The sequence below is a fragment of the Thalassospiraceae bacterium LMO-SO8 genome (genome assembly GCA_031655335.1).
Classification (GTDB): domain Bacteria; phylum Pseudomonadota; class Alphaproteobacteria; order Rhodospirillales; family Casp-alpha2; genus UBA1479.
The window spans coordinates 628,426-855,458 of record CP134226.1; the positions used below are offsets into that span (position 1 = coordinate 628,426).

Genomic DNA, 227,033 nt, shown 5'->3' on the forward strand with positions numbered 1-227,033 from the left:
ATCGGCGGCGTCGGTGGGTTTTGCAGGCTTATTGCCCGTTGAAAAATCCTTGAAGGACATTGTTTAATTCCTTTGATAAGCGGAAATATATCCGTTTTAATCATATGGTATTTGATAATCTAATTTTCAATACACATATGACTTTTATTTTATAATTTTCAGACAATAACTTTATGAACATTTTATATTTTCTGCCGACGGGCCACAGACAGCCACCATATCCCCCTGCTCTTGAGGTTGCGGCGGCGGCGTGAATCCGCGACAGTCGCGTCATGCAATCCGTCCTCTCCCTTCTCGATCTGCTCGGCGTCTGCGTGTTCGCGGCGTCCGGCGCGCTGGTCGCCAGCCGCAAGGAAATGGACCTTGTCGGCTTCGGCCTGATGGCCTGCCTGACCGGCGTCGGCGGCGGCACCCTGCGTGACCTGCTGCTGGGCCGCGCCGTGTTCTGGATCGCCGATCCCAAGCCCATCGTCATCTGTCTGACCGTCGCAACGCTGCTGTTCTTCACCGCCCATGTGATCCAGCGCCGCCATGCCCTGCTGCTCTGGGCCGACGGCCTGGGCATCGCGCTCTACGGCGTCATGGGGGCCGAACTGGCGCTTCAGACCGGAGCCAGCCCACTTATCGCCATCATCATGGGCATGATGACGGCGACCTTCGGCGGGCTGATCCGCGACGTGGTCTGCCACGAAACGCCGCTGATCCTGCGCAAGGAGGTCTACGCCACCTGCGCGGCGCTGGCGGCCACGGTCTATGTCGTGCTCGTTGGCCTCGACGTGCCCAAGGAAGCCGCCGTCGCCATGGGCTTCACGGCCGGCTTCGCGCTGCGCGCCCTGGGCATCGCCCGGGGCCTGTCTCTGCCCGTCTATCGGCCACGGCCGGGGCGGGAGTATTAACAGCGGACCGGCGCCCCTACAGCACGGATTTCAACTGTTGTTCGAAGGCGCGGGTGCTTTCCCGGCGGATGATGTCCAGGGACCGGCGCTTTATGTCCACGTAGCGCGGGTCGACGGCGATCTCGGGCGTGCGCGGACGGTCGATGTCGACGGCGATTTCCTGAACGAACCGCCCCGGCCCGGCGCTCATGACCAGGATGCGGTCGGCCAGGAAGATCGCCTCGTCGATGTCATGGGTGACGAACACCACCGTGGTCCCGACCTGATGCCAGATCTGCAGCAGGCTTTCCTGCATCATCGCCCGGGTCTGCGCGTCCAGCGCGCCGAAGGGTTCGTCCATCAACAGGATGCTCGGCGTGTTGGCCAGGGCGCGGGCGATGGCCACGCGCTGCTGCATGCCGCCGGACAGGGTCTGCGGGCGCTTGTCGCCGAACGCGGCAAGCCCGACCATCTCCAACAGCCCGTCGGCGATCCGCCGCGCCTCGTCGTTGTCCCGCCCGGCCATGCGCGGGCCGTAGGCGACGTTTTCGCGCACCGACTTCCAGGGAAACAGGGCCGGCTGCTGAAACACCATGCCGCGCTGGGCGCCCGGGCCGGTGACCACGGCGCCGTCGACCCGGACCGCGCCGCTGGTCGCGTGCTCCAGCCCCGCGATGGCGTTCAACAACGTCGATTTCCCGCATCCCGACGGCCCCACGATGCAGACGAACTCGCCCGCCGCGATTTCCGTGCTGACCCGGTCGACGGCCAGGAACGCATTGTCGCCCTCGCCGAACAGGATCGAGACATTGTCGACCGAGATGGCCGCGCCGCTCGCCGGAGTCTCAGCGGCCGGGGCCGGCGTGTTCCGCGTTGCGTCTTTCATCATGACCACCAGACGGCCTTTTCCGCGAACACGGCGAACAGCTTGTCGGCAGCGGCCGAGATCACGCCGAGCATGACCAGGCCGCCCATCATCTGACCCATCTGCAGGTTCTGCTGGGCGATGTCGATGCGGTAGGCCAGGCCCGCGAAGGTCCCGGCCAGTTCGGCCGCGACCAGGGTGTAGAAGGAAATGCTGACCGAGGTGCGCAGCCCGACGAAGATATACGGCAGCGCCCCCGGCAGCAGAATTTCGCGCAGCATGCGTTTCTCCGGCGTGCCCAGCACACGGGCCGCGCGGATCAGTTTTTCGTCAACCCGCTGCACGCCCAGGTGGGCGGCGATCCACACGGTGAAGAACACGCCCCAGACGACCAGGAAGTACTTGCCGGTTTCGCCCAGCCCGAACCACAGGATCACGATGGGCACGAAGGCGATCGGCGGGATCGGGCGAAGCAGTTGGAACACGGGGCTGAGCAGACTGGAAAGCAGCCGGTAGCGGCCGGTCAGGATGCCGACCAGGGCGCCCAGAACGGCGCCGACGAAGAAGCCGACGACGACGCGCGACGCGCTCATCCCGAAATCGATCAGAAGCTGGCCGCTTTCGAGCCAGTCCAGCAGGGCGCCGAGCACCGTCGACGGCGGTGGAAACAGGATCACGTTGACGACGCCGGAGCGCGACACGATCTCCCACAAACCGAAGAACAGCGGCAGCGAGGCGGCGAGGACGAGGCGGTTGACCGCCTCGCCCTGCCAGAACCTTGCGGCCCGCTTGCTTGCCGGGCCGTCTGCCGCGGCGATATTTTCGACGGGTCCCGGCATCTTAGGGGATCGTCACCCGGTCGGGGGCGACGGCCTTCAGCGGGCCGGGCACGATGACCGTGGAGAAATCGGGCATGGTGGCACCCGGCGGGTGGTTGCCGGATTCGAGCCGCCAGGCGGCATGAGCGGTCAGCACGTCCAACTGCTTCTGGTCGAGGACGACGTTATAGACGTAGTCCTTCCAGATGGCGGCCAGGGCGTCGGCCTTCATGCCCGCGACCTTGGCGACCGTCGCGATGGCTTCTTCCGGGTTCGCCTTCATCCAGGCCTCGGCCTCGAGCAGCGCCTTGAGGAAGGCGGAAATCAGCTCGGGGTTGTCCTTCAGGTAGGATTTCATCACGACGATGTTGAAGGTTTCCGCGTAGATGCCCTTGGTATCCAGTTCGGCGACCTTCGCCCCCATGGCCTTGACGCCGTTGCTGACGTGCGGCTCCCAGGTGTTGTAGGCGTCGATGTCCCCGGCCGACAACGCCGGCAGCATGTCCTGCGGGCGCAGGTTGGTCAGCTTCACATCCGATTTGCTGAGCCCCGCCTTCTTGAGCAGCGCGACCGTATAGACCTCGCTGCCGGTGCCGGCGGTGAAGGCGATCTTCTTGCCCTTGAGGTCGGCCAGGCTTTTGATGCCCGAAGCGGCCGCGGTCAGGGTCTTGAGGTCGGAATATTCCATGCGGGCGAGAAACGCGATGGGCTGCTTCGACATGGCGGCGGCGGTGGTCGGCGCCTCGGCCGTGGTCGCGATGTCGGCGGCGCCGCCGAGCACGGCGTTCAGGCACTGCTTGCCCGAGGTGAAGCCGCTGACGGAAATATCCAGGCCGTGCTTTTCGAAGAACCCCTTGTCCTTGGCGACGATCGTGACGCCGGAAATCGGCGACATGTTCTGCGCCAGGGTCGCCTTGAACTTCGCGGCCTCCGCGGGCCCGGCGAAAAGCACCGCCGCAAGCGCCGCCGCCAGTCCGCCGGCCTTCAATCTGGAAATCATGGGCATCTGCTGTCTCCTTCCTGCCTTCGCGTCGGCGAAGGTGCGTGAACCAGGGCGGTGTTTCCCCCGAACGGACCTTGAGCGGGATCGTTGCCCCGCCGGCCCGGTTGTTATGCCGCCCATGAGACGGGAAAGCCCGGCGGCGGATAAGCAAATATTTGCCTTTTCCGGAAAACAATCGGCGGATCGGTCACGGCGCCCCTGGGACAGTGACGCCGATCAGGTCATCGCGCGAAACCAGGGCGGCAAGTTCATCGGTTGTCAGGTGAGAGGTGCCCGGCGGCCGCAGCGGCAGCACCATGTAGCGCATGTCGGCCGTGCTATCCATGACACGGATTTCGGTATTCTCGGGAAGTTCCGTACCGAACTTGCGCAGGATCGCCCTGGGCTCGATGACCATGCGCGACCGATAGGCGAAGCTTTTATACCACTCCGGCGGCAACCCGAGGACCGCCTTGGGATAGCACGAGCAGAGCGTGCAAACGATGACGTGATGCCGGTCCGGCGTGTTCTCGACGACGACGAATTCAGGCCCCTGGGAAATGCGGATGCCCAGTTCGTCGAACACGGCCTGCTTGGCGTCGGTCAGCAGCAGGTCGCGGAACCGATCATCCGTCCAGGCCCGCGCCGCCAGGCGCGCGCCGAGCATCGGTTGGCGCGTATCGATCTCCCGGCGGACGGCGTCGAGGCGCCCGGCATCGATCAGATCCTTGCGGATCAGCAGATTGACGACCGCCTGCATAAGCAGGGCGGACCGGCCCTCCTGCATGATCCGCGCGGTCAATCCGTCCTGCACCGCGTTCATGTCATTTCCTCCAGCCATTGATCGAATAGATCGGCGACGATCATCGTGTTGCCCGACGGCTCCGAAAGGGCAGGCCCCCAGACCTCGTCATACTCAAACTGGACTTGGTACAAGCGACAGGCCTCGGGACGTTCCGCGCCGACGGCCAGGGCCGTCGGATCGAGGAAGACGCCGAAATACCGGACCACCCGTCCCCGCTTGCCGCGCAGGTAATACGGCGTGCGCACATGCCCTTTGTCCGGAAAGCGCGCGGCAACGCGCACGGCCGCGCCAATATCCAACGGCTTTCCAGGCGGTGCGGCGGTCCCGTCAGCGCGCGCCATCGCCGATCCCGTCCGCTTCCAGCCGCGCAATCTCGCGCGAAATCTCGTCCTCGTCCAACATCCCCTTTTCGATAAGGATGTTGGTTACGCCGAACAGCCAGCGTTCATAATAGGTTGCGTCGAAGTAAATCTCCGGCGGCAGTTCCTCGATGCCCCGCCGCCGCTCGTCGGGACGGACAAGGCCGGTTTCCTTGAGGGCGAGCAGATTGACCAGGGCGTCGACATCCTTGTCGAAATCCGACGGCGCATGTTCGGAGACGAAGAACTCGCCATGATCCTGGCCACCCAGGTCGTGCATGGCCCGGTGGTGGGAATGATCATGCTCCACGGCGCGTCTCCTTCATCTATACGGCTTCTTTCATGGTCGCCGTCTTGAGGACCGGAAGAATTTCATCGACGTGACCGAATGCGGTGACGACGCCGTTCTTCATCACGACCACGTTGTTGGCCAGGCGCTCCACCTCCTGGGTCGAGTGCGTGACGTAGACGATCGGCGTGTAGAATTCGTCCCGGATGCGCTTGATGAAGGGGATGATCTCCTCCTTGCGCAATTCGTCGAGGGCCGAGAGCGGCTCATCCATCAACAGAAGGTCCGGATTGGTCAACAGCGCCCGGCCGATCGCCACGCGCTGTTTTTCGCCGCCGGACAGGTGGTGGGGCCGGCGCTTGAGGAGATGCCCCACGCCGAGAAGCTCGACCACCTCGTCAAAGACGATCTGGCCGCCCTCGCGGTACCCGTAGCGCAGGTTGCCCGTCACGGTCAGGTGGGGAAACAGGCGGCTTTCCTGGAAGATGTAGCCCATCCGCCGCTCATAGGGCGGCACGGAGATTCTTTTTTCGGAATCGAACAGGACGCGGTCATGGATCTTGATGAAGCCCTTGTCGGGCCGCATCATTCCGGACAACAGATTGATGACGCTTGTTTTTCCGGAGCCGGAGGGACCGAAGAACACGGTCACCCCGCTGTTGGGAAGCTCGACGTCGACCTTGAGATGAATGCCGCCGAGAACCTTGTCGAGGATGATGGAAATCATGTCGTGTCCGCTACCCGTTGAGGATTTTGGCAAGCCGCTTGTTGAGGAATTCCGCGCCGACCAGCGCCACCATGGCCAGGACCAGGGAAATCGCGACCAGCCGCCCGGCCATGGCGTCGCCGTCCGGTTGCTGGACCAGGTTGTAGATGGCGATGGGGATGGTCCGGGTTTCACCTGGGATGTTGGAGACGAAGGTGACGGTCGCCCCGAATTCACCCAGACAGCGGGCGTAGGCCAGGATGCAGCCGGCGAGGACACCGGGCAGAATCAACGGCAGGGTGATCGTGAAGAACACGCGAAACGGCCGGGCCCCCAGGGTATAGGCGGCGGCCTCCAGCTTGCGGTCCATGGCTTCGTAGCTGAGCCGGATGGTCCGCACCATCAACGGAAAGGACACCACCGCCGCCGCCAACGCCGCGCCGCGCCAGGAGAACACGAAGGTGATCCCGAACCATTCCTTGAGCGGGGCGCCCAGGAAACCGTTGGAGCCGAAGGACACAAGCAGAAGATAGCCCATGACCACCGGCGGCAGGACCAACGGCAGGTGGATGATGCCGTTCAGAACGTTCTTGCCGATGAATTCCTTGCGCGCCAGTAGCCAGGACACGGGAAGGGCCAGCGGCAGGCAGACGAGAACCGCCCATAACGAGACCTTCAAGCTCAGATAGATGGCTTCGCTTTCAACGTCTGTCAGTTCCATACCGCAGGCCCTTTCCCGTTTCTTTGGTCATCGTTCATGGCCGCCATTGGACGGGGCCCGTGCCTATTCCATGATCGGCTTGAAGCCGTACTTCGAAAAGGCGGCCTTGGCCGGCGCGGTCTTGAGGAACGCATAGAACTTCGCAACGTCCGGGTTGCTTGAGGTTTTGACCTGAGCAATCGGATAGGTGATCGGACCATGGGATTCCTGGGGGAAATCGCCGACGATCTCGACCTTGTCGCTGACCAGGCCCGAGGTCTTGAAAACGATCCCCGCGCCGACTTCGCCGCGTTCGACCATGGTCAGGCCCGCGCGCACGCTGGGCGCCATGGCCAGGGTCGGCTCGACCTCTTCCCAGATGCCCAGGTACTTGGCGGCGTCCTTGAAGTAGAGCCCGACCGCCGTGTGGTCCGTGTCGCCCACGGCCATGCGCTTGCCCTTCAGCGCGTCCTTCAGCTTCATGCCTTTCTCGATCTTGATCATCGGGAAATCCGAGCCCTTGGGTTTGACCAGGGACAGCGAATTGGCGACCACGGGGACGCGGGTCTCGCTTTTGATGAATCCGGCCTTCTCGAGCCTGTCCATCCACTTGTTGTCGGCCGAAAGAAAGATATCCGCCGGCGCGCCGTTCTCGATCTGCTTGGCCAGGGTCGAGGTGGCGCCGAACGATACCCGGATCTCGCCGCCGCTTTTCTTGTAGGCGGCGATGATTTCCTTCATGGCGTTGGTCGTGCTGACGGCGGAAAAAATCGTGAGAACGTCGGCCCGGGCCGCGCCGACCGTGCCCGCGACGATGGCCAGAGCCAGGATTCCCTTGTTCAGGGTGGTGATAAAGCTGCGCATTGGTGCCTCCACATCTTCGAAAAAGGTTGCCTTTGATGCTTCCTTGAAGATGCCGGCGGACTTTTTTGCCGCGATTGTGCATCGGGCGGTCCGCTCTGCGCGCTGACATCGTCGCATGGGATAGAAGCGGCTGAATGGCATGCCGTAACGCAAATATTTGCGTCTTCCCGGGCGAACACCGTCATATCTGCCCAAAAATTCACCACAGCCAATATGTTGCGCATAATTCAGTCAGTATGATAGCGTTTTTGCAGTGCAGCAAGAATTACCCCGTAGTCAGGCCCGCCCCTTTTCATGACCCCCGACGAAACGCCGCCGACATACGATCTTGCCGACCGCGCCCCGGAAGCGTCGTTGAGCGCCGTCCTGCGCCTGACCGAGGACGGCCTGCCCGTCGACAGCGGCCCGAACATTCTCGAACTGCTGACGCCGGCGGAACTGGACCGCCTGGTCGGCGCCGGCCGCGAGACCGCATACAAGGCGGGCGACTATTTTTTTCAGCAGGGCGACGCCCACGACGGCATCCATTTCATCCGCGCCGGGCGGGTGCGCTCCTATTACACCTCGCCCAGCGGCCGCGAGATCACCCTGGCCTACTGGCCCAAGGGCCATTTCGTCGGCGCCCCCCAGATACTGGGCGGCGGCGAACACATGTGGTCGTCGGTCGCGGTCGAGGCATCGGTCGGCCTGTGGCTGCCGGGCATGGTGCTGCGCGGCCTGATCCGCGACACCCCCAACCTGGCGATCGCCCTGATCGAAGGCCTGACCTACAAAAGCATGTGCTACACGGCCCTGTTGCAGATCATGGGCACGCAGTCGAAGACCAGCCGCCTCGGTCACCTGCTGTTGACCCTGGCCGCCCCCGCGGTGGACGGCGGCAACGGCGCCCACCTGCATCAGCATTTCACGCAGGAGGAACTGGCCAACCTGATCGGCTCGACCCGGCAGTCGATTTCGACCTCCCTCGACAAGTTCGAGAAGAAACGCCTGATCGACCGCCGCGGCGACGCCATCCGCATCATCGACGTCCAGGGCCTGCGCGCCCTCTGCGACTGACGCCAAGCTCCCTCTCTTCCCTCCACCGCAAATATTTGCTCGCCGACCTGCGCGGCGATCGGCCATGAGTCGGATCAGACGCCGGTGCCTGATCTTCGCCGCCGGCATGACGGATCGCCCATGTTCGAGACAGCCCGTTCGAGACAGCCATGACCCCACTGACCATCACCCTAGAGTTCACGGCCCTCCGGGCGGCCTACGCCGCGGGCGACGTCACGCCCGTCGACGTCGCGGCCCATGTCCTCGGCACGATTGAGGCACGCGGCGATGACGGCGTGTGGATTTACAAGGTGCCCGGCGAAACCGTCCTGGCCCGCGCCAGCGCGCTGGCCGCCCTGCCGCCGGCCGACCGGGCGGCCCTGCCGCTTTACGGCATCCCGTTCAGCGTCAAGGACTGCATCGACATCGCCGGCCTGCCGACGACCTCGGCCTGCCCGGCCTATGCCTATACGGCAGAGCGCACCAATCTGGCCGTGCAGCGCGCGCTGGACGCCGGCGCCGTCCTGATCGGCAAGACCAACATGGACCAGTTCGCGACCGGCGTGGTCGGCGTGCGCACGCCCTACGGCGTCGCCCGCAATCCGTTCGACGCCGACTACATCCCGGGCGGCTCCAGCTCCGGCGCCGCCGTCTCCGTGTCGTCCGGGCTGTGCGGCTTCGCCTTCGGCTCCGACACCGGCGGCTCGGGCCGCGTGCCCGCCAGCTACAACAACGTGGTCGGGCTCAAGCCGACATTGGGCCTGTTTCCGCGCACCGCCATGGTCAACGCCAGCCCGTCGTTCGACACGGTCTCGGTCTATGCCCTGACGGCGGCCGACGCGCTCCGCGTGCTGGAAACCTGCCAGGCCGTCGACCCGGACGACGTCTACGGCCGCGCGGCCCCTGCCCAGCCCCCCGTGCAGGACGCGGGCGTGCCGCTCCGCATCGCGGTGCCGGGCAAGGCCAGCCGCACCTTCTTCGGCAATGCCGAGGCCGAAGCCCTGTTCGACCGGGGCCTGGCCGAACTCACCGCCATGGGCCACGCCCTGACCGAGATCGATTTCGACGTGTTCTTCGAGACCAGCCGCATGATGTTCGAAGGCCCCTGGATCGCCGAACGGGACGCCATGGTCGGCGACTTCATCCGCGCCAATCCGGACGCCGCCGACCCCGTCGTCCGCCAGGTCATCACCGCGGCCGGGCGCTATACGGCGGCCGAGGCGTTCCAGGCCATGTACCGCCTGCACCGCAACGCCCGCGAAATCCGCCGCACCTTCGACGACGCCGACCTGATCGCCGTGCCCACGGTCGGCACCGTCTACACGGTGGCCCAGGTCATGGCCGACCCGATCCCGACCAACGCCAGCAACGGCTATTACCTGAACTTTGCCTCCATGGCCGACCTCGCCGCCATCGCCGTGCCCAACGGCTTCCTGCCGTCGGGCCTGCCCATGGGCATGACCTTCGTCGGCCCCGCGTTCAGCGACCCGTTCCTCGCGGCCTTCGCCGACGGCTTCCACCGGCGGCGAGTCGACACCCTGGGCGCCACGGGGCAGGCCTTTCCCGGAGCGTGACGGAGGGTTAATCCCTGATCGGGCTTGAGGCACTGACGACACCCGTCAGAAGTGGTTTGTTTACGCCGCCGGCGACGGCTGATTACTTCAGCGGCCAGCCACCATGATCGTCAATAACGGCGTCAATATCCGCCATCAACTTAATTGTGCGAGCCAATGCAGAAACGATACTTTGGTAATGCTGCTGATCATCAAATGACAATTCACGCCCCATGCGATCCTTCAGCCATTTATGACAGACTTGGTATCCGCCAACATGGAAATCCCAAACAGCCTGTGGAATACCTTCAAAATACTGGGCCTTGTTGATCCAAACCCGTGCCGGTTGCCTGCCCTTAGCCGTAGTAAACTGAACCTGATCTACCACATGATCGCCTTCAGCAGGATATGATGTAACCGACTTAATTTTGTTCCCCATCAAATGGAGATCGATCAGTTCTTCTCCGAAATTACAAAGCGCGCGGAATAACTTGACGTCACGGGTCAACGGCAAGCGAGGAAAATCAATCTCCAGAAAATCAGCATATCGCCGTCTGTATTCAGGACTGTGAAGAACCGCGTACACGTATGCGGCGACATTTTCAGGTCCAAAAGTTTTTTTCAGATCAGTACGACCATCGACGATCCAATCAAGACCTGTTTTGCTAATAATTTTCGAAATAAACCGCACAGTGAAATTAGGTTTTCTTCCGCCAGGACTATCTGAATCACCATCCGGAAGATCAAAAAGATCCTCCTTTTCGTCCTTCGGATAGAGATACGTAGGGAAATATTGGATGCCACCACGCCGAAAAAGATTGGTATTCGCAACATGCTGGCCAACGGTGACAAGATTCCATGTGTCATCCCCAACGGCCAGCCCTTGCCGGCCCACCGCAATACAATAATTTTCATGCAAAGCATGACGGCCGGTTTCAAATCGAGGCCAATCCATCATTACTGAATCGTAATATGTGTAGCGTTGATCAAGTGGCTGGTATAGGCAAGGAACTATACGATCTTGGATACTTTTCTTATTTCTTAATTTTTGCAATGCATCAGAAAAATTCCAATCCCTAGTATCTGGGAGTTTGTATATTTCCCTCAAATCTCTCAAAGAAACGTTGGCAGTCCGAAGAGAATTTATACGGTCATGAATTTCCTGCTCCGTGAAAGCGACAGCAAAATGATCTCGGTGCGTCTTGAAGCCGTTCGTGCTGACCTCGTAAATGTCTAAAACACTATCAAGCCCCATGTATTCTGGATAAAGCGTACCATCCATTGGTTTAAAAAGGTACCATTCACTCTCAGGATTTACTTTATTCCATTTTGTATTTGATACATTGTGTTTGTATAGCCAATCGTACTTACCTCCCATGGGGATTTGCTTTTCACCGATCCAAGAGACACCATCGCGTGACCCCCAAAGCTCGGCATGCTTTACAGAAGTAGTTTTGTCAGATTTTCCGTTCTTCTTTTTTACAAATATTCCAATGCTGACACCTTGCTGGATATCAAACACATTTTTATCTGCCGAGCCGTCGGGCGCTTTCTCTTTTTTCTTTGTATTTCCGTGCAGGTCGAGGACGTAAATGTCGTCAAACGTGGACATCAAGCTCTGACGCATACCTCGGAATGTTGGATTGTCGAGGTAACCGTGATTCGTGATGAACGCCAGTATACCGTGGCCGGTTTGTTCGATGCGCCATTGAGAAAATCGAATGAATTTCACATAGTCGTCGTTTAGGTATTTCGGGTTCCGCTCCCTAAGTTTTTGCCCGTCAACCTCAAAGTAATTTTCGGTCTTTGATCCCGTGATGATGTCCTCGCCACGCACCAATTTGTGAATCCACGGCCCATTATTGGCCGAATGACCGGAATAAGGTGGATTACCCAATACCACCATCACGGGGTGGTCCTGCTTGGCTTCGCCAGCTTCAAACGCCTCCCGAGCAATTTCCCCAGCAAACAACGGCAAACCTGTCATTTCGTGCGCTTCCTGCAACGAATTGGTCAGATAAACCCGCAAACGCTCATTAGCTTTGAAGTCATACCCCATGTCTGCCAACTGTAGGCCGAGCTTCATGTGGCATACGGCATAGGGCGCCATCAGCAGTTCAAACCCAAAAATGCGCGGGAGTAGATGTTGAGAGACGTAACTGCTCCAACTTCCGGTTTGCCCGGTCGACTCAATATGCGCACGTATCATTCGGATGACTTCATGCAGGAAGGTGCCGGTACCAGTGGCCGGGTCCAAGATCGTGACCTTGTGCGCCTCTTTCTTTCCGCCGGTCAGCGTTTTTGGGACTTTGACCTTGCTGTAGTCAGCTAAACCATCGGCGATTTTGAAGTCGCGCTTCAAAATCTCATCAACGCTTTTCACGATATAGCTGACGACAGGCTCCGGCGTGTAATAGACGCCGCGCCTTTCTCGCATTGCCGGATCGTATTCCGCCAGGAAGGTTTCGTAAAAATGGACCACGGGATCTTCGCGCCGTGTCCGGCGCCCGAAATCCTTCAAAATACTTTTGATATCGGTTCGTTCCAGGAGCTCGACCAAATCATCGACAATCCAGGTGACACGCTCGTCGAGGCCCGGTCCGGCGATATGATCAAAAATCTTGCGCAGAAAAGGATTGGTCTTGGGCAGTTCATGCGCCGCCTTGTAGCGGGAAAAAGGCTCTTTTCCTTTATGGTTACACCGCGCGGCAAAAAGCCCATAACAGATCGTCTGCGCATACATATCGGCGAAGTCGTCTTCGCTCAAATCGTCAATTAGTACTGCGCGAAAACCTTTCAACTGGTTGTGTAATTCACCGCCTTTATCCTCAGCCTTGAACGCCAAGCGAATGCTGTCGCGCATCAGGCGGGCCAGTCCTCCCATTCGTTCGGCAAGGTTCGAAGCCGATGAAATCGTTTTGATTTTTGTCTTGAGGAATTCAGAGATAAGGTTGTGAACTTCATCGCCCCCGTCGCCGCTATTTCTGTCAAGGGTTGCCGTCATTCGGTGTTCGCCGAAAACGTACCAGCGGAATTCCAGGTAGTCCGTGAGGATTAGGTTGGGCAGACCTTCTAAGTAACGCTTTAACTGATCCGTTTTTTCGACAACGTCCAAATCCTTGCCCACATCCTTAGCCTCGATATGGCCAAGTGGGATGGAATTCGCCGTGACTACATAATCCGGGGCGCCACAAGCCTCCTGCTTGGGCTCATTGGTGGCAACCACCGTCATCTTGTTCGAAGATGCAACTGCTTCAATCAGAGTTTTTAAGGCGGGGCGGTGTGTGTGTTCCGTTGCCGTGCCAGCCTTCAAGGCACTGTTGATTGCGGAAAGGTAAGCCGAGATTGCCTTGTCGCCCGCCATGTGCGCTCCCCACATCAACATGCATTATCACGATTTCTTTGTAGACGAATCAAATCAGTCCCGGAACTTCTATAATTCCAAAACGTGTGAAACTAAAAGCCCAACACGCGCGATGGCCAACCCGGCCATCCCCATCGCGCTTGAGAATTCCGCTGCCATGCCGCCCCGTTATGTCCACTTGTAAATAACGGACCTTTCCGCAAAACTGCGGCCCCATGACCGAATACATGACCACCAAGGAACTGGCGGACTTTCTGCGCATCAAGCAGCGTAAGGTCTATGACCTGGCCGCCACGGGGCGGATTCCGTGTTCCCGCGCCATGGGCAAGCTGTTGTTTCCCCGCGCCGAGATCGAGGCCTGGGTCGCCCGCGGCATGGCCGGCGACGGGGCGGCGGCCGCCATGGAGACCGCATCCACGAAACCGGCCAGGGTGCTTCCGGGCGTGTTCCTGGGCTCCCACGATCCGCTGCTGGATTGGGCGCTGCGCCAGTCGCGCTGCGGGCTCGCGACCTTTTTCGACGGCTCCGCCGACGGGCTGGCGCGGTTCGCCGATTGCGAAGGCATCGCCGCCGGCCTGCACATGTTCGATCCCGAGGCCGGAAACAGCGGCGACGACGCGGCCTGGAACATCGGCTGGGTCCGCCGTTACGCGGCGGCGGCGCCCTGCGTGCTGGTCGAATTCGCCTGGCGCGAGCGGGGATTGATCGTCGATCCCATATCCGCCGATCAGTTCAAAACCATCGCCGACCTGCGCGGCCGCCTGATCGTGCCGCGCCAGGCCGAGGCCGGCACCCAGGCGCTTTTGGAACATCTTCTGGCCGAGGCCGGGATCGGCCCCGAGGACTGCGTGATGACCGAGCCCGCGCGCACGGAAACGGACGCGGCCCAGGTCGTCGCCGACCACATGGGCGAGGTCACGCTGGGCCTGCGCGCCACGGCCGCGCCGCTGAAGCTGGAATTCGTGCCGCTGCTGCGCGAACGCTTCGACCTGCTGGTCGACCGCAAGGCCTGGTTCGAGCCGCCGATGCAGGCGTTCCTGGATTTCTGCCGCTCCGAAGCCTTCCGCTTCAAGGCCTTGACCATGGGCGGCTACGACATCACCGGCCTGGGCAAGGTGCATTTCGTGGGGGCGTGAGCGGCCCACCGAATAAGAAAAAGGGCGGACCCGAAGGCCCGCCCTTTCCCGATCGCATGAACGTCCCTGCCGTTACGACGACTTGCCGTTCGGGAAGAACAGCTGCAAGCCGTTCAGCTTGTAGGACGCGATGGTGTCCTGGCCGTCCTTGGACAAAATCCAGTCGATGAAGACCTGGCCTTCGGCCTGCTTCACCTTGGGGCACTTCTTCGGGTTGACCAGGATGATGCCGTACTGGTTGAACAGCTGCTTGTCGCCCTCGACCTGGATCTTGTAGTCGCCCTTGTTCTTGAAGCTGATCCAGGTGGCGCGGTCGGTCAGGGCATAGGCGCCCATGCCGACGGCGGCGTTGAGGGTGGCGCCCATGCCGCTGCCGGTTTCCCGGTACCAGCCGCCCGACGCCTTCTTGATGTCGACGGCGGCGGCCTTCCACAGGCGGACTTCCTTCTTATGCGTGCCGGAATTGTCGCCGCGCGAGGCAAAGGTCGCCTTGGCGTCGGCGATCATCTTGAACGCCTTGGGCGCGTCCTTCATGCCGCCGACCTTGGCCGGGTCCTTGGGCGGGCCGACGACGATGAAGTCGTTGTACATGACGTCGGAACGCGTCACGCCGTAGCCTTCCTTGACGAACTTTTCCTCCGCCGGCTTGGCGTGGACCAGCAGCACGTCGCCGTCGCAGTTCTGGGCGTTCTTGATCGCCTGGCCGGTGCCGACGGCGACCACGTTGACCTTGATGCCCGTCTTCTTTTCGAAGATCGGCAGCATGTAGCCGTACAGGCCCGAATTCTGGGTCGAGGTCGTCGACTGCACGATGATCGACTTGCCGTCGGCCTGGGCCGGGGCGGCGGCGACCGCCGCCACGGCAAGGGCGAGGGCCGCCGCGCCGAAAGTGATCCGTTTAACTGTTTTCATGGATATCTCCCTGATTGCTGGTTCCGTTTGATGGTTGCTGGGTTGATCGGTCTCGTTGGGCGGCCGGATCACAGGATGATCTTGCCCGCCATGTAGTCGCCGGCCTCGGCCGAGGACGGTTGATTGAAAAACGCCGCCGCCGGGCTGTGCTCCAGCACCTTGCCCCGGTGCATGAACACCACGTCGTCGGCCAGGCGGCGGGCCTGGCCCATGTCGTGGGTGATGAAGACGATCTTGGTGCCGCGGTCGCGGGCCGCCTTGGTGATGTCCTCGATCACCAGGGTCGAGGCCGGGTCCAGGTTCGACGTCGGCTCGTCCATGAACAGCACGTCCGGCTCCGTGGCCAGGGCCCGGGCGAGGGCCAGGCGCTGCTGTTCGCCGCCGGACAACAGCCGCGCCGGCTGGTCGGCCTGGGCCGCGAGGCCCGCGTGTTCCAGGATTTCCCGCCGCCGGGCCGGGTCGGCACGGCCGCGCAGGCGCAGCACGAAATCGATGTTGGCGGCGACGGAGCGGCGCAGCATCACCGCGCGCTGGAACACCATGGCCTGACGGCGGCGGACGGCCTCGTCGAGCGGATGGCCGCCCCAGGTGACGCCGCCGCCCGAGGGCTCCAGCAGCCCGTGCATGAGCCGCAGCAGCAGGCTTTTCCCGGCCCCGTTGGGGCCCATGATGACGGTCACGCCATGGGCGTCCAGGGTCAGGTCGATACCCTTGATCAGCACCGCGCCGCCGGCCTGATAGGTCAGGTCCTCGATGGCGACGGGAAACAGGTCGGCCCCGGTGCCGCCGTCCCGTGGATTGCGGAGATCGATAACGTTCGCGGGGCGCAACTCACGCATAGGCCTGCCTTTTCGCCGTGGCGTTCAAGCCCATGACGCCCGCGTTGATGGCGAGTGCGATGGTCAGCAGCACGACGCCGAGGCCGAGCGCCAGGGGCAGGTCGCCCTTTGACGTCTCCAGCGCGATGGTCGTCGTCATGACGCGGGTCAGATGGTTGATGTTGCCGCCGACGATGATGACCGCGCCGACCTCGGCCATGGCGCGGCCGAGCCCGGCCAGCATGACCGTGAGCAGGGAATAGCGCGCGTCCCACAGCAACTCCGTCATCATGCGGCCCGTGGGCACGCAGAACGAGCGGAACTGGTCGGCGTATTCATTGTGCAGGTCCTCGATCACCTGGCGCGACAGGGCGGCGATGATCGGCAGGATCAGGACCGCCTGGGCGATGATCATCGCCGTGGGGGTATAGAGCAGCCCCATGAAACCGAGCGGCCCGGCGTTGGACAGCAGCATGTAGATGATCAGGCCGACCACCACCGGCGGCAGGCCCATCATGGAATTGACGACGACCAGCGCCACGCCGCGGCCGGGGAACCGCGTCACGGCCAGCAAGGCCCCGATGCTGAGGCCGATCACCCCCGCCGCCAGCAGGGCCGTCAGGCTGACCCGCAGCGACAGCCCGATGACTTCCATCAGGTCCGCGTCGAAGCTGAACAGCAATGAGAAGGCCGTGAGGAAGGCCTGGCCGAAATCCTGCATCGTCTGGCTGTCCGCCCGCTCCCATTCCCAGGACGCGGAGGACGTGTTCCTCCGCGATTCCGTAAATTATGCATAATTATTCGTATTTGTCGTAATTTTGCACAAATTCCGGGGAGGTGCAAGCATCCCCGGCGGCCCGGAAAGGCCGTGGGCGGGGCCGGTTCAGCCGTTGTCTCAAGAAGGGGTTGGCGGCGCTTAGCCGCCCTCGGCCCAGCGCCGCATCAGGCTGTTGAACACCCGTTGCGCGGTCAGGGCGGCCGGGCTGTTGGCCGCTGTCTGGTGCAGGTGATGGGCGACGCCGTTGGCTTCGGCCAGAATCTCGCGCCGCTCGGCGGAGGCGACCCGGCTTTGGATCCAGGTCACGGCGACCCGCCGCTCGCCCCTTGTCACGACCTCGACCCGGTGATGCCAGCCGGTCGGATAGACCACGGCGGCGCCCCGAGGCAGCTTGACCTTGACCTCGCCGCCGGGGGCCAGGATGACCAGCTCGCCGCCGTCGTAATCCTCGGGCGCATTCAGGAACAGCGTGCAGGATACGTCGGCGCGGATCGATTCCGGGTTGCCGATGAAGGGGTTGTCCGTGTGCAGGCCATACCCCGCGCCCACGCCGTAACGGGCGTAAAGCGGGCGCATGACCCGGTGCGGGAAGGTCCCGTTGCGGATCGGCGCAGACTGCCCGACCGCGCCCATGACCAGGCGGTCGGCCGGCGCCAGGGCATCGCCGGCGGCGGCGCGGTCGGCCTGGCGGTTTCGCTTCACGGCCTTGATGTCGCCGCGCATTCCGTCCGCCCCGTCGATCCAGGGGACATCGTCGAGAATGGCGTCGATTTCGCCGAGCCCGCCGTCATCGAGCAGTTTTTCCACGTGGATGATCATCGTCTCGCCAACTCCCCTGCCCCCGCGCACCCCACGCCCACGGCAACGGACCGATGATAGCACGCGGGACAGCCGCAGTCGGCGGAAACCGCCCGCAGAGCAGCCCCCAGCCTTCCTTAATTTTACATGATTCACTTAAACACATAATTTTATACACACTCATTAACGCTATTTTTATAATGAAATCAGCATTTAAGTTGCCGCGTAAAAAGAAAAGTGTAATATTAACAATACGCAATCCGGCACCCGCCGGTCGCCTGTCGAAGATCGGCCCGCCGGCCTTCACGCAAGGCGTTGATTTACGGATTTCATAATGGGAGAGCAGTCATGGGCAAAATCAATAAAGCGTTCCTGATCCTGCCGGTTGTCTTCGCGATTCTGATCGCGGTCGGCATTCTGACCAGCTAGGTCTTAATCGTCCCAAAGACTGGTGATCGAGCGCGGGTCTTACGGACCCGCGCTTTTTTTGTCCGCGTCCCTGCCCCTTGGGACGTCCGTCAGTCGGAAAGCGACGCGGCCTGCTTGCGGGCCGCCTTAAGGGCCGATTTATCCGGCGCCGGCGCCCCGCGCTCGACGGCATGGATGAGGGTCGGGTGGGCCCGCTGAGCGCAATCTGTCCGTTCGCACAGCCGGCAAGTCACGCCGACGGGCAGGAAGGTCTCCGACCGCGTCAGGTCCAGGCCGCCCGAATAGACCAGCTCGCCCGCGTCCTCCAGCCGGCAGCCCAGCGCCAGCGCATAGCTGCCGTCGGGCGCATTGTACCCGGACCCGGGCCGGCGCTGACCGAAGGCGACGGAAAGATAGGCGCTGCCGTCGGCCAATTGCAGAACCTGAGCATCGACGGTGCCCGGCCGCCCACTGGCCGCATGCACGTTCCAGCGCGGGCAGATTCCCGCGAACCGGGGAATCGGCAGGCCCGAACCGGGCACCCGCCGGAACACGTTGCCCGCACTGTCGATGCGCAGGAAGTGGAAGCGCACGCCTTCCTCGCCCGGGCGACGCAGGGTCGCGAGACGCCGGCAGGCCTGTTCCAGGCTGACGCCGAAGGCCTGACTCAGGCGCTCCACGTCGTAGCGATAGGCGCGCGCGCGGTCGAGAAAGGCGCCATAGGGCATCAGCACCGCGGCGGCGAAATACCCCGCCAGATAGTCGCGGCATAAATCCTCGGACGCGGGGGACAATCCCGCTTCCTCGACCCAGGCGTCGATCAGGTCGGCGGCCGCGCGGCGGCCCGTCTCGCGGGCCAGATGGAAGCGCAGACTGGGCAGGGCCAAATCGTCGCGCACGACCAACCGCCCGCCGCCGCCCCCCGCCCCGGACTCCAGGCGCACCGCCGGGACCACGGCGCCCCCCCGGCCCGCATCCCCGATGCCCGTGGTTTCGACCTCGATCCCGAAACGGTCCCGCAACACCTCGGACAGGCGCGAAAACAACCCCACGGTCTCCATCCCGATTTCGGCGCGCAGCGCCTCCGCCCGGCGGTCCAGATCGTCGAAGAAATTGTCGTTACGTTCGGTGAAGTCGCCGACCTCTTCCGTCGGCGTGCGGCTTTCAAGAAGGTTGTCGAGGTTCTCGCCGGTAATGAAGCGGAGCAATTCGTCGACCTGCAAAGTGAGTTTTTCCGTGCCGTCGACGACGATGCCGAGGAACTGTTGACGCTCGGCCGCGGCCAGATCGATGTTGTCGAGCAGGATTTCCGAGAAGCTGCGGACCGAGGTCAGCAGGGTCCGCACGGAATGGCTGGAGGCCACCAGATAGGGGCTGGAGGCCAGCTTGTCCGTCAGCGCCTCCACATCCTCGCGGCTGTTGCGGTAGGATCGATAGAGCCGCAGGAACGAACGGCAGATGTCGGGTACGGAGGTCACGAACTCGTCCAGCTCCGCCGCCGAGGGACGGGTGCCGCCGAACATGGGATCGGACAGGGCCTCTTCCAGGTCGCTTTTGATGCGCACCTCGTCGCCCGCGGAAAAGTCCCGCAGATCGACGCCGAGGGCTTCCGAAAGCTTGAGCAGCAGCGACACGGTCAAGGGCCGGTCGTTGTGCTCGATCATGTTCAGGTAACTGGGCGAGATGCCGAGAATTTCGGCGAGCTTAACCTGCGTCAGTCCACGGTCCTTGCGGAGCCGCCGAAGGCGCGCGCCCAACATTGGCGATCGCGGCATAATATTCCCCCTCGTGGAAATCCACGAAATAGTTGCCCTGTCCCGGGTCTAACGTTCCGCCCGGGTGTAGGTTTGGGGCATATTAACCGATGTTCACCTGTCTGTCTTCGGGATTTCAGCCGCCAAAATCAAGTAATAATAAGAAGAACTGCGATATTTTGGTGAATTGTTCACGCACCCTGAACGGCGCGTTCCACAAGGGGGAAGAGACCCGCCGGTCCCGTTAGGCCGGCGGATTCGGCGGATGTCCGAGCGCGTCGCTCAGTCCGGCCATGACCTTGTCCAACGCGCCGGCGAGATCGGTCAGCAGCGGCCCGATGTCCGGGCCTTCGGGGGCGGCCTTCAAGGCCGCTTCGAGGGCTTTCGCCGCCTCGAACACCTCCGTCGCACGGATGTTGCCGCTGACGCCCTTCAACGCATGGGCGTCGCCGATGGCGCGTTGAAAATTGCCCGCCGCCACGTCGGCCCCGATCTCCGCCGCCTTGCCCCCATAGGCGTCGAGAAACTTGCCCAGCAGCTTGTGGATCATGTCGTCGTTGCCGCGAACCATCTCACGGAACGCGCCCATATCGATCCCCGGCAGGGTATCGGGCAGGCGACGGGACGGCGCAGGCGCGGCAAGCCGACTGTCTTCGTTATCCGGTGGTGGCGTTTCTGTCATCGATGCCCTCGATAAATCATGGCGGCATGGACGCCGCTCAGCATGCCGCGTCCACGGCCGATGCCGGCAGCGTGAAACGGAATACGGAGCCCCGCCCCGGCGCCGGCTCGACCCATATCTTGCCGCCGAAACGCTCGACAATCTCGCGGCAAATGGCGAGTCCCAATCCCGTGCCCTTGGGCTTGTTGGTCAGGGTTTCGCCCGATCCGCCCTGCTGGAAACGTTCGAAAATGCGGTCCCGTTCGCCGGGCGCCACGCCGGGACCGTTGTCGATCACGTCGACGGTGGCGTGGCCGGCGTCCGCCGTGGCGGTAATGCGGATATGCCCCTCGTTCGGATCGCAGAATTTCACGGCATTGGAAATCAGGTTGACCAGAACCTGGATCAGCCGGTCACGGTCGGCATGAACCCGGGGCAGACCACCGGGAAGGTCCAGGTCCAGGCGCACGCCCTCGGCCTGGACCAGAGGCGACGCCGCGGCCGCGGCCGCCTCGATGGTCGCCGCCAGGTCGAGCGGCGCCATCCGCCATTCCAAATTCCCCGCCTCCATCTTCGAAAGATCGAGAAGCTGGTCGATCAGGCGCGTCAGGCGCTGGGTTTCGGCGACGACGACGCTGTAGAAACGGTCGCGCTCCGCCCCGCGCAGAGCCGGGTTGTCGGACAGGATTTCTCCCGCCGCGCGAATCGATGTCAACGGCGTGCGGAACTCATGGCCCACGGTGGTGATGAAGTTGTCCTTCATGCGGTCCAGTTCCTTAAGCCGCTCGTTGGCCGCCCGCAGCTCGGCCGTGGTTTCCTCAAGCGCCTTGGATTTTTCCTCGAGCTCGTGGGAGTACTCGATGACCTGCGACGTTTCGTCGAGAATGCGCATCAGGTCCTCGGTGCTGACGACCTCACCCTTGGTCACGCTGGCCACCACGGCCTGGGCCGAGGCCGCGCCGATGACCCCCGCCAACTGCCGTTCGGCGAAAGACACCAGCGCCGGCGCCGCCTCCGCCCGGGGATCGAGGTTAAGGCCCTGGCGTTCGGCGAAGCCGGCGAGCGCCGCCCCCGCCCGATCGTTACCCAGAAAGCGCCGCAGCACGGCCTTCAGTTCGCCGACCGGGGCGGAACCACGCCACACGGTGACCGGCTTCGCCCCCGGGCTGTCCAACTTCTGCACGAACTCGCCGGCCTGCAACTGCTCCAAATCGCTGGCCCGGCTGAGCAGCGACACCCAGACGAAGCCGCCGATATTGACCAGCATCGACCAGAACAGGGAATGGGACAGATGGTCGATCCCGTCGAGCCCGAACAGGGCATAGGGCTTCAGGAACTCGATGCCGTAGGGGCCCAATTCGATCAGGCTCATGTCGACCCAGCCCGACCGCGCGAAGGACGGCAACACCAGGGTGTAGAACCACATGGCGGTGCCCAACAATAGGCCGGTCATGGCGCCGGCCCGCGTGCCGCCCTTCCAGAATATCCCGCCCAGCAGCGACGGCGCGAACTGCGCCGCCGCGGCGAAGGACACCAGGCCGATGGTGACCAGGGCGTAGGATTCCCCGATCAGCCGCATGTAGGTATAGGCGAGCAGCAGCACGAACAGGATCGCGCTGCGCCGGACGAACAAAAGGAAGGCCGACAGGTCGCCCGTGAACCGGGCCTGGAACCACCGCATGCGCAGCAGCACCGGCACCACAAGATCGTTGCACACCATGGTCGACAGCGCGATGGTCGCGACGATCAGCATGCCCGTGGCCGCCGACAGACCGCCGATATAGGCGAACAGAGCCATGCCCTCGTTCTGATTGGCCATGGCCACGGTCAAGACGAAGGTATCCGCGTCGACGCCGCCGTCGGGAAACTGCAACAGGCCGCCGATGGCGATGGGCAGCACGAACACGTTGATCAGGATCAGATAGAGCGGGAACAGCCAGGCCGCCTTGCGCACATGGTCCGGGTTGACGTTCTCGACCACGCCGACTTGGAATTGGCGCGGCAGGCAGACGATGGCGAACATGGACAGCACCAGCAGGGTCGACCATTGCGCATAGCCCCCGGCCCCGACCTGGTGGAACAGTTGGGAGATCTCGGGCACCGCGTTGCCTTTGGCGAACAGGTCGCCGAACCCGTCGAACACGCCGTAGGTGACGTAAAACCCGACGGCAAGGAACGCCAGCAGCTTGATGATCGATTCGAAGGCGACGGCGATCACCATGCCTTCGTGATGTTCCGAGGCGTCGATGTGGCGGGTGCCGAACAGGATCGCGAACAGGGCCATGATCAGGGCCACGAAAAAGGCCGTGTCCTGGAACAGCGGCACGCGGCCCAGATGGCGCGGCATGACGATTTCCGGATACTGAATCAGCACGGTGAAACTGGTCGACACGGCCTTAAGCTGTAGCGCGATGTAGGGCAGGATGCCGAACACCACGATCACCGTGACGAGGCCGCCGAGATAGATGCTTTTGCCGTATCGCGAGGCGATGAAATCGGCGATCGAGGTGATGCGGTTTTCCGCCGAGATGCGGACCATCTTTTCCAGCACGAAGGGCCACAGCACCAGCACCAGGGTCGGCCCCAGATAGATCGGCAGGAAATCCAGGCCCGAGGTCGCGGCCCGGCCGACACTGCCGTAGAAGGTCCAGCTCGTGCAATAGACCGCCATGGACAGCGCGTAGATATAGGGATTGTTGAGGATCGAGCGCCCGGCATCCGCCCGCTTGTCGCCCCAGAAGGCGATGGCGAACAGCAGGCCGAGATAGGCCACCGACGCGATGAAGATGACCCAGCCTTCGAGCACCTCAGTCGTCCCGTGGGGCCGAGCGGTCGACGCGTTCGGCAATCAGGTAGATCGCGGCGACGACGCCGATCCAAACGGCGAACAGAACCACAAAAATCCGCGGCAGCCCGAACAGGTCGGCCGCCCCTTCGCCGAGGGTCACCAGCGGCGGCAGAAACAGCAGCGTGGCGACCAAAAACAGCGACACGGAAAAAGCGCCGACCCGGCTTGTTCCCCGCTCCGGGGCACCCGCCCGGCGTGGCTCGGGATCGCGTGCCGGGCCGCCCGCCATCAGTCCACGGCCAACCCAACGGCGGCCTTGACCCTGGTGACCAGGTCGCGGGTGGAAAACGGTTTGGTGATGAAGTCGTCTGCCCCGGCGGACAGGCCCTTTTCGCGGTCCGCCTCGCGCCCCTTGGCCGTCAGCATGATGATGTGAACGTCGGACCAGGCGCTGTTGCCGCGTATTTCCTCGCACACGGAAAAGCCGTCCCGCTCCGGCAGCATGACGTCCAACAGCACGACGTCCGGTTTGGCCGCGCGCATTTCGCCGAGCGCCGCATTCCCGTCGCCGACGACGCGCGTCGCGAACCCCGACTTTTCGAGCAGGAATTTCAGCGACAGGACAATGTTGTCGTCGTCTTCGACCACCAGAACGGAGTGATCCATGAACGTCTCCCATTATTTTCGGCGCGTGATCCGCGCACGCGTGCCGTCACCGGCTTTTGCCCGATTATACTCCGTAGATCCGCCGCCGCCGCAAGATTTCTGACACCATCCCGGCCAAGCCTGGTTTGACGCCCCGGTTTGACAGACGGAACCCCGTCTGCAAAGCCTGGACGGCATGAAACAGGAAAGTCCCGTCGAGTTCACCCGCCGCGCGGTTCTGACCGGCATGCTTCTGGGCGCGGCCCTGACCCCCTGCAACGTCTATTCAGGGCTCAAGATCGGCTGGTCCTTCAACATGTCGATCGCCGCCGGGCTGCTGGCCGTGGGGGCCTGGCGCCTGGCCGAACGCGGCCTCGGCACGGCGCCTTTGGGCCTCAGGGAAAACAACATCAACCAGACGGCGGCCTCGGCCTCGGCCTCCATCGTGTCGGGCGGGCTGGTCGCGCCGATTCCGGCCCTGACGCTGCTGACCGGGCAGACCCTGCAATGGCCCGTGCTGGCGTTCTGGGTGTTCTGTGTGTCGATCCTGGGCGTGGTTGTCGCCGCCGGCCTGCGCCGCCAGATGATCGAGCACGAGAACCTCGCCTTTCCCGCCGGTCTGGCGACGGCGGAAACCCTGAAACGTATTCACGGCAAGGGCCGCGAACAGACGGCCCGCCTGCACGCCCTGCTGGCGGCGGCCGGGGTCTCGGCGGCGGTCAAACTGGCCGTCGATCTGGCGGCGGCGGTGCCACGTCTGGCCCTGCCGGGATCACTTGCCGGGGGCGTGACCTTCAAGAACCTGGGCATGTCCTTCGACCCGTCGCTGCTGATGATCGGCTTCGGGGCGCTGATCGGCCCGCGCGCGGGGCTGTCGTTGCTGCTCGGCGCGGGCGCATCCTGGGGCGTGCTCGCCCCCTGGGTGCTGGACCGGGGGTGGGCCCAGGCGGGCGCACCCGGCACGGTCTGGTTTTCCGAACTGGTCGCCTGGTTGTTGTGGCCGGGGGTGACCCTGACGGTCACGGCGGCCCTGACGTCCTTCGCGATTTCGGTCCTGCGCATCCGCCGGCGGCTGATCGGCGCGGATCGGCGGATGGGACGCGGCTACGCCCTGGCGCTGGCCGGGGTGACGGCGTTGATCTGCATCGCCGGATGGGCCCTGTTCGGCCTGCCGGTCTGGGTGTCGGTGCTGGCCGTGGCGCTCAGCTATGTCCTCGCCGTGATCGCCGCCCGGGTGTCGGGGGAAACGGGGGTCACGCCTGTGGGTGCCTTGGGCAAGGTGACGCAATTGACCTACGGCGCCGTCACGCCCGGCGACATGGCGGCCAACCTGATGACCGCCAACATCACCGGCGGCGCCGCCGGGCAATGCGCCGACATGATGCACGATCTGAAGACCGGATCCCTGGTCGGCGCGACGCCGCGGTTGCAGATCTATGCGCAGGCGCTGGGCGTGCTGACCGGATCGCTGGCCGGGGCGGCGGTCTATCTCGCCCTGATCCCCGACCCCGCCGCCATGCTGATGACGCCCGACTGGCCGGCCCCCGCCGTGGCGACCTGGAAGGCCGTGGCCGAGGTGATGTCGGCGGGCCTGAGTGCTATTCCCGAGGGGGCGGCGCCCGCCATGGCCGTGGCGGCGGTGCTGGGCGTGATCCTGGGCGCGGCCGACCGCTTGGCACCCGAGCGCGTCTCCCGCTTTCTGCCCAGCGCCCCCGCCGCCGGAGTCGCCTTCGTCATTCCCGCGTGGAATTCGATCTCGCTGTGCCTGGGCGCGGTCATCGCGGCCGGGGCCGCGCGCCTCAATCCCGAATGGACGGAACGCAACGGCACGGCCGTCGCCGCCGGTCTGGTCGCCGGAGAAAGCCTGATCGGCGTCGCCCTGGCGCTCGCCCGCATGGCGGGCTGATTAACGCCTCAGTGCAGGCGCATCATCCCGCCGACCAGACGGAATTCCGCCGGCTTGACCAGCGCCGCCGAGGCGACGCGCACGGAATGCAGGGGGCCCTCCAGATTGTTTTCCCAGAAGTCCAGGAACCGGCGCAGCACGGGAAAGTCCGGGGCGATGTCCATATCCTGCCAAATGTAATCCTGAAGGAGGTGAAGGTGGTCCGGGCGCCGGTAGGTGATTTCGGCGGTGGTCAGGCGATAGCCTGAAAGCTGTACTTCCAATGACATGTGAGACCCTCCGTCTTGAGCGCGCGTCTTGCATGTCCTCCCTGGACGCCTGAATTGTCGCCCGAAATTTTCCAATGCGTCAATAATTATTGCGTAAAAACAATGGATTAGCAGCCTCCGGCGGAGAGTGCTGCCAATCGCGCGCCGGCCGGTGAATTTTTCTGCCCGAAGGGGCTTGAAGGCGCGGGATCGGCGACTAAATTTTTTCGCGGAAACGGGGGGAAATGCCGGATTCCCAAGGGTTTTCTCCCGTCATTTGCTTGCTCAACCAAGGAATGTTCAAGAGGAGCCATCGCATGTTCAAACCTCTTCACGACCGGGTTCTCGTCCGCCGCATCGAACAGGACGAAAAGACCAAGGGCGGGATCATCATCCCCGACACGGCCAAGGAAAAGCCCATGGAGGGCGAGGTCATCGCCGTCGGTTCGGGCCATAAGGCCGAGGACGGCACGGTCACGCCGCTGGACGTCAAGGCCGGCGACCGGGTCCTGTTCGGCAAATGGTCGGGCACGGAAGTGACCATCGACGGCGAGGAACTTCTGATCATGAAGGAGTCCGACATCCTCGGCGTCATCGAGGCCACCCAGGCCGCGAAAACCAAGAAGGCCGCCTAAGGCGTCCGATCCCACATCAACCCATCAGCAATTTGAAAGCTGCCTCTCTTAAAAGGAGTGATCGAACATGGCTGCGAAAGAAGTGAAGTTTCATGGCGACGCACGGGCGCGCCTTCTCAAGGGCGTGGACACCCTGGCCAACGCCGTCAAGGTGACCCTCGGCCCCAAGGGCCGCAACGTCGTGATCGACAAGGCGTTCGGCGCGCCGCGCATCACCAAGGACGGCGTCACCGTCGCCAAGGAGATCGAGCTGACCGACAAGTTCGAGAACATGGGCGCCCAGATGATCAAGGAAGTGGCGTCCAAGACCAATGACCTGGCCGGTGACGGCACCACCACCGCCACCGTGCTGGCCCAGGCCATCGTCCGCGAGGGCGCCAAGGCCGTGGCCGCCGGCATGAACCCGATGGACCTGAAACGCGGCGTCGACATGGCCGTCGAAGCCGTCGTGGCCGACGTCAAGAAGCGTTCCCACCCGGTCAAGACCAACGAGGAAGTGGCCCAGGTCGGCACCATTTCCGCCAACGGCGACCGCTCCATCGGCGACATCATCGCCGAGGCCATGCAGCGGGTCGGCAATGAAGGCGTCATCACCGTGGAAGAGGCCAAGAGCCTGGAAACGGAACTGGACGTGGTCGAAGGCATGCAGTTCGACCGCGGCTATTCGTCGCCCTATTTCGTGACCAATGCCGACAAGATGGCCTGCGAACTGGATAACCCCTACATCCTGATCCACGAGAAGAAGCTGTCGAACCTGCAGGCCATGCTGCCGGTGCTGGAAGCCGTCGTGCAGTCGGGCAAGCCGCTTCTGATCATCGCCGAGGACATCGAGGGCGAAGCGCTGGCGACCCTGGTCGTCAACAAGCTGCGCGGTGGTCTGAAGGTCGCCGCCGTGAAGGCGCCGGGCTTCGGCGACCGCCGCAAGGCCATGCTGGAAGACATCGCGATCCTGACCAAGGGCCAGGTGATCTCCGAAGACCTGGGCATCAAGTTGGAGAACGTGACCCTCGACATGCTGGGCACGGCCAAGAAGGTGTCGATCACCAAGGACGACACCACCGTCGTCGACGGCGCCGGGTCGAAGAAGGACATCGAGGCGCGCTGCAACCAGATCCGGGCGCAGATCGAGGAAACCACCTCGGACTACGACCGCGAGAAGTTGCAGGAGCGCCTGGCCAAGCTGGCCGGCGGCGTCGCGGTGATCAAGGTCGGCGGCGCCACCGAGGTCGAGGTCAAGGAGAAGAAGGACCGCGTCGACGACGCCCTGCACGCGACCCGCGCGGCCGTCGAGGAAGGCATCATCGCCGGCGGCGGCACGGCCCTGCTTTACGCCGTGCGCGCCCTGAACGGCCTGAAGCCGGAAAACCACGACCAGCAGGTCGGCATCGACATCGTGCGCCGCGCCTTGCAGGCCCCGGTGCGGCAGATCGCCGAGAACGCCGGCTTCGACGGTGCCGTGGTCGCCGGCAAGCTGAGCGATCAGAAGGACACCAACTGGGGCTTCAATGCCCAGACCGGGGAATACCAGAACCTGGTCAAGAACGGCATCGTCGACCCGACCAAGGTGGTGCGCACGGCGTTGCAGGACGCGTCCTCCGTCGCCGGCCTGCTGATCACCACGGAAGCCATGATCGCCGAAAAGCCCGAACCCAAGAAGGACGCCGGCGCGGGTGCCGGCATGCCGGACATGGGCGGCATGGACTTCTAACTCTCCGCCAATACCCAAGTGAGCCCTGGCCGCCGGTCATATGGACCGGCGGCCTTTCTTTTGTGGCATCCGGACGCGGCGCTGGTTATGTAGGGATTGAGGATCAACCGACCCGGGACACCCGCCACCATGGACAGCACCGCCGCGCCGAAAATCTGGCTCGACTACGACCAGGCCGAACTGGACCGCCAATACGACCAACGCTCCCTGGTGCCCGACGGCGACGCCTATGTCGCCGAGAACGCCACCGCCAGCGTCCGCGCGCGGGCCGATCTGGATTGCCGCCTCGACATCGCCTACGGCGACGGCCCGGACGAAACCCTGGATATCTTCCCCGCCGCTACCCCCGGCGCGCCGGTCGCGGTGTTCTATCACGGCGGCGCCTGGACGCGCGGCGACAAGGCCAACGAAAGCCACCTCGCCCCGGCCCTGGTCGCGGCGGGGGCGGCGGTGGCCTTCATCAACTTCACCCTGGCGCCCAAGGCCTCGCTCGACCAAATCGTCGACCAGAGCCGCCGAGCCCTGGCCTGGGTCCACGCCCATGCGGCGGACATGAATGCCGACGCAAACCGCCTGATCGCCGCCGGGCATTCCTCGGGCGCCCATCAGGCGGCAATGATGGCGGTGACGAATTGGACCTCCCCGGGCGAAGCCTGGGGCGGCCTGCCCGCCGACACGGTCAAGGGCACGGTCATCACCAGCGGCATTTACGAACTGACGCCGCCGCGCCTGAGCTATCGCAACGGCTATCTTAACCTGGACGACGACGCGGTCGCGCGGAACAGCCCGATCCGCCACCTGCGCCCGGGCCTGCCGCCCGTCGATCTGTTCTACGGCGACGGCGAGCTGGCCGAATTCCGTCGCCAGGGCCGGGATTTCGCCCAGGCGATGCGGGACGCCGGGCTGACGGTCCGCGAAACGGACTTGCCCGGCATCCACCATTTCACCATGAGCCGTGAACTGGGCCGGCCGGAAAGCCCGGTCCACCAGGCGGCGCTGCGCCTGCTGGGATTAGCCATGTAATCCATACCAGGGACGCCCAATGCCCCGATGGCCGGAAGGCAGCATTTTCAAGCCATTGTAGCTCGCCTGGCGCCATCCAGAAGGCTAGGATACGGCATGGCAAGAAGGCCCAAAAACAGCACCTCCGGCGCCCGCTACGCCGCCGTCGATCCGGCGCTCGTCGCACGCATCTGCTGGTACCACTTCCGCGAGGGACAGACACAGCAGGAAGTGGCCGACCGCGTGAGGCTCAATCGCGCCACTGTGAACCGAATCATCAACGAAGCGCGGCGGGAGGGCCATGTCCGCGTGACCCTAAACCTGCCTTTGGCGCCCTGCCTCGAGGCGGAGAATGCGCTGCGCAACCGTTTTGGCCTAAAGGATGCCGTGGTCGTCCCCGCCCCCATCGACGAGGATGACGTGCGCCGCGTCGTCGGCTTGGCGGCAGGACAATACGTATCCGGTGTCTTGGCGCCCGATGCGCTTCTGGGTCTCGGCTGGGGGGCGACCATCCACGCCGCCGGCCAAACCCTGATCCCGCGCGAGGGCGCGACAAACACCGTCGTTTCCCTATCAGGCGGCCTGTCGCAAAGCGGCGCCATCAATCCCTATGACAACGCGGCCGCCTTCGCCCGGGTGCTGGATGCCCGGTGCTACTACATGACGGCGCCGATGATCGCCGAGACCGCGGCCGCCCGCGCCGCCTTTGCGGACAGCGCGCCTGTGCGTCAGGTCTATGCCATCGCCGAACGTTGCGGGGTCGCGCTGATTTCGGCGGTCGATCTGTCCGCCAAGACGAAGATGGTGGAATACGGCGTCCTGACACACGATCAGGTAGCGGACCTGAAAGATGCAGGGTCGGTCGGCAATATCTGCGACTATTTCATCGACGCGGACGGACGGATGATCGATCACGAGATCAATGCCCGCACCCTGTCGGTGCCTTTCGACACGTTGCGCCGCATTCCCAATGTCATCCTTGCGGCCGGCGGCACGTTCAAGGCCGAGATCGTGCGCGCCGCCCTGGCCGCCGGTCTGGCCAATACGTTGATCACGGACGAGAAGTGCGCGGCGGTGCTGCTGCGCGATTAGGGGCTGCTTCTTTACGCCGTGTGCAACGCGCGCTTGTCGCTGAGGAGCGACGTAAAGACCGTGGCGGCGGCAAGGAACGCGAACGCGGCCATCAGGCATCCGTCGATCCCCGCCCATTGATAGGAAATGCCGGACAACAGGGTTCCCAGCAGGCGCCCGGTGGCGTTGGCGCCGTAGTAGAACCCCACGTTCATGGTCACGCCCTCGTTCTCCGAGAGCGCCAGAATCAGATAGGAATGCACGGCGGAATTCACGGCGAACACGATTCCGAACACGGCCAGACCGGCGATCAAGGCGATCGCCGGATCGACGCCGATGCGCAACGCCGCAATGATCACCACGACGGTCAGGGCGAGCATGACCAGCCAGACCCTTGCGGCGCGGACTTCGGTGCTCAACCCGTCGGGCGACCGCGACGTCAGTTTCGGCGCGATTGCCTGCACGAAACCATAGCCGATCACCCAGGCGGCCATGAAGGCGCCGACCTGATTGAAGGTCCAACCCAATTGGTCGTACAGGAACACGGGTACGCCGACGACGAACCACACGTCGCGGGCGCCGAACAGGAACACCCGCGCCGCCGACAGCAGGTTGATCTCCCGCGACTTGGAGAAAATCTCGGTGAACTTGGCCTTCTTCTTGGCCTTGCCCATGCCCTTTTCGACCGACAGGACGGCGCCCATCAGGATGACCGTAAGAAAACCGGCCATCAGCCACAGGCCGCCCTTGAACCCGGCGACGGACAGCAGCAGCGCGCCGATGAAGAAACCCAGCCCCTTGATGGCGTTCTTGGAGCCCGTCAACAAGGCGACCCAGCGGTAAAGTCCGCCGGTTTCGTTCTCCGGCACGACGAATTTGAGCGCGCTTTTCGAGCTCATCTTCGTCAGGTCCTTGGCGACGCCGGACAGGCCCTGAACCACGAGAACGAACAGCACGGACGCCTCCTTGGGCCAGGCGGGGTCGAGCGCGGAGAGGGAGAGCAGGGCAACAACCTGAAGCAACAGGCCGCCGGTTAACGTCAGTTTCAACCCGAACCGCGACGCCACCCAGCCGCCACCGGCGTTGGTGACGATGCCCATGAGTTCATAGGCAAGGAACAGCACCGCCAGTTCGAACGGGGTGTAGCCCAGCCGGTGGAAGTGCAGCAGCACGAGCATGCGCAAGGCGCCGTCCGTGAGCATGAAGCCCCAATAGGCGGCGGTGACGACGGCGTATTTTCGAACATCCAACATCGCTTGATGCTCCAAGGCGGGCCGGATCAGTTGATCGACCGCGCCACCTTCTCCGTCAGTTCGTACAGGCGGTGGGCATAGCCCATCTCGTTGTCGTACCAGGCGATGATCTTCACCTGGGTGCCGTCCGTGACCATGGTCGACGGCGCGTCGATGATGGACGAATGGGTGTCGCTCTTGAAGTCGCTGGACACCAGGGGCCGGTCCTCGACATCGAGAATGCCCGCAAGCGGCCCGTCGGCCGCCCGGCGCAACAGGCCATTGATCTCTTCCACCGTCGTCTTGCGCGACACTTCGAACACACAATCCGTGATGGAGGCGTTGAGCAGAGGAACGCGCACGGCGATGCCGTCCAGTTTCCCTTTCAGTTCCGGGAAGATCATGGTGATCGCCGTGGCCGACCCGGTCGAGGTGGGGATCAGGTTGGCGAGCGCCGAGCGCGCCCGGCGCATGTCCTTCATGGGCTTGTCGATCACCGTCTGCGTGTTGGTGACGTCGTGGATGGTGGTGATCATGCCGTGGTCGATGCCGATGCCTTCATGGATCACCTTGACCACAGGCGCCAGACAGTTGGTGGTGCAGGACGCCGCGGTCACCAGATCGTGGACCTTGGGATCGTAGAGATCGTCGTTGACGCCCATGACGATGTTGAGCGCGTCGCCCTTCACCGGCGCGGAGACGACGACCTTCCTGACCCCGGCGGCGTAATAGGGCTTCACGGCGTCGCGGGTCTTGAACTTGCCGGAACATTCCAGCACCAGATCCACGCCCAGGGCGGCCCAGTCGATTTCAGCCGGTTTCGAGGCGCTGGAATATCCGATCCGCCGGTTGCCGAGGACGACGGCATCCGCGCCGTCCGCCCGCGCCGCGACCGGCCAGCGGCCATGCACGCTGTCGAACGCCATCAGGTGTGCCGCCATCTCCGCCGTGCCGCCGGGCTCGTTGATGTGGACGATGTCGATGTCGCCCTTGCCCCAGGCCCCGCCGGGGCCTTGCAGGCTGGCCGGCCGGGCCGGATCGAACCCCCAGGCCGCGCGCAGGGCCAGACGGCCCATGCGGCCGAAGCCGTTGATTGCAACGCGTACGGTCATGTCTTCTGTCTTCTCCTAAAGGTTCACGACCAGCCCGTCATAAGCCGTTTCCTCGGGCACCTCGTCCTTGTGCGGCATCATCTCGCGGCTGAAATGGGTCAGGATCATGCGTTTGGGCGTCAGATCGTCCCGATGCTCGACAATATCGGGGTAGTTCATGTGGAACTTGATGGGCTTGCCGTAAAAATAGCATTCGCAGATGAACAGGTCGGCATCCCGGGCCAGCGCCGGCATGTGCTTGGTCCAGGCGCTGTCGCCCGTATAAGACACGACTTTCCCGGCGATCTCCGTGCGCAGGCTGGTGGGATTGGTCTCCCCCGTATGCGCCGCCGGATAGGGGGTGACCGTCAACGGGCCGATCTGTGATTCCTGCATGACCGGCATTTCTACATAACTAAGTTGAAACTTTGGTGACATGGCGTGCATGCCCGGCATCAAAGCCTCGCAGATTCCCGCGATGCGGACCTGGGTGTCGCGCGGCCCGGCGATCACCAGGGGTTTCGTCCGCTTGGCGCCCAACATGGAATCCATCAGGAAAAAGGGCAGGCCGCCGCAATGGTCGCCGTGGATATGGGTCAGCACCACGGCATCGATGGTGGTGTGGTCGATGCCCAGTTGGTTCAAGGCGGTCATGCTGGTGGCGCCGAAATCGATGACGTAGCGAAAGCCCGGCGCATCGACCATGTAACAGGTCTGGAACCTGCCGCCGGCGCCGAAGGCATCGCCCGACCCGACAAAAGTGACTGTCACGCTCATGGAATGTTCCTCCTAGATGATTTCGTCGGCGCGCAGACGGGAAATCTCGTCATGCGACAGGCCGAACACGTCGTTCAGGACTTCGTCGGTGTGCTCGCCCAGGGCCGGCGGCGGGCGGCGGTAGGATACGGGCGTTCCCGACATCTTGATGGGATTGCCGATCATGTCCACCGGCCGGCCGCCGGCGGCGCCATGGGGCATGGATATCTTCATGCCACGGGCCTGCACGTGGGGATCGGCGAACACCTGATTCAGATCGTTGATCGGACAGACGGGCAGACTCGCCTCGCTCAGGTCCTCGATCCATTCAGCGCTGGTCCGCCGATGCATGATTTCCTGCACCTTGGCGATAAGGACGTCGCGGTTCTTGAGCCGGTCCGGGTTGGTTGCGAAGCGCGGGTCAGTGGCCAGTTCCGGTTCGCCGGCCATGTCGCAAAAGCGCCGGAACTGATCGTCGTTGTTGGCGCCCATGATGACGAAACCGTCCTGCGTCTCGAACGCCTGATAAGGCACCGTGTTGGGATGGGCGGTGCCCAGGCGTTCCGGGATCGTGCCGCCGATCAAATAGTTCATGCCCTGGTTGTAGAGCCAGCCGACCTGAACATCGAGCAGGCCCAGGTCGATGTGCTGGCCCTCGCCGGTGGCGTCCCGATGACGCAGCGCCGCCAGGATGGCGACCGCCGCGTACATACCGGTCATCACGTCGTTGACGGCGATCGGCACCTTGACCGGAAGCCTGCCGGGTTCGCCGGTCATGCTGATCAGCCCCCCCAATCCCTGCGCCATCATGTCGTATCCGGGGCGCGGTGCGTAGGGGCCGGTCTGGCCATAGCCGGTGATCGAGCAATAGACGAGACCGGGGAAATCGGCCTTCAGATCATCGTACCCCAGGCCGTATTTCGCCATGCCGCCGACCTTCAGGTTTTCGATCAGCACGTCCGACTTGGCCAGCATGCGGCGGACCAGGGCGACGCCCTCCGGCTTGGCGATGTCGACCGTGACGGACCGCTTGTTGCGGTTGGCCGACAGGTAGTAGGCGCTTTCGCTGCTGTCGTTGCCGTGGGCATCCTTCATATAGGGCGGCCCCCAGGTGCGGGTTTCATCACCGACGCCGCGGCGTTCCACCTTGATGACCTCGGCGCCGAGATCGCCGAGCAGTTGGGTCGATGAAGGGCCGGCAAGGACGCGGCTCATGTCGAGCACGGTGATTCCCTGCAAGGCGCTGCGTGTTGTCATGCCTGCCTCCCGAGTTGGTTTATCGGGATAATAACATATGTTATTTAAATAAACATATGTAACTTCACGTAAGGCCGTCGGCCCTTGCGCGCCTAACGCGGGCGGCGCGACTGCGGGCTGTCCCAGACCTCAGGGTTTAAGGGAAACGGCGGCATCTCACCTTGTAAGGCCGTGGTGATCTGCTGGGCCGCCGAGATGGCGAGCGCCTTCGACGCCTCCTGAGTCACCCCCGCCGTATGCGGCGTGAAGATGACCTTGGGGTTCTTGAGCAGTGCATGGTCGGCCGGCAGCGGTTCCGGGAACACGACGTCGAGCCCGGCCGCCCGGATGTGGCCGGCGGCGAGCGCCGCGTCGAGCGCGTTCAGATCGATCAATTGTCCCCGCGCCGCGTTGACGACCACGGCGCCTTCGGGAAGCGCCGCCAATTCGGCCGCGCCGATCATGTTGCGGGTTTCGTCGGTCAGTTCCGCCGCCATGGCCAGCGCGTCGCACTGGGCCAGCATGGCGTGGAGGTCTGTACACATTTCCACCCCCGTCACCAGGGCCAGGCGCGCGTTGACGTAGGGGTCATAGGCCAGGACCCGGCAATTGAAGGCGAGGCGCAGCTTCTTCGCCAGTTCCGAGCCGATATAGCCGAGCCCGACGATGCCGACCGTGCGGCCCTCGAGTTCATACACCTGGAGGCCCTGGCGCTGCGACCAGGCGGTGCCGTCGCGGGCCGCGCGGTCGCCCCAGGTCAGTTGTTTCAGGCAGGCCAGCAGCAGCATCACCGTATGTTCGGCCACGGGCGTGCGCCCGAAGCCCAGGTGGTTGACCACCAGGATGCCGCGCGCCGTGGCGGCGGGAATGTCGATGTTGTCGGTGCCGAAGCCGGAGGTCGAGATCACGGTCAGGCCCGGGGCGGCGTCCATGATCTCGGCGGTCACCCGTTCGGGCGTGCGCACCCAAAGGGCGTTGGCGTTGCCGAGGGCTGCCTTGACCTGCTCGGCGTCGGGGCTGTCGACGACGACGGGCTCGATCCCGGCGGCGCGCAGAAGGTCGTGGCCGCCCGGGTCGTACATCGGGCGCCAAAGAACGGCTTTCATGGACATGGCGGGTGCTTCCTCCCAAAGGATTGTCGTTTCTTGTGATGCCCCCATCTGCCGCCATTTAGGAGTCAGCGGCGGGCGAGAATCAAGCGGGTCTTTCACCGCAGGCGGCGAAAACCGGCGGGCGGCGGCCTTCCTACATTTATTGTGCAGTGCACAAAAATATCCTTGACGGTGGCGGATCAGTTGGGCATATTAGCAATGTTGCATCGCAGCAATTGTGGCGGTGCCGATGATCGGGCCGCCCGACAAACCCCTTTTCGCCACATTGGGAAACAGGAGAATTGATATGGCTACCAAGAAAACGACTTCCACCGACCCCTTCGCCCCCGTTCGGGAAACCATCCTGGAAGCGGTGAACACCGCCAAGACGCAGCAGGAAAAGATCGCTTCCGCCGCCCAGGCCGAAACCGACAAGGCCCGCGCCGCGGCCACCGAAGGGTTCGAGCAGGCCGTCACGGCCTATCGCGAGAATTTCGAAGCCGCCGTCGCCGCCACCAAGGCCGCGGCCGGCAACCTGAGCAAGATCGAAGAGCTGACCCGTTCCCAGGCGACCGAGCTCGCCGAAGACCGCGTCGCCGTGATCTTCAAGGCGATGTCGATCACCGACCCGTCCGAGCTGATGAAGCTGCAGGCCGACCTGATCGCCGCCGAGCAGAAGAAGGCCCAGGCCATGGCCAAGGAAACGGTCGCGCTTTACCAGGGCGTCGCCAAGGACCTGTTCGCGCCGATCCAGGCGCAGATGACCAAGGCCTTCGAAGCGGCTTCCAAGTTCAAGCCCGTCTAAGCTGAGTTCGCCCAAATCCACTTGCTGAAAATTGGCCCCGCGGAAACGCGGGGCCCTTTTTTTGTCCGCGCCCCCGCGATTGCCGACATTTGTTAGTTACGGTTTTCCTGATACGTTGCCCGTGGGGAGTGCCGCGCGGCGGTTTGTTCAATTTATATGCACCGCAACAAATTTTGCCCCGCCAAAGGGCCCGGGTTGACCTAGATCAAGAAGCCCGTCGGGTGAATTTTGTAGGTAGGAGGACGATTTCAGTGCCGCCAGTCAGGCCGGCGCGCAGGTTGTGTGCAATCGATAGAGGCAGAGCCATGACATTCCTCGTATTCCTGCCATTGGGCCTGATCGGCCTGCTCGGGCTGTCCCTCGCGGCCGGTGCCGACGACGCCGTCATGTACGGTCACGGCCTGCTGATGGCCGCGTTCGGGTTTCTCGGCATCTTCTGGGTCATCGCCCGCGACGGCGACATGGGCGGCCCGGCCAAGGCCGTCCCCGGCGGGATCAACTACAACGACGGCGTCATCCGCGCCGGCGTCGTCGCCTCGACCTTCTGGGGCGTCGTCGGGTTCTCGGTCGGCCTCGTGATCGCGTTGCAACTCGCCTTTCCGGTGCTCAACTTCGACCTGCCCTGGACCAATTTCGGCCGTCTGCGCCCGCTGCATACCTCGGCGGTGATCTTCGCCTTCGGCGGCAACGTCCTGATGATGACCTCGTTCCATGTGGTGCAACGCACCTGCCAGGCCCGCCTGGCCGGCGGCTGGGCGCCGTGGTTCGTGTTCTGGGGATATCAGCTGTTCCTGCTGATGGCCGCCTCGGGCTATGTCCTGGGCGTCACCCAGTCCAAGGAATACGCCGAACCGGAATGGTACGTCGATCTGTGGCTGACCATCGTCTGGGTGGCCTACCTGCTGGTCTTCATGGGCACCCTGTGGCGCCGCAAGGAGCCGCATATCTACGTCGCCAACTGGTTCTATCTGGCGTTCATCGTGACCATCGCCATGCTGCACATCATCAACAACCTGGCGGTGCCGATCAGCCTGACGTCGACCAAAAGCTACGCGCTGTTCTCCGGCGTGCAGGACGCCCTGACCCAGTGGTGGTACGGCCACAACGCGGTCGGCTTCTTCCTGACCGCCGGCTTCCTCGGCATCATGTACTACTATGTGCCGAAGCAGGCCGAACGGCCGGTCTATTCCTACCGCCTGTCGATCGTCCACTTCTGGTCGCTGATCTTCCTCTATATCTGGGCCGGTCCGCACCACCTGCATTACACGGCCCTGCCCGACTGGGCGCAGACCCTGGGCATGACGTTCTCGATCATGCTGTGGATGCCGTCCTGGGGCGGCATGATCAACGGCCTGATGACCCTGTCCGGCGCCTGGGACAAGCTGCGCACGGACCCGGTCCTGCGTCTGCTGGCGATCTCCATCGCGTTCTACGGCATGTCGACCTTCGAAGGGCCGCTGATGTCGATCAAGGCGGTGAACGGCCTCAGCCACTACACGGACTGGACCATCGGCCACGTTCATTCGGGGGCCTTGGGCTGGGTCGGCATGGTCAGCTTCGGCGCCATCTACTATCTGGCGCCGCGCATGTTCGCGGCGGAAAAGCTCTATTCCCTGCGTCTGGTGTCCGTCCACTTCTGGCTGGCGACCGTGGGCATCGTGCTCTACGCCTCCGCCATGTGGGTTTCCGGGATCATGCAGGGGCTGATGTGGCGGGCCTACGACTCGCTCGGCTTCCTCGAATACTCCTTCGCGGAAACGGTCGAGGCCATGCATCCCTTCTACTTCATCCGGGCCCTGGGCGGGTTGCTCTACGTGGTCGGCGGACTGGTCATGGCGTGGAACGTCTACCAGACCGCGCAGGGACGCATCCGCGACGAACGCCCCTATGAAACGACACCGTCCGCCCCCCTGACGGCACCCGCCGAATAACGCCGCCCGGCAAGGAGACCCTCATGTTCGATCATTCGAAGCTCGAAAAGAACTCGATCCTGATGCTGATCGGGATCCTGATCGTCGTGTCCATCGGCGGCCTGGTGGAAATCGCCCCCCTGTTCTACCTGGAAAGCACCATCGAGAAGGTCAAGGGCATGCGCCCCTACACCCCGCTTGAGCTGGCCGGCCGCAACATCTACATCCGCGAAGGCTGCTACAACTGCCACAGCCAGATGGTCCGTCCGTTCCGCGACGAGGTGGAACGCTACGGCCATTATTCCCTGGCCGCGGAAAGCATGTACGACCATCCGTTCCAGTGGGGCTCCAAGCGCACGGGCCCGGACCTGGCGCGGGTCGGCGGCAAGTATTCCGACGAATGGCACAAGACGCATCTGATCGACCCGCGCTCCCTGGTCCCGGAATCGGTCATGCCGGGCTATCCGTTCCTGGCCACGACGCAGCTCAAGTACAAGGACATCCAGGACCACCTGACCGCCAACAAGATGGTCGGCGTGCCCTATGACGCGGCCATGATCGAAGCCGCCAAGGCGGACCTGGAAGCCCAGGTCAATCCCGACAGTGACGGCGTCGAGGCGATGCAGAAGCGCTATCCCGGCGCCCAGGCCCGCAACTTCGACGCCCAGCCGGGCGTGCCGACGGAAATGGACGCCCTGATCGCCTATCTCCAGGTGCTCGGCACCATGGTCGACTTCAAGGCCTACAAGGCCGAAGACAACTACCGCTAGGAGGACGCGCCATGCAAACCACCGGCACGACCTTCGAACAGGTCGCCATGTTCGCCCAGACCTGGGGCCTCGTGTACCTCGCGGTCCTGTTCGCCGGGGTCCTGATCTATGCCCTGCGGCCCAGCGCCAAGAAGAAATTCCAGGACGCCGCCCAGATTCCGTTCAAGGAGGACTGATCATGTCTGATCACCGTCATGTTGATGAATTCACCGGCATCGAGACGACCGGCCACGAATGGAACGGCATCCGCGAACTGGACAACCCCCTGCCGCGCTGGTGGCAATGGGTGTTCTGGGCCTGCGTGGTATGGTCGATCGGTTACTGGGTCGTCTATCCCGCCTGGCCGCTGGTCTCCTCGCACACCAAGGGCATGATCGGCTATTCCTCGCGGGCCGAAGTCGCCCAGGAGATCAAGACGGCGACGGCGGGCATGGCGGGGCAGCTGGAGCGCATCCGCAAGGCGCCGCTCGAACAGATCCGCACCGACGCGGGCCTGCGTGAATTCGCGCTGGCCGGCGGTCGGTCGGCCTTCGCCGTCAACTGTTCGCAGTGCCATGGTTCGGGCGCCCAGGGCTTCAAGGGCTTCCCCAACCTGAACGACGACGAATGGATCTGGGGCGGCACCATCGACGCCATCTTCCGGACCATCACCCACGGCATCCGCAACACCGAGGACGAACAGGCCCATCAGTCGGAGATGCCCGCCTTCGGACGCGACGGCATCCTGACCAAGGCGCAGGTCTCCGACGTGGCCGAGTTCGTGCTGTCCCTGTCCGGGCAGGCGGCGGACAGCGCCGCGGCCGCCCGCGGCAAGCCCCTGTTCACGGACAACTGCGCCGCCTGTCACGGTGACAACGGCCAGGGCAGCGCCGAGTTCGGCGCCCCCGCGTTGAACAACGACATCTGGCTCTATGGCGGCGACAAGGCGACCATTGTCGAGACGATCACCAACAGCCGCCGCGGCGTCATGCCGGCCTGGGGGCGTCACCTGGACGAAGCCACGGTCAAGCAACTGGCCATCTATGTCCACTCGCTAGGGGGCGGCAAGTAGCCCACGTTTCAGGAAACACCACCGGCTCGGGGAGGGAGCCGATCGTTCCGGGAACAGGAACACCTTGGGGTAAAACGAATGCGCAGCATGGGAAGTCTGTTGGACGCGGCCATCGACGCCCCGGAAATCCGGGAATACGACGTCGAAGCCGTCAACCGCAAGGAAACGCGGCCGCCGCTTTACGTGCCGCGCAAGAAGATTCACCCGCGCCGCACCCACGGCTTTTTCCGCACCTTCAAATGGTGGGTCATGGCCGTCACCCTGGGCATCTATTACGTGACGCCCTGGCTGCGCTGGGACCGCGGGCCGGGGGCGCCCGATCAGGCCGTGCTGGTCGATATTCCGGGCCGGCGCTTCTATTTCTTCTTCATCGAGATCTGGCCCCAGGAATTCTATTACATCGCGGGCCTACTGATCATGGCGGGCCTCGGCCTGTTCCTGATCACCTCCGTGGTCGGCCGGGCGTGGTGCGGCTATACCTGCCCGCAAACCGTATGGACGGACCTGTTCATCTGGGTTGAACGCATGGTCGAAGGCGACCGGTCGGCGCGCATCCGCCTGGACAAGGAGCCGATGTCGGCGTCCAAACTGTCCAAGCGGATCACCAAATACGTGATCTGGCTGATCATCGCCATGGGCACCGGAGGTGCGTGGGTGTTCTATTTCGCCGACGCGCCGACGCTGCTGACCGATCTGGTCACCGGCCAGGCCGCCACGGTCGCCTATGCCACCGTCGGCGTACTGACCTTCACCACCTTCACCCTGGGCGGCTTCATGCGCGAACAGGTCTGCACCTACATGTGCCCCTGGCCGCGCATCCAGGCGGCGATGATGGACGAGGAAAGCCTGACCGTCACCTACCGCACGGACCGGGGCGAACCGCGCCGCCCGTTCGAAAAGAACGCCGACTGGGACACCCGCGGCGACTGCATCGACTGCAAGGCCTGCGTCGTGGTCTGCCCCATGGGCATCGACATCCGTGACGGCCAGCAGCTGGAATGCATCACCTGCGCGCTGTGCATCGACGCCTGCGACGACGTCATGGGCAAGATCGGCCGCCCGCGCGGGCTGATCGACTATGATTCCATCGCCAATGACGAACGCCGCCGCGAGGGCAAGGAAACCAAGCTGCGCCTGTTCCGCCCGCGCACCTTGTTCTATTTCGCGCTCTGGGCATTGATCGGGCTCGGCATGGTCTATGTGCTGCTGACCCGCTCCGACCTCGACATCAACGTGATCCATGACCGCAACCCGCTGTACACGACGCTCAGCGACGGCAGCATCCGCAACGGCTACACCTTCAAGATTCTCAACAAGGCGCGCGAGCAGCGCACGTTGACCCTGCATGCCTCGGGCCTGCACGGGGCGAAGCTGAAGGTCGTGGGCTCCGAGGACATGGGCGACAGCCCCGATCCCTACTTCACCGTGAAGCCCGACCGCCTGCAATCGTTCCGCCTGCTGGTCACCGTGCCGCCGGGCACCCTGAAGAGCGACGCCGCCGACCTGCGGTTCGTGCTGAAGGAAATCAACACGGGCCAGACCGCGTCCTACAACAGCCTGTTCCGGGGGCCGCAGTGATGAGCCGCGCCCTGCCGTCCGCCCCCCGGCCGATCACCGGCAAGATGGTGCTGATCTGGATCGTCGCCTTCTTCGCCGTAATCATCGCGGTCAACCTGACCTTCGTCTATTTCGCGCTCGACAGCTGGCCGGGCCTGACCACCCAGAAGGCCTATGAAGAAGGCATCGCCTACAACAAGACCCTGGAAAGCGCCGCCCGCCAGGATGCCATGGGCTGGCGATCCCACGTTGTCCTGGGCCCGTCGACGCCCAAGGGAACCCGCATGCTGACCCTGACCATGACCGGCCCCGACGGCGTCCTTGCCGGTCTGGCCGCCCAAGCCCGCCTCACCCGTCCGCTGGGCGAGGGTCTGACCGTGGAGGTCAGGCTGGCCGAGGACCGCCCGGGCCTCTACGCCGCCCTGTTGCGGCTTCCGGCCCTGGGCCGTTGGCAGGTCGAGGTCACCGCCCGGGCCCCCGACGGCCGCAGTTTCCGCATGGTCCACGAGATCCAGGCCGGGGACGCGAAATGAACCAGGTCACCGCCGCCACCCCGGCCCCCGCCGCCGAGGCCACGACCGCGTCGCCCGAGACCCTCCACCTGATGGTCGAGAACGTTCATTGCGCGGGCTGCATCAAGCGGATCGAGGGCACGCTGGCGAAGATGCCGGGCGTCGCCGCGTCGCGCGTCAATCTGTCGACCAAGCGCCTGCGGGTCGACTGGCTGCCCGGCCAGACCACCCCCGACGCCATCGCCGAGACGGTCACGGACCTGGGCTTTCCCGCCCGCGCCTTCGACCCCGCGGCCTTGGAAGACGGCGGCGAGGCCGAGGACAAACGCCTTTTGAAGGCCATGGCCGTGGCCGGGTTCGCCGCCGCCAACGTGATGCTGCTGTCCGTGTCCGTGTGGTCCGGACATTTCTCGGGCATGGGCGGGGCGACCCGTGATCTGTTCCATTGGGTGTCGGCGCTGATCGCCCTGCCCGCCGTGGTCTATGCGGGGATGCCGTTCTTCGCCTCCGCCGCGCGGGCACTCGTCAACCGTGCCCTCAACATGGATGTGCCGATCTCGCTGGCCGTGATCCTGGCCGCGGGCATGAGCCTGCAACAGACCATGAAGGGCGCGGAGCACGCCTATTTCGACGCCTCGGTGACACTGCTGTTCTTCCTGTTGATCGGCCGCTACCTGGACCGCCGGGCGCGGACCAAGGCGCGGTCCGCCGCGACCCGTCTGCTCGGCCTGCGCGCCGCGACCGCCATGGTCGTGGGCGCGGACGGCAAACAGCGCGCCGTCGCGACCACGAGCCTCGTCCCCGGCATGGTGTTGGCCGTGGCGGCCGGGGAGCGTCTGGCCGCCGACGGTGAGATCGTCACCGGCCGCACGGACATGGACACTTCCCTGGTCACCGGCGAAAGTCTGCCGCATGACGCCGCCCCCGGCGACGCCGTCTACGCGGGGACGCTCAACCTGACCGCCCCGGTCGAGGTGCGCATCACGGCCGCCGGCGAGGACACCCTGCTGGCCGAGATCGTGCGCCTGATGGAGGCCGCCGAACAGGGCCGCGCCAAGTACGTGCGGCTCGCCGACAGGGCCGCCCGCATCTACGCCCCGGCCGTACATATCCTGGCCGCCGGGACGCTGGCCGGATGGTGGTGGGCGACCGGCGATTGGGAACGGTCGCTGCTGACCGCCGTGGCCGTGCTCATCATCACCTGCCCCTGCGCGCTCGGCCTCGCCGTACCGGCGGTGCAGGTCGTCGCCTCGGGCCGGCTGTTGCAGCGCGGCGTGCTGCTCAAGGCCGCCGACGGGCTGGAACGCCTGGCCCAGGCGGACCATGTGGTGTTCGACAAGACCGGCACCCTGACCCTGGGTGAGGCGTCCCTGGTCAACGCCGGCGAGATTCCGCCCGATACCCTGCGTCTGGCCGCCGCCCTGGCCGCCCACAGCCGCCATCCGCTCGCCCGCGCCCTGGTCAAGGCCGCCGCCCAAGACGATGCCGTCCGGATCGACCTTGCCGACGTCACGGAAACGCCCGGCTGCGGCCTGTCCGCCCGTCACGGCGGCCGCCCGCTGCGCCTCGGCAGCGCGGCTTGGTGCCATGCCGAGGCAACGGCAACCGACACAGGTGCTCCCGCCGGTCCCGAATTCTGGCTGGCCGACGGCGACGACGCCCCCGTGCGCTTCGTCTTCGCCGACCGGCTGCGCGACGATGCCCGCGACACCATCGCGCGGCTGCGGGCCATGGGGCTCGGCATTGAATTGCTTTCCGGCGACCGGGAAGACGTCGTGCGCGCCGTCGCGGACGAACTCGGCATCGGCGACTGGCGGGCCCAATGCCCGCCCGCCGCCAAGGTCCAGCGCCTGAAGGACCTAGCCGCCCAGGGCCGCACGGTAGTGATGGTCGGCGACGGGCTGAACGACGCCCCCGCCCTGGCGGCGGGCCATGCCTCGCTGTCGCCCGCGACCGCCGCCGACATCAGCCAGACCGCCGCCGACATGGTGTTCCAGGGCCGCTCCCTCGCCCCCGTGGCCGAAGCCGTCGCCGTTGCCCGCGCCGCGACCCGGCATGTGAAACAGAATTTCGCCTTGGCCCTGCTCTACAACGTCATCGCCGTGCCCGTCGCCGTGGCCGGGCTGGCGACGCCGCTGGTCGCCGCTGTCGCCATGTCGTCGTCGTCGATCCTGGTGACGCTCAATGCGCTCCGCCTGAAACTCGTGAAGTAGGAACCACGCCATGGATGTCCTGATCTACCTGATTCCCGCCGCCCTGTTCCTTGGCCTGATCGGCCTGGGGGCGTTCTTCTGGGCGCTCAAATCGGGTCAGTTCGAGGACCTGGACGGCGCGGCGGAGCGCATCCTGATGGATGACGAGGACAAACCCGGGACCTGGTTCGGCATCCATCCACCCTGCCACTGACGAGACGTCCCGCCGGGCCCGGCCCGTTCCCGCCATTTCTGCGTTGAACCCGTTTGCTTTTGCACCGTATCCTAGGTCAGGCGGCACCGTCACCGCGTGCAGCCCACCAAAGGGGAATGGACGCATGGGGCGCAGTGATCCAACCAAATCGGGCAATCTTGCCAAGACGGCGCAAAACCTGAACACCGTGTCGCTGCTGGACTGTCTAAGCGTGGCTGAACTGGCCGGGCTGGAACGCCAATGCCGTTGGATGGACTTCGGCCCCGGTGAAAAAATCATCGAGCGGGGCGAGGAATATTCCAGCGTCTATTTCCTGATCACCGGCACCGCCCATGTCCTGAACTATTCGGAATCCGGGCGCGCCGTATCCTATGCCGCGCTGAAGGACGGCGACGTGTTCGGCGAACTAGCCGCCATCGACGGCCTGCCGCGCTCGGCCTGGGTCTGCACCATCACGCGCTGCATCGTCGGCGCCGTGCCCGGCCCGGCGTTCCTCGATCTCGTCACCAGCAACCGGGACATGGCGATGGCGCTGCTCAAGCGGTTGGCCGCCGTGATCCGCCTGGGCGACGAACGGCTGGCCGACGTCAGCCTGCTGGGCGCCGAACAGCGGGTGTGCATGGAGTTGATCCGCATGGCCGAACCGGACCCCGAGGACCCCGGCCGTTATGTGGTGTTCCCGGTGCCGACCCAGACCAACTTCGCCAACATGATCGGCGCATCGCGCGAAACCGTGTCGCGCATCCTGGGCCGCCTGCGCGACGACGACATCGTTCAGCGCACGGACAAGGGTCTGGCGATCCCCGACCGGGGCCGCCTGGAACAGCGGGCGCTGATGTAACGAGTTACCGGACCGCCACCCAGGCCCGCGCCTGCCTGAGCGTCCTGAAGATCATCAGGTCGTGATTGGGGCGCGAGCCACTTTCCACGAACGACTGCAAAAGAGATTTCAGCAATTCGTTGTCACACACGAAAGCCAGCTTGAACGGTCGGGCGAGATAATCCTGCGGCGGTCTGGCCGCCTCGTCGTCGGCGACGGCGCGCAGGATCGCATTGGTCCAGGACGCCACCGTATCGGAATCGACTTCCGACAGATCGACGATCATGTAGGTGTGATGGTCACGGATATTCGCCGCCTCCCAGGCGGTAATCTCCATGACCTCGAAGGGGGCCGCAAAGCCGAAATGGCGAACATATACACCAATCGGCTCTTCGGTGATTTCATAGGGCATAAATCGCGCGCCTTCCGGAATCTGGAACGGCCATGACTCAAAATGAGACCATTACTCCCAAGCCGGCGCAATGACATTATCCGCAAGTGCGAAAAAGAGACTTCGGAAACAGGCGGATCAGCCCCAGGGCATCGTCGTGACGATCATCCGCCACAAATCAGGCAGACGCGCGCGCACCGACTCGCGGTGCGTTTCGAAGGTGACATGTGCCTCCGGCGCGGCACCGGGCCTGAGACCGATCGACCACAGGGGCGCGATCTCGTTCGGCACGAAGGAATAGCGCACGTCGATCACGCGGTCGGGGCGGACCGGATCACGGGCCACGTAACCGTCGCTGTATCGGGCGAACCGCGCGATATCGCGCGCCTGCCGTGACTCCGCCCGCAGCCACGGGAAATCCCGCGCCGGGTCGAGCCGCGGAACCGACATCCCCGGCATGACCATGGCGCCGATGCCCGCGCGCACGGCATCCACGTGGAAGCGGTCGGCGGTCTCGTAGATCACCTTCCACACCAGGATGTTGGCGAAGCTGGGTTTGACCTCGAGCCGCAGCGGCGCGTGTCCCCGGTCGGCCGCAAGGGCATGGCCCATGGCCAGGGCATTGCGGTGCTGCACCGCGCCCAACCCCAGATAAACCAGCGCCCAGACGAGGGCCGCCCGGCCCCAGGCGCCGCTGCGCCGGACCATGCCGACGGCGGCGAACGTCAGGACCGGCAGCGTGAACAAGGGGTCGACGATGGAGATGATGCTCCAGGAAAACCGTTCATCGCTGAACGGCCACAGCAGCACGGTCCCGTAGGACGTCGCCGTGTCGAGCAGCCCATGGGTGCCGTATCCCAGGGCGCAGAACATCCATGTCCGAAGGAACGTCAGGCCGTGCCATCGCCGAAACGGCCGATGCAGAAGCAGAGCGGCGATCAGCCCGCCCACGGGAATGAAGATCAGGGAGTGGGTGAACTGGCGGTGATATTCCAGGAACAGCAGGGTATCGGTCTGTGACCGGATCAGGACATCCAGGTCCGCCATCATCCCGGCGATGAAGCCGAGGCCACCGGCCACGGCGGCCTGGGTGCGCCGGCGCGTGGCAAGCGGAAGAACCGCGCCGAGGGCGCCCTGGCTGAGCGGGTCCATGGGGGATCAGCCGTCCCGAGGTTCGGTCTGGTCAAGACAGGCGGCGAGCGCCTGGAACGGCAGCAGCACGCAGTCGTGGCGGTGCCTGGCATCATGGACCGGCGTGAAGGCGTTGAGCCCTTCCCAAGCACCCGTGGCCGGCGTGCCGTCGGCCATCAGGGCCTTGGCCTGTTCGATGCCGTTCATGAGGCCCGCCACATCCAAACCCGGCGCCGCCTGGGCGGCCAGGGCGGCGGCGGCCTGGGTCAAAAGACAGCCACGCACCTTGCCGCCCAGCGCCTTGATGCGGTCGCCGTCCCGCTCAACCTCGACCGTGACCCGGTCACCGCAGAGGAAATTGTCGGCCTCGTGCCGGCAATCGGCGTGTTCGACCGGCCCCAGGTCGCGGGCCTTGGCCGCCAGTTCCTTGATGCGCGCGTCGTAAATGTCGTCGGCACCGTTCATGCCAGCACCTTCAATGTTTCATCCAGGGCGTCCGTGAAGGCGTCAATGTCGCCCTGCACGTTGTAGAGCGCCAGACTGGCCCGGGTCGTCGCCTCGATCCCGAAACGGTCCATCAACGGCTGGGCGCAATGATGGCCGCCGCGCAGGGCGATCCCCCGGGCCCCCATCAGTTCGCAAATATCGTGGGGATGGGCGTCGGTCACGGTGAAGGACAGGATCGGCAACCGCCTGGCATTGCCCCCCGGGCCGATGACCGTGACCCGCCCCAGGGCCGCGAGCCGTTCCATCAGGATGCCGAAAAGGACCTGTTCCTGAGCGCGGATTTCCGGCCAGTCCAGGCCCAACAACATATCCGCCGCCGCGCCCAGGCCGACGGCCTGGGTCACCGGCGGGGTGCCGGCCTCAAAGCGGTGGGGCGGCGGGGCATAAGTGGTTTCCGCGAAGGTGACGCGGCGGATCATTTCGCCGCCGCCCATGAACGGCGTCATGCCGTCCAGAACCTCCGCCCGCGCCCACAGCACGCCGACGCCCGTCGGCCCGAACATCTTGTGCCCGGTGACGACATAGAAATCGCAGCCCAGGGCCACCACATCGACAGGCCCATGGGCGGCCATCTGCGCGCCGTCGACCAGCACGCGCACGCCCTTGCCCCGCGCCTTGTCGCAGATCGCCGCGACGTCGGTCACCGCCCCCGTGACGTTCGACGCATGGGTCACCGTGATCAGTCGGGTGCGCGCCGTCATCAGATCGTCCAGGGCATCCAACCGGGGATGGCCCGCGTCGTCGACCGGCAGCACCTTGAGAACCACGCCCGCGCGGTCGCGCAGCATCTGCCAGGGCACGATGTTGGCGTGATGTTCGGCCTCACCGATGATGATTTCGTCACCCGCCGCCAAGCCGGCGCCGAAGCCCTGGGCGACAAGATTGATCGCCGCCGTGGCCCCGGATGTGAACACCACCTCGTTCGGGTTCCCTGCCCCCAGATAGCGCGCCAGGGCCGCCCGCGCGCCCTCGAAGGCCGCCGTCGCCTGCGTCGCCAGGGGATAGATGCCCCGCTTCACGTTGGCCCGGCCGCCGGTTTCGAAGGCCGCCATGCGCGCCAGCACGGGGCCCGCGATCTGGGTCATCGCCGCGTTGTCCAGATAGGTGCCGGCCAGACCCGAGGCCAGAGAGGGAAACTGATCGCGCAGGGACAACACGGGCACGGTCCGCCCTAGTCCGCGGCGCCGCGCATCCGGGCGATGATCTCGGCCAGGATGCTGACGGCGATTTCCGCAGGCGACTGCGCCCCGATGCGCAGCCCGATGGGCCCGTGGATGCGCCGGATGGCGGCCTCATCGAACCCGACTTCGGCCAGACGCTCGACCCGTTTGGCCTGGGTCCGCGAACTGCCGAGAGAGCCGATATAGAACGCCGGTGAGCGCAGCGCCCGATCCAGGGCCGGGTCGTCCAGCTTGGGGTCATGGGTCAGGGTGACGATGGCCGTGCGGCTGTCGGGCTTCAGGTCGTCCAAGGCCTCGTCCGGCCAGTCCGTGCGCACGTCGACGCCGGGAAACCGCGTGTCGGAGGCATAGGCCCGGCGCGGATCGACGACCGTGACCCGGAACCCGGCCATGGCCGCCATGGGCACCAGGGCCTGGGCGATATGCACCGCGCCGACCACGATCAACCGGCGCGGCGGGGCCACGATCTCGATGAACCAGTCGCCGTCGTCGCCGGAATAGGCGCGGGATTTGTCGTCCTTGAGCGCCTTGCGCGCGGCCTCGGCGACCGTGTCGGGAAGATCGCCCGCGCCCAGCGCCACCGTTTCACCGCTGTCCAGACGGGTGACCAAGGCCGACGGTTCGCCCGAGGCCAGAGCCGCGCGGGCCTGAGTGTACAACGGGATCAGGGGCACGAAATCGCGGACCAGCACCTTGACCGCCCCGCCGCACGCCAGACCCACGTCCCAGGCCTGCTGATCGGTGACGCCGAAATCAAGGACCTGGGCCGGAGCACCCTTGAGAATGTCGAGGGCTTCCTTGACCACCGCGCCTTCAATGCAGCCGCCGGAGACGGACCCCGTCATCTCGCCGTCGGCGGAAACCCCCAGGTGGCTTCCCGGCGGACGCGGCGACGACCCCCAGGTCGAGACCACGGTCGCCAACGCCACGGGCTTGCCGGCGTCCCGCCAGGCAAAGGCGGTATCGAACACGTCGTCGGCGGGCAGCATCTGATCCGTGGGCAGGGACATGGCCGGGCCCCGTCCTAGCCGAACAGCTTCATGGTCGACAGCACATAGGCCACGGCGACTGCGGCGGCGATGGCCACGGGAATCCAAAGCTTGCCGCCCAGACCGGACTCGGACGGGGGCGCCATGGGTTCGCCCGCGGGGGGGGCCGGCTGCGCCGGCGCCGCGTCGTCGGCGACACCCCCGGCGCGCTCGACGACCAGTTGCTCGAAGGTCGAAAAGAATTCGCCCGCCAGTTTCTTGGACGTCCCCTCGATCAGGCGGCCGCCGAGTTGCGCCAATTTACCGCCGACGTCGGCCTTGACCTCGTAATTCAACAGGGTGCCGTCGCCGTCCTCGACCAGGGTGATGACGGCCCCGCCCTTGGCGAAACCGGCGGCGCCGCCCTTGCCCTCGCCGGTGATGGTATAGCTTTCCGGCGGGTTGAGGTCCGACAGGGTGACCTGACCGTTGAACTTGGCGCGCACGGGCCCGACCTTGGCGGTCACGACGGCGGCGAATTCCGTGTCCGAAACCTTGTCCAGGCTTTCACAGCCGGGAATGGCCTTGGCCAGGATGTCCGGGTCGTTGAGGGCGGCGAACACGGCCTCCCTCGGGGCGGCGATGCGGCGTTGGTCCTTCAGATCCATGGGTCTTTCACGTCCTTCTTGGGTTGTCTGCGGAATATCGTGGGCTCTTTATGCCTCGATATGTTTGAAAAGTCATGTCGGGAATAATCAGGCACCGAGATCGGTGGGGGTGTCGATATCCATATGGATAGCGTCGGTGCCCACGTCCACCCCCAACACATCCGCCTTATGGCGGGCCAACAGCGGCTTGGCCCCGACGTCGCCGGAAAGCTCATCGAACTCGCCGAACAGGGTAGCGGGCCAAAGCACGGGATTGCCCGGCTTGCCATCGTAGCTGGGCTGACAGATTTTTGCCCCGCCCGCGCCTTCAAAAGCCCGGATCAAGGCATCGATCACCGCCGACGTGACCCCCGGCATGTCGCCGAGCAGAATGACCGCACCCGTGGCGTGCGGCCCCACGGCGGCGACCCCGGCCTTGACCGAGGACGCCAGGCCCGTCGCATAGTCCGGGTTGGCGACGAACCGCACCTCCAATCCGACAAGCGCCGCGCGCACGGCATCGGCGTCGTGGCCGGTGACGACCACGACCTCCGCCGCGCGGGACGCCAGGGCCGCCTCGGCCGCGTGCCGCACCAGGGCGGCCCCCTGGTAGTCGGCAGTCAGCTTGTTCACGGGCGCCATGCGGGTCGAGCGCCCCGCCGCCAGGATGACGGCGGCCACCCCCGAAGGGGCCGGATCGGCACCGTTATTTTGATCTGTAACTTGCATCTCGGCCTGTTAGCGGGTTTTCCTGCTGGTGGAGTCCTGTTATATGATTTGTATACAATTATTCCAGGCGCGCAGACGCCATTCATCCAAAAAACATCCAGGACAAGCCCTGAACAAGGGTTTGAAGGGGCCATGCCAGAAATATCCCTAACCGTAAACGGCGAGCAGATCACCAAGTCCGTCGAGGGCCGTACGTTGCTTGTCGAGTTCATCCGCGAGACCCTGAAACTGACGGGCACGCACATCGGCTGCGACACCAGCCAATGCGGCGCCTGCACCGTGCACCTGAACGGCCAGGCCGTGAAAAGCTGCACCATGCTGGCGGCCCAGGCCGACGGCGCCGAGATCACGACCATCGAAGGCCTGGCCCCGGAAGGTCAGTTGAACCCCATGCAGAAGGCCTTCAACGACCATCACGGCCTGCAATGCGGGTTCTGTACCCCCGGCATGGTGATGCGCGCCATGACCCTGGTGAAGGACAACCCGAACCCGACCGAGGCCGACGTCCGCCACGGGCTGGAAGGCAACATCTGCCGCTGCACGGGGTATCAGAACATCGTCGCCGCCGTCCTCGACGGCGCCAAGGCGCTTCGGGGCTGAGGAGAACGACATGGAAGATTTCAATTACATGCGGCCCGCGTCTTTGACCGATGCCACCGCCGCCCATTCCAACGCCGACGACGCCATGTACATGGCCGGCGGTCAGACGCTGATCCCGGTCCTCAAGCAGGGCCTGGCCATGCCCACGGACGTGGTCGACCTCAACGCCGTCGACGGCCTTGCGGGGATCGAGGTCGCGGGCGGCTTCGTGACCATCGGCGCCATGACCCGCCACGCGGTCGTCGCCGCCTCGGCCGAGGTCAAGGCCGCGATCCCGGCGCTGACGATCCTGGCCGGCGGCATCGGCGACGCCCAGGTGCGCAACCGGGGCACCATCGGCGGTTCGCTCGCCAACAACGACCCCTCCGCCGACTATCCCTCGGCGGTCATGGGCCTGGGCGCGGCCATCGTCACCGACCGGCGCGAGATCGCCGCCGAGGACTATTTCGACGGCATGTTCGCGACCAACCTGGAGCCCGGCGAGATCATCAAGGCGGTCAAGTTCCCGGTCCCCGAAAAGGCCGGCTACGCCAAGTTCCCCAACCCGGCGTCGCGCTATGCCCTGGTCGGCGTGTTCGTCGCCAAGACCGCATCGGGTGTCCGCGTCGCGGTTACCGGGGCGGGCCAGGACGGCGTGTTCCGTGCAACGGAAATCGAAGACGCCTTGAACAACAGTTTTTCAGCCGACGCCCTGACCGGCGTCACCGTGCCCGCCGACGACCTGATGACCGACATGCATGCCGACGCGGCCTACCGCGCCAATCTGATCGGCGTCATGGCCAAACGGGCCGTCAATCAGGCCAACGGGCAAGGCTGAAGGGGGAGTACGGAACAATGAGCAACGTAAAAATCGGCGAATCCCTCAAGCGGTTCGAGGACCATCGTTTTCTGACCGGCCACGGCCGCTACATCGACGACATCAATCTGGACGGCCAGACCCGCGCCGTCGTGGTGCGCGCGGCCTATGCCCACGCCACCATCAACGCCATCGACACCTCGGCGGCCCTGGCCATGGACGGCGTGCTTCTGGTCGTCACCCGCGACGACTGGCTGCGCGAGGGCTTCAAGCCCATGCCGACCAAGTCCGGCGTGAAGAACAACGCCGACGGCACGCCGCTGAAGGAACCGCCGCGTCATGCCCTGGCCATCGACCGGGTGCGCTACGTGGGTGAGCCGGTGGCCCTGGTCGTCGCCGAAACCCTTCAACAGGCCCAGGCGGCGGCGGAAGCGGTCGATGTCGATTACGACGAACTGCCCGCCGTGACCGATCCGGTCGAGGCGCTGAAGCCCGGCGCCCCCCAATTGTGGGACGACATCCCGAACAACCTGTGCCTGAATTTCGAGCTGGGCGACAAGGCCGGCACGGACAAGGCCTTCGCCGAGGCCGACCACGTGGTCTCCCTCGACGTGCTGAACAACCGGGTCACCGCCGTGCCGATCGAAACACGCGGCTGCGTCGCCGCCTATGACGCAGCGGCAGACAAGTACACCCTGTGGAACGCCTCACAGAACGTGCACGCCAACCGCGACACCTTCGCCGAGGTCCTGAACATCGACAAAAGCCAGCTCGACCACATCGCCCCCGACGTGGGCGGCGGCTTCGGGGCCAAGAACTCGGGCTATCCGGAACCGTCCCTCTGCCTCTATGCGGCGAAGCGCCTGGGCCGCCCGGTGAAGTGGATCAATTCGCGCTCGGAAAGTTTCCTCTCGGACACCCACGGCCGCGGCCAGTCGTCCCGCGTGGAACTGGCGCTGACCAAGGACGGCAAGTTCCTCGCCCTGCGCACGACGACCGTCGGCGGCATCGGCGCCTATGCCTGGACCGTCGGGCCGTTCACGCCCACGGGGGGCTCCGCCCGCACCCAGGGCGGCCCGTACCATTTTCCGGCCATGCACTATTGGGGCCGCGCGGTGCTGACCAACACGGCCCCCATGGACCCCTACCGGGGGGCCGGCCGGCCGGAGGCGACGTTCCAGACCGAACGCATCGTCGAATACGCCGCGCGCAAGCTGGGGTTCGATCCCATCGAGCTGCGGCGCAAGAACCTGATGCCCAAGGAAATGCTGCCGCACAAGACGCCCATGGGCCTCGACGTGGACTCCGGCGACTTCCCGCTGTTGTTCGAAGAAACCCTCAAAATGGCGGAAAAGGCCGACCTGAACGCGCTGAAGGCCAAGGCCGAGGCCGCCGGCAAGAAATACGGCTTCGCCATAGCCCCCTATCTGGAATGCACGGGCGGCGGGCCGAAGGAGCACGCGGGCGTGACCTTCAACAAGGACGGCTCGATCGACCTTGCCGTCGGCACGTCCTCCACGGGCATGGGGCACGAAACCTCCCTGGCCCAGATTCTCGCCGCCAACCTGGGCGTCGATATGGAGCGCATCAAATTCCGCCAGTCCGATACGACGGCCACGCCCTTGGGCGGCGGCCATGGCGGCTCGCGCGGGATGGAGGTCGGCGGCAACGCCGTCCAGCAGGCCGCGCAGGAAATCATCGAACTGGCCAAGCCCGTCGCCGCCCGCCTGTTGCAGTCGGAAACGGACCAGGTCGAGTTCGAGGACGGCACCTTCAGGGCCGGGGCCTCGACGGTGTCCATGAACGACGTGATCGACGCCTCCATGGACAAGGACAAGCTGCCCGAGGGCATGGACGAGGGCTGCCTGGACCATTCGTCGGTGTTCGAACGGGGCGTCATCTCGATCCCCAACGGCGTTCATGCGGCGGCCGTCGCGGTCGACCCGGAAACGGGCACGGTCGAATTCCTGGGTTACTGGGTGATGGACGACTTCGGCACCATCATCAACCCCATGCTGGCCGACGGCCAGGTCATGGGCGGCGTCGCCCAGGGCATCGGCCAGGCCTTCCTGGAAAACATCGTCTATGACCCGGATAATGGCCAGTTGGTGACCGGCTCGCTCATGGATTACGGCCTGCCCCATGCCGACGAGATCCCCAACATGGAGATCGGCTATTACGAGGGTGCTCCGACTAAGAAGAACCCGCTCGGCGTCAAGGGCGCGGGCGAAGCCGGCTGCGTCGGCGCCTGCCCGGCGGCGGTCAACGCGGTGCTCGACGCACTGAAGGATTACGGCGTCACCCATATCGACATGCCGCTGACGCCGCAGAAGGTGTGGAAGGCGATCCAGGCCAAGGGCGCCTTCGATCCCAAGGGACTGCTCGGCGACGCCGCCTGATCCCGCTTTCCGATCCGATACCCGGGCCGCCCTACGGGGCGGCCCGCTTCATCTGTGGCCATCTCAGTTGTTGAAAGACCGACCATGAAGATCACGAAAATCACACCCAAGCTGATCAGCAAGTACCTGTTCGTCGAGATCGAAACCGACGCCGGGATCACCGGCCTGGGCGAATGCGGCAGCTGGGGCCAGTTGGAAGCGGCCCAGACGGCGGTCGAGAAGTTCGCCGACTACCTGATCGGCAAGGACCCGGGACCGATCGAGCACCATTGGAACGTCATGCATCGGTTCAGCCATTTCCGGGGCGCGGCCATCTGCGGCGCGATTTCGGCCATCGACATCGCCCTTTGGGACATCAAGGGCCAGGCCCTGGGCCAGCCCATCCACGCGTTGCTGGGCGGGCCGACCCGCACCAAGGCCCGCGTCTACGGCCATGTAAAGGCGGAAACCAAGGACGAGATGGTCGCCAACTGCAAGAAGATGCAGGATCTGGGTTTCACCGCGGTCGGCCATTTCAATCCGTTCCTGGATGAAGACCGCGACAAGCCCTATTACAAAAGCCACGCGCGCAAGATCGACGACGCCGTCGCCGTGGTCGCCGCCGTGCGCGACGCCTGCGGCCCGGACCTCGACCTGTGCATCGAGATCCACCGCCGCCTGACCCCGGCCGAGGCCGTGGTGTTCGCCCAGGAACTGGAGCCCCTGCGCCCCATGTTCTACGAAGACCCCATCCGCCCCGACAGCCACGACGCCATGGCGCGGGTCAAGGACCGCATCAGCATTCCGCTGGCGACCGGCGAACGGTTCAATTCAATCTACGATTTCCAGGCGCTGTTGACCCGCGAAGGCGTCGATTACGTGCGCATTTCCGCCTGCCTGTGCGGCGGCATCACCGGGGCGCGCAAGATCGCCGCCCTGGCCGAGGCCCATGACGTGCAGGTCATCCCGCACAACCCTCTGTCGCCCGTGTGCCTGTTCGCCGAACTGCAGCTGGACGCCGCGATCCCCAACTTCGCCATTCAGGAATATCCCACGGTCGGCGTCGGGTTCGAGGACAAGGGCACGTCCAACGAGCCGGGCACCGAATTGGCCGACAAGGCCGTGGTGACCAACGTGCCGACGTTCAAGGACGGCTTCGTCGACATCCCGACCGCGCCGGGCCTGGGCGTGAAGCTCGCCCCCGGGGCGGCGGAGAACTTCCCGCCGTTCCCGCGCAAGGTCCGCATGCGCCCCCATGCGGACGGCTTCATCGTCGATCAGTAGGCGGGCGGCGCGGGCCCTCAGGCCCGTTTGCGGCGCTCTCCGACAAACCAGGTATTCCGGCGGCGGTGATCGGCCTCGAACGCACGGATGTCATCCGTGAATTCGAGCGTATGGGCCACATGATCGCGGCCGGACAGCAGGTTTTCCCGCCGTTCGGGTTCGATGGCGAAGGCGATCCGTTCCCCGTCGGCAAGCGCGATCGTCTGCTCCGTCAGGTCGATCGTCATGCGGTTGGTCGCGGGATCTTCGACCAGCGCCGCAATGCGGCCGAACACCGGGCCCGGCAGAACGATGGCCAACAGGCCGTTCTTTTCACAGTTGCCGAAAAAGATGCTGGCGAAGCTGGGGGCCAGGACCGCGCGGACACCGGCCTGCATCAATCCCCAAACGGCGTGCTCCCGGCTGGACCCGCATCCGAAATTCTCTCCCGCGACCAGGAAACAGGCGTCGCGGTAGGCGGGTTTGTTCAGGATGAAATCGGGATTCAGGCCCCCGTCCCGGCCCCGCAGATCATGAAACACGCCCTCGGCCAGTCCTTCGCGGTCGATCCGTTTCAGGAACTGTTTGGGCATGATCACGTCGGTATCGATGTTCGGCAGCGTCAGGGGCGCCGCGATGCCGGTCACCCGGGTGAAGGGCTCCATCAGATGTCTCCGTCAAGCAGATCGCGGTAGTCGATCAGGTGTCCCGCGACCGCCGCGGCCGCGACCATGGCGGGCGACATCAGATGCGTCCGCGCGCCGCGTCCCTGGCGTCCTTCGAAGTTGCGGTTGGTCGACGAGGCGCAGCGGTCGCCGGCGTCCAGCACGTCGTCGTTCATGGCAAGGCACATGGAACAGCCCGAATCCCGCCATTCGAAGCCCGCGTCGCGGAACACCTTGGCCAAGCCCTCGGCCTCCGCCTGGCGACGCACCTCGCGGGAGCCGGGCACCACGATCGCCCGCACGGACGGAGACACCCGCCGCCCCCGCAGCACAGCCGCCGCCGCCCGCAGATCCTCGATCCGGCTGTTGGTGCAGGAACCGATGAAGGCGGCGTTGATGGCGATGTCGGCCGCCCGCATTCCCGGTGAAAGCCCCATGTACCGGAGCGCCTGTTCGGCCGCCGCGCGCGCCATGGCGTCGCCGCCCGCACGCGGATCGGGCACCCGGTCCGCGATGGCCATGCATTGGTCGGGGCTGGTGCCCCATGTCACCAGGGGGCTGATCGCGGCGGCGTCGACCTCGACCTCGCGATCGAACCGCGCGTCCGGGTCGCTGGCGAAGTTCCGCCATGATGCGACCCCCGCCCGCCATGCCGCGTCGTCGCCCGGCCGGCAGCGCCGCCGAAGATAATCAAAAACCTTTTCGTCGGATGCGATCAATGCGGCGCGGGCCCCGCATTCGACGGTCATGTTGCACAGGGTCATGCGTCCTTCCAGGGTCAGATCCCGGACCGCCGCCCCTGCATATTCGATGGCGTAACCGACGCCGCCCGACGCCCCCAGATCCCGGATCACGGCCATGACGAGGTCCTTTGCCGTGATCCCCTGGGCCGCATCGCCCCGGAAGGTCACGCGCATGTTCTTCATGCGGCGGTAAACCAGGGTCTGCGTCGCCAGAACGTGTTCGATCTCCGACGTCCCGATGCCGAAACCGAGCGCGCCGAAAGCGCCGTATGTCGTGGTGTGGCTGTCGCCGCAGGCGACGACCATGCCCGGCTGCACGCGGCCCGTTTCGGGCACGACGACGTGTTCGATCCCCTGACGGTCGTCGAACAGGTCGAATATCTCGATCCCGTGGCGGGCACAGTTGCGGACCAGGTTTTCGACCTGCAAGCGCGCGTCCGCGTCGGCGATTTCGTCGAGGCTGCCCAGACGGCGGGTCGGATTGACGTGGTCGACGACGGCAAGATGGGTATCCGGCCGCCACACGGGCCGCCCCCGGTCGTGCAGCCCGGAAAACGCCTGGGGGCTGGTGTATTCGTTCATCACATGCAGATCGACGTACAACAGGACCAGCCCGTCGCCGAAGTCCCGCACCATATGGCTGTCGCAAAGCTTGTCGTAGAGGGTCCTTGCCCCTCCGTCGGTGTTACCCATTTCTTCCTCTGCCTAAAGAACGGAAATGCCGAGCCCGTCGATCGCGGCCAGCAGTTTGCGCGCCCCGGTTTCACGCTGTTCGAAATGTTCCTGACGGGCCCGTTCCGGATCGCCCGACGCCAGCGTTTTGACCAATTTTCGATGGGCCTTGAGCGACGCCGCCTGCGTGCCTTCCGGCCGCGCCCGGTCGGCCACGAAATGGGCGCGCTGTGACAGATCCCGATAGGCGTAACCAACCTTGATCAGCGCCGGGTTGCCGGACAGGTCCAGCAAACGGCGGTGAAAGGCCTCGTCCACTTCGGTCCAGCGATGCATGTCCCCGGCCTTGATGGCGTCCGCCATGTCGTCGCAGATCGCGTTCAGGCCGTCGGTCTCGGCGCGGGACGGCCCCCGCTCGGCGATCAGGCCGACTGCCATCACCTCGACCGAGGTGACGACCTGATAGAGGTCGCGCAGATTGTCCCGCGACAGAAGCTTCACGAAGATCCCCTTGCGCGGAAGGATGTCGACAAATCCTTCGGACTTAAGCCGCTGCAACGCCTCGCGCACGGGCGTGCGGCTGATGTCGAGTTCCTGCGCGATCGATCGTTCGTCCAGCGGCGTGCCGGGGTGGAAGCCGTTGGTGATGATCCGGCGCTTGATCCATTCATAGGCCGCATCGCTGCTGAGCAGGGCCGGCGCTTCGGCATCTGGTTTTTCAAGAACGGCCAGCATCGATCGATCCAATCGGTGGTGTTTGGCGGCCGCGCCGAATGAACGTCATCAGCGGGCGACTCAATGGTTGAACTCGGATTCAATATCTATAATATATTTACTGGCATGCCAATTGAAAATCCAAAATGACGGGCCCCGGGATCACCACCTCCCAGGTTGATCAAAGCCTTGCTATCGGAAGGCGCGAAATCGCCCGCGGAACATCCAACCCACTGACCGCCGCATTTGTCCCTGGATGCGGCGGTATTCTTTTGTCCGGCGGACAGCTAGAGAACTTTCCCCTCGAACGGATGCCAGGCGTCCTTGTGTTCGATCTCGACCACCCACAAATCCGGGTCGCGCTTGATCGCGCGCTGGATGTAGTCGTCGGCCTCGGCCTCCGGCACCGTTTCGCCCTTGAAGGCTTCGAGCCAGCCGAGCTTGCCGTCCATGTCCGTGGCCTGGGTCAGCAGGCGGCAGGTCCCGTCGAGACGGTTCAATTTCAGGATCAGCGTCCCCGCCCGGTCGTCGCCCCGGCGCACCACCATGGCCGGCACGCCGTCGGCGTTGCAGCGGCGCACATGAGCCATGATCCATACGTCGGATGAGATGCGGTCGCTGACCATTTCGGTTTCCAGTCCAGGTTCGGGATTGATAGTATCGCGCATCCATAGGGAAGAGGAACATGCCATGGCCGGTCCGGCCATCAACCTGGAAAACGTCAGCAAAAGCTTCGGCACCAATAAGGTGCTGCGGGGCATCGATCTGGACGTGCCGGCGGGCGGGTCTCTGGTCGTCATCGGGCCGTCGGGCACGGGCAAGACGGTGTTGCTGAAAACCCTGATCGGCGTCCATGCCCCGGACGGCGGGCGCATCACCATCGACGGCACGGACGTGACCGCCCTCGACACCGGCGAAAAGCGCGCGCTGTACGGCCGGTTCGGCATGCTGTTCCAGAAATCGGGCCTGTTCGACAGCCTGCCGGTCTGGGAAAACGTCGCCTTCCGCCTGTTGCAGCAGGACGGCATGACCCGCCCCGAGGCCCGCGACCGCGCCATCGACAAGCTGGGCCTGGTCGGTCTGGCCCCGGGCGAAGCGGATTTATTTCCATCCGAATTGTCCGGCGGCATGCAGAAGCGCGTGGGCATCGCGCGGGCCATGGCGGCGAACCCTGACGTGTTGTTGCTGGACGAGCCCACGGCGGGCCTCGACCCCATCATGTCCAACATCATCAACGACCTGATCCTGGAGGTCATGGACAAGACCGGGGCGACGGTAATCTCCGTCAATTCGGACATGCGGGGTGCTGGCCGCACGGCCCAGCGCGCCGCCATGATCTATGACGGGCGCATCATCTGGCATGGCCCGACGTCCGACATGCGCGACAGCGGCAACCCCTACGTCGATCAGTTCGTCAACAGCCGCGCCGAAGGCCCGATCCCGACCATCGTCGACCCGGCGGCTGTCGCCTAGCCGGTCTCTCCGTCCCTTGGCACGCGCGACGGTTTGGTCAGGATGAACCAGGCGCCATAGGCCATGACGGCGGCGGTGAGGGCCACCATGTATCCCGGCAGATCGCGGAAAAAGATGATGTAGACGAGGCTTGCCGACATCGCCGTGCAGGCGAAAATCTTGGCCGATACCGGAATGACCCCATAGCGGTCCCACTTGCGCAGCGGCGGGCCGAACAGGCGGTGATGGTAGAGCCAGTCGTGAAACCGTTTGCTGGACCGCGCGAAACACCATAGCGCGATCAGCATGAACGGCGTCGTCGGCAACACCGGAAGAATGACGCCGACCACCCCCAGAGCGACGAAGCCCCAGCCGAGAACGATCAGCACGGCGTTCCTGGCAGCCCTGGTCACGCGGATTTCCTTTGCGCCCGTTAAGCGGCGGCGGTTCATCTTCGCGGTGACGCGAAGTCACCGTTATATTACCGATGGCTTAGGTGATTTCCCACTGTTGGCGTAGTACTGTTACATAATTCCGGACGGAGAAGAATTCGGATGACGGGAAGGGATAAAAAACCGGCGCATCCCGCGGATGCACCCGACACGGCCCTGCTCTCCGGTCTGGACCATCTGGACCAGGGAGTGATCGTCATTGGCGCCGATCTGATGGTCCGCGCCGGAAACCGCATCCTTTACGATATCTACGAATTCCCAGAGGGCTTCATCCAGATCGGCATGCCCATGGCCGATGTGTTCCGCTTCCTTGCCCAACGCGGCGACTACGGCCCCGGGGATCCGGACGCGATCACCGAAAACATGCTGGACCTGATCCGCAAGGGCAGGCGGTTCAACACCGAAATCCACCTCAGCACCGGACGGTTCGTCGAAATCCGCCGCTCGCCCCTGCCTGACGGCGGCATGATCGCCGTCACCACCGACGTGACCGACCGTCACGACGCGGCGGAAGCGCTCCGCCAAAGCGAACAGCGGTTCCGCGACATCGCCGAAATCGCCTCGGACTGGTTCTGGGAAATGGATGCGGACCTGCGGTTTTCCTACTTCTCGGACCGCAACCGCGACATGCTGGGGTTCGACATGGCCTCCATCATCGGCAAGCGGCGCACCGACATCACGCCCGAGAACATCGATGCCCAGAAGTGGCGCGACCACTTGGGCGACCTGGAGGCGCACCGCCCGTTTCAGGACTTCCGCTATGACATCCGCCCCCCTGGCGCCGACATTCGCCACATCTCGATCAGCGGCAAGCCGGTGTTCGGGCCGGATGGGGATTTCCTCGGCTACCGCGGGGTCGGGCGCGACGTGACCCGCGAAAACGCCGCCGAGACGGCGTTGAGGGCGAACGTTTCACTGCTGCAAGCGACCCTGGAGGCGACCGCCGACGGAATCCTTGTGTCGGATCTGGAGCGCCGAATTCAGGCATTCAATCAGCGTTTCATCGAAATGTTCGCCGTGCCCGAAGACCTGATCGCGACAGGCGACGGCTGGAAGGTGCGCGACTGGATCGCCGACCACGCGTTGGACCCGGAAACGTTTTTCGCCGATGTGGAGCGAATCTTCGCTGAACCGGACAAGGAGTTTCGCACCTCCCTGAGGATGAAGGACGGCCGGGTCATCGAACGCTATACGCGCCCGCAATACCTGAGCGACGCCATCGTCGGCCGCGTCATCAGTTTCCGCGACGCAACCGACCAGATCCGCACGGCCGAGGAACTGCATTCACAAAAGACCATGCTGGAAACCGTGTTCCGCGACGTCCCCGACGCCATGGTTCTGGTCGACACAGACCGCCGCATCCGCATGTGCAATCCGGCGTTCACCCGGGTATTCGGTTTCGAGGCCGATGACGTCATCGGCCGCACGGCGGAATTCCTGTACGAAAATGACGAGGTGTACCAACGGGACGGCTGCGCCCGCATTGTCGCGGCGGGGGACACCATCCTGGACCCCTGCATCATCCCCTACAGGCACAAAAGCGGCGAGGTCTTTCCCGGCGAGACCGTGGCCTCGTCACTGCGCGCCAAGAACGGCGACATCATCGGATTCATCGCCGTCATCCGCGACGTCGGCGCCCGCATCAAGGCGGAAGCCGAACGCCTGGAAGCCCTGGAACTGGCCGAGGACGCCAATCGGGCCAAATCCGCCTTTCTCGCCAACGTCAGCCACGACCTGCGCACGCCCCTGAACGCGGTCCTGGGTTTCGCCGAAATCATCAAACAGCAGCTTCTGGGTCCCGTCGGCCACCCAAAATACGTCGAATATGCCAAGGACATCCGCGATAGCGGCGCCTATCTCCTGGACCTGGTCAACGACCTTCTGGACATTTCCACCATCGAGGCCGGCCAACGCGCGATCCGCCGCGAATCGATCCGCCTGGCCCCCTTCTTCTCCGAATGCACCAAGGCGGCGACCGCGCGGGTCGCCAACGGCGCGATCGTCGGCGTGGCCATGGACCCGGATATGCCGGCCCTCAAGGCCGACCGCCGGGCCCTGAAGCAGGTAATCTTGAACCTGCTGTCGAATTCCCTGAAGTTCACGCCATCGGAAGGGCAGATCGTCCTGACCGCCCGCCGGGCCAAGGACCGGACCACCTTCAGCGTCGCCGACACGGGCAAGGGTATCCCCAAGGAAAACCTGAAGGACATCACCCAGGCCTTCGAACGGGGACAGTCAAGCGCCTATGCCACGGCCGACGGCACCGGCCTGGGCCTGGCCATCGCGCGATCCCTGGTCGAACTGCACGGGGGCGAGTTGACCATCGAGAGCGAGGTCGGCAAAGGCACCGAGGTTTCCTTTTTCATCCCGGACCGGGCTTAGGCCACGGACTCATACTCCTTGGCGCGGCGGCGTTTTTTTGGCAGAACACGGGGCTGCCCATTTTTCTGAACCGGAGCATTTCCACCCATGACCGACCCCACGCCCCCCGCGGCCGTTGACGGCGCACCTTCCGCCGAACCGGACGCGGACGGCCCCCGCGACTTCATCCGTGACATCATCCGGGACGACCTAGCGGCGGGGCGGGCCAAGGGCGTGGTGACGCGGTTTCCGCCGGAACCCAACGGTTATCTGCACATCGGCCATGCCAAGTCGATCTGCCTGAATTTCGGCGTCGCCCAGGAATTCGGCGGCGTGTGCAATCTGCGCTTCGACGACACCAACCCGGCCAAGGAAGAACAGGAATTCATCGACGCCATCATGGCCGACGTGCGCTGGCTGGGCTTCGATTGGGGCGACAACCTGTTCCATGCCTCGGACTATTTTGAACAGCTCTATCAATGGGCAGAGCATCTGATCGAAAACGGCCTGGCTTACGTGGACGAACTGTCCGCCGACGACATCCGCGAATACCGCGGCACCCTGACCCAGCCGGGCAAGCCGAGCCCCTGGCGCGACCGGCCCACGGATGAAAGCCTGGACCAGTTCCGCCGCATGCGGGCGGGTGAATTCGCCGACGGCGCCAAGGTGCTGCGCGCCAAGATCGACATGGGCCACGGCAACATGAACATGCGCGATCCGGTGATCTACCGCATCGTCAAAAAACCGCATCCGCGCACGGGCGACACCTGGTGCATCTACCCGACCTACGACTACGCCCACGGCCAGTCGGACGCCCTGGAACAGGTGACCCATTCGCTCTGCACGCTGGAGTTCGAGGACCATCGCCCGCTCTATGACTGGCTGATCGAACACCTGCCGGTGCCGTCGCGCCCGCGTCAGTATGAATTCGCGCGCCTGAACCTGGGTTACACCGTGCTGTCCAAGCGGCGCCTGACGCAACTGGTCGCGGACGGCCACGTATCGGGGTGGGACGATCCGCGCATGCCGACCCTCACCGGCCTGCGCCGGCGCGGCATTCCGCCGGAAACCATCCGCGATTTCGTGTCCCGCCTGGGCATCACCAAGCAGGACAGCCAGGTCGAATTCTCGCTGCTGGAACATTGCGTGCGCGAGCATCTGAACAAGACGGCCGAACGTCGCATGGCCGTCCTGCGGCCTCTCAAGGTGGTGATCGAGAACTTCCCCGAGGGCGAGGTCGACAACCTGGACGCAATCAACAACCCGGAAGACCCGGACGGCGGCGGCCACACCGTACCGTTCAGCCGCGAGATCTATATCGAGCAGGAAGACTTCATGGAGGACCCGCCCAAGAAGTTCTTCCGCCTGGGTCCCGGCCGCGAGGTGCGCCTGCGCTACGCCTATTTCATCACCTGCACGGACGTCGTCAAGGACGCCCAGGGCAACGTGATCGAAATCCGCGCGACCTACGACCCCGAAACCCGGGGCGGCGACGCGCCGGACGGGCGCAAGGTCAAGGGCACGCTGCATTGGGTGTCGGCCACCCATGCGGTGAAGGCCCAGGTCCGGCTCTACGACCATCTGTTCCGGGAAGAAGCCCCCGGTTCCGGCGGCCGCGACTATCTGGACGACCTCAATCCCGCCTCCCTGGAAGTGATCCGGGACGCCATGCTGGAGCCGTCATTGGCCGGCTGGCCGGTCGGCAAGACGTTGCAGTTCGAACGCCTGGGCTATTTCTGCGCCGACCGGGACGGCACGACGGAGGCGCCCGTGTTCAACCGCACCATGACGCTGCGCGACACCTGGGCCAAGGTCCAGAAACAGGGATAGACCGCCGATGAACACGCCCGCGAAGCCGAAGGCCCATTGGTATTTCGACTACATCTCACCCTATGCCTATTTGCAGTTCCATCAGATGGACCGCTTCCGCGACCGCCTGGACATCCGGTTGGAGCCGGTGCTGTTCGCGGGACTTCTCAACGCCTGGGGCCAATTGGGGCCGGCGGAAATTCCCCAGAAACGCATCGCGACCTACAAATTCTGCACCTGGCAGGCGCACCGCATGGGCCTGCCGTTCCGCACGCCGCCGACCCATCCCTACAATCCCCTGGCGACCTTGCGCCTGACCCTGGCGCGGGGGGCCGCCGCGCCCGACGTGGACAAGATCTTCGACGCCATCTGGGGCCGCGGCCTGGACGTCGCCGACCCCGACGTGTTCGCGGACCTGAAGGCGTCTCTCGGTCCCGCCCCCGGCGGGGAACTGGACGATCAGGCCGCCAAGCAGGCGCTCAAGCAGAACACCGACGCCGCCGTGGCCAAGGGCGTGTACGGGGTGCCGACCTTCGCCGTCGAGGACGCCACCGCCGAGGGCGGCTGGCGCCTGTTCTGGGGCTTCGACGCCGGCGACTGGATGCTCGACTGGCTCGACCACCCGGACATGTTCGCCCAGCCCGCCATGCAGGCCGCCGACGATTGCCGGGTCGGCGCCCGCCGCCGCCGGCCCGAGGAAAAAACCGAACAAGCCTAGACAACCAACCACAAGGAACATCCGTCATGCGCCGCCTGCCCGCCGTCACCAAGGACTCCATGAAACCGGAACAGCTAGACCTGTTCGGCAAGATCACCTCCGGCCCCCGGTCCAAGGGCCGCAACGCCATGGATTTCATGGACCGGGACGGCGGCCTGATCGGCCCGTTCAACGCCTATCTCTACTCACCCAAGATCGGCGACGCGGCGCAGACCCTGGCCGGGCTGCTGCGCTTTGACTCCATCCTCCCCGGCGACTTGCGCGAAATCGCCATTTGCGCCGTGGGCCAGCACTGGCAGGCCGATTACGAGTTCTACGCCCATGCCAAGGTGGCGCGGAACGAAGGCGTCGACGAGGCGACCATCGAGGCCCTGCGCCAGGGCAAGCCGCCCGCCGACCCCAAGCACGCCGCCATCGCCGGCTTCGTCTGGGAGATGCTGGCCGAGCGCAAGGTGTCCGACGCCACCTACGCCGCCGCCCACGCCATCCTGGGCGACCAGGGCATGGTCGAACTGGTGCTGCTGGCCGGCTGCTACTGCATGGTCTCGGCCAACCTGAACGTGTTCCGCCCGCCCTTCCCCGAAGGGGTGGATCGCCCGTTTGGCGCCGTCTGACCCTATCTGACCCGACGGGCCCGGTGGTATAACCGGGTCCATCGCAATTCGAGCCCGGAGGCCAATCATGTCCCGCACCGTCTACGTCAACGGCGACTACGTTCCCGAGGAAGAGGCCAAGGTCTCGATCTTCGACCGCGGCTTTCTGTTCGCCGACGGCATCTACGAGGTATCGTCGGTTCTGGACGGCAAGCTGATCGACAATGCCGGGCACATGGCGCGGCTCGCCCGCTCCTTGGCGGAACTGAAGATGGCGCGGCCCTGTTCGGATGACGAGCTGCAGACCATTCAGAAGGAACTGATTGCGCGCAACAATCTGGCCGAAGGCGTGGTCTACATGCAGATCACGCGCGGTGCCGCCGACCGGGACTTCAACTTCCCCAAGGAGGCCACGCCGTCGCTGGTCATGTTCACCCAGGAAAAGAACATCCTGAACAGCCCGACGGCGGCCAAGGGCCTGTCCGTCGTCACCCTGCCCGATATCCGCTGGCACCGGCGCGACATCAAGACCGTGCAATTGCTGGCCTCGTCCCTAGCCAAGCAGACGGCCAAGGACATGGGCGCCGACGACGCCTGGCTGGTCGAGGACGGCTTCGTCACCGAGGGCACGTCCAACAACGCCTTCATCGTCACCGACGACGGCCAGATCATCACCCGCCAGCTGTCGAACGACATCCTGCACGGCATCACCCGCAAGGCGGTGCTGAAATGCGCCGCGGCGGCGGGCCTGACCCTGATCGAGCGCCCGTTCACCCCGGAAGAAGCCTATGAGGCGCGGGAAGCCTTTTCGACCAGCGCCTCGGCCTTCGTCATGCCGGTGATCAAGATCGACGACCACATCCTGGGCAACGGCGTGCCCGGCCCGGTGACCCAGAAACTGCGCGAGCTGTACATCGCGGAAGCCAAGGCGGCGGCGGTCTAGGCGTTCCCGGTGCCTCCCGTTCGCGACGGGTTGGCAGGATGCGGAAGCTCAATTATACTGTGGTTCACTGTAAAATTGAGGTAGCGATGCGGAAGCCCTCCCGATTACCTGCCATGCCGTTCGTTTCGCGCGGCGCGGCGCCACGTGCGATGGCGATGGCCGGGATGATGATCGTCTGCGGCGCAACGGCCCATGCGGCGGAGGACCGGGCGGTTCTCAAGCTGCGCGGGGTGATCCACAAATCCGTGACCGTCGCCCTGGCGCCGGACGGCGTCGACGGGCAATTCGCCGGCCCGATGCGGACCCTGCGCATCAGTGAGGAAACCAATTTCGCAAGCCCCTACCGCATGTATCTGGAAGGCGGCGGCGTGCGTGCGGTTTTCGATGGCCGGCCTGTCGCCTTTGACCGCGGCCGCGGCCTGCTGGAGGCTCAGGGTCTCGGCCAGGATGGCCGGACGACGCGACGGACCCGCGCCCTGGCGTTGCGCGGCGCGCCGTCGGCGGCCGATACCCGGCCTTACGTCCTGGTCGTCAGCATCCCCTGAGAATCAAATCGGCTGTCTCCACAACCGTCGGACACGGCTGTCGCGCCCCCGGCGCAGTCCCCCGCCCGCTGCCCCTGAATTGACCGGGATCAATGCAAACATCCGCGCCGCGCTGTTTACTGTTTCCAAGTTGTTGATTCCGGCAGTTACATGTGGTGGTAAGGGTGTGACCTTTCCGCAAACAAGACAGCCGATGGAGCCATGGATAAGGAACGAAAAATGTTCAAATCACGCAGGAAAGCCTTTTCGGCCCGTGCCGCCCTTGCCGCGTTGGTCGTTGCCACCGGGGTGGGTTACGTCGGCGACAACGTCGATGCGGCGACGACCGGTAATATCACCCTGATGGGGACGGTCGGCACGGCGTTGGATATCGAAGTGACGCCTGCGGGCAGCTACAACAGCCTGGGCCTTGGGTCTTCGCAAACCGACGTTCTCGTGGCGACTGTCCGGGAACGGGCCAACGTGTCCTACGACGTCAGCATCCAGTCGACCAACTATGCCAGTTGTGGCGCGGCCACGTCCTGTCTGCTGTCCGGCGCCACCATCGTTCCTCTGACGCTGAAGATTGACGGCACCACCGTCACCTTCACCGGCGCGACGATAACGTACAAGACCGCCGCCGCGGCCTCGCTCAACTGGACGACGGCGGAGAACGTAACCGTCAGCTATACGATCGGCTCTCAGCTGCCGGCGGGCACCTACACGGAAACCTATACCTTCACCATCAGCGCGACTTAGAAAGCTCTGCCGGCAAGGTAGGCGGGCGCAGGCCCATTCCCACGGCCCGCGAGGCCTGAGTTCGGCCCCGCGTGCGGTTCATCATCCCGTTCTGAGAATCGACGGGGTCTTGTCCGCAGCCACCGGATTCGCGCCTTGCCTGATGAACCCGTTCCCCGCGCCCGAATTGACCGGGATCAATGTGAAAAACCGCCGAACGCAGTTTACTATTTCCAAAGTGGCGTTTCCGGCTGTTATGTTTGGGGTGAAGGGTTGAGCTTCCTCCGCGGACAAAGCAACCGGCGGAACCTTTAAGAAGGAGTGAGGAATGCTGAAATTAAGCAAAAGGGGCCTCCCGGCCCGTGCCGCCCTTGGCGCGCTGGTCGTTGCCGCAGGGGTGAGTTATGTCGGCTTGAACGTTTATGCCGCCACTGACAGCGGCACCCTTACCTTAACCGGCACGATCGCCGAAAATGTGTCGATCACCGTCACGCCCACGGGCAACTACAACAACCTGGACATTACGACGCTGCAAAGCGTGACCGATGAGTCCGTGGCGACCGTGTCGGAAACCGCCAACGTCGCCTATACGGTCAGCGTGCAGTCGGCCAACCTGGCGTCCTGCACGACGCCGAACACGTCCTGCCTGCTGTCGGGCACCAATGCCATCGACCTGACGCTGAAGATCGCCGGCAGCACCATCACCTTTGACACCAACCCGAAGCAGTACAAGACCGGCGCCATCGCCCTGACCGGCACCACGCCGGAAAGCGTGGCCGTCAGTTACACCATCGGTCAGGCCTATCCGGCGGGCACCTATACCGAAACCTACACGTTCACCATCACCTCGGTATAAGGACGGAATGATGCGGTTTCAGCCAATTTTCGAAACAGTGGCGCACGACGGTGCACTGTCACGCCGGCGGGGGGCGCATCGCGGTTTCGCGGCGTTCGTACTGCTGCTGGCCCTGGTCGCGGCGACCCCTGCAAGCGCCTTCCGCCTGACCCCGATCGTCGAGGACTTCCAGCCCACCGGGCGCGAGGCGGTCAAGAACTTCACGGTCACCAACACCACGCCGGAACGTATCGCCGTCGAAATCAGGATGATGAAACGGGCAATCCGGCCGGACGGCCAGGAAATCCTGACTCCGGAAGACAAGGATTTCGTCGTGTTCCCCACCCAGGTGGCGCTGGAGCCCGGCAAGTCCCAGGCCGTGCAGGTGCGCTGGGTCGGCGACCCGGAGCCCAAGACCGAACTGGCCTACCGTATCATCGCCGAACAACTGCCCGTCGAGTTGGACAAGGCGCGCCAGGACATCGCTTCCATCCGGCTGCTGATCAAGTACGAAGGCTCCGTTTATATTCTGCCCAAGGGCGCCAAGGCCGACGTTTCCATGACCGGCCTGCGCCCGGCCAAGGGCACCGACGGCAAGCCGGGCCTGCAAGTGACGCTGGTCAACAAGGGCCTCGCCCACGGCATCGTCCGCGAAGCGAAGCTGGCACTGACCGATTCCGCGGGGGGCAAGGTCACCCTTTCCGGCGCGGCGGCCAAGGCGCTGGAAAACATCAACGTCCTGGCCGGCGGCACGCGCAACGTGGTGCTGCCGTGGCCGGCCGGGCTGAAAGCGGGCGAAGTCAAAGGCACTCTGGAAGCCAAGGTCGAACGATAACCCCCGGTCCGCCCCGTCTCCGCCAGAAGCCATTGCTGATTGATTGATGGGTCCTGTTGCGCGCGCTGCCGCGATCATTCTAGCCCTCGCCGGGGGAGGAGCGTTCGCGGTTCCGGCTGTGCGGGCCCAGCCCTCCTCGGAATCTCCCACCGTACCGGCGGCGCAAAGCCTGATTATCCCGCTGTTCGTCAACGGCCGATTCCAACGGGAATTGCGCGCGCTGATCCCGGGGAAAGGGGAGGCCCTGCGGTTCGAGGCCAAGGTTTTCATCGCCGTCGCCGAACGCGGCCTGCGCGAAGACCTGATCGCCGATCTGACCTATCGCACCAACGCCCAGGGTTTCCTGTCGATCGACGACCTGCGGGCGATCGGCCTGGAAGCCACCTTCGATGTGGCGCAGTTGCGCCTGGCGGTACAGGTGCCGTTCGACCTGTTACGCCCGCAGCTCATCGAATTGCAGCGGCGCGCGCCGTCGCCGAACGCCGACCCCCTGATTCAGCCGGACGGCTTCAGCGCCTTCGTCAACGCCCGCGGCACGTTGGAATACATCCACGAAATCCAATCCACCGACACGGGGCCGGGCGGCCAGCCGCTGTTCGTCAATTTCGACGGCGCCTTCAACCCCGGCCCCTTCGTCGTGGAATGGGCCGCGACCTATGATCAGGATCGCGACTATCGCTGGCAGCGCAACGACATCAGCGCCGTGTTCGACCAACCGGAAAACGCCTGGCGCACGCGGATCGGCGATCTGTCCTACCCAACCACCGGATTTCAAAGCTTCGTCGCCGCAGGCGGCATCACCTTCGCCAAGAACTTCGACCTGCAGCCCTATCGCGTAACCCAGCCGACCGTGCGCGGCAGCTTCCTACTGAAGCAGGAATCGAAGGTCGAGGTCCTGGTCAACAACGTCGTGATCCGTACGCTCCGCCTGCAGCCGGGCCCTTACGATATCCGCGATTTCCCCATGCGGTCCGGCATCAACGACGCCAAGCTGCGCATCACCGACGCCGCGGGGCAGGTGCAGGTCATCGACTATCCCACCGTGGTCGACAGCACCTTGTTGGCCCCGGGCGAGCACGAGTTTTCCTATTCCCTCGGTTTCCCATCGGCGACACGAAACGGCTTCCGGCGCTATGACGGCGCCCTGGGCGCCCTGTCCCTGTTCCACCGCCTCGGTCTCAGCGACAACCTGACCTTGGGCGCCAATTTTCAGGGCAATCACCTGCAGCAGATGGCGGGGGCGGAGGCGGTGTGGGCGATGTTCCTGGGCGTCGTCGACGTCGACGTGGGCTGGTCGCGGGCCGACGGCTACGCCGGCGCCCCGGCTGCGCGTCTCGGCTTTCGCCGCGAGGACCATACCCGGACGCACGCCTGGCAGCGCGTATGGAGCCTGTCGATGGAATTCAAGGGCGAGGACTTCGCCCCCCTGGGCACCACGGCGCCGGCCAACAATATCGCCTGGGATTTCACCGCGCGGGTCAGCCAGCAGTTTCCCCACGGCATCAGCGTCGGCATCGGCGGAACCTACCAGATCGGGCGCGAAAGCCGGCGCAACACGGATAACCAGAACATCGTCATCTCCAAGTCCTGGGACAGCGGCGTCACCGCCAACCTGCACCTGGACCGCGAACGCAAGACCGACGGCGATGCCGAGGCGACGGTATTCGTATCGCTCAACATTCCGCTTTTCGACAACCGCCAGAAACTGACCCTGAGCCACGACAGCGACGGACGCACCAGCCGCCTGCAATGGGAGCGCAATTCATCCCAGGCGGTCGGCGGCGTCGATGCCGACGTGGCGGTGGAACGCAACATCGACACTTACGACCTTTCGGGCGAACTGGCCTATACGGGCGAGCGCGGACGGGCAACGCTGAGCCACGATATCACCACGCCGCGCACCGAGGGCAACGGCCCCCTGCGCGACCGGCGTTCCAATCTGCGCCTGGAAACCGGCCTGGTATACGCCGGCGGGCGGTTCGGACTGGGCCGGCCGGTATCGGAGGCCTTCGCCCTGTTGGCGCCGCACCCGACGCTGCGGGGCCAAAAAATCGGCGTCAACCCGTCAGGCGGCACGCACGCCGCCAGCATCGATCCCTGGGGCAATGCGGTGCTGCCGGAACTGGGTGCCTACCGCCAGGCGGTGGCGGAAATCGATGCCCCCGACGTGCCGCAAGGCCTGGAGATCGGACCGCATCGATACCGGCTGCTGCCTGCCTACAAGAGCGGTATACTGATTTCGGTCGGCACCGGCGCCACCGTCTTCGTGCTGGGCAACGTGACCGACATCGACGGCAAGCCGGTCACCCTTGCCGCGGCGGAGATCGTTTCGCGCGACCGGCCCGAGGCCGAACCCATCCTGACCTTCACCAATCGGTCCGGACGTTTCGCGGCCGAGGGCCTTCGCCCCGGCAAGTACCTGCTGCGCCTTTACGCAACGCCGGACCTGCCGATCGCGTTCGAGGTGCCGGAAGACACCATCGGCCGGTTCGATCTGGGCAACCTGCAACGGCCCGCCGCCCCCGGCGGCGCGGGCCGCTAACGACATCGAGGTCCACATGCGCCTTCGCTTCCTTGCCGCCGCCGTCCTGATCCTCTGCCTGCTGCCCCTGTCGGCCCAGGCATTCTGCGACATGCATCTGCGCAACCTGAGCAACATCACCTTCCGCGGCAGCAACGGCTACGACGTGTTCGCAACGGGAGAGACGGGACAGACCGTCTTCGTGCGCGTGCGTCACAGCAAAAGCGACGCCTGTTCCTATTTTCTGACTTTCTCCCAGGGTCAGTCGGGTTCCTACGACCGTGCCCTCAGCGGGCCGGGAACGGCGGACCTTCATTATCAACTGTACGATACGCCGTCGAAGTCGAATGTGCTGAAGCAGATTCCCGAGGCGACGTCGTCCGAGGTTCTGGCCGGCACCTTCACCACCACCGATGCGGAAACGCAGGAGCATTCCTATTACTTCGTCCTGCCGCCCGGCCAGATGGTGAAGGCGGGCGACTATTGGGACAACATTACCGTGCGCCTGTACGAAGGCACGCTGTCTTCCTATACCCAGCGCGACCAGTCCTCGTTCTCGGTCGAGGGCGTGGTCAAGAACGCGCTGCAGATGTGCGTCGTCGGCTGCGGCGCGCCGTTCGACCCCTTCGCCAAGTCGCGCACCATGGCCTTCGGCGCCCTGCACGCGGGCGACATGCGCGAGGTCGACCTGCTGGTCCGCGGCAACGTGGATTACGAGGTGATGTTCCGATCCGACAACAAAGGCGTCATGGCGCGGACCAGCGGCCATGGCGAAGTGCCGTATGCCTTCGCCTTCAACGGCGCCGCGGTGGACCTGACCTCCGGGCACGTCACCGTGGCACTGGGCGGGTCGCCCACCACCATGGACGGCGACCGCTATACCCTTACCGCCACCATCGGCAACCTTGCGGGCGCGGCGCCCGGCACCTACCAGGACAACATCGCCATCACCGTGCGCTCGCGCTGACCGGCGGGCCCTCACCCTCTGACTGGTAAAGCAGACGTATAGCCATGAATTTCCTCGACCTTCCCGATCTGCGCCTTCACTACCTGCGCCAGGGCAGCGGCCCGCCGCTCGTGCTCCTGCACGGCTGGCCGGAATGGTCGGGGGTGTGGCGCAAGGTCCTGCCGGTTCTCGCCGAACAATTTGACGTCATCGCCCCGGACCTGCGCAATTTCGGCGACAGCCGCGGGGATGAGGCGCGGGACGTCGCCCATTACGTTTCCGACATCGAGGCCCTGGCCGACGGCCTGGGGCTGGAGCGCTTCGGCATCGTCAGCCACGACATCGGCGGCTTCCTGGCTCAGGACTATGCGCGCAGGCATCCGGACCGTCTGGCGGGCCTGTTCTTTTTCGACTGCCCCCATTTCGGCATCGGCCCGCGCTGGACCCAGGGCGGGCAACTGCGGGAAATCTGGTATCAGTCGTTCCATCAGCTGCCGCTGGCGCTTGAGCTGGTGGGGGCGTCGCGCGACAGTTGCCGCGCCTATTTCCGGCATTTTCTGCGCCATTGGGCGGGATCGCCCGATGCCTTCGACGGGGCGGCGCTGGAGGAGTGGGTCGATAATTTCCTCAAGCCCGGCAACCTGGCCGGCGGGTTCCGCTGGTACGCCTGCGCCAACGACCGGCGGCTGAAGGCCATGGAGGCCGGCGGCGAGGACGCGTCGATGATCGAGACCCCCGCCTATTCCTTGTGGGGGTCGGCCGACCCCATCCTGCGCGCCGAATGGCAGGACACCCTGACCGGCGTGTTCACGGAAATCCGATTGGAACAGGCCCCCGGGGCCGGGCATTTCGTCGCCTGGGAAAGCCCCGATCTGGCCAACGCCCGTATCATCGGGTTCTTCCAGAAATGCTCCGCCCGCTGATGCGGGCTATTCGTCCCCGAACCGATCGACGCAGGCCGCCAGACGGCTGACGGCGCCGTCGTCGAACAGCGGCAGGACCAGACGCTCAAAGCGCCCGGAAACGCCCGATCCCTGCCAGATCCCCATGGTCAGCATGGGCACGGCCTGTTCCGTGCACATCACGTAGGATTCGATAAGCTGGTCGCCGGAATAATAGCGGGGCGCCGCGTCGGCGAACGTGCCCGTGTGGTCGCCGAGGCCGCGCAGGCGCCGGTATTCGACGATCCGGGTGCCGACATAGCGGTACCTGTGGCGGAGCCGCCCGCTGGCATCGCGCATCACGTCGAGCAGCAGCAGGCTGGGCGCCAGTCTGTAGATGTCCATGGGCGAAAAATCGTCTGCGCGGGGCATTCCCGCGCCTTCGGCCAGTCCACGCCAATAGGCATGGAGCGCGCGGGACGTCCGGCCGGCCATGGGCATCAGGTTGGGGGCCGTCGTCTCGGGGACAACGTCGTACCGACGGGGATCTGGGTCGGGGAACAGACCGGACATGCAGGGTTTCGAAACGGCTAATTGAAAGGTCGACGAAAAAATCTGCGTCCAGTTAACGTTGTTTCACTTGTCCCGGCAATAGGTCCAAAGTCCATACCGAAATCTTCCGGGCACTTAGAAAAGCTCCACCCCGCCATGAGGTTTCGTCAATGGCGGCGGCGGCGCAAGCGCCCTATCATTCCGTGCAGAAACGCGGAAAACCGCGCCCACATCGGTCTTGGGAGGCCCCCGCCATGCTCGATCGCGCACAACTGTCCGTGCAGCCCCTGGACGCCGCCGTGGGGGCCCAAGTCACCGGCGTCGATCTGTCGCAGCCGCCGGACGCGGAAACGGCGGCGGCGATCACCGAGGCGCTCGGCATCCACGGCGTCCTGGTCTTCCCCGACCAGCACCTGACGCCGGAACAACAGGTCACCTTCAGCCGCATCTTCGGCCCCGTGGAAATCAACCACAACGCCGCCCGTTACGGCCTGGGCGGCAGCCCGGAGCTTTACGTCATCTCCAACGTCACCGTGGACGGCAAGCCCGTCGGCTCCGCCCGGGCCGGCGAGGAATGGCATTCGGACATGTGCTATGCCCGGAACCCGGCATTGGCGACCATGCTCTATGCCCGCGAGGTGCCGGTGCTGCACGGCCTGACCCTGGGCGACACGGGTTTCGCCAACGCCGCCGCCGCCTTCGACGCGTTGCCGGATGAAATGCAGGCCTTCCTGCGGGGCAAGCGGGCCATCTTCGATTTCACGGGCCGCAAGCGCCCGGTAAAACCCAGCGCCGAAGCCATCGCCCAATACCCGCCCGTGGACCATCCCATCGTGCGCCGCCATCCGCGCACGGGCCGGGAAAGCCTTTACGTCAACCACGACGACTGCACCGGCATCGTCGGCATGGACGATCACGAGGCGCGCAACCTGATCAACGCGCTATCCGAACACGTGGTGCGGCCGGAATTCGTCTACCGCCATCAATGGCAGGTCGACCAATTGGTGGTGTGGGACAACTGCACGGTACAGCACAAGGCGATCCTGGATTACGACCAGCCGCAGCGCCGCCTGTTATGGCGCACCACCATCCGGGGGCCGGTGCCGGTTTAGGCCTGCGACACCCCCTCACCCGACCTCTCCCCCAAGGGGGAGAGGGGAAGGTTGTCGCGGTCGCTCGGCGGGAGTCCCCTCGCCCCCGGCACGGGGGAGAGGGGCAGGGTGAGGGGGCTAAAGCCCCTTGGCCGACTGACGCAGCAGGTCGCGAAACGCCAGGGCGGCGGGGCTGAGGGCGCGGTCGCGGGCCTGGATGACGGAGATCCGCCGCGTCAGGTCCACGTCGGCCACGGGCAGAAGCGTCAACCCCCGCATGTCGAGCACCCGGGCGACCAGCCCGGCGACCAGGCCGACCCCGACCCCTTCCTTGACCAGATTGACCAGGGTCAGGGCGTAGCGGGTCATGAACACAGGCGCGTAGTCGACGCCCGCATTCTCGAAGGCGCGCCGCGTATAGGCCCAGGCGGCCGATTCCGGCGGCATGGAAATCAGCCGTTCGGCACCGATCTCGGCCAAGGTCACGGAACCCCGTTCGGCCAGGGGATGGTCCTCGCGCACCGCCAGCATGACCGTGTCGGTCAGCAGCGGTTCGACGATGAACGGCGTTTCGTCGCCGACGAAGGGCGAGACCGCGAGGTCCACGTCGCCGCGGCTGACCCGGTCCATGACCTGGCCGAAAAAATCGTCGTGGAGAATCACCTCGATCCCCGGATGGCGGCGCCGGAAATCGCCGATCACGCGCGGCAGGAAGGCCGCCGCCGCCGAAGGCGAGGCCCCGACCGTGACCCGGCCGCGCCCCAGATGCGCTTCCTCGCGGAATTCGCGCAGCAGGGCGCGGGTTTCCAGCACCATGCGCTCGACCCGGCCGCGCAGACGCTCGCCCGCCTCGGTGATGGCGACGCGCCGGGTCGTGCGGTCGAACAGGCGCACGCCCAGAACAGCCTCCAAATGTCGGATGCGGGCGGAGATCGTCGGCTGCGACACGCCCAGCGTCTGCGCCGCCTGCCGGAAGCTTCCGGTTTCGGCCACGGCGACGAAGGCGTCGAGATCGGCGGGTGATAGATTAATCATAATTATCTATCAGTTTATATAATCATCGTATTTTTCTTTCAATGAGATTGCCGATAGATTGGCCGCGTTCTCACCGGGGCGCGAACGGCCCCGCCCGAATCAGGAGCCCGACCGATGACCTTCCCCCGTGTTGACAGCCCCGCCGCCTGGCGCGTTTCCGAAATCGAACAGGACAAGACCTGGATCTTCCGCCTGGACGACGCGGCGCGGGGGCAGCTTGTCCAGGCCGTAAAGGCGGCGTTCGACGCGGACCGGCCCCTGTTCGATTACCGGCGCGGCGACATCGACCTGGGCACAGCGCGCGACGTCATCGCCGCCGCCATGATGGAGGCCCATGCGGGGCGCGGCATCGCCCTGGTCAAGGGCCTGCCCCGCGACGAGGTCACGGAACAGGAATTCCGTTTCATGAACTGGGCCATCGGCCTGCATTTCGGCGTCGCCCGGCCCCAGGGCATCAAGTCGCAGTACATTTCCGAAGTGCGCGCCGTGGGCCATACCTACCGCGCCGCCAACGGGCGCGGCTACAATTCCAACGCCGGGCTGGATTTCCACACGGACGGCTGCGATCTGGTCACCCTCGCCTGTTTCAACAAGGCGAAGTCGGGCGGCCAGAGCATGGTGTCGTCCAGCATCACCGCCTGGAACATCCTGCTGGCCGAACGCCCGGATTTGGCCGAGATCGCCTGCCAGCCGTTCTATTTCTCGCGCAACACGGAACAGGCCCCCGACGAGGGCCCCTATTACGGCCAGCCGCTGTTCGACATGGCCGAGGGCCACATGTTCGGCAAATGGAACCGCAACCGCGTGCGCACGGCCCAGGACATCCCGGGCGTGCCGCAACTGACCGACGCGCAGAAGGAATGCACGGACCTGTTGGACGACATCCTGCGCCGCCCGGACGTGATGTTCACCATGTGGCTGGAGCCCGGCGACCTGCAAATCATGAACAACCACGTCATGCTGCATTCGCGCACCCCGTTCGAGGATTTCGAGGAAGAGGGCCGCCAGCGCCTGCTCTACCGCCTGTGGCTGGCGACGCCCAATTCCCTGCGCCTGCCGGAAAGCTGGGGCGGCTATTTCCGCTCCATCGAACCGGGCACGGTGCGGGGCGGCATCCGCGGCCATGAATACGACGACGAACGCCTGGCCTTCGAAACCCGTCAGGCCGCCGACCTGGGCATGCCCGCCCCGGCCAAGGAACGGTTCATTCCCGAACGGCTGGCGTCCTAAGCCGCGCCGGCGCCGGCCTGACGGCGCGCCTTGCCGCGCCGCTCGCCGCCGACTTCGCGGAAGGTGTCGGCCCGGGCCTTCGACCAGCGCACCATCTGTTCGGGATCGCAGGTGCCGTCAAGCAGCCCGCCCACGGGCCATTCCGGATAAGCGACGTCGCCGGCGACGGTCTCGCCGCTGTTCTGGCGCACGTTGAAGTGCTTGGGATGCAGTTCGGCCGGACTGTCGAGCCCCGCCGCCCCCACCATGTCGGCGACGGCGCGCAGCGTGTTGTCGTGGAAGCGGGCCACGCGATGGGCCTTGTCGTCGACGTTCAGCGCGCGCTGGCGCAGCGGATCCTGCGTCGCCACGCCGGTCGGGCAGGCGTTGGTGTGGCAGGCCTGGGCCTGGATGCAGCCGATGGCGAACATGAAGCCCCGCGCCGAATTGCACCAGTCGGCGCCCAGCGCCAGGGCGCGGGAAATGTCGAAGGCCGTGACCAGCTTACTCGCCGCCCCGATGCGCACACGGTCGCGAAGGCCCGCGCCGCGCAGGGTGTTGTGGACGAAGGTCAGGCCCTCGATCATCGGCGTGCCGATGTGGTTGGTGAATTCGAGCGGCGCCGCCCCGGTGCCGCCCTCGGTCCCGTCGACGACGATGAAGTCGGGCACGATGCCGGTTTCCAGCATGGCCTTGACCATGCACATGAATTCGCGCCGATGGCCGATACATAATTTGAACCCCACCGGCTTGCCGCCCGACAGGTCGCGCAGGGTGCCCAGGAATTCCATGAACTCGATGGGCGTGGTGAAGGCCGAATGGCCGGCCGGCGACACGCAGTCCACGCCCATGGGCACGCCCCGGGCCTCGGCGATTTCCGGGGTGATCTTGGCCGCCGGCAGCACGCCGCCGTGGCCGGGCTTGGCCCCCTGAGACAGTTTCACCTCGATCATCTTGATCTGTTCCGACGCCGCCTGTTCCTTGAAGCGTTCCGGGCTGAACGAGCCGTCGTCGGCGCGGCAGCCGAAATAGCCCGAGCCGATTTCGTAGATCAGGTCGCCGCCGCCCTGGCGGTGATAGCGCGAAATGCCGCCCTCGCCCGTGTCATGGGCGAAGCCGCCCAGCCTGGCCCCCGTGTTGAGCGCCTGGATCGCGTTGGCGCTGAGCGCGCCGAAGCTCATGGCCGAGATGTTGTAGAGCGAGGCGTCATAGGGCTGCTTGCAGTCGGGCCCGCCGATCCGCACGCGGAAGTCATGGTCGTCGATATGCTTGGCGTTGACCGAATGGGTCAGCCAGGCGAAGCCGGGGGCGTAGACGTCTTCCCGCGTGCCGAACGGGCGCTTGTCCTCGACCCCCTTGGCCCGCTGATAGACGAGGGAGCGCTGCTCGCGCGAGAACGGCTGTTCGTCCTGGTCGCTTTCGATCAGGTACTGGCGGATTTCCGGGCGGATGCCCTCGAACAACCAGCGCATGTGCCCGATCACCGGATAGTTGCGCATGATCGCGTGGCGCGTCTGGCACAGGTCCCACACGCCCAATGCCGTCAACGCGGCGGCGATGATGGCGATGGGAATGACCCAGAAATGAAAGAACGCCAGCGCGATAAGCACAGGCGTGGCGAGCACGAAAAGCGCGAAGGTGGTGAAGCGTTGCATGGTGTTCCCCGGATCGGTGCGACGGCATCACTCTATCACCGGCGTTGCGCCAGTCCATCGGATCGTGTGTCTGGGGTCGGCGGGGCGCGGTTGGGGAAACCGGGTCTGCCGTGGCATCCGGTCATGAATTCTGGGCCTTGCGATTCGGGAATTCAGCAAACACACTGCACATCTAAATTGGGGGAGAAGATGCGATGGCGAGCGCGAAGGACATGGCATTTATAGGGTGCCGACTGTTTGCGTTGTACGTCTTGTACCAAGCAATCCATAGGATTGGGTTTTCGGCGCTCTACCTTGATAAGGCGATTAAAACCGACCTCGGCCTGAACTTGGCTGAACCGACGATCCTCGCGTTAATCATTGATATCGCACTGTTTATACTTCTGTGGTTCGCAGCCGGGCGCATTGCAGCAGGCGTAAGCGGCGGCCAGGAAGACTCCAGCGGGGAAGCGTCTCTCTCCCGTAAGGAACTGCTTGCCACGGCAGTGGCCATCTGCGGCGTGTTTGTCCTGGTGATCGCAGTCCCTCGCGCGGCAGGCGTGCTCGCAACTTTCCTGTTCACCGGCAGAGCTGAAACCTTCCATCTCTTCCACATCATTCCCTTGCTGGGGATGGGCTTGATCTGCATCTTCGGGGCAAGCTACTTCGCTGGCCTTGTCATCAAGGCACGTCGCTGGGGCCTCGACTGACCGTCACCGCCGGCTTTTATGCCCCGCGGATGACCACCTTCAACGCCTCCTTGGCGATCATGGCGCGCAGCGCGGCCTCGGTCTGCTCGATGGGCATTTCGGCGGTGAGCATAAGGTCGGCCTTGAACGCGGGGTCGGCCAGCATGTCCAGCGCCCGGCGGACCGTGTCGGGGCGGTGGTGGTAGACGCCCTTCACGGTCAGCTCGCTGTAGTGAACCGCGTGGGTGTCCAAGGGGATCGAGGTGCCGGGGGCGCAGCCGCCGAACAGATTGATCAGGCCGCCGGGGCGCACGGAGTTGATGGCGTCGACCCAGACTTCCGGCACGCCGGAGGCATCGACGGCGACCCAGGCCCCCTGACCGCCCTCGGTCAGGGCCTTCACTTTCTCGGCCTGGCCGCCGCCGCGGTCGATCCGCACGACTTGGGCCGCGCCCAACTGTTTGCCGACCGCGAGGCGCGGCGGGTTAGGGTCGGCCAGGATGACCCGGTGCCCGGCCCGTGCCAGCGCCCCCACGAACAACAGCCCGATGGGCCCGGCGCCGAACAGGACGACCTCCGTCCCCGGGCCGTATTTGTCCAGTTCGCAGGCGTCCATGCCGTGCAGCACGCAGGCCAGCGGTTCCGTCAGCGCCGCCTTGGCGAAGGCCAGACCCTTGGGAATTTTATAGGTGTTGCGGTCGACGAAACGGGCGGGGATGCGGATGAATTCGGCGAAGGCGCCGTTGATGTATTGCAGGTCGGCGCAGAGGTTTTCCCGCCCGCGCGCGCAGTAGTCACAGTCGCCGCAGGGGGCGGAATTGGCGACCACCACGGCGTCGCCTTCGCGGAATTTCGTGACGCCCTTGCCCATGGCCGCCACCCGGCCCGCCATTTCATGGCCGAACAGGGTCGGCACCTTGAGCATGCGGGGATGGCCGCCGCGCTTGAACACCTTCACATCCGTGCCGCAGGTGGTCGCGGCCTCGATGCTCAGGATGATCTCGCCGTCGTCGGGGACCGGCACGGGCAGGTCGCGGACCTCGATGGTTTCGGGGCCGAGCAGCATGGCCCCCTTCATCATGCAGGTCATGGCGTCAGCTTCCTTCCGCCGCGCGGGACGGCGTGAACAGAACCTTGAGCGCCTTGCGCGCGCGCACCAGATCAAGGCCCGCCTGAAAATCGTCCAAGGGCATCCTGTGGGTGACCAGCGGCGTCGGGTCCAGCGCCCCCGAGGCGATCAGGTCGAACACCCGGCCCTGTTCGGCGACGGCGCCGGAATAGGTGCCGAGGATGCGCCGTTCGTATTTGAACAGGTCGTTGAGGTCGAAATCGGCGGCCTGGCCCTCCCCTTTTTCATTGGCCGGCGCATGGGCGAACAGGACGACGCTGCCGCCCTGGCGGGTCAGGCCGAGGGCCGCCTTGAGCGGCCCCGCACCCCCGACCGTGTCGAACACGGCGTCGGCGCCCGCACCATTGGTCAGGTCGCCCACGGCGGCCTTGGCCGCGTCGCCCGGGGCGGCGGCGGCGTCCGCGCCCAGTTTCACCGCCAGGTCGCGGCGGTCGTCCTGGGGATCGACGACGGCGACGCGCACGCCGGGCAGGGCCGCCTTGAGCACCAACAGATGCAGCAGACCCATGCTGCCCGCGCCCTGGATCACGGCGGCGCCGTCGGCGGCGATCTCCGCCCGCTCCACCCCGCGCAGCACGCAGGCGGCCGGTTCCATGAACACGGCGGCCGCGTCCGACACGCCGTCGGGCACGCGATGCGCCGCCTGGGCCGTGGCCCGGGCCTTGATCAGCACCGTGTCGGAAAAGCCGCCGGGGGCCATCAGGTTTTCGCGGAAGGTGTCGCACATGGTCTCGTTGCCGCGCCGGCACATCAGGCAGGTGCCGCAGGGCACATGATGCGGCACGGCAATGCGGTCGCCGGGCTTGAAATCCGTCACGCCGTCGCCGAGCGCCATCACCTCGCCCACCAGTTCATGGCCCAGCACCGTGCCCGGCTGCGCCGCCCCCGTGTCCAGCTTGAACAAATCCGTGCCGCAGAAGCCGACGACGCGCAGTTTGAGCAGCATTTCGCCCGGCCCCACGGTGGGCACCGCGCGCGGCTCCAACTGGGTGCGGTCGCCGCCGCGGCAGGCAATGACATTGTTGGCGGGCTGGGACATGGGCTCCTCGATTTCCGTCAGCCGATTATCATAGCAGTGACGGATGGAAAAGTTCTTCGGGTTCGACGCGGCGGGGGGCCAGGTGCTGAACCTGGGACCAGCGGCACATGGCGTCCAGTTCCGCCCGGTTGGCGCGGAACCCGTAGGACCAGAAATCGGGGCCCATGAGGGCGCGGGTTTCCTCCATGTCGGCATGGAAGAACGGCAGGGTCAGGCGGTTGGCGGACCCCCGCCATATGCCTTCCAGCTTGGCCATCGCGAGGTCTCGGGCCTGGGTGAAGGCGTCGAACAGGGCCCGAGGCAGCCAGGGATTGGCATCGGCAAGGGTCTTGCGCACCCCGATGGCATGCATGATGGGAAAGAATCCGGTCTTGGCGTGATAGGCGCGCTCGACATCGGCGAAATCGGGGAACAGGCGCCGGACGCGGGGATCGCCCGCGACCAGGGCGTTCAGCGGCTTGGGCGCGAACACGGCGTCCAATTCCCCCGCCAGCAGCAGGTCCTGCAAGGTCTCCCCCGCCTCGATCGGCGTCACCGACATGTGCGGCGGCAGGTCGAGGGTCAGGCGGTCCTTGCGCGTGCCTTCCTCCAGCGCGCCCGTGCGCCATTGGAAGCTGTCCGTATCGACGCCGTATTCGTCGGCCAGGATACCCCGCATCCACAGCGCCGCCGTCATCTGATATTCGGGCACGCCAACGCGCTTGCCCTCCAGATCCTTCGGCGTTTCGATGCCCGCGTCGGCGCGCACGACGAAACCGTTGTGGCGGAACGCGCGGGACAGGAACACGGGGATGGCGACATAGGCGCCTTCGCCCTTGGCGACCTGAAGGATGTAGGACGACATGGACATTTCCGTCACATCGAACCGGGCTTCCCCCACGGCGAGGGGAAACAGGGCCGAAGTCGGATGGACCTGGGCGTCGAGGCGGCAGCCGGCAACGGCGACCCGGCCGTCCAGCACGGCGGCGGCGCGGTCGTAGTCCCAGCAGGCCAGGGTGAGGTCGAGGGGGGTATCGGTCATGGCGGTCGAGAATAGAGGCGTTTATCATCGCCGCCAATACGGGCCGTGCGCCCGCCAACGGGAGGAGAACCGAGACATGCCGCAAATGACCCTGGACCTGGCCGTCGCCATCGTCGACGGGGCGCTCGCGAAGGGGCGCGACATCGCCTGCGCGCCGCTCACCGTGGCCGTGCTCGACGCGGGCGGACATATCGTCGCGCTCAAGCGACAGGACGACAGTGGCATCCTCAGGGTCGAGATCGCGGTCGGAAAAGCCTATGGCGCGCTCGGCTTCGGCGTCGGCGGGCGGGAACTGCGGGAAAAGAACCCCAAGTTCATGGCTGGCGTGATCTCGACGGCGCCCAACGGCATGGTCCCCGCCCCCGGCGGCGTGCTGATCCGCGATCCCGACACGGGGCGCATCATCGGCGCCTGCGGCATCTCCGGCGACACCGGCGAGCGCGACGAGGAATGCGCCGTGGCGGGGATCGAAGGCCAGGGACTGCGCGCGGACCCGGGCGAGGCCAAGGCGCACTAAGCCTTATCTGAGCCTGGCTTCCAAACTCTCGCAGACCGTGCGGATGATCTTGAGGCGGGCAAAGCGTTTGTTGTTGGCTTCGACCAGGGTCCAGGGGGCGGCGGCCGTACTGGTACGTTCGACCATGTCATTCACCGCCGCCTCGTAATCGTCCCATTTCTCGCGGTTGCGCCAGTCCTCGTCCGTCAGCTTCCAGGCCTTCCACGGCGTCGCCTGGCGGGCCAGGAAACGGCGTTCCTGTTCGTCCTTGTCGATGTGCAGCCAGAACTTCACCAGGTTGGTGCCGTGGCCGGTCAGTTCGGCCTCGAACTCGTTGATCTCGCGGTAGGCGCGGCGCCAGTCGGCCGGCGGTATCATGTTTTCCACCCGCTCGACCAAAACGCGGCCGTACCAGCTGCGGTCATAGATGGTGAACCGCCCGGCCCGCGAGACGTGGCGCCAGAACCGCCACAGATAATGGTGGGCCAGTTCCTCGTCCGTCGGCGCCGCGACGGGGATCACCCGAACGGCCCGCGCGTCCAGCGCCGGGGTCAGGCGGCGGATCGCCCCGCCCTTGCCGGCGGCGTCCCATCCTTCGAACACCAGGACGCTCGACACCCCTTTCGCCTGCGCCTTGAGGAAGGCCGCATGCAGGCGGGGACGCAGTTTCTTGAGTTCGTCCGCGTATTTCTTGCGGCTGACGCTCTGGGTCAGGTCCAGGCTGTCGAGGATGGTTTCGTTCGCCCCGGCGCCGTTGCCGGCCTTCGCGGCCGCGCGGGACCGGCGCTTGCCGGCGGCGGCCGCGGCCTTGGCCTCGGCCCTGCGGCGGTCCAATTCCTCGCGCAGCCGGTCGCGGATCGTGGTCAGCACGGTCAGTTCCCGATACCGCCTATCCACGCCTTCGACGATCTTCCATTGGAACCGTCCGGCGCTGGTCTGCGTGATGATGCGTTCCGCCGCGGCGATGAACGTGTCGTAGAGCTTGTAATGCTTCCAGTCGCTGTCGGTGATCTTCCAGTGGTGATCCGGATTTTTCTCCAGCTTTTTAAGGCGCGCCTTCTGGGCCTTCTTGTCGAGATGCATCCAGAATTTCAGGATCACCGCCCCGTCGTCGGCCAGGGTGCGTTCGAACTGCACGATGCGTTGCAGCCGGGTATCCAGCCTGGCCTTGCCGATGCGCCCGTGCACCCGGTCCAACAACGGCTGGGAATACCAGGCGGACAGGAACAGCCCGATCTTGCCGTCGGACGGCAGATCGCGCCAATAGCGCCAGAACGCCGGGCGCTCGCGCTCCTCGTCCGACGGCTTGTCATAGGCGCAGGTGACCAGCCAGCGCGGGTCCATCCATTCGTTGAGAAGGTTGACGCTCTCGCTTTTGCCCGCCCCGTCGACGCCGGCGAACAGCACGATGACGGGGAAATCGGCCTGGCGCAGCTCCTGCTGCAATCGGACCATCTCGGCCCGCAGCTCCGGCTCGATGGCCTCGAATTCTGCCTTCGTGACCTTGCGGTTAAGCTCTGCGGCTTCGAACATTCGCGACCTTCGTCTGTCCCCCGGCGGACAGCCCTATTCTTCCAGGCAGTCCGGGTCTTCGCGCAGAACCTTCCGCGCGTAGTAGTGGAAGCTGGCGTTCAGGGGTTGCGGTTTCAGGCGGTAATCGTGGGCTTCCTGGCCGCGTTTGGGATCGATTTCCTGGATCGTGCCGGCGGCCTGGGCCATCAGTTGCAGGCGCGCCGCGTATTCGATGTAGAGCGAGCGCATGGCCGCTTCCTCGACCGTCGCCGTCGCCGCCAATTGCCCGTGATTGGCCAGCAGGATCGAATGCTTGCCGCCGAGCGCAGTCGAGATCAGATCCCCTTCCTCATCGCCGATGGGCGGGCCGGGCCAGTAGTCGAGAAACGCGCAATCCTCGTAGAACATGGCCGTGTCCATATGGGCCGCCTTCAGCGGCACCCCGATCATGGACAGCGCCGAGACATAGGGCGGATGGGTGTGCACGACGCAATGGACGTCGGCCCGCGCCTTGTAGATCCAAAGATGAAAGCGGTTCGACGGATTGGCCATGCCCTCCCCTTGAAGAACCTTCAGATCGCCGTCGACCAGCAGGAAATCGCCGGCGCGGATTTCGTCCAGGCCCAGGCCGAACCGCGCGGTCCACATGGTGCCGGCCTCGGGCCCCCGGGCGGTGATCTGCCCCGCCAGGGCGTTGCCGTGGCCTTCGCGCGCCAGCATGCGCGCGGTCAACGCCAGTTTCTGGCGCAGGGTCCATTGGTCCGTCTTGACGAGGTTCGCCTCCATCTCGGCGGTCGCCCGCCGGTCGAAGGTATCCTTGGAAGCGTGTTTGCCTGCCTTGCCGTCGCCGTCCGCCATTGTCGTCCTCCTTCATCCGCCGTTGGATGTCCTGCACTTGGCCTTGCCGGATTTCGATGGTAGGTCAGAACATACCGACCGAACAAAGGAATATGACCATGCCCAACCACGACGGCGCCGCCGTTTCCCCCGCCGTTCCGCAGGATATCCAGGCGGAAATCGTTGAAACCGCCATCACCTCGCGCGCGTCGATCCGCGCCTTTCTGCCGACGCCCGTGCCCCGGGAAACCATCGAGCGCATCCTCACCGCCGCCTCCTACGCGCCCTCGGGCTCCAACATGCAGCCCTGGAAGGTGCGCGTGGTCGCCGGTGACGTGCGGGACCGGCTGATCGAGGCCGTGAGCGCGGAACACGACGCCGGGCGTGCCCAGGAACGGGATTTCAAGTATTACCCCGACCCCTTCCCCGAACCCTATCTCACGCGCCGCCGGGCCACGGGCTGGGGGCTGTACGGCACCCTCGGCATCGCAAAGGGCGACAAGGAGGCCATGCACCGCCAGCACGGGCGCAACTTCCTGCTGTTCGACGCCCCCGTGGGGCTGGTCTTCACCATCGACAACACGCTGGAGATGGGCAGCTGGCTCGATTACGGCACCTTCCTGCAGAACATCATGGTGATGGCGCGGGGTCTCGGTCTGCATACCTGCCCACAGGCGGCCTGGTGTTCCTTCCACACCACGGTAAAGCAGGTCCTGGACATCCCCGAGGACGAGATCGTGGTCTGCGGCATGGCGCTCGGCCATGCGGACCCGGACGCGGTCGCCAATACCTTCCGCCCGGTGCGCGAACCCGTCGACGGCTTCACCCGGTTCATGGGCTTCGACTAACCCTCTCCCCGGTAAAATCGGCGAAAAATAGCCCGCCGGAAAACCCTGCTCGCGATAGGGGCGTGAGCAAGGGGGGCTTCCGCGCGTGCCGATTTTTCTAATATATATTTATTTTTCAATAAGTTACTAGATCACGTCTCGTTGATCATCTGTGTTTGGCGAAAGCGGCGGGCCCGCCACATCTTTCCTCCATCACCGGGACGCAACCGCGATCCCAAACCACCAGACCAAATGGAGATACCCCCATGACCTACCGTACTTCCGCCGCCGTCCTGCCGGCCCTTCTGTTCGCTCTTGGCGTCGCCCTGTTCCAGGCCCCGGCCCAGGCCGGTGAAACGGCCATGAACACCGGCGCCGAACATCAGTCGGTCGGCACGCAGATCGAAGACGCCCATCGCTGGGGCGACTGATCCCGCCACAGCCGCGGGCCGGTCGAACCCCCCTCCGGCCCCAATGCCGGCGCTCCCCTTACCCCCGGGAGCGCCGGCTTTCTTTTGTCCGGGCAGCCTCTTTGACTTCTGATTTTTCGATATCATCTATTATTTATATTCGATATGAGGCGATTAAATTTTCGCCTAATCTCCTACTCGCCGGTTTGGTCCGGCGCAGCCGCCGACTGTATCCGGCGAATTTAAGGAGCTGTCCCTCCCCCGCCTCCTGGTTGGACGCGGCAGCTCAAGGAGCCATTGACGTGTTTACCCTGTCCCGCACCCATGTCGTTCCCGCGCTCGTTCTCGGCTTGACCCTGATGACCGCCCAGTCCGTTGTGGCCGCCAGCCCTTATGACACGATGTCGTCCGAGGAAATCGCCGATCATCAGTCCCAGCAGCTCGGTCAGCAGGAAGGCCAGATCGTTCAGCCGAAGGCGGTTGACAACACCCAGCTTGCCAGCGCCGCCGCCACCCAGTCGGCCGAGGAATTCGCCGCCTTCGAGGGCACGCTGAACGTCGTGACCATCGTCACGCCGACGGCGCCCGGCTCCGACGACTAACGGGTGACGGGCGCCGCGCCGGCCGCATCACGGCGGCGCGCGGCAGACCCGGCAAACGAAACCGGCGTCCGGAAACGGACGCCGGTTTTTCGTTGGGCTTAAGCGGAGGGAGAAATCAGCGCTTTTGTTCGCGGCGGTTACGCAGCAACGCGGCGTAACGGTAGACCGCATGCACGAACTTGCCGTAGGGCATGGTCAGGAACAAGGCCAGCACCGTGCCCAGGTGAATCGCCAGAAGCGTGCCCATGGCGCCCGTCTCGCGCCAGCCCAGCAGCGCCAGGCCGGTCAGGCTGACCAGGAACAGGAGGGCCAGAAAGCCCGTGTCCATGCCGCGCTGGGCGTTGACCAGAATGTTGGGATCGGCGATGCGCTTCAGATAGATCAGGCCAAGGGGGCCGATCAAAAGCCCGACGCCGCCGACCGTGCCCAGCAACACCGGCAGCGAGGTATAGCCGTAGGGCGCTTCCCAGCCGAAGGCGTAGTGGTAAAGCGTGGCGACGGAGGTCGCGGCGAAGCACAACAGGAAGCCCCAGAAGGTCATCTGGTGGAACACGCGGCGGACCTGGGAAAAGCTTTCGGACGGGTAGTTGCAGCCGTCCATCTTTCCGCGCACGCCGCCGCCGCCCATGTACTTCATGACCAGGGCGTCGTGGGTCGCGCCCGCGACGGACAGCGCCGTCTCGTCGGCCTGGGACGGCGCCGTGTCGCGGCGGAACCGCCAGAACCCGGCCAACAGCACCCCCACGGCATAAAGGAACACCCCGCCGAAGGACCAGGCCATGACGTTATGGGGGATCACGGCGTAGAAATTCCCCGCGTGCTGGCCGTGGATGACCTCGGGCGGGTTGAACAGATGGACCAGCAGCAGCACCAGGCCGATACCCGCCGCCATCAGGACCGAGACCAGGGTGCCGTTGTTCTGGAACAGGCCCGCGAGAAAACCGGGCCAGGTGTAGCGGCGGTAGGTATCGGCGCGGAGCCGTGCGAAGGCCTGCGGAATGTTGACGGCGAATTCATGGGGCGGCGCGTACTGGCAGGCGTAATAGCAGCCGTTGCAGCCGTGGCACAGGTTGGCCAGGTAATCCAGATCCCCGTCGGCGAAGGTGTTCTGACGCATCATCGCCGGGAACACGCCGCAGAAGCCCTCGCAATAGCGGCAGGCATTGCAGATGGTCATCAGGCGGCGGGCTTCGTCGTGCAGGTCCGCCATCTGGTCGCCCTGCAACGCTTCGTCGGAGGCGGCGGCCATCCGGGTCAACGGTGTCTCAGTTTGAGGCATTGCGGGCGGCTCCCTCTCCGGCGATGCGGCCGAACACCAGGCCGATGGCCATGCCGATGCCGCCGGCATAGCCCTGGCCCAGGATGTTGCCGGACACGATCTCGCCGGCGGCGAAGATGTTGGCGGCGGACACGGCACGGCCGTCCTTGCCCTTGAACTGAACGCGGGCCTCCTTGTTCACCTTGACCCCCAGATAGGTGAAGGTGATGCCCGTGCGCAGCGGATAGCCGTAATAGGGCGGGGTGTCGATGGGCTGGGCCCAGTTCGACTTGGCCGGAGTCAGGCCCTCGGTCGACAGGCCGTCAAGCACGCCCGGCTTGAATTCCCTGTCCTTGTTTTCCCCCCGGCGGCAGGCGGCGTTGTAGTCCGCCACGGTCTTTTCCAGGGCGTCGGGGTCCAGTTCCAGCGCCTCGGCCAGACCGCGGATGGTGTCGGCCTTGAGCGGCGGATAGAGCGACGGCATGAACAGGTCGTTGGCCTTGGCGTCGACGATGCCGAAGGCGATCTGGTCTTCCTGCTTGGCCAGGAGACGACCCCAGATGGCGTAGCGCTTGGGCCAGATGTCCTCGCCCTCGTCATAAAACCGCTGGGCCCGACGGTTGACCATGATGGAATAGATCACGCAGTCGACCCGCGTGGCGATGCCGCCGTCGCATTTCGGGCTGCGGGCGTCGATGGCGATGGCGTGGCACTGGTCGGCGTCGGCGGCCGTTTCGGCGCCGTGGTCCATGAGGACGCGCAGCATGCGGCCCTTGTTGTAGCCGGTGCCGCGGATGAGGAAGCCCTCGGCCGCCTCGCCCCAGCCTTCCTTCAGCCAGTCGATATCGGCCTGGAACCCGCCCGAGGCGAGCACGATGGCCCGCGCCTCGACCGTCTGTTCCCGGCCCTGGTATTTCACGCGGGCGGCGGTGAAGGCGCCGTCCTCGATCTTCAGGTCCGTGACCTCGGCCTCGTAGCGGCAGTCGATACCGCGCTTTTCCGCCGTCGCGTAATAGGCGTTCAGAACCGCCTTGCCGCCGCCCTTGAAGAAGGCGTTGGTGCGGTCCAGGCCGATGGTGCCGGACAGCGGCGGCTGAAACTTCACGCCCCGGGCCGCCATCCAGTCGGCGGCGTCGAGGGATTTTTCGATCAGGAAACGGGACAGTTCCTTGTCCGTGTTGCCCTGGGTGACGCGCAAAAGGTCGTCGTAATATTCATCGACCGGATAGGGGCCGGTGACGAAATCCGTCGCCGCGTCGTGGGCATAGCGGATGTTGCGCACGTGGCGGGTGTTGCCGCCGCGGAAATCCTTGGGCGCGGCCTCAAGCACCAGCACGCTGGCGCCGCGTTCGCGCGCGGTCAATGCGGCGGCCATGGCGGCCCCGCCGCCGCCGACGACAATCACGTCTACTTTTTCCGGTAACCCCTTCATGGCGGGCTTTTTAGGATTGTATACAATCGCCGTCAAGAAGAGTTGCGGGTGTACACCGCCTGCCCCGTCACCACGAAATCGACCCGGTCGTCGACCAGGGCCCGCCGGCATTCGGCCGGGGTATTGATGATCGGCTCTTCATGGGCGTTGAACGACGTGTTGATCAGCACCGGCAGGCCCGTCTTGGCCTTGAACGACGACAGGATATCGGCATAAAGCGGGTTTTCGTCGCGGCGGACGACCTGGGGCCGCGCCGTGCCGTCGACATGGACGACGGCGGGAATGCGCTTATGCCATTCCGGCTTCACGGCGGTGGTGATGGTCATGAAACTGGCGGCGTAGCGGTTGGCCTTTGTGATGTCGAACACATCCGCCGCGTCCTCTTCCGCCACATAGGGGGCGAAGGGCATGAATTCGGTCCTCTGAAGCCGGGCGTTGAGCGACGCATTGATCTCCGCGTCCGCCGGATTGGCGAGGATCGAGCGCGCACCCAGGGCCCGCGGCCCGAATTCCATGCGGCCGTCGTAGATCGCCCCCGCCTTGCCCGACGCGATCAACGCCGCCGCCGTTTCCGCCGGGTCGCCGTCGATCCGCTTGAGCGCGCCGTTGGCGGCCAGCACCCGATCGGCGTCGGCGTTGTAATCGCGGCCGAGATAGACCGAAGACAGCCGCCGCCGCTGCTTCAGCCAAGCGTCGAGACCGTCCTGTTCCAACAAGTACTGCAACGCGCCACCCACGGTGATGCCTTCGTCGCCCATGCCGGGGAACACGAAGGTTTCGTCCGTGTCCGTTTCCTCGCACAGAAGCCGGTTGAGACGCACGTTGGCGAACACACCGCCGGCCAGGCCGAGACGGCGCACGGGATGACGCTTGAGGATCGCGCGGACGGAGGCCAGCACCGTGTCCTCCAGCACCTTCTGGACCGAGGCCGCCATGTCGGCGGGCTCGGCCCCCTTGGCGAGCTTATGGATCGCGTCGCGCATGGCGGCGTCGGAATCGAAATCGGACCAGATGACGCCGGCGGCATCGACGTTGAAATGGCGGCCCAGGGCCGCCGCCTGCGCCGGCTCGCCGAAGGCGGCGAGGCCCGTCAGCTTGCCCTCGTGGCGGTTCATGCGGTAGCCGAGCGCCTGGGTCGTGAAGCCGTAGGCCAGGCCCAGGCTATCGACCCGCCGGGGTTGCAGGGTCATGTTCTCGCCGCCGAACAGGCAGTCGAGCCGGCCGTCTTTCAGGATGCGGTGGGAATAATGCACGTTGTCGCCGCAGCCGTCGGCGGTATAGAGCAGCGCATCGTCCCAGTCCGTATAGAACAGGGCCGACAGGGCATGGGACATGTGGTGGTTGGAATAGGCGATCTTCACCCCTTCCTTGAAGCCGAAGTCGGCGCGGAACATCTCCTCACGGAACAGCTTGGCGGGCTCGCCCTCGCCGCGCTGCTGCATCTGCGTGCACATGTCCTTCAGCTTTTCGTGGCCGATGATCTTGTGGAACGCGTATTCCGCCGTTTTCAGGGCGTTCGACTTGAAATAGCGCGCCGGGAACGAGGCCCGCGACAGCACCACCACGTCGACATCCATGCGCGTCAGCCCGGCGATGGCCAGAACCTCGTCCATGGCCGCCTCGGGAATCCCGCCGCCGTCACCCTTCTTGCGGGTCAGGCGCTCCAGTTGGACCGCCGCGACCAGATTATAGCCGTCGAGCAGCGCCGCCGTTCCGTCGTGATAGCCGGTGTGGAGGGAGAGGATGATCATGGGCGAACTTCTACCCCAAAGGGCGGGGAGAGGGACAGGTTTTTAGGCAAGGAACGAGGCCGGTTCGGACACAAAAAACGCCCCGAAGGGGGCGTTTTTGAGTGTTGGATGGTGGGCGCGGTAGGGATTGAACCTACGACCCCCTCGATGTCACCGAGGTGCTCTCCCGCTGAGCTACGCGCCCGTCCCGGCCCGGCCCCCGTATCGGGGCGGCCAAGAGAAGGGGGTTTTAATGCCTTCGACCCCGCTTGGCAAGGCCCGCGGTCGGGCTTTGCGGCGATCCCTTAACGGCGCCTGCCCCCGCCCTTGAAAACGCAAGAAACCGTTGCGCCCCCCGCGCCGGGAGGCTAACAAATTATGGGGTGTGTCGAAGCAGCCGACGGGGCGCGATTACATGGATAAGGGCCGAGGCTCAGGCCAAAACGAAGACGGCACGGACGATACGCCGTCCGCCGCCACGGCCGGGTCCCAGACCCCGGCCCGGGCCGTCGACATTTTCCGCCCCGACGCGCAGACCGCCCCCGTGGTCTTCGCCTCGCCCCATTCGGGCCGCGACTATTCGCCCGCGTTCGTCGAACAATCCTGTTTGGACGCGACGGCGCTGCGCCGCTCGGAAGATGCCTTCGTCGACCAATTGTTCCGCCGCGCCCCCGATTTCGGCGCCCCCTTGATTCGCGCCAATTTCCCGCGCGCCTATGTGGACGCCAACCGCGAGGCTTACGAATTGGACCCCCGCATGTTCTCAGGGGCCCTGCCCGATTATGTGGTGACCCGCTCGCCGCGCATCGCGGCGGGGCTCGGCACCATCGCCCGCGTGGTCGCCAACGGCGAGGAAATCTACGGCCACCCCCTGACCTTCGCCGAGGCCCGCCGACGCATCGAGGCCACCCACCGGCCCTATCACAGGGCGCTCATGGGCCTGATCGACGACACCCGCCAGGCCTTCGGCGGCTGCCTTTTGGTCGATTGCCATTCCATGCCGTCCAACGTGACCGGCACGCGCAGCGACCATCCCCTGGGCGACATCATCCTGGGCGATTGCCACGGCACCGCCGCCGCCCCGGCCATGACGGCCCTGGCGGAACGGCTGCTCAAGGAACTGGGCTTTTCCGTGACCCGCAACCGGCCCTACGCCGGCGGCTACACCACACGCCACTACGGCCGTCCCCGGGCGGGCATCCATGTCCTGCAGATCGAGATCAACCGCGCCCTCTACCTGGACGAGGCGGCGATCGCCCCCCTGCCGGAAATGGCCGAAATCACGGCCCGGCTCGACGATTTCATGGCCCAGCTGTGCGCCGGGGCGCGGCGGCTGGTCCTGCCGGAAGCGGCCGAATAACCCCGCCCCCAGAGCACATCCCGCCATGACCGCATCCGACACCATCCAGATCCGCGACGCCGCCGAGGCCGACATGGCGGCGATCCGCGACATCTATGCCCATCACGTGGCGACCGGCGGCGGCAGCTTCGAATACGATCCGCCCGATGTCGCCGAGATGGTCCGCCGCCGCGCCGCCGTGGTCGACGCCGGATACCCCTATATCCTGGCCGAAGATGCGGGCCGCATCCTGGGATACGCCTATGCCGGGGCCTACCGGCCGCGCCGGGCCTATCGTTATACGGTGGAGGATTCGGTCTATGTCGCCCAGGACGCCCATCGCCGCGGCGTCGGCCGGAAACTGCTGGCGGAACTGATTCGGCGCTGCACCGCCGACGGCTACCGGCAGATGATCGCGGTGATCGGCGATTCCGGAAATGCCGGGTCCATTAGTTTGCACCGCAAAATGGGCTTCCGCGAGGTCGGGATCATCCGTAACGTCGGATTCAAGTTCGGGCGCTGGCTCGACTCGGTGACCATGCAGTTGGCTCTCGGCGAGGGCGGGGACTCTCTGCCCGAAAATTAACCAACTGATTTTGTTGCCATTTTCTCATTAAAGGGCAATCGCGGCGAACAAAAAAAAGGGCCGTGTCAGAGACACGGCCCGAGTCGTTGGGAGGAAACATCCAAGTAAAGGCAGGTGCGGAAGACCGTCTGGGAGGATCCGTCTCCCGCATGCTGCGTTGCAATATATACGTGGCTTTGTTCGCAGGTGCAAACAAAAAAATACCGCTCCCGGCATTTTTTTCGCCCCGGCAAATGCCGCCGCCCGGGCGGACATACCCCGACCCAACAACATCCTGTTTTTACAGGATAATTTTTTGCCCGTTCCTGGCGCAGCCCTTGCAACGCCTTGGCTTAGAACGGGAGAATAACCATGGCGTGGCAAACGCGCTTGTTCCTTTGCTGGCTTCTGGCCGGGGCTCTTGGATGGGCCCCGGATGCTCTGGCCGCGCGCGGACAAGCACTTGAAAACACAGATGAAATCTGCCTGGAGGCGGCGCGCGCCGTGGAACGGCGCGAGGGCATTCCGGCCAACCTGCTGGCCGCCATCGCGCTGACCGAGTCGGGCCGCTTCGATAAGGAAAGCGGGGAAAATTTTGCCTGGCCCTGGACCGTGACGTCCCAGGGCAAGGGCCGGTACTTCGCGACCGAGGCGGAAGCCCGCGCCGAGGTCGAGATCCTGTTGAGCCAGGGCGTGCGCAACATCGACGTCGGCTGCATGCAGATCAACATGCATTACCACTGGAACGCCTTCGAAACCCTGGACCACGCCTTCGATCCGGCCGCCAACGCGGCCTATGCGGCGAAGTTCCTGAAGGCCAAATATGACGAGACCCGCAACTGGCTGACCGCCGCGGGCCAGTACCATTCCCAGACGCCGGAGAATTTCCGCCCCTACCGCATCAAGGTGCTGAGCTATTGGAATCGGCTGAACCGGGGCGACGACGAGACCCGGCAGGCCAAGAAGGACGCCGGGACGGACGCGGACGACTCCCGCGAGACCACCCTGGTCGCCGTCGACACCGGCCGCACGGCGCGCCTCAATGGTCTGCTCAAGGAAAAACGCCGGAACGAACGCCAGGACATGCAGGCATTGGGCGACACCGACCGGCGGCGCAGTCATCTCGACGAGTGGCGTTATCAGAAACGCCGCGGCGTGCACCTGGAAGCCGTGGTCGCCCAGCGCATCGCCGAGATGGAGGTGCGGCGCGAGGAAAAGATGCGCGACCTGGACCGCGCGACCCGCGACTTCACCTTCGCCGAAAAGCGCCGCGACCAGCTTGACCGCTGGCGGCGGACCGGCAACCTGGTCGGCGATACGCCGCAGATAACGGTCGAACGCTGACACGAACGGGCCCGCAAGGGGCCCGTCCGGAACTCAACTCTTTGAATGCAGTGCAGGCGGTTACGCGGGTTCCTGCGTGAAGTCCTTGTCGTCGACCGGCTCCAGCCAGGTCGCGCCGTTACCCTGATCGTCCGCTTCCGACAGGGCCAGATGGCACATCATGCTGTCGGGTGCTGCGCCATGCCAATGACGGGCGTTGGGCGGAATGACGACCGTGTCCCCGGCGTTGATTTCCTCGACCGGCTGGCCTTCCAGCTGATAACGGCCCGATCCCGACAGCACGTACAGAATCTGCCCCACCGCATGGGTGTGCCAGTTGGTGCGCCCGCCGGGCGTGAAGGTGACGCGCGACACGCGCAGCCGCGACGGTGCTTCCTCGGCGAACACGCTTTCATGCAGGACATGGCCGACGAAGTTATGGGCCGGCGCGATCTTGGTCTGACGGTCGCCGGCGCGGATGATTTTGGGTTCCATTTGGAAGCCTCCCTTTATTGGCGGTTTTCTGGTGGACGTTTTGTATACAATGGCACGGCTTTGCCGCAAGGTGAAGCCGCCCTTTCCACCCCGCCTGCCGGGCACGCCTTCATGGCCGCTTGAAGGAAATACGCGCCGATCCTATCTTGGGCAAGGCGGCCGCAGAGGGGGCCGCCGGCTCCCATCAACATTAATCCGAGGCGACGCCCGTATTATGTCCGACGCACCGACCGATACCCTGGACCGGCGCCCGGTGGGCGTTCTGGGCCGCCTGCAGACCTTCATCGAGGCCGAGGCGACCCGGCGCGCGATCATCGTCGTCATCATCTTCAACGCCATCGTGCTCGGCCTGGAAACCTCGCCCACGGCGATGGCCGCGGCCGGCGACGTTCTGCGCCTGCTCGACCACATGGCGGTCGCCGTCTTCGTCGCCGAAATCGCAATCAAGCTGTTGGTCTATCGCCTTGGTTTCTTCCGCAACGCCTGGAACGTCTTCGATTTCGTGATCGTCGGCATCTCGCTGATACCGGTGACCGAAGGCATGACCGTGCTGCGCGCACTTCGCGTGCTGCGCGCCCTGCGTCTGGTGTCGGCCGTGCCCAAGATGCGGGTGGTGATCCAGGCCCTGCTCGAAGCCGTGCCGGGCATGAGCTCGGTCCTCGCCTTGTTGTGCCTGGTGTTCTATATCGCCGCCGTCATGGCGACCAAACTGTTCGGCGGCGATTTTCCCGCCTGGTTCGGGACCATCGGGGAATCAGCCTATTCCCTGTTCCAGATCATGACCCTGGAATCCTGGTCCATGGGCATCGTCCGCCCGGTGATGGAGGTCCATCCCTTCGCCTGGGCGTTCTTCGTGCCCTTCATCCTGATCGTCACCTTCGCCGTCCTCAACCTGTTCATCGCCATCATCGTCAATTCCATGCACGACGCGGCGGCCGAAGACGCCCAGCAGCATCAGGCCGAACAGGACGCGGTCATCCGCCGCCTGGCCGCCCAGATCGACCGCATCGAGACCAAGGTCACGGCCTTGGCCGACCGGCAGACCCCAGACGGCGCGGCAGGCGACCGTCGATAAACACGAGGCCGAGGCCGATCACCGCCGCCCCCGCCAGTTCCCGGGGATGCACCGTTTCGCCCAGAAACAGGATGCCCAGGGCCACCGCCGTCACCGGAATCAGCAGGGTGACCAGCATGACGTTGCTGGCCCCGGCGCTGACCAGCAGGCGGAAGAACACGATATAGGCAAGCGCCGTGCCGAACGCGGCCAGGCCGACGATCGCGCCGAGCGTCGCCGGGGCCGGCAGGGCCAGTTCCCACGGCCGGTCCCACAGGCCGGCGACCACGGCCATGACGAGGCTGGAGCAGATCAACTGACAGGTCGCCGATTTCAGCGGCGGCACCCCGACCAGGTGGCGCCGGCCCCACAGGCCCGCGAAGGCATAACTGACCGTGGCCGCGAGGCACAGACCGATGCCGAAGGTCTGGCCCGCGTCGGCGGCCCCGCCGCCCCGCAGGACCACCACGCCGAGAATCCCGAGAACGACCCCGGCGACGCGGAGCGCCGTCAGCCGCTCCCCCCCGAAGCCCGCCATGACGAGAACCGTGAACAGCGGCGTCATCGCGTTGATGATCGAGGCAAGGCCCACGGTCACCTGCGTCTGTCCGAAGAACAGCAGGCTGAACGGCAGGACGTTGTTCAGCAGCCCCATGACGAAGAACGGCCGCCAGGCCGCCCATTCGCGCGGCAGGTGATGGCCGTAGCGGAGAAACAACGGCAACAGCAGCAGCACCGCCAGGAACACGCGGGCGAACACGACCGTCAGCGGCGGGACCTCGCGCACGGCGGCGCCGACGAAAAAGAACGCCCCACCCCACAGAACGGACAGAAAAACCAACTGCCCCCATTCAGGGCCGTTCATGGACCGGGGGGACTGTCCTTGTGTCATGCTTTCCTCGCGGAGCGGTTTATCCAGCACCCGGGATAGCCCCCCCCGGCGCGGGCGGTCTTCCCGGGTCTTGCGCTCAATCTTCGGGCGGGCGCTCTGTGGAATCAGGTATATTCTTCCGCGATGGCGGCCTTCACGTTGGCCCGCGCCGCCATGCGGGCGCGGTGATCCATGACCTTGGGAATGCGCGCGGGATCGACGCCGTCCTGTTCCAACCATTGCGCCAGAGTGAACAGGTAGGGATCGGCGACGGTATAAGCCGCGCCCATCACCCAGGGGCCCTTGAACATGCCGGTCTCGATCAGGTCGTAACAGGCGCCCACGGAGTCCGGGACCTTGTCCTGCATGGCCTTGATGGCGGCGGCATCGTTTTCATCGACCCAACGGTGGCCGCGCATGCGGTGGGCATGGGCGACGTGCAGGGAGGAGCAGATGAAGCTGTTGAAGGCCTGAAGCTCGGCGAAGGCGAAGGGATCGTCGAGCGGCGCCAAGCCCGCCCCCGGAAAGCTCTGCGCCACGAAGGCCAGCATGGCTGGGGTTTCCGTCAGGATACCGCGCGGCGTGACCAGCGCGGGCACCCGGCCCTTGGGATTGACCTTCAGGTACTCGGGCGCGCGCTGTTCCTGGCGCGAAAAATCGACCCGGCGCAGCGTGTAATCCACCCCCGCCGCAAGGCCCGCGTCCTTGAACGCGATCAGCGTCGCCAGCGCACAGGTATCCGGCGCGTAATACATCGTGAACATGGTCGTATTCCCCCAACAAACCGCGGGACGCGGCGGGGAAAACTGTCGCCGAAATTCACGCCCGCGGCAACGGGGGATCGGCGCGGATCAGCCGTTGCGGTAGATGTAGCTGTACCCGTTGATCGCCGGCACGCCGCCCAGATGCGCATACAGCACCTTGGAGCCGGCCGGGAAATAGCCCTTGCGGATCAGGTCGATCATGCCCTGCATGGATTTTCCTTCGTAGACCGGGTCGGTCATCATGCCTTCCGTGCGCGCGGCCAGGCGGATGGCGTCGTTGGTCTCGGCCGACGGCACGCCGTAGGCCGGATAGGCGTAATCGCCGATCAGCACCAGGTCGTCGTCGGTGATGTCGCGGCCCAGTTCGACCAGGTCGGCCGTGCCCTGGGCGATCTCCATCACCTGGGCCCGCGTCTGCTCGAGCGTGCCCGAGGCGTCGATGCCGATGACCCGGTTGGCGCGGCCGTCCTTGGCGAAGCCGACCAGCATCCCGGCATGGGTCGATCCGGTCACCGTGCAGACGACCACGTAATCGAATTTGAAGCCCAGCTCGGCTTCCTGGGCGCGCACTTCCTCGGCAAAACCGACGAAGCCGAGGCCGCCGAACTTGTGGACCGAGGCCCCGGCGGGGATGGGATAAGGGTTGCCGCCCTTGGCCTTCACGTCCTCCAGGGCGCGTTCCCAGCTTTCGCGGATGCCGATGTCGAAGCCCTCGTCGACCAGTTCGATCTCCGCCCCCATGACTCGGCTCATCAGGATGTTGCCGACCCGGTCATAGACGGCATCCTCGAACGGCACCCAGCTTTCCTGCACCAGGCGGCACTTCATGCCGATCTTGGCGGCGACGGCGGCGACCTGGCGGGTGTGGTTCGACTGCACCCCGCCGATGGTGACCAGCGTATCCGCGTTCGCCTTGATGGCGTCGGGTACGATGTATTCCAGCTTGCGCACCTTGTTGCCGCCGAAGGCGAGGCCCGAATTGCAATCCTCGCGCTTGGCGTAGATTTCGACCCCGCCGCCGACATGCGCCGACAGGCGGTCCAGCTTCTCGATGGGCGTCGGCCCGAAGGTCAGAGGATAGCGTTCGAATTTTTCCAGCATGGGAGGACTCCTGAGGGCGGTTGACCGAGCGAAATCCTAGTCCAGGCCATGAGAAATGTGCTCTCTAATGACGGGGAATATTTATTCTGATATATGCATCAAATTCTAATTTATCGTCTAATTAACCGGAAAGATCATTAAAAATGGAAGAATTGACCACAGACCTTGACCGCATCGACCGCCGCATCCTGCGCCTGTTGCAGGAAGACGGCCGCCTGACCAACGCGGACCTGGCGAAGAAGGTCAACGTCAGCCCGGCGACCTGCCACCGCCGCACCCAACGCCTGTTCGACAAAGGCGTCGTCACATCCGTGCGGGCCGCGGTGGCGCCCGAGCGGGTGGACCGGGGAACGTTGGTCATGGTCGGCGTGGTGCTCGACCGCTCGACGCCGGAAAGCTTCGCCACCTTTGAGACCGCCATCGCCACACTGCCCTTCGTGCTCGACTGCCATCTGGTCGCCGGGGACTTCGACTATTTCCTGAAGATCCGGGTCCGCGACATCGCCGACTTCAACCGCCTGCACGGCGACCAGTTGATCGCCCTGCCCGGCGTGCGCCAGACCCGCACCTTCTTCGTCATGAAGGAAGTGATCGACAACGCGCCGTTGGATTTCTGACGGTCGGAAAATGCCGGGAGCCCGTCGCCCCCTCCCCCCGGCCCTCTCCCCCAAGGGGGAGAGGGAGAATTGTGCGGCGTGAGTCCCCTCGCCCCCGGCGGGGGAGAGGGACAGGGTGAGGGGGAACTCAGATGATCCCGCGCGCCGTCAGGTCCGCCAAGTCGGCTTCGGACAAGCCCAGCAGTTTGCCGTAGACGTCCGCGTTGGACGCCCCCAGCCCCTGACCGAGGGATTTGATCCGCCCCGGCGTCTTGGACAGCTTCGGGATCACGCCGGGGATCGTCACCTCGCCGACCTCCGCATCGTCCAGGGTCACCAGTTGCTCGCGGGCGCGAAAGTGCGGGTCCTCGAAGATGTCGGCGATGGAATTGATGGGCCCGGCGGGAACTTCCGCGCCGATGCATTTTTCCATGACCTGTTCGCGGGTCATGGCGAGGCACCAGTTGGTGACTTCCTCGATCACCGTGTCGCGGTGTTTCAGGCGCTCTGCCTGATCGCCGTACAGGTCCCACAGGTCCGGGCGGCCCATGGCCTGGGTCAGGCGTTCGAACATCTTGGAGGTGGTGCAGGCGATGGACAAAAATTTTCCATCACCGCAGGGGAAATGCCCGTGCGGGCAGGCGTTCAGGGTGCCGGTGCCCTCGGGCTCGCGCACGGTGCCTTGGGCCGCATAGGCCGGGGCCAGTTCGTCGAGCACGCGGAACACGCTTTCATAAAGCGCCGCGTCGATGACCTGGCCCTCGCCGGTCGCGTCGCGGTGACGCAGGGCCATCATGATGCCGATGGCGCCGTACATGCCGGTCATGTAGTCGCCAAGGCTGGTGGACCCCGGGGTGACCGGAATTTCCCCGGGCTTGCCGGACAGATACGTCAGCCCGCCCACCGCATGGCCGATGCGGGCGAACCCGGGCCGGTCCTTGTAGGGTCCGGTCTGGCCGTAGCCGGTGACGCGCAGGATGACCAGGCCGGGATTGATCGCCCACAGCACGTCCGGCCCCAGGCCCCAGCGTTCCAGGGTGCCCGGGCGGAAGTTTTCGATCAGCACGTCGGCGCCCTCGACCAGCTTTTTCAGCAACTCCTGGCCCTCGGCCTCGCGCAGGTTGAGGGTCACCGCCTTCTTGTTGCGGGCCTCGGTCAGCCAGGCGAGGGTGGAGTCCTCACGCGCCGTCTTGGTGCCGTAGCGCCGCCAGGGGTCTCCTCCGCCCTGTCCATTCTTGTGGGGCTGCTCCACCTTTATGACCTCGGCCCCGAACTCGCTGAGGATCGTGCCCGCATAGGGCCCGGCGATGAAGGTGGCGATGTCGATGACGCGGACGCCGCTCAGCGCGGCGGGGCTTTCCGTGTTGGTCATGTCACGCGGCCTCGAAATCGGCGTCAGCCTGCATGACGAGCCAGCCGTCCTGGTCGAGCGCCCAGAGGTCGGCCTTGGCGCCATCGCCAGACGGCCTGCCCTGGAAGGTCATGGCGCGGCCGTCGGTGAAACTGGGCCGCACCGCGCGGTAGGCGAAACGGGTCATGCGCTTGCCCTGCTTGGCCATTTCCCGGGCCCCCAGGTCCATCAGCAGGGTCGCGATCAGCGGCCCGTGGACGATCAGATTGGGATAACCTTCGTCGTTCTGCGTGAACTCGCGGTCGAAATGAATACGGTGGGCGTTGAAGATCAGCGCCGAATAGCGGAACAGCATGGCCTCGTCCGGCAGCACGCTGCGTGTCCAGGTCGCCCCCTCTGGGGCTGGCTTGGGCGCTGGGGCCGGGGCGTCCGGCGCCGCCTCGTCGCGGTAGACGATGTCGTGTTCCTCGACGATCACGTCCCGGCCGCCGGCCTGGATGCGGTGTTCGACCAGCACGAACACCAGCCGCCCGGACTTGCCTTCCTTGAAGGTCACGTCCTTGACGGTCGACAGACGCGTCGCCTTGTCGCCGATGCGGAGATCCCCCTTGAACCAGATGCGCCCGCCCGCCCACATGCGGCGCGGCAGCGGCACCGGCGGCAGGAACCCGCCCTTCTTGGCGTGGCCGTCAACGGCCAGTTGCGAATGGATCGGCGTTTCCAGGAAATACAGCCAATGGGCCGACGGCGGCAGGGCGTCGCCGTCCTGGGGCACGGGATCGTCGCGGTCGATGGTCGCCGCGAGCGCGCGTGCCGGAAAATTTCCGATGGTGTCGGTCAGTTCCTGGGTCTTGCCGATCCAGGACCGCAGGTGGTCCATGTCCAAGGGAGCATTGGGGTCGATGTCGTCCATAGGTGTGGTCTTTCTGCTTAGAAGGAGCGCGGCATGTCGAGGACATGTTCCGCGATGTAGGAGAGGATCAGGTTGGTCGAGATCGGCGCGACCTGATAGAGCCGGGTTTCGCGGAACTTGCGCTCCACATCGTATTCGCGGGCGAAACCGAAGCCACCGTGGGTCTGCAAACAGGCCTCGGCGGCATGCCAGGTGGCTTCCGAGGCAAGCAGCTTGCTCATATTGGCCATGGCGCCGACGTCCTCGCCGGCGTCGAAGGTCTCTGCCGCCTTCTGCACCATCAGGGCCGCCGCCTCGGTTTCCGCATAGGCGCGGGCGATGGGGAACTGGATGCCCTGGTTCTGGCCGATCGGGCGGTCGAACACGCGGCGGTCGACGGCGTAGTCGCGGGCCTTCTGGATGAACCAGCGGGCGTCGCCCACGCATTCCGAGGCGATCAGGATGCGTTCCGCGTTCATGCCGTCGAGGATGTAGTAGAACCCGCGGCCCTCTTCGCCGATCAGGGCGTCGGCGGGAATGCGCAGGTCGTCGAAGAAGATTTCCGTGGCCGCGTGGTTGACCATCGCCTCCAGCTTCTTGATCTCGAGGCCGTTGCCCTTGGCCTTCTGCATGTCGACCAGGAAGATGGACATGCCCTGGTGCGGCTTGGCGGCCTCTTCGCGCGACGTGGTGCGGGCCAGCAGCAGCATCAGGTCGGAATGCTCGGCCCGCGACGTCCAGACCTTCTGGCCGTTGATGACCCATTCGTTGCCGTCCTTGCGCGCCGTGGTGCGGATGCGCGTGGTGTCCGTGCCCGACGTCGGCTCGGTCACGCCGAAGGCCTGAAGGCGCAGCTTGCCCGAGGCGATCTCCGGCAGGTAGCGCGCCTTCTTGCCCTCGTCGCCATGGCGCAAGAGTGCCCCCATGATGTACATCTGCGCGTGGCAGGCACCGCCGTTGCAGCCGGATTTATGGATTTCCTCCATGATCGCGGCGGCTTCGGACAGGCCAAGGCCCGACCCGCCGTATTCCTCGGGAATCAGGCAGGCGAGGAAGCCGGCCTCGGTCAGGGCCGTGACGAATTCAACGGGATAGGCGTCGTCGCGGTCCTTTTCGCGCCAGTATTCGCCGGGAAAATCACGGCATAGGGCGGCAACGGATTCCCGGATTTCCGGGTGCGTGGGCGTGAAAGCGGTCATGGATGTTCCTGGGCTGGTGATCTGGGTGGCATTCTTGGATCGACGAAGTTTTAATGGTTTTAGCGCAACCTTGCGCCTGTCCGAAAGGCCCGTGGAACGGGCCGTGGATGTGACCAAGGGCAAGAGATCGGATTTCAGGTGCCGGAAGACCGTAAAATCGCCGTCGTCATTCCCGCCTACCGGGCGGCCAGCCAGGTCGCCACGGTGGTTCGCGGCGTGCCCGATTGGATCAAGCGTATCTACGTGATCGACGACGCCTGCCCGGAAAAATCGGGCGATGCGGCCAAGGCGGCCGGCGACGGCCGGGTCATGGTCCTGCGCCGGCAACAGAACGGCGGCGTGGGGGCGGCGGTGAAGACCGGCTACCGCCAGGCCCTGGCCGACGGCTTCGACATCGTGGTCAAGATGGATGCCGACGATCAGATGGACCCGGCCTATCTGAAGGCCCTGTTGAAGCCGATCCTGGCGGGCCGCGCCGACTACACCAAGGGCAATCGGTTCCGCGACCTCAAGGCTCTGCGCCAGATGCCCCGCGTGCGCCTGTTCGGCAACAGCGTGCTGACCTTCCTGGTCAAGGCGGCGTCGGGATACTGGCAGATGATGGATCCGACCAACGGCTACACCGCGATCAACCGCGAGGCGCTTGAGCGCCTTGAGCTTGATCGGGTGTCCGACGGCTATTTCTTCGAATCGGACATGCTGATCCGCCTCAACATCGCCGGTGCCGTGGCCGAGGACGTGGCCATCCCGGCGCGGTACGGCGACGAGCAAAGCTCGCTGCATATCCCGTCGATCATGCCCGTGTTCGTCTACCGGCTGATCCGCGGCATGGGCAAACGCATCCTGTTCAAGTATTTCCTCTACGATTTCTCGCTGGGGTCCTTCTACCTGACGGCGGGCACGTTGCTGACGGCCTTCGGCCTGGTGTTCGGCGGTTACAAATGGTGGCTGTCGGCGCAGGGCGGCACGGCCGCGACCACGGGCACGGTGATGATTGCCGTGCTGGCGCTGCTGCTCGGCGTGCAATTCCTGGTCCAGGCCATCAATTTCGACATCCAGACCGCGCCGAAGCGTCCCCGCGACGACGAGTAAGGCTTTGCCATCCTCCCTTAAAACCTACTAAAAGGTGGCATATGCGCGCGCCGTCCCCATATTGGGGGGATCGCCCGCCCAACGCCGGGAAGATCATGACCGATAAGGCCCACGCAACACCGTCGCCGCATACGCAGGAGCGCCCGTTCCGCGTGATGTTCGTGCATGCGCCGGACCCGGTCTATTCCAACACCCAGACCTACGGCGCCATCTTCATGCCCGTTTGGGCCTATACCCTGGCCGCGCATATCCCCGACGACCTGGGGGTGGACCTGATGCTGCACGACACGCGGGTGCAGAGGGTCGAGGACATTCCCGAGGCCGATATCTACCTGTTCAGCGGCATCAACCAGGACGCCCCGTTCATGGAGCGTATCCGCGGCCAATTGAAGGCGCGGTTCCCCAAGGCGCGTTCCATCGTCGGCGGCCCGCTGGCCTGGTCGTTCGATCAGGCCGGCACCCTCGGCCGGTTTGAGAATTTCGACCATGTCTTCATCGGCGACGGCGAGGCCTGCGTGGCCCAGCTGATCCGGGACGTGCGCGACGGCCAGCCCATGGAGCACCTGATCAAATCGCCCGGCCGGTTCGAAATCGCCAAGGCCAAGCCCATGCACCGGGGCCTCATGGACGCGACCATTTCGCGCTATTACGGCGCGGTGATCGAGGTTTCGCGCGGCTGCCCGTTCCTCTGCGAATTCTGCGACATCCGCATCATGGACGACAACAACCGGCCCCATAACAAGTCGGCCGACCTGATCGTCGAGGAACTGGACCATCTGTGCTCGCTCGGCGTGTCGCAAATCCTGTTCGCCTGCGACAACTTCATCGGCGAACCGCGCTGGGCCGAAACGGTGATCGACAAAATTCTCGAGTGGAAGGCCAGGACCGGCCACACGCCCTCGCTCTATACCTGGCTGACCATCAACCTGAACAATCATCCGGACCTGATGGCCAAGATGCGCCGCGCCGGCTTCGACATGCTGTTCATCGGCATCGAAAGCTTTTCCAAGAATTCGCTTCTGGAAACGGCCAAGGTGCAGAATTCCTCGACCGAGCTGACCCAGGTGGTACGCGAAATCCAGGCGCGCGGCTTCATCATCGTCGGCGGCCTGATCTTCGGCTTCGATTCCGACGACGAGGATTGTTTCGACATCACGCTGAAGGGCCTGACGGACGCGGCGCTGTTGTCGGGCGATCCGTCGCTGCTGACGGCCCTGCCGGGCACGCCCTTGTACCGCCGCATGAAGCTGTCGGGGCGCCTGCGCGACGTGCGCTTCGGGCTCGGCGGCTACAAGTATCAGACCAACATCAAATACCTTTTGCCGCGCCGGACCATGATCGACGGCTACAAGCACTTCGTCGACGTGTTCACCGACGGCGCCTATCAGTACGAACGGCTCAAGGCGTTCTTCGACCTGCAGACCGAGGGCCATCATGTGCCCATCGAAGGCCAGGGCTTCGGCAACACGGGCCTGTTCCTCAAGATGGTGTTCAAGAACTGGCGGGCCCTGCTGCAACTGACCCAGCGCCTGACCCGGTTCTCCCTCAACCCGAAGCGGGTGTACTACGCGCTCAAGGGTTTCGGCATGGCGTTCTCGCGGCGCAAGGAAGTGCCCAACTGGTTCGGCTATTTCCAGTTCTGGCTGTTCGCCTGGACCAACGCGGCGCTCAAGTACCTGAATCTCAGCGACGCCGACTTCGACATCGAAAGCGTGCCCGAAGGCTTCGACATCCACGACATCCTGCCCAAGGATTATGGTTCGACGGCGGCGGAACCGATCCCCGCCGGCAAGATCAAGGCCCAGCTTCGGTCGACGACGGCGCAGCTTGAATCCGTTATTGAACGCAAGGTGGGCGCAGCGTAGCCGTCCGCCATCTTCCACCACCCTGCCGTCGGCATCTACCCGGAACCGGACCGTCAAGGTCCGCTGTCCTTTTCCATGTCCAAGGGAACGACCGTGAAGCCCATCATCCTGTTCAAACACGAAGCCCCCCGCCACCGCGTCGATTTCGCGCCCGACTTCACGCTGCTGGATTTCGATCTGGCGGCGGGAACGCCCGACGACGCCGCCCGGAAAGCGGCCCGGATCATGGTCACCTCGGGCTTCATCGGCATGACCCGCGCGGAAATGGACGCCCTGCCGGCGCTGGAGCTGATCTGCACCATCGGCACGGGATACGAGAAGGTCGATCAGGACGCGGCCCGGGAGCGCGGCATCCGCGTCACCCATGCCGCCGGCATGAACGCCCCCTCGGTCGCTGACCACGCCTTTGCCCTGCTGCTTTCCGTCGTGCGCAACATTCCCGTCTACGATGCCTCGGCCCGGGCCGGAAAATGGCGCGAGGATCTGCCCCAGCGCCCCATGGCGAACGGCAAGAAGATCGGCATCATCGGCATGGGCGGCATCGGCCAGGGCATCGCCAGGCGCGCCGAGGGCTTCGACATGGAAGTCTCCTACATGGCCCGGTCGGCCAAGGCCGAGCTGCCCTGGCGTTATTTCGACAATCTGCGCGACATGGCCGGGCATGTGGATTTCCTGATTTCCGCCGTGCCCGGCGGGCCCGCGACCCATCACATGATCGACCGCGCCGTTCTGGAAGCCCTGGGCCCGGCCGGATTCCTGGTCAACGTCGGGCGCGGCAGCGTCGTTCACACGGATGATCTGATCGCGGCCCTGCGTGACGGCGCCATCGCCGGGGCCGGTCTCGACGTGTTCGAGGACGAGCCGACTGTCCCCGAAGCGCTCTGCGCCATGACCAACGTCGTCCTGACCCCTCATGTCGGCGGGGCGGCGCCCGAGGTTCAAATCCTGGGGGTGAAGCTCATGCGCCGCAATATCGAGGCCTTCCTGGCCGGCAAACCCCTGGTCAGTCCGATCCCGGAACTGTCCGAAGCTTGACGGGGGCGGCGGGCGCGCCGATCCGCAGTTTGAAGTTGGCAAGCGCGGCATGGACATGGCCGAGCATGATGGCGGCGGCAAGCTCGGCTTGCCCGTGTTCGACCGCCGCGGCCAGTTGGCGGTGTTCGGCGAAACTGCGGTCCACGTCGGCGCGGGCGAATTTCTTGTAGGACTGAACGACGTTGTTCAGTTCGATCAGGGACGTCGTGACGGCCAGAAGCTGGCGCTGCCCCGACGCCTCCAGAAGCACCTGATGAAAGCGGTTGTTGAGGGGCGCGATCCGGCCGAAGTCGGGCTCGCTCCGGTCGCCCAGCGTTTCCATCCGCGCGCATAGCTCGAACAACTCGTCCAGGTGTTCCTGTTTGCGGTTAAGGGCCGCCAGGCGCGCGCCCTGGGGTTCCAGCAGCGCGCGGACCTCCAGGATCTCGACCATCTCCGCATCGGCGTAGCCATGCACGATGGCGCCGGCGTGGGCGGTGAAGTCGATCAGCCGGTCGTTGACCAGGCGCTGCAAGGCGATGCGCACGGGCGTGCGGCTGACGCCGAACTGCGCCGCCAACTCGCCCTCGCGCAGGCGGTCGCCCACGGCATATTCGCCGGCAAGAATACCTTCGCGGATTTGCCGATAGACCCGATCGCTTGACGTCGCCATGGCCTCACTCCCTGGGCATCACGCCGGCAACCACGCTGTCCCGCGCGATACGCCGCATAGCCTTGTTTATTGCATGCAATATAGGTTAAAACAGCCCCATAAATGGCAAAAATAGCCTTTATTGCATGCAATTATTCCACGAAGAGGAAATGTTCGAATGAAAAGCCTGTCCCAACGCCTGAAGCAGGATGAGATTCTTATCGCCCCCGGCGTGTTTGACATGATTTCGGCGAAGGTCGCCGATTCCCTGGGGTTCGATGTCCTTTACATGACCGGTTACGGCGTCGTGGCCTCGCACTTGGGCCTGCCCGATGCCGGCATCGCAACCTACACGGACATGGTCGGGCGCGTGCGCCAGATCGCCGAGGGCACCAAGACGCCCCTGATCGCCGACGGCGACACCGGCTACGGCGGGCTGCTTAACCTGGAACACACGGTGCGCGGCTATGAACGGGCCGGCGCCACGGCGATCCAGCTTGAAGATCAGGAATTTCCCAAGAAATGCGGTCACATGCTGGGCCGCAACGTGGTGCCGCTGGAAGACATGCTGGCCAAGATCCGCGTCGCCCGCGACACCCGCGACAGCGCGGAATTCCTGATCATCGCACGCACGGATTCGCGCACCACCCTGGGCCTGGACGAAGCCCTGCGGCGGGCCGACGCCTTCGCCGAAGCGGGCGCCGATGTCCTGTTCGTCGAATCCCCGGAAAGCGAGGAAGAGATGCGCACGATCTGCGATCGCTTCGACCTGCCGCTGCTGGCGAACATGGTCGAAGGCGGCCGCACCCCGGTTCTCAGCCGCGACGACCTGCAATCCCTCGGCTACAAGATCGCCCTGTTCCCCGGCAGCGGGTTCCTGGCCGCCGGTCAGGCCTTGAAGGCCGTGTACACCGACCTCAAGGAGACCGGATCGACCGCCGGCTCGAAGGTCGACTTCTACCCGTTCGCCGAGTTCAGCCAGCTCATGGGCTTCGGCCGGGTCTACGACTTCGAACAGAAATACAAGTAATCCCCCCCGGGCCCGCGCGCTGCGGGCCCGGCCATCCACCGGGGGTCGCCCGTTCGGCATTTCCGTCTGGAAATTAATCTTGACGTCAAGATAGTTGCCGGGAAACACTGTCCGGCATGGATCACTCTTCGACCCGCCCCGAGGATCACGTCGCGCGCATTCTCGCCGAATGGCGGCAGGAATTTCCGAACCTGGCCGTCGCCCCCATGGGGGTGGTCGGCCGCGTGCGTCGGCTCAGCACCTTCTTTTTGCGCGGGATGGAGGAAACCTGGGCCAAGTTCGGCCTGAACGTGGCCGGTTTCGACGTGCTGTCAACGCTGCTCCGGGCCGGCGCGCCCTACAGCCTGTCACCCGGTGAACTGTTGGCCTCGACCATGGTCACGTCGGGCACCATGACCCATCGCATCGATCAGTTGGAGCGCGCGGGCCTCGTCGTCCGCCGGGCCAATCGCGACGACGGGCGCAGCGTGCTGATCGCCCTGACCGACCGGGGGCGCAAGCTGATCGAACAGGCCCTTGTCGCCCATGTGGAAACTCAGGCCCGCCTGATCGACACCCTGACCCCGGCGGAACAGGAGACCCTGGCCGCCTTGCTGAAAAAGATGCTGGCCGAATTCGAGGCGCCGAAACCCGGCAAGCAGGACCCGGCGCCATGATTATCGAGAACACCCTGGACCTCGGCCTCGCCCCCGATGATGCCTGGCGGACCTTGCTGAACATCCCTTACGTGGCGCCCTGCCTGCCCGGCACCAAGCTGACGGCGGTGGTGGACGAGCGCACCTACGAAGGCATGGTGGAGCTGAAGCTGGGCCCCGTCAGCCTGTCGTTTCGCGGCACGGCGGTGATCGAGGACGTGGACCCGGACGCCATGAAGGTCCGTGTATCCGCCAAGGGCCGGGAAGACCGGGGCCGGGGCTCGGCCCACGCCACGGTAACCTTCCAGTTGCATCCATCGGGCGACGGCACCCGCGTCGAAGTGGCGACGGACCTCAACCTGGCCGGCAGCATCATCCAGTACGCACGCGGGGCCGGAGTGGTCACCAAGACGGCGCAGCAGCTGGTCGACCAGTTCGCCCAGCGCCTGACCCAGCGCATCGAAAGCGGGGAAGAACCCGACCCGGAGGCGATCAAGGTCGGCTCGCTTCTGTGGCGGGGGCTGACCGCGCGCTTCAAGGGTGGCAAGCCGGACACGCCGGACGCATGAAGCCCGCCCCCTTCACCTATCACCGGGCGGGGTCGCTCGCCGAGGCGGCGGAGATGGCGGCAACGCTGGACAACGCGCGCCTGCTGTCGGGCGGGCAATCCCTGATGGCCATGATGAACCTGCGCTATGTCGCGGTCGATCATCTGATCGACCTCAACCCGGTGGCGGAAATCGCGGGGATCGCGATCGACGGCGGGCGGGTGACCCTGGGCGCCATGACCCGCCAGCGCGCCGTGCTGGAATCGGACGCCCTGGCCGCCTGCTGCCCGATCCTGCGTGAGGCCCTGGGCTTCGTCGGTCATGTCCAGACCCGCAACCGGGGCACGGTCGGCGGGTCGCTGGCCCACCTCGACCCGGCGGCGGAACTGCCGGGGATGGCGGCCCTGCTGGACGCCGAGATCACGCTGACGTCCCGGGGCGGCGCGCGCACCGTCGCCATGGCCGATTATCCGCAAGGTTACATGACCCCCGACATCGTCGACGGCGAAATTCTGACGTCCGTCGCCTTCGACCTCTGGCCCGAAGGCCACGGCTGGGATTTCCGCGAATTCGCCCAGCGTCACGGCGACTTCGCCATGGCCGGGGTCGGCAGCCTGATCGCCCTGGATGCGGACGGACGCATCGGCCGCGCGGCGGTGATCCTGATCGGCGTCGGCGACGGGCCGCTGCGCCTGCGCGACGTAGAGGACATATTGACGGACGAAGCCCCGTCCGGCGCCTTGTTCGCGGCGGCCGCCGCGATGGCCGCAGCCCGCCCCATGTCCGCCGACGCCCTGGTCACGGAAGCCTACCGGCAGCACTTGTCGCGCGTTCTGGTCCGCCGTTCCCTCACCCGTGCCTGCGCCCGCGCCACGGAGGCTGCCCATGCCTGACGCCCTGCCCCGCCGCCGGATCACCCTGACCGTCAACGGCAAGGAACATTCGGCCGAAACGGAAGACCGCTATTCCCTGGCCGATTTCCTGCGCCACGGCCTGGGCCTGACCGGCACCCATCTGGGGTGCGAGCATGGCGTCTGCGGCGCCTGCACCGTGCTGGTCAACGGCGAGGCCGTGCGCGGCTGCCTGATGCTGGCGGTCCAGGCCGAAGGATGCCGGGTCACCACCATCGAGGGCCTGGCCGACGACGACGGAGCCCTAAGCCCCCTGCAACAGGCCTTCATGGACAACCACGGCCTGCAATGCGGGTTCTGCACCCCAGGCATCCTGACCACTCTGACCGCCTATCTGCGCGACCATCCGAACGCGGACGAGCCGGAAATCCGCGAGGCGCTGTCCGGCAACATCTGCCGCTGCACCGGCTACGACACCATCGTGCGCGCGGCCCTGGCCGCCGCCCGGACGATCCGCGAAGGAGCCAAGGCATGAGTTCGACCGCCTTCGTCGGCCAGCGCGTGAAGCGCCTGGAAGACCCGGACCTTTTGACCGGCAAGGGACAGTTCCTGGATGACCTGAAACTGCCGGGCCTGCTGGAAGCCGCCTTCGTGCGCAGCCCCTTCGCCCATGCCACCTTCACCGAGATCGACGCGGAAGAAGCCCGCGCCATGCCCGGCGTCCATGCCGTGCTGACGGCCAGGGACCTGCCGGCCGAGATGCAGGGGCAGCGCATTCTGTTGCAGGTGCCCCATCCGCAGATCACCAATGCCGTGACCCAGGAACCCTTGGCGTCCCGGGAAGTCTGCTTCGTCGGCGAGGCCGTCGCCGTGGTCATCGCCGACAACCGCCACCTGGCCGAGGACGCGGCCGAGAGGGTGATCGTCGATTGGGAACCCTTGCCCGCCGCAAGCCATTGCGACGCGGCGTTGAAGCCCGGCGCCCCCGTGACCCATTCATCCATGACCGACAACATCGCCGGGCGCCTCAACCTGGGATACGGCGACGTGGACGCGGCCTTCCGAAACGCCGCGCATGTGGTCGAGGAACGCTACGCGCCCCATCGCGGCACCGGCCATCCCATGGAGTGCCGGGGCGTGGCGGCGGTCTACGACGTGGTCGGCGACGCCTTCCGCATCTGGACGTCGACCCAGACGCCCCACAACACGCAGCGCGCCGTGATCGACATGTTCGGGCTGTCGGAAGACAAGGTCCGCGTCATCACCCCCGACGTCGGCGGCGGCTTCGGCCCCAAGAACCAGGTCTATCCCGAGGAACTGGTGATCCCGGCGGCGGCCCGCCTGCTGGGCCGCCCGGTGAAATGGGCCGAGGACCGGCGCGAACACTTCCTGACCACGACGCAGGAGCGGGACCAGGTGTGGGACGTCGCCGCCGCCGTGGACGCGGACGGCGTGCTGCTCGGCGTCAAGGGCACGCTGATCCACGACGCCGGGGCCTATCTGCCCTGGGGCATCATCATGCCCTATATCTCGGCGACCACCCTGCCCGGCCCTTACAAGCTGCCGGCCTACCGCATGGCGGTGACCGTCGCCTTCACCAACCTGGTGCCGACCACGCCGCTGCGGGGTGCCGGACGGCCCCAGGCCGTGTTCGCCATGGAACGGCTGATGGACGCCGTGGCGCAAAAGCTGGGCCTGGACCCGGCGGAGGTGCGGCGGCGCAACTTCATCCAGGCCGACGAGATGCCCTACGACATGGGCCTGACCTACCGCGACGGCGCGCCCGTGATGTACGACACGGGCGATTATCCGCAGGCCCAGGCGCTGGCCCTGGCCAAGGCCGGCTACGACGATTTCCCGGCCCGCCAGAAAGCGGCCCTGGCCCAAGGCCGCCACATCGGCATCGGCATCGGCAACTATGTGGAGGGCACGGGCCTCGGCCCCTTCGAGGGGGCGACCATCCGCATCCTGACCAACGGACGCGTCGCGATCTACACGGGGGCCGCGGCGGCGGGTCAGGCCCACCGCACGACCCTGGCGCAGATCTGCGCCGACGAAATGAACGTCGACGTCACCGACATCGACGTGGTCGGCGGCGACACGGGCGTCATGCCGCGGGGGGCGGGGACCTACGCGTCCCGGATCACCGTCAACGCCGGGTCGTCCGTACGGGTGGCGTCCATCGAACTGCGCGGCAAGGCCCTGGCGCTCGCCGCCGCCAAGTTCGACGTGAAGCCGGAAGACGTGGAACTGACCCATGGCGCCGTGCGCATCAAGGGCGAGCAGGGCGACAGCATCACCTTCGAGGAACTGGCCAAGATGACCAGCGGCATGCCCGGCTACGCCCTGCCCAAGGGGGTGAAGCCGGACCTGGAGGCGTCGGGCTATTTCACGCCGCCGCAGGCGACCTATTCCAACGGCAGCCACGTCGCCGAGGTCGAGGTCGATGCGGAAACCGGCCAGGTCAAAATCCTGAAGTACACCGTGGTCCACGACTGCGGCACGGTCATCAATCCCATGCTGGTCGACGGTCAGGTCCAGGGCGGGGTCGCCCACGGCATCGGCAACGCGCTTTTGGAGCGCATGGTGTTCGACGCCGACGCCAATCCGCTGACCACCACCTTCGCCGACTACCTGATGCCGACGGCGGAACTCGTGCCCGACTGCGACATCGTGCATATGGAAAGTCCCACCCCCCTGAACCCCCTGGGCGCCAAGGGCGCCGGCGAAGGCGGCACCATCCCCGCCCCGGCCGCCATCGTCGCGGCGGTGGAAAGCGCGCTCACGCCCTTCGGCCTGCGCATCACCGATTGCCCCATCACGCCGCAGCGCATCGTCGAACTGATCCAGACGGCACAAGAAACCATCCAGGAGGACCATTGATGAGCGCCAGCGACCGTTTCCGCGTTTCCCGCGACGGCCCCGTCGCCCGCGTGACCCTGTGCCAGGGAGCCGAAGGCAACACCCTGGCGCCGCCCGACATGCAGGCCATCGGCGCGGCCATCCGGGCCGAGGGCTCGGACTCATCCGTGAAGCTGGTCGTCGTCACCGGCGAGGGCGCCGATTTCTGCCTGGGCCGGCGCATCGTGCCGGGGGTGACGCCGCCCGCCAACGCACGGGCGTTCCGCGAGCGGGTCGCCGACGCGATCCTAGGGGTCTATGAAAACCTGCGCATGACCCCGGTGCCTGTGCTGGCCGCCGTGCAGGGCCGGGCCAAGGGGTTCGGCTGCGCCTTCGCCGCCCAGGCCGACGTGACCATCGCCGAGGACGAGGCCCGGTTTTCCATGCCGGAAATGGACGGCAACCTGCCGCCGACCCTGGCCATTTCCGCCGCCCTGCCGAAAATGCCCGCCAAGGCCGTGCTCGACATGGTGCTGACCCGCGACGAAATCGACGCCCAGACGGCCTTTCATTTCGGGCTGATTTCCCGGGTTGCCCCGAAGGGCGGCCTGACGGCCGCGACGGCCGCCTATATCGCCAAATTGGCCGACCGCGACCGCGACGCCCTGGTCGCCATCAAGGAATACATGCGCCTGGCCCCGACCATGGACCTTGCCGGGCAGGCCCGTTATGGGGCAAACCTGATTGCGGTCGAAATGACCTCCCAGGACAAAGCTTAAGAACAGGACCAGCCCATGCCCATGATTTCCGTCAACGGTGAAACCCTGCATTACCGCCAGGCCGGCAGCGGCCCGACGCTGCTGATGCTGCACAGCCTGGGCACCAACGGCTATCTGTGGGAAGGGCAGATCGCGGCATTGAAGGACAAGTTCACCTGTGTGGCGCTCGACGCCCGCGGTCATGGCCGCTCGTCCAACCGGGGCGGCGTGACCATGCAGGCGGTGGCCGAGGATGCCCATGCGCTGTTGACGGAACTGGGCCTGCTGCCCGCGCACGTCATGGGAATTTCCATGGGCGGGCTGCAATGCGCGCGCCTGCACGCCCTGGCCCCCAATGACGTGCTGTCCATCGTCTACGCCGACAGCTTCGCCTTCATGGGCGAGGCGGGGCCGGAGCGGATTGCGGGCATGGAAGCCAAGATGGCGACCATGACCATGACCGAATTCGCCAAGGACTATGCCGACAGCACCCTGCTGCCGACGACGGGCACGGCCCACCACCAGGCCCTGGTCGCCGCCATCACCGGCATGACCAAGGACGATTACCTGGACGCCGTGCGCTCCGTGTTCACCGAAGACGTGCGCGCGCAATTGCAGGGCATCGACAAGCCCATGCACATCGTCACCGGCGACCAGGACCAGCGCACCCCGCTGGCGGCGGCGGAAAGCGTCCAGGCCCTGGTCAAGGGATCGACGCTCGAGGCCATTCCGAATGCGGCGCATCTGTCGAACATCGACAATCCGGCCGGCTTCATGGCCGCCGTGGGGCCTTTCCTCGAGCGCGTTCGGAGATAGCAGCCCCCTTGGCCCCCCTTGGGCCACCTTGTTTTCCCCCGCCCGACACCCGTTAATGGTGCATTCTATTATATTCATTGCGTTCCCGGCAGGTGGTTTTTATTAATGACCCTGCCTTGAGGAACCCGCCGGAAAGCAACTCTTCTTAATGTCTGAACGCTCGGACGACGACGTCCTTAAATCTGTTCTGGAAGGCAGCCCGATCGGTGCGGCCATCCTCGACGTCGCAAGCGGCAAGCGCCTGTTCGTGAACAGCCGTCTCGTCACTATGTTCGGCGCCGCGTCGGCCGACGACCTCCTGAACAACGACATTCGGGACACCTGGGTCGACCCCGACGCTTTCACCGCCTCCTACACGCAGTTCAGCAAGGGCGAACTGTTGGTGAACGTTGAATCGGAACGCAGACGTTTCGACGGAACCAAGTGGTGGGTGCTGATGAACACGCAGCCCATTACCTTTGAATCCCGAAAGGCCGGCATTGTCTGGCACATCGACATTTCAGACCGCAAGAACGCGGAAGCGCAAATTCTCCAGGCCAAAAAAGAGGCTGAGGACGCCAGTCACGCGAAATCTGATTTCCTCGCCCATGTCAGCCACGAGTTGCGCACGCCGCTGAACAGCATCCTCGGGTTTTCCCAGATGCTGTCCACCGAGTCCGCCACCGGCATCAATCCCGCCAACCGGATCGAATACGCCAAGAACATCTTTGCGTCGGGCGGGCTTCTCCTGGGAATCATCAACGATATTCTCGATTTATCGAAGATCGAAGCCGGGGAATTCGAACTGGACCGATCCGCGTTCGACATCAATGACGTTCTCACGACCGCACAACAGATGATGAACAGTTTGGCGGAACTGGACGGCATCACCATGAACTATGCGCCGTCCGCCGACCCGATCTCTCTTTTCGCGGACAAGCGCGTGGTGACGCAAATCATCGTCAACCTGTTGTCCAACGCCATCAAGTTCAACAACAAGCACGGATGCGTGACGCTTGCCGCCTCCGTTCTGCCCGACGGCGGCCGATCGATCACCGTCACGGATACGGGGATCGGTATCGCCAAGGACGATTTCCCGAGGGTTCTCGCCCCGTTCGGGCAGGTCCGCACCAGTTCGCACCGGGCCTATGGGGGCACCGGCCTGGGTCTTTCCCTGTCGAAATACCTGGTGGAACTGCACGGCGGTGCCCTTCACCTGTCCAGCACGCTGGGCCAGGGCACGACGGTCGAGATCACGTTCCCGCCGGCGCCTTAACGGCCCCCTCCGTTCCGAATAGGAGACCCGCGCAGATCGTTGATCCGTTCGCCATTCGAATCTAGTAAGGTGCCGCGCTTTCCATCCCACAGATCAGGTTTCCCCCTCCCTTGGCACCTCCCATTCTCCATCTTCGCGACATCGATCTGACCTTCGGCGGCACGCCCCTGCTGGAAGGGGCGGAGCTTGCCGTCATGCGCGGCGACCGCCTGTGCCTGGTCGGGCGCAACGGGTCCGGCAAGTCGACCCTGCTGAAGATCGCGGGCGGGCTGATCCAGCCCGACCGGGGCGAGATCTTCGTGCAGCCGGGGGCGACGGTGCGCTATCTGGCGCAGGAACCGGACCTGTCCGGCCATGCCACGACGCTTGATTATGTCGAGGACGGCCTAGCGCCGGGCGACGATCCCTATCGGGCGCAATACCTGCTGGACCTTCTTGGCCTGACGGGGCAGGAAACTCCCGGCCATCTGTCCGGCGGCGAGGCCCGGCGCGCGGCCCTGGCCCGGGCGCTCGCGCCCAAGCCCGATATCCTGCTGCTGGACGAGCCGACCAACCACCTGGACCTCCCCGCCATCGCCTGGCTGGAAAGGGAACTCAAATCCCTGCCGTCGGCGATCGTCATGATCAGCCACGACCGCCGGTTCCTGGAAACCCTGTCGCGCGCGACCCTGTGGCTCGACCGGGGCGAGGTCAAACGCCTTGAACAGGGATTTTCCGCGTTCGAGGAATGGCGCGACACGCTGCTGGAACAGGAAAGCACGGCCCGTCACAAGCTCGACCGCAAGATCGCCGCCGAAACCCACTGGTTGATCCACGGTGTCACGGCCCGGCGCAAGCGCAACCAGCGCAGGCTCGGCAACCTGATGGACATGCGTCAGCAGAAGCGCGAGTTGCGCCAGGTGGCGGGCGAGGTCAAGCTGGCCGCCGCCCAGGGCGAAACCTCGGGCAAGCTGGTGATCGACGCCGAAGACATCACCAAGGCTTACGGCGAGCGCACCCTGATTGACGGCTTTTCCACCCGCATCCTGCGCGGCGACCGGGTCGGCATCATCGGGCCCAACGGGGCCGGCAAGACGACCCTGCTGAACATCCTGACCGGCCAGGCCGCCCCCGACACGGGCAAAGTCAAGGTCGGCGTATCGGTCGAGATGGTGACGCTCGACCAGAAACGCGAAAGCCTGAACCCCCGGACCAGCCTGTCCGACGCCCTGACCGACGGCAGCGGCGATACGGTGTCCGTCGGCGGCGAGCCACGCCACGTCATCAGCTACATGAAGGACTTTCTGTTCCTGCCCGAACAGGCGCCGACGCCGATCGGCGAGTTGTCGGGCGGCGAGCGCGGGCGGCTGATGCTGGCCCGGGCATTGGCCCGCCCGTCCAACCTTCTGGTGCTCGACGAGCCGACCAACGACCTGGACCTGGAAACCCTCGACCTGTTGCAGGAAATGCTGGCCGATTACGAAGGCGCGGTGCTGCTGGTCAGCCACGACCGCGATTTCATCGACCGGGTCGTGACCTCGGTCATCGCTTGGGAAGGCGAAGGCCAGTGGCGCGAATACCCCGGCGGCTATTCCGACATGCTGGCCCAGCGCGGCGAGGCGCCGCTGCGCGACAAGCCGAAAAAGGACAAGGGATCGGCGAAGAACGCTCCCGCGCCGTCCTCACCCGCTGCGCCGAAGGAAAAACGCAAGCTGTCCTTCAAGGACAGCCACGCGCTGAAAATCCTGCCCGACCGCATGGCCAAGCTTGAGGAAGAGATCGCAGGCCACAAGAAGGTCCTGGCCGACCCCAACCTGTTCGCCAAGGATGCCCGGCGGTTCACCGATACGGCGGCGGCTTTGACAAAGGCCGAGGCAAAGCTGGCCACCCTGGAAGAAGAGTGGCTCGCCCTCGAACTCAAGCGCGAGGAAATCGAGGGCGGCGCATAAGCGTCCTTACTGCACCGGCTGCATGCGCCCGGTGTGGCGATCGACCGAGAACTTGCGGACCAGGGAATTATCCTTGGTCACGACCTCGGCCTCGATGGTGTCGCCGTCCTTTTCCGTGACCTTGCCGACCTTCAGGTTGGGATTGCGGGTCCAGGCCACGCGCTGTTCCATCATCTTCTTGACGTCATCGGCCTTGAGGTCGCGGTCGAGCGCCTGCGCCCCGCCGCAGCCGCCCATCATGCCGTAGCCGGGTCCCATCATCATACCGGGTCCCATCATCATGCCGGGCCCCATGCCCATGCCGGACCCCATGCCCATGCCGGGGCCCATCATCATCCCGGGACCCATCATCGGCATCTGGCCGCCGTAGCCGTATCCCATTCCCGGCCCCATCATCATGCCGGACCCCATGCCCATTCCATAGCCCATCATGGGCATCTGGCCCTGATAGCCCTGGCCCATCATGCCGCGCCCCATCATGGGCATGTCGTCCCGGTCGCCGGACACACCCGGGCCATGCGCCAAAGCCTCGCCAGCGGAAAGAAGGCCGAGAGCACCGATCAGCGCCAAGGCCGTCTTCATACCTGTCGTCTTCATCTCTTCACCCTTTCATTGCCTTGGGAACGATCCTTCCCATTTGGCAATCGTAAGGTGTTGGCGAAGGATTTTCGTTGACCTGCGTCAAGTCGCCGGACGACCGGGGCAATTACGAGCCCGTGCGGGGGCGGGGGGATGCAATGCGATCGACGCCGGCTTTGGGCGTCTCGGCCTTCGCGGCCTCGATTTCGGCGCGGGGATCCTCGAAGGTGTACTTGCGAATCGCCTTTTTCAGATCCTGCATCAGCTGGATGCCGATCTCGCCGCCGTCGCCGGTGATCTTGTCGCGGAACACGCTGCGCATGGTATCGACATGGGCCTTGATGACCTTGACCGCGCGGTCCTCGGTCGGACAGGGCGCCTGGGTCATCTTGTACAGCATCTCGCCGACGTTGGTGATGATCGGGTAGCCGAAGGTTCCGCCCTGGCCGCGCAGTTCGTGGGCCAGCAGATTGATGTTCTTGAAATGGCGGGCACGCTGATCCACCGACTGCTGCAACGCGCGCTCACAGATGCTCGACAGGGTCGCCAGATAGCCCAACGCCCAATCATGGAATTCCAGGCCCTTGCGCTGAAGGTGCTCGTCCGCCGCCTGCAGGTGGCGCAACGGCAGTTCGCCCGGCGGGCTCATGCCCAGGCCGCCGACCTTTTCCTTCAGCTTGTTGGGCAGACGAAACAGGAAAACGTCGCCGTCATTTCGGGGGCGGCGCACACGGTCCGAGGAATAGACGATGGTCGCGTCCTTCTCGCTGATCCGGCGCCGGTCGTGGGGGGTCTTCAGGTCGCTCTTGCGATGCCGGTCCGGGCCGAAGTATTCGCGGGTGGCGACGAACTGTCGCGGAAAGTCGACGACTTCGAGCACACGGTTGCATACGGTCTGCGCGGAAAACGGCTTGGCCAGGAATTCGCTGGCGCCGCCGTCGCGCGCCTTCTCGACGTTCTCCGTGTCGGCGGCGCCGGACATCATGATGAAGGGCATGAAGCGGTTGGGGGATTCCTTGCCCTGACGAACCCACTTCAGCAGCAGATGCCCGTCGATCGGCGCCATCACAAGGTCGGAGATAATCATGTCCACGGGACAACCGTAAGGGCCGTGATGAGCGCTCAGGAACTCGATCGCCTCGACGCCGTTTTCCGCGGTGATGACCTGACCGGCCCCGAGGGTTTTCAGCACGTCCTGCAAAATCTTGAGTACGAAACGGTTGTCATCGACCAGAAGGAAGGTCAACCGCTCCAGATTGTATACACCCATTGCTTTTCATCGGAGGAAGAACACCCCCGCGCCACCGTCCAACATGTTGCTCACCCGTGACATTTCCCTTGGCGTCTTAAAGTTGCGCCTATTATCGCATTCTACTTAACTTGAATGATTAACAAAGCCAATAATATTTAAAATCAGACCATTAGAATGCCCTAATGATACAACCAATCCGTCATCCCCACAGGGCCGGGGCGGGCGGATGGATGCGCCCGCCCGCGAAGTCCAGGCCCGGCGCGCGGTCCTCACGCAGCAACAGGGGACCGTCCAGATCGACGACACGGGCCCGGCCCATCAAAAGCGTGGCCGGCGCCATCGCCAGCGATGTCGCAACCATGCAGCCGATCATCAGCCCGAACCCCCGCGCGCAGGCGGCATCGGCCAGATCGAGAGCCGCCGTCAGGCCGCCGGTCTTGTCCAGCTTCACGTTGACCATGTCATAGAGCCCGACAAGGCGGTCCAGATCCCGGACCGTGTGACAGCTTTCGTCGGCGCAGATCGGGATCGGGTAGGACAGGCCGCGCAGAATGTCGTCGCCATGGGCGGGCACCGGCTGTTCGAGCATCTCCACCCCCATCTCGGTCAGGAACGGCGCCAGGTTTTCGAGCCGGTGCAGGTCCCAGCCTTCGTTGGGATCGACGACCAGGCGCGCCTCGGGCGCGGCCTCGCGCACGGCGCCAAGGCGCGCGCGCACGTCGGCGCCGTCCAACTTGATCTTGAGCAGGGGCGCATTCTTGAGGCGGCGGGCCTGGATCGCCATGTCCTGAGGGCTGGCGATGCCGATGGTTTCCGCCGTCACCGCGGGCAACGGCTCCGGCAGGCCGGCCAGATCCCAGGCGCGGCGGCCCGCCTGCTTGCATTCCAGATCCCACAGGGCGCAGTCGACGGCGTTGCGCGCGGCCCCCGCCGGAAGAAGGTCAAGCAGGTCGCGGCGGCCGATGCCCTCGGCCACGGCGTCCGCGACCTCGGCAATCTGGTGGATCACGCTGTCGACCGTTTCACCGTAATGCGTATAGGGCACGCATTCGCCGCGCCCGGCCCGTCCGTCCGCGTCCTCGACCTCGCAGACGACGACCCGGGCTTCGGTCTTGACCCCGCGCGAGATGGCGAAGGGGCGGGCGAGCGGCCAGCCCTGGTCGACGGCGGACAGGCGGCGCGCCCCCGCCACGGTCACAGCTTCTCGACGGCGTCGACGATGGCCGCGACGCCCGTGCGCACCGCATCGACGGCGGGCAGATTGAGACGTTCTGAAATCTCGGCCAGATAGGCCGTGGCCCGCGCCGCGTCCATGGAACTGGTGTTCACGGACACGCCGACGACCCTGGCATCGGGCTCGAACATGCGGGCCATGCGCTCGTTGACGTCGATGCAGTCTTCCAATGACGGCACGGGCACGCCGGGCGTGCCGCGCATTTCCAGCCGCGCCGCGTCGTGGCACAGCACCAGGGCATGGGGCCTGGCGCCATGGATCAGGCCCAGGGTGACCCCGGAATAAGAGGCATGGAACAGCGACCCCTGGCCCTCGACCACGTCCCAATGGTCCGGGTCGTTCCCCGGTGTCAGCCATTCGGCGGCGCCGGCGATGAAATCAGCGACCACGGCGTCGACGGACGCCCCGTCGCCGGCGATGAAGATGCCGGTCTGGCCGGTGGCGCGGAAATCGGCCTTCATGCCGCGGGCCTTCATCTCCCGCTCGATGGCGAGGGAGGTGAACATCTTGCCCACGGACACGTCCGTGCCCACAGTCAACAGCCGCCGGCCCGACCGGGCCTGGCCCGAGGCCACGTCGAAATCGCGCGACGGATGGCGGGCGTCGGTCAGTTTCCGGCCGTGCTTCGCCGCCGCCTCGGCGATGGCGGGCACGTCACGCAGCCGCCGATGCAGCCCAGCGGCTACGTCCATGCCCGCCGCGATGGCCTCGACAATGACGCCGACCCAATGGTCGGGGATCACCCCGCCCCGGTTGGCGACGCCGATGACCATGGTCTTGCAGCCGGCCTTGACCGCGTCGGCGATGGTCATGTCGGGGATGCCCAGATCGGCCTTGCACCCGGCCAGGCGAAGCTGGCCCCTGCACCATTCGGGCCGCCAATGAACGACCCCGATGGCGACCTTGGCCGCCAGTTGGTCCGGCGCGTCGCCGACGAACATCAGGTAGGGGGTCGCGAGTGCCATGGCGAATCTCCCGGCAGGTTCATCCAGGAAAAGAGCCTAGCACAGCCGGCCGCGGCGGAAAGAGGGTCAGCGTCCGGGCGAGTAATGGGCCAGGATGAACACGGCGGCGGCATGGGCGGCCAGGGCCACGGCGCGGCGCGCCTTGACGACCCGGCGCTTGATGGCGGCCTGGCGCGCGGCGCGTTGGGTCTCCAGATGGCCCGTGACCGTGCGCGCGACGTCGTAACCTTCCCGGTGGGCCTCCATGTAATGGCGGCGGCGGTGAAGGTCGAAATCCGGGTGGAAGTGAAACACCGTCATGGCCCGGCGCTTGCCGTCATAGGTTGAAAAAGCCAACACCTCTTCGGTGTCGATATCGTACTTGCGCACGACCAGAAGCGAGGCGTCGAGCCCGCGCTTGATGACGCGGATGCCGTCGCCGTAATCTTGCTCGAACTCGAAAAACCAGTCGCCGGGAAGAAAAGCGTTGGGAATTCCCGCAATGCCCGCGGTGGGGCGATCATTCCTGTCGGACATGGGCCTGTCGGACATGGGTGTCCGTCCTCCGGTGAAAGACAATGCCGGTCGCCCGGCATGGCCCTTTGAAGAAGCCTGCCTATCCCAGGAAGTGGCCTGCCATCGTGTCGTTTTTGGTTTGTTTGGTCGCTATCGGATCTTAAGGCCGGAAATGCGCGCAGCCGCCGCGCGGCGTTCCCACCTGAAGTCTTTCATACGCCCCCAGGGCGGATCACACAAAACGAAAATATTCCCCCGGCCGGACAGCCTGCGGATTCTCCCCGCAGGATGCCGGGAAAGCCCATGGAAGACCTTGAATCGACTGGAAAATGCCTGTCATGGCCAACCGGCGGAAATTTCCGCGGACCGTCCCCCGGCGGGCAAATCCTGTTGCGCGCCTGGGACCTATCCAGTACATCCGAGTCTCCCCTCCGGGCGCCGCCGGCCGGCGGCACGCCCCGCACCACGAAAAATCCGAGGATTCCGATGGCCTACGTCATTCCCCAGCCGCCCCAATCGTTTCTGCCCGTCGCCGGTACGGACGACCAGTTCCCTGTGCGCCGCGTCTATTGCGTGGGCCGCAACTATGCCGAACACGCCATCGAAATGGGCCACGACCCGGACCGCGAACCGCCGTTCTTTTTCATGAAATGCCCCGATAACCTGATGATCGGCGGCGGCGACTGGCCCTATCCGGTCGCCTCGAACGACGTCCACTGGGAACTGGAACTGGTTCTCGGCCTGAAATCCGGCGGCACGAACATTCCGGCGGCAGAGGCGCTCGACCATGTGTTCGGCTATGCCGTGGGCCTGGACATGACGCGCCGCGACCTGCAGGGCGAAGCCAAGAAAATGGGCCGGCCCTGGGACGTCGGCAAGGCGTTCGACCTTGCCGCCCCCTGCACGGCGATCCATCCCGCCGACAAGACCGGCCATCCGACCGCCGGGCGCATCTGGCTGGAGCGCAACGGCGAGGTTCGCCAGGACGGCGACCTCAACCAGATGATCTGGAAAATCCCGGAAATGATCGAATACCTGTCGGGCCTGTTCACCCTGGCGCCCGGCGACCTGATCTTCACCGGCACGCCCGCCGGTGTCGGCGCCGTGCAGCGCGGCGACGTGCTGAAGGGCGGGGTCGAGGGCGTGGACGAGTTGACCATCAAGGTCGTCTGACCGCGAATAGCGGCCCGAAACACAGACAAAAGGCGGGGGAAACGCGGTTTCTCCCGCCTTTTTCTTGGCTTGCCGCCCAGCCTGCCCTGCCCCAGTTTTGCCTGATTTCCGCCCTCCGGCGGCCCCGCTTTCATGGTCTCCTTTTCCCGCTTGGACGGAGAAAGGAGACCTATTATGGAGACCTTGAAAGCCCCCCTTGCCGCCTTCGCCGTGGCCCTGCCGTTGACGCTCACGGCTTTGGCCGCGGAAGCCATGTTCGACCTGCGCGATCTGTTCTGGGCGTTCTAGGAAGCGGTCGGGACGGCTACTTTCCGGGCCGCTTGAGGGCCAGGTACTGAGCCGCGATGGGCAACGCCTGATCCGCCTTCATCCCCGGTTTCATGCGCTCATCGTAGAGCATGCGCAGCATCCAACGGTCGGCCTCGGTCAGGTCGACATGGCGGCTGCTGTCCGAGAAAATCGAGAAGGTCAGCCCGTCGATATCGTTGACCAACCCCATGAGTTGGGTGATTTCCTCGGTCACACAGGCGCGCAGGAACACCTTGGGATCGACGCGCACGTTACCGTACTGAACCTGGGTCACGATTTCCGCCGGCACCGCCGCGTAACCGAAGGTCAACGCCCCCGTCTTGTTGATGCGCAGGCGCCCGTGGCAAAACCCCAGGCGCAGCATCTTTTCCGCATCGACGGCCTTGTAAACGCCGTTGGTGCGCTTTTCGATGACCGCCGGCAGCGACGCCTTGGGCCCGAAAAAAACCAGGACGTTGATGGGAATCTTGGAAACGTTGGGGACCAGGCGCTTTTCCTGGCGCATGACCTCGGAATACACCAGTTTCACCGGATGGCCGGTTTCCTTGGCGATATCGTCAAGCTGACGAACCACCAGTTCCTCGAACAAGGGCGGGTAGCCCTTGCCGATGATGGCGACGTTGATCGGGGCGACCCACTTGATGATGCGGGGAATGCGCTTTTCGTGTTCGGCGCCGAGCGCCACCCCTGCGAACGCCTTGATCAGGTCCGTGTTGGAAACGTTATCTTCGGCCCGCGCGGTCGTGACGGCGGCGACCGTCAGGACGCAGGCGATGATCAGAAGGCGTGCCGGAAAGCGCATGGCCCATCCTAACAAGGAAACGCCTAACGCACCATGTCGTCGATCAGGAAACCTTGGAACATGGTGATGCCGCAGGCATGCGCGGTCTTGATGGCGATTTCGTCATCGACCCGCGCCATGACCAGGACCGTGCCGCGCTGTTGCAGGCTTTGGATCGTTTCCTTGTACTTGGGCAGGGAATTTTCCGTGCCCGGCCGCCAGAACACCTTGGCCAGCTTGGCGCCTAGGCGCGGCAGGTCGATCACGCCCAGACTTTCCGGGATAATGGCGTCGATCGCGATGGTGCCGCCGTGGGAGGTGATCAGTTCCGACGCGGTCTGGAACTGATCCCAGTTCTGCAGGATGTTTTCCGCGCGGAATTCCAGGACGAGGCTCGACAGCGCCTTCGCCCCCTTTTCCAGGAGGTTCTGGAACGAGTGGGTGAACACGGTTTCCACGTTCAGGTTGAGGGACGCCTTGGAACGCTCCGGATTGACCTCGTCGAAGCATTCGATGAGCATCTGATCCAAGGACCGGGTCAGGTGCTGGAACACCAGGCCGGCGCCGCGGAAATCCACATTGGTCAGGATGTGCTGGCGGATCATCTCGACCGAGATGAAATATTCCTTCATGACCGGCATGGGCGGCTTGCCCGGCGTGATCACGACCGTCGCCTGCGAGCGGATGAAGTTGTCCGTGAACGCCTTCTTGCCCATCTTGCGCATGCCGTCGCGGACGACCTGGATGTCGCTTTCGCGCAGCGGCCGCGTCTCGCCCGTGCCGACGCCCGCTTCCTTGGCGCGGTCGTCGAAGGTTTCCAGGAATTTGATGGCGTTGCCGATGCGGCCCTGCAGATTGATGATGCGCAGCATCCGCGACTGGTCGATCTGGCTGAAATATTCCGGGAAATTCTGCTGAATGACGCGGATCAGGTCGACCTTGAGCTCCGACGTCCATTCCATCTGGTTATAGTCGTTGAGCTTCATCAAGAGCGCCGTGTCCGTATTGGTCAGGCGGTAGACCTCGGCGCCGCGCCGCTCGCGCGAGCGCTCGTAGGATTCATCGGTTTTCTTGCGAAGCTGCTTATCCTCTTCCTCGGTCATGCCGAGGGTGGAAAAACTGACCAGAATCAGATGATTGGGCTCTTCCGTCCCGCCTTTCCAATTCTTCAGTCGCGTCAGCAGCTTAAGATGCTCGCCGCCACCTGGGCTTGAATCAGCCATGAAATTTCCGGTCCATTTTCATCAATGGGCTTAATTTTGGTTCATACGATGTATTCCGGGCAAGAACAATGCCTGAACAAACCATCCATATCAGGTAGTTGATAAGACTGTCTTAATTGCCCCGCCGCCTTATATCAGCATTTCCTCGATATGCAGCCCTTGAAAGGCCGTGATTCCAATCTCGCGCCCGACCCGCAGCCCCAATTCGGAATCGACCCGGCACAGAACGACGATGCATCCCGCGTCCTGGGCCTGCTTGATGACCGAACGGTTGCGCGCCAGGGTCTCCATGCCGCTCTCGCGCCAGGGAATTTTCGCGATATTGGCATTAAAGCCGGCCAGGTTCAGCACCGCGAGCGACGCCGGATCGACGATGTCGACGGCGATGGTGCCGCCCTGGGCGCGCACGGCGGTCTGTGCCGCTTCGTACTTCCGCAGGTCACGCAAGACGTCCGCCAGACGCAGTTCGACAATGACGTTGGACAGTTTGGCGGCGCCGTTCGCGGCCAGGAATTTTTGGAATGCCGCGCCGGTAACCGATTCCAACGTCAGGTTGAGGGCGCACTTTCCGCCTTCCGGGTTGTAGTGCCGGTACATGCCCAGCATCAGCGGATCCAAAGCCAGGGTCAGTTGCGGGAACAGGGGGTCGGACTCATGGATGCTGACGTTCTTGAGCGCGTCGGAGCCCAGAATATCCAGGCGGATGTAGTATTCTCGGGCGATCACCGTCGGCGGCTTGCCCTCGGCGATCAGGGTGATCGACTGGCCCTGGACATAGGTTTCGGCGAATGCCTTGTCACCGATCTTGGCATGGACGGCGCGCACGGTCTGGCTGTCGGCCGCGTTGAGCATCCGCATCCCGTCCGCCCCCGCGATCACGCCCTGTTCCTTGGCGCGCTCCTCGAACGCTTCGAGAAAGCGGATCGCGCCGGCCATCTGGGTCGTCATGTCGATGGTGCGCACGATTTTCGTCTGGTCGACGGCGGCGACCTTGTCGGGGAATTCCTCTTGCAGGATCTTGAACAGGCTCATCTTCAGTTCCTGGGGAACCTCCATCCTGTTCATTTCCGTCAGGTTCGCGATGACGGCGATATTGGTTGGCGACAGCTGATACGCCCCGCCGCCCCGCACGCGGGCGACGCGGGTATGGATTTCGGCGATTTCGTCCATCAGATGATCGTCGTCTTCAGACAACCCCAGGTCGGAAAGATCGACCAGCAAAAGGGTGTTCACATCCCCCTTCTTGCCCCCCATGGCCCGAAGTTTTTTGAGCAGATCGGTGGCGTCCCCCGCCATTGATGAAGCCCCGAATGCCATCTTTCGTTTCCGTTTCGTTGTTTCTGCGAGGCCGGCCTAAGCGCCGCCCTTCGAGGCCGCCCCACCGGCCAGAAGTTTGTCGACGTGATAGCCCTGAAACAGGTTGATGCCAAGACTCTGACCGATGGTGACGGCCTGCTCGTCATCGACATGGGCCAATACCATGACCGTGCCGCCTTCCTGCATGGTGCGGATATCGTCCTTGGCCTGAAGATACGTCTCCTCGGCGTCGCCCCGCCACATGACCTTGGCCATCTTGACCTTCAGGCGGTGCAGATTGACCACGCCCAGCGTTTCCGGCTGCACGTTGTCGATGGCCACGGTGCCGCCCTTCTTGTGGATCAACTCACAAGCGGTCTGGAACTGGCTGAAATGCTGGAACATGTTGTCCTGGCGGAACTCGATGACCACGCCGGCCAGGCCGCCGTCGCCACCTTCGTTGAGAAAGTGATCGAAGGCGTTGGTGAACACGGTCTCCACGTTCATGTTCAGGGACCGCTTGGACTTGTCGCCCGCAACGGCGCCGATGCAGTACAACAATGCCTGGTCGAAGGTCAGGGTCAGCTGATTGAACACGTTGCCGGTGCCGCGGATATCGACCCCGCGCAGGATCGACTGCTTCAACAGATCGACGCCCACGTAATATTCGGTCATCACCGGCTGCGCCGGTTTGCCCGGCACGATCCGGGCCGCGGTCTGCGATCGGATGTAACGCTTGCCGAATTCGCGCGGGCCCAGCTTGCGCAGCGCGTCGCGCAGCTTTTGGATGTCCTGCATGTTGAGCGGCCGTTCGCCGCCGTCGTCGCCGGCGGTTTCGCGGCGGCGGTCGCCGTAGGCGTCCAGGAACCGCTTGGCCGCGTCCAGGCGGGCCCCCAGATCGATCGGCCGGATCAGGCGGGCCTGGTCGATCTTGGAAAAATGCTCCGGCAGGTGGTGCTGAATGACGCGCATGATGTCGACCTTGAGGTCCATCATCGCTTCCATGCGGTTGAATTCAGCTAGCTTGATCAGGATCGCGGTGTCCAGATCGGACAGCTTGTACACATGTCCGCCACGGGAATGGACGAAGGCGAGGAAGGCGCCCTCAAGCGCCTGCTGCACGCCTTCCTGCTGATCGGGCATGCCAAGCGTCGTGAAGGACACCAGCAGCAGATGATTGACGTCGGAATCGGCCGCCGACCAATGGTCCAACGTTTCCATCAGGTCATGAATCGTGCCGATCTCGCCGCCGGGATCGCCGTTTGCGCCCACATTCAGGGTTTCCACGGTCCGCCTCCTCCGTGGGCAGCCGCCGGTCCCCGTCCGGCAGCGCCGAGCGGCAGTATAGCCTTAAAATAAAACCCTTTGCCAACAAGGCTTTAGTTATAGCCACCCGACCTGTCGTCCAGGGCCGTCAGTCGCCGTCGCTCGGCAACGGCAGGGAGACGGTCACCCGCAGGCCCCGGGGCGTCAGATTTTCCAATCGAATGTCGCCGCCATGGGCGCGCACGATGTTGCGGGTGATCGCCAGCCCCAGCCCGACCCCGCCCGTTTCATGGCTACGTGAGGTTTCCAGCCGGGTGAAGGGTTCGAACACGCTGTCCTGGTCGGCTTCGGGAATTCCGGGGCCGTCGTCTTCGACCGTGACCAGGATTTCGCCGTTCCCCAGGCGCGCGGCCAGGCGCGCCCGGCCACCGTAATGAACCGCGTTCTGGGCCAGATTGCGGATCGCCCGCTTGATCGCCGTCGGCTGACAGGTCATGACGGCCGGCCCCGTCGGCGTGAACGTCACGTCCAACCCCATGTCGCCCAGTTCCTGGGCCACGTCGCCGCACAGCGCCGCGACGTCGGTGGACGCCGTCTGTCCCCCCGCCTGCTCGTCACGGGCGAAGGCCAGCGTCGCCTCGGTGATGCGTTCCATCTCGTCCAGGATGTTGAGGATCTTCTGCTTGTTCTCCGCATCGTCGGTGATGAATTCGGCGCGCAGGCGCAGCGACGTCAGCGGCGTGCGCAGGTCATGGCTGATGGCGGCCAGCATGCGCGTGCGGTCGGCGACGAAGCGGTGCAGGCGCTCCTGCATGGTGTTGAAGGCGACGATCGTGCGGCGCAGCTCGCTCGGCCCCATGGGCACCAGCGGCGGCGGCACCTCGCCCCGCCCCAATGCATCGGCGGCATGGGCCAGCGCGCCCAGGGGCCGGGTCAAGCGGCGCACCACCAAGACAACCACGACGGACACGCAAAGCGCCATGACCAGCAGAAGGGTCATCGTGCGGGCGCCGAACGCGCGCGGCCGGAAGGCCGTCATCTCGCCGTTCAGCCAGCGCCCGTCCGACAGTTCCACGGCGAGCGCCAGCCCCACGGGCCGGGCGGCGTCCAATTCGTCGCGGCGGTCGTCGCCGTGATCCTTGTGATGGCCGCCGTCATCGTCGTCCCGCCGCAGACGGTTCTTGCCGTGCCAGTCTTCGTGCCAGCGGCGCACGGCTTCCGGCGCGCGCGACAGGCGGCCGCCGTCTGCGTCGATCATTTCCACCAGCACCGCGCGGTCCCGCCCGGACCACAGGCTGAACCGTTCGGCCAGCACCCGGGCCATGAAGTTGTCCGCCGCCGCATCCGTCGGATTGACGGTGGGACTACCGGCGACCCAGAACCGCAGGCGCGACGAGGTGGCGGCGCCGAGAACGGAAGGCTCGACCTTGGGATTGGTCCCGGCGGGAAGGGACTCCAGCGTCTCGACCAGCGACACCGTGCGCTGAACCACCAGTTCATGGCGGGCGTTGATGATCGCCTCGCGCCGCTCGGACGCGAAGAACACGAACGTGACGACCTGGGCCGTCACCAGGGCGATCAGCAGCCCGGCGATGAGCTGCCCGGCCAGCGATCGGGGCCACAGCTTCATGGCGCGCTCATGTCTCGACGGCCTCGACCGGCACCGCGAGAGAATATCCGCCGCCCCAATGGGTTTTGATGAATTCCGGATTGCGCGCGTCGCGTTCGACCTTCTTGCGCAGGCGGCTGACCTGGTTGTCGATGGCGCGGTCGAACAGCTGCGCCGCGCGGCCGCGGGTCAGGTCCAACAACTGGTCGCGGTTGAGAACCCGTCCCGGATGGCGCACGAATACGCCGAGCAGAAGACTTTCCCCGGTCGAGAGCGCGATCGGCTCCCCGCCGGGCCCGCTCAACGTCTGGGCGCCCGGATCGAATATCCAGGGCCCGAAGCGGTAACGGGTGCCCGGGGTCTCGGCATCGGCCGGCGGCATGGCCCCGGCGCGGCGCAGCACGGCCTTGATGCGGGCCAGCAGCTCGCGCGGGTTGAACGGCTTGGTCACGTAGTCGTCGGCGCCCATCTCCAGGCCGATGATGCGGTCCGTATCGTCGGCCATGGCGGTCAGCAAAATCACCGGCAGGGACGTGGTCGCGCGCAGGTGGCGGCACAGCGACAGGCCGTCCTCGCCCGGCATCATGATGTCCAGGACCACCAGGTCGATGGCGCTGGTTTCCAGCGCCTGACGCGCAGATTGGGCGCGGTCGGCCGTGGTCACCCGGTAGCCGTGCTCTTTCAGATAGCGCGCCAGGGCGTCCCGGATGTCGGGATGGTCGTCGACGACCAGGATGTGTTCGCTGTCAGCCATGTGTGGGACACCTTTCCGCATACCAATATGCCAAAGGCCCGCGGGGCGGCGGGCAAAAATTTGTAACCAAATGTGTCATCCCGGCGGGGTGCCACGTTTTGCGACAATAGACGCGTTTGCCGCCATATTTGGGCGACGTTTGCAGGGTCTCTTGGGGGCATCGAAAGCCAACGAAACAAGGAGACAATCGATGGCACGCACCCACCGCATGAAGACCCACACCAAGATCGTTCTCGGCGCCCTGGCCGTCGCCGCGGCCATCGGCGGCACCGCCGCCGCGGTCCAGGCCGACGCCCGCGGCCACTACGGCAAGTCCGGCGACCGGGCCGAATGGCTGTTCGAACGCTATGACGCCAACCAGGACGGCAAGATCACCAAGGACGAGATCACGGCCGCGCGCAAGGCGTCCCTCGCGAAGTACGACGCCGACAAGGACGGTCAGCTGTCGCTGGACGAGTTCCAGGGTCTGTTCAACGAGATCATGCGTCACCGCATGGTCCGCATGTTCCAGAAGCTCGACCGTGACGGCGATGCCAAGGTCTCGGAAGCCGAGATCGCCCGCCGGGTCGACCGCATGATGGCGCACCTCGACCGCAACGACGACGGCGAGATCGAACGCGGTGAGCTGAAGCGCAAGCACAAGGACCACGACCGTGACGACCGTGACGACCGTGGCCATCACGGCGAGCGCAGATAACCTTCCCCAGCCGCCGCCCGCCCCAGCGGCGGCATCAAGGAAATGCCGCGTCCCCCAAAGGGCGCGGCGTTTTCTATGCGCTTAATCCGAATCCATCCAGATCGTGAACGGCCCGTCGTTGGTTAGGGTCACCCGCATGTGCGACCGGAACCGGCCCGTCGCCACATCGACGCCTTCGGCCTTGAGATGATCCGCGAACGCCAGGTACAGGCGTTCCGCCGTTTGCGGGTCGGCGGCCCCCGAAAACCCGGGGCGGTTGCCCCGTTTCCAGTCGGCGGCCAGGGTGAACTGGCTGATCACCAGGGCCTGGCCGCCCACGTCCTGGATCGACAGGTTGGTCTTGCCCGCCGCGTCCTCGAACATCCGCATGTTGACGACCTTGCGCGCGAAATACTGCGCGGTCGCGTCCGTGTCCTGCGGCTCGGCGCAGACCAGGACCACCAGACCGGGGCCGATCGCGGCCAGGGGCGCTTCCGCGCCCGCATCATCGACCAGGGAAACCCCGGCCGCCGTCACCCGTTGCAGCAATACCCGCATGTGCGTTTCCTCCGTAACCGCGACTATAGGTGTGGCCAATTCGTGACGGCAAGCGGCGGGCGGTTGATTTCCCGGCGGTCCACGGGTTAAGTGGGGCCCGACAACGACACCATCGGTTGGGAGCCGACTTCATGAAGTTCTTCGTCGATACGGCGGACGTCGCCGAAATCAAACGCCTGAACGACACCGGCCTGGTGGACGGCGTGACCACCAACCCGTCCCTGATCGCCAAGTCGGGGCGCGACTTCATCGAGGTGGTGAAGGAAATCTGCGCCATGGTCGACGGCCCGGTGTCGGCCGAGGTCACGGCGACGGACGCCGCCGGCATGATCGAGGAAGGCCGCAAGCTGGCCAAGGTCGCCAAGAACGTGGCGGTCAAGGTGCCGCTGACCGAGGCCGGGCTGACCGCCTGCAAGACGCTGAGCCAGGCCGGCACGCCGGTCAACGTGACGCTGTGCTTTTCCGCCGCCCAGGCATTGCTGGCGGCCAAGGCGGGGGCGGCCTTCATCTCGCCCTTCGTCGGCAGGCTCGACGACATCGGCCAGGACGGCATGAGCCTGATCGGCGAGATCGCCGAGATCTATTCCAACTACGACTTTCAGACGGAAATCCTCGTCGCCTCCGTGCGCTCGCCGCAGCATGTGGTCGACGCCGCACGCATCGGCGCCGACGTGTGCACCCTGCCGCCGGGGGTGATCTGGCAATTGTTCAAGCATCCGCTGACGGACAAGGGCCTGGAAGCCTTCCTGAAGGACTGGGAAAAGACCGGCCAGTCGATTCTGTGATCACGGCCGCCTTTGGCGTTCAGCGAACAGCGGAACGCCTGCCCACCGCGCCGTCGCCGTTCACCGCCCGCCAATAGATATCGGCCCAGGTCTCCCTGTCTTCCATGTAGTCGGAATAAGAGATCACCTTGTCGACGGCCACCCCGTCCTCGGACAAGGGGACGCGGGCCGCGACCTGGATTTCATCCTTCCAGGGGCTGTAGGGCTTGATCGCGTGGACGAAGATGAGCGGCCGGCGCGCCGCCGACACCATCTCGTATTGGCGCTGTCCGATATGGGCCAGCGCCGGCGCCGCGATGTCCGACACCATGCGGCCCGTCATATCGACCCCCTTCAGGGCCGTATGGCCGGTTCCCCAGAACCGATAGGTGAAGGTCTTGGCTTCGTCGTCGACGTCGGCCACCGCCATGTACGGGATAACGTCCGCCGGCAATTTATGGAGCTTGAAGTCCGACCACCGGGGCATGGCCCGGCCGCCTTGCAGCGCGCGGCAGTGGGCAAGGAACGAGTCCAGCTTGGGTGACGACACGTCCTGCGGCGCCACCACGGCGAACTGGCGCGCTCCCTCGGTCTCGGATTGACTCACGGCGGCATGCCCTTCATTGCCTGCGCTGAACGTTAGAATGGATAAAAAGTAACACACATGTCTTGCATGCGCCTGACGTCTGGCACCGTGAAAATTAGAAACTGGTGCTGGTTTTGCATCTATAGACGGCGATAATGGCTGATTGATTCATCAGTATTGAGATCGCCATTCATGGGCCGAAAGCCCCAACAAGAAACATCCGCCTCCGCTGGCTCTTCCGTCGGCGAGACCGCGCGACTGGCACGCGTCTTCACGCGGCGCACCTTGTTGGGAAATGGCGCCGCCCTTGCCGCCGGCGGCATTGGAATGGCCGTCGCGCCGATGCTGATCCGCCCGGCCAACGCCAAGGGCGAAACGGTCAACGTGCTGACCTGGACCGGCTACGTCCCCGCCCGTTTCGCCAAGACCTTCAAGAAAAAAACCGGCATCACCGCCAACATCACCACCGTCGGCTCCAACGAGGAAATGCTGACCCAGGTCACCGCGACCCACGGCCGCGCCTGGGACGTGATTTCCCCCTCCGCCCATCGCAAGAGCCAGTGGCTGGCCCTCAACATGACCCAGGCCTGGGACATGAAGAAGATCCCGAATCTGGCCAACGTGCAGCCGGCATTCCTGAAAATTTCCGAAAACTGGTCCTGGAACAAGGGCCAGCACCACCTGCCCCATATCTGGGGGACGGAAGGCATCGCCTGGCGCACGGACCGCTTCATGGGCGTCTACGGCAACCTGTCCCTGGCCGACCTGTGGCTGCCCGAAATGAAGGGCCTGGTTCAGGGCCGGGCCCATTCCCTGATGTCCGGGATCGGACGCATGCTGGCCGAGCAGGGAAAACTGCCGCCGCTGCAGGACGCCTACAAGGACGAGAGCGCCATGCGCGCCACCTGGAACGACATCCTGAAATTCGCGATTAAGCACAAACCCTGGCTGCGCGCGTTCTGGCACGACCACGAAAGCCAGAAGACCAACTTCACCCGCAACGGCGTGGTGATCGGCCAGACCTGGGACGGCCCCGCCATCGAACTGGCCAAGGCCGGCCAGCCGATCGCCTACATGGCGCCGAAGGAAGGGGCTTTTGCCTGGATGGACGGACTGTCGCTGACGGCGGCGGCCAAGAACGTCGATGCCGCCCATGCCTTCGTCGATGCGCTTTACACCGCCCGCGCCGGCGCACAGATGAGCAACGCCTCGGGCTATAATTCCGTGGTCCAGGGGGTCGAAGACCTGCTGACCAAGAAAACCCGCCAGGCGTTCAAGGACGCCTATCCGGGCGACGCGCTCGAGAAGCTGTGGTGGTGGCCGGACGAACCCGTGTGGTTCGCGGGCCTGCGCAACGCCTACCGCGACCGTTACCTGGCGTCCTAAAGAAAAAGCCGGGACCGCACCGCGGCCCCGGCCTTGAATTCCACTCTCCGGTCCAGATCAGAGCTCTTCGAGCGCTTCCCTGAGCAGGCCGATCATCGCGTCGATGTCGCCTTCGGTGGCGACGAAGGCCGGCGCCACGACGCCGCAGTCGCCCGTGAACTTCACGTGCAGGCCGCGCCAGAACAGATCCTTCTGGAATTGCGTTCCAAGCGCCCCCGGATTGCCCTTGGGCTTCAGTTCAATGGCGCCGATCATACCGTAGCCGCGGATGTCGGCCAGACAGTCGAGCCCTTCGAGCGAATACAGCGCCTTCTGGAAATGATCGACCAAGCCGGCCGCCTTCGCGAAGGTGTTGTCGGCTTCGTAGATCTTCTGCACGGCGACGCCGGCGGCGCAGGCCGCCGGGTGCGAGGAATAGGTGTAGCCGTGGAACAGTTCGATGGCGTTTTCGGGTGCGGCGTTGATGATGGTCTCGTAGATTTCGTCCTTCACGGCGATGGCCCCCATGGGCTGACAGCCGTTGGTGATCGCCTTGGCCATGGTCATCAGGTCCGGGGTGACGCCGAAGGCCTGGGCCGCGAAGGGTGCTCCCGTACGGCCGAAGCCGGTGATGACTTCGTCGAACACCAGCAGGATGCCGTGGGCGTCGCAGATTTCGCGCAGGCGCTCCAGGTAGCCCTTGGGCGGCACGAGGCACCCCGTCGAGCCGGCGATCGGTTCGACGAAACAGGCGGCGATGGTCGATCCGCCGACGTTCTCGCAGATGCGTTGCAGGTCGTCGGCAAGCTCGGCACCCGTTTCCGGCTGCCCCCGGGTGAAGGCCTGCTTGGGGTCCCAGGTGTGGCGCATGTGCACGACGCCCGGCATCATGCCGGAAAACGTCTCGCGGTTCTTGACCATGCCGGACAGGGACGTGCCGCCGATGTTGACGCCGTGGTAGGCGCGCTCGCGGCTGACGAAGCGGGTGCGGTGGCCCTGGCCCTTGACGCGGTGATAGGCCATGGCGATCTTCAACGCCGTGTCGATGGCTTCCGAGCCCGAGTTGGCGAAGAAGATGTGGTTCATGGGCTCGGGCGTGATGCGGGCGACCCGCTGCGCCAGGTCGAAGGCGCCGGGGTGGCCCAGCTGGAACGGCGGGGTGTAGTCGTTTTCCAACAGCTGCTCGTACACCGCCTGGGCGATTTCCTTGCGCCCATGGCCGAGCGGGCAGCAGAACAGGCCCGACGAGCCGTCGAGAATCTTGCCGCCTTTATGGTCGTAATAGTGCAGGCCCTCGCCGCGCACGACGATGCGCGGGCTTTTCTTGAAGTCCCGGTTGCCGGTGAAGGGCATCCAGTTCTCTTCAAGGGAATTGGTGTTGTATTCCATGATCGATCCTCCTCGGGAGCGCTGCAGGTCGGTTCCTGGCGGCGGTAATGCCGTGCGGCCCATCGGAATTCTCCGGACCGCCGGACTTGTCAGTTGATTGGCCTGATCGTAATCTGCGCTTCTGGCACCATGTTAGAGCCAGACCGGGTTATTCCCTGGACCACTTTTCGCACTTATGCAGACCAACGGAGCGACATGCGCGACGGCATATTTCACCTGGACCGGCGGCCCAACATCTCGATCCAAGGCCAGATTCGCGAGATGCTGGTTTCGGCCATCCTGGGCCGCCAGTTGCCGGCGGGCGACCCTCTGCCATCGTCGCGCAAACTGGCGAAAAGCCTGGGTGTGTCGCGCAATACGGTGGTTCTGGCCTATCAGGGGCTGGTCGACGACGGCTATCTGGAATCCCGCGAACGGTCCGGCTTCTACGTCACCGACGACATCATGGAAGGCCGCGCCGACGAGCCCGCCGCGCCGCCGCCCGCCCCGGACCCGCGGCCCGGCAACGGCCCCGATTGGGCCGCGCGGTTCCAGGTTCATCCGTCCGATCAGTCCAATATCGTAAAACCGGGCAACTGGCTGACCTACCCCTACCCCTTCATTTACGGCCAGGTGGACCAGTCCCTGTTTCCCATCGCGCAGTGGCGGGAATGCTCACGCCAGGCGCTGGGCCGCAAGGGCATGGACGTATGGACCGGCGACGCGCTCGCCGCCGACGATCCCATGCTGGTGGAACAGATTCAGACGCGCCTGCTGCCGCGCCGGGGCATCCTGGCCCGCGACGATGAAATCCTGGTGACCCTGGGCGCGCAGAACGCGCTCTATATCCTGGCCGCCCTGCTGGTGCGGGACGAGACCTGCGTCGCCATCGAGGACCCGGGCTATCCCGACGTGCGCAACATTTTCGGGTTGAAGACGGACCGCATCCTGCCGGTTCCGGTCGACGCCCACGGCCTGCCCGTGAACCAGCAACTGGACGGCGCCGACATCGTGTTCGTCACGCCGTCCCACCAGGCGCCGACCACGGTGACCATGCCCAAGGCCCGGCGGCAGGATTTGCTGACCCGGGCCGGGGAAAAGGACTTCGTGATCATCGAGGACGATTACGAGTGGGAAACCAATTACGTGTCCGAACCAACGCCGGCCCTGAAATCCATGGATACGGCCGGGCGGGTGATCTACGTGGGGTCCCTGTCGAAGACCCTGTTTCCGGGCCTGCGGCTCGGCTATCTGGTCGGCCCGGCGCCGCTGATCAAGGAAGCCCGCGCCTTGCGCCGCCTGATGCTGCGCCACGCGCCCAACAACAACCAGCGCACGGCGGCCCTGTTCCTGGCGCTGGGCCATCACGACAGCCTGGTCCACAAGCTACAGAAGGCCTACCGCGAACGCTGGAAGATCATGGGCCGGGCGCTGGCCGACCATCTGCCCGGCTGGTCCAAGGCGCCGACCTTCGGCGGCACCAGCTATTGGGTCAGCGGGCCGGACGGCTTCGATGCCGGCAAGCTGGCCGACCGGGCGCTCGACGACGGCGTGATCATCGAACCGGGGCGCGTCAACTTCGCGGCCAAAAACGCCCCCCGCAACCATTTCCGCCTGGGATTCTCGTCGATCGCGGCCGAGCGGATCGAGCCGGGCATCCGTCTGCTCGCCGACATCATCAAGCGCGATATCTGACCCTGATCCGTATCAAGTTGCCCCCCCGGCCCGCAGTGGTAACATCGACGCCCTGAACAGGCCGGGAGAAGTACCATGCGCATCGGCGTGCCCAAGGAGATCAAGGTTCACGAATACCGGGTCGGCATGACGCCCGCGAGCGTCGCCGAGGCGGTGCACCAGGGGCATACCGTGCTGGTCGAAACCGGCGCGGGCAAGGGTATCGGCGCCGCGGACGAGGCCTATGTCCGGGTCGGGGCGGAGATCGAACCCGACGCGGCCGCCGTGTTCGCCCGGGCGGACTTGATCGTCAAGGTCAAGGAGCCCCAGGCCGAGGAACGCCGGATGCTGCGCGAGGGACAGGTCCTGTTCACCTACCTGCACCTGGCCCCCGACCCCGAACAGACGCGCGAGTTGCTGGATACGGGCGTCACCGCCATCGCCTATGAAACCGTGACCGACGCCGGGGGCGGCCTGCCCCTGTTGCGGCCCATGTCCCAGATCGCCGGGCGCATGGCCGTGCAGGCGGGCGCGCACTGCCTGGAAAAGGAAGCCGGCGGGCGCGGCATCCTGTTGTCCGGCGTGCCCGGCGTGGCCCCCGCCAAGGTGGTCGTCATCGGCGGCGGCACGGTCGGCGCCAACGCCGCCGTGGTGGCGCTGGGCATGGGGGCGGACGTGACCGTGCTGGACACCGACGTGACCACCCTGCGGCACCTGGAACACCGCATGGGCCTGGGCCTGAAGACCGTCTATTCCAACCGCCACACGCTGGAAGAACAAGTCACCGCCGCCGACCTGGTGATCGGCGCCGTGCTGGTGCCGGGCGCGGAGGCTCCCAAACTGGTGACGCGCAGCATGGTCATGGTCATGAAGTCCGGGGCGGCTATCGTCGATGTCGCCATCGACCAGGGCGGCTGCTGCGAGACGTCGCGCCCGACCACGCATGCGGCGCCGACCTTCGTGGTCGACGAGGTGGTCCATTACTGCGTCGCCAACATGCCGGGGGCGGTCGCCCATACCTCGGCCTATGCGCTCAACAACGCGACCCTGCCCTTCATCCTGGCCCTGGCGGGCAAGGGCGCCGAACAGGCCCTGGCCGACGACCCCCATCTGCTGGCCGGCCTCAACGTGCACAAGGGCAAGCTGACCTATCGGGCCGTGGCCGATGCCCAGGGCCTGCCGTTCGTGGAGCCGCGCACCGCCCTGGGGGCCTAGAACGGCAGAAAATCGTATCAAAATCTCAAAACTGGGACGATATCGCACCATAAACCGATTTCTGGCCGGACCAAAAGGCGGCAACTGGCCCTATCCCCTGGACTAGGGAAGGCCTACCTACATCCTCACGGAATGCGGTGGTGACCGCCACGCCGAATAGGGGCCAATGGACGTGCCCGGCGCCGCGCGCCAACCGCGTTAAGGGTGCTATAACGTACGGAACAACACTCCATGCCGGCCCCAAGCGGCGGCCGGCCAAACTGCTTACGGGAGGATCCCAAGCATGACCAAGATGAACACGGAAGAGGCCTTCGTTAAGGTCCTGCAAATGCACGGCATCGAACATGCCTTCGGCATCATCGGCTCGGCCATGATGCCGATCTCGGACCTGTTCCCCAAGGCGGGGATCACCTTCTGGGACTGCGCCCATGAATGCAACGCCGGCATGATGGCCGACGGCTTTACGCGCTCAAGCGGCAAGATGGCCATGTGCGTCGCCCAGAACGGCCCCGGCATCACCAACTTCGTGACTCCGGTCAAGACCGCCTATTGGAACCACACGCCGATGCTGCTGGTCACGCCGCAGGCGGCCAACAAGACCATCGGCCAGGGCGGTTTCCAGGAAATCCCGCAGATGGCCCTGTTCGAAGACATGGTCTGCTATCAGGAAGAGGTCCGCGACCCGACCCGCATCGCCGAGGTCCTGAACCGCGTGATCACCGAAGCCTGGCGCGGTTCCGGCCCGGCGCAGATCAACGTGCCGCGCGATTTCTGGACCCAGATCATCGACATCGACCTGCCCCAGGTCATCAACATCGAACGCCCGTCGGGCGGCAAGCAGGCCATCGCCGATGCCGCCAAGATGCTGTCGACCGCCAAGTTCCCGGTCATCCTGAATGGTGCCGGCGTGGTGCTGTCGGGCGGCATCGAGGCCTCCAAGGCGCTGGCCGAACGCCTGTCGGCCCCGGTGTGCTGCGGCTATCAGCACAACGACGCCTTCCCGGGCTCGCACCCGCTGTTCGCCGGGCCCTTGGGCTACAACGGCTCCAAGGCCGGCATGGAGCTGATCTCCAAGGCCGACGTGGTGCTGGCGCTCGGCACGCGGCTGAACCCGTTCTCGACCCTGCCCGGCTACGGCATGGATTACTGGCCGAAGAACGCCAAGATCATCCAGGTCGACATCAAGGCCGAACGCATCGGCCTGACCAAGAAGGTCGATGTCGCCATCCAGGGCGACGCCAAGCAGGTCGCCGAACAGATCCTGGCCGGGCTGGCCCCGACCGCCGGCGACGCCGGGCGCAAGGAGCGCGAGGACCTGATCTCCACCACCAAGTCGCGCTGGCTGCAGACCCTGTCGTCCATGGACCATGAAGACGACGATCCGGGCACGACCTGGAACGAACGCGCGCGCAACAAGCATCCGGAACGGATGAGCCCGCGCATGGCCTGGCGCGCCATTCAGGCGGCGCTTCCGCGCGACGCCATCATCTCGTCCGACATCGGCAACAACTGCGCCATCGGCAACGCCTATCCGACCTTCGAACAGGGCCGCAAATACCTGGCCCCGGGCCTGTTCGGGCCCTGCGGTTACGGCTTCCCGTCGATCATGGGCGCCAAGATCGCCTGCCCGGACACCCCGGTCGTCGGCTTCGCCGGTGACGGCGCCTTCGGCATCTCCGCCAACGAGATGACCGCCGTCGGCCGCGACGAATGGCCGGCCATCACCATGGTCATCTTCCGCAACTACCAGTGGGGTGCCGAAAAGCGCAACACCACGCTGTGGTATCAGGACAATTTCGTCGGCACGGAACTGGACCTCGACGTCCAGTACGCCAAGATCGCCGATGCCTGCGGCCTCAAGGGCGTGCAGGTCACGACCATGCAGGAACTGACCGATGCCCTGGACGCCGCCGTGAAGGCGCAGATGGAAAACAAGACCACGACCTTCATCGAGGTCATCCTGAACCAGGAACTGGGCGAGCCGTTCCGCCGCGACGCCATGAAGGCGCCGGTCGAGGTCGCGGGGATCAATCCCGGCGACATGCGCCCGCAGAAAGGGGCCTAAGCGCCCTTGCAAGAGGCCGGGAGGCCGCGGCAACCACCGCCCGTCTCCCGGCCCTCCCCTTTTCCCGGGCGCCCCTTTCTTGCGGGCGCCCCTTTTTTTGGGTGTATGCTGAACCATGCTGAGCACCGCGCCGTTCGAAGTTCCCCAATACCTGCTCGATAGGGCCAAGGGCCTGGACCGCGTGCCCATGGCCGTCGCCGGGGCCGACAACATGGTGGTCATGGAAAGTGCCCGTCAGGCGACGGACGCGGGCCTGATCGCGCCGGTCCTGGTCGGTGACCGGGATGAGATCGAAAGCCTGGCCGAAACCATGGGCTGGGACATTTCATCCTTTCGTATCGTCGAGACCGGAGAAGAAGACGAAGCCGCCGCCGCGCGCATGGCCGTGGCCCTGGCCCGTGACGGCGAGGTCAAGGCCTTGATGAAGGGCCATGTCCATACCGATGCCCTGATGGCCGCCGTGGTCGCCCGCGAGACGGGGCTGCGCACGGGACGGCGCCTGTCCCACGTCTTTCACATGACCGTGCCCGGCAGCGACCGGGTGCTGATGATCACCGACGGGGCCGTCAATATCGCCCCCAATGAAAACACCCTGATCGACATCGTCAACAACGCGGTCGGTCTGGCCCATGCGCTGGGCAACGCCAACCCCAAGGTCGCCATCCTGTCCGGCACGGAAAGCGCCCTGCCGGCCATGCCGTCGAGCATGCAGGCCAAGGTGATCGTCGAGCGTGCCCGCGCCGGCGAGGTCACGGGGGCGATCGTCGACGGCCCCTTCGCCTTCGACAACGCCATATCGCCCGAGGCGGCAAGGCTGAAAGGCATCGACAGCCCCGTCGCCGGCAACGCCGACATCCTGGTGGTGCCCAACATCGAAACGGGCAACGGGCTGTTCAAGATGATGGTCTATTTCATGAGCGGCCTGGCCGCGGGTATCGTGCTGGGGGCCAAGGTGCCGATCGTGCTGACGTCGCGCGCCGATCCGCCCGAAGCCCGCTTCGCCGCCACCGCCATCGCCGCCATCGCCGCCGCCGGGGGGACTAACGGCCCAGATTGAGCCGCCGCACCATGGCTTTCGGCGCCTGGGCGCAATCGTGGCGGGCAAAGACATTGCGGCCGGGGTCGCGAATCAAGACCATGCGTTCCACCAGGGACCGGCCCAGTTCGCGATTGACCTTGCGGGTCAGGGTCCGGGCCATCCGCTCCAGATCGAAATCGTTATAGTCCGAACCGGCCAACCCCGCGTCCGACAACGCGATGTTGACCATGTGATAGATCACCGGCGCGATGTCGCAGATATCCTCCACCGCATCCCGCTCGGCCATGATGGCGACCGGCAACACGGCTTCCGCCGTGCCCCGCTTGCCGACGAACGGCCGGGGGATGGGCACATGCTTGAACAGGATCGTCGGCGGCGGCGTGTCCTCCTCCGGGGGCGCGGCGCGGCGCTGCGTCGGCAGGGCGGCGGCGATGCCGGACATGGGGCCGGACTTGGGGTCTTCGGCCTTGCGAGCGGTGTCGACCGGCGCCCCCACCGGGGGAATGACCACAACGCCCTCCTGGGGCGGGGGGGCGTCCGCGGCTGGGGCTGCGGCTTCAGGCGCAGGGGGCGTTTCCGGGTTCTCGGCGGTTTCCGTGCTCAGGTCGTTCAGGGCGATGTACAGATAGCCCGCCAAGGCCAGCATGGCGACCGTGGCGCCGATCAGATACTTGGGGTCCTTGAACGCCAGATAGGCCAGACGCTTCAGTCCGCCGCCCTCTTCCTTGGCGCGGCGGTCGGCGGCATCCGCATGCTTGCGCGCCAGGAATTCCTGCGCCTTGCGGGTGCGCAGATCCTTGATGGAGCGCAGCAATGCCACGGCGTCGTCCGTGGGCGTGGCGCCGCCGGCGTTGGCGAACATGCGCTCGATCTCGCCTTCGACGCGGGTGATTTCCAGCTCGTCCCCCTTGCGGGTGAACAACTGACGGGTCACGGCCTCCAGGCAGCTTCGAAGCGCCGCCGCGTTGGGTGCGCTGGCGATCACGGCGATCAGGCCCTCGTTCGGGTCCTCGAACACCTTCTCCCAATCGGTCACGCCCGACGGCGTTTGCGGAAACGCGGGTTTGCTCATGCCTGATCCATGCCTTGTCGCGCGGCAAAGGGATGTGCCGGTCATCACAATATATATAAAAATGCAGATAAATTCCCGGTCAACACCCGGGTCCCCGCGCACCTAGCGCAGCGGCGTGATGGTCGGCGTGGGCGGCTCGACCGCCGGCTCACCCAGAATCTTCGCAACGTCCTGCTTCATCAGGATGCGCGACCAGGTGCGGATGTCGTGAATTTCGGCCGCCGGGACGATCCAGTCGGCGGGATTTTCCACCGGCGGCGGGACCAGGCGGAAGGTCTTGCCCTGGCCGTCCGCGCCCTCGACGGGGATGAGCTTGCCGTCCTTGGCCCGTTCCGCCCCCGCCTTGCCGCGCAGACAGGCCTCGAGCAGGCCGTCGTCCGTGTCCTCGTGCCGGTCAAGCCAGGTGAAGGCATGCTTGGCGGCGTAGCGGGTCAGTTCCTCATGGCGGCCCATTTCCCGGCGCAGGTCGGCGAAGGCGCCGTCGGCCCAGATCAACTGTTCCTTGGCGCTGTCGTCGCGGCAGCGGCGCAGTTGGCGGATTTGGCGCTCGCGGGCGGCGATGTACCAATAGGCGGCCTTCAGCTCGTTTCCGTCCTGCTCCAGCTTGCGCGCCGAGGCGTAAATCCACAGCGGCGGAAAGTAATGGGCCTGCGGTTCGAACCAGCGGCGGTAGTCGTCAATCAGATTGGGCGGAACCCGGGCGATCCACTGTTCGCCCTCGGACCACCGGCCCGTCTCCCGTGCCTTGTCGATCTGGAAGGTATAGGCGTCGAGCGGATCGGCGGGCGCCTTGGCGGGCGGATCGGTCACGCGCCGCGCCTGCGTCAGCTGCAGGCAGCCGGCGAGCACGACCACGGCGGCGCCGAGCGCCGCGACGGAGCGGATCCGAATCATGACGGAATCCTAGGGGGTTGTATCCGGCTTGTCACGGCCTAGGCATTGCCTGCGGTGATCTGCATCAATGTCCGGGGGCCCCATGCCGATTAGATTCCAGGCACAGAGGGGCCGCCTGCCCCGCAAAGGTGAGGAGAACGATTCATGGACGGCGACAAGACATCTTCAGGCACCGTGTACGAGGAACCGGGCTGCGCCTACTGCCCGCCCAGCGTTCAGGCCTGCCGCCAGGGCGAAGGCGACAGCCGTGGGCCCGGGTTCTGCCCGTCCAAGGTCTGCCCCGATACCATCCGGGACGCCGTCGGCCATTACCAGGATCCGACCATCCTGAAGGTCGCCCAGGTCTCGGCCCGGATCGAGGCCGAAGGCTACTGTAAATGGACGCGGGTCGAGGAGATCGTCCAGTTCGCCAGGCAGATGAGCTTCACCAAGATCGGCGTCGCCAGCTGCATCAGCTTCCTGGAACAGGCCAAGGTTCTGAGCGGCGTGCTGGAAAGCCACGGGTTCGAGGTCGTCTCGACCGCCTGCAAGCACGGCGGCGTGCCCAAGGAAGACATCGGCCTGCGCGACGACGAGAAAATCCGCCCGGGCCAGCACGAAAGCATGTGCAACCCGGTATCGCAGGCCCAGGTGCTGAACGCGGCCGGCTGCGAATTCAACATCGTGCTGGGCCTCTGCGTCGGTCACGACAGCCTGTTCTTCAAATACTCGCAGGGCCTGGCGACGACCCTGGTCGCCAAGGACCGGGTGCTCGCCCACAACCCCATCGGCGCCCTGAACCTGGCGGACACCTACTATTCGCGCATCTGGGGCCCGGACAAACCGGCCAAGACGCCGAACAAGCCGAAGGCGGCCGCCAAGCCCGCGAGGGAATAGCCTACTCCGCCGCCCCTTCCGTCAGAAGGGTCTCGCCCGGTTTCACGCGGGTGAATTTCACCGGCTCCGTGGTGATGCCGATCTGGCCGTGGCCGTCGAGGGTCACGCGGGTGAAGCGGGAATTCTCGACATCCCGCACGTCCGGGTAATCGGCGCGGTAGTGCGCCCCCCGGGAGTCGTCCCGCGCCGTGGCCGCCGCGGTGATGGCCTTGGACACCAGGATCAGGTTCTTCAGGTTCAGCCAGTCGTGCCAGGTCAGGTTATAGGCCAGGTCCGTGCCGGTGACGCCGGTGGCGTCCAGATCGTGTTCGAGGGTTTCCAGGCCGGCCTCGGCCCGTTTCAACGAGTCCAGGTCGCGGATGATGCCCGCGTCTTCCCACATCAGATCGTAGAGCCGCTTGCGGATGCCGTCGATGTCGCCCTTCGGTTGGGTCAGGGGACGGCCCGCGCGCATCACGGCGTCTTCCAGGGCGGCCGGGTCCGGGTCGGCGAATTGGCCGTGGTCGGGGGTCCAGGCCGCGATGGTGTCGCCGGCGATGCCGCCGAACACGGTCGAGTTGGCGACGCCGTTGCCGCCCAGACGGTTGGCGCCGTGGACGCCGCCCGTATCCTCGCCAGCGGCGAACAGGCCGGGGATGGCGGTCGAGCAATCGGCCTCGAACTCGGCCCCGCCCATCATGTAGTGCGCCGTGGGCACGACCTCGACCAGCCCGGCGGCGAGGTCGAAGCCGCAATCGGCGCAGCGCTCCACCATGCCCTTGAAGTTCTTGCGCACCTGGGCCGTATCCAGATGCTTCATGGTGATGTAGAGCCCGCCGTTGGCGGCGACGTTGCCGGCGCGCATTTCCGTGAACATGGCGCGGGACACGATGTCGCGGGTCGCGCGCTCGTTGCGCTCGTCGTACTTGTGCATGAAGCGCTGTTCGTCGCCGCCCAACAGGTAGCCGCCGAAGCCGCGCAGACCTTCCTCGATGATCGTGCCGGTCATGCGGGTGTCCGACCCGGCGATCAGGCCCGTGGGGTGGAACTGCACCATTTCCATGTCGCGCATGCCAAGGCCCGCACGCAGGGCCATGGCCATGCCGTCGCAGGATTTGTCGCCCGAGGGCGTGTGGTACTTGTACATGGTCGGCCCGCCGCCGGTCGCCAGCAGCACGGCCTTGGCCTGCACGAAGCGGAACTGCCCCGTGCGCATGTCGATGAACAGCACGCCGGACATGCGCGATCCGTCCGCCGACTTGATCAGCTCGATGGCGCGATGGTCTTCCAGCTTGTCGACGTCGCGCGCCCAGGTCTGTTCCATCAGGCGGTTGATGATCTCGATGCCCGTCAGGTCGCCCTTGTGCACCGTGCGGTCGAAGGTCTGCCCGGCGAAGGCCTTCTGGTGGATGGAGCCGTCCGGGTTGCGGTCGAAATAGCAGCCGAGCTCGTTCTCCAGCTCGCGGATGCGGACCTGGGCCTGGGTCACCAGGGTCCAGGCAAGGTCCTGGTTGTTGAGCCACTTGCCGCCCTCGACCGTGTCCATGAAATGGCGTTCGGCGGAATCGCCCGGCGCCAGGGCGACGTTGTAGCCGCCCTGCACCATGCGGGTGCAGCCGGTCTTGCCGAGCAAGCCCTTGACCGCCACGGTCACCTTCAACTGCGGCGCCAGGTCCTTGGCGTGCAGGGCCGCGAACAGCCCGGCCCCGCCGGAGCCCAGGATCAGAACGTCGGTCTGCTGTGTGTCGATGTCGGGTTTCACGAGGAAACTCCCATGCTGGCCAGCGCCTCGGCGCGGCGATCCTCGGCGGTCTTCTTGACGCCGTCATAGAGCGAGCCGCCGTGGGCGTCCATGGCGACCAGCAGCGGGCCGAAGCCCTTGATCTTGAATTCCCACAGGCATTCGGGGTTGAGGTCTTCCAGGTCCACGTCCGTGATCTGTTCGATCCAGGTCGTTTCCAGCGCCGCCGTGCCGCCGATGATGGCCAGGTACACGCCGCCGAATTCCTGGAACGCGGCGCGGCTGTCCTCGCCGAGGCCGCCCTTGCCGATGACCATGCGCACGCCGTACTGCTCCATCAGCGGGCGGGTGAAGCGTTCCATGCGCTGCGAGGTCGTGGTGCCGATGCACACGCTCTCGTAGCCCGCCGGGCAGAAGTTCGACTTCGGCACCTTCTTCACGTTGGGCGCCGTGTGGATCACCGCATGGCCGTTCAGGTCGAACCGGGTCGTGCGGCCCTTGTCGAACATGTGGATCTGCGTCGCGTCGCGGATGCCGTAAAGCCAGTCTTCCAGGATCACCGTGTCGCCGGCCTTGAGTTCCCTGATCTGTTCCTCGGTGCAGGGCATGTGGATCGTATGTTCGGTCATGATCTTCGCTCCCTTCCTCAGAAACCGATCTCGACGCCCTTGGGCGTGAAGGTCGCCCGGGCGCGGCGCGCCGAATGGCACATGATGTTGACGGCGACCGGGTTCATGGTGATGTGGGTGGCGGCGGTTTCGACGTGCACGGCGAAAGCGGTGGAATCGCCGCCCAGGCCCTGCGGGCCGATGCCCAGCATGTTGACGGCGTGGGACAGCTCCTTTTCCAGCTTGGCGCCCTCCGGGTCTTCGCAGACGGAGCCCAGGGGCCGGGCCCCCGCCTTCTTGGCCAGCTTGGTGCAGAGGTCCGACGTGCCGCCGACACCGACGCCGACGATGGTCGGCGGGCACACGCGCCCGCCCACTTCCATCACCTTGTCGACGACGAAGGTCTTGATGCCGGCGACGCCTTCCGCCGGGATGCACATCTTCAGGAAACTGCCGTTCTCCGAGCCGGACCCCTTGGGGATCATTTCCATCTCGAAGAACTCGTCCTTGTCGGAAAAGTCGATGGTGATGACCGGCACCTTGATGCCGCAGGACGTCTGCTCGTTCACGCGGGTGATCGGATGCACGACGGAGGAGCGCAGCGGATGTTCCACCGTCGCCCGCTCGCAGCCCTTGCGGATCGCCTGCTTCAGGGCGTGGCCGTCGACCTCGACCCCCCGGCCGATCAGGATGTTGTAGATGGGAATTCCTGTGTCCTGGCACAGGAGGTTGGTCGTGTCCTCGGCCACGTCGATGTTCTTGATCATGGTCGCCAGGATCGACTTGGCGGTCGGGTCCGTTTCCGTCGCGTCCAGGCGCTTGAAGCCGTCCTTGATGTCCGGCGGCAGAATCTTCAGCGCCTGGATGTACAGGTGTTTGGCCGTTTCCTCGACGGCGGCGAGATCGAGTTTCATCTTGGTCGTCTCCTAGACAATCAACGTCACCCCGGCAACGCCCAGGATGGCCAGGACGATGCGCCGGAAGCGTTCTTCGTTCAAACGGGTGTAGCAGCCGATGCCGATCAGCCCACCCAGGGCCATGGCCGGCATGGCCCAAAGATAGTTGTGCGCCAGCTGCGGCGTGATCAGGCCCGCGTAGGCCATGGCGGCCAGGGACAGGCTGTGCATGATCAGGATGAACGGCTGGGTCACGCCGCGGGCCTGATCGCGGGGCCAGCCGCGCAGGCCGCTCCACACCGCGGGCACGATGCCGGACAAGCCCGCCATGCCGCCCAGCACGCCGCCGATGCCGCCCGCCGCCGCGTCCAGCCCGCGCCCGCCCCGGGTAATGGTCGGCGGGTTGGCGAAGATCAGCAGCCCGCCGCCGTAAAGCACCAGAAGGGCACCCACGGCGAGCTTGAACGGTTCCGGCGGCAGGTGTTGCAGCAGCCAGGTGCCCAAGGGCACGCCGATCACGCCGAGCGCCAGGAACGGCAGCAGGCGCGAGAAATCCAGGCGATTGCGCAGGCGGAGCAGCAGGAACACGTGCAGGGTGATGCCGGTCAGGATAATCAGGGGTGCGGCCTCGACCGGCGGCAGGACGTGCAGCCAGAACGCCGCCGACACCAGGGCGTCACCGAAGCCCGACGCCCCCGCGACGAAAGCCGCGAGGAAGGCGCCGAGAACGACGATCAGTTCGGGCGACAACTCGTTCATGGTGATCCGGTCATCCCGCATTGAGAAGGAACAGCAGCCCCGCCGCGAGCGACAATCCGCCGGTGACGGCGACCACCGATTTCTGCCAGTTGCGCCAAGCGAGGAATTCGATGGCGAGGATGCGAAGGCCGCCGGTCATGTGGGCCGCGAGCAGGATCACCAGCCCGGTTTCCAAAAGCTTGACCGCGGGTGCTTCGGTCCACGACAGGAACATGTCGAGGGTCGCCGATTGTTCGACGGCCAGCGCCAGGACATAAAAATGCGCCGGCAGGAACAGCAGCAGGGCGAGCCCGGAAATCCGGTGCAGGACGAAGGCCCAGTAGTTGGCGTGGTTGCGGTGCGTTTTCATGGTGTTACGCCCCCGTTCCCAAGTTTCCCAGGCCGTAAAGCCCGATCACGGCGCGGAAGCCCATGACGAGGATGGCCAGGCAGACGGCGGCCATGATCCAATGCGTCGCGCGGCGGCCGAGGGCCGTGTATTCGCGCAGGATATTGCGCAGCCCCGTCGGCGCGTGCAGCGCCACGGCGATCACGAACACGGAATAGAACATCAACCAGGGCACGGAACCGCCGACCCGGGCGACGATTTCCTTGGACGTTACCCCGCCCTGCACGGCGATGACGATGACCGCCAGATGCACGATCACGCAGACCGCCAGCACGGCGGCGGAGACCCGCTGCATCAGCCATTCCAGGGTTTCGGCGCGTTCGGGGGTCATCGATCAGATCTCCCCCTTCAGCGCCGCCTTGACCGTCGCCCGCTTGAGCCCGGCGATCGACGCCGTCGGGTTCAAATGCTTGGGGCACAGTTCGAAACAGCTTTGGTGGGAATGACAGGCCTGACAGCCGCCGGTCCCGGCGATGGCCTTCAGCCGCTCCGGCTGACCGCCGTCGCGCGCGTCGTTGACCAGGGTCCAGGCCCGGTTGAGGGCGGCGGGGCCGAGATAGTCACCCAGCCAGGCGACCGTGTCGCAAGCCGAATAGCAGACGCCGCAGTTGATGCATTCGATGCCGGCCGTGGCTTCCTTGCGCTTGGGGTCGCTGGGCGACACCTGGGCGAAGTCGTCATGGCGGGTCGCCGTCGGCACGAAATGGGCCTTGGCCTTGGTCCATTTTTCGAAAAATTCGGTCATGTCCACGGCAAGGTCGCGGATCACCGGCATGTTCTTCAGGGGCTGGATGCGCAAGACGCCCTCGTCCGCGACCTTGTCGACATGGGTGCGGCAGGTCCAGCGCGGCTTGCCGTTCACGGTCATGGCGCAGGACCCGCAAACCCCGACCCGGCAGGCGAAGCGGTAGCTGAGCCCCGGGTCCAGGTTGCGCTGCACGTAGGTGACGATGTCGAGCACGGTCTGGCTGGCCATGCGCGGCACTTCGAAGGTATCGAACCGGCCGTCCTCGCGGCCGCGCCAGATTTCCACGGTAAGGGTGTCGTTGCTCATATGTATTCCATCCGTATGGCCATCCCTATGGGTCTTCCTATTCGTGTTTCTCGCCGAGAACCAGGCGCGGGCCGCCCGGCGGGAACCAGGCGGTCTGATAGCTGATGGGCCGGTCGCGGTGCGCGAACCCTTCCATGTGATAGGCCAAGCCCACCATGCCCGGCGTCAGGCCGAGGGCCGCCGTGACCGTTTCCGGCAGAGGGCCGCAGGCGGCCATCTCGCGCACACGTTCCGTGGCGACCCCGAAGCGGTCCGTGAGGAAAGCGCGGATGTTCACATTCTCCAAATCCTTGGGCCGAACCTTCAACAGGCCCGGCACGCGGGATTCGGGCAGGTACAGTTCGCTGATCCCCATATGGGCATGGTCCACGTCGATGCGCCGGGTGACGACGATCAGGTCCCTGGTGCCCAGAAAGTCGCGCCAGGGCCCGGGTCGGCGCACGGCGTCGATGGAGCCGACCTGGGTATAGACCGGCAGCAGCGAGCGCCCGTCATCGGCGAGAAAGCGGAAATGCCACAGGTCCTGGGGCGCCATCGCCGGTTCGGCGACGAAGGTGCCGTGACCGTGGCGGCGGACCAGCAGACCCCGTTCGGCAAGATTGTTGAGCGCGCGCTGAATGGTGCCCAGGCTGGCCGGCAGCACCCGCGCCAGTTCGCTTTCCGGCGGCAGTTTCTCGCCGGTCTTCAGGCGGCCCTGCAAAATCGCGCGGGCGATGGCGTCGGACAGTTGCAGGTACTTGGGCAGGCGCGGCATGCCTGAATGAGCGCCATCCTCAAGCACCGTCGCCAAGGCGGAGAAAACCATGGATGCGTTCCCTGATACGGCCGGTTTATCGCGGCCTTTCCTTGATTCCTACACCCGGAGACCGAGAATCTTCAAGTCCTATATAGCTATATAGGTATTCAACACATCGAATCAGCTGATCGACAGAACGATGAGACAACCGAAGGCATCTTCGCCGGAAACGTAAATGCGCCCGCCGACACGCCGAAATGCGACGCCGTTCTTCCGCCACAAAGCCTCGGCGACGTCCAGGTCATCGACGGCGACGCGGAACCCGGCGAACCGCGCTTCGCCCTCCGGCACCGCCGGAGGCTGTACCCCGGGATAGGTCTCGGCAAAGGCCTCCGGTTCCAGAACGCAGAACCCGGCCCCGTCCAAGCCTGCGCAGATGCCGCCGTTGATGGGCACCACCGCCCCGAACAGGCGCTTGAACAGGCCGATATGGGCTTCCGGGTTTTCCGCGACCATCTGCACTTCGACAATCCGCCGCGCCCCGTTGGCATGGGTCTGGTACTGGGGTTTCCAGAAGATTTCCCCCGGATGGCGATGGTCGCAGGTGAAGAAGGGAGCCCGCGGCAGGGCCGGGTCCGTCAGGAAGGTCAGACGGAAATCCAGTTTCACCTCGCTGCCGTCGGGCTGACGCGCCTTGCGCCCGAAAGCGAAGGGAGCATGCAGTTTGAACCCCGCCCGCTCGAACCGGGCCCGGTCGATCTCCCACCCATCCGAGGTCAGGGCCAGCATGGACATGCCGTCCCCGGTCTTCAGGTAATCCCGGTTATAGGCGCCGAAGGAAAAGTCGCCGCCCTTGGCCTCGGGCACCTCGTCCGGCTTGGTCACGGTCAGCAGCTCGATAAAACTTCCCTGAAGCTGGGCCAGGCGGTTGCCGGTGCCGAACGGGTGCTGCGCCTGGGGCGTCAGCGTGAAACCGAGCCGTTCATAGAAGGCCGAAAGCGCCGCCAGATCGCGGGCGGCCAAGACGACGTGATCGATGCCTGTCATGGATAGCCTGTCATGGAACGAGGTAAATGGGCGACGACCAGATGACGTGGCCGTCTTCCAGCGCGATGCGCACGTAAAGGGCGTTGTCGCGGTCGGGGTTGAGGGGAATCTTGCGCTCCAGCTTGAGCCGCTTATGAGGGTTTTCCTCGGGAATTCGGTAGATCCGCACGCGGCGGCCGAGACCGCCGGCCTCCAGGCAGATATCCTCGCGCCCGATGTCCTGCACGGCGATGGTTTTCTTGACCAGGGGCGTGTCGATGCGCAGCCAGCCCATGACCATGTCGTCCAGCCAGGCGTCGAAACCGATGAAGCCCCCCGTGGTCAGGGACGACCATTCGACGCGCTGGGGCGACACCAGGTCCAGGCGCTTTTCGATGTTGTACCAGTTGATGGCTTCGATGTGCGTGAAGGCGTTGCCCGACAGTTCGGCGAACCCGTCCCACACGGTTTCCCGGCCGCGGCCGCGGTATTCGGAGCCCTCCCAGATGACCCGGATGCGCCTGCCCATGTCTTCCTTTTCCGACGGCCGCCAGGTTTCCAGCAGGCGCAGGCCGTCGCGGATGTCGATGCGTTCGATCGGCGCGGCGGCATGGATGTCGATCTCGAAGGTCACGCTGTCGGCGCCGGTGCGCAGGATGTCGCCCATGACCGCCTCGGTGACCCGTTCGTCGGGCGGCCCGCCGAGCGCCGGATCGTCGTCGAAGCGGTCGGCGGGGGCGTCCAGCGTCACCCGGGTCGACAGCACCGCCCGGCAGCCCGTGGTGCAGTAATGGTGGCGGCGTTTCAGCGCCGTCATCAGATCCTTGCGGGTCAGGTCGTCGGCGGACAGGCAGGTCAGCCCGCCGTAGGCGCCGAACCGCGTGGCCCCGGGGTGCGAAGCCCCGGGCCGGCCCTTGTGCCCGTCCGAGGTCGCGAGAATGCCCGTGCGATATCCCATCTCGAAGGCGTCCTCGACCAGCCATTCAAAGGTGCCCCAGGCGGAATGAACCTCGACTGAACGTTCCAATTTTCGGTCGTGTCCGCGCCGAATGTCGGCATAGCGCCCGCCCACATGGGCGAACACCATGACGTCTTCGTCTTTCAGCTTGTCGAACAGGTCCTCGACGCTGTTGGCGTCCTGCGCCAGGTCGCTGGTGTCCTCGACCAGGGCGTGGGACGAGCGGTAGATGGGCCGGCCTTCCTCGGCATAGAGAATATTGCGGTCGCCGCCCAGGCAGGTATTGGCCGACCATTCATAGCCGGGGATGACGATGAAGCGGCTGTCCTGCGTGAACTCGCGGCTCAGGCTGTTCAACTCGTCCCAGAATGCCGACGTGATCTGAAAATCGTTGCCCTGATGCACCGTGGCGTCGAGAAACGCCCTGTCGCGGGCAAAGGAAAAGTAGGAACGTGCGTTGTTGGTGCCGATGGTTTCCTGAGACTGGCCATGCAGGTCGGCCCAGAAGCTGACGCGGTCGGTCTTCGCCACCACGCGCAACGGGTTGGAGCGCGCCGCCAGGTTGCCGTCCATGTCGACCAGATCGATGCACAGGTCGCCTTCCTCTTCCGCGCGCAGGCCGTCGATCTGCACCGACGCCTGGCCGGGGTAGAACGAGATCTCGTCCGGCAGGTTTTCGACCGGCCGGGTCGAGGTGACACGAAAGGTATCCTCGCATTTGGCCGAGGGATTGCCCCAGCGGTCCTCGCCCTTGAGGCCCAGCAAAAAGGTCTCGCCCACCCGTTTCAGGGTCGGCAGAACGGCTTTGTAGAGCACGGGCGGGCCGGACACGATCTCGATCGACGGTGTGTCGGGCAGCTCGACGTAGTCATAGGTCGCGAAGGCGTCGACCAGGATGCGGAACTGGAATTCCTGTTCCTGAAACGTCTGCATGCGCACGCCCGGGCCGCCGAACCGGCGGTCGCCGATGCGGATCACGATGCGGTCGCCTTCACTGAGGAACCCGCGCACGACCTTGATGTAGAGCGTCTTGTCCCAGGGCCGAAAGTTGCGCTTGAGGTCGTATTCCATATGCAGGACGGCGCCGTTGGACGCCTGGGCCGAGACGTAATTGGCGCCTTCCGGGTCGTCCATCTGCAACCTGCCCAGGTCCGAGGCGAAGCGGTGCACGATCTTGAGCGAGCCGGAATCGTCGATCCCGAACTTGCCCGCCGTGTAGATGACGAAAAAGGATTGGAAACTGCCCGCTTCCACCGGCCCCAAGGGGGCGATGGAGACGGAGCCCATTTCCTCCGGCAGATAGGTCGAAAGCGGCATACCTCCCACGTCCCCCAGTTTACCTTGATCGGTTCAGGGATCCTGACAATTCCCGGCACGAACCTCAGTGCGGCTAATATTCATCCATCGGCTGGCAAGAGGCAACAAAGAGGGAAGCCGCCGGAACCTCAGTCGCCGCCGTCCTCGGTCTCGCCGGGTAGGGAAAATCCCCCGTCCCGCTGATAGACCTTGATGAGCGACGCGTCGTCCTGGCGGCCCAGCCCCATGTCCTTGGCCTGCTGGTATCGGCCGAACGCCGTTTCGGAAATCGGCAGGGGAAGGTCCAGTTTCTCACCCTGCGCCAGCACGATGCCCAGATCCTTGATGAAGATATCGACGGCGCTTTTCGGGCTGTAGTCGTTGTCCAGCACATGGGGCACCCGGTTTTCGAACATCCAGGAATTCCCCGCCGAGGCGGTGATGACCTCGAACACCGTCTTGGCGTCCAGGCCGCTTTTGATCGCCAGCGCCATGGCCTCCATGGCCGTCGCGATATGCACGCCGGCCAACAGCTGGTTGACCATCTTCATGGTCGATCCGGGGCCGGGCCCGTCGCCCAGTTCGAACACCTTTTCCGCCACGGCGTCGAGCAACGGGCGGGCCTTGGCGAAGGCCGCCGCCGAGCCCGAGGCCATGACCGACAGCCTGCCCGCCGCCGACTTGACGGGCCCGCCGGAAATCGGCGCGTCGAGATAGAGCGCCCCCTTGGCTTCGGTCATCCTGGCCAGGGAAACGGCCGTGTCCGGCGGCATGGTGGCGCAACCGAGAACCACCGCCCCCGGGGCCAGGGTGTCGAGCACCCCGTCGGGGCCGGTCAGGACGGCTTCGACCTGCTGCGCGTTGACGACGACCACGGCGATGGCGTCCGCCCCCCGGGCGGCATCCGCCGGAGTCTGGGCGGCCCGGCCGCCGCCGGCGGCGAAGGCGTTGCGCGCATCCTCGGAAATGTCGCAGCCGGCCGTGTCGATGCCCGCCGCGACCAGGGATTTCGCCATGCCCATGCCCATGGCGCCGAGGCCGATCACCGCCGCGCGGTATGCCGTCATGTCGTGCAGTCCTTGTTGCTTGAATGAGCGATCAGAGCTTGTCGAGAGCGCCCTTGATGCGGGCAATCGTGTCCTTTAGCCCCTGCATCATGCTGTCGGCGTCCTTTTCCAGGGCCCCCAGGTTCTCGCGCCCGGATTTGATCTGGGCGGTCAGCTTGGCGCGCTCGGCGTTCAGCTTGTCGAGGGCGGCCTGGGCATCGGCCTGCTTGCGGGCCGCTTCCGAGGCCGCCTCCAGGGCCGTCTTGGTTTCCGTGTAAAGGCTCGACAGCTTGGCCTCCAGCTCCTGGGCCTCGGCCCGGCGCTTGTCGATGTCCGCCTGGGTCGCCGTCAGCTCTTCCTTCTTGTTCGCGACGGCTTCCGCGATGTCGGCGGATTCCTGCATGAACTTGTCCTGCGCCGTCTTCATGGCGATGCGTTCCTCGGCGACCTGGGCACGCAGGCGGGACATGTCATCCTGGGCCTGGGACACATCCGATGCGTAGTCGACCGCGGCGACGATGGCCAGACCGGCCACCACGAACAACGCCAGGGCGACCCGCTTCCAGGTCGCCGCCGACCCGTCCATGCCGATGGCGCCGGAAAGCCCGCCCAGGGCGGATTTCTTGGTGCTGCCGTCGGCGGCCGCCTTGGCCGCCGGCTCCGGGGCCGCCGACGTCTTGTCATCCGCCTTCGGCGCCGTTTTGCCCGCCGGTTTTGCCGCCGGTTTTGCCGTGCTGCTCTTGCCGTTCTGTTCGCTCATGGATTTCGGTCCTCGCAATGGATGTGAAGGCCTCCCGCCCCGATGTAAGGGCATTATAGAGCACCCCGGCTCCAGGGCCAGGGGACAGGAATGGCCGAAAAGGTACGGTTTCCAATCATACCGGAACGAGATGTCAGGAAGATGGCTGGCGGCACGGGGCGAAACCGCTATGATGGCCGTGTCGATACCGCCCACGCATCCATAAGCACCACCCGCCATGATCGTTTCCCAAGTCACCCTGCGCCGACTGTCGCTGCCCCTCAAGGTGCCCTACAAACTTGCCTTCGGCGCCGTCACCGCCTTCGACACCATTCTGGTCACCATTCAGGGCGACGGCGGCGAACACGGCGTCGGCGAGGCGACGATTCTGACCGGCTATACGGCCGAGACCATCGACAGCGCCTGGGCCAAGGTGAAGGAACTGGCCGTCCTGATCAAAGGCAGGGACGCGGACGCGGCCAAGGATCTGGCGCTTACCCATCTCAAGAAGGCCCCCTTCGCCGTGTCGTCCGTGGTGACCGCTGTCGAAATGGCCGAAGGCAGCCCCTTCCTCGACATTTCCAGGGACACCCCCGTGCCGCTGCTGGCGATCCTCAGCGCGTCCGACGACGCCGGCATCGCGGCGGAACTGGACCGCCATCGCCAGGCCGGTTACGGCACGGTCAAGGTCAAGGTCGGGTTCGAATGGGAATCCGACGCCAGGCGCCTGAAATTCATCCAGGGCGAGGTCGGGCGCATGCCGGCCGGAACCTTGAAACTGCGCATCGACGGCAACCAGGGATTTTCCCGGGCCGACGCCCTGGCCTTCACCCGTATTCTCGAACCCGATCATATCGAACTGTTCGAACAGCCCTGCCACATGGACGATTGGGACGCCGCCAAGGCCGTTTCCGACATCTCATCCGTGCCCATGATGCTGGACGAAAGCATCTACGGCCCGGCCGAGATCGAGCGCGCGGCGGAAAGCGGCAGTGCCCGGTTCGTGAAACTGAAGCTGATGAAGGCCGGGTCGCTCTCCGCCCTGGCGGAACAACTGACCCGCATCCGCGAGCTTGGCATGGAGCCCGTGCTGGGCAACGGCGTCGCCGCCGACCCGGGGTGCTGGATGGAAGCCTGCATCGCCCGCACGCATATTTCCAATGCCGGAGAGATGAACGGTTTCCTCAAACCCCACCGGACCCTGTTCGCCGATCCCATCCGGGTCGAGCGCGGTTCCATGATCCTGACGCCTGGGGCACCCGCGCTGATCGACGACGCGGCGCTGGACGCACTGGCGGCGGAAACCGTTCGGGTGGCGGCCTAGGCATGCTGGATATTCTAGGCCAACCGCCGGCGACGCTGGCCCTGCTGGCGCTCGCGATCTTTCTCGGCGGCACCATGAAGGGCATTTCCGGGATCGGACTGCCGATCATCACCATGTCGATCATCTTCACGTTCGATTTGCTGCCGGCCAAGGACACCATCGCGTTCGTCGTCATGCCGATTCTGGTCACCAACCTGTGGCAGGCGATCCGGTCCAGCGGCTGGATAGAGACGCTGAAGGAACACTGGCTGCTGATCGCCGTATTCCTGCCCTGTCTGTTTCTGGGCTCGCGCATGCTGGCCGGCATGGACACCAAGGGCGTGTTTCTGGTGCTCGGCTGCATCGTCGCGGCCTTTGCCGCGTCGAACATGTGGAAGCCGCATCTGGACCCCCTGACGCCGCGCACGCGCCTGTGGGCCGGGCCGCTGGCCGGCGTGACCGGCGGCCTGCTCGGCGGCCTGTCCACGGTCTGGGGCCCGCCGATCATCATGTACCTGGTCATGCTGCGGCTGCCGAAGGACGTCTGGGTGCGCTCGGTCGCCCTGGTCTACGTCACCGGCGCCGTGCCGCTGGCCGCGTTCTACTGGTCCAACGGGGTGCTGAACCCGTCGAACGTCTGGCTGTCGACGGCGGCCTGCGTTCCCGGAATGGCCGGTATTCTGGCCGGCGAACGCATCCGCCGGCATATCAATGAAGAGGCCTTTCGCCGGGCCATGCTGGTGCTGCTGTTCCTGATCGGCTTGAACCTGATCCGCCGCGCCGTATTCTGACGCCCACCCCTTTTCGGAGGACATGACCATGGACTTCGCCGACCCCAACCTGTGGCTCTCGCTGTTGACGCTGACCGCCCTGGAAATCGTCCTGGGCATCGACAACCTGGTGTTCATTTCCGTGGTCGCCGCCAAACTGCCGCCAGAGCAGCGGGAAAGGGCGCGCAAACTGGGGCTGACGGCGGCGCTGGGCATGCGCATCGTGCTGCTGGCCTCCATCGCCTGGATCATCGGCCTGACCGCGCCCGTGTTCACCATTCCGTTCATCGACCATACCGTATCCTGGCGCGACCTGATCCTGCTCACGGGCGGCATTTTCCTTTTGGCCAAGGGCACCCATGAAATCCACGGCACCATCGAAGGCGACGAGGAACATGAAACCGGCGCCAAGACGGCGACCTTCGGCGCGGTGATCGGCCAGATCGTCGTGCTCGACATCGTGTTCTCGATCGACAGCGTGGTCACCGCCGTGGGCATGGCCGAACACCTGCCCATCATGATCGCCGCCGTCGTCATCGCCATGGTCATCATGATGTGGTCGTCGGGCCCGGTGGCGCGTTTCATCCAGGATCATCCGACGACCAAGATGCTGGCGCTGGCCTTCCTGCTGCTGGTCGGCATGGCCCTGGTCGCCGACGGCATGCATTTCCATATCCCGCGCGGATATCTGTACTTCGCCATCGCCTTTTCCATGCTGGTCGAGGTCCTGAACCTGGCGGCACAGCGGCGGCGGAAACGCCTGCGCGCGGCCAAGGCCGAGTGACGGCGGAAAGCGGGAGCCGGCGATGCTGAACATCCTATGGTCGATCCTGCCGATCTTCGTGCTGATCGTTCTGGGCAACCTGTTGCGCCGGGGCGGCATTCCGTCGGTCACCTTCTGGAACCTGAACGACAAGCTGGTCTATTGGGTGCTGTTCCCGAGCCTGTTGTTCTACAAAACCTCGACCACCGATCTGGCCGGCGGTGTCATCGGCCCGCTCGCGGCGATCATCCTGTCCGGGCTTGTGGCGGCGGTGGCCGTGTCGCTGATCCTGGGCCTGGCGCTCGGCTTCAACCGCCCCCAGGCCACCAGCATCCTGCAAGGATCGGCCCGCCACAACACGTTCATCGCGCTCGCCATCGCCGAACGCCTGTTCGGCACGGAAGGCCTGGCCGTGGCCGCGCTGTGCACATCGGTATTGGTCCCACCCACCAATGTGCTGGTCATCAGCCTGATGAACATCCTGCTGCGCCAGGGCAGCGGCAGCGGCCTGTGGGCGCCCGTGGCCAGGGACCTGGCACGCAATCCCCTGATCCTGTCCGTGGGCCTGGGCATCGGCGTCAACTATCTGGGGGCCGGCGAAATCCCGGTGGTCCACGAAGTGACGGGAATGCTCGGCCGCGCGGCCCTGCCCATCGTGCTTCTGGCCGTCGGCGCCAACATCCGCCTGCACGAAATGAAGGCCTCGGCGTCGCCCATCGCCGTCGCCACGCTGGTCAAGTTCCTGGTCTTTCCGGCCGCCGCCTGGGCCATGTGCTGGCACCTGGGCGTCACGGGCGTGCCGGCCTATGTCATCACCATTTTCGCGGTCATGCCGATGCCGCCGTCGTCCTTCACCATCGCCCGCGAGATGGGCGGCGACGCGCCGCTGGCCGCCAGCATGGTGACGGTGCAGACATTGCTGAGCCTGATCACCGTGCCCGTGAGTCTTGTGATCGCCCAAAACCTATTCTAATCGTTGGGCGTCGGGCCGCCGCCCGGCAGCGGGGAGATGACAAGGAGACCCCCATGGCAAAGCGCGATCATTTCGCCACACGGCTGGGCTTTGTCCTTGCCGCCGCCGGGTCGGCCGTGGGGCTTGGCAATATCTGGAAATTCCCCTTCATGACCGGACAGAACGGCGGCGGCGCGTTCCTGGTGCTCTACGCCGCCTTCGTGCTGACCATCGGGCTCAGCGTCATGCTGGCCGAATTCGCCATCGGCCGCGCCGGACAGCGCAACCCCGTGGGCTCGTTCCGCGCCTTGAAGGGCGGGGCCTGGCCCGCCGTGGGCGGACTCGGCGTCGTCGCCGGATTCGTCATCCTGTCGTTCTATTCCGTGGTCGGCGGCTGGACCCTGGCCTATGCCGTCAAGTCCGTGTCGGGCACCCTTGCCTCCAACGACCCCAAGGTCCTGGGCGCCGCCTTCGGCGCCTTCATCGCCGATCCCCTGGACGTGATCGGATTTCACACCGCCTTCATGGTGCTGACCCTGGTGATCGTCGCCGGCGGCGTGCGCCACGGGATCGAGCGGGCGGCGCGCATCCTGATGCCGATCCTGGCGCTGCTGGTCATCGTCCTGGCCGTCCGCGCCGTGACCCTCGACGGCGCGGCCAGGGGCATCGCGTTTTTCCTGACTCCCGATTTCTCCAAGGTGACCTGGGATACGGTGAACGCCGCCCTGGGTCAGGCGTTCTTTTCCCTGTCGCTGGGCATGGGGACCATGATCACCTACGCCAGCTACCTGGACCGGCAGGTCAACCTGCCCAAGACCGCCGCCCAGGTGACGCTCCTGGATACGGGCTTCGCCGTGATCGCCGGGCTCATGGTCCTGCCCGCCGTGTTCGCCTTCGGCTTCGATCCGGCGGCGGGACCCGGGCTGACCTTCATCACTCTGCCCGCCGTGTTCGCCCAGATGCCGGCGGGGGCGCTGTTCGCCTTCCTGTTCTTCGTCCTTCTGGCCATCGCGGCGCTGACGTCCGCCGTCTCGATCATCGAGCCCGTGGTGTCCTACCTGATTGACGAACGGAGAATTTCCCGGCGCGCCGCGACCTGGGGGGCCGGGGCCGTGACCTGGGCCTTGGGCGTGCCCTCGGCCCTGTCGCTGGGCCCGTGGAAGGACGTGACGGTCGGCGGCAAGGGAATCCTCGACGCCGTCGATTACCTGGCGTCGAACATCATGCTGCCGCTGGGCGGTATCCTGATTACCCTGTTCATCGGCTGGTCCGTCGCCGCCCGCGCCGTCGACGAGGCGCAGTCCGGCGGCGACCACCCCTTCGCCCTGGCCAAGGTCTGGATCTTCATTTGCCGCTTCGTCGCCCCGGCGGCGGTCGCCTGGGTGATGATCAGCGGCCTTTGATCCTGTCCCGACAAAAAATCGCGGACATTTGATTTTGATCAACACGGCCCTGTTAAATGATGATAACAAGTCGCATTCGCAATACGGATCATCGAATGCAACACCATACGCCCTTCTCTCGCCGCCTTTTTCTCGCGACACTTGTCTTGAGCCTGTCATTTGCGGCGTCCCCCGCCCGAGCAGCCGATTACGCCACCCCGGCAGAGCTGGGCAAGGCCCTGTTCTTCGACCTCAACCTGTCGAAAAACCGCACCCAGGCCTGCGCCACATGCCACGACCCGGCCAATGCCTTTACCGACCCGAGGGAAACCGCCGTGGGGCGCGCCGTGTCCCTGGGCGACGATGGCACGTCGCTGGGCGACCGCAACGCGCCGACGGCCGCCTATGCCAAGTTCGCCCCCAAATTCCAGCGCCTGAAGGACGGGCGTTATGTCGGCGGTCAGTTCCTGGACGGTCGGGAGCCGGACCTGGCCGGTCAGGCCGGGGGCCCGCCGCTCAACCCCCTCGAAATGGGCATGCCGGACAAGGCCAGCGTCGTGAAACGGCTGTGGGAAAACCCGGCCTATGTGACGGCCTTCGCCAAACTGTTCGGCCCCAAGGTCAAGGACGACACGGAGGCCGCCTACGGCGCCATGACCCAGGCCATCGCCGCGTTTGAGAACACCAAGGAATTCGCCCCCTTCGATTCCAAGTACGACCGCTTTTTGAAGGGCGAGGCCAAGCTGACGGATCAGGAGGAACTGGGGCGGCTCTTGTTCTTTTCCCAGCAGTTCAGCAACTGCAACCAGTGCCACCAATTGCACGCGGTGCAACCGGCAAAGGGCGAGACCTTCACCAACTATCAGTTCCACAATATCGGAATTCCCGTGAACACCGCCGTGCGCCGGGCCAACGGATCGAAGCCCGGCCACGTGGATCACGGATTACTGGAAAACCCGGCGGTGACGGACAGGGCCCAGGACGGCAAGTTCAAGGTACCGAGCCTGCGCAACGTGGCGGTGACCGGCCCCTACATGCACAACGGCGTGTTCAAGGATCTGCGCACCACGGTGCTGTTCTACAACAAGTACAACACCAAGGATCCGGACCGTCTGATCAACCCGGAAACGGGCAAGCCGTTCCAAGCCCCCGAGGTGCCGGCGACCCTGTCCGTGAAGGAGCTGACCCACGGCCCGGCGCTCGACGACAAGCGCATCGACGCCCTGGTCGCGTTTCTCAAGACCCTGACCGACCGGCGCTACGAGCCCCTGTTGGCCGAGAAAAAGCCTTAGGACGTCTTGGACTGAATGTAGTTGGGCAGGCCCATCTTCTCGATCAGGCCGAGCTGTTTTTCGCACCAGTAGAGGTGGTCTTCCTCGGTATCTTCGAGCAGGCCCGTCAGCATCTGGCGGCTGACGTAATCGCCTTCCTTTTCACACAGGGCGATGACCTTGACCAGTTCCTTCTGCACGAAGACCTCGTAGGCCAGGTCGTTCTTGATCATCGACGGCACGTCCTTGCCGATCTTCAGCTTGGCGCGGGCCGCCACGTCGGGCGTGCCTTCCAGGAACAGGACGCGCTCGATGATCTTGGCGGCGTGATCCAGCTCTTCTTCCTGTTCGTGCTTCATGCGCTCGTACAGTTCTTCCAGGCCCCAGTCCTGATACATGCGCGAATGGATGAAGTACTGGTCGGCGGCGGACATCTCGTGGGTCAGCAGGCCGTTAAGGGCGGTGATGACCGTTTTCTTGCCTTTCATGACGCGGTACTCCTTATGTTTGCGACTGGATGTAGTTGGGAAGCCCCATGTCCTTGATCAGGCTCACCTGGGTTTCCAGCCAGTCCAGGTACTCTTCCTCGTCCTCGAGAATGTCGTCGAGAAGTTCGCGCGAGATGTAGTCGCCCTTCTTCTCGCACAGCGCGATGGCCTCGCGCAGGGCGGCGATCGACTGTTCCTCGAGCGCCAGATCGCATTTGATGATTTCCTCGGTGTTCTCGCCGATGCGCAGCTTGCCCAGGTCCTGCAGGTTGGGCAGGCCGTCGAGGAACAGCACGCGGGCGATCAGCTTGTCCGCCTGCTTCATGTCCTTGATGGATTTTTTGTATTCGTGCTCGCCGATGTCGTCCATGCCCCAATCGTTGAAGATACGGGAATGGAGAAAATATTGGTTGATGGCGGTCAGTTCGTTCTTGAGGATCAGATTGAGGCGCTTCAGCACCTCCGCGTCGCCCTTCATCTGCCGTCTCCTTTTATGTGAACCGGTGCCGTCCCTATGCTGAGTCTAAATTTACACAGTTCCAAAATGATCTCAAGTGCATTGATTATACTATATAATTTTGAAAGTCATTCGCAACCGAAAGTATGGGGAAAGCGTCTTGCTGCCATGTTGTTCTGTGCCGTCCTGGCCTTGGCGCCGACCTCCGCCGGGGCCCAGGGCGGGTCGTGCCGCGCGTGTGACGCGAATCCCGACCGCTGCATCGACGCCTGCACGGTGCTGATCGACGGCGGCCTGCGGGACGCCCACACCCTGTCCAAGGCATTCAAGAACCGGGGTGACGCCCATGCCCGCAAGGGGGCCCTCGCTGCCGCCGCCGCCGACTACGGCCGGGCCATCGCGCTCACCCCCGGCGACGCCGCCGCCGTCAACAACCGGGGAATCATCCTGAACCGTCAGGGCCGCTTCGATGCGGCGATCGGCGATTTCAGCCGCGCCATCGCCCTTGAGCCCGGGCGCGCGGCCTTTCGCATCAACCGCGCCCACGCCCATTACGGCAAAAAGGACTACGCCGCCGCCCTGGCGGACCTGGACCGCGCCATCGCACTCTCCCCCGACGAACCCCGCGCCCTGAACAACCGGGCCGGCGCCTTGATGATGTTGGGCCGGCATGACGTCGCGATCCGGGACCTGGGGCGCGCCGTCGCGCTCGACCCGAAATACGCCGCCGCCTACAACAACCGGGGCATCGCCCATGCCGGCAAGGGCGACTTCGCCGCCGCCATCCGCGATTACGACCGCGCCCTGGCGCTGCGCCCAGACTATGCCAAGGCGCGCGAAAACCGCACGAAGGCGGAACGCCGGCAGCGCCAGACACCGGCCGCGACCCTCGACCTGCCGCCGCCGGAGCCGGCGGAGGAACCCGCGCCGATGTCCCTGGCGGCCGCCCCGGAGCCGCCCGCGGCACCGGAACCCGCGCCCGATCTGGTGTCTCCGTCCGCGCCGCCCGCCGCCGCCGATACGGCCGGGCCCGCCCTCGTGCCGGTCACCACGCAAACGCCTGCTCCGCCCGCGCCCCAGGCCATCCCCCGCACCCCGGTCGAGACCGCCCCCGCGCCGTCGGTCATTCCGGCCGGACCGTCGCTGCTCGAACGGTTCCTGGTGCTGGAGAGAACCCTGCGCGCCGCCGACCCGGCGACCATCGTCCGCTATCAGGTCCGCCTGCGCGAAACCGGCCACTTCGCCGGGGCCGCCGACGGCAGGCTCAGCCGGGCGCTTCTGGAGAGCGCCGCGGCCTGCATGCAGGCCGGCTGCACACTCCCGTAGACAACCCGCCGTCGCCGACGTCGGCGCCGCGCTATCCGGGCAAGAAATACCCGGGCGTGATCGCCAAGGCGCGGGGTCAGGACTTACAGGTACGGCCCGGGCAGGATGGGACTGCCGTCGCGGAACCGTTCCGCGCGGAAACGCGTCACGTCGTGGCCCGGGTCGCGCCCGACCACCATGTCGGCCATGACCCGGCCGATCGCCGGGCCGATGCCGAAGCCGTGACCGGACAGCCCGGTGCAGATGAACATGCCGGGCAGCACGGGGTCCTCGCCCAGGGTCGGCACCACGTCGGGGGTGACGTCGATCATCCCGGCCCAGGCCTCGGCCAGCCGGATTCCCTTCAGCGTGGGATAGCGGTCGCCCATGCGCCGCTCCAGCCGCCGCACCTCGGCCGCCGTCGGCTCCGGGTTCAGCACGCGGGTTTTCTCGAACGGGCTGACCTCGTCGCCGGACCACCGGGTCGGCATGCCCCAGGCCCCGGGATAACCCGCGGGTGCGCCCGCATGCAGGCGGATGTCGCGCCATGACGCGCCCATGGCCTTGATGAACTTGGTCGCGTACTTGAACGACTTGGGCGACAGGTAATGGTCCGCGTGGGTCCCGGTGGCCAGCGTATAGCCGCCGTCGGCCCGCCGCCGCAGGCAGAACCCGACATCGCGGATGTTGGGCACGTCGGGCTGGTTCTCGAACAGCATCGGCGCGGCCTCGGTCCGCGCCACGGTGCAGCGCACCGCCAGTTGCGGCACGTCGACACCGACGTTGGACGCGAAATGGGTCGTCCAGGCCCCCGCCGCCAACACGACGGCATTGCAGGCGACCCTGCCCTTTTCCGTGACCACGCCGGAAACCCTCCCGCCGGTCACGTCCAGGGTGCGCACGGCGCAGTCCTCGATCACCGCGACGCCCAGGCGCCGCGCCGCCCGCGCCAGGGCCGGGACGGCGGCGAAGGGTTCGCCCCGGCCGTCGCTCGCCGTATACATGCCGCCCGTATAAGTGCCCGGCAACCCCGGATACAGCGCACGCAGGTCGGCAGGCGACAGCAGCTTGGTGTCGAGCTGATAATCCTTGGCCCGGTCCAGCCAACCCTCGTAGCGCGCCATTTCCGCCTGGGTCGTGGCGAGGTAAAGGCAGCCGCCCTGGGTGAAGGTCAGGTCCGCCTCCCCCGTCTCGGCCGCCAGGCCGCGCCAGATACGGTTGGCCTCGATCATGATCGGCAGTTCGGCGAGGTCGCGGGCCTGCTGGCGGATCCAGCCCCAGTTGCGCGACGACTGTTCGCCCGCGACCCGGCCCTTTTCACACAGCAGAACCTTCTGCCCGCGCTGCGCCAGGAAATAGGCCGTCGCCGTGCCCGCGACCCCGGCGCCGATGACGACGACATCGACGGCAGCGGGCAGCGGATCGGCAAAACGGACAGGCGTGTTCTGATCGGAAATCGGCGGCACGGCGGAAGCCCCAAATGATCCTGCGATATTGGCACGGAAAATCCGAGACGCCTATATGCAGAATTGCCCCTTGCCGCGCCCCGCCGTGATGGGGTTTTCTAGGAACTTCAGGCGGCGTTAAGTCCGCCCTCGTTCTCCATCCAAGTTGAAGACCACCCATGGACACATACGACTACATCATCATCGGCGCCGGATCGGCGGGCTGCGTGCTGGCCAACCGGCTTTCGGCCGACGGCAGGAATTCGGTCTGCGTGCTGGAAGCCGGACCGCCCGACTGGAACCCCATGATCCATATCCCGGCGGGCTTCATGAAGCTGCTGGACCACAAGACCCTGAACTGGCGCTATCAGACGGAGCCGACGGAATGGACCGCGGGCCGCGCCATCCCCGTGCCGCGCGGCAAGACATTGGGCGGATCGTCCTCCATCAACGGCAACGTCTACAACCGCGGCAACCGCGAGGATTACAATTCCTGGGCCCAGATGGGCAACCGGGGCTGGGGCTACGCCGACGTGCTGCCCTATTTCAAGCGCTCGGAAAAACGCATCGGCGAGGCGGATGAGCGGTTCCGCAGCCGCGACGGCGCGCTGACCGTCACCGACACGGACCTGACCCACGAGCTTTGCGAAGCCTTCATGGACGGCGCCGAGGCCTGCGGCATCCCGCGTAACCCCGATTACAACGGCGCCAACCAGGAAGGCGTCGCCTATACCCAGCGCACCATCTACAACCGGCGGCGAATGAGCGCCGCCCGGGCCTTTCTGCATCCGGCCATGAAAGAGGGTAAACTCAACGTCATCACCAGCGCCCATGCCACGGGCCTGGTGATGGACGGCAAGCGGGTCACCGGCGTGCGCTACCTGAAGGGCGGGCGCGGCGGCCAGGCGCACGAGATCGCCGCGCGGAAAGAGGTGATCCTGTCCGGCGGCGTCATCAACTCGCCCCAGCTGCTACAGCTTTCCGGCATCGGCGACCCGGCCCATCTGGGCGAACTCGGCATCGATGTCCGCCACGCCCTGCCCGCCGTGGGCCTGGGCCTGCGCGACCATTACGCGCCGCGCTTCACGGCCCGGGTCAAGAACGCGGGCAGCCTCAACCAGCGCGCCCAGGGCCTGGCCCTGGTGCCCGAGGTGGCGAAATGGCTGATGGGCAGGCCCAGCGTGCTCGGCCTGCAGGCGACCATGGTCTACGCCTTTTGGCGCTCCGACCCGGCGATCGCCAATTCGGACCTGCAATTGACCTTCACCCCGGCCAGCTATGTGTCGGGCCGCCAGACCGTGCTCGACAAGTTCCCCGGCATGACCGTGGCCTCGTGGCAGCAGCGCCCGGAAAGCACCGGATACGTAAAGGCGGTCAGCACCGACCCCTTCGACAAGCCGGTCATCAATCCCCGCTATCTGGAGCACGAGACGGACCGCCAGGTCCTGCTGGCCGGCATGAAGCTGGTGCGGCGCATTCTGCGCTCGGCCCCCATGGCCAGATACTTCGACGGCGAGGAATTTCCCGGCGAGCACGTGCAGTCCGACGAAGATCTGATGGAGGCGGCGAAGATCCGCGCCACCACCACCTTCCACCCCATGGGCACCTGCCGCATGGGCCCGGCGACGGACAAGTCGACCGTGGTCGATGATCAGTTGCGCCTGCACGGGCTGGAGGGGCTGCGCGTGGTCGACGCCTCGATCATGCCCAACATGCCGTCCGCCAACCTGAACGCGGCGACCATCATGATCGCGGAAAAGGCGTCGGACATGATTTTAGGCAAGGCGCCGCCGGCGCCGGAGATCATCAAGGACTGATGAGCCTCCCGCCGTCGTCGCCCGGAACATGCCAAGAATTGAATGCTTCCCCACCCTTCCGTGAGTGGTTAGAAGATATGGTCTAAAAATAAGACCTATCGGGGGGGCGCATGCAGCTACTGGAAATACTCGGCTACGTCGCGTCCGGCGCGGTCTTCGTCACCTTCTGGATGAAATCGATGATCCCGCTTCGGATCGTCGGGCTGGCCAGCAATTTCCTGTTCTTTTCCTACGGCGTCTACGGCGATCTGGTACCGATCATGGTGCTGCACGGCTGCCTGTTCCCGCTGAACGCCATGCGCCTCTATCAGGCGGTGCGGCTGAAGCGCCGCATCCATGAAATGGCCCATGCGGAATTCGACGTAAAATCCCTGCTGCCCTTCATGACGGAGCGCCGCGTCGCCAAGGGCGCGTTTCTGTGCCGGCGGGGCGACGCGGCCCAGGACATCTTCTATCTGGCGGCGGGCCGGGCCCATATCGTCGAACTGGGCCTGGATATCGGCCCGGGCAACCTGATCGGCGAGATCGCCATGTTCGCCCCCGACCGCAAACGCTCGCAGACCGTGGAATGCCGCGACGACTGCGTGGTTCTGGCCATCGCGGAACATCGGGTGCTGGAGCTGTTCGCCGACAACCCGGAATTCGGGCTCTATCTGATCAAGATGATCGTCGCCCGCCTGTTCGACAACATGAACCGGCCGGCGGCGCTCAGCGCCTGACGGCGTTCATCCCTTGCCGTCTTCCGGCGTGCCGGGGGCCAGCCCCTCGGCGTCGCGCTTGAACAGGTCGACCAGTTCCTCCTGGTACTTGCGCGCCTTGACCTGCAATTTCCGCTGATCCGTGTAGTCGGCATAATCCTCGAACAGGCGCTGCTCATCGTGCTGACGAAAGGCCTCGGTCATGCGGGTGACTTCCGCATTGGAAAGGCCGAGACCGCCCAGAACCTCCCGCGTCAGATCGAGGGCCGACAGGAACGTCTCGCGGCGGATGTGCTTGATACCCAGGTCCATGAGCCGATGCGCGTGCTGGCGGTTGCGGGCGCGGGCGAACACGGGCACGTCGGGGAAGTGGCGGCGCACGATTTCCGCCGTACGCAGCGACGCCTCGACATCGTCGATGGCGAGCACGAAGGCGCGCGCCTTGCGCGTCTGGGCCGCCTCCAGGATATGCAGGCGGCTGGCGTCGCCATAATAGGCACGGCTGCCGAACCGGGCGACCAGATCGACCTGTTCCGGCGAATGGTCGAGGGCGATGAACGGAATGCCCCGGGCCCCCAGCACGCGGGCGGTGATCTGGCCGAACCGCCCGAACCCGGCGATCACCACATGGCCCGCTTCCTCGGGCATGTCGTCATGGGCGTCGGACGACGGCGCGGCGCGGCGGGCGATCAGGCTGTCGGCGACCAGCAGCAGCGGCGTCGACAGCATGGACAGCGTCACGATGACCGACAGCAGTTCGGCCAGATCCCGCTCGATCACATTGGCGCCGAGCGCCGTGGAGAACAGCACGAAGGCGAATTCCCCGCCCTGCGACACGGCCATGGCGAGCCGCCGCGCGGCCGGCGTGTCGAGCCCGCGCACGCGGCCGAGGACAAAGATCACCGCCGCCTTCACGGCGACCAGTCCGGCCACGCCGAGGGCGATCACCAGGGTCTGGTCGGCCAGCAGGTTGAGGTTCAAGGCCATGCCGATAGCCGTGAAGAACAGGCCGAGCAACAGGCCCTCGAACGGCGCGATATCGGCCTCGATCTGGTGGCGGTAGGGGGAATCGGCGAGCAGGGCCCCGGCCAGGAAGGCGCCCAGGGCCGCGGATAATCCCACTTCCTCCATCAACAACGCGACGCCGACCACGGTCAGCAACGCGCTCGCCGTCAGGGCCTCGCGCACGCCGGTCAGGGCGACCAGCTTGTACAGCCGCGACAGAAGGTAACGCCCGACCACCACCACGGCCAGAATCGCGCCGATGGCGAAGGCCGCGTCGGTCAGCGACAGGCCCGAGCCGGGCGTCCCCGTCCCCCATAGCGGGATCAGCGCGATCAGCGGAATGGCGGCCAAATCCTGGAACAGCAGGATGGAGAACGCGGCGCGGCCGTGGCGGGTGGTCAACTCGCCCTTTTCCTCCAGCACCTGAAGGACGAAGGCGGTCGACGACAGGGACAGCGCCAGCGCGACGAACACGGCCTTGTCCCAGGAAATACCGAACAGGGTGGCCAGGGGGGTGAGGCAAAGGGCGCAAACGGCGACCTGCCCGGCGCCCAGACCGAAGATGGATTGCCGCATGGTCCACAAACGCTTGGGCCGCAGTTCCAGGCCGATCAGGAACAGCAGCAGCGCCACGCCGTATTCGGCGATGTGGAGGATGCTTTCGACCTGATAGACGGAATAGACGAAGCCGAGGCCGTATGGCCCGATCACCACCCCCGCCGCCAAATAGCCGAGCACGGAGGAGATGTTCAGCTTCTTGGCGATGGGGGCCGCGATCGCGGCGGCGGCGAGAAAGACAGCGGCCTGGACAAGGAAATTAGCGGTCATGGGCTGCCCCGGCGTGATGGCGACGAATTGCGCGAAGGCTCAAACATGGCCCACGGGGCGGGAAATTCAACCGGCGTTTTCGGGATGCTCCCCGTTCAGGCATTCCCGCAACCAGGCCCGTGCCTGCATCAAGCTGGGGAACCGGCGGATAACGTGGCCCGGCGGGCGTGGATTGGAGTCGATAAAGGCCCGGAAGACCACCTGCATCTTCTCGTGCGGAGAAATCAGGCCGGTGTATTTGGGGTTTTCCCGGTCGCCGAAAATCTCCCGCGACTTGGCGGCGTGAGAGGCGCCGATGGCTTCGGTCAGGGCGAACAGGGCGTCGCGGTCGATGTCCGAAAAATCGAACAGGTGGTAACGATGGCGGTCGCGCTCGGGATGGGCCGCGGTGGCGAGGGCCACTTCCTGGAATTCATAAGGCACGGCGAAGCCCGTGAGCGTGACCCACAATCCCTCGGCTTCGTCATGAACGGTGAACGGCATGGAAATACGCCCGTCGGGAAAGTGCCCGCACTCAGCGGAAATCGAAGCCGCGTTTCTTCAAGGCGGCGCGCAGATGGTCGCGGGGGCGTTGGGCGTATTTCTTGTCGACGTCGGCGGACCAGGAGTCGTCCGCCGTCGGCTTGCCCACGGATTCATAATGGGCCTTCAGTTCGGCATTGTAGGTATCGACCACGGCCAGCGCCTTGTCCGCGTCGTAGCGTTCGTAATGGATGATGCCCTCGGCGGCCATGCGGGGTTTTTGTTTCGGCGCCTCCGCCGGATACCCCAGGCACATGCCGAACACCACATAGGTGCGGAAGGGCAGGCCGAGAAGCTCAGCCACCGCCTCGGGATCGTTACGCATGGCGCCGATCATCACGCCCTGGATGCCGAGAGAATCCGCCGCCACGTAGGCGGCCATGCCGACCAGGGAGGCGTCGATGGAGGCCATCAGGCCCATTTCCAGGTTGTTGTCGTCCAGGTTGCCGTCGCGGCGCTGGAACGCCGTCTCGATCCGCGTCAGGTCGGCGACGAAGGCGAGGAAGACCGGGCAGGTCTCGATATGCTTCTGACCGCCGGCGATCTTGGCGAGCTTTTCCTTGGTCACCGCATCGCGCACGACGACCACGGAATAGGCCTGCAGATTGCCCGAGGTCGGAGCCCGGCGGGCTGCTTCCAGAATTGCCGTGACCTGGGCGTCGGTCACTTCCTTATCCGAGAACGCGCGGATCGAGCGCCGGTCGCCCAGGACGCGGATGGTGTCGGAGGTGGTCGGATGGTCGGTGGTCTGGCCGGGGCCGTCGGGCGGGGTCATCGGGGCGCAATCCTGTTCTGATTCGTGGGTCACGCCCCGATGTTTACCCTTAACCCATGCGTTCCTTCAAGACCGGCCCCACGTCCATGGGCGTGTCGAGGATCGCCACGCCCGCCGCCGACAGCGCGTCGGCCTTGGATTGGTACGTCCCCTTGTTGCCCATGACGATGGCCCCGGCATGGCCCATCTTCTTGCCGGCGGGCGCGGCGCCGCCCGCGATGAAGGCGGCCATGGGCTTGTTCATGGTCGCGGCGTATTCCGCCGCGTGTTCCTCCATGGCGCCGCCGATCTCGCCGACCATGACGACGGCGTCGGTTTTCTCGAACGCGTCGAGGGCTTCGAGCGCGTCGCGGGTGGTGGTGCCGATGATCGGATCGCCCCCAATACCGATGAAGGCGGAGATACCGAACCCGGCCTGCACCACGTTCAGGCACATCAGGGTGCCGAGCGAGCCCGAGCGCGAGATGATGCCCACGTTGCCGGGCCGGAAGATCTTTTCGTTGAAGGCCGGCATGAAGCCCGTGAAGCATTCGCCCGGCGTCACGCCGCCGGCCGTGTTGGGGCCGATAATCTTGACGCCCCGCTCCTTGGCCGCCGCCATCATGTACATGACGTCCTGCACGGGGATGTGTTCGGTCAGGCAGACCACGGCCTTGGCCCCGGCCTCGATGGCGTCCAACGCCGCCGCCTTGGCGCCCATGGGCGGGATGAACAGAATGGAGACATCGAAGCCGCCGTCCAACCCCTTCATGGCGTCCACGGCGGACCCGAACACCGGCACGCCGATATGTTCGGTCCCGGCCTTCTTCGGGTTCACACCCCCGACGATCTTGGTGCCGTATTCCATCATGCGTTCGGACCAGAAGGTCCCCTGCTTGCCGGTGATGCCCTGAACGATCACCCGATGCGTTCCGCGGATAATCATTTCGCGGCTCCTTTATTCTTATTGGCTTTCGCGGCGTCCACCGCGGCCTTGCAGGCGGCCGACATGTCCGGCAGGGGATCAACCCCGATCCGCTCCTTCAACATGGCCACGGCCTCGACGTCGCCCGTGCCGTGCACGGACCAGAATGTCGGCAGCGTGGGTTTCAATTCTTCCCAGGCCTTGAGAATGCCGTCGGTCATCACGTCCGTGCGCGCGAAGGCGCCGCAGAAATTGATGACCAGGGATTTGACCTTGGGATTGTCGAGCACCAGGGACAGGGCTTCCGTTCCCTTGGTGTAGCTCTCGCCGCCGATTTCCAGGAAGTTGGCCGGTGTGCCGCCGTGATGGCGGACGACGTCCATGGTGGTCATGGTCAGACCGGCACCGTTGGCGATGACGCCGACGTCGCCTTCAAGCTCGATGTACTTGAGGTCCAGTTCCTTGCCCTTGGCTTCCAGGCCCGTCAGCTTGTCGGGTGTGCCGGATTTAGCCGTTTCCTCGTGGCGCGGGATCGCACTGTCGTCCATGGTGAACTTGCAGTCGAGCGCGATGAGCCCGCCCGCCGCCATCACCGCCAGCGGGTTGATTTCCATCAGTTCCGCATCATTGGCCCGGTAGGCGTCATAGAGCTTCATCAGCAGGCCCGCGACCTGGTCTTCCAGGCCGTCCAGACCGGCGCCGTCCAACATGGCGCGGACATGGGACAGGTCCGGGCCATGGCGGATATCGACGGCGAGCGAGCGCATGGCGTTGGGGTCCTGCTCCGCCGCTTCCTCGACGTCCATGCCGCCCAGGGTCGAGAACAGGATTTTCGGCCCCTTGGTTTCCGGATCGTTGATCACGGCGGCGTAGAATTCGCGGGTGAACGCCGTCGCCTGTTCGACCAGGACCTTTTCCACCACATGTTCGCCGATGGTCATGCCCAGGATCGCCTGGGCGGCCGCCTTGGCCGCCGCCGCGTCGTCGGCGATCTTGATGCCGCCGGCCTTGCCGCGCTTGCCCGTGGGCACCTGGGCCTTCACGGCGACCTTGCCGAGCGGGGCGGCGATGTCCGCCGCCTGATCCGCGGTTGTCGCGACCCCGCCGTTGGGCACGGGGATTCCGGCCGCTTTCAGGAGCGGCTTACCTGCATGTTCCTCGAAGTTCATTTGCCGTATTTCGTCCAGTAGGCGCCGAAAAGTTCTTCTTCCGACGGCTTGTCCTCGGGAATTTCCCGAACCAGGTGGGTGATGTTGATGAAGTGCTTGTAGTTCAGGTTTTCCGAGATGGAATTCCCGGCCCAGGTGCCGCAGCCCATGGTCAACGTGAATTCAAGCCCGTTGGTGAAGCTGCCGCCGTTGCCGAAGGTATGGGCCTGATTGACCAGCACCCGCACGACCTTCAGGTCCGCGGCCAGCTCGTCCGCATGTTCCTGGGTCTTGGTGTGAATGCCGACCGAATGGCCCATGCCGACGAAATCGAGAATTTTCTGCACCTGCGCCTTGGCGGCCTTGAAGTCAGGCACGCGGTAGACGGTGAGAACCAGGGACAGCTTTTCGTCCGAGAACGGATGTTCCTTGCCGACGTTTTCCGCCGGCTCCTCGACGATGAAGAAATCAGCCTTGGTGGCGGCGTCCGGCAAGCCCGCTTCCTTGGCGAAGATGTCCGGATCCTTGGCGATGACGCGGCGGTTGAGATGCCCGTCCTTCCAAAGGGTGTCCTTGACCTTGGCTTTTTCTTCGGCCGAGCACACATAGGCGCCGACGGATTTCAGGGCCTCGATCGCCTGGTCATAGACGCTATCCAGAATGACGACGGAGTTTTCCGACGAGCAGGAGGTCGAGTTGTCGAAGATCTTGGACATGCGGATTTTTTCCGCCGCGTCCTTGAAGTCGGCCGTGTCGTCGATGATGACGGGAACGTTGCCCGCCCCCACGCCGATGCAGGGCGTGCCCGAGGAATAACCCCGGCGCACGTTGTTCTGCGAGCCGGTGATGACGACGAGATCGACCGCCTTCATCAGGGCCTGGGTCAGCGCCTTGTCGACCGGGGCGGGCAGCACCTGCACCAGGTCCTCGGGTGCGCCGACCTTCTTCAGTTCGGCCCGCATGTAATCGACCGTCATGGTCGTGGTCTTCATGCCCGCCGGCGAGGGCGCCACGATCACCGCGTTCTTGCCCTTGATCGCGAACATGGCCTTGTTGACCGGGGTCGCGGCCGGATTGGTCGAGGGGCTGACCGCACCCACGACGCCCACGGGCTTGGCATATTTGACCAGACCCTTGGCCTTGTTTTCCTCGATCACGCCGACGGTCTTGACCCGCATCAGGTCGCGCAGGCAGCCGAAGGTCTTGCGCTGGTTCTTGATGATCTTGGATTTGACGTTGCCGAGGCCCGTATCCTCGACGGCGATCCTGGCCAGTTCCTCGGCTCGGCCCGGCTCGTAGATCGACCAGGCAAGGGCGGTCACGGCCTCGTCGACCTGAGCCTGATCGGCATCGGCGAAGGCTTCCATGGCGGCGCGGGCACGGGTCATCAGACCGGCGATGACCTGTTCGGGGCCGGTATCGGCCACTTTTTCTGCGGTGGCAGTCATTCATGTTCTCCTAGAGGCTTGGCGGTCCGGCCGATGGGCCGGAGACAGGCAGGGTCAAACGGGTTTGCTGCCCTTGATCTGGGTCCGGTGCATGACGCGGCGGGCCGAGGCATCGAAGGGGTCACGGCGGTGCATGGCGCAGCGGTTGTCCCACATCAACACGTCGCCAACCTGCCATTTATGATGCCAATAATATTTTTCCTGCGCCGTATGAGCCCAGAGCGCATCCAGCAATTCTTCGGATTCTTCCAGCGGCAGGCCGACGACATAGGCGTTGCGGCGGCGGCCCAGGTACAGCGCCTTGCGCCCGGTCACCGGATGGGTGCGGACGATGGGATGCACCGCGCCGGGACAGGTCGTCACGTCCGTGACCTCTTCCGCCCCTTCGCGCAGGTAACCCGCCGAATTGGTTGAATTGTCGTGCTTGATCTGACGATCCTTGATGCGCAGGCGCAGGTCGGCCGGCAGGTCCAACAGCGCCTTATACATGTTGAGAAAGCCCGTGTTTCCGCCGGTTTCCGGCACTTCCATGCCCCACAGCAGGCTCGCCGTCGGCGGTTCCTCGATATAGTTCATGTCCGTGTGCCACACGGATTCCCCGGCGCCGAGAGAGCCCAGGGCGACCCCGTTCTCGACCACGTTCGAAATCACCAGGATTTCCGGATAACCCTCGACGAAACGCTTGCCGTTTTCGTTGGGCGGCGCCTGGTCAAGCGTCCCGACGCGGCGGGAAAACGCCACCAGGGCGTCGTCGGTCATGTTCGTCTGATTGCGGAACAGCAACACGCAATGATCCATCCAGGCGGCATGGATTTGGTCGAACAGGACGTCGTCCACGGCCGCCAGGTCCACGTCCAAAACCTCGGCGCCGATGGCGTCCGACACCGGGCGCAGCCGGAGACCGCCGTCCCGGCCACCGCCGGAAACCGATTGTTCAAGTGATGTCATCTTTGCATCCTTCCTGTGTTGTCCTGCGCGGCCGCCTTCGCGGCCTCGGTATCAAGGGGCTGAAGACCTTCCTGGTCCTCGGCGAAAAAGGATTCCAGCGCCGCCGCCGACTCGTTCAACAGCGCCAAATGCTCCAGGGCACGGGCCATGGGCAGGCGGGCTTCCGGCGCATGCACGGCCAGCCCCGCGATGACCCGGCCCTTGGGATTGCGGATCGGCACGGCCAGGCCGATCAGGCCCGGGGTGTTTTCCTGATCGTTGGCAGCGTAACCACGGCGCCGGATGGCGGCCAGTTCGTCTTCCAGGCGGTCGGGATCGGTGATCGTGCGGTCGGTCAGTTGGGTCAGCGGCAGCACGCGCAAAAGACGGCGCCGTTCGCGGGCCGGCAGATGGGCCAGCAACAGCTTGCCGATGCCGGTGGCATGGAGCGGCACGCGTGACCCCACGCCGTATTGGATGCGCAGCGGCCAGTCGCATTCGACGCGTTCCACATAGACAACCTCGTCGCGAGCGAGGACGCCCAGGTTGCAGGTTTCGCCCAGGCGCTCGACCAGATTTTGCAGAACCCGGCGCACGGGTGCCGCGCGGGTGCCGGCGGTCAGCGCCTGCATGCCCAGGTCGATCATGCGCGGCCCGACGGAATAGCTGTCGCCGCCGGGATCGCGGCGCAACAGGGCGTTTTCCTCAAGCTGCTTGACCATGCGGTGGACGGTCTGACGCGGCAAATCCGTGCGTGCCGCGATGTCGCCCAGGGACAGGGCCGACGGTTCGTCCAACAAAACCTCAAGCACCGCAAGCGCCTTGCCAAGGGCGCTGCCGGTTCCGTTCTGCGCGGAATCGGGCATGACCTACGCCTCCCCGTCCAAATGCCGGAAAAAAGGGGCGAGGGGCATCGCTGATCGAGATGTCATCATCCGTTTCTGCTCCCACTTGCGTTCGGCGTCTGCGCACCGTCGCCAGATCATACGCAATGTTACCGCCATTTCAACATAAATCAGGCATATTTTGTCCCAATTTTAAATAATATGCATTTTTACAGCCCCCAGCAGCCCCACACGATTGACAGGTCCCCTGGAATCCGGCATCGCATTCTCATGTTCCAGGGCTTCCAGATGATCCGCTTTGCATTGATTTTCCTGACCGTTCTGGCGGTCGCCTGCCCTCCCGCCCAGGCCCAGCGTCCGGCGCCGGGATGCAAGGCGCCGACGGCCGTGTGTCAGGCATCGGCGCGGGTCTTCGCCATTTCATCCTACGATCCGGTCGGCAGCGCCGTGCTGATCGAACCGGGGCTTCTCGTCACCAATAGGCATGTCGTCGCCGATAATTCCCGGGCCCAGGTCTTCATGTCCGACGGCAGCCAACGCATCGCCGACGTGGTGCCGACGACCTATCCCGGCGACCTGATCCTGCTGCGCCTGGACGGCTTGGTGGTGCAACAGCCCCTGACCCTGGGTGCCGCCGAGGTCGACCAGCAGGTTTACGCGGTCGGCGCCGATGTGGGCCGCGGCGCCATTCGCGCCTATTTGCCGGGCCGCGTGGTCGCCGTGCCGCCGGCCGATAAGCCCCTGGCCCGCGTCCATCATTCGGCGCGCAGCCAGCCGGGGAATTCGGGCGGCGCCCTGTTCGCCCGCGACGGCTCGCTGGTGGCGATCATCGCCTCGGGCGGCGAGGGCCGCAACGAAGCCATCCCCATCGCCGAGATCGCCAAACTGAAAACCCAGTCGGGCCCAGATCAGGCCCTGCCCAGTGCCCGCATCGGTCTCGCCTACCGCAAATGTTCCGAAGCCCTGGATGCCGTGCGCGGCGGCGACCAACACATGGCGCCCAGCAACGTGGAATTTCTCTACGCGCAATGCCTCGCCACCGGGAACCGCCAGTTGTACGACGACGCGGGCCGCACGCTGGGCCGTCAGCAGTTCCTTGATCAGGCGCTCGACCTGTTCAACAAGTCCCTGGACCAGGACCCCAATGGCCTGAACACGCGGCTGTCCCTGGCCATTTCCCTGCATGTGGCGCAACGCTACGAGGACGAAATCCCCCATCTGAGGGCGTTGATTGACGCCCTGCCGACGGACCCGCAGGTGTTGCGTCTGGCGATCCAGGCGGGGAAATGGGGCGGGGACGACATTCTGGCGCAAAAGGCCTATGCGCTTCTGCTGGAACATCATCCGCAGTTGAAACCCGTGGCGGAACGCTTCATGCAGCAACCGCCGCCGCCCCGGCGCGGCAACAAGGCGGTGAAATAAGCCTGCGCCGGGTTCGCGTCAGCCTTCGAAATCGTCCGTCGGATCGGGAATCCAGCCGTGGCGCAGCAAGGCCGCGCCGTCGCCGAACGGCCTGCGCGCACGTTTGAGGATCGCCGCCTTCAGCTCAGGTCCCCGCCAATCCGGGTGCCGGGCCAGAAGCCGCGCCGCCAGGGCGGTGATCCTGGGCACGGCGAAGGACGACCCGGACGCCTTGCCCGCCGCCCCCCGGTGGTCCGTCACCGCAATCTGTTCGCCCGGCGCCATGACGTCGACCCGCAGAGCCCCCCAGTTGGACCCCCGGGCCAAGCGACCGTCGGCGTCGGCGGAGGTCACGGTCAGGATGTTGTCGAGGCCGAGGGCGGCCGGATAGACCGGCACCTTGTCCAGGTCGCGGCCGTCGTTGCCCGCGGACACGATGAACAGCATGTGGGGCCGCGCCCTGGCCGCCTGGGCGAAGGCCCGCCAGTCCGCTTCGGTGTTGGAGCCCATGGCCATGTTGACGATCACCGCCCCGGCTCTGTCGGCATGGGCCACCAGGTCCCCGAACCGCGTCATGTCCGGGCGCGGATAGCGGTAGGGCAGGATCACCGCTTCGGGCGCCTCGCGCAGAATGATCGAGGTCACCGCCGTGCCGTGGTGCAGGGGAAAGAACGGCGAGCGCGCCGTGTCCACATCGAACGGGCGCGCGTCCATGTCCCAGAAGTCGTATCCCAGCAAGCCTCCGGCACCGTCCCGCGCCAGGCGTCCCGCGAACAACGGCAGGGTATAGTTGATGCCGGTATCGATGACGGCGACACGGGCGGCCCCTTGCGCCGTCGGCGGGCCCGGCGGGACGGGCGGGTTCAGGGGTTCGCGGAACACCACGTCGGCCAGATCGGCGGACAGAATTTCAAGCGCCTCCGCGCGCCCGTCGGCGCCGTAGATCAGGCGGCGGCCCTCGGTCGCCCGGCAATCGCCCGAGCCATTGACGGCGATAGCCGGACGCGGGCCGGCCGGCGCCGGAGCATGCCATTCCAGGCTGATACGGCGCAGGCGGCCGCCGGGCGACAGCCGGCTGATCACCCATTCCCCGCCTTCCGGCATGAGGATGCGATGCATCGTCCTGAAGGGGCTATCCGCGGGGCCGTCCAGGCGCGCCTCGAGCAGGCGGCCGCCTGTCAACACGCGGCGCAGGCCGGCCGTATCGGCGGGCTTCAGAGGGCAGACGGCGGCAAGCACCGCCACGGCATCCGGTGCCGGCGACGCAACCGCCGAATGCAAGAACGGGTTCATCCCCAAAACCCCCGCCGCGACGGATGCGATCAAGGATAAATCCGCCACCTGCCTGCTCATCGAACCTCCTTACGCGAATACTCTCATGCCGCGCGTCGGACCAATCGCGAACAAATCATTGGTTCACGGCTGATAATCTGTACAAATCCAAAGTGTTGAATGCCATACTCGGCGTCAACTTGCCTAGAATTCAGTTTCGGCGCGCGAATGTCGCCGCGACGCCGAGGGGGTTTTGTGGTGTTTGCACGGGACAGGAGCTGCTGCGTTGGCTGCCGCTAGGGTCGTATACACAACGACGTTCGTGCTCTATTGCCGCGCCTCCGAGGGCGATTGGGCACGCCAGGGCGAATGGGCTGAAACGGATGAGTTCGAGGCCCTGACCGCCGCGCATGACGCCGACGACCAAGCACAATGGCAGGCCGTGCGCCTGATGAGCCGGCGCACCTATCCCGACGGCCGCCCTCCGCAAGAAACGATTGCCTGGATGACCGGCATTCCCCGGGCCGGCAAAACCAAGCCGCGCGGAAGCGGAGGGGGCGGCAGCGACCGTGGCGGTGGTGACAGTGGCGGCGGCGAGAGCGGCCGCGAAAACGGTGGCCGGGCCACCACGGGCGCCGACGGTAACAACGCCCCCCCTGGAAAGAAACGCCGGAAAAAGCGCAAGGGCGGCGCTGAAAGCGCTGGCGAGGCCTACAAGAAAATCGCCAAGCAGCATCTGGAAGCGACGGGCGCCATCGGCGGCGCCCACTCGGTCAAGAAAGCCGCCGAAGAAGCCGCCCTGCGCGAGGCCGAGGCCGGCAAGCCTCCGAAATCGCCCATGATCGCCGTCGGCACGCGGCTGGTCACGGTCTTCATCATCACGGCGGTCATCACGTTTGCCGGGAAAATTCCGCTCGAGATCCTGCAAAAGAAACTGGCCGCCACTGGCTACGACATTCCCGGATTCATGATTGCGGGATATGTCCTTGGGTTCGCCACCGCCGCCCTGATCCTGGGCAAAATTCTCCTCAAGGAGGGCGATATGGAAATCCTGACTCAGTATTTTCAGGATGCGCGGACCGGCGGGCAGGACGACGACGAATTCGATGCCTACGATTCCGGACTCGGCAGTTGGCGCGAGGACACGATTGGCGATGATCCCATGGCCGTCCTGGAAGAAGAGGCCGTCGTCGATAGCAGTGCCGCGACAATGGCGTCCGGCCTGGATTATCCCCCGGAAAACGTTCCGGCGGAGCCGCGCAAGACCATGCTCAAATTTCTCGAACTTGCCTTGGGAGCGATTCGCAGCCAGTTGGCCAAGCTCGACAAACTGGGCAAGTTCGGGCTGAACCTGTACCTCGCCGGGGCCGGCGATCAGCTTGCCAAGTACAGCGGCCTCGAGGGGGCGCAGCGCAACGGCATGATTTCCGAAGCCATCGTCGCCATCGGCACCAAGAAGGCCATGGCCGGGCCGTTCTGCGACAAGTTCGCGGAATACGAAAAGGATTCGAAAAGCCGCGCCATGATCGACGCCGGCCGATCGGCCATGCAGCGCTTCATCGACGGCGACATCAAGGCCTTCGGCGAACTGCCGGCGGTTCTTGAAGGCTTCACCTCCAACAAGGCGGCCAAGGCCACGGCCCAGGGCGTCGTCGTGGTCATGTTCACGGATCTGGTGGGATCGACCAAGATGACCCAGGAACTGGGTGACATAGGCGCCCAACAGGTCGTGCGCACCCACAACGCCATCGTGCGCAACGCCCTTGCCGCCTACCACGGGCGCGAGGTCAAACACACCGGCGACGGCATCATGGCCGTGTTCTCAAACGCCGCCAACGCCGTCGCCTCGACCATGGTGATTCAGCAGGAACTGTCCAAGCACAACGGAACGCAGGGCAGCCTGCCGGTCAAGGTCCGCATCGGGCTGAACGCAGGCGCCGCGGTTCAGGAAGAAGACGATTTCTTCGGCACCACGGTGCAGCTTTCCGCCCGCGTGTGCGACAAGGCGGACGCCGATCAGATATTCATCACCCAATCGGTTCGCGACCTGGTGACCGGCCATTCGATCCAGTTCCGCGAGGCCGGCAACTTCGACATGAAAGGCATCGAAAAGCCCGTGCCGGTGTACGAGGTCGTCTGGCGCGCCCAGCTTCAGGCCGCCGGCTGATCGGCCTTTTCCCGAGGTGACAATCGTTATGCGGCGGCGGCGCGGTGGCGCTGACGCAGGATCGGTTCCGGCCCGCGCAAGGCCGGCTGATAGGCATGACGCAGTTCGCCGAGGGCCGCCCGCCAGTCGGCTTCCAATTTGTCCGCCGGACGATCGCCGGCAATTTCCAACGCGTCGAACCCGCAGCGGTGCATGGCCCGGTATTGATCTCGCAGCACGTCACCGACGGCCCGCACCTCGCCCTCGTATCCCAGGCGGTCCTTCAGCATGCGGGCATGGGAATAGGCCCGGCCGTCGCCGAACTTGGGAAACTCGAGCGCCACCACGGCGAAGCGGGCAAGGTCGTCCTTGATCGCTTCCGGGGATTGGCCGCTTTCCAGGCGAATGCCGAGACCGTCCGCGCGCCCAGCGAGCGAGTTATGTTCCGCCTGCCAGCGGGCCAGGGTGACGATGACCGGGCCATCCGCGGGAAGATCGTCACCGTCGGCAACGTGGGTCCAGGGATCGGTCGTCGCTTTTCCGTCCTTAAGCAGCTTTGTCATAGAGGCTCTCCTTGAAGGGGGCATCTCCGACCCGGCGGAAGGTATCGATGAATCGTTCCTTCGGCTGTCGGATGGCGAGATAGGTGTTCACCACGGTTTCGACCGCATCGACGATTTCGGCGGCGGAAAAGGCGGCGCCCACCTTTGTGCCGATGGCGGCATCCTCGCCGGGGGCTCCGCCCAGGGTGATCTGGTAGTACTCCTGATCCTTGCGGTCGACGCCCAGGATGCCGATGTGGCCGACGTGGTGATGGCCGCAGGCGTTGATGCAGCCGGAAATTTTCAGGCGCAGTTCACCGATGTCGTACTGGCGCTCGAGATCGGCAAACCGTTGGCTGATCCGCTCGGCGATAGGGATGGAGCGCGCGTTGGCAAGCGAACAGTAATCCAGCCCCGGGCAGCAGATGATGTCGCCGATATGGTCCAGGTTGGCGTCGGCCAGGCCCTGCTCCCGCAGCGCCAGCCACAGGTCGTACAGCTGATCTTGGCGCACATCGGGCAGCACCAGATTCTGTTCGTGGGTTACCCGGATGCCGCCCAACGAAAAAGTCTCGGCGATATCCGCCACGGCATCCATCTGATCCGCCGTCACATCGCCCGGCGGCACACCCACGGGCTTCAGCGAGATATTGGCGATGGCGTAGCCCGCCGCCTTGTGACGGGCGACGTTGACGCGCACCCAGTTGTTGAAGTCCTTGTCCTCGAACCGGCGGGCGGTCAGGGCCGGCGGATCGTCCGACAGCGCCTCATAGGCCGGTGGCTGGAAATAGGCGGCGATCCGATCAATTTCCTCGGCCGGCAAATCAAGCGCGCCGCCTTGGGTGTCCTCGAATTCCTTTTCAACCAGACGGGTGAATTCCTCGGTTCCCGTTTCATGAACCAAAATCTTCACCCGCGCCTTGTACATGTTGTCGCGCCGGCCAAGCATGTTGTAGACGCGCAGCACCGCCTCCAGATAGGCGAGCAGGTCGGCCTTGGCGACGAAGCCGCGGATTTTCTTGCCGATCATGGGCGTGCGGCCCAGGCCGCCGCCGACCCAAACTTCGAACCCGACCTCGCCCGCGTCGTTCTTCACGATGAACAGGCCGATATCGTGGAAACGCACGGCGGCGCGGTCTGCGCCCACGGCACCCGACACGGCGATCTTGAACTTACGCGGCAGGAAGGTGAATTCCGGGTGGAAGGTCGACCACTGGCGGATGATCTCGGCATAGATGCGGGGGTCCTCGATCTCGTCCGCCGTTACACCCGCATATTGGTCTGCGGTGGTGTTGCGGATGCAGTTTCCGGACGTCTGGATCGCATGCATTTCGACACTCGCCAATTCGTCGAGAATATCGGCGACCTGGCTCAGCTTCGGCCAGTTGTACTGAATGTTCTGGCGCGTGGTGAAATGACCGTAGCCCTTGTCGTAGGTCCGCGCGATATGGGCCAGCTTGCGCATCTGCACGGCATTCAACTGCCCATAGGGAATGGCGACCCGCAGCATGTAGGCGTGAAGCTGAAGGTAAAGCCCATTTTGCAGGCGCAGCGGGCGGAACTGTTCCTCGGTCAGGTCACCGGCCATGCGGCGGGCGATCTGGCCACGGAACTGCTCGACCCGGTCCTTGACCATGGCATGATCGAATTCGTCGTAGCGGTACATGTCGTTTCTTCTTTCCTTGCGAGATGCGGTCGTGAACGGCGCGTCAGCCGGCGACGCCGTTCAGGTGCACGAACTCGGCTTCCGAGCCCATGCGAAGATGGTCTGGCACGTCGGCGCGGCCGAATTCGGGATGAACGGAAGGACCGTAGGCCCGCAGGCGTTCGCGGTAGCGCACGGGCGTCACCGCGCCGGCTGTATCCGTAACCTCGATCAGATAGGGGCCGACCACCATGCGGGCTTTCTCCGCCGCCTTGGCGATATCCTCCAAAAGCTTGGCCTCGTCCGCGTCCGCGGCGACGCGGGCCGCGTCGATCTTGGAGGTCCACCCTCCGTCCTGTCCGAGGTAGATGACGACGCCGTCGGCAAGGCGGTTTCCCGTGACAACCTGTTGCATCATTGTTCCGTTCCTAACTTCCAAATCACATTGCGGCGGCGAGGGGCACCTGCCCCCCGGTTACGCTGGACATATCGGCCAGGGCCGTGACATCGCCGATGACGATCAAGGCCGGCCCGGTGACCCCGTTCGCCCGCACCAGGGCGTCGAGGCCGCGGACATGGCCGGTGAAAACCCGCTGATCCGGGCGGGTGCCGTTTTCGATCACCGCGACCGGGGTATCGGCCAGACCGTGGCGGGACAGATCGTTCGCGATGGCACCGGCGCCACCGATGCCCATGTAGACGGCGAGCGTCGCGCCCGAGCGGGCAAGCGCCGCCCAGTCGACATCCGGCGCGCCGCCGTCGCCCCCCTTTTCACGGGCAAGGTGGCCGGTCACGAAGGTGACGGCCGAGGCATGGCCCCGATGCGTCAGGGGAATCCCCGTGGCGGCGGCGCAGGCCGTGGCGGCGGTGATGCCGGGCACGACCTCGGCGCGGACGCCGGCGGCATTGAGGGCCTGTAACTCCTCGCCGCCGCGCCCGAAGATGAAGGGATCGCCGCCCTTGAGGCGGACCACCCGCTTACCCAGACGGGCCTGGGCGATGAGGATATCGTTGATCTTGTCCTGGGGCACCGGATGGCGGCCCGGGGTCTTGCCCACGTCGATGCGGTCGGCGTCGCGGCGCGCGAGGTCGAGCACGCCGTCGCCGACCAGCCGGTCGTGGACGATGACGTCGGCCTGTTCCAGAAGGCGCTGACCCCGCAGGGTGATGAGGTCCGCCGCCCCCGGCCCGGCGCCGACGATATGGACGATGCCGTCCTCATCCCGGCCGCGCCGGTTGACGTAGGACAGCATGTCCTCGGCCGCCCCCTGCTCGTCGCCGGCCAGCACGCGGGCGGCGATGGGCCCGTCGAAAAATCCGTCCCAGAACCGCAGCCGCGCCCGGCCGTCGGGCACCACGGCCTTCACGGCCCCCCGGAAGCGTTCGGCGAACAGGGCGAGGCGGCCCAGGTTGGGGGGCAGCAGGCGTTCGATCGCGGCCTTCACACCCCGCGCCAGGACGGGCGCGGTCCCACCCGACGACACGGCGACGGTGATGGCGTCGCGCTCGACGATGGCCGGGGTGATGAAATCGGACAGTTCCGGCCGGTCGACCACGTTGACCGGCACGCCGGCCTTGCGGGCGGCGGCGGACACCTGGCGGTCGACGGCGTCGATCCCCGTGGCGCCATAGGCCAGGACGGCCCCGGCGACGTCGGCGTCAACGAAGGCCCGCGCCGTCCACTCGATGTCGCCCGCTTCGAACAGGTCGAGGATTTCGTCGTTGGCGTCCGGCGCGACGACGGTGACGACCGCCCCCGCCTTCAGCAGCAGGCGCAGCTTGCGCGCCGCGGCCTCGCCGCCGCCGGCGATCACCACGGGCCGGTCCTGCACCGAAAAGAAGATGGGAAACTGCCGCATGGGTCGTTCGAGCCTCGTTCCGCGTGTGCCGGCGCCGAAATCCCTGGAAAATCGGGGAAATTCGGGGCGCCGGAATGAATTTACAAATTTCATTCGTGGATAATTTCAATATCCACAGTCAGAATGTGGTTCAAAATCATAAAATCGTCAATCAATTTGTAATTCATATTTTTAATACATTTTATTTGTGTATTTAATAAGGCCGGAAATCCGGGCCTGTGGCCGTTCTCAAGATTTCGTGAGGGATCCCGCCCGAACCGGCGGACCGGAAGACGGGCGGCTAGACCGCCATCGCCATGCCGTCGCGGCCCGGGTCGGCGCCGCCGTCGACCTTGCCGTCCATCAGGCGGATGGCATGCACGCCCGCGAAATGGAAATTGATGGGATAGCGCCGGGTCCGGTAGCCGCGTCCGTTGAGATCGGCCTCGACCGCGCGGGGGATGCGATTGACGATTTCGATGATGTCGCTGGTCGCCGAGAACCGGGGCGCCGACACCGCCTGCTGCGCGTCCATGCCGAAATCCACGTGATTGAGGATCGCCTGCAACACACCCATGGCGATGTAGGTGCCGCCGGGCGCGCCGACGATGAAGCGGGGCCGATCGCCGTCGAACAGGATGGTCGGCGCCATGGAGGTGAACCGCGCCTTGCCGGGGGCGAGAGACCCGACCTGCCCCGGCCGGGGGTCGAACACACCCATGCAGCCGTTGTAGATGAAGCCGAGGCCGTCCGTGGTCACGCCCGACGGCATGCCCAACGAATGGGTCAGGCTGACGCAGTCGCCGGCCTGATCGACGACGCAAAGATGCGTCGTATCCTTGCTTTCCTTGTCGCGGCCGACGCGGGGCACGTGGGTGACCTCGCCCGCCTTGATGCGCGCCGCGCAATCCGCCGCGTATCCTTTGTCCAGCAGGTGCGCCACCGGCACGTCGACGAAGCGCGGGTCGCCCACGCTGCGGTCCTTGTCGACGGTGGAAATCTTCATGGCCTCGGCGACCGTGCGGATGTAATCGGGCGAATTGTGGCCCATGGCCGCCAGATCGAAATTCTCCAGGATGTTCAGCATCTGCAGGACCATGATCCCGCCGCCCGGCGGCGGACAGGACGACACCCGGATGCCTCGGTACTCGGACCACAGGGGCTGAGTTTCCTCGGGCCCGCAATTGGCGAGATCGGCGGCCGAAATCAGCCCGCCATGGGCCGCCATGTCGGACGCGATCCTGCCGGCGATCTCTCCTTCATAGAAATCGTCGGCGCCCTGCGCGGCGATGCGCGCAAGGGTGCGCGCCATGTCCGGATTGGTAATGGTCATGCCGGGCGTCTTCAGGCTGCCGTCGGCGTTCAGATACGTCTTGGCCGTGGCCGGGCTGCCGCGCAGGTATTCGATGTGCTGGACGCGGCCGGCGGGTTCTTCCTGCGTCCAGAAGCGGTGCATGTGCGGGCGGATCATATAGCCGTCATTGGCCAAGGCGATGGCCGGCTGCAGCAAATCGGCGAGCGGGCGCGTGCCGAACCGGGTGAGCGCCGCATCAAGCGCGCGGAGCGTTTCCGGGGTGGCGATGGCCTGATAGCCGACCTCGTTGACGCGGCCTTTCAGGATAAAGCCGAAACCGTCCTCGGCCTCCTGCTCCAAAAGGTCCTGCCACATGGTGTCGGTGACGGCGCCGGGGGCGCGGGCGTGGAAATCCAGGCACAGGTGCTGACCGACCGACGGCAGATAAAGATGCATGGAGCCGAACCCGGCGATGCCGCACATGAAGGGATCGACCACCGTCTGGGCCAATGCCGTCGCGACGGCGGCGTCCACGGCGTTGCCGCCCGATCTCAAAATTTCCGCGCCGACCTCGACCGGCTCCGGCTGCGGCGCGACCACCATGCCCTGCGTCATGTTCCCCCCGTCCCCATTGTTCAGGAATTAGCATTCCAGAAATGTTCGGGGACCAGTCTCGCCCAGGCAGGCCGCCCCGGCAAGTCCCTACTCGGCTGCCTTGGCGGGCTTGTCGCGTTCCGTCGCCGGCAGATCGCCGAGCGGACCCAGGGCATCCTTGTCCCGCAGGAACATGGGCTTGGACTGCATGTAGAGGGTCAGGAGCCGTGTCAGCGCCATGACCGAATCAAGATGCGTGCGCTCATACCCGTGCGACGCGTCGAGCGCGAAGCACAGCAACGCCGTGCGGATGTCGTTGCCGGCCTCCAGCGCCGCCGCGGCATCCGATCGGTAGAAACGGAACACGTCGCGGGAATGCTCGATCCCGTGACCGACGCACATGTCGATCAGCGAACGCGACAGGTGCCAATCGAAGGGCCCCGAGGAATCCTGCATGGCGATGGTCACGCCGTATTCGGAGGTATGCTGGCCCGGCGCGATGGTGCCGTTGTCTATCGAAACGAGTTCGGCCACATCGCCGTGCAGCACGGCGGAGGCCCCCACGCCGACCTCTTCCGTGATGGTGAACAGCAGATGGCAGTCAATGGGCAGGACCGTGCCCGCGCGCCCGACCGCCCGCGCCGCCGTCAAAAGCGCCGCAACCCCGGCCTTGTCGTCCAGATGGCGCGAAAACACGAAACCGTTGGGCATGAATTCGGTCATCGGGTCGATGGAAATGGTATCGCCCACATTGATGCCCAGCGCCCGCACTTCGTGCTCGTAGCCGACCCGTTCGTCCAGGCGCAGTTCGACCTCGGACCATTCGGTCGGCTGGGTGTCGATGGCCTCGTTATAGGTATGGCCCGACGCCTTGGCCGGCAGAATGGTGCCGCGGAAGGTGCGGCCGCCATCGGAATGCACGGTGCAGCGCGCGCCCTCGGCGAAACGCGACGACCAATGGCCGATCGGCACGACCTCCAGCCGTCCACCCAGGCGGAAGCCCTTGACCATGGCGCCCAGGGTGTCGAGATGGGCCGCGATGGCGCGGTCGGGCGAGGCTTCCTCGCCCTTCAGGTCGGCGCGGATGGCGCCCCGGCGGGTCAACTCGAACGGAATGTCGAGCTCCTTCAGTTCCGCACAGACCAGGCCGACGATCTCGTCCGTCATGCCGGTCGGGCTGGGTGTGGCCAAAAGCTTGGCCAAGATTTCGACCATGTAGTCTCGGTCTATGAAAAGGTCGTACTTCACGCGGTCACTCCTTTCCCGCTTGCGGGAGTCTTCACCAATTCCTGGCGTGTTTCGGGAAACAGGAAATCGACGAATTTCTGCGCCGTCGGCTGTGGTTCATGATTGGCCAGGCCGGGGCGCTCGTTGGCTTCGATGATACGGTAGTCGGGCCCATCCACGCGGGGAACCATGAAATCGAACCCGACGACGGGGATGCCCAGAACCTGGCGCGCCGTCAGGGCCGCATCGCGCAGCGCGGGATGCAGGTCCTCGGTCACATCGTGGATGGTGCCGCCGCAGTGCAGGTTGGCGGTCTTACGGACCTCCAGCACCACGCCGTCCCCCAGGATCGAATTCATGCCGTGTCCCTGAGCCTGCAAACAGCGCCGTGTTTCGTCATCGATGGGAATCCGGCTTTCGCCGCCCGTGGCGGCGGCGCGGCGGCGCGACAGACGCTGGATCAGTTCCTGGATGCTGTGTTGCCCGTCGCCGGTGATGCGGGGCGGCCGGCGCACGGCGGCGGCGGCGACCTCGTCGCCGATGACGATGATGCGAAGGTCCCGGCCGTTGACGAATTCCTCGCCGATCACATGGTCGGCTTGGTCGCGGACTTCGTCGAAGGCGGCGATCGCCTCGTCCTCGGAACACAGGTCGACGAACACGCCCTGCCCCTGTTCGCCCCGGGCGGGCTTGATGACGATGCGTCCGTACTTCTCCAAAAACGCCCGCACGTCGTCGCGGCTGCGCAAGGTGACCTGACCGGGCATGTTCAGGTCGGCCTTGGCCAGAAGCCGGTGGGTCAGCGCCTTGTCGTCGCAGCGGCTCATGGCGACGGCGGAGGTCAGCTCGCTCAAACTTTCGCGGCAGGCGATGGACCGCCCGCCGAGCGTCAAGGTGAACAGACCCGCCGCCGCGTCCTCGATGTCCACGTGGATGCCGCGGCGCCTGGCCTCGTCGACGATGATCTTGGCGTAGATGTTCAGATTCTCGACCCGCTGCGGGCCGATGAACAGGGATTCGTTGATCGGATTCTTCTTCTTCACCGTGTAGACGGGAACCCGTTCGAACCCCATCTTTTCGTACAACTGGATGGCTTCCGCGTTGTCGTGCAGCACGGACAGGTCCATGAACGCGCGGCCCGCGGCCCGGAAATGGGCCGCCAGCGCGGTCACCAGGCCGATGCCCACGGCGGGCACCGCTGCCTGGCTGTCGACGGCGAGCGCCCACAGGGACGAGCCTTCCTCGGGATCATCGAAGGCGGTCGTGTGGTCGATCCCCATCACGACGCCCAGCACCTCACCGTCCTGGGCCGATTCCGCGACCAGCACGGTGACGCATTGCCGGTTGTCGAGTTCGGCCAGATAGCCGGGCTTGAGCGACACCATCCCGCGTGAGGTATAGATGCGGTTGATCGCCCCTTCGTCGGCGGCCTCGGCCGCGCGGATCGTGAACATGGTGCTGTCGTCGGCGCGGGCGGTGGCCGGCAGTTCCCTCAGGTTCAGGCGAAAGCTGTGGGACGGATCCATGAACAGGGTCTGCGGCGCCATGGACAGGATGACATGCGGATCGCGCACGTAAATGGCAAGGTCGCGCTCGCCGGTCTCCTCCTCCATCAGGCGGCCGGCCAACAGTTCCGGCTTGTCGAAGGTCTGGCCGAACAGCACGCGGCCCCAACCGCAATGCACGGCGACGCATTTGCCGACCGTGCCCATGCCGTTCTTGGGCGGCTCGCCCCAATGCTTCAAGGAAAGCGCATTTTCCATGACCGGGTTTTCCTTTCGCCGGTTCACGGCGTCAGACCCCGTGGGTCTGTAGCCAGGTTTCCATGAGCGCCACCTGCCACAGCTTCGAGCCCTTAAGCGGCGTGATGTGATCGGCGGGGGCGTCCAGCAGCATGTCGAGATAGCCGCGGTCGAACAGCGACCGCTCACGCGCCGGCTTCGACGCCAGGGTGTCCCGCACCATTTCCAGGTACGGCCCGTCGATGTATTTCAGCGCCGGCACGGGAAAGTAGCCCTTGGGCCGGTCGATGACCTCGGCCGGGACGACCATGCGGGCGACGTCCTTCAACACGCCCTTGCCGCCGCCGCGGACCTTGTGTTCGGGCGGAACACGGCCGGCCAGCTCGACCAGTTCGTGATCGAGGAACGGCACCCGCGCCTCCAGCCCCCAGGCCATGGTCATGTTGTCGACCCGCTTCACCGGATCGTCGACCAGCATGATGGTGGAATCGATGCGCAGCGCCTTGTCCACGGCGCGGTCGGCGCCGGGCTGGGCGAAATTCCGTTCGATGAAGGCCAGGCTTTCGTCGCGCCCCGTGTGGTACTGCGGCGACACGGCTTTTTTGTAGTCGTCAAAATCGCGGTCGCGGAACACCTGGGCGTAGTCACCGACGGGATCGTTGGATTCCATCAGCGGCGGATACCAGGAATAACCGCCGAAGATTTCGTCCGCCCCCTGGCCCGACTGCACCACCTTCACGTGCTGAGCGACTTCCTGGCTGAGCGCGAAGAAGCCCACGTTGTCGTGGCTGACCATGGGTTCGGACATCGCGCGGATGGTATCCGGCAGCAGGTCCATCAGGCGCTTGGCGCCGACGTGGATCTTGTAATGCTCGGTGCCGAATTCCTTGGCGATCAGATCGGAATACTTGAACTCGTTGCCGGCCTCGCCGCCAGCGTCCTCGAAGCCCACGGAAAAGGTGCGCAGCGGCGTCTTGCCCGCGCGCGCCAGCATGCCGACGATGAGCGACGAATCGACCCCGCCCGACAACAGCACGCCGACGTCGACATCGGCTTCCAACCGCCGGTCGATGGACAGCGCCAGGGCCTCGTAGACCAGGTCGCGCCAGTCCTCGGCGGACAGCTTCATGTCGCCGGCGGAACGCGTGAAATCGACGGACCAATAGGTGGTGTCCTTGCGCGTGCCGTCGGCGTCGAACACCGCATAGGTCGCGGGCGGCAGCTTGCGCACGCCCTTCAGCACCGTATAGGGGGCCGGCACCACGGCGTGAAACGACATGTAATGGTTCAGGCCCACGGGATCGATGTCCGTGTCCGTGTCGCCCGCCGCCAGCAGCGCCGGCAGGGTCGAGGCGAAGCGCAGCCGCTTGCCGCTTTCCGCCAGGTACAGCGGCTTGATGCCGAGCCGGTCGCGGGCCAGGGTCAGGCGCCCGGTGTCGCGCTCGTAGATGGCGAAGGCGAACATCCCGTTCAGGCGTTTCACGCAATCAGGCCCCCAGGCGGCGAAGGCCTTGAGAACAACCTCCGTGTCGCCCGTGGAAAAGAAGCGGTAGCCCTTGGCGATCAGTTCCTCGCGGAGCGCCTTGTAATTGTAGATGCAGCCGTTGAAGGCGATGGTCAGGCCCAGGTCGGGATCGACCAGGGGTTGCTGCGCCTTTTCCGTCAGGTCGATGATCTTGAGCCGGCGATGGCCGAAGGCGCAGCGGCTTTGCTGAAACAGGCCCGAGGCGTCCGGTCCCCGGGGCGCCATGGCGTCCGTCATGCGCGCCACCGCGCGCGCGTCCGCATAACCGTCATCGAATCTGATTTCGCCGCTAAGTCCACACATGCCGTATCCGGCTCCTTTTTTCTTGTTGGCGCATTCCGCCCGTCAAAATGGCGGATGCCCGTCGCCCAGCGCGGGGCACGGACAAAAAGCCACCGCCCCGGTCATCCTTGGCCGGGTCAAATGGCTACAGTATTAAGTTGTTGATTTACCTAAGATAGTTTTCCGAGACCGGGATGTCAAATGACGCCATTTTGACATTCAGCCGATCCGCCGGAACCGTCTGAGGCCATTGACGGAATCCGGACGGCTGGAATATTCGCGCGGCCACCCACGCAGCCGATCACCCCCGCGAAAGCGGGGGCCAGAAAGACCGTGCCGGATTCCCGCTTTCGCGGGAATGACCCCATCTGCCTGGATCGGAATTAGTGACTAATGTTTGTAGTCGGGCTCTTCCCGATCAAGCAGGCGCACGAAGGCCGCGAACTGATCGCCGCCCCGGGGGCCGCCGTCGCCGTCGAACTGCTGGGCCGCGTGCTCGCAGACCTCCTTGGGCGGAATGATCAGCTCCGCGCCCGAGGCCTGAGCCATCAATTGCAGCTCGCAGGCATGCTGGAGATAGCGGATGTGCTGGAACGCCTCGGCGATGGTCCGCCCGGTGCACAGCAGGCCGTGGTTGCGCAGGATCATGGAATGGTGATTGCCGAGGTCGCGGACGATGCTGTCGCGCTCCTCCGTATCGTTCGAGATGCCCTGATAGTCGTGATAGGCGAGCCGGTTGTAGAAGCCCATGGACTTCTGATTCAGGGGCAGCAATCCGTTCTTCTGCGCCGAGACGGCCATGCCCGCGTTGGTATGGGTGTGAATCACGCACATGGCGTCGCCGCGCGCCATATGGACCGCCGAATGAATGACGAAGCCTGCCTTGATGACCTCGTAGGGGCTGCCGTCCAGCACGTTGCCGTCGAGGTCGATCTTCACCAGGTTCGACGCACAGACCTCGGAAAACAGATGGCCGTAGGGGTTGATCAGGAAGTGGTGCTCGCGGCCCGGCAGGCGCACGGAGGAATGGGTGAAAATGCCGTCGTCCCAACCGAACCGCGCGACAAGGCGGTACACCGCCGCCAGTTCAACGCGCAGCGCCCATTCCTCCTCCGAGACCTTTTCACGCAGACTCGGAACCTCGTGCAGTTGAATTACCTGAGCCATGTGGCCGATCCTCCCAATCCGTTCGCTCGGTACGATTGTGTACAATCTAGCGCCGCAGGGCATGATCGTTCAATAGACGATGCCCCCGCCCGCGCGAGCGACGAAAATCCCGCCCCGGCGCATTTCCTTTCCGGGCAAACTGCTCTACCATTCCCGCATGGACGAACCGCAGCAGGAATACCCTGAAATCCCCGAGCCTTACCGGCCCGACGACGATCGGTTTTCCTTCGACATCGACAAGACGCTGCGCAGCGTGGTGTCCCTGCGCACGGAAATTCCCGAAACGGCCTTCACCGCGACGACCCTGGGCACCCAGCGCAGCGGCCATGGCGTGGTCATCGACCCCAAGGGGTTGGTTCTGACCATCGGCTATCTGGTGGTCGAGGCCGAACGTGTATGGCTGGTCACCAACGACGGCCGCGCCGCCGAGGGTCATGTCATGGGCTATGACCAGGAAACCGGCTTCGGCCTGGTCCAGGCGTTGCAGCCCCTGGACGCGCCCGCCATCGAATTGGGGTCCTCCGCCGACCTGATCCCGGGCGACGACGTGATCGTCGCCGGCTGCGGCGGGCGCAAGCACGCCTTGCAGACCCGCGTGTCGGCCAGGAAGGAATTCGCGGGATACTGGGAATACCTGCTGGACGACGCCATCTTCACCGCGCCGGCTCATCCCCTGTGGGGCGGGGCGGCGCTGATCGGCGAGGACGGCCGGCTACGCGGCATCGGATCGCTTTACGTGCGGGGCGAGGAAAGCGGCGAGACCGAAGGCAACATGATCGTGCCCATCGACATCGTGAAGGCGATCCTTCCGACCCTGCGCACCACGGGGGCGACCGGGCGTCCGCCCCGTCCCTGGCTGGGCACCTTCACGGCGGAGACCATGGGCCGCGTCGTCATCGTCGGCACCTGGAAGGGCGGCCCGGCGGAGGACGCGGGCCTCAAGGCCGGCGATCTGGTGGTCGGCGTCGACGACAAGCCGGTCGAGGGCATGGCCGAGTTCTTCCGCGGCGTGTGGTCGCTGGGCAATGCCGGGATCGACGTGCCGCTCAACATCTACCGCGACGGCGACCTGATGACGGTCACCGTGCAGTCCTGCGCGCGCGGTGACTTCTACAAAACCCCCAACGTCCACTAAGACCTTCATGTCCGGCCTTGCCCTCAACTTTCCGCCCGTGCGCCTGGAGGCGGCGGACGCGGTGCTCTATCCCGCCGCCCTGGACGGCGCCGACGCCCTGTTCGACCGGGTAATGGCCCAGGTCGACTGGCAACAGGAAGAATTGACCCTCTACGGCCGGCGCATTCCGCAGCCGCGCCTGAGCGCCTGGTACGGCGACGCGGCCTATGCCTATTCAGGGCTCCACCTGGAACCACGCCCCTGGCCGCCCGTGTTGGCCGGTCTGCGCAACCGTTGCGAGGAGATCGCCCAGACCCCTTTCAATTCCGTGCTCGCCAATCTGTACCGCGACGGCGCCGACAGCATGGATTGGCATTCCGACGACGAGGCGTCGTTGGGCCCCGCCCCGGTCATCGCGTCGGTCAACCTGGGGGCGCCTCGGCGCTTTCAGCTGCGCCGCAAGGATGATAAGAAAACCAAAATTGAAATCAGCCTGGGCGGCGGCGACGTCCTGGTAATGGGGGGAAGATGCCAACTTCAGTGGCAACATCGGGTGCCCAAGACGCAAGCGATCGTCGCCCCCCGCGTCAACCTTACGTTCCGCAACGTCGTCCGGGCACCGACACGGCCCTGAACCCGTTCGCACGCCTGTCGTTTGGCATCATGTCCGGCCATGCCTGAAACACCCGAACTGCACTCCCTGGTCTATTTCAGTCACGCGGTTTCGCCGTTGGGGCCAGACGCCCTGCAGGACCTGCTCGACGTTTCCCGGCGGGCAAACAAGGAACACGGCATCACCGGCATCCTGATCTATGGGTGCGGCAGTTTCGCGCAATACCTGGAAGGCCGAAAGGCGGAGATCGACACCCTGTTCGTCAATATCCAGCGGGATTCGCGCCACCGGGACGTTCAGTTGCTTGCCGAGGGCCCCATCACCACCCGCATCTTTGCGGACTGGTCCATGACGTTCCGACCGCTCGGGCAGGACGTTATTGAAAAGCTCCCGAACATGGTCGACCCCGTCGATGCTCTCCGTACCGTCCTCGATATCCCCGCCTCGACGGTGATGACGGTTCTTCTGAAATCCTTGATCCAGACATTTCTGACCGGCGGGCCGGCCTCCCCCCGCGGCGCCTAATCGATGTCCAGCGGGAACACCGGCCGGCGGACGTTCTTGTAATCCAGGTCCTTGTAGTTGCGCGAGGTCACGCCGCCGCCGTCGTCGACGACGATGATCTGCGACGCGATGGGCCCGTAGGCGGCGCGGAAATGGTGCGCCGATTTGACCCCCAGGACCTTTCTCTTCTCCGGATCGATGCCGACGGACTTGAAGAACATCTTGTCGTAATTCTGATATCGGGCGCTGGCCACCACGATATCCAGGCGGCCGACGCTGAACACAGCCGCCGGGCCCATGTCGACGCGGGTTCCCCGGGTCATCGGGCCTTCCATGGCGAAGGTGCCGTCGGTGATCGCGGTCACCGTGCCCATCAGCGACAGCGGCCCGCCCTGCACGGCCGGATCGACCTTGCCGCCGAGTTCCAGCCTGAACGTCGTGCCCAGGCCCGCATTGCGGCAGGCAAGCGCCGCTTCGGGATCGTAGATCGTGCCGAAGGCGGCATCGGGCAGGTCGGCCTCGATCATCGCGCCCAGCAGCTTCGTCGCGTCGCCGTAACCGCCGCCACCCGGATTGTCCGCATAGTCGGCGAGAATGATCGGTGCCTGCACGCCCTTGGCCAAGGCTGATTTGACCTGCGCCAAGGCCTCGTCGATACGATACAGCTTGATGGTCAGTTTGTTGCGGTCGCGCCACAGCTGATCCATCACCTGTTCGGCGATCTTGCCGTGGGCCGGGTTGTCGCCCTCGCCGGTGACGATACAGGTCGGCCCCGTGTCATGGATATCGACCCAGGGGAAACCGGCGTTGATCGACCCGGCGTAGGTGCCCGGCGTTTCCTTCAGCAGCTTGTCCAAGGTCGCGAGTGCTTCCGTCATCGGCCCCGGCGCCGTGGTCCGCCCATGGTCGGCGCCGTCCAGCATTTCGCGGCGGCGGACATGGACCTTGGGGTGAATCTCCCCGGCCATGGTGCGCGCCAGAAGATCGCAGGCCTGGGTCGCGATCTCGTACTGATCGATATGCGGATAAGTGCGGTAGCTGATCACGATGTCGCAGAGATCGGCCGTCCGGTCGGTCACGTTGGCGTGCAGGTCGAGGGTCATGGCAAGCGGCACGTCAGGACCCACGACGTCGCGCACGGATTGCAGCAGCCGGCCCTCGCCGTCCTCGTCATGCTCACACACCATGGCCCCGTGCAGGCACAAAAGGATGCCGTCGAACGGACCGTCGGCTTTCAAGGCATCAACGATGACCTTGGTGACGTGGTCGTGCATGTCCTTGGTCACCTTGCCCGACGGCGTGGCGTTGGCATAGATGGGGTGGCGGATGGACCAGCCGTGCTTTTCAGCGGCGTCCAGCGCCGCGCCGATTTCCGTCGCCGTGCCGCGCATCTTCCGGGCGACCTCGTCGTCGCGGTAATAGGTCCGGGCCTTGTAGGCCGCCATGTCCGTCGGCAGTTTCGAGAAGGTATTGGTCTCGTGCTTGAAACCGGCGATCAGTACGCGCTTGGTCATGGCTCTGTCCTAGGCTTGCAGTTTGGCGATATCCGGCACCGGCCGCATCAGATCGGCCTTGCCCGCGAAATACTGTTCCAGCGCATGGGCGACGGCCAGCACCAGGGCGTCCTTGCCGTTCGGCGCCATGATCTGAAGGCCGAAGGGCATGCCCTTGTGGTCGACACCGCAGGGGATCACGGCGGAGCACGCCATGGCCATGGTCGGCGCATAGGAAATCGCCAGCCAGCGCATGTAGGTCGGCATTTTCTCGCCGTTGATTTCGTCCACATACAGTTGTTCGTGGGGGAACGGCGAAACCGAGGCGGCGGGGCAGATCAGCACATCGACCTCATCGAACAGGTCGATGAAATTGCGCATGATCCTGGCCTGCTCGACCAGGGCCCAGCCGACGTCCGACGCCGTGACCTCTAGCCCCCGGGTGGTGTTGTCGATGACGTTGGGGCCCAGCAGGTCCTTGTGATTCTTCAGGCGTTCCTGGTGCAGGGCGACGAAGGTAATGCCGCGGAACACCTCGAACACCCGATGGATATCGCCCATGTCGGGGGCGCGGTCCTGGGCCTCGGCGAACACGCCCCGGAATTGATCGGTGCGCGCCTTGAAGGTGTCGGCGATGCCCTTGTCCACGGGGCAGCAGCCGAGATCCGGTGTGATCGCGGCGTGGATCGATCCCAGGTCCAGGCCGTCCACGGAGGAGAACAGGCGCGGATCGACCAGGCCCGAGAACGGGTCGCGCCGGTCGTCGTCCATCTGCGCCTGCAACAACAGGGACGCGTCCTCGACCGTGCGCGCCATGGGGCCCAGCACCGACCAGGGCATGAGGGCCGAGGCCTTTCCTTCGGCCGGAACCGTGCCCGGCGACGGGCGGAAACCGACGACGCCGCAGAACCCGGCGGGGGTGCGCAGACTGCCGCCGTAATCGCTGCCGGATGCGATCGGCACCATGCCGGTCGCCAGCGCCACGGCCGAACCGCCGGACGATCCGGCGCAGGTCAGTTCCGGGTTGAACGGATTGCCCGTGGCCCCGAACACGCGGTTCTTGGTGTTGGCCCCGGCGCCGAATTCCGGCGTGTTGGTCTTGCCCAGGATGATCGCGCCCTCGGCGCGCACGGCGGCGACGGAACCCTGATCGGTCTCGGGCACCGTATCCTTGTTGATCAGCGACCCCCAGGTGGTGCGGATGCCCTCCGTCGCCTCCAGGTCCTTGATGCCCATGGGCAGGCCGTGGAGCAGCCCCAATTCCTCGCCGTCCATCACCATCTGCTCGGCGACCTTGGCTTCCTCGCGGGCACGATCATAGGCGCGGGTAACCATGCAGTTGACCGCGCCGTCGACGGCCTCGACCCGCGCGATGCAGCTTTCCAGCAATTCGACCGGCGAGATTTCCTTGGTGCCGATCAGGCGCCGGGCCTCGGTCGCGGTCAGGTCGCAGAGTTCGGTCGCCGTCGTTGGCTTGGTCATGTCAATTTCTCCAGGTCTGGGATCGGGCGGGCGGTTTCCGCGTCCGCGTTCAGGATGGTTTCGATGGCGAGGGCGGCCTCCAGCAAGTCCTTCTCGCCGTGGCGCTTGCCGGCGATCTGAAAGCCGAAGGGAGCCCCCGTTTCGTCCAGGCCGCAGGGCACGGCGATGACCGGATTGCCGGTCAGCGTGAGGGCCGAGCGGATGAGCGATGCGTCCATGTAGTTTTCCATGGGCTTGCCGTTGATCGTGGTCGGCGCCCCCGTGTCCAGCCGGTAGGGAGGATAGGCGTTACCCGGCAGGATCAACAAGTCGACATCTTCCATGAAGGCCTGGAAGCGGTCGTACCATTGCCGCCAGGCGACCTCCGCCGCCGCCACGTCGGCCAGCGACATGGCGTATCCGGCTTCCGTGTTGGTGACGATGTTGGGCGACAGAAGGTCGCGGTGTTTCTCCACCTTCTCCTTGTGATAGGCCATGTAATAGACGCAGCGCAGCACCCAGAAGGAGTCCCGCACGCCCGCGATGTCGGGATGGTCGTCCCGGGCATGGGCGAAGGCATCACGGAATTTCGCCGAACGCTGGCGAAACACGCGCTTGATCCCGTCATCCACAGGGGCCGTGCCCAGGTCTTCGGAAAAGGCGACGCGCAAGTTGCCCAAGTCCGCCGGTTGAAGATCTGCGAATGGGGCCGCATCGAACGGCAGGCCCATTGGATCGCCCGGATGGGCGCTGCCCGCCTGGGCGGAATACAGCAGCGCCGTGTCGGCGACGGACCGCCCCATGGGGCCCTGAACCGAGAAATAGGTCAGCGGCAGCAGACGCCGTTCGTTGGCCACGGCCCCCGGGCGCGGGCGGAAGCCGACCACGCCGGACCAGGTCGCGGGGGCGCGAAGCGAGCCGCCCGTGTCGGACCCTTGGGCCAGCGGCACCATGGAGCACGCCAGCGCCGCCGCCGAGCCGCCGGAGGATCCCCCCGGCGTTCGCGCGGGATCGAACGGGTTGGTGGTGGCGCCGTAGACCCGGTTGGTGGTGTTGGCGCCGGAGCCGAATTCCGGCGTGTTGGTCTTGCCCAGGATGATCGCCCCGGCGTCGCGCAGACGGGTGATCTGGCCGTCGTCGGCGTCGGGCACGTGGTCCTTGAACAGCAACGAGCCGTAGGTCGTGCGAACGCCCTTCACGTTGACCAGATCCTTGATGCCGACGGGCAGGCCCGCCAGCGGCCCCGGGTCGCGGCCCTGGGAAATCTCCGCCTCCAGTTCCCGGGCGCGGGCCAGGGCGCCGTCTTCATCCAATGCCACGAAGGCGTTGACCGTACCGTTCACGGCGGCGATGCGCCGAAGACAGCTTTCCACAAGTTCCACCGGCGACAGCTTTCGCGCCCCGATCAGGGCGCGCAATTCGACGGCGGAAAGGTCGCAGGGCTCGGTCATTGTCGCGGCAGACTGGCGGTCTCGCCCAGGTCCCAGAACAGCCCGCCCATGAGTCGGAGCGCCGAGCGGGACACGGGTTCCAGGATATGTTCGTTGGGGGCATGTTGCGAGCAGGCCGGGTAGCTGTGCGGCACCCAGATGGTCGGCAGGCCCAGGATATGGGCGAAGCAGTCGTTGGGCAGCGATCCGCCCAGGTTGGGCAGCACGGCCGGCTCCTCCCCCGCCGTGCGGGCCAGGGAGTTGATTGCCCATTTGGCCCAGGGGGTATCGGGCTCGAGCCGCGTCGCTGCCATGAATTCCCGGTCGGGGGTCAGGGTGACCTTGTCGTAGCCCAGCTTGTCGAGATGCTTGCGCACGGCCGGAATGACCCCCGCCGGATCGAAGCCCGCGACGAAGCGCATGTGGCATTTGGCGAAGGCCTTGGGCGGCACGGCGTTCACCGGGTTGTCCGGATTGCCGGTCTTGAAGGCCAGGATTTCGAAGGTGTTCCAGCCGAACACCTTTTCCTCGGCGGTCAGGCCCGGCTCGCCCCAGTCGGGATCGATTTCCGGATCGCCCTCCATGCCGCCGACCGTCAGCTTGGACAGGGCGTCGCGCACGGAATTGGAAATGGGTTCGGGCTTCAGCTCGTCGAGCAGAATTTTCCCCTTGGCGTCGACGATGGTGGAAATGGCATGGGCCAGGATCACCCCCGGGTTGGCCAGCAGCCCGCCCCAGTTGCCGGAATGATGGCCGCCGTCGCGCAGGTCGAGCGACATGGTGAAGTTGAACACGCCGCGCGATCCGAAATAGACCGTGGGCCGCACCGCGTTGAGGCGTGGGCCGTCGGAGGCGATGAACACGTCGGCCTTGAACAAATCCTTATGGTCACGGCAGAACTCGCGCAGGCCCGGCGAGCCCGTTTCCTCGCCCGTTTCGATCAGCGCGACGACGTTGTAGCCGAGCGTTCCGCCACGCGCCTCCAGGCAGGCCTTGAGCGCCGCCAGATTGATGGTGTGCTGGCCCTTGTTGTCGGCGGTGCCGCGCCCGTACCAGCGCTCGCCCACTTTCTTCATTTCCCACGGGCCGATGCCGTCGCGCCACTGGTCGTCATAACCGCGCACCACGTCGCCGTGGCCATAGGTCATCAGGGTCGGCAGATCGTCACCTTCATGCCGGCGGGCAACCAGGATGGGCTGTCCGCCGGGCTTGGGGTTTTCGAAAATCTCGCTGACGAAGCCGAGGTCCGCCAGATAGGGCGTCATCTCGTCCCTCAGATATCGGTACAGCTCGGGCCGGAACGGTTCGTCCTGACTGCACGACTTGATGGCGACACGGCGCGACAGATCCGCCCAAAAACCGCCGTCGTCGAAATACTGTTCAAGACTTTCGATCACCGCATCGCGTGTCACGCCGCATTCCTTTCAAGTCTATAGGCCGTTTCCGGATCGCCCAGGTCCCAGTAGATGCCGGTGACCAGTTCCATGCCCTCGCGGGTCAGCGACCACAGGATGTGTTCGTTGGGGGCGTGCTGGGAACAGCCGGTATAGCTGAGCGGCAGCCACACGAAGGGAATGCCCAGCACGTCCTGAAATACGTCGTTGCAGATGGAGCCCCCCGAATTGGGCACCATGCGGCAGGTCTCGCCGGTCGTGCGTTCCACGGCAGCGCGCATCCATTTGGCCCAGGGATGGTCCGGGGGCGTGCGCGCGGCATGGAAGAACGCCGCGTTGCCGCCGGTCGACGGCCGCACCGTGACGATCCCGAACCCGGCCGCGTCCAGATGGGCCTGCAGGTTGGGGACGATGTTCTGCCAGTCCGTGCCGACCACGAAGCGCAACTGGCAATGGGCGACGGCCTTGGGCGGCACGGCATGCACTGGGTTGTCCGGGTTGCCGGTCTTCATGGCGAGGATCTCGAAGGTGTTCCAGGCATAGACCTTTTCGGCCCGGGTCAGGCCAGGCTCGCCCCAGTCGTCGTCGATGGCGGGGCCGCCCGCCGACGTCTCGCGCGTGACGTCGGAAAGAAGGTCCCGCACGCTGTTGGAAATGGCCGGCGGCAGCAGGGCCGGCACCAGGATGCGGCCCTTCACGTCGATCACGGTCGCCAGCGCCGAGGCCAGGATGATCCCCGGATTGGCCAGAAGCCCGCCCCAGTTGCCGGAATGATGGCCGCCGTCCCGCAGGTCGACGACGAGATCGAAATTGAACGCCCCCCGGTTGCCGAGCGTCAGATTGGGCTTGGCGACGTCGAAGCGGGGCCCGTCGGAGGCGAAGTAGACGTCGGCGGCGAAGGCCTCTTTCTCCCGCGCGACCAGGTCCTTCAGGCCCTTGGAGCCGTTCTCTTCCCCGGTCTCGATGATGAACTTGTGGTTGAAGCCGAGCGCACCCCGCGCGTCCAGCACGGCGCGGAGCGCCGCGATATGGGTCGAATGCTGGGCCTTGTTGTCGGCGGTGCCGCGCCCGTAGACCTTGTCGCCGACCTTGGTCAGGCGCCAGGGGTCCAGATTGTCCTTCCACCGGCCTTCCTGGCCCAGCACCGTGTCGCCGTGGCCGTAGCCCAGGACCGTGGGCAGACCGTCGCCTTCCCACCGCGTCGCCAACAGGATCGGGCCGCAGCCCTCGAAGGGGTTGTCGTAGACACGGCAAGCGTAACCCAGGGCCTCGAACGCATCCCGCATCTCTTCTTCCAGATAGGCGTAGCAGTCGGGCAGGCGGGCCGCGTTCTGGCTTTCCGTCGGCACGGCCACGCGCGCCTTCAGATCCTCGAAAAAGCCTTCCGGGTCGTCGAAATGGGCAAGGGCGGCGTCGATGGCGTGTTGGCGGGTCATGGCTTCGCCCGGGGCGGTCTTACGACGCTTGGCGTCCCCTCCCCTGGTTCTCGTCATAGAGATGGCATTCGACAAGACCGGTCTTGGTCGGGATGGTGCGCGGCGCCACGACCGAACAATGATCCATGCAGTCGACGCAGCGCGGATGGAAGGTGCAGCCCGACGGCGGGTCGACCGGGTTGGGATAGGCGATACCCAGGCCCGCGTCGGGCACGTCCAGGTTGGGGTCCGGCGTCAGCACGGAGGACAGCAGCGCCTTGGTGTAGGGGTGCTGCGGGTTGTCGAACAACTGGTCCGTGTCCGCGACCTCGACCAGACGGCCCAGGTACATGACGGCGACGCGGGTCGCCATGTGCTCGACCACGGCCAGGTTGTGGCTGATGACGATGTAGGTCAGGTTCAATTCCGAGCGCAGGTCCTGCAACAGGTTCAAAATCTGCGACTGCACGGAGACGTCGAGGGCCGAGGTCGGTTCGTCGCAGATCACGACTTCGGGCCGGTTGATCAGCGCGCGGGCCACGGCGACGCGCTGGCGCTGGCCGCCCGACAGCTGGTTCGGGAAATTGCGGTACAGCCGGCGCGGCAGGCCGACCAGTTCCATGATTTCCTCGACCCGCGTGCGTAGGTCCTTGCCGCCGGCGGCCTCGGCCGTGCCCTGCACGCGCACGGGCAGGCTGATGATGTCGCCGATGGTCTTGCGCGGGTTGAGCGACGAATAGGGATCCTGGAACACGGGCTGGACCTTGCGCGCCATGTCCAGGCGTTCCATCTCGCTGGTCGGCGTGCCGCCGACGTAAAGCGTGCCCCCGGTCGGCGCCAGCAGGCCCAACAACATCTTGGCCAGGGTCGATTTGCCGCAACCGGATTCACCGACCAAACCCAGAACCTCGCCGCGCGGGACCTTCAGGTTGATGCCGTTCACGGCATGCAGCGGCTTCTTGCCCTTCATGAACCCGGCCGAGATCATGAACGTGCGGGTCACGTCGCGGGCTTCGAGAACGATGTCTTCCTGGTCGGCCATCAGGCAGCTCCCCGCTTCAGGTTGGCGGCACTCTGGTCCGGCGTCAGCAGGCAGCGGAACACATGGCCGTCTTCGAATGAGTCACGAAGATCGATCCGTCCCGTGCGGCAGGCGTCCATCACATGGACGCAGCGGTCGGCGAAATGGCAGCCCGGCAGCTCGCCCACCAGGGACGGCACGATGCCGGGGATGGAGCCGAGCGGAGCACCCCGTTCCGTCTTGCCCGGGATCGGGATGCATTCCAGCAGCCCCTGAGTATAGGGATGGGTCGGATTTTCGAACACCTGCTTGGCCGTGCCCGTCTCGACGATCTGGCCCGCGTACATGACCGCCACCCGGTCGGCGACGCGGGCGACCACGCCCAGGTCGTGGGTGATCAGGATCATGCCCATGTTGAATTCCTTTTGCAGGTCCGCCAACAGGTGGAGGATCTGCGCCTGGATGGTCACGTCGAGCGCCGTCGTCGGCTCGTCGGCGATGATCAGGTCGGGCCCGCACATCAGCGCCATGGCGATCATCACGCGCTGGCGCAGGCCGCCGGAAAGCTGATGCGGATATTGCGTCAGGCGTGAGGCCGCCGCCGTGATGCCGACCTTTTCCAGAAGGTAGATGGCGCGGGCGCGCGCCTCGGCGGCGCTGACCTGCTTGTGGCGCAGCAGGGCCTCTTCGAGCTGGTTGCCGATGGTATAGGCCGGGTTCAGGGACGTCATGGGTTCCTGAAAGATCATCGCCATCTTGTTGCCGCGGATGTCGGTCATGCGTTTTTCGCCGGCCGATTGCAGTTCCTCGCCGTCGAGCTTGAGCACGGATGCCGTGCAGCGCGCGGTGCTGGGCAGCAGGTCCATGACGGCGAGGGAGGTCAGCGACTTGCCGCAGCCCGACTCGCCGACGATGCACAGCGTTTCGCCCCGCGTCACGTCGAAGCTGATGGACTGCACCGGATGCAGCATCCCGGTGGCGACGGGAATGTCGACGACCAGGTCGCGGACTTCGAGGATCAGATCGCTCATGCGGTCGTTGGTCCCTTATCCTAGTTGCGGTTTTCGGGTGCGGTCACGTCACGCACGCCGTCACCCAGAAGATTGATGGCGAGGATCAGCGCGAACAGCGCCGCCCCCGGAATACCGATCAGCCAGGCGTCGAAGAACATCATGCCCTTGGCCTCGGAAATCATCAGGCCCCAACTGGGGGCCGGCGGCTGCACGCCGAGGCCGAGGAACGACAGCGCCGCCTCCAACAGGATGGCGTGCGCCATTTCCAGGGTCGCCACGACGATCAGGTGGTTGACCACGTTGGGCAGGATTTCCGCCATGATGATGCGCAGGGTGGAACATCCGCAGGCCTGCGCCGCCGCCACGTAATCCAGGTTGCGCACCTGCATGGTGGTCGAACGCATGACCACGGCGAAGCGGTCCCAGATCAGCAGCCCCAGCACCCAGATCACGATCCACAGGCTGGACCCGATCAGCGACACCACGGCCAGCGCCACCAGCACCACGGGCATGGACAGCCGCGTGGTGATGATGAAGTTCACGACCATGTCGACCCGCCCGCCGAAATAGCCGGCGGCGACGCCCAGCGCCGTGCCGATGACACCGGAGATCAGCATCGCGGAAAACCCGATCAGGAGCGAAATCCGCGAACCGTGGATCAGCCGCGTCAGGTAATCGCGGCCCTGTAGGTCGGTGCCCAGCGGGTGGTCCCAGGTGAACTTGGCCGGCTCGACCCAGGAAAACGGGGACCGGCCGTCGAACACCGCCGCCCAAAAGGATTTTTCCACCACGATGCAATGCCAGAACGGAACCTTCAGCGCGTTGGACAAGTCCTGGTCCAGGATCGGGTGATAGGGCGTCAGATAGGGTGCGAAGGCCGCGACCAGGAGGATGGCAAACAGCACGACGCCGCCGATAATGATGCCGTAATGACCGAACACACGTCGGCGCAGCTGCGCCATGGGTGATGGTTCCAGAACCTTGTCGCTGGGAAGAATGGCGCCTGAGCGGGCGACTGTCTGCGCGTCTTGCGATGCCATGTCAGGTCACCCTTATCCGAGGATCGAGGAAGGCGTTGAGCAGGTCCGCCAGGAAGGTGATGACGATATAGAAACAACTGAGGACCAGCACGATGGCCTGCATCATGGGCAGGTCGGCGCGCTGAATGGATTCCCATGCCAGGAAGCCCATGCCATTGATGGCGAAAATGGTTTCGATGACGATGGAGCCGCCGAGCATGAAGCCGAACTGCACGGCGGCCAGCGACACGACCGGGATGATGGCGTTCCGAAGCGCGTGTTTGAACAGCACCGTCATGGGACGCAGGCCCTTGGCCTTGGCCGTGCGGATGTAATCCGACTGCAGCACCTCAAGCATCCCGGCGCGGGTCAGGCGCATGACGCCCGGCGTCACGTAATATCCCAGCGCGACCGCCGGCATGATGAAGTTCTTCCAACTTCCCGTGCCGGTGATGGGCAAAAGGCGCCACTGAATGCTCATGAAGAAGATCAGGATCAGCGCGAACCAGAAGCTGGGCAACGCCTGACCGACCACGGCGAGCCCCAGGGCGAATCGGTCAATCAGGGAATTGGGCCGGATCGCCGCCGCCACGCCGAGCGGAATGGACAGCACCAGCGCGAAGGAAATGGCGCAGAGCGCCAGGATCAGGGTGTTGGGAAGGCGCGTGACGATGACCGAGGAAATATCCGACTTCAGATAGTGCGAACGGCCCAGGTCCCCCTGTACGGCGCGCATCAGCCAGTCGCCGTATTGCACGATGATCGGGCGGTCATAGCCGTAGATTTGGCGGATGTTCTCGATCTCTTCATTACTGGCCGATTCACCGGCCAGCGCGATCGCCGGATCCCCCGACAGGTAGATCAGCGAGAAGGTGATCATGGACACGGTGAGCGCCACCAGAACGGCGACACCCAGTCGTCTCAACAGAAATTTCAGCATGGCGAACCCGCCGGCAGGCGCTTCATGTCTACGGCCCCCCTAGGCCCGGATACCCGGCGGCCCCTGATTAAGGGCCGCCGGGCCGAATTGCCGGTTACCCGGACGTCGTCACTTCCATTTCGCGGTGTAGAACCGCGGGATTTCGTCGGAAGTGATGGTCATGTCCAGGTTCTGGTTGAAGGCGTAGTTCTTGGCGTAGGTGAACATGGGCAGCCAATAGACCTTGGTGGAAATGATCTGGAACGCTTCCTTGTAAAGCTTTTCGCGTTCCGCAAGGTCGGTCACGTTGCCGGCCTTGACGATCAGTTCGTTCACCTTCGGGTCGTTGGCCGGATCGTCCTTGCCGCCCACGAAGAACACCCCGGCGCAACCGGACGCATCGGGGATCGAGTAGGACCCCCAGGTCATCTGGTGAACCGCCGTCGAGCCCTTCTGCGCGATTTCACGCAAGGCCTTGTACTGCATGAAGTTCAGCTTCGCCTTCACGCCGACCTTGGCCAGGTCCGAGATCACCGCTTCCGTGAATTCGCGCTCACGATAGGCGTAGATGTCGAATTCCAGCCCCTTGTCGTAGCCCGCTTCCTTCAGCAGCGCCTTGGCCTTTTCCGGGTCATAGTCGTATCCCGTCACGTCCTGCACGCAGCCCGTCTGATCGGGATGGCAGGGCGTGTTGATGACCTGCGCCGCCGCGCCGACAAGGTTGGTGACGATGGACTGGCGGTTGATGGCATGGGCGAAGGCCTGACGCACGCGCTGGTCCATGAAGGCCTTGTTGCCGGACGAGCCGTCGACGTCAAAGGCGATGTAGGAAATGCGCAGGGTCTTGGCGTTCTCGACCGTCACCTGGCCGGTGGCCTTCAGCTTTTCGGCCTGTTCCTTGGGAACGTCCCAGATCCAGTCGATGCCGCCGGTCAAAAGTTCGGCGATCCGGGTGTTGCCTTCCTTGATCGTCCGGTAAACCAGATTGGCGATCTGCGGCGTGCCCTTGGGGCCATTCTTGTGATAGCCGTCGTACTTCTTCATGACGATCTTTTCGCCGGGCACGACCTCGGTGATCATGTAGGGACCGGTGCCGTTGGGCTTCACCGCCGCGTAATCGGGCTTGCCTTCCTTGGTCATCGGCGCCTTGTCGTAGTGACCGCGCTTGATGATCGGCACCGCCTGCCCCAGATAGGCCAGCGCCGCCGGGAACGGCTTCTCCAAATGAATGCGGATGCTGTGCGGGCCGGTCTTTTCGACCTTCTTCATCCAGTCGACGTTCTTCAGGGTGACGACGCCGTGTTCCTTGTTGGTGGTGAAGTCCACCGTATAGATCACGTCTTCCGGCCCGAAGGGCGATCCGTCATGGAATTTGACGTCATCGCGCAGTTCAAAATCCAGGGTCACGTTGTCGACCCATTTAAAGGATTTCGCCAGGTTCGGTTCGTACTTGCCGGTCTTGGTGTTGCGGAGCAGAAGGTTATCCCACACCGTGTTGCCGATGATGACAAGTTCGCGGGTACGGTTGTAGTACGGATCGGCCACCGCCGACTCGCGGTCTGTTGCCCAGACCAGCGTGTCATCGGACTTGCCCGCCAACGCCGCACCCGAGCAAATACCCAGCGCAACCGCCGCGATGGGCAGGCCCTTCATAATTTGACGAATCATATTCGCCCTCCCTTGGTTCAATTCCCTGCCGCCCGTGGCTTACGCCTTTGTAACTTCTGGCCGGCAATCCTGGCCGTCCCTGTCAACGGAAAAGCCGACTGCATTTCAATGCATAGGCTGCGCGAATGCAAGGAGGTACTCAGCACTGGCCCACTGATCGGACCCGATTGGCGGCGGCGCTCTGGAACCCGCCTCCCCCAATACGTCTTGCCTGCGGCGCCGTTCGGCGCGGCCTTGCGCCTTCGGGACAATCACCGCCCCCTTACCCCGTGGAGCCCCTTCGGAAAACCGCCCGAAGGAGACGACAGGATAGCCAAGCGGAAATGGAATGTGCTCTCAAATTTGAACAAAATTTGACGGGCAGCCCGATATTCAAACGTCATATTTCCATTTTCTGTTCCATTTTTCATTTATGAACGAAAGATATTCCCGGTACGTAGATTCGCCATGAACGCGCCGCCGGCCTAAAGACGTTATGTGGGGCGGAAAGTACCGCGCCCGAAACCGGAAAGATTCCCGCACATATGAACAGATTCGCGACAGATACGCCCTCCGCTGCCCAGGCCGCCGCCGGGATTCTTGAGACGGTGAACTGGATCGGGCGCGGCGCGGACAGCGTTTCCTTCACCGGCGCCGACCCTGTATTGCCCGCGAATTTCCGCATCGGCACCGCCGGCGCGGCGGTGCTGGGCGCGGTCGGGTTGGCCGCCGACGCCCTGTGGCGCCTGAAAGTGGGGCGGACGCAGGACATTTCCGTGGATCTCCGCGCGGCGGCGCTGGCCATGCGCTCGAACCGCCATGTTCGTGTGGGAACGGCCGGTTTCGGGGCCGCTTGGGCGGATATCTCCGGCCTGTACCGCTGCGCCGACGGGCGCTGGGTGCAGCTTCACTGCAACTACCCGTGGCTGGCCCAAGGGGTTCTTGAAATCCTCGGCTGCGAATCCGACCGCGCGGCGGTCACTGCCGCGCTTGGCGCGTGGGACGCCGCCGCGTTCGAGGCCGCCGTGGCGGAGCGAAACCTTTGCGCCTTCATGGTCCGCGGCAAGGACGAATGGGCCGCCCACCCCCAGGGCAAGGCGGTCGCCGGCCTGCCGCTGATAAGCATCGAAAAGATCGGCGACGCGCCCGTGGAGCCCTTGCCGGCAGGTGACCGTCCGCTGTCCGGCATCCGTGCCCTGGAACTGGTGCGCGTGATCGCCGGGCCGGTCTGCGGGCGAACCCTGGCGGAACACGGCGCCCAGGTCATGCGCATCGGGCGGCCCGACCGCCCGGACGACGACAACCTGCTGCGCGACACCGGCCACGGCAAGCTGGCCGCCAACCTGGATCTGCGCGACACGGGTGCGGCGGAAACCCTCGACATGCTCATCAAACAGGCCGACGTGGTTACCCAGGGCCACCGGCCGGGCACCCTGGCTGGGCGCGGCGTGGCGCCGGAGCGGCTCGCCCAGTTGCGCCCGGGGATCGTCTTCGTCAGCCTGTCCGCCTGGGGTCATGACGGACCCTGGGCCCATCGCCGGGGCTTCGATTCCCTGGCCCAATGCGCCATGGGCATCGCGGCCGAACACGGCGGCATCGACACCCCCCGTCACCTGCCGGCGCAGGCCCTTGATTATGTCTCCGGATACCTGGCCGCCTTCGGCGCCATGGAGGCCCTGCGCCGCCGCGCCACCATCGGCGGCAGCTGGCTGGTCCGCCTGTCATTGGCGCAAAGCGGCCATTGGATCGACGGCCTGGGCCGGGTCGGCGGTGACGGCGTCAAGGAACTGGCGGAACCGGGGTACGACGACATCAAGGATCTGATGGAAACCCGCGACACGGCCTGGGGCCCCATGGAGCATCTGAAACCAACCGTGGGCATGTCGGAAACGCCGCCGCGCTGGGACCTGCCGGCGGCCCCTTTGGGGACCCACCCGCCGGTGTGGCCGACTTAACCTTCGGTGGTCTTCAGCGTGACGCCCTCGGCCGGCCCCTTCACCCGGGATTCCCGATAGGTGATGTAGAGGGTCGAACAGAACACCACGGTGCCGCCGATCCAGGTCCACAGGTCCGGGAATTCGCCGAACATCACGTATCCAAGCGCCGCCGCCCACAACAGGCGCGTGAAGTCGGCGGGCAGGACGGCGGTGGCCTCGCCCAGCTGCATGGCCTTGGCCATGGCCAGATGCGCCAGCGCCGCGATGAGCCCGATCGCGATCAATTCCCCGAACTGGGCCCAGGTCGGCCATTCCCAGACGAACAGCGCCAAAATCAGCGTCGAGGGCGTGAAATAGACCGAGGAATAGAACACGATGGTGACCGGAGAATCGTAGCGCGACAAAATCTTCACCAGCAGCAGCGCCCAGGCCCACAGGACCGTCGACCCCAACGCCCACAAATACCCCTCGCTGATTTCCTGAAACCCGGGGCGAATAATGATCGCCATGCCGACGAAGCCGACGACCAACGCCCCCCAGCGGCGCACGCCCATCTTTTCCCGCAGCATGATGACGGCACCCAGGGACGTGAACAGCACGACCGTGAAACTGAGCGCCGTCGCGTCGCCGACAGGCACCAGGGACAGGGTATAGAACCAGGTCAGCATGGCGCCCAGGCCGACCACGCCGCGCACCAGTTGCAGATCCGGCCGCTTGCTTTTCCACGCGTGCCGGTCCTGGCGCAGCAACAGCGGCGTCAGGGCGATCAGCACGACCACGTTGCGGAAGAAGGCGACTTCGAAGGGATGCAGTTCCTGCGTGACGTCGCGAACCAGCGCGTGCAGGCAGGCAATCAGCCCCGCCCCCACCATCATGAACAGCATGCCCCGGAAATTGTCGACTTCCCGGGGACCCGCCGGTGTCGCTTGATCGCTGAGGTCCGGGGTCGTCGCCATGGCTTCACTATAGACGGCGGATACCCTCTGGCAATAAGGTCGGCGGCCCGAATTGGGGCCAATTGCATACAATCCTTGGGGTAAGGGGCCGTCACCATGATCAAAGCAGGCATCGCCGGACTGGGCCGTTGGGGCCAGGTTCTCGTCAATTCCGTTCACGGCAAAAGCGACAAGATCGCCATCACCGCCGGCTGCACCGGGCGCAAGGCCAAGGCTGAGGCATTCTGCGCCGAGAAGGGCATCGACCTGCGCGACGGCCTGGCCGACCTGCTGAACGACCCGGACCTGGACGCCGTCATCCTGGCGACCCCGCACAGCCAGCACGCGGATCAGGTGATCGCCGCCGCCGCCGCGGGGAAACAGATTTTCATTGAAAAGCCCTTCACCCTGGACCGCGCCAGCGCCCAGGCCGCCGCCGACGCGGCCGAAGCCGCGGGCGTCGTGCTGGCGCTCGGCCACAACCGGCGTTTCCATCCGGCCATGGTGCGCATGAAGGAAATGGTTCAATCCGGCGAACTGGGCCAGATTCTGCATGTCGAGGGCAACCTGAGCAGCCCCAGCGCCATGCGCTTCGCCGCCGACGGCTGGCGCGCGCAGGCCGACGAGAGCCCGGCCGGCGGCATGACCGGCATGGGCATCCATGTGGTCGACGCCATGATAAATCTGCTCGGCCCCATCGACGAAGTCACCGCCCGGTCGTACCGCAACTTCCTCAAGATCGACGTGGACGACACCACGGCCACGCTGTTCCGTTTCGCCTCGGGCGCCATGGGCTACCTCGGCACCTTCACGGCGACGGCGCCGTTGTGGCGCATCCAGGTGTTCGGCACCGGCGGCTGGGCCGAGATGCACAACTACGACCGCCTGACCGTGCGTAAGGTCTCGGCGGACGCCGTGCCCGGCCCCGAAGAGGTCACCGAATACGGCGCCTTCGACATGGAGCGCGCCGAACTGGAAGCCTTCGCCGACGCCTGCGCCGGCAAGGCCGCCTATCCCCTGACCCCGGCCGAGGCCGTGCATGGCACGGCGGTGCTGGAAGCCGTCATCCGAGGCGCCGCGAGCGGCCAATCGGTCCTGATGAAGGACGTCTAGCCGCCCCCTGAGGGCAAGGAGGGCGAAAGGCCATGTGGTTCCTGATGCGCCAAGTCATGCGCTACGGCCGCTACGTCGCGTGGACCGTGGCGGCGGCCGCCGCCGCGGGCCTCTACGGCATCCTGTCCGTGCGCGACGAGATCGCCCTGTTCGGCGGCGCGCCCCATGTCATCGAATGGTGGGAGCCCTACGTCTGGCCGCCGGTCGCCTTCGTGATCGTCAGCCGGGTGTTGCGCATGATGCTGAACCGCTTCGCCGGCGCCGCGAACGCGCATATGGCGCGAATCCGCAGCGGCGACATCTTCGGCCCCCGGCCCTAGGCTAAGGCGGGGCTGGGGATCAGCTGTCGCCGTCGCCCGGCATGCCGCCCATGCCGGCCCGGGCGATCTTCTTGTCCGTGTTGTAGTTGTTGAGCGCCCAGACGGCCCAAATCGCCGCCGGAATCCAGCCGATCAGGCTCAATTGCAGGATCAGGCAGATGATGCCCTGGATCGGGCGGCCGATGGTGAAGAACACGAACCACGGAATCAAAATCGCGAGAATCAGTCTGATCATGGGAAACCCCCTGTTGTTTCGTATCCCCCGACACCTGGAATGAAACGTTACCCCGCCAGGAATCTTCTGACAATTGGCGCCTGACAATCACCGCGCGTTGACCTACTTTCCCGGCCCATGAAAACCGACCTGTTCGACTTCGACCTGCCGCCGGAACGGATCGCCCAGAAACCGGCGACCCCGCGCGATTCCGCGCGCTTGCTGGAGGTCACGCCGACGGCGCTTTACGACCGGGGTGTGCGCGACCTGCCGTCGCTGCTCAACCCCGGCGACGTGTTGGTCGTCAACGACACGCGGGTGATCCCGGCGCGACTGACCGGCCGGCGCGGCGACGCGTCGCGCCCCGGCCCGCCCGAGGGCGGGCCCAAGGTCGAGGTCACCCTGCATAAATGGGACGACGACGGCCTGTGGCGGGCCTTCGCCCGGCCGGCGCGCAAGCTGAACCCCCGCGACCATATCGTGTTCGCGCCCGGGTTTTCCGCCGACGTGGTGCAGAAACTGGAGATGGGCGAGGTCATCCTGCGCTTCAACAAGGCCGGGCCGGATTTGAAGGACGCGCTGGAACAGTACGGCGTCATGCCCCTGCCCCCCTACATCAAGCGCGAAGCCACGGGCGACGACGCGGACAGGGACGATTATCAGACCCTGTTCGCCGCCCGCGACGGCGCCGTCGCCGCCCCCACCGCATCCCTGCATTTCACGCCGGACCTGCTGGCCGCCCTCGACGCGCGGGGGGTCGAGCGGGTCAGCCTGACCCTGCATGTCGGCGCCGGCACCTTCCTGCCCGTGCGCGAGGACGACACCCGCCACCACGTCATGCACGCCGAATGGGGCGAAATCAGCACCCAGGCCGCCGATTTCATCAATCAGGCGCGGAACGCGGGGGGGCGCGTGGTGGCCTGCGGCTCGACCGCCATGCGCCTGTTGGAGACGGCGGCGGACGCCGAGGGCCAGATCCATCCCTTCAAGGGCGACACGGACATCTTCATCACGCCGGGCTACGAATTCCGCGCGGTCGATCTGATGCTGACCAATTTCCACCTGCCGCGCTCGACCCTGTTCATGCTTGTCTCGGCCTTCGCCGGGCTGGAGCGTATGCAAAGCGCCTATGCCCATGCCGTCGCCAATGCCTATCGGTTCTATTCCTACGGCGACGCCTGCCTGCTGCACCGAAACGACGGCGCCGGGTGATCCGACACCCCATACCGACGTATATAAATCGTCTGGCTACCTACACATTCATATTCGAATATGTTTTCCTTCCTCATGCTCTTGGGGTCGGACGGAACGGATAATGCAGCAATGATTCCGCAGGAACCCATGGGACCCATGCGATTTCGCGATTTTCTGCCGGCGGCGCTGCTTGCCGGTTTCTGCCTTTTTTGGCTGGCCGCCGCCACCCTGCGCCCGCAACCGGGCCAGTCGCAGATCGGCGTGGTGTTCCCCCCGACGTTATCCGGGGCCCAGGTGCTTGCCCGCATCGCCGATGCCGGCGGCCGGATCGTCCGCGAAGGCGCTTGGCCGTTCATCGCCGTCGTCGCCCTCGACCAGCCCGAAACCTTGACGCGTCTTCGGGATGCCGGCGCGCTGTTCACCGTCAATCCGATTGCCCTCGGCAGTTGTCTGACCCGACCTGCCACCAACTGACCCGCTATTCAAAGGAAACCGGCCATGGATGCCCTTAACGAGCTCCGCATCAATTCAACCCGCTTTTTCGTCCTGTTCGCCTGGGCGCATCTGCCCCTGGCCGGTCTCGCGTTCTGGCTGACGCAGGGCGACATCGTCACGGGGGCCGGCATCATCGCTGCTGTCGCCGTTGCCTCGACGGTCGCTTGGCGCACCCGACCGACCGCCGCCGCAAGCCGTTTTCTGATCGCCGCGGGCGCCATGATCAACATCGGCGCGCTGCTCTACATGTTCGCCGGGCATGCCTGGCAGATCGACGTGCACATGTATTTCTTCGCCGTGCTGGCGATGGTCGCGGCCTTCTGCTGTTGGCAGACGGTGCTGGTCGCCGCCGCGACGGTCGCCGTGCACCATCTGGTGCTCAACTTCACCCTGCCCTATGCCATCTTCCCGGACGGCGCCGACTTTTTTCGGGTTGTTCTGCACGCCGTCATCGTCGTGGTCGAAACAATCATCCTGATGTGGCTGACCTACCGCCTGGTCGCCGGCTTCCGCCACAGCGCCGAAGCGGTCGACGCCGCCGAGGACGCCAAGGCCGAGGTCGAACGGCTGAGCCAGGAACGCGAACGCCTGGAGCACGCCAACCAGGAGGAGCGGCGCAAGCTTCTGCTTGATCTGGCCACCCGTTTCGAACATCAGGTCGGCCCCATCATGGTCAACGTCAACGACCACGCGCGCAGCATGTCGGACGTGTCGAAGAACCTGTCCGATCTGGCGGCTCAGGCGCTCGCCCATTCCACGGATACGGCCACGGCCATCGATCAGGCGACCGGCAACGTACAGACCGTCGCCAGCGCGACGGAACAGATGACCGCCAGCATGGCCGAGGTTTCCGCCCAGGTCAGGCGCGCCCATACCGTCGCCCAGGACGCATCGAAGAAAGCCCGCGACACGGACCGGACCATGGTCCGCCTGAAGGACGCCGCCGCCAAGATCGGCAACGTCATGGAAATGATCACCGACATCGCCGAACAGACCAACCTGCTGGCGCTTAACGCGACCATCGAGGCGGCCCGCGCCGGCGACGCCGGCAAGGGCTTCGCCGTGGTCGCCAGCGAGGTCAAGAATCTGGCCAATCAGACGGCCAAGGCGACCCAGGACATCGCCGAGGAAATCGCCACCATGCAGGCCGTGTCCGAGGATGCCGCCCGCGAAATTCAAGGCATTTCAGACACCATCGACGAAATCAACGCCGTCAGCGAGGCCATCGCCTCGGCGGTCGATGAACAGTCCGCCGCGACCCGCGAGATTGCACGATCCAGCCAGGACGCGGCCAGCCACACGGGTACGGTTCAGGTCAACATCGGCACCGTGCGCAGCGCCTCCGAAAATACCGGCAGCGCCGCCGGCGAGGTCTCCGTCGCCGCCGACAATCTGTCGGACCAAGCCCGCAGCCTGAAACAGGCCATCGACGGGATGCTGCACGACCTGCGCGCCGCCTGATCCGGTTTCTTGAGGGGCCCACGGCACGCCCATCCGCCCTGACAAAAAGAGGCGGATGGGCGCTTGCCTGCGGACGGCGGTCCCATCATAGTCCGCGCCATGATGAACAAGATGCATTTCACCGTCAGCGCGACCGACGGCCGGGCCCGCCGCGGACGGCTTGACACCGCCCATGGCCCGATGGAAACACCCGCCTTCATGCCCGTCGGCACGGCGGCGACCGTGAAGGCCATGACGCCGGAGGCCGTGGCCGCGACGGGCGCGCAATGCGTGCTCGGCAACACCTATCACCTGATGCTGCGCCCGGGCTCGGCGCGCATCAAACGGCTCGGCGGCCTGCACGAATTCATGAACTGGCCCGGGCCGATCCTGACGGATTCCGGCGGTTTCCAGGTTTGGTCCCTGAAAGACCTGCGCAAACTGACCGAAGACGGCGTCACCTTCCGCTCCCACATCGACGGGGCGAAACACGAACTGACGCCGGAAAGCGCCATGGCGATCCAGAACGACCTGGACGCCGACATCACCATGGTGCTCGACGAATGCACGCCGTTCGGCGTCGACGAGGCCGAGGCCCGCGTCTCCATGGAATTGTCCATGCGCTGGGCACGGCGCTGCCGCGACGCCTTCGAGGAACGCCCCGGCTACGGCCTGTTCGGCATCGTTCAGGGCGGGGTCTATCCCAACCTGCGCGAGGAATCCGCCAAGGCGCTGACCGCCATCGACTTCGACGGTTATGCCATCGGCGGCCTCGCCGTGGGCGAGGGCCAGGACCTGATGTTCCAGACCCTCGACGTCACCACGCCGCACCTGCCGGAGGACAAGCCCCGCTACCTCATGGGCGTGGGCAAACCAAGCGATCTGGTGGGCGCGGTCGAGCGCGGGGTCGACATGTTCGACTGCGTGCTGCCGACGCGGTCGGGCCGCACGGACCAGGCCTTCACCCGGCGCGGCCAGGTGAACATCCGCAACGCCCGGCACAAGGACGACCCCCGGCCCCTCGACCCGGACTGTTCCTGCTATGCCTGCGCCAATTATTCCCGGGCCTATCTCCACCACCTGGCTCAGTCCAAGGAAATCCTGGGGCTGACGCTGCTGACTTGGCATAATCTGCACTACTATCAGGAACTGATGGCGGGCATGCGCGCCGCCATCGAAAACGGAACCTTCGCGGCGTTCAAGAAGGCGTTCGAGGACGGCGAAGCAGCGGGCGACATCCCCGCGGTTGAGGGCAACTAGCCATGGCGAAGACGACGGAAACCAAACTGACCCAACTGGGCGCGGCCTCGGCGATCCCGGACAGCCCGGACGCGGCGTCCCTTGAGTGTGCGGCCAACCCCCATCCCGGGACGCCCTACCTGATCCGCTTCACCTGCCCTGAATTCACGTCGCTCTGCCCCGTGACCGGGCAGCCCGATTTCGCGCATCTGGTCATCGACTACGTGCCCGGGCGCAAGATCGTCGAAAGCAAGTCGCTGAAGCTCTACTTGGCCAGTTTCCGCAACCACGCGGGATTTCACGAAAAATGCACCCTGGATATCGCCGCCAAGATCAAGAAGGCGGCGGCGCCCAAATGGCTGCGCATCGGCGGCTACTGGTATCCGCGCGGCGGCATCCCCATCGACGTGTTCCACCAGACGGGCGCGCCGCCCAAGGGCCTGTGGATCCCGGAGCAAGGCGCCCCGTCCTATCGCGGACGAGGCTAGCGCCTCAGCCCGCCGCCTTATCCCGCTTGGGCGTCGTCCCGTTTGACCGGCGTCGGCCATTCCATGGGCACTTCGACCGCATGGCCGAAGTAGCCGATCAGGTCGATGAAGCTTTTGACCACGGACAGGTTGGGGATCGACGACAGGATCGGGCCGCCGGCACCTTCGGGAATCGGAAACAATTCATCGCCGGGCTGATTGTCCCGGTATTCCTGCACCGCACGGTGATAGTTCCGTTCGTCGGTGATGATGAAGAAATCCGGGTCCTTCTTGGACTGCAGGATCAGGAATTCCATGGGACGTCTCCTCGTTGCCGCATCGGCTTGCAGGCGCACATTTGGGGTATTCCCCGATATGTTGCGTAATTGCAAATCCGTCGGCCAAGATTTTGAGATAACAGGCGGAATCGGGCAAGGAGAAAGCCGCGCGAGGAGGCGCGGCGCGGGATATTCGCCGGCGTCAGGCGCCTCGATAGACGCAGCCGGTGGTGGCGTTCTCGCGAATCTCGATCTCGCTAAGCCCTTGAAGATGAGTCGCAATTCGATCCCACAGCCAGACGGCGATGTTTTCCGTCGTGGGATTTTCCAGGCCTGGAACCTCGTTCAGATAATGATGATCGATTTCCGCCAGAACGGGCTCGACCCGGGCCGCGACCTCGGCGAAATCGATGACCCAGCCTTCCGATTCGCGGACCGGGCCGGTCACGGCGACGCGCAGGAGGAAGGTATTGCCGTGCAGGCGCGAGCAGATATGGCTGTCCGGCAGGCGCGGCAGACGGCGGGCACTTTCGAAGGAAAAGCCGTGATAGACGGTCATCGTGCCGGAGGCGGTCATGTGGACATTCCTTTCGTGGTGCAGCCGACGGCCGGGTTTTCCCAAAGCTCGACCGCGATGTCGCCGCGCAGGCGCTGCGCCAGCCGGTCCCGCAGATAGCCGCAGAGGCGTTCCGTCGAGGGATTTTCCAGGCCCGGCAGCTCGTTCAGGTATTGGTGATCGATGTCGGCCAGCACGGCGTCGATTTCGCGCCTCAGATCCGCCGGGTCGATGACCCAGCCCGTCCCCGTGTCGGACACACCGGTAAGCCGCACGGTGCCGTTGAAGGTATGGCCGTGCAGGGCCGCCGCCGGATGATCGGCGCCCACGCCGGTCAGGCGTTGGGCCGCCACGAAGGTGAAATCCATGAACCGTTCCATGGCCGGTTTCCTAGAGCATTCCGCCGGGCGAGGAAAGCCCGAAGCGGGGCCGAAGAACCCGGCCGGTTGCGCCGCCGCCGTTCCGCTCCCAGATAATTGACCTAGCTCAAGGCGGCACTGGCCGATGTTATCGACTATGCTAGTCTAATCACTACACGGCGCCGATTGCCGCGTCCAAATCGAAAGGGAATGTCCATGAGCCTTGGGGAAAAAATGAAGCCGGTGCTGGAAAAGCGCCTCGCGGTGCTGAAAGAGGAGATCGCGGACATCGACCAGACGCTGCGCGAACCGGACAGCCAGGATTTCGAGGAACGCGCCACGGAAAACGAGGGCGACGAGGTGCTGGAAGATCTGGGCAATGCGGCGCTGACTGAAATCGCGCAGATTGAATCCGCCCTTGAGCGGATCGCCGGTGGCACCTACGGCGACTGCGTGACCTGCGGCGACGCCATTCCCCCGGCGCGGCTTGAGGCCGTGCCCCATGCGGCGCAGTGTATCAAATGTGCGTCCTGACGGACGCAGGGCATCAAGCGCGCGTCCTAGCGCCCTAACCCATTCCTGGCTTCTGGACCGGATGAAGACCGCCCGCCAAACGGCGGGCGGTCTCCGGTTCTACGCTTGCATGCCTCGGGTAAGCGGCAGCGTAGTGATCCATTTCCCCGTGGCGCGGGCGACGGCGTTGGCCACGGCCGGGCCGATGGACGGCACGCCGGGCTCGCCCACCCCGGTCGGGGGGGCCTCCGACGGAACGATATGGACCTCGACCTTGGGCATGGCCGAGATGCGCAGCGGCGTATAGGTGTCGTAGTTGCCCTGTTCGACCGCGCCGTCGGCGCCCAGGGTCAGTTCCTCGGCCAGGATGGCGCCGAGGCCGAACCCGGTCCCGCCCTCGATCTGCGCCTTGACCACGTCCGGGTTGACGACGGTGCCGCAATCGACCGCGGCGACCACCCGGTGCACCTTGACCTCGCCGCCCTTGACCGAAACCTCGGCGACATGGGCGACGAAGGTATGGAAGCTTTCGTGCACGGCCAGGCCCAGGAACCGGCCCTTGGCCAGCGGCTTGCCCCATCCGGCCTTTTCCGCCGCCAGCTTGAGAACCGCCGCATGGCGCGGATGATCCTTGAGCATCGCCAGGCGGAACGCCAGGGGATCGGCCCCCGCCGCCGCCGCGACCTGGTCGAGGAAAGCTTCGGTCGCATAGGCGGTATGGGTGGAACCGACGGCCCGCCACCATAGGGGCGGCACGCCGACTTCCGTGGACGTCAGGCCGACATGCAGGTTGGGCACCGCATAGGGCAGGTTGGACGCCCCCTCGACCGAGGTCTGGTCGATGCCGTTCCGGATCAGGCCCTGGAACGGCGTGCCGGCGACGATCGACTGGCCGACGATGTGGTGGTCCCAGGCGACCAGCTTGCCGGACCCGTCGATGCCGGCCTTGAGCCGATGGACATAGGCCGGGCGGTATCGTCCGCCCCGCATGTCGTTCTCGCGGGTCCATTGCACCTTGACCGGGGCCTTGTAGCCGATCGCCTTGGCGACCATCACCGCCTCGGCCACGATGTCGGCGTCGGGCGTGCCCCTGCGGCCGAACCCGCCGCCGGTCTTCATGATGTGCAGGACGACCTGCTCGGGCTTGATCCCGGCGACGCCCGCCGCGATGCCCTGGTAAAGACCGGGCAGTTGGTGCCCGGCCCAAAGCTCCAGAGTGCCGTCCGCGTTCATGCGCGCCACGGCGTTGAGCGGCTCCATCGCCGCATGGGCGAGATAGGGAAAGCGGAAGGTCGCCTCCACCGTCTTGGCGGCCCCCGCCAGGGCTTTGGGCGCGTCGCCGTCGTTGCGGGCCACGGCCTGCGGCTTGCCGGCGGCGCGCGCCTCGTAATCGGCGAGGATCGCCGCCGAGCCCCGGGTTTCCGCCTTGCTTTCATCCCAGGTCACGGCGACCGCGTCGCGCGCGGCGAGCGCCGCCCACATGTGGTCGCCGACCACGGCGACGCCGCGCGGCGTCGCCACCACGTCGACCACGCCCTTCATGGCCTTGGCCTTGGCCCCGTCGAACGATTTCACCACCGCACCGAACCTGGGCGGATGGATCATCACGGCGGTCAGCATGCCGGGCAGTTTCACGTCGATGGTGAAGGGGTGGGTGCCGTCGGTCTTGGCCTTGCTGTCATATCTGCGCAGATCGCTGTTGCCGATCAGGGTCCAGTCGTTGCGGCCTTTCAGGGGCACGTCCTGGGGCACCGGCAATTGCGCGGCCTTGGCCGCCAGATCGCCGAAACCGGCCGACTTGCCGGACGGATGCGACAGGCGCCCGTCCTTCACCGTGATCTCGGACGCGGGCACGCCCCAGTCCTTGGCGGCGGCCTCGGTCAGCATGATGCGGGCGGCGGCCCCGGCCTTGCGGTAGCGGTCGAACGACGTGGTGATGGAGGACGAACCGCCCGTGCCCTGCACGGCGCCGCCCCAGGCGATGTTGCCGTAGGCCTTCAGGTCGCCGGTGGCGCCCTCGACCGTAAGGCGGTCCCAGCCGGCGCCCAGTTCCTCGTTCACCAGGGTGGCGAGCCCGTGATAGGAGCCCTGCCCCATGTCGAACTGGGACGACAGGATGGTGACGCTGCCGTCGGCGGCGATCCTGATGTAGGCGTCGAACGGCGCGGGGGCCGCGGACACGGCGGCCCCGCCGGCGGCCCGCGCGGGCACGCCGCCGAAACCGATGACGAAAGCCCCCGCGGCGGCGGCCGAGGCGACGAGGAAGGCGCGGCGGCTGGTTTTCACCGAAGCGGCCGGGGCGAGATGTTCAATGATCTTGGGCAGCATGATCAGGCCTCCAGCCGGCGGGCGGCTTCGTGGATGCCGGCCCGGATGCGGTGATAGGTGGCGCAGCGGCAGAGGTTGCCGTCCATCGCCGCGTCGATGTCGTCGTCCGAAGGCTTGGGCGTTTCCGTCAGCAGCGCCACGGCGGCCATCACCTGGCCCGACTGGCAGTAGCCGCATTGCGGCACGTCCATGTCCGTCCACACCTGGCGGACCGTTTCGGCGACCTTGCCGCCGATCCCTTCGATGGTGGTGACCTTCACGCCCTTGAGGTCGCCGACGAAAGTCTGGCAGGACCGCGACGGCTGACCGTCCAGATGCACGGTGCAGGCGCCGCACAATGCCTGGCCGCATCCGAATTTGGTCCCGGTCAGGCCGACCAGGTCGCGGATCGCCCAAAGCAACGGCATGTCGTCCGGCGCATCGACCTCATGATCGACGCCGTTAATGTTCAGTTTCGGCATTTTTCGACTTCCCTATTTGATTTGTCACCGTTCCCTGTCGGCGCCCCCGATGACACCTGGGCGGACAAGCGTCCGCCACCAGAACGGATATTCTGGTATAACAATCCCTAGATGGTTCCGCTACGCCGTCTGTTCAAGTTACCGGACGATGAAATTTTCTCGCGGGCCTATTTCCGGTCGGAAATCTCGACCCCGTCCCAATCGTCGGGGGGCGGCGCCGATGCATAGCGCCGGGCCCGTTCCCGGTACACCAGGGCGACGCCGTCGCCGGGAAAATCCGCCAGAAAGGCGTCGATGAGGGATCCGACGCCGGTCCAGTCACGGGCCAGATAGGCGTCGTAGATTTCGGCCCAGCGCGCACAGCGCCGGTGCGCCTCGGGTGAGGCCGCGATGGCGGCGTCACCGTCCAGCGCGCCGAGAAGTTCATAGACCATGATCGGCTGCGTGCTGCCGGCTGGCCGGACCCGATCGACGGGCCGCGTCAGGAACCGGTCCACGACCCTGTCCCGCACGACGTCGCTGATGAGGATGCGGGTGCCGTAGGCCTTGTTCAGGCCTTCCAGGCGCGACGCCGTGTTCACGCAGGCGCCGATGGTGGTGTGGTCCATGCGCGTGCGCGACCCGACGTTTCCGACCACCGCCTCGCCTTGATGCAACCCGAACCGGGTATGGATTTCCGGCCACTTGTAGGACCGCCACATCTCGTTCAGGCGGTCGTTTTCAGCGGCGCATTTCAGGGCGGCCCGGCAGGCGCGGATGGTGTGTTCCGGATCGTCCTCGACGCCGTTCCACACGGCCATCACGGCATCGCCGATGTATTTGTCGATGTTGCCGCCTTCGGCGAGAACCTCCGCCGACAGGACTTCGAAATAGGACGACAGCTTGCGCATCAGGTCCTGGGGGTTCATCAATTCGCCCAGCTTGGTGAAGCCGACCGCGTCGGTGAACATGACCGTGACCTGGCGGCTTTGCCCGCCCAGCTCGGGCAGTTTTCCTTCCTTGATCAGGTTGTGGACCACACCCCTGGGGATGTAGCGGCCTAGCCCCTGCAAGGTGGTCTTCAAGGTGCCGATCGCCGCCGCCAGATCCTGCACCTCGGCGACCCGCGACCGGATCGTCAGCGGCGCGTCCAATTCAAGGCGCCGAATGATGTCGGTTTCCCGCGCCAGATCCGCAATCGGCCGCGCCATGTTGCGGGCGACAAGGACGATCAACAGAGTGCCGCCGAGAAGAAACAGCAATGACAGGGCCAGGCTGTTGACGGTCAACCCGGCGACACCCTTGAGAACTTCCGCCCGCAGCAGCGCAATACCCAGAAAGGCGTCCGTGCTGATCTGGGTGTCCAGGCGCACGATATGGGACACGAACGGCGTTTCCCCCACGTCGAACGAGATCAGGTCCGGTTCGCCGTCAAGAAAGGCAAGCGGCTTGGCGCCGATGAAGGCATCCATCGATTGGACCCGGGCAACCAGGCGCGCGCCGATCCGGGCGGCATCGAACATGGCTTCGGCGATGGGGTCGTCCAGGTCCTTGACCTGGGCGGGGCGCAAGGTTCCGTCCGCGCCGCGGACCACGATCTTCCGCTTGTCCGGATGGGCGATCACCATGCCGTCGCGGGTAAAGGCGATGGCGCTGCCCTTGCCGGCGATGTCCAAATCCTCCAGCACCCGCGACAGGCCCGACAGGGTCATATCGACGCCGAACACGCCGCCGACGCCGCCATCGACGCGCTTTGACGCGGTAATCCCCACGGTGTTCAGCGTCGCGAAGGCATAGGGCATGGACAGTTCCACCGCATCCCCCTTGGCGACGGCCTTGTACCAGGGCCGGGTACGCGGATCGTACCGCTGCATGCGGTGGAACGGTTCGCCGAACGGCCGCTTGGCGGCGTCCAGGAACGTCCAGGTTTCGTCGCGCGCCTGATCGGCCGGTCCCCGCAGATGGCGGACGATGAACCGCGTGCCCGCGGGCACCACGACCTTGCCCCAGTCGATGGTTTCGCCGGGAACGACATTGTAGATCTGGATGAAATCCGTATTTCCGACGGC

The 227,033-nt window shown here is 65.2% G+C and carries 217 protein-coding genes and 1 tRNA gene (2 of these 218 only partly in view); 93 read left to right on the plus strand and 125 right to left on the minus strand.

Translation table 11 applies throughout. From position 1 onward, the window contains the following. Window positions 1–60 carry the 5' portion of a hypothetical protein gene (locus RJ527_03025; protein ID WND76722.1) on the minus strand. It extends 66 nt beyond the left edge of the window, so only the first 60 of its 126 coding nucleotides appear in the window; the start codon lies at window positions 58–60; its stop codon lies off the left edge, out of view. A gap of 212 nt (window positions 61–272) precedes the next feature. Between RJ527_03025 and RJ527_03030 the strand changes: the two genes are divergently transcribed. Further along, a complete protein-coding gene (locus tag RJ527_03030) occupies window positions 273–896 on the plus strand; it encodes a trimeric intracellular cation channel family protein (protein ID WND76723.1) in 624 nt (207 codons plus the stop codon). A gap of 16 nt (window positions 897–912) precedes the next feature. Here the strand turns inward: RJ527_03030 and RJ527_03035 are convergent, their stop codons facing one another. The 9 genes from RJ527_03035 to modA all read right to left on the minus strand — a co-directional run bounded on the left by RJ527_03035 (window position 913) and on the right by modA (window position 7,263). Continuing rightward, a complete protein-coding gene (locus RJ527_03035; protein WND76724.1) occupies window positions 913–1,764 on the minus strand; it encodes an ABC transporter ATP-binding protein in 852 nt (283 codons plus the stop codon). Next, window positions 1,761–2,579 carry an ABC transporter permease gene (locus RJ527_03040; GenBank protein WND76725.1) on the minus strand — a complete coding sequence of 273 codons (819 nt, stop codon included), beginning with the start codon at window positions 2,577–2,579 and terminating at the stop codon, window positions 1,761–1,763. The genes RJ527_03035 and RJ527_03040 overlap by 4 nt, the downstream gene beginning before the upstream one ends. A gap of 1 nt (window position 2,580) precedes the next feature. Further along, complete coding sequence (locus RJ527_03045) at window positions 2,581–3,564, minus strand: NrtA/SsuA/CpmA family ABC transporter substrate-binding protein (protein ID WND76726.1); 984 nt, start codon at window positions 3,562–3,564, stop codon at window positions 2,581–2,583. Between the two features lie 184 nt (window positions 3,565–3,748). Beyond that, on the minus strand, window positions 3,749–4,363 hold the full coding sequence (locus RJ527_03050; protein WND76727.1) for a nitrile hydratase subunit alpha: 615 nt from the start codon (window positions 4,361–4,363) through the stop codon (window positions 3,749–3,751). After that, window positions 4,360–4,686 carry a nitrile hydratase subunit beta gene (locus RJ527_03055; GenBank protein WND76728.1) on the minus strand — a complete coding sequence of 109 codons (327 nt, stop codon included), beginning with the start codon at window positions 4,684–4,686 and terminating at the stop codon, window positions 4,360–4,362. Before RJ527_03055 ends, RJ527_03050 begins: the two co-directional genes overlap by 4 nt. Next, the gene (locus RJ527_03060) at window positions 4,673–5,014 is read right to left on the minus strand and encodes a nitrile hydratase subunit beta (GenBank protein ID WND76729.1); all 342 of its coding nucleotides are present in this window, start codon (window positions 5,012–5,014) and stop codon (window positions 4,673–4,675) included. The genes RJ527_03055 and RJ527_03060 overlap by 14 nt, the downstream gene beginning before the upstream one ends. A 16-nt stretch (window positions 5,015–5,030) precedes the next feature. Continuing rightward, window positions 5,031–5,720 (minus strand): molybdenum ABC transporter ATP-binding protein, encoded by a 690-nt coding sequence (modC, locus tag RJ527_03065; protein WND76730.1) that lies wholly within the window; start codon window positions 5,718–5,720, stop codon window positions 5,031–5,033. Between the two features lie 10 nt (window positions 5,721–5,730). Then, window positions 5,731–6,420 (minus strand): molybdate ABC transporter permease subunit, encoded by a 690-nt coding sequence (gene modB / locus RJ527_03070; GenBank protein ID WND76731.1) that lies wholly within the window; start codon window positions 6,418–6,420, stop codon window positions 5,731–5,733. 63 nt (window positions 6,421–6,483) lie between these two features. Next, on the minus strand, window positions 6,484–7,263 hold the full coding sequence (gene modA / locus RJ527_03075; protein ID WND76732.1) for a molybdate ABC transporter substrate-binding protein: 780 nt from the start codon (window positions 7,261–7,263) through the stop codon (window positions 6,484–6,486). A 294-nt stretch (window positions 7,264–7,557) separates the two neighbouring features. On the opposite strand from modA, the gene RJ527_03080 reads away from it, so the two are divergent. Both RJ527_03080 and RJ527_03085 read left to right on the plus strand, forming a co-directional pair. Further along, window positions 7,558–8,319, plus strand: coding sequence for a Crp/Fnr family transcriptional regulator (locus RJ527_03080; GenBank protein ID WND76733.1), 762 nt, complete (start codon window positions 7,558–7,560; stop codon window positions 8,317–8,319). A 149-nt stretch (window positions 8,320–8,468) separates the two neighbouring features. Next, window positions 8,469–9,872: an allophanate hydrolase gene (locus RJ527_03085; protein ID WND76734.1), complete on the plus strand. Its 1,404-nt coding sequence runs from the start codon at window positions 8,469–8,471 to the stop codon at window positions 9,870–9,872. A gap of 82 nt (window positions 9,873–9,954) precedes the next feature. Here the strand turns inward: RJ527_03085 and RJ527_03090 are convergent, their stop codons facing one another. Continuing rightward, window positions 9,955–13,215, minus strand: coding sequence for a type ISP restriction/modification enzyme (locus tag RJ527_03090; protein WND76735.1), 3,261 nt, complete (start codon window positions 13,213–13,215; stop codon window positions 9,955–9,957). 215 nt (window positions 13,216–13,430) lie between these two features. On the opposite strand from RJ527_03090, the gene RJ527_03095 reads away from it, so the two are divergent. Then, window positions 13,431–14,351: a helix-turn-helix transcriptional regulator gene (locus RJ527_03095; protein WND76736.1), complete on the plus strand. Its 921-nt coding sequence runs from the start codon at window positions 13,431–13,433 to the stop codon at window positions 14,349–14,351. 72 nt (window positions 14,352–14,423) lie between these two features. On the opposite strand, the gene RJ527_03100 is transcribed toward RJ527_03095, so the two are convergent. The 9 genes from RJ527_03100 to RJ527_03140 form a co-directional block, all read right to left on the minus strand. Next, on the minus strand, window positions 14,424–15,263 hold the full coding sequence (locus tag RJ527_03100; protein ID WND76737.1) for a substrate-binding domain-containing protein: 840 nt from the start codon (window positions 15,261–15,263) through the stop codon (window positions 14,424–14,426). A 68-nt stretch (window positions 15,264–15,331) separates the two neighbouring features. Next, window positions 15,332–16,102 (minus strand): ATP-binding cassette domain-containing protein, encoded by a 771-nt coding sequence (locus RJ527_03105; protein WND76738.1) that lies wholly within the window; start codon window positions 16,100–16,102, stop codon window positions 15,332–15,334. After that, on the minus strand, window positions 16,095–16,802 hold the full coding sequence (locus RJ527_03110) for an ABC transporter permease (GenBank protein ID WND76739.1): 708 nt from the start codon (window positions 16,800–16,802) through the stop codon (window positions 16,095–16,097). The genes RJ527_03105 and RJ527_03110 overlap by 8 nt, the downstream gene beginning before the upstream one ends. Window positions 16,803–16,997: 195 nt before the next feature. After that, window positions 16,998–17,678, minus strand: a complete 681-nt coding sequence (locus tag RJ527_03115) for a Fe2+-dependent dioxygenase (GenBank protein ID WND76740.1) — start codon at window positions 17,676–17,678, stop codon at window positions 16,998–17,000. A gap of 497 nt (window positions 17,679–18,175) precedes the next feature. Next, window positions 18,176–19,840, minus strand: coding sequence for a short-chain fatty acyl-CoA regulator family protein (locus tag RJ527_03120; protein ID WND76741.1), 1,665 nt, complete (start codon window positions 19,838–19,840; stop codon window positions 18,176–18,178). 223 nt (window positions 19,841–20,063) lie between these two features. Further along, window positions 20,064–20,501: an Hpt domain-containing protein gene (locus RJ527_03125; protein ID WND76742.1), complete on the minus strand. Its 438-nt coding sequence runs from the start codon at window positions 20,499–20,501 to the stop codon at window positions 20,064–20,066. A 37-nt stretch (window positions 20,502–20,538) separates the two neighbouring features. Then, on the minus strand, window positions 20,539–23,286 hold the full coding sequence (locus RJ527_03130; GenBank protein WND76743.1) for a sensor histidine kinase: 2,748 nt from the start codon (window positions 23,284–23,286) through the stop codon (window positions 20,539–20,541). A gap of 1 nt (window position 23,287) precedes the next feature. Continuing rightward, on the minus strand, window positions 23,288–23,473 hold the full coding sequence (locus tag RJ527_03135; protein ID WND76744.1) for a hypothetical protein: 186 nt from the start codon (window positions 23,471–23,473) through the stop codon (window positions 23,288–23,290). 83 nt (window positions 23,474–23,556) lie between these two features. Continuing rightward, on the minus strand, window positions 23,557–23,934 hold the full coding sequence (locus RJ527_03140; GenBank protein ID WND76745.1) for a response regulator: 378 nt from the start codon (window positions 23,932–23,934) through the stop codon (window positions 23,557–23,559). 175 nt (window positions 23,935–24,109) lie between these two features. On the opposite strand from RJ527_03140, the gene RJ527_03145 reads away from it, so the two are divergent. Then, window positions 24,110–25,819, plus strand: a complete 1,710-nt coding sequence (locus tag RJ527_03145; GenBank protein WND76746.1) for an OPT family oligopeptide transporter — start codon at window positions 24,110–24,112, stop codon at window positions 25,817–25,819. Between the two features lie 8 nt (window positions 25,820–25,827). On the opposite strand, the gene RJ527_03150 is transcribed toward RJ527_03145, so the two are convergent. Continuing rightward, window positions 25,828–26,088, minus strand: a complete 261-nt coding sequence (locus tag RJ527_03150; GenBank protein WND76747.1) for an usg protein — start codon at window positions 26,086–26,088, stop codon at window positions 25,828–25,830. 296 nt (window positions 26,089–26,384) lie between these two features. On the opposite strand from RJ527_03150, the gene groES reads away from it, so the two are divergent. From groES to RJ527_03170, 4 genes are all read left to right on the plus strand, one after another. Next, window positions 26,385–26,702 carry a co-chaperone GroES gene (gene groES, locus RJ527_03155; GenBank protein WND76748.1) on the plus strand — a complete coding sequence of 106 codons (318 nt, stop codon included), beginning with the start codon at window positions 26,385–26,387 and terminating at the stop codon, window positions 26,700–26,702. Window positions 26,703–26,769: 67 nt separating this feature from the next. Beyond that, window positions 26,770–28,410, plus strand: coding sequence for a chaperonin GroEL (gene groL, locus RJ527_03160; GenBank protein WND76749.1), 1,641 nt, complete (start codon window positions 26,770–26,772; stop codon window positions 28,408–28,410). Window positions 28,411–28,539: 129 nt separating this feature from the next. Further along, window positions 28,540–29,433 carry an alpha/beta hydrolase gene (locus tag RJ527_03165; protein WND76750.1) on the plus strand — a complete coding sequence of 298 codons (894 nt, stop codon included), beginning with the start codon at window positions 28,540–28,542 and terminating at the stop codon, window positions 29,431–29,433. 96 nt (window positions 29,434–29,529) lie between these two features. Further along, entirely contained in the window at window positions 29,530–30,504 is a 975-nt protein-coding gene (locus RJ527_03170; GenBank protein ID WND76751.1) for a sugar-binding transcriptional regulator, read from the plus strand. Window positions 30,505–30,515: 11 nt separating this feature from the next. Here RJ527_03170 and arsJ read toward each other — a convergent pair whose 3' ends face one another. The 5 genes from arsJ to RJ527_03195 all read right to left on the minus strand — a co-directional run bounded on the left by arsJ (window position 30,516) and on the right by RJ527_03195 (window position 35,910). Beyond that, entirely contained in the window at window positions 30,516–31,736 is a 1,221-nt protein-coding gene (gene arsJ / locus RJ527_03175) for an organoarsenical effux MFS transporter ArsJ (protein WND76752.1), read from the minus strand. 26 nt (window positions 31,737–31,762) lie between these two features. After that, a complete protein-coding gene (locus tag RJ527_03180) occupies window positions 31,763–32,827 on the minus strand; it encodes an ArsJ-associated glyceraldehyde-3-phosphate dehydrogenase (GenBank protein ID WND76753.1) in 1,065 nt (354 codons plus the stop codon). A 15-nt stretch (window positions 32,828–32,842) separates the two neighbouring features. Then, entirely contained in the window at window positions 32,843–33,583 is a 741-nt protein-coding gene (locus RJ527_03185) for an MBL fold metallo-hydrolase (protein WND76754.1), read from the minus strand. A 12-nt stretch (window positions 33,584–33,595) separates the two neighbouring features. After that, entirely contained in the window at window positions 33,596–34,819 is a 1,224-nt protein-coding gene (locus tag RJ527_03190) for a CaiB/BaiF CoA-transferase family protein (GenBank protein WND76755.1), read from the minus strand. 92 nt (window positions 34,820–34,911) lie between these two features. Further along, window positions 34,912–35,910, minus strand: coding sequence for an NAD(P)-dependent oxidoreductase (locus RJ527_03195; protein ID WND76756.1), 999 nt, complete (start codon window positions 35,908–35,910; stop codon window positions 34,912–34,914). Window positions 35,911–36,196: 286 nt separating this feature from the next. Here RJ527_03195 and RJ527_03200 point away from each other — a divergent pair, with 286 nt between their 5' ends. The 10 genes from RJ527_03200 (at window position 36,197) to RJ527_03245 (ending at window position 45,741) form a co-directional block, all read left to right on the plus strand. Then, window positions 36,197–36,694 (plus strand): phasin family protein, encoded by a 498-nt coding sequence (locus RJ527_03200; GenBank protein ID WND76757.1) that lies wholly within the window; start codon window positions 36,197–36,199, stop codon window positions 36,692–36,694. A 461-nt stretch (window positions 36,695–37,155) separates the two neighbouring features. Continuing rightward, the gene (gene ccoN, locus RJ527_03205) at window positions 37,156–38,625 is read left to right on the plus strand and encodes a cytochrome-c oxidase, cbb3-type subunit I (protein ID WND78008.1); all 1,470 of its coding nucleotides are present in this window, start codon (window positions 37,156–37,158) and stop codon (window positions 38,623–38,625) included. Between the two features lie 23 nt (window positions 38,626–38,648). Continuing rightward, entirely contained in the window at window positions 38,649–39,374 is a 726-nt protein-coding gene (gene ccoO, locus RJ527_03210; protein ID WND76758.1) for a cytochrome-c oxidase, cbb3-type subunit II, read from the plus strand. 11 nt (window positions 39,375–39,385) lie between these two features. Further along, window positions 39,386–39,550 (plus strand): cbb3-type cytochrome c oxidase subunit 3, encoded by a 165-nt coding sequence (locus tag RJ527_03215; GenBank protein ID WND76759.1) that lies wholly within the window; start codon window positions 39,386–39,388, stop codon window positions 39,548–39,550. Between the two features lie 2 nt (window positions 39,551–39,552). Next, window positions 39,553–40,425 (plus strand): cytochrome-c oxidase, cbb3-type subunit III, encoded by an 873-nt coding sequence (gene ccoP / locus RJ527_03220; GenBank protein WND76760.1) that lies wholly within the window; start codon window positions 39,553–39,555, stop codon window positions 40,423–40,425. An 87-nt stretch (window positions 40,426–40,512) separates the two neighbouring features. After that, the gene (ccoG, locus tag RJ527_03225; GenBank protein WND76761.1) at window positions 40,513–42,003 is read left to right on the plus strand and encodes a cytochrome c oxidase accessory protein CcoG; all 1,491 of its coding nucleotides are present in this window, start codon (window positions 40,513–40,515) and stop codon (window positions 42,001–42,003) included. Continuing rightward, on the plus strand, window positions 42,003–42,515 hold the full coding sequence (locus RJ527_03230; protein WND76762.1) for a FixH family protein: 513 nt from the start codon (window positions 42,003–42,005) through the stop codon (window positions 42,513–42,515). The genes ccoG and RJ527_03230 overlap by 1 nt, the downstream gene beginning before the upstream one ends. After that, a complete protein-coding gene (locus RJ527_03235; protein WND76763.1) occupies window positions 42,512–44,707 on the plus strand; it encodes a heavy metal translocating P-type ATPase in 2,196 nt (731 codons plus the stop codon). The genes RJ527_03230 and RJ527_03235 overlap by 4 nt, the downstream gene beginning before the upstream one ends. Before the next feature lie 10 nt (window positions 44,708–44,717). Beyond that, window positions 44,718–44,900, plus strand: coding sequence for a cbb3-type cytochrome oxidase assembly protein CcoS (ccoS, locus tag RJ527_03240; GenBank protein ID WND76764.1), 183 nt, complete (start codon window positions 44,718–44,720; stop codon window positions 44,898–44,900). Between the two features lie 124 nt (window positions 44,901–45,024). Continuing rightward, window positions 45,025–45,741 (plus strand): Crp/Fnr family transcriptional regulator, encoded by a 717-nt coding sequence (locus RJ527_03245; GenBank protein ID WND76765.1) that lies wholly within the window; start codon window positions 45,025–45,027, stop codon window positions 45,739–45,741. 4 nt (window positions 45,742–45,745) lie between these two features. Here RJ527_03245 and RJ527_03250 read toward each other — a convergent pair whose 3' ends face one another. The 7 genes from RJ527_03250 to RJ527_03280 all read right to left on the minus strand — a co-directional run bounded on the left by RJ527_03250 (window position 45,746) and on the right by RJ527_03280 (window position 51,226). Further along, complete coding sequence (locus RJ527_03250) at window positions 45,746–46,132, minus strand: hypothetical protein (GenBank protein WND76766.1); 387 nt, start codon at window positions 46,130–46,132, stop codon at window positions 45,746–45,748. A gap of 117 nt (window positions 46,133–46,249) precedes the next feature. Further along, the gene (locus RJ527_03255; GenBank protein ID WND76767.1) at window positions 46,250–47,263 is read right to left on the minus strand and encodes a metal-dependent hydrolase; all 1,014 of its coding nucleotides are present in this window, start codon (window positions 47,261–47,263) and stop codon (window positions 46,250–46,252) included. A 6-nt stretch (window positions 47,264–47,269) separates the two neighbouring features. Continuing rightward, the gene (locus RJ527_03260) at window positions 47,270–47,707 is read right to left on the minus strand and encodes an iron-sulfur cluster assembly scaffold protein (protein WND76768.1); all 438 of its coding nucleotides are present in this window, start codon (window positions 47,705–47,707) and stop codon (window positions 47,270–47,272) included. Next, window positions 47,704–48,912: a cysteine desulfurase gene (locus RJ527_03265; GenBank protein ID WND76769.1), complete on the minus strand. Its 1,209-nt coding sequence runs from the start codon at window positions 48,910–48,912 to the stop codon at window positions 47,704–47,706. Before RJ527_03265 ends, RJ527_03260 begins: the two co-directional genes overlap by 4 nt. 8 nt (window positions 48,913–48,920) lie before the next feature. Continuing rightward, window positions 48,921–49,940, minus strand: a complete 1,020-nt coding sequence (locus tag RJ527_03270) for an XdhC family protein (protein ID WND76770.1) — start codon at window positions 49,938–49,940, stop codon at window positions 48,921–48,923. A 14-nt stretch (window positions 49,941–49,954) separates the two neighbouring features. Continuing rightward, complete coding sequence (locus RJ527_03275) at window positions 49,955–50,566, minus strand: carbon monoxide dehydrogenase subunit G (protein ID WND76771.1); 612 nt, start codon at window positions 50,564–50,566, stop codon at window positions 49,955–49,957. An 87-nt stretch (window positions 50,567–50,653) separates the two neighbouring features. Then, window positions 50,654–51,226: a nucleotidyltransferase family protein gene (locus RJ527_03280; GenBank protein WND76772.1), complete on the minus strand. Its 573-nt coding sequence runs from the start codon at window positions 51,224–51,226 to the stop codon at window positions 50,654–50,656. 180 nt (window positions 51,227–51,406) lie between these two features. On the opposite strand from RJ527_03280, the gene RJ527_03285 reads away from it, so the two are divergent. The 4 genes from RJ527_03285 (at window position 51,407) to dgoD (ending at window position 56,332) form a co-directional block, all read left to right on the plus strand. Further along, window positions 51,407–51,874 carry a (2Fe-2S)-binding protein gene (locus RJ527_03285; GenBank protein ID WND76773.1) on the plus strand — a complete coding sequence of 156 codons (468 nt, stop codon included), beginning with the start codon at window positions 51,407–51,409 and terminating at the stop codon, window positions 51,872–51,874. 10 nt (window positions 51,875–51,884) lie between these two features. Continuing rightward, window positions 51,885–52,691 (plus strand): xanthine dehydrogenase family protein subunit M, encoded by an 807-nt coding sequence (locus tag RJ527_03290; protein ID WND76774.1) that lies wholly within the window; start codon window positions 51,885–51,887, stop codon window positions 52,689–52,691. 17 nt (window positions 52,692–52,708) lie between these two features. Further along, window positions 52,709–55,069, plus strand: coding sequence for a xanthine dehydrogenase family protein molybdopterin-binding subunit (locus RJ527_03295; GenBank protein WND76775.1), 2,361 nt, complete (start codon window positions 52,709–52,711; stop codon window positions 55,067–55,069). An 84-nt stretch (window positions 55,070–55,153) separates the two neighbouring features. Then, on the plus strand, window positions 55,154–56,332 hold the full coding sequence (gene dgoD, locus RJ527_03300; GenBank protein ID WND76776.1) for a galactonate dehydratase: 1,179 nt from the start codon (window positions 55,154–55,156) through the stop codon (window positions 56,330–56,332). Window positions 56,333–56,349: 17 nt separating this feature from the next. On the opposite strand, the gene leuD is transcribed toward dgoD, so the two are convergent. From leuD to RJ527_03320, 4 genes are all read right to left on the minus strand, one after another. Continuing rightward, window positions 56,350–56,976, minus strand: coding sequence for a 3-isopropylmalate dehydratase small subunit (gene leuD, locus RJ527_03305; protein ID WND76777.1), 627 nt, complete (start codon window positions 56,974–56,976; stop codon window positions 56,350–56,352). After that, entirely contained in the window at window positions 56,976–58,412 is a 1,437-nt protein-coding gene (gene leuC / locus RJ527_03310) for a 3-isopropylmalate dehydratase large subunit (protein ID WND76778.1), read from the minus strand. The genes leuD and leuC overlap by 1 nt, the downstream gene beginning before the upstream one ends. 12 nt (window positions 58,413–58,424) lie before the next feature. Continuing rightward, window positions 58,425–59,126, minus strand: coding sequence for a GntR family transcriptional regulator (locus RJ527_03315; GenBank protein ID WND76779.1), 702 nt, complete (start codon window positions 59,124–59,126; stop codon window positions 58,425–58,427). Window positions 59,127–59,392: 266 nt separating this feature from the next. Further along, window positions 59,393–59,731, minus strand: coding sequence for a DUF1491 family protein (locus RJ527_03320; protein WND76780.1), 339 nt, complete (start codon window positions 59,729–59,731; stop codon window positions 59,393–59,395). 64 nt (window positions 59,732–59,795) lie between these two features. Between RJ527_03320 and RJ527_03325 the strand changes: the two genes are divergently transcribed. Further along, window positions 59,796–60,578, plus strand: coding sequence for an ATP-binding cassette domain-containing protein (locus tag RJ527_03325; GenBank protein ID WND76781.1), 783 nt, complete (start codon window positions 59,796–59,798; stop codon window positions 60,576–60,578). Here RJ527_03325 and RJ527_03330 read toward each other — a convergent pair. Further along, a complete protein-coding gene (locus RJ527_03330; GenBank protein WND76782.1) occupies window positions 60,575–60,970 on the minus strand; it encodes a YbaN family protein in 396 nt (131 codons plus the stop codon). The two genes, RJ527_03325 and RJ527_03330, sit on opposite strands and share 4 nt — an antisense overlap. A gap of 141 nt (window positions 60,971–61,111) precedes the next feature. Between RJ527_03330 and RJ527_03335 the strand changes: the two genes are divergently transcribed. The 12 genes from RJ527_03335 (at window position 61,112) to RJ527_03390 (ending at window position 74,755) form a co-directional block, all read left to right on the plus strand. Beyond that, a complete protein-coding gene (locus RJ527_03335) occupies window positions 61,112–63,391 on the plus strand; it encodes a PAS-domain containing protein (GenBank protein ID WND76783.1) in 2,280 nt (759 codons plus the stop codon). Between the two features lie 87 nt (window positions 63,392–63,478). Continuing rightward, complete coding sequence (locus RJ527_03340) at window positions 63,479–65,200, plus strand: glutamine--tRNA ligase/YqeY domain fusion protein (protein WND76784.1); 1,722 nt, start codon at window positions 63,479–63,481, stop codon at window positions 65,198–65,200. Between the two features lie 7 nt (window positions 65,201–65,207). After that, window positions 65,208–65,897 carry a 2-hydroxychromene-2-carboxylate isomerase gene (locus RJ527_03345; GenBank protein ID WND76785.1) on the plus strand — a complete coding sequence of 230 codons (690 nt, stop codon included), beginning with the start codon at window positions 65,208–65,210 and terminating at the stop codon, window positions 65,895–65,897. 26 nt (window positions 65,898–65,923) lie between these two features. After that, window positions 65,924–66,511: a hypothetical protein gene (locus RJ527_03350; protein ID WND76786.1), complete on the plus strand. Its 588-nt coding sequence runs from the start codon at window positions 65,924–65,926 to the stop codon at window positions 66,509–66,511. 67 nt (window positions 66,512–66,578) lie between these two features. Beyond that, window positions 66,579–67,433, plus strand: coding sequence for a D-amino-acid transaminase (locus RJ527_03355; protein ID WND76787.1), 855 nt, complete (start codon window positions 66,579–66,581; stop codon window positions 67,431–67,433). Window positions 67,434–67,546: 113 nt separating this feature from the next. Continuing rightward, window positions 67,547–67,978, plus strand: coding sequence for a hypothetical protein (locus RJ527_03360; protein WND76788.1), 432 nt, complete (start codon window positions 67,547–67,549; stop codon window positions 67,976–67,978). Between the two features lie 219 nt (window positions 67,979–68,197). After that, entirely contained in the window at window positions 68,198–68,716 is a 519-nt protein-coding gene (locus RJ527_03365) for a hypothetical protein (GenBank protein WND76789.1), read from the plus strand. A gap of 307 nt (window positions 68,717–69,023) precedes the next feature. Then, a complete protein-coding gene (locus RJ527_03370) occupies window positions 69,024–69,551 on the plus strand; it encodes a hypothetical protein (GenBank protein ID WND76790.1) in 528 nt (175 codons plus the stop codon). 10 nt (window positions 69,552–69,561) lie between these two features. Continuing rightward, on the plus strand, window positions 69,562–70,365 hold the full coding sequence (locus RJ527_03375) for a fimbria/pilus periplasmic chaperone (protein WND76791.1): 804 nt from the start codon (window positions 69,562–69,564) through the stop codon (window positions 70,363–70,365). 118 nt (window positions 70,366–70,483) lie between these two features. Beyond that, window positions 70,484–72,907, plus strand: coding sequence for a fimbria/pilus outer membrane usher protein (locus RJ527_03380; protein WND76792.1), 2,424 nt, complete (start codon window positions 70,484–70,486; stop codon window positions 72,905–72,907). 16 nt (window positions 72,908–72,923) lie between these two features. Next, window positions 72,924–73,853 carry a spore coat protein U domain-containing protein gene (locus RJ527_03385; GenBank protein WND76793.1) on the plus strand — a complete coding sequence of 310 codons (930 nt, stop codon included), beginning with the start codon at window positions 72,924–72,926 and terminating at the stop codon, window positions 73,851–73,853. Between the two features lie 44 nt (window positions 73,854–73,897). Then, on the plus strand, window positions 73,898–74,755 hold the full coding sequence (locus RJ527_03390) for an alpha/beta hydrolase (GenBank protein ID WND76794.1): 858 nt from the start codon (window positions 73,898–73,900) through the stop codon (window positions 74,753–74,755). Between the two features lie 6 nt (window positions 74,756–74,761). Here RJ527_03390 and RJ527_03395 read toward each other — a convergent pair whose 3' ends face one another. After that, a complete protein-coding gene (locus tag RJ527_03395; protein ID WND76795.1) occupies window positions 74,762–75,286 on the minus strand; it encodes a PAS domain-containing protein in 525 nt (174 codons plus the stop codon). A gap of 233 nt (window positions 75,287–75,519) precedes the next feature. On the opposite strand from RJ527_03395, the gene RJ527_03400 reads away from it, so the two are divergent. Continuing rightward, window positions 75,520–76,377 carry a TauD/TfdA family dioxygenase gene (locus RJ527_03400; protein ID WND76796.1) on the plus strand — a complete coding sequence of 286 codons (858 nt, stop codon included), beginning with the start codon at window positions 75,520–75,522 and terminating at the stop codon, window positions 76,375–76,377. Between the two features lie 117 nt (window positions 76,378–76,494). Here the strand turns inward: RJ527_03400 and RJ527_03405 are convergent, their stop codons facing one another. Continuing rightward, window positions 76,495–77,391 (minus strand): LysR family transcriptional regulator, encoded by an 897-nt coding sequence (locus RJ527_03405; GenBank protein ID WND76797.1) that lies wholly within the window; start codon window positions 77,389–77,391, stop codon window positions 76,495–76,497. A gap of 114 nt (window positions 77,392–77,505) precedes the next feature. Here RJ527_03405 and RJ527_03410 point away from each other — a divergent pair, with 114 nt between their 5' ends. Next, window positions 77,506–78,621, plus strand: a complete 1,116-nt coding sequence (locus RJ527_03410) for a TauD/TfdA family dioxygenase (GenBank protein WND76798.1) — start codon at window positions 77,506–77,508, stop codon at window positions 78,619–78,621. Here RJ527_03410 and RJ527_03415 read toward each other — a convergent pair. Further along, entirely contained in the window at window positions 78,618–80,255 is a 1,638-nt protein-coding gene (locus RJ527_03415; GenBank protein WND76799.1) for an FMN-binding glutamate synthase family protein, read from the minus strand. The two genes, RJ527_03410 and RJ527_03415, sit on opposite strands and share 4 nt — an antisense overlap. A 194-nt stretch (window positions 80,256–80,449) precedes the next feature. On the opposite strand from RJ527_03415, the gene RJ527_03420 reads away from it, so the two are divergent. Beyond that, window positions 80,450–80,944 carry a hypothetical protein gene (locus RJ527_03420; GenBank protein WND76800.1) on the plus strand — a complete coding sequence of 165 codons (495 nt, stop codon included), beginning with the start codon at window positions 80,450–80,452 and terminating at the stop codon, window positions 80,942–80,944. Window positions 80,945–80,960: 16 nt separating this feature from the next. Here RJ527_03420 and RJ527_03425 read toward each other — a convergent pair whose 3' ends face one another. Genes RJ527_03425 through RJ527_03435 form a run of 3 tightly spaced genes read right to left on the minus strand, consistent with a single transcriptional unit; the run spans window position 80,961 to window position 84,112 of the window. After that, window positions 80,961–82,013 carry an alcohol dehydrogenase catalytic domain-containing protein gene (locus RJ527_03425; protein WND76801.1) on the minus strand — a complete coding sequence of 351 codons (1,053 nt, stop codon included), beginning with the start codon at window positions 82,011–82,013 and terminating at the stop codon, window positions 80,961–80,963. A gap of 4 nt (window positions 82,014–82,017) precedes the next feature. Next, complete coding sequence (locus RJ527_03430) at window positions 82,018–83,091, minus strand: alcohol dehydrogenase catalytic domain-containing protein (protein WND76802.1); 1,074 nt, start codon at window positions 83,089–83,091, stop codon at window positions 82,018–82,020. Between the two features lie 28 nt (window positions 83,092–83,119). Continuing rightward, a complete protein-coding gene (locus RJ527_03435) occupies window positions 83,120–84,112 on the minus strand; it encodes an ABC transporter substrate-binding protein (protein WND76803.1) in 993 nt (330 codons plus the stop codon). Between the two features lie 76 nt (window positions 84,113–84,188). Between RJ527_03435 and RJ527_03440 the strand changes: the two genes are divergently transcribed. After that, on the plus strand, window positions 84,189–84,629 hold the full coding sequence (locus RJ527_03440) for a heme-binding protein (GenBank protein WND76804.1): 441 nt from the start codon (window positions 84,189–84,191) through the stop codon (window positions 84,627–84,629). A gap of 3 nt (window positions 84,630–84,632) precedes the next feature. Here the strand turns inward: RJ527_03440 and pap are convergent, their stop codons facing one another. Next, window positions 84,633–86,141 carry a polyphosphate:AMP phosphotransferase gene (gene pap / locus RJ527_03445; protein ID WND76805.1) on the minus strand — a complete coding sequence of 503 codons (1,509 nt, stop codon included), beginning with the start codon at window positions 86,139–86,141 and terminating at the stop codon, window positions 84,633–84,635. Between the two features lie 33 nt (window positions 86,142–86,174). After that, window positions 86,175–86,978 (minus strand): aldolase, encoded by an 804-nt coding sequence (locus tag RJ527_03450; GenBank protein ID WND76806.1) that lies wholly within the window; start codon window positions 86,976–86,978, stop codon window positions 86,175–86,177. A gap of 98 nt (window positions 86,979–87,076) precedes the next feature. On the opposite strand from RJ527_03450, the gene RJ527_03455 reads away from it, so the two are divergent. The 3 genes from RJ527_03455 to RJ527_03465 all read left to right on the plus strand — a co-directional run bounded on the left by RJ527_03455 (window position 87,077) and on the right by RJ527_03465 (window position 88,796). After that, on the plus strand, window positions 87,077–87,805 hold the full coding sequence (locus RJ527_03455) for a nitroreductase (GenBank protein ID WND76807.1): 729 nt from the start codon (window positions 87,077–87,079) through the stop codon (window positions 87,803–87,805). Between the two features lie 245 nt (window positions 87,806–88,050). Beyond that, window positions 88,051–88,215: a hypothetical protein gene (locus tag RJ527_03460; protein WND76808.1), complete on the plus strand. Its 165-nt coding sequence runs from the start codon at window positions 88,051–88,053 to the stop codon at window positions 88,213–88,215. 281 nt (window positions 88,216–88,496) lie between these two features. Next, a complete protein-coding gene (locus RJ527_03465) occupies window positions 88,497–88,796 on the plus strand; it encodes a hypothetical protein (GenBank protein ID WND76809.1) in 300 nt (99 codons plus the stop codon). Window positions 88,797–88,911: 115 nt separating this feature from the next. Here RJ527_03465 and tcuB read toward each other — a convergent pair whose 3' ends face one another. The 4 genes from tcuB to RJ527_03485 all read right to left on the minus strand — a co-directional run bounded on the left by tcuB (window position 88,912) and on the right by RJ527_03485 (window position 93,421). Then, window positions 88,912–90,075, minus strand: coding sequence for a tricarballylate utilization 4Fe-4S protein TcuB (tcuB, locus tag RJ527_03470; protein ID WND76810.1), 1,164 nt, complete (start codon window positions 90,073–90,075; stop codon window positions 88,912–88,914). Beyond that, a complete protein-coding gene (tcuA, locus tag RJ527_03475) occupies window positions 90,062–91,486 on the minus strand; it encodes an FAD-dependent tricarballylate dehydrogenase TcuA (protein WND76811.1) in 1,425 nt (474 codons plus the stop codon). The genes tcuB and tcuA overlap by 14 nt, the downstream gene beginning before the upstream one ends. 32 nt (window positions 91,487–91,518) lie before the next feature. Continuing rightward, window positions 91,519–93,237 carry a carbamoyltransferase C-terminal domain-containing protein gene (locus RJ527_03480; GenBank protein ID WND76812.1) on the minus strand — a complete coding sequence of 573 codons (1,719 nt, stop codon included), beginning with the start codon at window positions 93,235–93,237 and terminating at the stop codon, window positions 91,519–91,521. 109 nt (window positions 93,238–93,346) lie between these two features. After that, window positions 93,347–93,421: transfer RNA gene (locus RJ527_03485), tRNA-Val, on the minus strand. A 210-nt stretch (window positions 93,422–93,631) separates the two neighbouring features. Here RJ527_03485 and RJ527_03490 point away from each other — a divergent pair. From RJ527_03490 to RJ527_03500, 3 genes are all read left to right on the plus strand, one after another. Beyond that, window positions 93,632–94,576, plus strand: a complete 945-nt coding sequence (locus RJ527_03490) for an N-formylglutamate amidohydrolase (GenBank protein WND76813.1) — start codon at window positions 93,632–93,634, stop codon at window positions 94,574–94,576. 25 nt (window positions 94,577–94,601) lie between these two features. Then, complete coding sequence (locus tag RJ527_03495) at window positions 94,602–95,141, plus strand: N-acetyltransferase family protein (protein ID WND76814.1); 540 nt, start codon at window positions 94,602–94,604, stop codon at window positions 95,139–95,141. Window positions 95,142–95,492: 351 nt separating this feature from the next. Beyond that, window positions 95,493–96,464: a transglycosylase SLT domain-containing protein gene (locus tag RJ527_03500; protein ID WND76815.1), complete on the plus strand. Its 972-nt coding sequence runs from the start codon at window positions 95,493–95,495 to the stop codon at window positions 96,462–96,464. 60 nt (window positions 96,465–96,524) lie between these two features. Here RJ527_03500 and RJ527_03505 read toward each other — a convergent pair whose 3' ends face one another. Beyond that, window positions 96,525–96,938 (minus strand): cupin domain-containing protein, encoded by a 414-nt coding sequence (locus RJ527_03505; protein ID WND76816.1) that lies wholly within the window; start codon window positions 96,936–96,938, stop codon window positions 96,525–96,527. 214 nt (window positions 96,939–97,152) lie between these two features. On the opposite strand from RJ527_03505, the gene RJ527_03510 reads away from it, so the two are divergent. Then, window positions 97,153–98,013: an ion transporter gene (locus RJ527_03510; protein WND76817.1), complete on the plus strand. Its 861-nt coding sequence runs from the start codon at window positions 97,153–97,155 to the stop codon at window positions 98,011–98,013. On the opposite strand, the gene RJ527_03515 is transcribed toward RJ527_03510, so the two are convergent. The 3 genes from RJ527_03515 to RJ527_03525 all read right to left on the minus strand — a co-directional run bounded on the left by RJ527_03515 (window position 97,958) and on the right by RJ527_03525 (window position 100,728). Then, window positions 97,958–98,884 carry a DMT family transporter gene (locus RJ527_03515; protein ID WND76818.1) on the minus strand — a complete coding sequence of 309 codons (927 nt, stop codon included), beginning with the start codon at window positions 98,882–98,884 and terminating at the stop codon, window positions 97,958–97,960. The genes RJ527_03510 and RJ527_03515 overlap by 56 nt on opposite strands. Window positions 98,885–98,988: 104 nt before the next feature. After that, window positions 98,989–99,627 carry a glutathione S-transferase family protein gene (locus tag RJ527_03520; protein ID WND76819.1) on the minus strand — a complete coding sequence of 213 codons (639 nt, stop codon included), beginning with the start codon at window positions 99,625–99,627 and terminating at the stop codon, window positions 98,989–98,991. 87 nt (window positions 99,628–99,714) lie between these two features. Then, on the minus strand, window positions 99,715–100,728 hold the full coding sequence (locus tag RJ527_03525) for a 1-aminocyclopropane-1-carboxylate deaminase (GenBank protein ID WND76820.1): 1,014 nt from the start codon (window positions 100,726–100,728) through the stop codon (window positions 99,715–99,717). Window positions 100,729–100,871: 143 nt separating this feature from the next. Here RJ527_03525 and RJ527_03530 point away from each other — a divergent pair, with 143 nt between their 5' ends. Continuing rightward, on the plus strand, window positions 100,872–101,345 hold the full coding sequence (locus RJ527_03530) for an Lrp/AsnC family transcriptional regulator (GenBank protein ID WND76821.1): 474 nt from the start codon (window positions 100,872–100,874) through the stop codon (window positions 101,343–101,345). A gap of 127 nt (window positions 101,346–101,472) precedes the next feature. Here the strand turns inward: RJ527_03530 and RJ527_03535 are convergent, their stop codons facing one another. The 3 genes from RJ527_03535 to RJ527_03545 are packed head-to-tail and all read right to left on the minus strand — an operon-like array spanning window position 101,473 to window position 104,766. Next, window positions 101,473–102,696: a CoA transferase gene (locus RJ527_03535; GenBank protein ID WND76822.1), complete on the minus strand. Its 1,224-nt coding sequence runs from the start codon at window positions 102,694–102,696 to the stop codon at window positions 101,473–101,475. 1 nt (window position 102,697) lies between these two features. Further along, window positions 102,698–103,588, minus strand: a complete 891-nt coding sequence (locus RJ527_03540) for a MaoC family dehydratase N-terminal domain-containing protein (GenBank protein ID WND76823.1) — start codon at window positions 103,586–103,588, stop codon at window positions 102,698–102,700. A 17-nt stretch (window positions 103,589–103,605) separates the two neighbouring features. Next, window positions 103,606–104,766, minus strand: a complete 1,161-nt coding sequence (locus RJ527_03545) for an acyl-CoA dehydrogenase family protein (protein ID WND76824.1) — start codon at window positions 104,764–104,766, stop codon at window positions 103,606–103,608. Between the two features lie 138 nt (window positions 104,767–104,904). Here RJ527_03545 and RJ527_03550 point away from each other — a divergent pair, with 138 nt between their 5' ends. The 3 genes from RJ527_03550 (at window position 104,905) to RJ527_03560 (ending at window position 108,758) form a co-directional block, all read left to right on the plus strand. Then, complete coding sequence (locus RJ527_03550) at window positions 104,905–105,858, plus strand: glycosyltransferase family 2 protein (protein WND76825.1); 954 nt, start codon at window positions 104,905–104,907, stop codon at window positions 105,856–105,858. A gap of 95 nt (window positions 105,859–105,953) precedes the next feature. Beyond that, window positions 105,954–107,723, plus strand: coding sequence for a radical SAM protein (locus RJ527_03555; protein WND76826.1), 1,770 nt, complete (start codon window positions 105,954–105,956; stop codon window positions 107,721–107,723). 93 nt (window positions 107,724–107,816) lie between these two features. Beyond that, window positions 107,817–108,758 (plus strand): NAD(P)-dependent oxidoreductase, encoded by a 942-nt coding sequence (locus RJ527_03560; GenBank protein WND76827.1) that lies wholly within the window; start codon window positions 107,817–107,819, stop codon window positions 108,756–108,758. Here the strand turns inward: RJ527_03560 and RJ527_03565 are convergent. Continuing rightward, entirely contained in the window at window positions 108,727–109,410 is a 684-nt protein-coding gene (locus RJ527_03565) for a GntR family transcriptional regulator (GenBank protein ID WND76828.1), read from the minus strand. The two genes, RJ527_03560 and RJ527_03565, sit on opposite strands and share 32 nt — an antisense overlap. Window positions 109,411–109,567: 157 nt before the next feature. Between RJ527_03565 and RJ527_03570 the strand changes: the two genes are divergently transcribed. From RJ527_03570 to RJ527_03615, 10 genes are all read left to right on the plus strand, one after another. After that, window positions 109,568–110,419, plus strand: a complete 852-nt coding sequence (locus RJ527_03570) for an isocitrate lyase/PEP mutase family protein (GenBank protein ID WND76829.1) — start codon at window positions 109,568–109,570, stop codon at window positions 110,417–110,419. Window positions 110,420–110,535: 116 nt separating this feature from the next. Continuing rightward, window positions 110,536–111,075, plus strand: coding sequence for a MarR family transcriptional regulator (locus RJ527_03575; GenBank protein ID WND76830.1), 540 nt, complete (start codon window positions 110,536–110,538; stop codon window positions 111,073–111,075). Beyond that, entirely contained in the window at window positions 111,072–111,623 is a 552-nt protein-coding gene (locus RJ527_03580; GenBank protein ID WND76831.1) for an SRPBCC family protein, read from the plus strand. The genes RJ527_03575 and RJ527_03580 overlap by 4 nt, the downstream gene beginning before the upstream one ends. Then, a complete protein-coding gene (locus RJ527_03585) occupies window positions 111,620–112,495 on the plus strand; it encodes an FAD binding domain-containing protein (protein ID WND76832.1) in 876 nt (291 codons plus the stop codon). Before RJ527_03580 ends, RJ527_03585 begins: the two co-directional genes overlap by 4 nt. After that, complete coding sequence (locus tag RJ527_03590; protein WND76833.1) at window positions 112,488–112,988, plus strand: (2Fe-2S)-binding protein; 501 nt, start codon at window positions 112,488–112,490, stop codon at window positions 112,986–112,988. The genes RJ527_03585 and RJ527_03590 overlap by 8 nt, the downstream gene beginning before the upstream one ends. Then, complete coding sequence (locus tag RJ527_03595) at window positions 112,985–115,336, plus strand: xanthine dehydrogenase family protein molybdopterin-binding subunit (GenBank protein ID WND76834.1); 2,352 nt, start codon at window positions 112,985–112,987, stop codon at window positions 115,334–115,336. The genes RJ527_03590 and RJ527_03595 overlap by 4 nt, the downstream gene beginning before the upstream one ends. Next, the gene (locus RJ527_03600) at window positions 115,336–116,073 is read left to right on the plus strand and encodes an enoyl-CoA hydratase/isomerase family protein (protein WND76835.1); all 738 of its coding nucleotides are present in this window, start codon (window positions 115,336–115,338) and stop codon (window positions 116,071–116,073) included. The genes RJ527_03595 and RJ527_03600 overlap by 1 nt, the downstream gene beginning before the upstream one ends. Window positions 116,074–116,088: 15 nt before the next feature. Continuing rightward, window positions 116,089–116,868 carry an alpha/beta fold hydrolase gene (locus RJ527_03605; protein ID WND76836.1) on the plus strand — a complete coding sequence of 260 codons (780 nt, stop codon included), beginning with the start codon at window positions 116,089–116,091 and terminating at the stop codon, window positions 116,866–116,868. Window positions 116,869–117,016: 148 nt separating this feature from the next. Continuing rightward, entirely contained in the window at window positions 117,017–118,123 is a 1,107-nt protein-coding gene (locus RJ527_03610; GenBank protein WND76837.1) for an ATP-binding protein, read from the plus strand. 110 nt (window positions 118,124–118,233) lie between these two features. Then, window positions 118,234–120,051: an ABC-F family ATP-binding cassette domain-containing protein gene (locus tag RJ527_03615; protein ID WND76838.1), complete on the plus strand. Its 1,818-nt coding sequence runs from the start codon at window positions 118,234–118,236 to the stop codon at window positions 120,049–120,051. Window positions 120,052–120,057: 6 nt separating this feature from the next. Here the strand turns inward: RJ527_03615 and RJ527_03620 are convergent, their stop codons facing one another. The 5 genes from RJ527_03620 to RJ527_03640 all read right to left on the minus strand — a co-directional run bounded on the left by RJ527_03620 (window position 120,058) and on the right by RJ527_03640 (window position 124,612). Further along, on the minus strand, window positions 120,058–120,648 hold the full coding sequence (locus RJ527_03620) for a hypothetical protein (protein WND76839.1): 591 nt from the start codon (window positions 120,646–120,648) through the stop codon (window positions 120,058–120,060). A gap of 109 nt (window positions 120,649–120,757) precedes the next feature. After that, the gene (locus RJ527_03625; GenBank protein WND76840.1) at window positions 120,758–121,900 is read right to left on the minus strand and encodes a response regulator; all 1,143 of its coding nucleotides are present in this window, start codon (window positions 121,898–121,900) and stop codon (window positions 120,758–120,760) included. A 181-nt stretch (window positions 121,901–122,081) separates the two neighbouring features. Then, window positions 122,082–123,074, minus strand: coding sequence for an N-acetyl-D-Glu racemase DgcA (gene dgcA, locus RJ527_03630; protein WND76841.1), 993 nt, complete (start codon window positions 123,072–123,074; stop codon window positions 122,082–122,084). Window positions 123,075–123,076: 2 nt separating this feature from the next. Continuing rightward, window positions 123,077–124,081: an N-acetyltransferase DgcN gene (dgcN, locus tag RJ527_03635; GenBank protein WND76842.1), complete on the minus strand. Its 1,005-nt coding sequence runs from the start codon at window positions 124,079–124,081 to the stop codon at window positions 123,077–123,079. Window positions 124,082–124,147: 66 nt separating this feature from the next. Then, the gene (locus RJ527_03640; protein ID WND76843.1) at window positions 124,148–124,612 is read right to left on the minus strand and encodes a hypothetical protein; all 465 of its coding nucleotides are present in this window, start codon (window positions 124,610–124,612) and stop codon (window positions 124,148–124,150) included. A gap of 450 nt (window positions 124,613–125,062) precedes the next feature. On the opposite strand from RJ527_03640, the gene RJ527_03645 reads away from it, so the two are divergent. Further along, the gene (locus tag RJ527_03645; GenBank protein ID WND76844.1) at window positions 125,063–125,749 is read left to right on the plus strand and encodes a fumarylacetoacetate hydrolase family protein; all 687 of its coding nucleotides are present in this window, start codon (window positions 125,063–125,065) and stop codon (window positions 125,747–125,749) included. A 304-nt stretch (window positions 125,750–126,053) separates the two neighbouring features. On the opposite strand, the gene RJ527_03650 is transcribed toward RJ527_03645, so the two are convergent. From RJ527_03650 to RJ527_03675, 6 genes are all read right to left on the minus strand, one after another. Continuing rightward, window positions 126,054–126,860, minus strand: coding sequence for a DUF2927 domain-containing protein (locus tag RJ527_03650; GenBank protein ID WND76845.1), 807 nt, complete (start codon window positions 126,858–126,860; stop codon window positions 126,054–126,056). A 23-nt stretch (window positions 126,861–126,883) separates the two neighbouring features. Continuing rightward, window positions 126,884–128,062 carry a hypothetical protein gene (locus RJ527_03655; protein ID WND76846.1) on the minus strand — a complete coding sequence of 393 codons (1,179 nt, stop codon included), beginning with the start codon at window positions 128,060–128,062 and terminating at the stop codon, window positions 126,884–126,886. A 129-nt stretch (window positions 128,063–128,191) separates the two neighbouring features. After that, window positions 128,192–129,358: a hypothetical protein gene (locus RJ527_03660; protein ID WND76847.1), complete on the minus strand. Its 1,167-nt coding sequence runs from the start codon at window positions 129,356–129,358 to the stop codon at window positions 128,192–128,194. A gap of 57 nt (window positions 129,359–129,415) precedes the next feature. After that, a complete protein-coding gene (locus RJ527_03665; GenBank protein WND76848.1) occupies window positions 129,416–130,645 on the minus strand; it encodes a hypothetical protein in 1,230 nt (409 codons plus the stop codon). A gap of 127 nt (window positions 130,646–130,772) precedes the next feature. Next, on the minus strand, window positions 130,773–132,254 hold the full coding sequence (locus RJ527_03670) for an ATP-binding protein (protein ID WND76849.1): 1,482 nt from the start codon (window positions 132,252–132,254) through the stop codon (window positions 130,773–130,775). 7 nt (window positions 132,255–132,261) lie between these two features. After that, window positions 132,262–132,987, minus strand: coding sequence for a response regulator (locus RJ527_03675; protein WND76850.1), 726 nt, complete (start codon window positions 132,985–132,987; stop codon window positions 132,262–132,264). Window positions 132,988–133,177: 190 nt separating this feature from the next. Here RJ527_03675 and RJ527_03680 point away from each other — a divergent pair, with 190 nt between their 5' ends. Further along, window positions 133,178–133,684 (plus strand): hypothetical protein, encoded by a 507-nt coding sequence (locus tag RJ527_03680; protein ID WND76851.1) that lies wholly within the window; start codon window positions 133,178–133,180, stop codon window positions 133,682–133,684. Window positions 133,685–133,765: 81 nt separating this feature from the next. On the opposite strand, the gene dtd is transcribed toward RJ527_03680, so the two are convergent. Next, window positions 133,766–134,221 carry a D-aminoacyl-tRNA deacylase gene (dtd, locus tag RJ527_03685; GenBank protein ID WND76852.1) on the minus strand — a complete coding sequence of 152 codons (456 nt, stop codon included), beginning with the start codon at window positions 134,219–134,221 and terminating at the stop codon, window positions 133,766–133,768. A 131-nt stretch (window positions 134,222–134,352) separates the two neighbouring features. On the opposite strand from dtd, the gene fsa reads away from it, so the two are divergent. Next, on the plus strand, window positions 134,353–135,006 hold the full coding sequence (fsa, locus tag RJ527_03690; protein ID WND76853.1) for a fructose-6-phosphate aldolase: 654 nt from the start codon (window positions 134,353–134,355) through the stop codon (window positions 135,004–135,006). A 19-nt stretch (window positions 135,007–135,025) separates the two neighbouring features. Here fsa and RJ527_03695 read toward each other — a convergent pair whose 3' ends face one another. Further along, on the minus strand, window positions 135,026–135,592 hold the full coding sequence (locus tag RJ527_03695; protein WND76854.1) for a hypothetical protein: 567 nt from the start codon (window positions 135,590–135,592) through the stop codon (window positions 135,026–135,028). A gap of 306 nt (window positions 135,593–135,898) precedes the next feature. On the opposite strand from RJ527_03695, the gene RJ527_03700 reads away from it, so the two are divergent. After that, window positions 135,899–136,957 (plus strand): extracellular solute-binding protein, encoded by a 1,059-nt coding sequence (locus tag RJ527_03700; GenBank protein WND76855.1) that lies wholly within the window; start codon window positions 135,899–135,901, stop codon window positions 136,955–136,957. Between the two features lie 57 nt (window positions 136,958–137,014). On the opposite strand, the gene RJ527_03705 is transcribed toward RJ527_03700, so the two are convergent. Beyond that, the gene (locus tag RJ527_03705; protein ID WND76856.1) at window positions 137,015–138,325 is read right to left on the minus strand and encodes an aspartate aminotransferase family protein; all 1,311 of its coding nucleotides are present in this window, start codon (window positions 138,323–138,325) and stop codon (window positions 137,015–137,017) included. A 195-nt stretch (window positions 138,326–138,520) separates the two neighbouring features. Between RJ527_03705 and RJ527_03710 the strand changes: the two genes are divergently transcribed. From RJ527_03710 to RJ527_03725, 4 genes are all read left to right on the plus strand, one after another. Continuing rightward, entirely contained in the window at window positions 138,521–139,999 is a 1,479-nt protein-coding gene (locus RJ527_03710) for a PLP-dependent aminotransferase family protein (protein ID WND76857.1), read from the plus strand. A 75-nt stretch (window positions 140,000–140,074) separates the two neighbouring features. Next, entirely contained in the window at window positions 140,075–141,193 is a 1,119-nt protein-coding gene (gene ald, locus RJ527_03715) for an alanine dehydrogenase (GenBank protein ID WND76858.1), read from the plus strand. A gap of 283 nt (window positions 141,194–141,476) precedes the next feature. Continuing rightward, the gene (gene xsc, locus RJ527_03720) at window positions 141,477–143,258 is read left to right on the plus strand and encodes a sulfoacetaldehyde acetyltransferase (protein ID WND76859.1); all 1,782 of its coding nucleotides are present in this window, start codon (window positions 141,477–141,479) and stop codon (window positions 143,256–143,258) included. Between the two features lie 115 nt (window positions 143,259–143,373). Beyond that, window positions 143,374–144,315, plus strand: coding sequence for a bifunctional enoyl-CoA hydratase/phosphate acetyltransferase (locus RJ527_03725; GenBank protein WND76860.1), 942 nt, complete (start codon window positions 143,374–143,376; stop codon window positions 144,313–144,315). On the opposite strand, the gene RJ527_03730 is transcribed toward RJ527_03725, so the two are convergent. Beyond that, the gene (locus RJ527_03730) at window positions 144,299–145,369 is read right to left on the minus strand and encodes a hypothetical protein (protein WND76861.1); all 1,071 of its coding nucleotides are present in this window, start codon (window positions 145,367–145,369) and stop codon (window positions 144,299–144,301) included. The two genes, RJ527_03725 and RJ527_03730, sit on opposite strands and share 17 nt — an antisense overlap. Before the next feature lie 102 nt (window positions 145,370–145,471). Continuing rightward, on the minus strand, window positions 145,472–146,263 hold the full coding sequence (locus RJ527_03735) for a hypothetical protein (protein ID WND76862.1): 792 nt from the start codon (window positions 146,261–146,263) through the stop codon (window positions 145,472–145,474). Window positions 146,264–146,407: 144 nt separating this feature from the next. On the opposite strand from RJ527_03735, the gene RJ527_03740 reads away from it, so the two are divergent. Then, window positions 146,408–147,139 carry a DUF1847 domain-containing protein gene (locus RJ527_03740; GenBank protein WND76863.1) on the plus strand — a complete coding sequence of 244 codons (732 nt, stop codon included), beginning with the start codon at window positions 146,408–146,410 and terminating at the stop codon, window positions 147,137–147,139. A gap of 1 nt (window position 147,140) precedes the next feature. On the opposite strand, the gene RJ527_03745 is transcribed toward RJ527_03740, so the two are convergent. From RJ527_03745 to RJ527_03800, 12 genes are all read right to left on the minus strand, one after another. Next, window positions 147,141–148,880, minus strand: a complete 1,740-nt coding sequence (locus RJ527_03745; GenBank protein ID WND76864.1) for an FAD-binding protein — start codon at window positions 148,878–148,880, stop codon at window positions 147,141–147,143. Then, the gene (locus RJ527_03750) at window positions 148,877–149,488 is read right to left on the minus strand and encodes a fumarate hydratase C-terminal domain-containing protein (GenBank protein ID WND76865.1); all 612 of its coding nucleotides are present in this window, start codon (window positions 149,486–149,488) and stop codon (window positions 148,877–148,879) included. Before RJ527_03750 ends, RJ527_03745 begins: the two co-directional genes overlap by 4 nt. A gap of 17 nt (window positions 149,489–149,505) precedes the next feature. Beyond that, window positions 149,506–150,381: a fumarate hydratase gene (locus RJ527_03755; GenBank protein WND76866.1), complete on the minus strand. Its 876-nt coding sequence runs from the start codon at window positions 150,379–150,381 to the stop codon at window positions 149,506–149,508. A 12-nt stretch (window positions 150,382–150,393) separates the two neighbouring features. Then, the gene (locus tag RJ527_03760) at window positions 150,394–151,122 is read right to left on the minus strand and encodes a sulfite exporter TauE/SafE family protein (GenBank protein ID WND76867.1); all 729 of its coding nucleotides are present in this window, start codon (window positions 151,120–151,122) and stop codon (window positions 150,394–150,396) included. Window positions 151,123–151,132: 10 nt separating this feature from the next. Continuing rightward, complete coding sequence (locus RJ527_03765; protein ID WND76868.1) at window positions 151,133–151,471, minus strand: succinate dehydrogenase; 339 nt, start codon at window positions 151,469–151,471, stop codon at window positions 151,133–151,135. A gap of 4 nt (window positions 151,472–151,475) precedes the next feature. Next, window positions 151,476–151,841, minus strand: a complete 366-nt coding sequence (locus RJ527_03770) for a succinate dehydrogenase (GenBank protein WND76869.1) — start codon at window positions 151,839–151,841, stop codon at window positions 151,476–151,478. A 3-nt stretch (window positions 151,842–151,844) separates the two neighbouring features. Further along, window positions 151,845–152,564, minus strand: a complete 720-nt coding sequence (locus tag RJ527_03775; GenBank protein ID WND76870.1) for a succinate dehydrogenase/fumarate reductase iron-sulfur subunit — start codon at window positions 152,562–152,564, stop codon at window positions 151,845–151,847. Window positions 152,565–152,601: 37 nt separating this feature from the next. Continuing rightward, entirely contained in the window at window positions 152,602–153,369 is a 768-nt protein-coding gene (locus tag RJ527_03780) for a GntR family transcriptional regulator (protein WND76871.1), read from the minus strand. 111 nt (window positions 153,370–153,480) lie between these two features. Beyond that, window positions 153,481–154,347 carry a VOC family protein gene (locus RJ527_03785; protein WND76872.1) on the minus strand — a complete coding sequence of 289 codons (867 nt, stop codon included), beginning with the start codon at window positions 154,345–154,347 and terminating at the stop codon, window positions 153,481–153,483. Between the two features lie 10 nt (window positions 154,348–154,357). Next, window positions 154,358–156,601 carry a hypothetical protein gene (locus RJ527_03790; GenBank protein WND76873.1) on the minus strand — a complete coding sequence of 748 codons (2,244 nt, stop codon included), beginning with the start codon at window positions 156,599–156,601 and terminating at the stop codon, window positions 154,358–154,360. Window positions 156,602–156,729: 128 nt separating this feature from the next. Further along, complete coding sequence (locus RJ527_03795) at window positions 156,730–157,647, minus strand: NAD(P)-dependent oxidoreductase (protein WND76874.1); 918 nt, start codon at window positions 157,645–157,647, stop codon at window positions 156,730–156,732. 31 nt (window positions 157,648–157,678) lie between these two features. Beyond that, window positions 157,679–158,386 carry a hypothetical protein gene (locus RJ527_03800; protein WND76875.1) on the minus strand — a complete coding sequence of 236 codons (708 nt, stop codon included), beginning with the start codon at window positions 158,384–158,386 and terminating at the stop codon, window positions 157,679–157,681. Window positions 158,387–158,603: 217 nt separating this feature from the next. On the opposite strand from RJ527_03800, the gene RJ527_03805 reads away from it, so the two are divergent. The 6 genes from RJ527_03805 (at window position 158,604) to RJ527_03830 (ending at window position 164,827) form a co-directional block, all read left to right on the plus strand. Beyond that, window positions 158,604–159,689, plus strand: a complete 1,086-nt coding sequence (locus tag RJ527_03805) for an enolase C-terminal domain-like protein (GenBank protein ID WND76876.1) — start codon at window positions 158,604–158,606, stop codon at window positions 159,687–159,689. A gap of 2 nt (window positions 159,690–159,691) precedes the next feature. Beyond that, window positions 159,692–160,459: a sulfite exporter TauE/SafE family protein gene (locus RJ527_03810; GenBank protein ID WND76877.1), complete on the plus strand. Its 768-nt coding sequence runs from the start codon at window positions 159,692–159,694 to the stop codon at window positions 160,457–160,459. A gap of 28 nt (window positions 160,460–160,487) precedes the next feature. After that, the gene (locus tag RJ527_03815) at window positions 160,488–161,222 is read left to right on the plus strand and encodes a TerC family protein (GenBank protein WND76878.1); all 735 of its coding nucleotides are present in this window, start codon (window positions 160,488–160,490) and stop codon (window positions 161,220–161,222) included. Between the two features lie 22 nt (window positions 161,223–161,244). After that, complete coding sequence (locus RJ527_03820; GenBank protein ID WND76879.1) at window positions 161,245–162,174, plus strand: AEC family transporter; 930 nt, start codon at window positions 161,245–161,247, stop codon at window positions 162,172–162,174. Window positions 162,175–162,227: 53 nt separating this feature from the next. Then, a complete protein-coding gene (locus RJ527_03825; GenBank protein ID WND76880.1) occupies window positions 162,228–163,556 on the plus strand; it encodes a sodium-dependent transporter in 1,329 nt (442 codons plus the stop codon). 146 nt (window positions 163,557–163,702) lie between these two features. Next, window positions 163,703–164,827, plus strand: coding sequence for a cytochrome c peroxidase (locus tag RJ527_03830; protein ID WND76881.1), 1,125 nt, complete (start codon window positions 163,703–163,705; stop codon window positions 164,825–164,827). On the opposite strand, the gene bfr (RJ527_03835) is transcribed toward RJ527_03830, so the two are convergent. Further along, complete coding sequence (gene bfr / locus RJ527_03835; protein WND76882.1) at window positions 164,824–165,294, minus strand: bacterioferritin; 471 nt, start codon at window positions 165,292–165,294, stop codon at window positions 164,824–164,826. The genes RJ527_03830 and bfr (RJ527_03835) overlap by 4 nt on opposite strands. A gap of 13 nt (window positions 165,295–165,307) precedes the next feature. Continuing rightward, window positions 165,308–165,772, minus strand: a complete 465-nt coding sequence (bfr, locus tag RJ527_03840; protein WND76883.1) for a bacterioferritin — start codon at window positions 165,770–165,772, stop codon at window positions 165,308–165,310. Window positions 165,773–165,919: 147 nt separating this feature from the next. Between bfr (RJ527_03840) and RJ527_03845 the strand changes: the two genes are divergently transcribed. Beyond that, window positions 165,920–167,077, plus strand: a complete 1,158-nt coding sequence (locus tag RJ527_03845) for a tetratricopeptide repeat protein (GenBank protein WND76884.1) — start codon at window positions 165,920–165,922, stop codon at window positions 167,075–167,077. An 83-nt stretch (window positions 167,078–167,160) separates the two neighbouring features. On the opposite strand, the gene RJ527_03850 is transcribed toward RJ527_03845, so the two are convergent. Next, window positions 167,161–168,522, minus strand: a complete 1,362-nt coding sequence (locus tag RJ527_03850; GenBank protein WND76885.1) for an FAD-binding oxidoreductase — start codon at window positions 168,520–168,522, stop codon at window positions 167,161–167,163. A gap of 158 nt (window positions 168,523–168,680) precedes the next feature. Between RJ527_03850 and RJ527_03855 the strand changes: the two genes are divergently transcribed. Both RJ527_03855 and RJ527_03860 read left to right on the plus strand, forming a co-directional pair. Beyond that, window positions 168,681–170,318, plus strand: a complete 1,638-nt coding sequence (locus RJ527_03855; protein WND76886.1) for a GMC family oxidoreductase N-terminal domain-containing protein — start codon at window positions 168,681–168,683, stop codon at window positions 170,316–170,318. 110 nt (window positions 170,319–170,428) lie between these two features. Continuing rightward, the gene (locus RJ527_03860) at window positions 170,429–171,037 is read left to right on the plus strand and encodes a cyclic nucleotide-binding domain-containing protein (protein ID WND76887.1); all 609 of its coding nucleotides are present in this window, start codon (window positions 170,429–170,431) and stop codon (window positions 171,035–171,037) included. A 6-nt stretch (window positions 171,038–171,043) separates the two neighbouring features. Here the strand turns inward: RJ527_03860 and RJ527_03865 are convergent, their stop codons facing one another. The 8 genes from RJ527_03865 to RJ527_03900 form a co-directional block, all read right to left on the minus strand. Next, window positions 171,044–172,849 carry a monovalent cation:proton antiporter-2 (CPA2) family protein gene (locus RJ527_03865; GenBank protein ID WND76888.1) on the minus strand — a complete coding sequence of 602 codons (1,806 nt, stop codon included), beginning with the start codon at window positions 172,847–172,849 and terminating at the stop codon, window positions 171,044–171,046. A 66-nt stretch (window positions 172,850–172,915) separates the two neighbouring features. Beyond that, complete coding sequence (locus RJ527_03870) at window positions 172,916–173,332, minus strand: hypothetical protein (protein ID WND76889.1); 417 nt, start codon at window positions 173,330–173,332, stop codon at window positions 172,916–172,918. Window positions 173,333–173,363: 31 nt separating this feature from the next. Further along, the gene (locus tag RJ527_03875; protein ID WND76890.1) at window positions 173,364–174,146 is read right to left on the minus strand and encodes an NADPH-dependent oxidoreductase; all 783 of its coding nucleotides are present in this window, start codon (window positions 174,144–174,146) and stop codon (window positions 173,364–173,366) included. A 49-nt stretch (window positions 174,147–174,195) separates the two neighbouring features. Next, window positions 174,196–175,071: a succinyl-CoA synthetase subunit alpha gene (locus tag RJ527_03880; protein WND76891.1), complete on the minus strand. Its 876-nt coding sequence runs from the start codon at window positions 175,069–175,071 to the stop codon at window positions 174,196–174,198. Continuing rightward, window positions 175,068–176,219 (minus strand): ATP-grasp domain-containing protein, encoded by a 1,152-nt coding sequence (locus RJ527_03885; protein WND76892.1) that lies wholly within the window; start codon window positions 176,217–176,219, stop codon window positions 175,068–175,070. The genes RJ527_03880 and RJ527_03885 overlap by 4 nt, the downstream gene beginning before the upstream one ends. Further along, window positions 176,216–177,646, minus strand: coding sequence for an aldehyde dehydrogenase family protein (locus RJ527_03890; protein ID WND76893.1), 1,431 nt, complete (start codon window positions 177,644–177,646; stop codon window positions 176,216–176,218). The genes RJ527_03885 and RJ527_03890 overlap by 4 nt, the downstream gene beginning before the upstream one ends. Before the next feature lie 54 nt (window positions 177,647–177,700). Continuing rightward, entirely contained in the window at window positions 177,701–178,594 is an 894-nt protein-coding gene (locus RJ527_03895; GenBank protein WND76894.1) for a TauD/TfdA family dioxygenase, read from the minus strand. Beyond that, window positions 178,591–179,439, minus strand: a complete 849-nt coding sequence (locus tag RJ527_03900) for an IclR family transcriptional regulator (protein WND76895.1) — start codon at window positions 179,437–179,439, stop codon at window positions 178,591–178,593. Before RJ527_03900 ends, RJ527_03895 begins: the two co-directional genes overlap by 4 nt. A gap of 249 nt (window positions 179,440–179,688) precedes the next feature. On the opposite strand from RJ527_03900, the gene RJ527_03905 reads away from it, so the two are divergent. Further along, the gene (locus RJ527_03905; protein WND76896.1) at window positions 179,689–180,840 is read left to right on the plus strand and encodes a tetratricopeptide repeat-containing serine protease family protein; all 1,152 of its coding nucleotides are present in this window, start codon (window positions 179,689–179,691) and stop codon (window positions 180,838–180,840) included. Between the two features lie 18 nt (window positions 180,841–180,858). Here the strand turns inward: RJ527_03905 and RJ527_03910 are convergent, their stop codons facing one another. Beyond that, on the minus strand, window positions 180,859–182,112 hold the full coding sequence (locus RJ527_03910; protein WND76897.1) for a S8 family serine peptidase: 1,254 nt from the start codon (window positions 182,110–182,112) through the stop codon (window positions 180,859–180,861). A 265-nt stretch (window positions 182,113–182,377) separates the two neighbouring features. Between RJ527_03910 and RJ527_03915 the strand changes: the two genes are divergently transcribed. Next, window positions 182,378–184,258 carry an adenylate/guanylate cyclase domain-containing protein gene (locus RJ527_03915; GenBank protein ID WND76898.1) on the plus strand — a complete coding sequence of 627 codons (1,881 nt, stop codon included), beginning with the start codon at window positions 182,378–182,380 and terminating at the stop codon, window positions 184,256–184,258. Between the two features lie 26 nt (window positions 184,259–184,284). On the opposite strand, the gene RJ527_03920 is transcribed toward RJ527_03915, so the two are convergent. The 9 genes from RJ527_03920 to RJ527_03960 form a co-directional block, all read right to left on the minus strand. Continuing rightward, on the minus strand, window positions 184,285–184,800 hold the full coding sequence (locus tag RJ527_03920; protein WND76899.1) for a DUF934 domain-containing protein: 516 nt from the start codon (window positions 184,798–184,800) through the stop codon (window positions 184,285–184,287). Then, complete coding sequence (locus tag RJ527_03925; GenBank protein ID WND76900.1) at window positions 184,784–186,445, minus strand: nitrite/sulfite reductase; 1,662 nt, start codon at window positions 186,443–186,445, stop codon at window positions 184,784–184,786. Before RJ527_03925 ends, RJ527_03920 begins: the two co-directional genes overlap by 17 nt. A gap of 43 nt (window positions 186,446–186,488) precedes the next feature. Beyond that, window positions 186,489–186,842, minus strand: coding sequence for a DUF2849 domain-containing protein (locus tag RJ527_03930; GenBank protein ID WND76901.1), 354 nt, complete (start codon window positions 186,840–186,842; stop codon window positions 186,489–186,491). Between the two features lie 22 nt (window positions 186,843–186,864). Beyond that, entirely contained in the window at window positions 186,865–188,283 is a 1,419-nt protein-coding gene (gene cysG, locus RJ527_03935) for a siroheme synthase CysG (GenBank protein ID WND76902.1), read from the minus strand. Window positions 188,284–188,563: 280 nt separating this feature from the next. Continuing rightward, window positions 188,564–190,171 carry a gamma-glutamyltransferase gene (gene ggt, locus RJ527_03940; GenBank protein ID WND76903.1) on the minus strand — a complete coding sequence of 536 codons (1,608 nt, stop codon included), beginning with the start codon at window positions 190,169–190,171 and terminating at the stop codon, window positions 188,564–188,566. Window positions 190,172–190,258: 87 nt separating this feature from the next. Beyond that, window positions 190,259–191,398 (minus strand): osmoprotectant NAGGN system M42 family peptidase, encoded by a 1,140-nt coding sequence (locus RJ527_03945; protein ID WND76904.1) that lies wholly within the window; start codon window positions 191,396–191,398, stop codon window positions 190,259–190,261. Further along, window positions 191,395–193,140 (minus strand): N-acetylglutaminylglutamine synthetase, encoded by a 1,746-nt coding sequence (gene ngg / locus RJ527_03950; GenBank protein ID WND76905.1) that lies wholly within the window; start codon window positions 193,138–193,140, stop codon window positions 191,395–191,397. The genes RJ527_03945 and ngg overlap by 4 nt, the downstream gene beginning before the upstream one ends. Before the next feature lie 31 nt (window positions 193,141–193,171). After that, on the minus strand, window positions 193,172–194,947 hold the full coding sequence (locus RJ527_03955) for an N-acetylglutaminylglutamine amidotransferase (GenBank protein ID WND76906.1): 1,776 nt from the start codon (window positions 194,945–194,947) through the stop codon (window positions 193,172–193,174). 369 nt (window positions 194,948–195,316) lie between these two features. After that, window positions 195,317–196,093: a class II aldolase/adducin family protein gene (locus tag RJ527_03960; protein ID WND76907.1), complete on the minus strand. Its 777-nt coding sequence runs from the start codon at window positions 196,091–196,093 to the stop codon at window positions 195,317–195,319. A 79-nt stretch (window positions 196,094–196,172) separates the two neighbouring features. Here RJ527_03960 and RJ527_03965 point away from each other — a divergent pair, with 79 nt between their 5' ends. The 3 genes from RJ527_03965 to RJ527_03975 are packed head-to-tail and all read left to right on the plus strand — an operon-like array spanning window position 196,173 to window position 198,345. Next, entirely contained in the window at window positions 196,173–197,228 is a 1,056-nt protein-coding gene (locus tag RJ527_03965) for a S1C family serine protease (GenBank protein ID WND76908.1), read from the plus strand. Window positions 197,229–197,235: 7 nt separating this feature from the next. Further along, on the plus strand, window positions 197,236–197,841 hold the full coding sequence (locus RJ527_03970) for an alpha-ketoglutarate-dependent dioxygenase AlkB (GenBank protein ID WND76909.1): 606 nt from the start codon (window positions 197,236–197,238) through the stop codon (window positions 197,839–197,841). Window positions 197,842–197,880: 39 nt separating this feature from the next. Then, complete coding sequence (locus RJ527_03975) at window positions 197,881–198,345, plus strand: BLUF domain-containing protein (protein WND76910.1); 465 nt, start codon at window positions 197,881–197,883, stop codon at window positions 198,343–198,345. On the opposite strand, the gene RJ527_03980 is transcribed toward RJ527_03975, so the two are convergent. From RJ527_03980 to RJ527_04025, 10 genes are all read right to left on the minus strand, one after another. After that, a complete protein-coding gene (locus RJ527_03980; GenBank protein WND76911.1) occupies window positions 198,342–199,838 on the minus strand; it encodes a M81 family metallopeptidase in 1,497 nt (498 codons plus the stop codon). The two genes, RJ527_03975 and RJ527_03980, sit on opposite strands and share 4 nt — an antisense overlap. A 9-nt stretch (window positions 199,839–199,847) precedes the next feature. Further along, on the minus strand, window positions 199,848–201,299 hold the full coding sequence (locus RJ527_03985; GenBank protein ID WND76912.1) for an amidase family protein: 1,452 nt from the start codon (window positions 201,297–201,299) through the stop codon (window positions 199,848–199,850). Then, window positions 201,296–202,729, minus strand: coding sequence for an amidase (locus RJ527_03990; protein ID WND76913.1), 1,434 nt, complete (start codon window positions 202,727–202,729; stop codon window positions 201,296–201,298). The genes RJ527_03985 and RJ527_03990 overlap by 4 nt, the downstream gene beginning before the upstream one ends. Then, entirely contained in the window at window positions 202,726–204,120 is a 1,395-nt protein-coding gene (locus tag RJ527_03995; GenBank protein WND76914.1) for a M20 family metallopeptidase, read from the minus strand. Before RJ527_03995 ends, RJ527_03990 begins: the two co-directional genes overlap by 4 nt. Then, on the minus strand, window positions 204,117–205,538 hold the full coding sequence (locus RJ527_04000; protein WND76915.1) for a M20 family metallopeptidase: 1,422 nt from the start codon (window positions 205,536–205,538) through the stop codon (window positions 204,117–204,119). Before RJ527_04000 ends, RJ527_03995 begins: the two co-directional genes overlap by 4 nt. Window positions 205,539–205,557: 19 nt before the next feature. After that, on the minus strand, window positions 205,558–206,559 hold the full coding sequence (locus RJ527_04005) for an ATP-binding cassette domain-containing protein (GenBank protein WND76916.1): 1,002 nt from the start codon (window positions 206,557–206,559) through the stop codon (window positions 205,558–205,560). Continuing rightward, entirely contained in the window at window positions 206,559–207,569 is a 1,011-nt protein-coding gene (locus RJ527_04010) for an ABC transporter ATP-binding protein (protein WND76917.1), read from the minus strand. The genes RJ527_04005 and RJ527_04010 overlap by 1 nt, the downstream gene beginning before the upstream one ends. A gap of 20 nt (window positions 207,570–207,589) precedes the next feature. Continuing rightward, entirely contained in the window at window positions 207,590–208,591 is a 1,002-nt protein-coding gene (locus tag RJ527_04015) for an ABC transporter permease (protein ID WND76918.1), read from the minus strand. A 1-nt stretch (window position 208,592) separates the two neighbouring features. Then, a complete protein-coding gene (locus tag RJ527_04020; GenBank protein ID WND76919.1) occupies window positions 208,593–209,510 on the minus strand; it encodes an ABC transporter permease in 918 nt (305 codons plus the stop codon). 108 nt (window positions 209,511–209,618) lie between these two features. Continuing rightward, the gene (locus RJ527_04025) at window positions 209,619–211,157 is read right to left on the minus strand and encodes an ABC transporter substrate-binding protein (GenBank protein ID WND76920.1); all 1,539 of its coding nucleotides are present in this window, start codon (window positions 211,155–211,157) and stop codon (window positions 209,619–209,621) included. Between the two features lie 524 nt (window positions 211,158–211,681). Here RJ527_04025 and RJ527_04030 point away from each other — a divergent pair. Beyond that, the gene (locus RJ527_04030) at window positions 211,682–213,091 is read left to right on the plus strand and encodes a CoA transferase (protein ID WND76921.1); all 1,410 of its coding nucleotides are present in this window, start codon (window positions 211,682–211,684) and stop codon (window positions 213,089–213,091) included. On the opposite strand, the gene RJ527_04035 is transcribed toward RJ527_04030, so the two are convergent. Then, the gene (locus tag RJ527_04035; GenBank protein WND76922.1) at window positions 213,088–214,029 is read right to left on the minus strand and encodes a DMT family transporter; all 942 of its coding nucleotides are present in this window, start codon (window positions 214,027–214,029) and stop codon (window positions 213,088–213,090) included. The genes RJ527_04030 and RJ527_04035 overlap by 4 nt on opposite strands. Before the next feature lie 96 nt (window positions 214,030–214,125). On the opposite strand from RJ527_04035, the gene RJ527_04040 reads away from it, so the two are divergent. Together RJ527_04040 and RJ527_04045 are read left to right on the plus strand one after the other, a co-directional pair. Further along, complete coding sequence (locus RJ527_04040) at window positions 214,126–215,121, plus strand: Gfo/Idh/MocA family oxidoreductase (GenBank protein WND76923.1); 996 nt, start codon at window positions 214,126–214,128, stop codon at window positions 215,119–215,121. A gap of 32 nt (window positions 215,122–215,153) precedes the next feature. Further along, on the plus strand, window positions 215,154–215,441 hold the full coding sequence (locus RJ527_04045; protein ID WND76924.1) for a hypothetical protein: 288 nt from the start codon (window positions 215,154–215,156) through the stop codon (window positions 215,439–215,441). A 19-nt stretch (window positions 215,442–215,460) separates the two neighbouring features. On the opposite strand, the gene RJ527_04050 is transcribed toward RJ527_04045, so the two are convergent. Beyond that, window positions 215,461–215,673: a YqaE/Pmp3 family membrane protein gene (locus RJ527_04050; protein WND78009.1), complete on the minus strand. Its 213-nt coding sequence runs from the start codon at window positions 215,671–215,673 to the stop codon at window positions 215,461–215,463. A 120-nt stretch (window positions 215,674–215,793) separates the two neighbouring features. Here RJ527_04050 and queA point away from each other — a divergent pair, with 120 nt between their 5' ends. From queA to queF, 5 genes are all read left to right on the plus strand, one after another. After that, window positions 215,794–216,867, plus strand: a complete 1,074-nt coding sequence (gene queA / locus RJ527_04055; GenBank protein WND76925.1) for a tRNA preQ1(34) S-adenosylmethionine ribosyltransferase-isomerase QueA — start codon at window positions 215,794–215,796, stop codon at window positions 216,865–216,867. A 138-nt stretch (window positions 216,868–217,005) separates the two neighbouring features. Then, complete coding sequence (locus RJ527_04060; GenBank protein WND76926.1) at window positions 217,006–217,323, plus strand: hypothetical protein; 318 nt, start codon at window positions 217,006–217,008, stop codon at window positions 217,321–217,323. Window positions 217,324–217,347: 24 nt separating this feature from the next. Further along, window positions 217,348–218,805, plus strand: coding sequence for a methyl-accepting chemotaxis protein (locus RJ527_04065; protein ID WND76927.1), 1,458 nt, complete (start codon window positions 217,348–217,350; stop codon window positions 218,803–218,805). Between the two features lie 102 nt (window positions 218,806–218,907). Then, on the plus strand, window positions 218,908–220,044 hold the full coding sequence (tgt, locus tag RJ527_04070; GenBank protein WND78010.1) for a tRNA guanosine(34) transglycosylase Tgt: 1,137 nt from the start codon (window positions 218,908–218,910) through the stop codon (window positions 220,042–220,044). A 2-nt stretch (window positions 220,045–220,046) separates the two neighbouring features. Further along, window positions 220,047–220,511: a preQ(1) synthase gene (gene queF / locus RJ527_04075; protein ID WND76928.1), complete on the plus strand. Its 465-nt coding sequence runs from the start codon at window positions 220,047–220,049 to the stop codon at window positions 220,509–220,511. A gap of 17 nt (window positions 220,512–220,528) precedes the next feature. Here the strand turns inward: queF and RJ527_04080 are convergent, their stop codons facing one another. From RJ527_04080 to RJ527_04090, 3 genes are all read right to left on the minus strand, one after another. Further along, complete coding sequence (locus tag RJ527_04080) at window positions 220,529–220,807, minus strand: hypothetical protein (protein WND76929.1); 279 nt, start codon at window positions 220,805–220,807, stop codon at window positions 220,529–220,531. A gap of 163 nt (window positions 220,808–220,970) precedes the next feature. After that, entirely contained in the window at window positions 220,971–221,345 is a 375-nt protein-coding gene (locus RJ527_04085) for a 6-carboxytetrahydropterin synthase (GenBank protein WND76930.1), read from the minus strand. Continuing rightward, on the minus strand, window positions 221,342–221,704 hold the full coding sequence (locus tag RJ527_04090) for a 6-carboxytetrahydropterin synthase (protein ID WND76931.1): 363 nt from the start codon (window positions 221,702–221,704) through the stop codon (window positions 221,342–221,344). The genes RJ527_04085 and RJ527_04090 overlap by 4 nt, the downstream gene beginning before the upstream one ends. A gap of 195 nt (window positions 221,705–221,899) precedes the next feature. On the opposite strand from RJ527_04090, the gene RJ527_04095 reads away from it, so the two are divergent. Further along, a complete protein-coding gene (locus RJ527_04095) occupies window positions 221,900–222,217 on the plus strand; it encodes a TraR/DksA family transcriptional regulator (protein ID WND76932.1) in 318 nt (105 codons plus the stop codon). 99 nt (window positions 222,218–222,316) lie between these two features. On the opposite strand, the gene RJ527_04100 is transcribed toward RJ527_04095, so the two are convergent. From RJ527_04100 to RJ527_04110, 3 genes are all read right to left on the minus strand, one after another. Beyond that, window positions 222,317–224,524 carry a xanthine dehydrogenase family protein molybdopterin-binding subunit gene (locus RJ527_04100; protein WND76933.1) on the minus strand — a complete coding sequence of 736 codons (2,208 nt, stop codon included), beginning with the start codon at window positions 224,522–224,524 and terminating at the stop codon, window positions 222,317–222,319. A 2-nt stretch (window positions 224,525–224,526) separates the two neighbouring features. Then, window positions 224,527–224,985, minus strand: coding sequence for a (2Fe-2S)-binding protein (locus RJ527_04105; protein ID WND76934.1), 459 nt, complete (start codon window positions 224,983–224,985; stop codon window positions 224,527–224,529). A gap of 167 nt (window positions 224,986–225,152) precedes the next feature. Next, window positions 225,153–227,033, minus strand: partial view of an adenylate/guanylate cyclase domain-containing protein gene (locus RJ527_04110; GenBank protein WND76935.1) — the 3' portion only. The gene runs 300 nt beyond the window's last position; only the last 1,881 of its 2,181 coding nucleotides appear in the window; the start codon falls outside the window, past its right edge; it ends in the stop codon at window positions 225,153–225,155.

What these genes read in the sequence shown, in the direction of transcription:
- RJ527_03820 (WND76879.1), top strand. Translation starts at nt 161,245, where the DNA reads ATGCTGAACATCCTATGGTCGATCCTGCCGATCTTCGTGCTGATCGTT.
- RJ527_03255 (WND76767.1), bottom strand. Translation starts at nt 47,263, where the DNA reads ATGGACCCGCTCAGCCAGGGCGCCCTCGGCGCGGTTCTTCCGCTTGCC.
- bfr (WND76883.1), bottom strand. Translation starts at nt 165,772, where the DNA reads ATGAAGGGCGACGCGGAGGTGCTGAAGCGCCTCAATCTGATCCTCAAG.
- RJ527_04105 (WND76934.1), bottom strand. Translation starts at nt 224,985, where the DNA reads ATGCCGAAACTGAACATTAACGGCGTCGATCATGAGGTCGATGCGCCG.
- RJ527_03405 (WND76797.1), bottom strand. Translation starts at nt 77,391, where the DNA reads ATGATTAATCTATCACCCGCCGATCTCGACGCCTTCGTCGCCGTGGCC.
- RJ527_03775 (WND76870.1), bottom strand. Translation starts at nt 152,564, where the DNA reads ATGAGCAACGACACCCTTACCGTGGAAATCTGGCGCGGCCGCGAGGAC.
- RJ527_03030 (WND76723.1), top strand. Translation starts at nt 273, where the DNA reads ATGCAATCCGTCCTCTCCCTTCTCGATCTGCTCGGCGTCTGCGTGTTC.
- RJ527_03095 (WND76736.1), top strand. Translation starts at nt 13,431, where the DNA reads ATGACCGAATACATGACCACCAAGGAACTGGCGGACTTTCTGCGCATC.
- RJ527_03345 (WND76785.1), top strand. Translation starts at nt 65,208, where the DNA reads ATGAACACGCCCGCGAAGCCGAAGGCCCATTGGTATTTCGACTACATC.
- RJ527_03985 (WND76912.1), bottom strand. Translation starts at nt 201,299, where the DNA reads ATGACCAAGCCAACGACGGCGACCGAACTCTGCGACCTGACCGCGACC.
- RJ527_03090 (WND76735.1), bottom strand. Translation starts at nt 13,215, where the DNA reads ATGGCGGGCGACAAGGCAATCTCGGCTTACCTTTCCGCAATCAACAGT.
- RJ527_03180 (WND76753.1), bottom strand. Translation starts at nt 32,827, where the DNA reads ATGACCGTACGCGTTGCAATCAACGGCTTCGGCCGCATGGGCCGTCTG.
- RJ527_03600 (WND76835.1), top strand. Translation starts at nt 115,336, where the DNA reads ATGAGCGCCAGCGACCGTTTCCGCGTTTCCCGCGACGGCCCCGTCGCC.
- tcuB (WND76810.1), bottom strand. Translation starts at nt 90,075, where the DNA reads ATGCCTCAAACTGAGACACCGTTGACCCGGATGGCCGCCGCCTCCGAC.
- RJ527_03965 (WND76908.1), top strand. Translation starts at nt 196,173, where the DNA reads ATGCCCCCGCCCGCGCGAGCGACGAAAATCCCGCCCCGGCGCATTTCC.
- RJ527_04035 (WND76922.1), bottom strand. Translation starts at nt 214,029, where the DNA reads ATGGCGACGACCCCGGACCTCAGCGATCAAGCGACACCGGCGGGTCCC.
- RJ527_03970 (WND76909.1), top strand. Translation starts at nt 197,236, where the DNA reads ATGTCCGGCCTTGCCCTCAACTTTCCGCCCGTGCGCCTGGAGGCGGCG.
- cysG (WND76902.1), bottom strand. Translation starts at nt 188,283, where the DNA reads ATGCGGCAGTTTCCCATCTTCTTTTCGGTGCAGGACCGGCCCGTGGTG.
- RJ527_04020 (WND76919.1), bottom strand. Translation starts at nt 209,510, where the DNA reads ATGCTGAAATTTCTGTTGAGACGACTGGGTGTCGCCGTTCTGGTGGCG.
- RJ527_03450 (WND76806.1), bottom strand. Translation starts at nt 86,978, where the DNA reads ATGGCGGACGGCGACGGCAAGGCAGGCAAACACGCTTCCAAGGATACC.
- RJ527_03705 (WND76856.1), bottom strand. Translation starts at nt 138,325, where the DNA reads ATGGAATACAACACCAATTCCCTTGAAGAGAACTGGATGCCCTTCACC.
- RJ527_03455 (WND76807.1), top strand. Translation starts at nt 87,077, where the DNA reads ATGCCCAACCACGACGGCGCCGCCGTTTCCCCCGCCGTTCCGCAGGAT.
- RJ527_03590 (WND76833.1), top strand. Translation starts at nt 112,488, where the DNA reads ATGCCTGACGCCCTGCCCCGCCGCCGGATCACCCTGACCGTCAACGGC.
- RJ527_03910 (WND76897.1), bottom strand. Translation starts at nt 182,112, where the DNA reads ATGAACCCGTTCTTGCATTCGGCGGTTGCGTCGCCGGCACCGGATGCC.
- RJ527_03780 (WND76871.1), bottom strand. Translation starts at nt 153,369, where the DNA reads ATGGTTTTCTCCGCCTTGGCGACGGTGCTTGAGGATGGCGCTCATTCA.
- RJ527_03115 (WND76740.1), bottom strand. Translation starts at nt 17,678, where the DNA reads ATGATCATCCACGTGGAAAAACTGCTCGATGACGGCGGGCTCGGCGAA.
- RJ527_03100 (WND76737.1), bottom strand. Translation starts at nt 15,263, where the DNA reads ATGAAAACAGTTAAACGGATCACTTTCGGCGCGGCGGCCCTCGCCCTT.
- ccoS (WND76764.1), top strand. Translation starts at nt 44,718, where the DNA reads ATGGATGTCCTGATCTACCTGATTCCCGCCGCCCTGTTCCTTGGCCTG.
- ccoP (WND76760.1), top strand. Translation starts at nt 39,553, where the DNA reads ATGTCTGATCACCGTCATGTTGATGAATTCACCGGCATCGAGACGACC.
- RJ527_03320 (WND76780.1), bottom strand. Translation starts at nt 59,731, where the DNA reads ATGGTCAGCGACCGCATCTCATCCGACGTATGGATCATGGCTCATGTG.
- RJ527_03800 (WND76875.1), bottom strand. Translation starts at nt 158,386, where the DNA reads ATGAGCGAACAGAACGGCAAGAGCAGCACGGCAAAACCGGCGGCAAAA.
- RJ527_03140 (WND76745.1), bottom strand. Translation starts at nt 23,934, where the DNA reads ATGGATCACTCCGTTCTGGTGGTCGAAGACGACGACAACATTGTCCTG.
- RJ527_03595 (WND76834.1), top strand. Translation starts at nt 112,985, where the DNA reads ATGAGTTCGACCGCCTTCGTCGGCCAGCGCGTGAAGCGCCTGGAAGAC.
- RJ527_03770 (WND76869.1), bottom strand. Translation starts at nt 151,841, where the DNA reads ATGACCCCCGAACGCGCCGAAACCCTGGAATGGCTGATGCAGCGGGTC.
- RJ527_03190 (WND76755.1), bottom strand. Translation starts at nt 34,819, where the DNA reads ATGACAACACGCAGCGCCTTGCAGGGAATCACCGTGCTCGACATGAGC.
- RJ527_03645 (WND76844.1), top strand. Translation starts at nt 125,063, where the DNA reads ATGGCCTACGTCATTCCCCAGCCGCCCCAATCGTTTCTGCCCGTCGCC.
- RJ527_03575 (WND76830.1), top strand. Translation starts at nt 110,536, where the DNA reads ATGGATCACTCTTCGACCCGCCCCGAGGATCACGTCGCGCGCATTCTC.
- RJ527_03395 (WND76795.1), bottom strand. Translation starts at nt 75,286, where the DNA reads ATGTCCGGTCTGTTCCCCGACCCAGATCCCCGTCGGTACGACGTTGTC.
- RJ527_03315 (WND76779.1), bottom strand. Translation starts at nt 59,126, where the DNA reads ATGCTGGCCGTTCTTGAAAAACCAGATGCCGAAGCGCCGGCCCTGCTC.
- RJ527_03335 (WND76783.1), top strand. Translation starts at nt 61,112, where the DNA reads ATGACGGGAAGGGATAAAAAACCGGCGCATCCCGCGGATGCACCCGAC.
- RJ527_03625 (WND76840.1), bottom strand. Translation starts at nt 121,900, where the DNA reads ATGGGTGTATACAATCTGGAGCGGTTGACCTTCCTTCTGGTCGATGAC.
- RJ527_03725 (WND76860.1), top strand. Translation starts at nt 143,374, where the DNA reads ATGCTGAGCACCGCGCCGTTCGAAGTTCCCCAATACCTGCTCGATAGG.
- queA (WND76925.1), top strand. Translation starts at nt 215,794, where the DNA reads ATGAAAACCGACCTGTTCGACTTCGACCTGCCGCCGGAACGGATCGCC.
- modA (WND76732.1), bottom strand. Translation starts at nt 7,263, where the DNA reads ATGCGCAGCTTTATCACCACCCTGAACAAGGGAATCCTGGCTCTGGCC.
- RJ527_03555 (WND76826.1), top strand. Translation starts at nt 105,954, where the DNA reads ATGACCGATAAGGCCCACGCAACACCGTCGCCGCATACGCAGGAGCGC.
- RJ527_03885 (WND76892.1), bottom strand. Translation starts at nt 176,219, where the DNA reads ATGAACTTCGAGGAACATGCAGGTAAGCCGCTCCTGAAAGCGGCCGGA.
- RJ527_03215 (WND76759.1), top strand. Translation starts at nt 39,386, where the DNA reads ATGCAAACCACCGGCACGACCTTCGAACAGGTCGCCATGTTCGCCCAG.
- RJ527_04040 (WND76923.1), top strand. Translation starts at nt 214,126, where the DNA reads ATGATCAAAGCAGGCATCGCCGGACTGGGCCGTTGGGGCCAGGTTCTC.
- RJ527_03740 (WND76863.1), top strand. Translation starts at nt 146,408, where the DNA reads ATGGACGGCGACAAGACATCTTCAGGCACCGTGTACGAGGAACCGGGC.
- RJ527_03270 (WND76770.1), bottom strand. Translation starts at nt 49,940, where the DNA reads ATGTCCCTGCCCACGGATCAGATGCTGCCCGCCGACGACGTGTTCGAT.
- RJ527_04030 (WND76921.1), top strand. Translation starts at nt 211,682, where the DNA reads ATGAACAGATTCGCGACAGATACGCCCTCCGCTGCCCAGGCCGCCGCC.
- ngg (WND76905.1), bottom strand. Translation starts at nt 193,140, where the DNA reads ATGGAAAATGCGCTTTCCTTGAAGCATTGGGGCGAGCCGCCCAAGAAC.
- RJ527_03145 (WND76746.1), top strand. Translation starts at nt 24,110, where the DNA reads ATGAAACAGGAAAGTCCCGTCGAGTTCACCCGCCGCGCGGTTCTGACC.
- RJ527_03815 (WND76878.1), top strand. Translation starts at nt 160,488, where the DNA reads ATGGACTTCGCCGACCCCAACCTGTGGCTCTCGCTGTTGACGCTGACC.
- RJ527_03870 (WND76889.1), bottom strand. Translation starts at nt 173,332, where the DNA reads ATGCCGTTCACCGTTCATGACGAAGCCGAGGGATTGTGGGTCACGCTC.
- RJ527_03340 (WND76784.1), top strand. Translation starts at nt 63,479, where the DNA reads ATGACCGACCCCACGCCCCCCGCGGCCGTTGACGGCGCACCTTCCGCC.
- tcuA (WND76811.1), bottom strand. Translation starts at nt 91,486, where the DNA reads ATGAAGGGGTTACCGGAAAAAGTAGACGTGATTGTCGTCGGCGGCGGC.
- RJ527_03920 (WND76899.1), bottom strand. Translation starts at nt 184,800, where the DNA reads ATGACAAAGCTGCTTAAGGACGGAAAAGCGACGACCGATCCCTGGACC.
- RJ527_03435 (WND76803.1), bottom strand. Translation starts at nt 84,112, where the DNA reads ATGACCGATACCCCCCTCGACCTCACCCTGGCCTGCTGGGACTACGAC.
- ccoO (WND76758.1), top strand. Translation starts at nt 38,649, where the DNA reads ATGTTCGATCATTCGAAGCTCGAAAAGAACTCGATCCTGATGCTGATC.
- RJ527_03425 (WND76801.1), bottom strand. Translation starts at nt 82,013, where the DNA reads ATGACCTGCATGATGAAGGGGGCCATGCTGCTCGGCCCCGAAACCATC.
- RJ527_03960 (WND76907.1), bottom strand. Translation starts at nt 196,093, where the DNA reads ATGGCTCAGGTAATTCAACTGCACGAGGTTCCGAGTCTGCGTGAAAAG.
- RJ527_04090 (WND76931.1), bottom strand. Translation starts at nt 221,704, where the DNA reads ATGGAACGGTTCATGGATTTCACCTTCGTGGCGGCCCAACGCCTGACC.
- RJ527_04060 (WND76926.1), top strand. Translation starts at nt 217,006, where the DNA reads ATGCGATTTCGCGATTTTCTGCCGGCGGCGCTGCTTGCCGGTTTCTGC.
- RJ527_03165 (WND76750.1), top strand. Translation starts at nt 28,540, where the DNA reads ATGGACAGCACCGCCGCGCCGAAAATCTGGCTCGACTACGACCAGGCC.
- RJ527_03035 (WND76724.1), bottom strand. Translation starts at nt 1,764, where the DNA reads ATGATGAAAGACGCAACGCGGAACACGCCGGCCCCGGCCGCTGAGACT.
- RJ527_03640 (WND76843.1), bottom strand. Translation starts at nt 124,612, where the DNA reads ATGTCCGACAGGCCCATGTCCGACAGGAATGATCGCCCCACCGCGGGC.
- leuC (WND76778.1), bottom strand. Translation starts at nt 58,412, where the DNA reads ATGGGTAACACCGACGGAGGGGCAAGGACCCTCTACGACAAGCTTTGC.
- RJ527_04080 (WND76929.1), bottom strand. Translation starts at nt 220,807, where the DNA reads ATGGAATTCCTGATCCTGCAGTCCAAGAAGGACCCGGATTTCTTCATC.
- RJ527_03120 (WND76741.1), bottom strand. Translation starts at nt 19,840, where the DNA reads ATGCCGCGATCGCCAATGTTGGGCGCGCGCCTTCGGCGGCTCCGCAAG.
- RJ527_03530 (WND76821.1), top strand. Translation starts at nt 100,872, where the DNA reads ATGGAAGAATTGACCACAGACCTTGACCGCATCGACCGCCGCATCCTG.
- RJ527_03990 (WND76913.1), bottom strand. Translation starts at nt 202,729, where the DNA reads ATGACCGAGCCCTGCGACCTTTCCGCCGTCGAATTGCGCGCCCTGATC.
- RJ527_03520 (WND76819.1), bottom strand. Translation starts at nt 99,627, where the DNA reads ATGTTCACGATGTATTACGCGCCGGATACCTGTGCGCTGGCGACGCTG.
- RJ527_03185 (WND76754.1), bottom strand. Translation starts at nt 33,583, where the DNA reads ATGAGCGTGACAGTCACTTTTGTCGGGTCGGGCGATGCCTTCGGCGCC.
- RJ527_03895 (WND76894.1), bottom strand. Translation starts at nt 178,594, where the DNA reads ATGACATCACTTGAACAATCGGTTTCCGGCGGTGGCCGGGACGGCGGT.
- dgcN (WND76842.1), bottom strand. Translation starts at nt 124,081, where the DNA reads ATGGCACTCGCGACCCCCTACCTGATGTTCGTCGGCGACGCGCCGGAC.
- RJ527_03050 (WND76727.1), bottom strand. Translation starts at nt 4,363, where the DNA reads ATGAACGCGGTGCAGGACGGATTGACCGCGCGGATCATGCAGGAGGGC.
- bfr (WND76882.1), bottom strand. Translation starts at nt 165,294, where the DNA reads ATGAAAGGCAAGAAAACGGTCATCACCGCCCTTAACGGCCTGCTGACC.
- RJ527_03865 (WND76888.1), bottom strand. Translation starts at nt 172,849, where the DNA reads ATGACCGCTAATTTCCTTGTCCAGGCCGCTGTCTTTCTCGCCGCCGCC.
- arsJ (WND76752.1), bottom strand. Translation starts at nt 31,736, where the DNA reads ATGTTGGATGTTCGAAAATACGCCGTCGTCACCGCCGCCTATTGGGGC.
- RJ527_03230 (WND76762.1), top strand. Translation starts at nt 42,003, where the DNA reads ATGAGCCGCGCCCTGCCGTCCGCCCCCCGGCCGATCACCGGCAAGATG.
- ggt (WND76903.1), bottom strand. Translation starts at nt 190,171, where the DNA reads ATGACGCAGGGCATGGTGGTCGCGCCGCAGCCGGAGCCGGTCGAGGTC.
- fsa (WND76853.1), top strand. Translation starts at nt 134,353, where the DNA reads ATGAAGTTCTTCGTCGATACGGCGGACGTCGCCGAAATCAAACGCCTG.
- RJ527_03460 (WND76808.1), top strand. Translation starts at nt 88,051, where the DNA reads ATGACCTACCGTACTTCCGCCGCCGTCCTGCCGGCCCTTCTGTTCGCT.
- RJ527_03105 (WND76738.1), bottom strand. Translation starts at nt 16,102, where the DNA reads ATGCGTGAGTTGCGCCCCGCGAACGTTATCGATCTCCGCAATCCACGG.
- RJ527_03125 (WND76742.1), bottom strand. Translation starts at nt 20,501, where the DNA reads ATGACAGAAACGCCACCACCGGATAACGAAGACAGTCGGCTTGCCGCG.
- RJ527_03750 (WND76865.1), bottom strand. Translation starts at nt 149,488, where the DNA reads ATGACCGAACATACGATCCACATGCCCTGCACCGAGGAACAGATCAGG.
- RJ527_03765 (WND76868.1), bottom strand. Translation starts at nt 151,471, where the DNA reads ATGAAAACGCACCGCAACCACGCCAACTACTGGGCCTTCGTCCTGCAC.
- RJ527_03860 (WND76887.1), top strand. Translation starts at nt 170,429, where the DNA reads ATGCAGCTACTGGAAATACTCGGCTACGTCGCGTCCGGCGCGGTCTTC.
- RJ527_03525 (WND76820.1), bottom strand. Translation starts at nt 100,728, where the DNA reads ATGCTGGAAAAATTCGAACGCTATCCTCTGACCTTCGGGCCGACGCCC.
- RJ527_03790 (WND76873.1), bottom strand. Translation starts at nt 156,601, where the DNA reads ATGCCGCTTTCGACCTATCTGCCGGAGGAAATGGGCTCCGTCTCCATC.
- RJ527_03360 (WND76788.1), top strand. Translation starts at nt 67,547, where the DNA reads ATGCCGTTCGTTTCGCGCGGCGCGGCGCCACGTGCGATGGCGATGGCC.
- RJ527_04085 (WND76930.1), bottom strand. Translation starts at nt 221,345, where the DNA reads ATGACCGCCTCCGGCACGATGACCGTCTATCACGGCTTTTCCTTCGAA.
- RJ527_03290 (WND76774.1), top strand. Translation starts at nt 51,885, where the DNA reads ATGGAAGATTTCAATTACATGCGGCCCGCGTCTTTGACCGATGCCACC.
- RJ527_04025 (WND76920.1), bottom strand. Translation starts at nt 211,157, where the DNA reads ATGATTCGTCAAATTATGAAGGGCCTGCCCATCGCGGCGGTTGCGCTG.
- RJ527_03150 (WND76747.1), bottom strand. Translation starts at nt 26,088, where the DNA reads ATGTCATTGGAAGTACAGCTTTCAGGCTATCGCCTGACCACCGCCGAA.
- RJ527_03275 (WND76771.1), bottom strand. Translation starts at nt 50,566, where the DNA reads ATGGATCTGAAGGACCAACGCCGCATCGCCGCCCCGAGGGAGGCCGTG.
- RJ527_03880 (WND76891.1), bottom strand. Translation starts at nt 175,071, where the DNA reads ATGATTATCCGCGGAACGCATCGGGTGATCGTTCAGGGCATCACCGGC.
- RJ527_04010 (WND76917.1), bottom strand. Translation starts at nt 207,569, where the DNA reads ATGAGCGATCTGATCCTCGAAGTCCGCGACCTGGTCGTCGACATTCCC.
- modC (WND76730.1), bottom strand. Translation starts at nt 5,720, where the DNA reads ATGATTTCCATCATCCTCGACAAGGTTCTCGGCGGCATTCATCTCAAG.
- RJ527_03480 (WND76812.1), bottom strand. Translation starts at nt 93,237, where the DNA reads ATGATCATCCTCTCCCTCCACACCGGCTATCACGACGGAACGGCGGCG.
- tgt (WND78010.1), top strand. Translation starts at nt 218,908, where the DNA reads ATGAACAAGATGCATTTCACCGTCAGCGCGACCGACGGCCGGGCCCGC.
- RJ527_03510 (WND76817.1), top strand. Translation starts at nt 97,153, where the DNA reads ATGTCCGACGCACCGACCGATACCCTGGACCGGCGCCCGGTGGGCGTT.
- RJ527_03610 (WND76837.1), top strand. Translation starts at nt 117,017, where the DNA reads ATGTCTGAACGCTCGGACGACGACGTCCTTAAATCTGTTCTGGAAGGC.
- RJ527_03440 (WND76804.1), top strand. Translation starts at nt 84,189, where the DNA reads ATGCCGCAAATGACCCTGGACCTGGCCGTCGCCATCGTCGACGGGGCG.
- RJ527_03975 (WND76910.1), top strand. Translation starts at nt 197,881, where the DNA reads ATGCCTGAAACACCCGAACTGCACTCCCTGGTCTATTTCAGTCACGCG.
- ald (WND76858.1), top strand. Translation starts at nt 140,075, where the DNA reads ATGCGCATCGGCGTGCCCAAGGAGATCAAGGTTCACGAATACCGGGTC.
- RJ527_03570 (WND76829.1), top strand. Translation starts at nt 109,568, where the DNA reads ATGAAAAGCCTGTCCCAACGCCTGAAGCAGGATGAGATTCTTATCGCC.
- queF (WND76928.1), top strand. Translation starts at nt 220,047, where the DNA reads ATGGCGAAGACGACGGAAACCAAACTGACCCAACTGGGCGCGGCCTCG.
- RJ527_03080 (WND76733.1), top strand. Translation starts at nt 7,558, where the DNA reads ATGACCCCCGACGAAACGCCGCCGACATACGATCTTGCCGACCGCGCC.
- RJ527_03810 (WND76877.1), top strand. Translation starts at nt 159,692, where the DNA reads ATGCTGGATATTCTAGGCCAACCGCCGGCGACGCTGGCCCTGCTGGCG.
- RJ527_03260 (WND76768.1), bottom strand. Translation starts at nt 47,707, where the DNA reads ATGAACGGTGCCGACGACATTTACGACGCGCGCATCAAGGAACTGGCG.
- RJ527_03295 (WND76775.1), top strand. Translation starts at nt 52,709, where the DNA reads ATGAGCAACGTAAAAATCGGCGAATCCCTCAAGCGGTTCGAGGACCAT.
- RJ527_03365 (WND76789.1), top strand. Translation starts at nt 68,198, where the DNA reads ATGTTCAAATCACGCAGGAAAGCCTTTTCGGCCCGTGCCGCCCTTGCC.
- RJ527_03430 (WND76802.1), bottom strand. Translation starts at nt 83,091, where the DNA reads ATGTCCCAGCCCGCCAACAATGTCATTGCCTGCCGCGGCGGCGACCGC.
- modB (WND76731.1), bottom strand. Translation starts at nt 6,420, where the DNA reads ATGGAACTGACAGACGTTGAAAGCGAAGCCATCTATCTGAGCTTGAAG.
- RJ527_03875 (WND76890.1), bottom strand. Translation starts at nt 174,146, where the DNA reads ATGACCCCGCCCGACGGCCCCGGCCAGACCACCGACCATCCGACCACC.
- RJ527_03375 (WND76791.1), top strand. Translation starts at nt 69,562, where the DNA reads ATGCGGTTTCAGCCAATTTTCGAAACAGTGGCGCACGACGGTGCACTG.
- RJ527_03350 (WND76786.1), top strand. Translation starts at nt 65,924, where the DNA reads ATGCGCCGCCTGCCCGCCGTCACCAAGGACTCCATGAAACCGGAACAG.
- RJ527_03565 (WND76828.1), bottom strand. Translation starts at nt 109,410, where the DNA reads ATGGCGACGTCAAGCGATCGGGTCTATCGGCAAATCCGCGAAGGTATT.
- RJ527_03925 (WND76900.1), bottom strand. Translation starts at nt 186,445, where the DNA reads ATGTACCGCTACGACGAATTCGATCATGCCATGGTCAAGGACCGGGTC.
- RJ527_03905 (WND76896.1), top strand. Translation starts at nt 179,689, where the DNA reads ATGTTCCAGGGCTTCCAGATGATCCGCTTTGCATTGATTTTCCTGACC.
- RJ527_03785 (WND76872.1), bottom strand. Translation starts at nt 154,347, where the DNA reads ATGACAGGCATCGATCACGTCGTCTTGGCCGCCCGCGATCTGGCGGCG.
- RJ527_03890 (WND76893.1), bottom strand. Translation starts at nt 177,646, where the DNA reads ATGACTGCCACCGCAGAAAAAGTGGCCGATACCGGCCCCGAACAGGTC.
- RJ527_04045 (WND76924.1), top strand. Translation starts at nt 215,154, where the DNA reads ATGTGGTTCCTGATGCGCCAAGTCATGCGCTACGGCCGCTACGTCGCG.
- RJ527_03825 (WND76880.1), top strand. Translation starts at nt 162,228, where the DNA reads ATGGCAAAGCGCGATCATTTCGCCACACGGCTGGGCTTTGTCCTTGCC.
- RJ527_03285 (WND76773.1), top strand. Translation starts at nt 51,407, where the DNA reads ATGCCAGAAATATCCCTAACCGTAAACGGCGAGCAGATCACCAAGTCC.
- RJ527_03700 (WND76855.1), top strand. Translation starts at nt 135,899, where the DNA reads ATGGCCGTCGCGCCGATGCTGATCCGCCCGGCCAACGCCAAGGGCGAA.
- RJ527_03085 (WND76734.1), top strand. Translation starts at nt 8,469, where the DNA reads ATGACCCCACTGACCATCACCCTAGAGTTCACGGCCCTCCGGGCGGCC.
- RJ527_03355 (WND76787.1), top strand. Translation starts at nt 66,579, where the DNA reads ATGTCCCGCACCGTCTACGTCAACGGCGACTACGTTCCCGAGGAAGAG.
- RJ527_03655 (WND76846.1), bottom strand. Translation starts at nt 128,062, where the DNA reads ATGGCTGATTCAAGCCCAGGTGGCGGCGAGCATCTTAAGCTGCTGACG.
- groL (WND76749.1), top strand. Translation starts at nt 26,770, where the DNA reads ATGGCTGCGAAAGAAGTGAAGTTTCATGGCGACGCACGGGCGCGCCTT.
- RJ527_03585 (WND76832.1), top strand. Translation starts at nt 111,620, where the DNA reads ATGAAGCCCGCCCCCTTCACCTATCACCGGGCGGGGTCGCTCGCCGAG.
- RJ527_03505 (WND76816.1), bottom strand. Translation starts at nt 96,938, where the DNA reads ATGGAACCCAAAATCATCCGCGCCGGCGACCGTCAGACCAAGATCGCG.
- RJ527_03650 (WND76845.1), bottom strand. Translation starts at nt 126,860, where the DNA reads ATGCGCTTTCCGGCACGCCTTCTGATCATCGCCTGCGTCCTGACGGTC.
- RJ527_03170 (WND76751.1), top strand. Translation starts at nt 29,530, where the DNA reads ATGGCAAGAAGGCCCAAAAACAGCACCTCCGGCGCCCGCTACGCCGCC.
- RJ527_03200 (WND76757.1), top strand. Translation starts at nt 36,197, where the DNA reads ATGGCTACCAAGAAAACGACTTCCACCGACCCCTTCGCCCCCGTTCGG.
- RJ527_03930 (WND76901.1), bottom strand. Translation starts at nt 186,842, where the DNA reads ATGATGCAACAGGTTGTCACGGGAAACCGCCTTGCCGACGGCGTCGTC.
- RJ527_03660 (WND76847.1), bottom strand. Translation starts at nt 129,358, where the DNA reads ATGGCGGGGGACGCCACCGATCTGCTCAAAAAACTTCGGGCCATGGGG.
- RJ527_03730 (WND76861.1), bottom strand. Translation starts at nt 145,369, where the DNA reads ATGAGCAAACCCGCGTTTCCGCAAACGCCGTCGGGCGTGACCGATTGG.
- RJ527_03490 (WND76813.1), top strand. Translation starts at nt 93,632, where the DNA reads ATGGATAAGGGCCGAGGCTCAGGCCAAAACGAAGACGGCACGGACGAT.
- groES (WND76748.1), top strand. Translation starts at nt 26,385, where the DNA reads ATGTTCAAACCTCTTCACGACCGGGTTCTCGTCCGCCGCATCGAACAG.
- RJ527_03420 (WND76800.1), top strand. Translation starts at nt 80,450, where the DNA reads ATGGCGAGCGCGAAGGACATGGCATTTATAGGGTGCCGACTGTTTGCG.
- RJ527_03495 (WND76814.1), top strand. Translation starts at nt 94,602, where the DNA reads ATGACCGCATCCGACACCATCCAGATCCGCGACGCCGCCGAGGCCGAC.
- RJ527_03845 (WND76884.1), top strand. Translation starts at nt 165,920, where the DNA reads ATGTTGTTCTGTGCCGTCCTGGCCTTGGCGCCGACCTCCGCCGGGGCC.
- RJ527_03545 (WND76824.1), bottom strand. Translation starts at nt 104,766, where the DNA reads ATGACCGCTTTCACGCCCACGCACCCGGAAATCCGGGAATCCGTTGCC.
- RJ527_03055 (WND76728.1), bottom strand. Translation starts at nt 4,686, where the DNA reads ATGGCGCGCGCTGACGGGACCGCCGCACCGCCTGGAAAGCCGTTGGAT.
- dtd (WND76852.1), bottom strand. Translation starts at nt 134,221, where the DNA reads ATGCGGGTATTGCTGCAACGGGTGACGGCGGCCGGGGTTTCCCTGGTC.
- RJ527_03040 (WND76725.1), bottom strand. Translation starts at nt 2,579, where the DNA reads ATGCCGGGACCCGTCGAAAATATCGCCGCGGCAGACGGCCCGGCAAGC.
- RJ527_03370 (WND76790.1), top strand. Translation starts at nt 69,024, where the DNA reads ATGCTGAAATTAAGCAAAAGGGGCCTCCCGGCCCGTGCCGCCCTTGGC.
- RJ527_03855 (WND76886.1), top strand. Translation starts at nt 168,681, where the DNA reads ATGGACACATACGACTACATCATCATCGGCGCCGGATCGGCGGGCTGC.
- RJ527_04100 (WND76933.1), bottom strand. Translation starts at nt 224,524, where the DNA reads ATGCTGCCCAAGATCATTGAACATCTCGCCCCGGCCGCTTCGGTGAAA.
- dgoD (WND76776.1), top strand. Translation starts at nt 55,154, where the DNA reads ATGAAGATCACGAAAATCACACCCAAGCTGATCAGCAAGTACCTGTTC.
- RJ527_03755 (WND76866.1), bottom strand. Translation starts at nt 150,381, where the DNA reads ATGAAACTCGATCTCGCCGCCGTCGAGGAAACGGCCAAACACCTGTAC.
- RJ527_03110 (WND76739.1), bottom strand. Translation starts at nt 16,802, where the DNA reads ATGCAGGATTTCGGCCAGGCCTTCCTCACGGCCTTCTCATTGCTGTTC.
- RJ527_03675 (WND76850.1), bottom strand. Translation starts at nt 132,987, where the DNA reads ATGGCTGACAGCGAACACATCCTGGTCGTCGACGACCATCCCGACATC.
- RJ527_04065 (WND76927.1), top strand. Translation starts at nt 217,348, where the DNA reads ATGGATGCCCTTAACGAGCTCCGCATCAATTCAACCCGCTTTTTCGTC.
- RJ527_04000 (WND76915.1), bottom strand. Translation starts at nt 205,538, where the DNA reads ATGACCCGCCAACACGCCATCGACGCCGCCCTTGCCCATTTCGACGAC.
- RJ527_03980 (WND76911.1), bottom strand. Translation starts at nt 199,838, where the DNA reads ATGACCAAGCGCGTACTGATCGCCGGTTTCAAGCACGAGACCAATACC.
- ccoN (WND78008.1), top strand. Translation starts at nt 37,156, where the DNA reads ATGGGCGGCCCGGCCAAGGCCGTCCCCGGCGGGATCAACTACAACGAC.
- RJ527_03235 (WND76763.1), top strand. Translation starts at nt 42,512, where the DNA reads ATGAACCAGGTCACCGCCGCCACCCCGGCCCCCGCCGCCGAGGCCACG.
- RJ527_03390 (WND76794.1), top strand. Translation starts at nt 73,898, where the DNA reads ATGAATTTCCTCGACCTTCCCGATCTGCGCCTTCACTACCTGCGCCAG.
- RJ527_03805 (WND76876.1), top strand. Translation starts at nt 158,604, where the DNA reads ATGATCGTTTCCCAAGTCACCCTGCGCCGACTGTCGCTGCCCCTCAAG.
- RJ527_04005 (WND76916.1), bottom strand. Translation starts at nt 206,559, where the DNA reads ATGGCCGACCAGGAAGACATCGTTCTCGAAGCCCGCGACGTGACCCGC.
- RJ527_03535 (WND76822.1), bottom strand. Translation starts at nt 102,696, where the DNA reads ATGACCAACACGGAAAGCCCCGCCGCGCTGAGCGGCGTCCGCGTCATC.
- RJ527_03415 (WND76799.1), bottom strand. Translation starts at nt 80,255, where the DNA reads ATGCAACGCTTCACCACCTTCGCGCTTTTCGTGCTCGCCACGCCTGTG.
- RJ527_03515 (WND76818.1), bottom strand. Translation starts at nt 98,884, where the DNA reads ATGACACAAGGACAGTCCCCCCGGTCCATGAACGGCCCTGAATGGGGG.
- leuD (WND76777.1), bottom strand. Translation starts at nt 56,976, where the DNA reads ATGGAGCCCTTCACCCGGGTGACCGGCATCGCGGCGCCCCTGACGCTG.
- RJ527_03500 (WND76815.1), top strand. Translation starts at nt 95,493, where the DNA reads ATGGCGTGGCAAACGCGCTTGTTCCTTTGCTGGCTTCTGGCCGGGGCT.
- RJ527_03670 (WND76849.1), bottom strand. Translation starts at nt 132,254, where the DNA reads ATGAAGCTGTGGCCCCGATCGCTGGCCGGGCAGCTCATCGCCGGGCTG.
- RJ527_03605 (WND76836.1), top strand. Translation starts at nt 116,089, where the DNA reads ATGCCCATGATTTCCGTCAACGGTGAAACCCTGCATTACCGCCAGGCC.
- xsc (WND76859.1), top strand. Translation starts at nt 141,477, where the DNA reads ATGACCAAGATGAACACGGAAGAGGCCTTCGTTAAGGTCCTGCAAATG.
- ccoG (WND76761.1), top strand. Translation starts at nt 40,513, where the DNA reads ATGGGAAGTCTGTTGGACGCGGCCATCGACGCCCCGGAAATCCGGGAA.
- RJ527_03250 (WND76766.1), bottom strand. Translation starts at nt 46,132, where the DNA reads ATGCCCTATGAAATCACCGAAGAGCCGATTGGTGTATATGTTCGCCAT.
- pap (WND76805.1), bottom strand. Translation starts at nt 86,141, where the DNA reads ATGTTCGAAGCCGCAGAGCTTAACCGCAAGGTCACGAAGGCAGAATTC.
- RJ527_03580 (WND76831.1), top strand. Translation starts at nt 111,072, where the DNA reads ATGATTATCGAGAACACCCTGGACCTCGGCCTCGCCCCCGATGATGCC.
- RJ527_03045 (WND76726.1), bottom strand. Translation starts at nt 3,564, where the DNA reads ATGCCCATGATTTCCAGATTGAAGGCCGGCGGACTGGCGGCGGCGCTT.
- RJ527_03760 (WND76867.1), bottom strand. Translation starts at nt 151,122, where the DNA reads ATGAACGAGTTGTCGCCCGAACTGATCGTCGTTCTCGGCGCCTTCCTC.
- RJ527_03195 (WND76756.1), bottom strand. Translation starts at nt 35,910, where the DNA reads ATGTCCATGAAAGCCGTTCTTTGGCGCCCGATGTACGACCCGGGCGGC.
- RJ527_03735 (WND76862.1), bottom strand. Translation starts at nt 146,263, where the DNA reads ATGATTCGGATCCGCTCCGTCGCGGCGCTCGGCGCCGCCGTGGTCGTG.
- RJ527_03245 (WND76765.1), top strand. Translation starts at nt 45,025, where the DNA reads ATGGGGCGCAGTGATCCAACCAAATCGGGCAATCTTGCCAAGACGGCG.
- RJ527_04015 (WND76918.1), bottom strand. Translation starts at nt 208,591, where the DNA reads ATGGCATCGCAAGACGCGCAGACAGTCGCCCGCTCAGGCGCCATTCTT.
- RJ527_03710 (WND76857.1), top strand. Translation starts at nt 138,521, where the DNA reads ATGCGCGACGGCATATTTCACCTGGACCGGCGGCCCAACATCTCGATC.
- RJ527_03410 (WND76798.1), top strand. Translation starts at nt 77,506, where the DNA reads ATGACCTTCCCCCGTGTTGACAGCCCCGCCGCCTGGCGCGTTTCCGAA.
- RJ527_03325 (WND76781.1), top strand. Translation starts at nt 59,796, where the DNA reads ATGGCCGGTCCGGCCATCAACCTGGAAAACGTCAGCAAAAGCTTCGGC.
- RJ527_03400 (WND76796.1), top strand. Translation starts at nt 75,520, where the DNA reads ATGCTCGATCGCGCACAACTGTCCGTGCAGCCCCTGGACGCCGCCGTG.
- RJ527_04095 (WND76932.1), top strand. Translation starts at nt 221,900, where the DNA reads ATGAGCCTTGGGGAAAAAATGAAGCCGGTGCTGGAAAAGCGCCTCGCG.
- RJ527_03680 (WND76851.1), top strand. Translation starts at nt 133,178, where the DNA reads ATGGCACGCACCCACCGCATGAAGACCCACACCAAGATCGTTCTCGGC.
- RJ527_03620 (WND76839.1), bottom strand. Translation starts at nt 120,648, where the DNA reads ATGAAGACGACAGGTATGAAGACGGCCTTGGCGCTGATCGGTGCTCTC.
- RJ527_03795 (WND76874.1), bottom strand. Translation starts at nt 157,647, where the DNA reads ATGACGGCATACCGCGCGGCGGTGATCGGCCTCGGCGCCATGGGCATG.
- RJ527_03385 (WND76793.1), top strand. Translation starts at nt 72,924, where the DNA reads ATGCGCCTTCGCTTCCTTGCCGCCGCCGTCCTGATCCTCTGCCTGCTG.
- RJ527_03900 (WND76895.1), bottom strand. Translation starts at nt 179,439, where the DNA reads ATGCCCGATTCCGCGCAGAACGGAACCGGCAGCGCCCTTGGCAAGGCG.
- RJ527_03955 (WND76906.1), bottom strand. Translation starts at nt 194,947, where the DNA reads ATGTGTGGACTTAGCGGCGAAATCAGATTCGATGACGGTTATGCGGAC.
- RJ527_03540 (WND76823.1), bottom strand. Translation starts at nt 103,588, where the DNA reads ATGGACGACATCGACCCCAATGCTCCCTTGGACATGGACCACCTGCGG.